Origin of the sequence: Aminobacter sp. MDW-2 (assembly GCF_014250155.1) — a bacterium.
In the GTDB taxonomy this organism is placed as follows: Bacteria; Pseudomonadota; Alphaproteobacteria; order Rhizobiales; family Rhizobiaceae; genus Aminobacter; species Aminobacter ciceronei.
The window spans coordinates 3195880-3418079 of sequence record NZ_CP060197.1 but is presented as its reverse complement, the minus strand read 5'-3'; the positions used below and the strand labels follow the sequence as shown (position 1 = coordinate 3418079).

229 protein-coding genes, 1 tRNA gene, 2 pseudogenes and 1 other annotated feature (2 of these 233 only partly in view) are annotated in these 222200 nt (G+C 62.9%); of the genes and pseudogenes, 111 read left to right on the top strand and 121 right to left on the bottom strand.

What is annotated here, in order from left to right; genetic code table 11:
* Together H5P29_RS16755 and H5P29_RS16750 are read left to right on the top strand one after the other, a co-directional pair.
* Positions 1-801, top strand: partial view of a zinc-dependent alcohol dehydrogenase family protein gene (locus H5P29_RS16755; RefSeq protein ID WP_067961424.1) — the 3' portion only. It extends 231 nt beyond the left edge of the window; 801 of the gene's 1032 nt are visible here — the last part of the coding sequence; its start codon lies beyond the left edge, outside the window; it ends in the stop codon at positions 799-801.
* Positions 802-1070: 269 nt separating this feature from the next.
* Entirely contained in the window at positions 1071-1283 is a 213-nt protein-coding gene (locus tag H5P29_RS16750; RefSeq protein ID WP_154384011.1) for a hypothetical protein, read from the top strand.
* A gap of 115 nt (positions 1284-1398) precedes the next feature.
* Here H5P29_RS16750 and H5P29_RS16745 read toward each other — a convergent pair whose 3' ends face one another.
* The 6 genes from H5P29_RS16745 to H5P29_RS16725 form a co-directional block, all read right to left on the bottom strand.
* Positions 1399-1986: an NAD(P)H-dependent oxidoreductase gene (locus H5P29_RS16745; protein WP_067961420.1), complete on the bottom strand. Its 588-nt coding sequence runs from the start codon at positions 1984-1986 to the stop codon at positions 1399-1401.
* Positions 1987-2000: 14 nt separating this feature from the next.
* Complete coding sequence (locus tag H5P29_RS32595; RefSeq protein ID WP_246670680.1) at positions 2001-3149, bottom strand: HAD-IC family P-type ATPase; 1149 nt, start codon at positions 3147-3149, stop codon at positions 2001-2003.
* Positions 3080-4603: an HAD-IC family P-type ATPase gene (locus tag H5P29_RS32590; protein ID WP_246670679.1), complete on the bottom strand. Its 1524-nt coding sequence runs from the start codon at positions 4601-4603 to the stop codon at positions 3080-3082. The genes H5P29_RS32595 and H5P29_RS32590 overlap by 70 nt, the downstream gene beginning before the upstream one ends.
* A gap of 80 nt (positions 4604-4683) precedes the next feature.
* Positions 4684-4968: a hypothetical protein gene (locus H5P29_RS16735; protein ID WP_246670678.1), complete on the bottom strand. Its 285-nt coding sequence runs from the start codon at positions 4966-4968 to the stop codon at positions 4684-4686.
* A 163-nt stretch (positions 4969-5131) separates the two neighbouring features.
* The gene (locus H5P29_RS16730) at positions 5132-6403 is read right to left on the bottom strand and encodes an MgtC/SapB family protein (protein WP_154384010.1); all 1272 of its coding nucleotides are present in this window, start codon (positions 6401-6403) and stop codon (positions 5132-5134) included.
* Between the two features lie 26 nt (positions 6404-6429).
* Entirely contained in the window at positions 6430-8298 is a 1869-nt protein-coding gene (locus H5P29_RS16725; protein ID WP_154384009.1) for a heavy metal translocating P-type ATPase, read from the bottom strand.
* 301 nt (positions 8299-8599) lie between these two features.
* Between H5P29_RS16725 and arcD the strand changes: the two genes are divergently transcribed.
* The 5 genes from arcD (at position 8600) to H5P29_RS16700 (ending at position 14149) form a co-directional block, all read left to right on the top strand.
* Entirely contained in the window at positions 8600-10069 is a 1470-nt protein-coding gene (gene arcD, locus H5P29_RS16720) for an arginine-ornithine antiporter (RefSeq protein WP_154384008.1), read from the top strand.
* A gap of 21 nt (positions 10070-10090) precedes the next feature.
* Complete coding sequence (locus H5P29_RS16715) at positions 10091-11308, top strand: arginine deiminase (protein WP_154384007.1); 1218 nt, start codon at positions 10091-10093, stop codon at positions 11306-11308.
* Positions 11309-11320: 12 nt separating this feature from the next.
* The gene (gene argF, locus H5P29_RS16710; RefSeq protein ID WP_154384006.1) at positions 11321-12322 is read left to right on the top strand and encodes an ornithine carbamoyltransferase; all 1002 of its coding nucleotides are present in this window, start codon (positions 11321-11323) and stop codon (positions 12320-12322) included.
* Position 12323: 1 nt separating this feature from the next.
* Positions 12324-13268 carry a carbamate kinase gene (arcC, locus tag H5P29_RS16705; protein WP_154384005.1) on the top strand — a complete coding sequence of 315 codons (945 nt, stop codon included), beginning with the start codon at positions 12324-12326 and terminating at the stop codon, positions 13266-13268.
* A 71-nt stretch (positions 13269-13339) separates the two neighbouring features.
* Positions 13340-14149: a universal stress protein gene (locus H5P29_RS16700; protein WP_154384004.1), complete on the top strand. Its 810-nt coding sequence runs from the start codon at positions 13340-13342 to the stop codon at positions 14147-14149.
* A gap of 131 nt (positions 14150-14280) precedes the next feature.
* Here H5P29_RS16700 and groL read toward each other — a convergent pair whose 3' ends face one another.
* Both groL and H5P29_RS16690 read right to left on the bottom strand, forming a co-directional pair.
* A complete protein-coding gene (gene groL / locus H5P29_RS16695; protein ID WP_154384003.1) occupies positions 14281-15903 on the bottom strand; it encodes a chaperonin GroEL in 1623 nt (540 codons plus the stop codon).
* Between the two features lie 49 nt (positions 15904-15952).
* Complete coding sequence (locus tag H5P29_RS16690; RefSeq protein WP_154384002.1) at positions 15953-16297, bottom strand: hypothetical protein; 345 nt, start codon at positions 16295-16297, stop codon at positions 15953-15955.
* A 128-nt stretch (positions 16298-16425) separates the two neighbouring features.
* Between H5P29_RS16690 and H5P29_RS16685 the strand changes: the two genes are divergently transcribed.
* The gene (locus H5P29_RS16685; RefSeq protein WP_154384001.1) at positions 16426-19152 is read left to right on the top strand and encodes a bifunctional acetate--CoA ligase family protein/GNAT family N-acetyltransferase; all 2727 of its coding nucleotides are present in this window, start codon (positions 16426-16428) and stop codon (positions 19150-19152) included.
* A gap of 4 nt (positions 19153-19156) precedes the next feature.
* Here the strand turns inward: H5P29_RS16685 and H5P29_RS16680 are convergent, their stop codons facing one another.
* Both H5P29_RS16680 and H5P29_RS16675 read right to left on the bottom strand, forming a co-directional pair.
* Positions 19157-20692, bottom strand: a complete 1536-nt coding sequence (locus H5P29_RS16680) for a bifunctional aminoglycoside phosphotransferase/ATP-binding protein (protein WP_154384000.1) — start codon at positions 20690-20692, stop codon at positions 19157-19159.
* Between the two features lie 51 nt (positions 20693-20743).
* The gene (locus H5P29_RS16675) at positions 20744-21145 is read right to left on the bottom strand and encodes a cytochrome c (protein WP_154383999.1); all 402 of its coding nucleotides are present in this window, start codon (positions 21143-21145) and stop codon (positions 20744-20746) included.
* A gap of 163 nt (positions 21146-21308) precedes the next feature.
* Here H5P29_RS16675 and H5P29_RS16670 point away from each other — a divergent pair, with 163 nt between their 5' ends.
* Positions 21309-22145 (top strand): universal stress protein, encoded by an 837-nt coding sequence (locus H5P29_RS16670; RefSeq protein ID WP_154383998.1) that lies wholly within the window; start codon positions 21309-21311, stop codon positions 22143-22145.
* A 64-nt stretch (positions 22146-22209) separates the two neighbouring features.
* Here the strand turns inward: H5P29_RS16670 and H5P29_RS16665 are convergent, their stop codons facing one another.
* The 9 genes from H5P29_RS16665 to H5P29_RS16625 all read right to left on the bottom strand — a co-directional run bounded on the left by H5P29_RS16665 (position 22210) and on the right by H5P29_RS16625 (position 28789).
* Positions 22210-22671, bottom strand: coding sequence for a pyridoxamine 5'-phosphate oxidase family protein (locus tag H5P29_RS16665; protein WP_067961390.1), 462 nt, complete (start codon positions 22669-22671; stop codon positions 22210-22212).
* Positions 22672-22694: 23 nt separating this feature from the next.
* Positions 22695-23627 carry a carbamate kinase gene (locus tag H5P29_RS16660; protein ID WP_154383997.1) on the bottom strand — a complete coding sequence of 311 codons (933 nt, stop codon included), beginning with the start codon at positions 23625-23627 and terminating at the stop codon, positions 22695-22697.
* Positions 23628-23692: 65 nt separating this feature from the next.
* Positions 23693-24442, bottom strand: a complete 750-nt coding sequence (locus tag H5P29_RS16655; protein WP_154383996.1) for an SDR family NAD(P)-dependent oxidoreductase — start codon at positions 24440-24442, stop codon at positions 23693-23695.
* An 11-nt stretch (positions 24443-24453) separates the two neighbouring features.
* Positions 24454-25290 carry a universal stress protein gene (locus H5P29_RS16650; RefSeq protein ID WP_067961384.1) on the bottom strand — a complete coding sequence of 279 codons (837 nt, stop codon included), beginning with the start codon at positions 25288-25290 and terminating at the stop codon, positions 24454-24456.
* Positions 25291-25434: 144 nt separating this feature from the next.
* Complete coding sequence (locus tag H5P29_RS16645; RefSeq protein ID WP_371746497.1) at positions 25435-26052, bottom strand: phosphoribosyltransferase; 618 nt, start codon at positions 26050-26052, stop codon at positions 25435-25437.
* 50 nt (positions 26053-26102) lie between these two features.
* Entirely contained in the window at positions 26103-26528 is a 426-nt protein-coding gene (locus H5P29_RS16640; RefSeq protein ID WP_067961380.1) for a DUF2267 domain-containing protein, read from the bottom strand.
* 220 nt (positions 26529-26748) lie between these two features.
* The gene (locus H5P29_RS16635) at positions 26749-27279 is read right to left on the bottom strand and encodes an Hsp20/alpha crystallin family protein (protein WP_154384233.1); all 531 of its coding nucleotides are present in this window, start codon (positions 27277-27279) and stop codon (positions 26749-26751) included.
* 161 nt (positions 27280-27440) lie between these two features.
* Positions 27441-27947: a hypothetical protein gene (locus H5P29_RS16630; protein ID WP_154383995.1), complete on the bottom strand. Its 507-nt coding sequence runs from the start codon at positions 27945-27947 to the stop codon at positions 27441-27443.
* 20 nt (positions 27948-27967) lie between these two features.
* On the bottom strand, positions 27968-28789 hold the full coding sequence (locus H5P29_RS16625) for a universal stress protein (protein WP_067966429.1): 822 nt from the start codon (positions 28787-28789) through the stop codon (positions 27968-27970).
* Between the two features lie 367 nt (positions 28790-29156).
* Between H5P29_RS16625 and H5P29_RS16620 the strand changes: the two genes are divergently transcribed.
* A complete protein-coding gene (locus tag H5P29_RS16620; RefSeq protein ID WP_154383994.1) occupies positions 29157-29444 on the top strand; it encodes a hypothetical protein in 288 nt (95 codons plus the stop codon).
* A 35-nt stretch (positions 29445-29479) separates the two neighbouring features.
* Here H5P29_RS16620 and H5P29_RS16615 read toward each other — a convergent pair whose 3' ends face one another.
* Together H5P29_RS16615 and H5P29_RS16610 are read right to left on the bottom strand one after the other, a co-directional pair.
* On the bottom strand, positions 29480-29827 hold the full coding sequence (locus H5P29_RS16615) for a RidA family protein (RefSeq protein ID WP_067966427.1): 348 nt from the start codon (positions 29825-29827) through the stop codon (positions 29480-29482).
* A gap of 187 nt (positions 29828-30014) precedes the next feature.
* On the bottom strand, positions 30015-30476 hold the full coding sequence (locus H5P29_RS16610) for an acyl-CoA thioesterase (protein WP_067966424.1): 462 nt from the start codon (positions 30474-30476) through the stop codon (positions 30015-30017).
* 689 nt (positions 30477-31165) lie between these two features.
* Here H5P29_RS16610 and H5P29_RS16605 point away from each other — a divergent pair.
* Both H5P29_RS16605 and H5P29_RS16600 read left to right on the top strand, forming a co-directional pair.
* A pseudogene (locus H5P29_RS16605) lies at positions 31166-31612 on the top strand (aldehyde dehydrogenase family protein); the annotation flags it as partial.
* A 214-nt stretch (positions 31613-31826) separates the two neighbouring features.
* The gene (locus H5P29_RS16600; protein ID WP_208993644.1) at positions 31827-32786 is read left to right on the top strand and encodes an aspartyl/asparaginyl beta-hydroxylase domain-containing protein; all 960 of its coding nucleotides are present in this window, start codon (positions 31827-31829) and stop codon (positions 32784-32786) included.
* 107 nt (positions 32787-32893) lie between these two features.
* Here the strand turns inward: H5P29_RS16600 and H5P29_RS16595 are convergent, their stop codons facing one another.
* Complete coding sequence (locus H5P29_RS16595) at positions 32894-33334, bottom strand: hypothetical protein (RefSeq protein ID WP_154383993.1); 441 nt, start codon at positions 33332-33334, stop codon at positions 32894-32896.
* 303 nt (positions 33335-33637) lie between these two features.
* Between H5P29_RS16595 and H5P29_RS16590 the strand changes: the two genes are divergently transcribed.
* The 3 genes from H5P29_RS16590 to H5P29_RS16580 all read left to right on the top strand — a co-directional run bounded on the left by H5P29_RS16590 (position 33638) and on the right by H5P29_RS16580 (position 35513).
* Positions 33638-34069: a hypothetical protein gene (locus tag H5P29_RS16590; RefSeq protein ID WP_067961369.1), complete on the top strand. Its 432-nt coding sequence runs from the start codon at positions 33638-33640 to the stop codon at positions 34067-34069.
* 75 nt (positions 34070-34144) lie between these two features.
* Positions 34145-34543 (top strand): VOC family protein, encoded by a 399-nt coding sequence (locus tag H5P29_RS16585; protein WP_067961367.1) that lies wholly within the window; start codon positions 34145-34147, stop codon positions 34541-34543.
* Positions 34544-34667: 124 nt separating this feature from the next.
* Positions 34668-35513 (top strand): alpha/beta hydrolase, encoded by an 846-nt coding sequence (locus tag H5P29_RS16580; protein ID WP_210252492.1) that lies wholly within the window; start codon positions 34668-34670, stop codon positions 35511-35513.
* Between the two features lie 66 nt (positions 35514-35579).
* On the opposite strand, the gene H5P29_RS16575 is transcribed toward H5P29_RS16580, so the two are convergent.
* The 4 genes from H5P29_RS16575 to minC all read right to left on the bottom strand — a co-directional run bounded on the left by H5P29_RS16575 (position 35580) and on the right by minC (position 38381).
* Entirely contained in the window at positions 35580-36335 is a 756-nt protein-coding gene (locus H5P29_RS16575; protein ID WP_154383992.1) for a DUF1868 domain-containing protein, read from the bottom strand.
* Between the two features lie 242 nt (positions 36336-36577).
* Entirely contained in the window at positions 36578-36847 is a 270-nt protein-coding gene (minE, locus tag H5P29_RS16570) for a cell division topological specificity factor MinE (RefSeq protein WP_067961364.1), read from the bottom strand.
* A complete protein-coding gene (minD, locus tag H5P29_RS16565; protein ID WP_067961362.1) occupies positions 36844-37659 on the bottom strand; it encodes a septum site-determining protein MinD in 816 nt (271 codons plus the stop codon). The genes minE and minD overlap by 4 nt, the downstream gene beginning before the upstream one ends.
* A gap of 17 nt (positions 37660-37676) precedes the next feature.
* Complete coding sequence (gene minC, locus H5P29_RS16560; RefSeq protein WP_154383991.1) at positions 37677-38381, bottom strand: septum site-determining protein MinC; 705 nt, start codon at positions 38379-38381, stop codon at positions 37677-37679.
* 242 nt (positions 38382-38623) lie between these two features.
* On the opposite strand from minC, the gene H5P29_RS16555 reads away from it, so the two are divergent.
* Both H5P29_RS16555 and H5P29_RS16550 read left to right on the top strand, forming a co-directional pair.
* Positions 38624-39316: a lysoplasmalogenase gene (locus H5P29_RS16555; RefSeq protein WP_154383990.1), complete on the top strand. Its 693-nt coding sequence runs from the start codon at positions 38624-38626 to the stop codon at positions 39314-39316.
* Complete coding sequence (locus tag H5P29_RS16550) at positions 39303-40727, top strand: coniferyl aldehyde dehydrogenase (protein ID WP_154383989.1); 1425 nt, start codon at positions 39303-39305, stop codon at positions 40725-40727. The genes H5P29_RS16555 and H5P29_RS16550 overlap by 14 nt, the downstream gene beginning before the upstream one ends.
* A gap of 18 nt (positions 40728-40745) precedes the next feature.
* Here H5P29_RS16550 and H5P29_RS16545 read toward each other — a convergent pair whose 3' ends face one another.
* On the bottom strand, positions 40746-41210 hold the full coding sequence (locus H5P29_RS16545) for a DUF1801 domain-containing protein (RefSeq protein ID WP_348640607.1): 465 nt from the start codon (positions 41208-41210) through the stop codon (positions 40746-40748).
* 81 nt (positions 41211-41291) lie between these two features.
* The gene (locus H5P29_RS16540; RefSeq protein ID WP_067961354.1) at positions 41292-42185 is read right to left on the bottom strand and encodes a DMT family transporter; all 894 of its coding nucleotides are present in this window, start codon (positions 42183-42185) and stop codon (positions 41292-41294) included.
* Between the two features lie 171 nt (positions 42186-42356).
* Here H5P29_RS16540 and H5P29_RS16535 point away from each other — a divergent pair, with 171 nt between their 5' ends.
* Complete coding sequence (locus tag H5P29_RS16535) at positions 42357-43427, top strand: YeiH family protein (RefSeq protein ID WP_154383988.1); 1071 nt, start codon at positions 42357-42359, stop codon at positions 43425-43427.
* A 16-nt stretch (positions 43428-43443) separates the two neighbouring features.
* A complete protein-coding gene (locus H5P29_RS16530) occupies positions 43444-44337 on the top strand; it encodes a LysR family transcriptional regulator (RefSeq protein ID WP_067961350.1) in 894 nt (297 codons plus the stop codon).
* A gap of 12 nt (positions 44338-44349) precedes the next feature.
* Here the strand turns inward: H5P29_RS16530 and H5P29_RS32815 are convergent, their stop codons facing one another.
* Positions 44350-44475, bottom strand: a complete 126-nt coding sequence (locus H5P29_RS32815) for a hypothetical protein (protein ID WP_256438249.1) — start codon at positions 44473-44475, stop codon at positions 44350-44352.
* 99 nt (positions 44476-44574) lie between these two features.
* On the opposite strand from H5P29_RS32815, the gene H5P29_RS32810 reads away from it, so the two are divergent.
* Positions 44575-44709 carry a hypothetical protein gene (locus tag H5P29_RS32810; RefSeq protein WP_256438248.1) on the top strand — a complete coding sequence of 45 codons (135 nt, stop codon included), beginning with the start codon at positions 44575-44577 and terminating at the stop codon, positions 44707-44709.
* A gap of 21 nt (positions 44710-44730) precedes the next feature.
* Here the strand turns inward: H5P29_RS32810 and H5P29_RS16525 are convergent, their stop codons facing one another.
* Positions 44731-45216, bottom strand: a complete 486-nt coding sequence (locus H5P29_RS16525; RefSeq protein WP_182573960.1) for an N-acetyltransferase — start codon at positions 45214-45216, stop codon at positions 44731-44733.
* A gap of 335 nt (positions 45217-45551) precedes the next feature.
* Between H5P29_RS16525 and H5P29_RS16520 the strand changes: the two genes are divergently transcribed.
* Entirely contained in the window at positions 45552-45989 is a 438-nt protein-coding gene (locus H5P29_RS16520; protein WP_246765256.1) for an NlpC/P60 family protein, read from the top strand.
* A gap of 295 nt (positions 45990-46284) precedes the next feature.
* Complete coding sequence (locus H5P29_RS16515; RefSeq protein ID WP_246786988.1) at positions 46285-46950, top strand: DeoR/GlpR family DNA-binding transcription regulator; 666 nt, start codon at positions 46285-46287, stop codon at positions 46948-46950.
* 16 nt (positions 46951-46966) lie between these two features.
* Here the strand turns inward: H5P29_RS16515 and H5P29_RS16510 are convergent, their stop codons facing one another.
* The 7 genes from H5P29_RS16510 to H5P29_RS16480 all read right to left on the bottom strand — a co-directional run bounded on the left by H5P29_RS16510 (position 46967) and on the right by H5P29_RS16480 (position 51310).
* Positions 46967-47365 (bottom strand): GFA family protein, encoded by a 399-nt coding sequence (locus tag H5P29_RS16510; RefSeq protein ID WP_246340641.1) that lies wholly within the window; start codon positions 47363-47365, stop codon positions 46967-46969.
* Between the two features lie 124 nt (positions 47366-47489).
* Entirely contained in the window at positions 47490-47717 is a 228-nt protein-coding gene (locus tag H5P29_RS16505) for a hypothetical protein (RefSeq protein ID WP_067961344.1), read from the bottom strand.
* A 247-nt stretch (positions 47718-47964) separates the two neighbouring features.
* Positions 47965-48429, bottom strand: coding sequence for an aminoacyl-tRNA deacylase (locus tag H5P29_RS16500; protein WP_067966415.1), 465 nt, complete (start codon positions 48427-48429; stop codon positions 47965-47967).
* 242 nt (positions 48430-48671) lie between these two features.
* A complete protein-coding gene (locus tag H5P29_RS16495) occupies positions 48672-49604 on the bottom strand; it encodes an alpha/beta fold hydrolase (protein ID WP_154383985.1) in 933 nt (310 codons plus the stop codon).
* A gap of 299 nt (positions 49605-49903) precedes the next feature.
* The gene (locus H5P29_RS16490) at positions 49904-50371 is read right to left on the bottom strand and encodes an SRPBCC family protein (protein WP_154383984.1); all 468 of its coding nucleotides are present in this window, start codon (positions 50369-50371) and stop codon (positions 49904-49906) included.
* Between the two features lie 82 nt (positions 50372-50453).
* Complete coding sequence (locus H5P29_RS16485) at positions 50454-50702, bottom strand: ParB N-terminal domain-containing protein (protein WP_067961339.1); 249 nt, start codon at positions 50700-50702, stop codon at positions 50454-50456.
* Between the two features lie 101 nt (positions 50703-50803).
* On the bottom strand, positions 50804-51310 hold the full coding sequence (locus H5P29_RS16480; RefSeq protein ID WP_067961337.1) for a hypothetical protein: 507 nt from the start codon (positions 51308-51310) through the stop codon (positions 50804-50806).
* 335 nt (positions 51311-51645) lie between these two features.
* Here H5P29_RS16480 and H5P29_RS16475 point away from each other — a divergent pair, with 335 nt between their 5' ends.
* Together H5P29_RS16475 and H5P29_RS16470 are read left to right on the top strand one after the other, a co-directional pair.
* On the top strand, positions 51646-51816 hold the full coding sequence (locus tag H5P29_RS16475; RefSeq protein ID WP_154383983.1) for a hypothetical protein: 171 nt from the start codon (positions 51646-51648) through the stop codon (positions 51814-51816).
* 66 nt (positions 51817-51882) lie between these two features.
* The gene (locus H5P29_RS16470; protein WP_154383982.1) at positions 51883-52923 is read left to right on the top strand and encodes a DUF1176 domain-containing protein; all 1041 of its coding nucleotides are present in this window, start codon (positions 51883-51885) and stop codon (positions 52921-52923) included.
* 2 nt (positions 52924-52925) lie between these two features.
* Here H5P29_RS16470 and H5P29_RS16465 read toward each other — a convergent pair whose 3' ends face one another.
* From H5P29_RS16465 to H5P29_RS16435, 7 genes are all read right to left on the bottom strand, one after another.
* A complete protein-coding gene (locus tag H5P29_RS16465) occupies positions 52926-53783 on the bottom strand; it encodes a S9 family peptidase (protein WP_246670692.1) in 858 nt (285 codons plus the stop codon).
* A gap of 257 nt (positions 53784-54040) precedes the next feature.
* A complete protein-coding gene (locus H5P29_RS16460) occupies positions 54041-55651 on the bottom strand; it encodes an NTP transferase domain-containing protein (protein WP_067961333.1) in 1611 nt (536 codons plus the stop codon).
* The gene (locus tag H5P29_RS16455; protein WP_067961331.1) at positions 55648-56358 is read right to left on the bottom strand and encodes an XdhC family protein; all 711 of its coding nucleotides are present in this window, start codon (positions 56356-56358) and stop codon (positions 55648-55650) included. The genes H5P29_RS16460 and H5P29_RS16455 overlap by 4 nt, the downstream gene beginning before the upstream one ends.
* A gap of 3 nt (positions 56359-56361) precedes the next feature.
* Positions 56362-56697 (bottom strand): XdhC family protein, encoded by a 336-nt coding sequence (locus tag H5P29_RS16450; RefSeq protein ID WP_067961329.1) that lies wholly within the window; start codon positions 56695-56697, stop codon positions 56362-56364.
* Positions 56698-56717: 20 nt separating this feature from the next.
* Positions 56718-57953, bottom strand: a complete 1236-nt coding sequence (locus tag H5P29_RS16445) for a VWA domain-containing protein (protein ID WP_154383981.1) — start codon at positions 57951-57953, stop codon at positions 56718-56720.
* Positions 57954-57963: 10 nt separating this feature from the next.
* Entirely contained in the window at positions 57964-58890 is a 927-nt protein-coding gene (locus H5P29_RS16440; protein WP_154383980.1) for a MoxR family ATPase, read from the bottom strand.
* Between the two features lie 20 nt (positions 58891-58910).
* A complete protein-coding gene (locus H5P29_RS16435; RefSeq protein WP_067966410.1) occupies positions 58911-59405 on the bottom strand; it encodes a flavin reductase family protein in 495 nt (164 codons plus the stop codon).
* Positions 59406-59558: 153 nt separating this feature from the next.
* On the opposite strand from H5P29_RS16435, the gene H5P29_RS16430 reads away from it, so the two are divergent.
* The 6 genes from H5P29_RS16430 (at position 59559) to H5P29_RS16405 (ending at position 66087) form a co-directional block, all read left to right on the top strand.
* Positions 59559-60632 (top strand): branched-chain amino acid ABC transporter substrate-binding protein, encoded by a 1074-nt coding sequence (locus tag H5P29_RS16430; RefSeq protein WP_154383979.1) that lies wholly within the window; start codon positions 59559-59561, stop codon positions 60630-60632.
* The gene (locus H5P29_RS16425) at positions 60632-61654 is read left to right on the top strand and encodes a P1 family peptidase (protein ID WP_154383978.1); all 1023 of its coding nucleotides are present in this window, start codon (positions 60632-60634) and stop codon (positions 61652-61654) included. The genes H5P29_RS16430 and H5P29_RS16425 overlap by 1 nt, the downstream gene beginning before the upstream one ends.
* A gap of 76 nt (positions 61655-61730) precedes the next feature.
* Positions 61731-62453 carry a DUF2259 domain-containing protein gene (locus H5P29_RS16420; RefSeq protein ID WP_154383977.1) on the top strand — a complete coding sequence of 241 codons (723 nt, stop codon included), beginning with the start codon at positions 61731-61733 and terminating at the stop codon, positions 62451-62453.
* A gap of 47 nt (positions 62454-62500) precedes the next feature.
* On the top strand, positions 62501-62995 hold the full coding sequence (locus tag H5P29_RS16415; protein WP_154383976.1) for a hypothetical protein: 495 nt from the start codon (positions 62501-62503) through the stop codon (positions 62993-62995).
* A gap of 60 nt (positions 62996-63055) precedes the next feature.
* Positions 63056-64357, top strand: coding sequence for an adenylosuccinate lyase (gene purB / locus H5P29_RS16410; RefSeq protein WP_067961313.1), 1302 nt, complete (start codon positions 63056-63058; stop codon positions 64355-64357).
* 124 nt (positions 64358-64481) lie between these two features.
* Positions 64482-64537 (top strand) — a sequence feature (sul1 is cis-regulatory element that is thought to sense ions involved in sulfur or methionine metabolism; They are found in Alphaproteobacteria).
* A gap of 65 nt (positions 64538-64602) precedes the next feature.
* Positions 64603-66087 (top strand): SulP family inorganic anion transporter, encoded by a 1485-nt coding sequence (locus H5P29_RS16405; RefSeq protein ID WP_154383975.1) that lies wholly within the window; start codon positions 64603-64605, stop codon positions 66085-66087.
* 58 nt (positions 66088-66145) lie between these two features.
* On the opposite strand, the gene H5P29_RS16400 is transcribed toward H5P29_RS16405, so the two are convergent.
* Both H5P29_RS16400 and H5P29_RS16395 read right to left on the bottom strand, forming a co-directional pair.
* Positions 66146-66436 (bottom strand): putative quinol monooxygenase, encoded by a 291-nt coding sequence (locus H5P29_RS16400; protein WP_067961308.1) that lies wholly within the window; start codon positions 66434-66436, stop codon positions 66146-66148.
* Between the two features lie 99 nt (positions 66437-66535).
* Entirely contained in the window at positions 66536-67438 is a 903-nt protein-coding gene (locus tag H5P29_RS16395) for a VOC family protein (protein WP_371818567.1), read from the bottom strand.
* Between the two features lie 533 nt (positions 67439-67971).
* On the opposite strand from H5P29_RS16395, the gene H5P29_RS16390 reads away from it, so the two are divergent.
* Positions 67972-69042, top strand: a complete 1071-nt coding sequence (locus H5P29_RS16390; protein ID WP_067961304.1) for a GGDEF domain-containing protein — start codon at positions 67972-67974, stop codon at positions 69040-69042.
* A 79-nt stretch (positions 69043-69121) separates the two neighbouring features.
* Here H5P29_RS16390 and H5P29_RS16385 read toward each other — a convergent pair whose 3' ends face one another.
* The 4 genes from H5P29_RS16385 to rpiA form a co-directional block, all read right to left on the bottom strand.
* Positions 69122-70495 carry a class II 3-deoxy-7-phosphoheptulonate synthase gene (locus H5P29_RS16385; protein ID WP_067961301.1) on the bottom strand — a complete coding sequence of 458 codons (1374 nt, stop codon included), beginning with the start codon at positions 70493-70495 and terminating at the stop codon, positions 69122-69124.
* Positions 70496-70652: 157 nt separating this feature from the next.
* A complete protein-coding gene (gene gor, locus H5P29_RS16380; protein ID WP_154383973.1) occupies positions 70653-72047 on the bottom strand; it encodes a glutathione-disulfide reductase in 1395 nt (464 codons plus the stop codon).
* 177 nt (positions 72048-72224) lie between these two features.
* Complete coding sequence (locus H5P29_RS16375) at positions 72225-72782, bottom strand: DUF2059 domain-containing protein (protein WP_154383972.1); 558 nt, start codon at positions 72780-72782, stop codon at positions 72225-72227.
* 18 nt (positions 72783-72800) lie between these two features.
* Complete coding sequence (gene rpiA, locus H5P29_RS16370; RefSeq protein ID WP_067961292.1) at positions 72801-73499, bottom strand: ribose-5-phosphate isomerase RpiA; 699 nt, start codon at positions 73497-73499, stop codon at positions 72801-72803.
* 145 nt (positions 73500-73644) lie between these two features.
* Here rpiA and H5P29_RS16365 point away from each other — a divergent pair, with 145 nt between their 5' ends.
* From H5P29_RS16365 to H5P29_RS16350, 4 genes are all read left to right on the top strand, one after another.
* Positions 73645-74328: a phosphoglycolate phosphatase gene (locus tag H5P29_RS16365; protein ID WP_154383971.1), complete on the top strand. Its 684-nt coding sequence runs from the start codon at positions 73645-73647 to the stop codon at positions 74326-74328.
* A gap of 67 nt (positions 74329-74395) precedes the next feature.
* Positions 74396-74470, top strand: a tRNA-Val gene (locus H5P29_RS16360).
* A 1126-nt stretch (positions 74471-75596) separates the two neighbouring features.
* Positions 75597-77492 carry an LTA synthase family protein gene (locus H5P29_RS16355; protein ID WP_154383970.1) on the top strand — a complete coding sequence of 632 codons (1896 nt, stop codon included), beginning with the start codon at positions 75597-75599 and terminating at the stop codon, positions 77490-77492.
* A 47-nt stretch (positions 77493-77539) separates the two neighbouring features.
* Positions 77540-78349, top strand: coding sequence for a glycosyltransferase family 25 protein (locus H5P29_RS16350; protein ID WP_067961282.1), 810 nt, complete (start codon positions 77540-77542; stop codon positions 78347-78349).
* Between the two features lie 33 nt (positions 78350-78382).
* Here H5P29_RS16350 and H5P29_RS16345 read toward each other — a convergent pair whose 3' ends face one another.
* Positions 78383-80248 (bottom strand): murein L,D-transpeptidase, encoded by a 1866-nt coding sequence (locus tag H5P29_RS16345; protein WP_067966408.1) that lies wholly within the window; start codon positions 80246-80248, stop codon positions 78383-78385.
* Between the two features lie 276 nt (positions 80249-80524).
* On the opposite strand from H5P29_RS16345, the gene H5P29_RS16340 reads away from it, so the two are divergent.
* The 3 genes from H5P29_RS16340 to H5P29_RS16330 all read left to right on the top strand — a co-directional run bounded on the left by H5P29_RS16340 (position 80525) and on the right by H5P29_RS16330 (position 82738).
* Entirely contained in the window at positions 80525-80920 is a 396-nt protein-coding gene (locus tag H5P29_RS16340) for a rhodanese-like domain-containing protein (protein WP_067961277.1), read from the top strand.
* 70 nt (positions 80921-80990) lie between these two features.
* Complete coding sequence (locus H5P29_RS16335) at positions 80991-81794, top strand: MerR family transcriptional regulator (protein WP_154383969.1); 804 nt, start codon at positions 80991-80993, stop codon at positions 81792-81794.
* Positions 81795-81808: 14 nt separating this feature from the next.
* Entirely contained in the window at positions 81809-82738 is a 930-nt protein-coding gene (locus H5P29_RS16330; RefSeq protein WP_154383968.1) for a hypothetical protein, read from the top strand.
* 32 nt (positions 82739-82770) lie between these two features.
* Here H5P29_RS16330 and H5P29_RS16325 read toward each other — a convergent pair whose 3' ends face one another.
* Complete coding sequence (locus H5P29_RS16325) at positions 82771-83676, bottom strand: alpha/beta hydrolase (RefSeq protein WP_154383967.1); 906 nt, start codon at positions 83674-83676, stop codon at positions 82771-82773.
* A gap of 48 nt (positions 83677-83724) precedes the next feature.
* Between H5P29_RS16325 and H5P29_RS16320 the strand changes: the two genes are divergently transcribed.
* Entirely contained in the window at positions 83725-84174 is a 450-nt protein-coding gene (locus H5P29_RS16320; protein WP_154383966.1) for a MarR family winged helix-turn-helix transcriptional regulator, read from the top strand.
* A 4-nt stretch (positions 84175-84178) separates the two neighbouring features.
* Here the strand turns inward: H5P29_RS16320 and H5P29_RS16315 are convergent, their stop codons facing one another.
* The 3 genes from H5P29_RS16315 to H5P29_RS16305 all read right to left on the bottom strand — a co-directional run bounded on the left by H5P29_RS16315 (position 84179) and on the right by H5P29_RS16305 (position 86230).
* Complete coding sequence (locus H5P29_RS16315) at positions 84179-85063, bottom strand: sulfite oxidase heme-binding subunit YedZ (RefSeq protein ID WP_154383965.1); 885 nt, start codon at positions 85061-85063, stop codon at positions 84179-84181.
* 119 nt (positions 85064-85182) lie between these two features.
* Positions 85183-85794, bottom strand: coding sequence for a pyridoxamine 5'-phosphate oxidase family protein (locus tag H5P29_RS16310; protein ID WP_154384224.1), 612 nt, complete (start codon positions 85792-85794; stop codon positions 85183-85185).
* Between the two features lie 82 nt (positions 85795-85876).
* Positions 85877-86230, bottom strand: a complete 354-nt coding sequence (locus H5P29_RS16305; protein ID WP_067961257.1) for a gamma-butyrobetaine hydroxylase-like domain-containing protein — start codon at positions 86228-86230, stop codon at positions 85877-85879.
* 207 nt (positions 86231-86437) lie between these two features.
* On the opposite strand from H5P29_RS16305, the gene moaA reads away from it, so the two are divergent.
* From moaA to H5P29_RS16250, 12 genes and pseudogenes are all read left to right on the top strand, one after another.
* A complete protein-coding gene (gene moaA, locus H5P29_RS16300) occupies positions 86438-87433 on the top strand; it encodes a GTP 3',8-cyclase MoaA (RefSeq protein WP_067961254.1) in 996 nt (331 codons plus the stop codon).
* 95 nt (positions 87434-87528) lie between these two features.
* Complete coding sequence (locus H5P29_RS16295) at positions 87529-88515, top strand: hypothetical protein (protein ID WP_154383964.1); 987 nt, start codon at positions 87529-87531, stop codon at positions 88513-88515.
* Positions 88516-88667, top strand: a pseudogene (locus tag H5P29_RS32585) (GTP 3',8-cyclase MoaA); the annotation flags it as partial. It abuts the gene before it with no gap.
* 48 nt (positions 88668-88715) lie between these two features.
* Complete coding sequence (locus H5P29_RS16290) at positions 88716-89186, top strand: hypothetical protein (protein ID WP_246670677.1); 471 nt, start codon at positions 88716-88718, stop codon at positions 89184-89186.
* Positions 89187-89278: 92 nt separating this feature from the next.
* Positions 89279-90199 (top strand): DMT family transporter, encoded by a 921-nt coding sequence (locus tag H5P29_RS16285; protein ID WP_185910107.1) that lies wholly within the window; start codon positions 89279-89281, stop codon positions 90197-90199.
* Between the two features lie 2 nt (positions 90200-90201).
* A complete protein-coding gene (gene mobA / locus H5P29_RS16280) occupies positions 90202-90825 on the top strand; it encodes a molybdenum cofactor guanylyltransferase MobA (RefSeq protein WP_154383963.1) in 624 nt (207 codons plus the stop codon).
* On the top strand, positions 90825-91337 hold the full coding sequence (mobB, locus tag H5P29_RS16275) for a molybdopterin-guanine dinucleotide biosynthesis protein B (protein ID WP_154383962.1): 513 nt from the start codon (positions 90825-90827) through the stop codon (positions 91335-91337). The genes mobA and mobB overlap by 1 nt, the downstream gene beginning before the upstream one ends.
* Positions 91338-91497: 160 nt before the next feature.
* A complete protein-coding gene (locus H5P29_RS16270; protein WP_154383961.1) occupies positions 91498-92274 on the top strand; it encodes an ABC transporter substrate-binding protein in 777 nt (258 codons plus the stop codon).
* A 133-nt stretch (positions 92275-92407) separates the two neighbouring features.
* Complete coding sequence (locus tag H5P29_RS16265; RefSeq protein ID WP_154383960.1) at positions 92408-93121, top strand: ABC transporter permease; 714 nt, start codon at positions 92408-92410, stop codon at positions 93119-93121.
* Positions 93118-93948: an ABC transporter permease gene (locus H5P29_RS16260; protein ID WP_067961223.1), complete on the top strand. Its 831-nt coding sequence runs from the start codon at positions 93118-93120 to the stop codon at positions 93946-93948. Before H5P29_RS16265 ends, H5P29_RS16260 begins: the two co-directional genes overlap by 4 nt.
* A 103-nt stretch (positions 93949-94051) precedes the next feature.
* Positions 94052-94921 (top strand): NAD(P)-dependent oxidoreductase, encoded by an 870-nt coding sequence (locus H5P29_RS16255; protein ID WP_067961219.1) that lies wholly within the window; start codon positions 94052-94054, stop codon positions 94919-94921.
* A gap of 9 nt (positions 94922-94930) precedes the next feature.
* Entirely contained in the window at positions 94931-95629 is a 699-nt protein-coding gene (locus tag H5P29_RS16250) for a DNA alkylation repair protein (protein WP_154383959.1), read from the top strand.
* Here H5P29_RS16250 and H5P29_RS16245 read toward each other — a convergent pair whose 3' ends face one another.
* The 4 genes from H5P29_RS16245 to H5P29_RS16230 form a co-directional block, all read right to left on the bottom strand.
* Complete coding sequence (locus H5P29_RS16245; RefSeq protein ID WP_067961212.1) at positions 95630-96121, bottom strand: Lrp/AsnC family transcriptional regulator; 492 nt, start codon at positions 96119-96121, stop codon at positions 95630-95632.
* A 102-nt stretch (positions 96122-96223) separates the two neighbouring features.
* Positions 96224-96847, bottom strand: coding sequence for a uracil-DNA glycosylase family protein (locus H5P29_RS16240; protein WP_154383958.1), 624 nt, complete (start codon positions 96845-96847; stop codon positions 96224-96226).
* A 2-nt stretch (positions 96848-96849) separates the two neighbouring features.
* Positions 96850-97461 carry a glutathione S-transferase family protein gene (locus tag H5P29_RS16235; protein WP_067961206.1) on the bottom strand — a complete coding sequence of 204 codons (612 nt, stop codon included), beginning with the start codon at positions 97459-97461 and terminating at the stop codon, positions 96850-96852.
* A gap of 47 nt (positions 97462-97508) precedes the next feature.
* Positions 97509-98126, bottom strand: coding sequence for a thermonuclease family protein (locus H5P29_RS16230; RefSeq protein WP_067961204.1), 618 nt, complete (start codon positions 98124-98126; stop codon positions 97509-97511).
* 77 nt (positions 98127-98203) lie between these two features.
* Here H5P29_RS16230 and H5P29_RS16225 point away from each other — a divergent pair, with 77 nt between their 5' ends.
* Entirely contained in the window at positions 98204-99718 is a 1515-nt protein-coding gene (locus tag H5P29_RS16225) for a HAMP domain-containing sensor histidine kinase (protein ID WP_154383957.1), read from the top strand.
* A 96-nt stretch (positions 99719-99814) separates the two neighbouring features.
* Here the strand turns inward: H5P29_RS16225 and H5P29_RS16220 are convergent, their stop codons facing one another.
* Entirely contained in the window at positions 99815-100810 is a 996-nt protein-coding gene (locus tag H5P29_RS16220; protein WP_067961200.1) for a nicotinate-nucleotide--dimethylbenzimidazole phosphoribosyltransferase, read from the bottom strand.
* Between the two features lie 186 nt (positions 100811-100996).
* Between H5P29_RS16220 and H5P29_RS16215 the strand changes: the two genes are divergently transcribed.
* Complete coding sequence (locus H5P29_RS16215) at positions 100997-101227, top strand: DUF1289 domain-containing protein (RefSeq protein WP_067966403.1); 231 nt, start codon at positions 100997-100999, stop codon at positions 101225-101227.
* A gap of 15 nt (positions 101228-101242) precedes the next feature.
* The gene (locus H5P29_RS16210) at positions 101243-101944 is read left to right on the top strand and encodes a TIGR02281 family clan AA aspartic protease (protein WP_067961197.1); all 702 of its coding nucleotides are present in this window, start codon (positions 101243-101245) and stop codon (positions 101942-101944) included.
* A 4-nt stretch (positions 101945-101948) separates the two neighbouring features.
* Here the strand turns inward: H5P29_RS16210 and H5P29_RS16205 are convergent, their stop codons facing one another.
* From H5P29_RS16205 to fmdA, 3 genes are all read right to left on the bottom strand, one after another.
* A complete protein-coding gene (locus H5P29_RS16205) occupies positions 101949-102248 on the bottom strand; it encodes an FmdB family zinc ribbon protein (RefSeq protein WP_067966401.1) in 300 nt (99 codons plus the stop codon).
* A gap of 105 nt (positions 102249-102353) precedes the next feature.
* The gene (locus H5P29_RS16200; RefSeq protein ID WP_067961194.1) at positions 102354-102866 is read right to left on the bottom strand and encodes an AmiS/UreI family transporter; all 513 of its coding nucleotides are present in this window, start codon (positions 102864-102866) and stop codon (positions 102354-102356) included.
* 70 nt (positions 102867-102936) lie between these two features.
* On the bottom strand, positions 102937-104163 hold the full coding sequence (gene fmdA / locus H5P29_RS16195) for a formamidase (protein ID WP_067961192.1): 1227 nt from the start codon (positions 104161-104163) through the stop codon (positions 102937-102939).
* Between the two features lie 366 nt (positions 104164-104529).
* On the opposite strand from fmdA, the gene H5P29_RS16190 reads away from it, so the two are divergent.
* Positions 104530-105267, top strand: coding sequence for a response regulator (locus tag H5P29_RS16190; RefSeq protein ID WP_067961189.1), 738 nt, complete (start codon positions 104530-104532; stop codon positions 105265-105267).
* Here H5P29_RS16190 and H5P29_RS16185 read toward each other — a convergent pair.
* From H5P29_RS16185 to H5P29_RS16145, 9 genes are all read right to left on the bottom strand, one after another.
* Positions 105252-106454 carry a sensor histidine kinase gene (locus tag H5P29_RS16185; protein WP_067961185.1) on the bottom strand — a complete coding sequence of 401 codons (1203 nt, stop codon included), beginning with the start codon at positions 106452-106454 and terminating at the stop codon, positions 105252-105254. The two genes, H5P29_RS16190 and H5P29_RS16185, sit on opposite strands and share 16 nt — an antisense overlap.
* The gene (locus H5P29_RS16180) at positions 106451-109084 is read right to left on the bottom strand and encodes an ATP-binding protein (RefSeq protein WP_154383956.1); all 2634 of its coding nucleotides are present in this window, start codon (positions 109082-109084) and stop codon (positions 106451-106453) included. Before H5P29_RS16180 ends, H5P29_RS16185 begins: the two co-directional genes overlap by 4 nt.
* A gap of 265 nt (positions 109085-109349) precedes the next feature.
* Entirely contained in the window at positions 109350-110354 is a 1005-nt protein-coding gene (dusA, locus tag H5P29_RS16175; RefSeq protein WP_154383955.1) for a tRNA dihydrouridine(20/20a) synthase DusA, read from the bottom strand.
* Between the two features lie 123 nt (positions 110355-110477).
* Entirely contained in the window at positions 110478-110897 is a 420-nt protein-coding gene (locus tag H5P29_RS16170) for a YbaN family protein (RefSeq protein WP_067961175.1), read from the bottom strand.
* 27 nt (positions 110898-110924) lie between these two features.
* Positions 110925-112067 (bottom strand): alpha-hydroxy acid oxidase, encoded by a 1143-nt coding sequence (locus H5P29_RS16165; RefSeq protein WP_154383954.1) that lies wholly within the window; start codon positions 112065-112067, stop codon positions 110925-110927.
* Between the two features lie 108 nt (positions 112068-112175).
* A complete protein-coding gene (locus H5P29_RS16160) occupies positions 112176-112529 on the bottom strand; it encodes a VOC family protein (RefSeq protein WP_067961170.1) in 354 nt (117 codons plus the stop codon).
* A 70-nt stretch (positions 112530-112599) separates the two neighbouring features.
* Entirely contained in the window at positions 112600-113397 is a 798-nt protein-coding gene (locus H5P29_RS16155) for a xanthine dehydrogenase family protein subunit M (RefSeq protein WP_154383953.1), read from the bottom strand.
* A gap of 12 nt (positions 113398-113409) precedes the next feature.
* Positions 113410-115761, bottom strand: a complete 2352-nt coding sequence (locus H5P29_RS16150; protein ID WP_067961162.1) for a xanthine dehydrogenase family protein molybdopterin-binding subunit — start codon at positions 115759-115761, stop codon at positions 113410-113412.
* Positions 115762-115864: 103 nt separating this feature from the next.
* On the bottom strand, positions 115865-116365 hold the full coding sequence (locus H5P29_RS16145; RefSeq protein ID WP_067961159.1) for a (2Fe-2S)-binding protein: 501 nt from the start codon (positions 116363-116365) through the stop codon (positions 115865-115867).
* Positions 116366-116661: 296 nt separating this feature from the next.
* On the opposite strand from H5P29_RS16145, the gene H5P29_RS16140 reads away from it, so the two are divergent.
* Positions 116662-117357 (top strand): fumarylacetoacetate hydrolase family protein, encoded by a 696-nt coding sequence (locus tag H5P29_RS16140; RefSeq protein WP_246670676.1) that lies wholly within the window; start codon positions 116662-116664, stop codon positions 117355-117357.
* A 15-nt stretch (positions 117358-117372) separates the two neighbouring features.
* Here the strand turns inward: H5P29_RS16140 and H5P29_RS16135 are convergent, their stop codons facing one another.
* The 4 genes from H5P29_RS16135 to H5P29_RS16120 all read right to left on the bottom strand — a co-directional run bounded on the left by H5P29_RS16135 (position 117373) and on the right by H5P29_RS16120 (position 121484).
* Positions 117373-117876 carry a MaoC family dehydratase gene (locus H5P29_RS16135; RefSeq protein ID WP_154383951.1) on the bottom strand — a complete coding sequence of 168 codons (504 nt, stop codon included), beginning with the start codon at positions 117874-117876 and terminating at the stop codon, positions 117373-117375.
* A gap of 70 nt (positions 117877-117946) precedes the next feature.
* The gene (locus H5P29_RS16130; RefSeq protein WP_067961151.1) at positions 117947-119455 is read right to left on the bottom strand and encodes an ATP-binding protein; all 1509 of its coding nucleotides are present in this window, start codon (positions 119453-119455) and stop codon (positions 117947-117949) included.
* A 221-nt stretch (positions 119456-119676) separates the two neighbouring features.
* Entirely contained in the window at positions 119677-120108 is a 432-nt protein-coding gene (locus tag H5P29_RS16125; RefSeq protein ID WP_067961147.1) for a phasin family protein, read from the bottom strand.
* Between the two features lie 71 nt (positions 120109-120179).
* Positions 120180-121484 (bottom strand): DUF445 domain-containing protein, encoded by a 1305-nt coding sequence (locus H5P29_RS16120; protein WP_371818566.1) that lies wholly within the window; start codon positions 121482-121484, stop codon positions 120180-120182.
* A 170-nt stretch (positions 121485-121654) separates the two neighbouring features.
* Here H5P29_RS16120 and H5P29_RS16115 point away from each other — a divergent pair, with 170 nt between their 5' ends.
* Genes H5P29_RS16115 through H5P29_RS16105 form a run of 3 tightly spaced genes read left to right on the top strand, consistent with a single transcriptional unit; the run spans position 121655 to position 123952 of the window.
* Positions 121655-122083, top strand: coding sequence for a hypothetical protein (locus H5P29_RS16115; protein WP_154383950.1), 429 nt, complete (start codon positions 121655-121657; stop codon positions 122081-122083).
* 44 nt (positions 122084-122127) lie between these two features.
* Complete coding sequence (locus H5P29_RS16110; protein WP_154383949.1) at positions 122128-122739, top strand: TetR/AcrR family transcriptional regulator; 612 nt, start codon at positions 122128-122130, stop codon at positions 122737-122739.
* A 43-nt stretch (positions 122740-122782) separates the two neighbouring features.
* Positions 122783-123952: an abortive infection protein gene (locus H5P29_RS16105; protein ID WP_154383948.1), complete on the top strand. Its 1170-nt coding sequence runs from the start codon at positions 122783-122785 to the stop codon at positions 123950-123952.
* A 61-nt stretch (positions 123953-124013) separates the two neighbouring features.
* Here the strand turns inward: H5P29_RS16105 and H5P29_RS16100 are convergent, their stop codons facing one another.
* Entirely contained in the window at positions 124014-124580 is a 567-nt protein-coding gene (locus tag H5P29_RS16100; RefSeq protein WP_067961137.1) for a GNAT family N-acetyltransferase, read from the bottom strand.
* Positions 124581-124811: 231 nt separating this feature from the next.
* On the opposite strand from H5P29_RS16100, the gene rirA reads away from it, so the two are divergent.
* Positions 124812-125273, top strand: coding sequence for an iron-responsive transcriptional regulator RirA (gene rirA, locus H5P29_RS16095; protein WP_067961133.1), 462 nt, complete (start codon positions 124812-124814; stop codon positions 125271-125273).
* Between the two features lie 25 nt (positions 125274-125298).
* Here rirA and H5P29_RS16090 read toward each other — a convergent pair whose 3' ends face one another.
* From H5P29_RS16090 to hemP, 5 genes are read right to left on the bottom strand one after another with little or no spacing between them, the layout of a single operon-like run.
* The gene (locus H5P29_RS16090; RefSeq protein WP_067961130.1) at positions 125299-126090 is read right to left on the bottom strand and encodes a heme ABC transporter ATP-binding protein; all 792 of its coding nucleotides are present in this window, start codon (positions 126088-126090) and stop codon (positions 125299-125301) included.
* Between the two features lie 22 nt (positions 126091-126112).
* On the bottom strand, positions 126113-127222 hold the full coding sequence (locus tag H5P29_RS16085) for an iron ABC transporter permease (protein ID WP_185910106.1): 1110 nt from the start codon (positions 127220-127222) through the stop codon (positions 126113-126115).
* Positions 127223-127232: 10 nt separating this feature from the next.
* Positions 127233-128138: a hemin ABC transporter substrate-binding protein gene (locus H5P29_RS16080; RefSeq protein ID WP_154383947.1), complete on the bottom strand. Its 906-nt coding sequence runs from the start codon at positions 128136-128138 to the stop codon at positions 127233-127235.
* A 5-nt stretch (positions 128139-128143) separates the two neighbouring features.
* Positions 128144-129196, bottom strand: a complete 1053-nt coding sequence (locus H5P29_RS16075) for a hemin-degrading factor (RefSeq protein ID WP_154383946.1) — start codon at positions 129194-129196, stop codon at positions 128144-128146.
* Positions 129197-129206: 10 nt separating this feature from the next.
* A complete protein-coding gene (gene hemP, locus H5P29_RS16070; protein WP_067966393.1) occupies positions 129207-129431 on the bottom strand; it encodes a hemin uptake protein HemP in 225 nt (74 codons plus the stop codon).
* A 254-nt stretch (positions 129432-129685) separates the two neighbouring features.
* Between hemP and H5P29_RS16065 the strand changes: the two genes are divergently transcribed.
* From H5P29_RS16065 to H5P29_RS16045, 5 genes are all read left to right on the top strand, one after another.
* Positions 129686-131803, top strand: coding sequence for a TonB-dependent hemoglobin/transferrin/lactoferrin family receptor (locus H5P29_RS16065; protein ID WP_210252491.1), 2118 nt, complete (start codon positions 129686-129688; stop codon positions 131801-131803).
* A gap of 65 nt (positions 131804-131868) precedes the next feature.
* Positions 131869-132246: a hypothetical protein gene (locus H5P29_RS16060; protein ID WP_185910406.1), complete on the top strand. Its 378-nt coding sequence runs from the start codon at positions 131869-131871 to the stop codon at positions 132244-132246.
* A 59-nt stretch (positions 132247-132305) separates the two neighbouring features.
* A complete protein-coding gene (locus H5P29_RS16055) occupies positions 132306-132560 on the top strand; it encodes a hypothetical protein (RefSeq protein ID WP_154383944.1) in 255 nt (84 codons plus the stop codon).
* A gap of 10 nt (positions 132561-132570) precedes the next feature.
* Positions 132571-132885 carry an antibiotic biosynthesis monooxygenase gene (locus H5P29_RS16050; protein WP_154383943.1) on the top strand — a complete coding sequence of 105 codons (315 nt, stop codon included), beginning with the start codon at positions 132571-132573 and terminating at the stop codon, positions 132883-132885.
* Positions 132886-132888: 3 nt separating this feature from the next.
* A complete protein-coding gene (locus tag H5P29_RS16045) occupies positions 132889-133248 on the top strand; it encodes a VOC family protein (protein WP_246670675.1) in 360 nt (119 codons plus the stop codon).
* A 57-nt stretch (positions 133249-133305) separates the two neighbouring features.
* On the opposite strand, the gene putA is transcribed toward H5P29_RS16045, so the two are convergent.
* Positions 133306-136911, bottom strand: coding sequence for a bifunctional proline dehydrogenase/L-glutamate gamma-semialdehyde dehydrogenase PutA (gene putA / locus H5P29_RS16040; RefSeq protein WP_154384217.1), 3606 nt, complete (start codon positions 136909-136911; stop codon positions 133306-133308).
* A gap of 167 nt (positions 136912-137078) precedes the next feature.
* Between putA and H5P29_RS16035 the strand changes: the two genes are divergently transcribed.
* Positions 137079-137531, top strand: a complete 453-nt coding sequence (locus H5P29_RS16035) for an Lrp/AsnC ligand binding domain-containing protein (protein WP_067961104.1) — start codon at positions 137079-137081, stop codon at positions 137529-137531.
* Here the strand turns inward: H5P29_RS16035 and H5P29_RS16030 are convergent, their stop codons facing one another.
* From H5P29_RS16030 to H5P29_RS16015, 4 genes are all read right to left on the bottom strand, one after another.
* On the bottom strand, positions 137532-138740 hold the full coding sequence (locus H5P29_RS16030; protein ID WP_154383942.1) for a cytochrome-c peroxidase: 1209 nt from the start codon (positions 138738-138740) through the stop codon (positions 137532-137534). It abuts the gene before it with no gap.
* Positions 138741-138744: 4 nt separating this feature from the next.
* Complete coding sequence (locus H5P29_RS16025; protein ID WP_182573389.1) at positions 138745-139185, bottom strand: FixH family protein; 441 nt, start codon at positions 139183-139185, stop codon at positions 138745-138747.
* A 262-nt stretch (positions 139186-139447) separates the two neighbouring features.
* The gene (locus tag H5P29_RS16020; protein ID WP_154383941.1) at positions 139448-140905 is read right to left on the bottom strand and encodes an NAD-dependent succinate-semialdehyde dehydrogenase; all 1458 of its coding nucleotides are present in this window, start codon (positions 140903-140905) and stop codon (positions 139448-139450) included.
* Positions 140906-141111: 206 nt separating this feature from the next.
* Complete coding sequence (locus tag H5P29_RS16015) at positions 141112-142062, bottom strand: AEC family transporter (RefSeq protein WP_154383940.1); 951 nt, start codon at positions 142060-142062, stop codon at positions 141112-141114.
* A gap of 164 nt (positions 142063-142226) precedes the next feature.
* Between H5P29_RS16015 and H5P29_RS16010 the strand changes: the two genes are divergently transcribed.
* The 6 genes from H5P29_RS16010 to H5P29_RS15985 all read left to right on the top strand — a co-directional run bounded on the left by H5P29_RS16010 (position 142227) and on the right by H5P29_RS15985 (position 147842).
* Entirely contained in the window at positions 142227-142772 is a 546-nt protein-coding gene (locus tag H5P29_RS16010; RefSeq protein ID WP_154383939.1) for a histidine phosphatase family protein, read from the top strand.
* 136 nt (positions 142773-142908) lie between these two features.
* Entirely contained in the window at positions 142909-143217 is a 309-nt protein-coding gene (locus H5P29_RS16005) for an acyl carrier protein (protein WP_154383938.1), read from the top strand.
* Between the two features lie 17 nt (positions 143218-143234).
* Positions 143235-144422, top strand: a complete 1188-nt coding sequence (locus H5P29_RS16000; protein ID WP_154383937.1) for a beta-ketoacyl-ACP synthase — start codon at positions 143235-143237, stop codon at positions 144420-144422.
* Positions 144423-144440: 18 nt separating this feature from the next.
* A complete protein-coding gene (locus tag H5P29_RS15995; protein ID WP_154383936.1) occupies positions 144441-145712 on the top strand; it encodes a beta-ketoacyl-ACP synthase in 1272 nt (423 codons plus the stop codon).
* An 89-nt stretch (positions 145713-145801) separates the two neighbouring features.
* Entirely contained in the window at positions 145802-146830 is a 1029-nt protein-coding gene (locus H5P29_RS15990) for a zinc-binding dehydrogenase (RefSeq protein ID WP_154383935.1), read from the top strand.
* 52 nt (positions 146831-146882) lie between these two features.
* A complete protein-coding gene (locus H5P29_RS15985; protein WP_154383934.1) occupies positions 146883-147842 on the top strand; it encodes a lipid A biosynthesis lauroyl acyltransferase in 960 nt (319 codons plus the stop codon).
* Between the two features lie 4 nt (positions 147843-147846).
* On the opposite strand, the gene H5P29_RS15980 is transcribed toward H5P29_RS15985, so the two are convergent.
* The 4 genes from H5P29_RS15980 to H5P29_RS15965 all read right to left on the bottom strand — a co-directional run bounded on the left by H5P29_RS15980 (position 147847) and on the right by H5P29_RS15965 (position 153147).
* Positions 147847-148764, bottom strand: a complete 918-nt coding sequence (locus H5P29_RS15980) for a DmsC/YnfH family molybdoenzyme membrane anchor subunit (protein ID WP_154383933.1) — start codon at positions 148762-148764, stop codon at positions 147847-147849.
* Between the two features lie 3 nt (positions 148765-148767).
* Complete coding sequence (locus tag H5P29_RS15975; protein ID WP_154383932.1) at positions 148768-149535, bottom strand: 4Fe-4S dicluster domain-containing protein; 768 nt, start codon at positions 149533-149535, stop codon at positions 148768-148770.
* On the bottom strand, positions 149532-152381 hold the full coding sequence (locus H5P29_RS15970; protein ID WP_067961069.1) for a molybdopterin oxidoreductase family protein: 2850 nt from the start codon (positions 152379-152381) through the stop codon (positions 149532-149534). The genes H5P29_RS15975 and H5P29_RS15970 overlap by 4 nt, the downstream gene beginning before the upstream one ends.
* Before the next feature lie 337 nt (positions 152382-152718).
* Positions 152719-153147 (bottom strand): L,D-transpeptidase, encoded by a 429-nt coding sequence (locus H5P29_RS15965; RefSeq protein WP_083948557.1) that lies wholly within the window; start codon positions 153145-153147, stop codon positions 152719-152721.
* A 308-nt stretch (positions 153148-153455) separates the two neighbouring features.
* Here H5P29_RS15965 and H5P29_RS15960 point away from each other — a divergent pair, with 308 nt between their 5' ends.
* The 8 genes from H5P29_RS15960 (at position 153456) to H5P29_RS15925 (ending at position 162801) form a co-directional block, all read left to right on the top strand.
* Positions 153456-155057, top strand: coding sequence for a flavin monoamine oxidase family protein (locus H5P29_RS15960; protein ID WP_246340537.1), 1602 nt, complete (start codon positions 153456-153458; stop codon positions 155055-155057).
* A gap of 50 nt (positions 155058-155107) precedes the next feature.
* Positions 155108-155521, top strand: a complete 414-nt coding sequence (locus H5P29_RS15955; protein WP_246340539.1) for a cytochrome c — start codon at positions 155108-155110, stop codon at positions 155519-155521.
* A gap of 125 nt (positions 155522-155646) precedes the next feature.
* Positions 155647-156147 (top strand): RidA family protein, encoded by a 501-nt coding sequence (locus tag H5P29_RS15950; RefSeq protein ID WP_067966382.1) that lies wholly within the window; start codon positions 155647-155649, stop codon positions 156145-156147.
* Between the two features lie 126 nt (positions 156148-156273).
* On the top strand, positions 156274-157554 hold the full coding sequence (locus tag H5P29_RS15945; RefSeq protein WP_067966379.1) for an acetylornithine deacetylase/succinyl-diaminopimelate desuccinylase family protein: 1281 nt from the start codon (positions 156274-156276) through the stop codon (positions 157552-157554).
* Positions 157555-157690: 136 nt separating this feature from the next.
* Positions 157691-159172, top strand: coding sequence for an ABC transporter substrate-binding protein (locus tag H5P29_RS15940; protein WP_067961064.1), 1482 nt, complete (start codon positions 157691-157693; stop codon positions 159170-159172).
* Positions 159173-159368: 196 nt separating this feature from the next.
* Positions 159369-160316: an ABC transporter permease gene (locus H5P29_RS15935; RefSeq protein WP_067961060.1), complete on the top strand. Its 948-nt coding sequence runs from the start codon at positions 159369-159371 to the stop codon at positions 160314-160316.
* Positions 160313-161179, top strand: coding sequence for an ABC transporter permease (locus H5P29_RS15930; RefSeq protein ID WP_067961057.1), 867 nt, complete (start codon positions 160313-160315; stop codon positions 161177-161179). The genes H5P29_RS15935 and H5P29_RS15930 overlap by 4 nt, the downstream gene beginning before the upstream one ends.
* Entirely contained in the window at positions 161176-162801 is a 1626-nt protein-coding gene (locus H5P29_RS15925; RefSeq protein WP_067961055.1) for an ABC transporter ATP-binding protein, read from the top strand. Before H5P29_RS15930 ends, H5P29_RS15925 begins: the two co-directional genes overlap by 4 nt.
* A 109-nt stretch (positions 162802-162910) precedes the next feature.
* Here H5P29_RS15925 and H5P29_RS15920 read toward each other — a convergent pair whose 3' ends face one another.
* Positions 162911-163342 (bottom strand): TerB family tellurite resistance protein, encoded by a 432-nt coding sequence (locus H5P29_RS15920; protein ID WP_067961052.1) that lies wholly within the window; start codon positions 163340-163342, stop codon positions 162911-162913.
* A 162-nt stretch (positions 163343-163504) separates the two neighbouring features.
* Between H5P29_RS15920 and H5P29_RS15915 the strand changes: the two genes are divergently transcribed.
* The 3 genes from H5P29_RS15915 (at position 163505) to H5P29_RS15905 (ending at position 165674) form a co-directional block, all read left to right on the top strand.
* A complete protein-coding gene (locus H5P29_RS15915; RefSeq protein ID WP_067961049.1) occupies positions 163505-164290 on the top strand; it encodes a TSUP family transporter in 786 nt (261 codons plus the stop codon).
* 61 nt (positions 164291-164351) lie between these two features.
* Complete coding sequence (locus tag H5P29_RS15910) at positions 164352-165176, top strand: AraC family transcriptional regulator (protein WP_067961041.1); 825 nt, start codon at positions 164352-164354, stop codon at positions 165174-165176.
* A 78-nt stretch (positions 165177-165254) separates the two neighbouring features.
* Positions 165255-165674: a VOC family protein gene (locus tag H5P29_RS15905; RefSeq protein WP_067966378.1), complete on the top strand. Its 420-nt coding sequence runs from the start codon at positions 165255-165257 to the stop codon at positions 165672-165674.
* A 6-nt stretch (positions 165675-165680) separates the two neighbouring features.
* Here the strand turns inward: H5P29_RS15905 and H5P29_RS15900 are convergent, their stop codons facing one another.
* Together H5P29_RS15900 and H5P29_RS15895 are read right to left on the bottom strand one after the other, a co-directional pair.
* On the bottom strand, positions 165681-167150 hold the full coding sequence (locus tag H5P29_RS15900; RefSeq protein WP_067961039.1) for a cobyric acid synthase: 1470 nt from the start codon (positions 167148-167150) through the stop codon (positions 165681-165683).
* A 3-nt stretch (positions 167151-167153) separates the two neighbouring features.
* A complete protein-coding gene (locus H5P29_RS15895) occupies positions 167154-167771 on the bottom strand; it encodes a dimethylsulfonioproprionate lyase family protein (RefSeq protein WP_067961030.1) in 618 nt (205 codons plus the stop codon).
* Positions 167772-167888: 117 nt separating this feature from the next.
* Here H5P29_RS15895 and H5P29_RS15890 point away from each other — a divergent pair, with 117 nt between their 5' ends.
* Both H5P29_RS15890 and mmsB read left to right on the top strand, forming a co-directional pair.
* Positions 167889-169064, top strand: coding sequence for an isobutyryl-CoA dehydrogenase (locus H5P29_RS15890; RefSeq protein ID WP_067961029.1), 1176 nt, complete (start codon positions 167889-167891; stop codon positions 169062-169064).
* Positions 169065-169167: 103 nt separating this feature from the next.
* A complete protein-coding gene (gene mmsB / locus H5P29_RS15885) occupies positions 169168-170052 on the top strand; it encodes a 3-hydroxyisobutyrate dehydrogenase (RefSeq protein ID WP_154383929.1) in 885 nt (294 codons plus the stop codon).
* A gap of 235 nt (positions 170053-170287) precedes the next feature.
* Here mmsB and H5P29_RS15880 read toward each other — a convergent pair whose 3' ends face one another.
* From H5P29_RS15880 to H5P29_RS15870, 3 genes are all read right to left on the bottom strand, one after another.
* On the bottom strand, positions 170288-170659 hold the full coding sequence (locus H5P29_RS15880) for a hypothetical protein (protein ID WP_067961021.1): 372 nt from the start codon (positions 170657-170659) through the stop codon (positions 170288-170290).
* 96 nt (positions 170660-170755) lie between these two features.
* Complete coding sequence (locus H5P29_RS15875) at positions 170756-171166, bottom strand: carboxymuconolactone decarboxylase family protein (protein ID WP_067961019.1); 411 nt, start codon at positions 171164-171166, stop codon at positions 170756-170758.
* Between the two features lie 52 nt (positions 171167-171218).
* Positions 171219-172598 carry an aspartate aminotransferase family protein gene (locus H5P29_RS15870; protein WP_067961017.1) on the bottom strand — a complete coding sequence of 460 codons (1380 nt, stop codon included), beginning with the start codon at positions 172596-172598 and terminating at the stop codon, positions 171219-171221.
* A 331-nt stretch (positions 172599-172929) separates the two neighbouring features.
* Here H5P29_RS15870 and H5P29_RS15865 point away from each other — a divergent pair, with 331 nt between their 5' ends.
* Positions 172930-173307: a hypothetical protein gene (locus H5P29_RS15865; protein ID WP_067961015.1), complete on the top strand. Its 378-nt coding sequence runs from the start codon at positions 172930-172932 to the stop codon at positions 173305-173307.
* A 58-nt stretch (positions 173308-173365) separates the two neighbouring features.
* On the opposite strand, the gene H5P29_RS15860 is transcribed toward H5P29_RS15865, so the two are convergent.
* Positions 173366-174466 carry an MFS transporter gene (locus H5P29_RS15860; protein ID WP_246340561.1) on the bottom strand — a complete coding sequence of 367 codons (1101 nt, stop codon included), beginning with the start codon at positions 174464-174466 and terminating at the stop codon, positions 173366-173368.
* A gap of 304 nt (positions 174467-174770) precedes the next feature.
* Between H5P29_RS15860 and H5P29_RS15855 the strand changes: the two genes are divergently transcribed.
* The 4 genes from H5P29_RS15855 (at position 174771) to H5P29_RS15840 (ending at position 181816) form a co-directional block, all read left to right on the top strand.
* The gene (locus H5P29_RS15855; RefSeq protein WP_067961012.1) at positions 174771-176348 is read left to right on the top strand and encodes a trimethylamine methyltransferase family protein; all 1578 of its coding nucleotides are present in this window, start codon (positions 174771-174773) and stop codon (positions 176346-176348) included.
* Positions 176349-176393: 45 nt separating this feature from the next.
* Entirely contained in the window at positions 176394-178967 is a 2574-nt protein-coding gene (locus H5P29_RS15850) for an FAD-dependent oxidoreductase (protein WP_067961010.1), read from the top strand.
* 240 nt (positions 178968-179207) lie between these two features.
* A complete protein-coding gene (locus tag H5P29_RS15845) occupies positions 179208-180560 on the top strand; it encodes a Xaa-Pro peptidase family protein (RefSeq protein WP_067961008.1) in 1353 nt (450 codons plus the stop codon).
* 227 nt (positions 180561-180787) lie between these two features.
* Positions 180788-181816, top strand: a complete 1029-nt coding sequence (locus tag H5P29_RS15840; protein ID WP_067961006.1) for a purine nucleoside permease — start codon at positions 180788-180790, stop codon at positions 181814-181816.
* Between the two features lie 61 nt (positions 181817-181877).
* On the opposite strand, the gene H5P29_RS15835 is transcribed toward H5P29_RS15840, so the two are convergent.
* Together H5P29_RS15835 and H5P29_RS15830 are read right to left on the bottom strand one after the other, a co-directional pair.
* Complete coding sequence (locus H5P29_RS15835) at positions 181878-182690, bottom strand: phosphate/phosphite/phosphonate ABC transporter substrate-binding protein (protein ID WP_067961003.1); 813 nt, start codon at positions 182688-182690, stop codon at positions 181878-181880.
* A 47-nt stretch (positions 182691-182737) separates the two neighbouring features.
* Positions 182738-183748, bottom strand: a complete 1011-nt coding sequence (locus tag H5P29_RS15830) for a fatty acid desaturase (RefSeq protein WP_067961000.1) — start codon at positions 183746-183748, stop codon at positions 182738-182740.
* Between the two features lie 219 nt (positions 183749-183967).
* On the opposite strand from H5P29_RS15830, the gene H5P29_RS15825 reads away from it, so the two are divergent.
* The 3 genes from H5P29_RS15825 (at position 183968) to bmt (ending at position 186586) form a co-directional block, all read left to right on the top strand.
* Positions 183968-184825, top strand: a complete 858-nt coding sequence (locus H5P29_RS15825; protein WP_067960997.1) for a helix-turn-helix domain-containing protein — start codon at positions 183968-183970, stop codon at positions 184823-184825.
* 65 nt (positions 184826-184890) lie between these two features.
* Positions 184891-185511, top strand: a complete 621-nt coding sequence (locus H5P29_RS15820) for a DUF1989 domain-containing protein (protein ID WP_154383928.1) — start codon at positions 184891-184893, stop codon at positions 185509-185511.
* 58 nt (positions 185512-185569) lie between these two features.
* Positions 185570-186586: a betaine--homocysteine S-methyltransferase gene (gene bmt, locus H5P29_RS15815; protein ID WP_067966376.1), complete on the top strand. Its 1017-nt coding sequence runs from the start codon at positions 185570-185572 to the stop codon at positions 186584-186586.
* Between the two features lie 12 nt (positions 186587-186598).
* Here the strand turns inward: bmt and H5P29_RS15810 are convergent, their stop codons facing one another.
* From H5P29_RS15810 to H5P29_RS15755, 12 genes are all read right to left on the bottom strand, one after another.
* On the bottom strand, positions 186599-187003 hold the full coding sequence (locus H5P29_RS15810) for a hypothetical protein (RefSeq protein ID WP_154383926.1): 405 nt from the start codon (positions 187001-187003) through the stop codon (positions 186599-186601).
* Between the two features lie 188 nt (positions 187004-187191).
* Complete coding sequence (locus H5P29_RS15805; protein WP_246340545.1) at positions 187192-187734, bottom strand: PadR family transcriptional regulator; 543 nt, start codon at positions 187732-187734, stop codon at positions 187192-187194.
* Positions 187735-188025: 291 nt separating this feature from the next.
* Positions 188026-188472 carry a hypothetical protein gene (locus tag H5P29_RS15800; protein WP_246340547.1) on the bottom strand — a complete coding sequence of 149 codons (447 nt, stop codon included), beginning with the start codon at positions 188470-188472 and terminating at the stop codon, positions 188026-188028.
* 164 nt (positions 188473-188636) lie between these two features.
* Entirely contained in the window at positions 188637-190679 is a 2043-nt protein-coding gene (locus H5P29_RS15795) for a VWA domain-containing protein (RefSeq protein WP_067960977.1), read from the bottom strand.
* 2 nt (positions 190680-190681) lie between these two features.
* Positions 190682-191242 carry an RNA polymerase sigma factor gene (locus tag H5P29_RS15790; protein WP_067966374.1) on the bottom strand — a complete coding sequence of 187 codons (561 nt, stop codon included), beginning with the start codon at positions 191240-191242 and terminating at the stop codon, positions 190682-190684.
* A gap of 100 nt (positions 191243-191342) precedes the next feature.
* A complete protein-coding gene (locus H5P29_RS15785; RefSeq protein WP_067960973.1) occupies positions 191343-192428 on the bottom strand; it encodes a hypothetical protein in 1086 nt (361 codons plus the stop codon).
* Between the two features lie 115 nt (positions 192429-192543).
* A complete protein-coding gene (locus H5P29_RS15780) occupies positions 192544-193722 on the bottom strand; it encodes an NAD(P)/FAD-dependent oxidoreductase (RefSeq protein ID WP_067960970.1) in 1179 nt (392 codons plus the stop codon).
* Between the two features lie 113 nt (positions 193723-193835).
* Positions 193836-194567, bottom strand: coding sequence for a dienelactone hydrolase family protein (locus H5P29_RS15775; protein ID WP_067960967.1), 732 nt, complete (start codon positions 194565-194567; stop codon positions 193836-193838).
* 60 nt (positions 194568-194627) lie between these two features.
* Positions 194628-195938 (bottom strand): MFS transporter, encoded by a 1311-nt coding sequence (locus H5P29_RS15770; RefSeq protein WP_154383925.1) that lies wholly within the window; start codon positions 195936-195938, stop codon positions 194628-194630.
* Complete coding sequence (locus H5P29_RS15765; protein WP_154383924.1) at positions 195935-196612, bottom strand: FadR/GntR family transcriptional regulator; 678 nt, start codon at positions 196610-196612, stop codon at positions 195935-195937. The genes H5P29_RS15770 and H5P29_RS15765 overlap by 4 nt, the downstream gene beginning before the upstream one ends.
* A gap of 98 nt (positions 196613-196710) precedes the next feature.
* Entirely contained in the window at positions 196711-197394 is a 684-nt protein-coding gene (locus H5P29_RS15760; RefSeq protein WP_154383923.1) for a 4Fe-4S dicluster domain-containing protein, read from the bottom strand.
* A 96-nt stretch (positions 197395-197490) separates the two neighbouring features.
* Positions 197491-199065 carry a trimethylamine methyltransferase family protein gene (locus H5P29_RS15755; RefSeq protein ID WP_067960954.1) on the bottom strand — a complete coding sequence of 525 codons (1575 nt, stop codon included), beginning with the start codon at positions 199063-199065 and terminating at the stop codon, positions 197491-197493.
* Positions 199066-199332: 267 nt separating this feature from the next.
* Here H5P29_RS15755 and H5P29_RS15750 point away from each other — a divergent pair, with 267 nt between their 5' ends.
* Positions 199333-200031 carry a B12-binding domain-containing protein gene (locus tag H5P29_RS15750; protein WP_067960949.1) on the top strand — a complete coding sequence of 233 codons (699 nt, stop codon included), beginning with the start codon at positions 199333-199335 and terminating at the stop codon, positions 200029-200031.
* Between the two features lie 92 nt (positions 200032-200123).
* On the opposite strand, the gene H5P29_RS15745 is transcribed toward H5P29_RS15750, so the two are convergent.
* On the bottom strand, positions 200124-200258 hold the full coding sequence (locus H5P29_RS15745) for an entericidin A/B family lipoprotein (protein WP_067960946.1): 135 nt from the start codon (positions 200256-200258) through the stop codon (positions 200124-200126).
* 65 nt (positions 200259-200323) lie between these two features.
* Between H5P29_RS15745 and H5P29_RS15740 the strand changes: the two genes are divergently transcribed.
* The 12 genes from H5P29_RS15740 (at position 200324) to H5P29_RS15685 (ending at position 209891) form a co-directional block, all read left to right on the top strand.
* Complete coding sequence (locus H5P29_RS15740; protein ID WP_154383922.1) at positions 200324-200971, top strand: DUF1638 domain-containing protein; 648 nt, start codon at positions 200324-200326, stop codon at positions 200969-200971.
* A 37-nt stretch (positions 200972-201008) separates the two neighbouring features.
* The gene (locus H5P29_RS15735) at positions 201009-201584 is read left to right on the top strand and encodes a DUF4893 domain-containing protein (protein ID WP_067960942.1); all 576 of its coding nucleotides are present in this window, start codon (positions 201009-201011) and stop codon (positions 201582-201584) included.
* A 128-nt stretch (positions 201585-201712) separates the two neighbouring features.
* Complete coding sequence (locus H5P29_RS15730) at positions 201713-202372, top strand: exopolysaccharide biosynthesis protein (protein WP_154383921.1); 660 nt, start codon at positions 201713-201715, stop codon at positions 202370-202372.
* Positions 202373-202377: 5 nt separating this feature from the next.
* Entirely contained in the window at positions 202378-203145 is a 768-nt protein-coding gene (locus H5P29_RS15725) for a formyl transferase (protein ID WP_154383920.1), read from the top strand.
* A 137-nt stretch (positions 203146-203282) separates the two neighbouring features.
* The gene (locus H5P29_RS15720) at positions 203283-203585 is read left to right on the top strand and encodes a virulence factor (RefSeq protein ID WP_115733777.1); all 303 of its coding nucleotides are present in this window, start codon (positions 203283-203285) and stop codon (positions 203583-203585) included.
* Positions 203578-204162 carry a methylenetetrahydrofolate reductase C-terminal domain-containing protein gene (locus H5P29_RS15715; RefSeq protein WP_067960936.1) on the top strand — a complete coding sequence of 195 codons (585 nt, stop codon included), beginning with the start codon at positions 203578-203580 and terminating at the stop codon, positions 204160-204162. Before H5P29_RS15720 ends, H5P29_RS15715 begins: the two co-directional genes overlap by 8 nt.
* On the top strand, positions 204159-205259 hold the full coding sequence (locus H5P29_RS15710; protein WP_067960933.1) for a methylenetetrahydrofolate reductase: 1101 nt from the start codon (positions 204159-204161) through the stop codon (positions 205257-205259). The genes H5P29_RS15715 and H5P29_RS15710 overlap by 4 nt, the downstream gene beginning before the upstream one ends.
* A gap of 77 nt (positions 205260-205336) precedes the next feature.
* On the top strand, positions 205337-206305 hold the full coding sequence (locus tag H5P29_RS15705) for a methyltetrahydrofolate cobalamin methyltransferase (protein WP_067960930.1): 969 nt from the start codon (positions 205337-205339) through the stop codon (positions 206303-206305).
* 169 nt (positions 206306-206474) lie between these two features.
* The gene (locus H5P29_RS15700) at positions 206475-208583 is read left to right on the top strand and encodes an ASKHA domain-containing protein (RefSeq protein WP_067960928.1); all 2109 of its coding nucleotides are present in this window, start codon (positions 206475-206477) and stop codon (positions 208581-208583) included.
* Positions 208584-208915: 332 nt separating this feature from the next.
* Positions 208916-209098 carry a hypothetical protein gene (locus H5P29_RS15695; RefSeq protein ID WP_154383919.1) on the top strand — a complete coding sequence of 61 codons (183 nt, stop codon included), beginning with the start codon at positions 208916-208918 and terminating at the stop codon, positions 209096-209098.
* A 150-nt stretch (positions 209099-209248) separates the two neighbouring features.
* Positions 209249-209551: a hypothetical protein gene (locus H5P29_RS15690; protein ID WP_154383918.1), complete on the top strand. Its 303-nt coding sequence runs from the start codon at positions 209249-209251 to the stop codon at positions 209549-209551.
* Between the two features lie 157 nt (positions 209552-209708).
* On the top strand, positions 209709-209891 hold the full coding sequence (locus tag H5P29_RS15685; protein WP_067960918.1) for a hypothetical protein: 183 nt from the start codon (positions 209709-209711) through the stop codon (positions 209889-209891).
* 21 nt (positions 209892-209912) lie between these two features.
* Here the strand turns inward: H5P29_RS15685 and H5P29_RS15680 are convergent, their stop codons facing one another.
* Positions 209913-210812, bottom strand: a complete 900-nt coding sequence (locus H5P29_RS15680; protein ID WP_067960915.1) for a LysR substrate-binding domain-containing protein — start codon at positions 210810-210812, stop codon at positions 209913-209915.
* Positions 210813-211039: 227 nt separating this feature from the next.
* Here H5P29_RS15680 and H5P29_RS15675 point away from each other — a divergent pair, with 227 nt between their 5' ends.
* From H5P29_RS15675 to H5P29_RS15665, 3 genes are all read left to right on the top strand, one after another.
* Positions 211040-211219 carry a hypothetical protein gene (locus H5P29_RS15675; protein ID WP_067960912.1) on the top strand — a complete coding sequence of 60 codons (180 nt, stop codon included), beginning with the start codon at positions 211040-211042 and terminating at the stop codon, positions 211217-211219.
* 321 nt (positions 211220-211540) lie between these two features.
* Positions 211541-211681, top strand: coding sequence for a hypothetical protein (locus H5P29_RS15670; RefSeq protein ID WP_182573457.1), 141 nt, complete (start codon positions 211541-211543; stop codon positions 211679-211681).
* Positions 211682-211985: 304 nt separating this feature from the next.
* Positions 211986-212987 carry a GlxA family transcriptional regulator gene (locus tag H5P29_RS15665; protein WP_154383917.1) on the top strand — a complete coding sequence of 334 codons (1002 nt, stop codon included), beginning with the start codon at positions 211986-211988 and terminating at the stop codon, positions 212985-212987.
* A 3-nt stretch (positions 212988-212990) separates the two neighbouring features.
* Here the strand turns inward: H5P29_RS15665 and H5P29_RS15660 are convergent, their stop codons facing one another.
* From H5P29_RS15660 to H5P29_RS15650, 3 genes are all read right to left on the bottom strand, one after another.
* A complete protein-coding gene (locus H5P29_RS15660) occupies positions 212991-213371 on the bottom strand; it encodes a peptidase inhibitor family I36 protein (protein WP_154383916.1) in 381 nt (126 codons plus the stop codon).
* A 98-nt stretch (positions 213372-213469) separates the two neighbouring features.
* Positions 213470-214312 (bottom strand): DUF1194 domain-containing protein, encoded by an 843-nt coding sequence (locus H5P29_RS15655; protein WP_154384214.1) that lies wholly within the window; start codon positions 214310-214312, stop codon positions 213470-213472.
* A gap of 97 nt (positions 214313-214409) precedes the next feature.
* Entirely contained in the window at positions 214410-214826 is a 417-nt protein-coding gene (locus H5P29_RS15650; RefSeq protein ID WP_154383915.1) for a DUF6463 family protein, read from the bottom strand.
* A 131-nt stretch (positions 214827-214957) separates the two neighbouring features.
* Here H5P29_RS15650 and H5P29_RS15645 point away from each other — a divergent pair, with 131 nt between their 5' ends.
* Positions 214958-215545, top strand: coding sequence for a TetR/AcrR family transcriptional regulator (locus H5P29_RS15645; protein ID WP_154383914.1), 588 nt, complete (start codon positions 214958-214960; stop codon positions 215543-215545).
* Positions 215546-215579: 34 nt separating this feature from the next.
* Here the strand turns inward: H5P29_RS15645 and H5P29_RS15640 are convergent, their stop codons facing one another.
* Positions 215580-216293: a site-2 protease family protein gene (locus tag H5P29_RS15640; RefSeq protein WP_154383913.1), complete on the bottom strand. Its 714-nt coding sequence runs from the start codon at positions 216291-216293 to the stop codon at positions 215580-215582.
* 205 nt (positions 216294-216498) lie between these two features.
* Positions 216499-219060 carry an FAD-dependent oxidoreductase gene (locus tag H5P29_RS15635; RefSeq protein WP_067960886.1) on the bottom strand — a complete coding sequence of 854 codons (2562 nt, stop codon included), beginning with the start codon at positions 219058-219060 and terminating at the stop codon, positions 216499-216501.
* A 293-nt stretch (positions 219061-219353) separates the two neighbouring features.
* Between H5P29_RS15635 and H5P29_RS15630 the strand changes: the two genes are divergently transcribed.
* On the top strand, positions 219354-221102 hold the full coding sequence (locus tag H5P29_RS15630) for a hypothetical protein (protein ID WP_154383912.1): 1749 nt from the start codon (positions 219354-219356) through the stop codon (positions 221100-221102).
* 23 nt (positions 221103-221125) lie between these two features.
* Here H5P29_RS15630 and H5P29_RS15625 read toward each other — a convergent pair whose 3' ends face one another.
* Both H5P29_RS15625 and H5P29_RS15620 read right to left on the bottom strand, forming a co-directional pair.
* Positions 221126-221611: a cupin domain-containing protein gene (locus tag H5P29_RS15625; RefSeq protein WP_067960878.1), complete on the bottom strand. Its 486-nt coding sequence runs from the start codon at positions 221609-221611 to the stop codon at positions 221126-221128.
* 161 nt (positions 221612-221772) lie between these two features.
* Positions 221773-222200, bottom strand: partial view of an aspartate aminotransferase family protein gene (locus H5P29_RS15620; protein WP_246340564.1) — the final stretch only. The gene runs 985 nt beyond the window's last position; 428 of the gene's 1413 nt are visible here — the last part of the coding sequence; its start codon lies off the right edge, out of view — the gene reads right to left on this strand; it ends in the stop codon at positions 221773-221775.

Here is a 222200-nt window from a genome sequence, read left to right as displayed (position 1 = left end):
CTCGGCCGTCGATTCGGCGTGCCTTGGCTGGCTCGAACGTGCGGCACCTGTCTCTATTGCAGCACGGGTCGCGAGAACCTGTGCGATGCAGCTGAGTTCACAGGCTACACACTGGACGGTGGTTTCGCGACCCATGTCTTGGTTGGCATCGACTATGCCTTCGAGCTCGACCCCCTTGCCGATCCGGTGGCGCTGGCCCCTCTGTTATGTGCTGGGCTTATCGGGTGGCGATGCCTGAAAAAGGCGGGAGACGCTAAGCGTCTCGGGATCTTTGGTTTCGGCGCGGCCGCTCATATCATCGCCCAGGTTGCGGTCTGGCAAAAACGGGAAGTCTTTGCTTTCACCAAACCGGGAGACGTGACCGCCCAGGGCTTGGCCCGCCAGCTTGGCTGCGCGTGGGCGGGCAGTTCGGGAGATCAGCCTTCGGCAGAACTTGACGCGGCGATCATCTTTGCACCGGTTGGTACACTTGTGCCCAGGGCGCTCACTCTGGTTCGCAAAGGCGGGCGCGTTATCTGTGGCGGCATACACATGAGTGACATCCCCGCCATGGAGTACAAAGTCTTGTGGGGGGAGCGCGAACTCGTTTCGGTGGCGAACCTGACGCGTGGGGATGGCCAGGAGTTCTTTTCAATCGCTGAGCAGGCGAAAATTCATGCCCGCACCACCGCCTATCCGCTCCAAGAAGCCAACACCGCACTAGACGACCTTAGGTCGGGAAAGCTCAGTGGGGCTGCAGTCCTAACGCCTTGGCCAATTTCTGCCCGGCATTGGATACCTCGCCGACGGGCCAATCTGTGAGACAGCTATCGACGCTTGGGGAATGCGCTACCGTTACGATGGCCTCGCCCCGCGCGACGTCGGCGAATGCCTGGATGTCTTATGCTTGCATACGGGTGAATGGATCGATCCCGGCGGCCTCATCTACATCGCAGAGGTTCCGTGAACCAAAGTGCAGGACGTGCCGTGATCAGCCACCACCCGAGCATGCGCTAGATATTTTGCACCGCCTTAGCATTTGGGACCGCAACTTGATGCGCGACATGTCTTCCCGGATAGGAAACCCACTGATGAGCATCTTCGACAAGATCAACAAGAGGCTTTCGGACAATCTATATCGGCATGGGCATTACTTGACGGCCCCCCACGCAAAAGACCATGACAAGATCGTTGAAATGGTCGACGACCTCATGGAGTTTGTCAAAGAGGACGCGAAGAAGGACGTGAGGGGGAAGGTCATAAATCTGATACGTCGCCACAAACGTCACGACGTGGAAATATGAGGCACCCACGAGTGACGATCAGCTATTCCGAACTGGCACGACGTAGATTGGCCATCTCGACGGACTACTCACAGGCTAAGAAACATCCGAGGACTGGGCTGGCCCCTAGCGGAGTTCATCGAGCGCCTATGCCAAGGCTTTCGATCTTCCGGATCCATTTCTTCCGCCGCTCCAGACTTCCCCCCACAGGCCCGAGCAAGGTTTCATATACGGGCTTGATCCCCACGAAATTCAGGATCCCTCGGCGCATGCCAGCGATCCCGTGGTTGAGGAACCATAGCCGATAGAAGATCGACGGCATTCCCATGGTCACCACGATCCGAGCGGATCGGCCTCGCAGGAGAGGTTCGGTCAGCATTCCCTTATTTTCCGGGTACTGGAAGGCCACTCCTGGCCGCATCGTCTGCTCGAGGAATCCTTTGAGCAGTGCAGGCATGGTGCCAAGCCACAAAGGGAATACGAACACTAAGTGTTCAGCCCAGACGATCGCGTCGGTAGCCGCTCGCAATGGTTCAGGGACGATACCGTGCTCGAACTCTTCGGCGGTCCTCAACAGCGGGAAGTCTGTGATCGCCAGATCGATCTCACGGATCTGATGGCCCGCGCTCTCCGCCGCGGCAGCATACGCTTTCGCAAGCACGCGACAAAACCGATCGGGGGAAGGATCCGGGTGACCAATTACAATGAGGATACGTCGAGCCATCGAGACAACTCCGTTCACTGCGACCTGCTCGCCAATCCGCCAACAAGGGCACGCTTCGTCGGAGTGTGCAGGCCAGTGTTAGAAATGCCAGAAGTCGCGAAGAACCGGACCTTCAACCACTCCGTCGCCATCACATATGCAAGGGTGATGTAGAGCAGTCCGCCCATGGTTGTTAAAGGCAGAGGCACGAACCCAAACCAGGCGGCCACGGGCGAATAGGACAGACTAACCGCAACGGCACCGACGAGGATCGTAAGCGAGACAAGCATCCGACTGGGACGGCTTGCCCAAGCAGGCTTGTGGGTCCGAATGACCAGAACGATGGCAAGTTCGGTGAGTAACGATTCAGTGAACCAACCGGTCTGAAACACCGAAGCGTCGGCGTGAACCACAAACAATAGGAAGGCGAACGTTGCCGCGTCGAACAGGGAACTGACCAAACCGAAACGGATCATGAAGCAGCGAATGAAGGAGATGTCCCATCTCCTCGGCCGCCTGGTTTCATCTATGTCGACATTGTCGGTTGCGATCGCCAAAGACGGGAGATCGGAAAGAAAGTTGTTTAGCAGAATCTGCTTCGCCAAGAGGGGGAGGAAAGGCAGGAAAAGCGACGCGATGGCCATGCTGATCATGTTGCCGAAGTTCGCGCTTGTCGTGATGGCGATGTACTTCATTGTGTTGGCAAAGGTCTTTCGACCGTCGTCGATCCCCAACATGAGAACCCCAAGGTCCCGTTCGAGCAGAATGATATCGGCCGCCTCGCGCGCCACGTCGACGGCTTGATCCACCGAGATGCCGACATCGGCCTGGTGGAGTGCCGGCGCGTCGTTGATGCCATCCCCGAGGTAGCCGACAATCCGGCCTCGTCTCTTGAATGCTTCGACGATCCGTTCCTTCTGGTTGGGGTCGATCTCGGCAAAAATGTCGATGTCTTCGACACGCGCGAACAAGGCTTCCTTCGTCATGTGAACCAGTTCGCCGCCGGTCAATATCGCGTCGGGGGCTAGGCCTATTGCCTTGGCAAGATGCCTGGCAACGTGTCGGTCATCGCCACTGATCATTCGAACGGACACGCCGCGATTGGCGAGTTCCTTCAGTGCGTCAGCCGAACTCTCCTTTGGAGGGTCGAAGAATAGTAGAAAGCCCGCGAGCGTGAGATCCATTTCATCACCGCGGGTGAAACCTCAGTCTTCAGAAACTGACGGACAGCCAGGGCAATAACGCGAAAGCCCTGTTCGCTCCACGACCGAACCTGGTCATCGATATCGGCCCGACGCTGATCGGAGAGTTTTTCAGCCGTGTGTCCGTCTGTCTCAGTCCCGCACACATCCAGCATCGTCCGGACCGCACCCTTGCAGATCATCAGCGAGCCGCCTTCGGCTCTGCGGACGATAACGGACAGGCGCTTGCGGGCGAAGTCGTAGGGAATCTCGTCGAGCTTGAACTCTTGCCCGCCCAGGGGCTGCTGCTCCTGAGTGCCGGCATCGACGATCGCTTCGTCGAGTGGATTCTTGATCCCAGTCTGGAGCGACGCGTTCAGTTTCGCCCAAGCAAGCAGTTGATCGGATGGCCGCCCACGCGAATCTACCCATCGGTCAAGCCGAATGGCTCCTTCGGTTAATGTCCCCGTCTTGTCGGTACACAGGACATCCATGCTGCCCAGGTTCTCAATTGCCTCGAGCCGTCGGACGATCACGCCATTCTTGGCCATGACCGCGGCCCCACGAGCGAGCGTCACGCTGATGATCGCAGGCAACAGTTCCGGGGTAAGGCCGACCGCCAGTGCAAGAGAAAAGAGCAGCGATTCTGCCAACGGTCTGTGGAGCAACAGGTTGACCACAAATACGACGATCACAATCGCCAGCATCACCTCGGTCATGAGGTATCCGAATCGCCGGATCCCCTTGGCAAAGCCGCTTTCCTCCACCCGCCTCTCGACTGCATCGGCGATGGCTGCGAACTCTGTGGCGCTTCCTGTTGCGACGGCGAGTACGGTAGCCGTGCCACTGCGGACGGATGTCCCTGTGAAGACAGAATTCGTCCGTTGCCCCAGCGGCGTTTCTGCCCCGACTACTCCCATGCTTTTCAGGACGGGAAAGGATTCGCCAGTCAGGACCGCCTCACTGACGTTGAAGTCTCGGGCATCGACGATGAGGCCGTCGGCAGCAATCATGTCCCCAGCGGATAACTTGAGAAGATCGCCGGGGACGACCTCATCTACGGCAACGTCGGTCTCGATACCATCGCGCAAAGTCCTGACTCTTCGAAGCAATTGACGCTTCAGGGCCAATGCGGCCTTGGACGCGCCGTATTCTTGCGTGAAGCCCAGGCCACAACTCGCCAACAGTATAAGGCAGATAATAATCGCTTCTTGCGCCTCTCCCATCAGAGACGACACTGCCGCGGCAAACATGAGTATGAGCACCAAAGGGCTGCGGACTTGCCGAAGCACCAGGCGGAGAGCCTCTCCCCCCGAGCGACCTTGAATGGCGTTGATTCCGTGAAGCGCACGACTTTGGTTCGCTTGCGCGGTGGTCAAACCGCTTGGGTTCGTGCCCAGCGCGGTCATGACCTCCACCAGCGGCATCGACCAATAGGGATCACGCTGCGGCTTCATCGGCTCGCCTCGCCCCTTCGAGGGTATTCCAGATGTCAGAGGGGACCACTAACAGAACAGCCGGACGGCCAACTGAGGTGTCACGGCCGCTCGACCCTGGCGACCTGGTAGGTATGCATGGCTTGTTTTCGTCCGATCGAGACGTATTCGCCGACAGTGAAACGTTCGTCGTTCAGGCGAAAGCCGATCTCATCGTCGCGGTCGCCTTCAGAATAGTCGAAATACCACTGCCCGCCCGGCTTGCGCCTCAGCAATCCTATGCGGTCTTCGCTCCCGTCGCCGAACTTTCGGACGCGGCAAAACGCCTGGTGCGTCTTCCAGTCGGCAGCATCAAGCCGACCTTCAGCATCGAGTGGGACAAGCAAATCGTATCCGACCTCTCGATCCCCGATGGGATGTCCCTTTTCGCGGGCCAGAAGCAGCCGCACGTTCCGAAAGCCAGGTGTCAAATCTGCCAACGAGGTCATAGCGCAATCCTCTATTTGCCCTGACATAGCGCTCGATCCCGCGGGACGGCATTGATCCGCGTCAAATTGACGACGACCAGGACATGGCACCCGTAAGGAAAAAGACAGCCGCGCCTAACGCCATGGCTATGAGCGTCGCCAGAAGCAGGCCTCCGGCAAAACGACCAGGTCCGGCAATCGCAGCCATTCCTATGCGCCCCAACGCATTCGCCGCAAGTGCCACCAGCACAGCCCAAGCAGCAGTCTGAGTGGAAGTCGGCCCCGCCACCAGGCGAAGAGCGCTCAGTACGGCAACGTCGACGTCGAAGAGGCCGGAAAGCGTCGAGACCGCAAGCACCCCTCTGCTTCCAATCAAGCCTGCCGTCCATGCACTTGCTACCGACGCAATTGAAAAGAGGACTGCAAACGCAAGCAATGGGTAGAGTTCGAACGGATTGCGCACCAAATTGCTATCGACCTTCTGATCACCGTAGGCTGACAAGAAGAAGCCACCCACGCAGCCGAACCCGACAGCGGCAGCGAGGGCTGATGTTGCAATGAGCCCGGCCACACTCGGCTCCAGGACAAGGACCACGACGACCACTCGAATGATGGAGACGGCTGCTGCAAGACACGCTGCTCCAACCAATGTTAGCACGCCTCCTGAAGTCCTGGCGGAGCGAGCCAAGGCTATGGTGACTGCTGTCGAAGAAACGACAGCGCCTGTCACGGAACTGACGACCAGACCACGCCTGGCTCCGAGAATGCGTACGGCGACATAGCCCGCGTACGAGATCCCGGCGATTAGAATGGTGAAGACCCAAACCTCGCGAGGATTGAAACCTCCCCATGGGTCAACCGCCTTGTCGGGCAACAGTGGCAGCACGACTGTAGTCATGACGGCTAGCACAAGTGCCGAGCGCAACTCGATCCAAGTCAGTCGCCGAAGCAGCCCGTGCAGAACCTCCCGGCTTGCTAGGGTCGCAGCCAAAACGCCGCCACCAGCTGCCGCGGCACGGTAGTCGCCCACAACAGCCAAGGCCCCCAGTGAGAAAACCCCCAGGCCCGCCACGACCCCGGTGACGCTGAAGTCCTCGTCATGTGCCGCCTCCCGCGCTTTGTACCAAGACAGAACGGCGGCAAATCCAAGGAAGCCCGCAACCAGCAATGCCGGCGCTTGTACGGCTTGGCTGAGGGCAGCGATAACACCACCAAGAAGCCCAGAAATCCCGAATGTCCGAATGCCTGCAGTGCGGCTTCGATCAGGCTCGTTCCGTTCTTGCCACCCACGCTCGAGGCCAACCAGGAGCCCGATCGCCAGCGCGAGTCCGAGACGTGCTATGGCACCATCCATTGGTCACCTGCTGTCAACGCGGCTTGTCATTGGTATCCCATTTTGCGTTTCCCATGGTCGCCGAGTGCCCGCAAAGCATTGAGGATGACCGCAACGTCTATCGCCTCCTGAAGAAGCGCCCCAGAGACAGGCGAAAGAAAGCCAAAGGCCGCGGCGATCATCGCCAATGCAGATAGCCCGATGCCAGCCACGATGCTTTGTCTTGCGATCATGGTAGTCCGGCTCGCGATTTCAACCGCCGTCGCCACAGCCCCTAAGCTGTCTGTCAGGACGACCACATCTGCAGCCTCGGATGAGGCTGTTGCTCCGCGAGCACCCATCGCAACACCCACTGTGGCCATCGCTAGTGCTGGAGCATCGTTGATGCCGTCGCCGACCATCATGGTAGCTGCCTTGCTGCTCTCGGCATTTACAACAGCCACCTTGTCAGCGGGTGACGCGTCCGCAACGACGAGGTCCAGCGGGAGAGTGGCCGCTATCCGATTGGCGGCATCTGCATCATCGCCTGTCAGCATTATGCTGCGCCTCACGCCGGCATTCCGAAGCCGGGTCACGGCCGAAACAGCATCCGCCCGAAGGCCGTCGCCAAGAACCAAGACCGCCGCAAGGCGGCCCTCGACAGCCATGTACACAACAAGAACCGGATGCCCCTGATATCGGGACACCACCCGTTCCGCCCAAGCCGGGGGCGCTGAAGCCGCCAAGATTAGGGACCGGGAACCAGCGGAGACCCTGATTCCTGAAATGGTTCCGATCAACCCCGATCCTCTATGCTCACAAACGCTATCAGGGCGCGTCAAGGTGAGCCCCCTGTTTCTAGCGAGGGCAACGATCGCTGAGGCGAGAACGTGGTGAGATGCCTGTTCCAGGGAACCCAACAAACTTAGAAGTTCATCTTCGTCTCTTCCCGGGGCAATTTGCATCTCGATCAGTTGAGCGCCGCCATGGGTGAGTGTGCCTGTCTTGTCGAAGATGGCAGTCCTCACTTTTGCGAGGGCTTCCAGCGCCGTGCTGCCCTTCATCAGAACACCTTGACGTGCCGCGCGGGAGACTCCGGCTATGAAAGCGATCGGCGCCGCGAGAATGAGCGGACACGGTGTTGCCACGACCAGGACGGCGAGTGCTCGCACTGGGTCACCTGAAACATGCCACGCGGCAGCTGCCACGATCAGCGTGAGGGGCAACAACACCAATGCAAATCGGTCGGCCATGCGGATGAATGGTGCTTTGGCAGTCTGAGCCGCCTCGACCATTCTGACGATGCCGGCATAGGTGCTTTCCGCTGCGACGGCAGTGGCGCGCATGTGAAACATTTCTCCTGCGTTCACTGTGCCGCTGCGGACTGCATCTCCTTGCTTGCATGCCTTTAAGAACGGCTCCCCGGTGATGGCGGACTCATCGATCCTGGTGTCATCATCGAGCAGCACGCCATCGACGGGCAGCACCTCGCCGGCCCGAACCATCAAATCGTCTCCAACCGAGACGCTCTCGATTGAAATGCTCTCGAGGACCTCGCCGCGGCGGCGGTGCGCAATCCTCGGTGACCGGTCAGTCAAGGCCTTCAGGTCACTTTGGGCACGACCACGAGCATAGTCCTCAAGGACATTGCCCCCCATGTACATGATCGCGACAACTATTGCGGCCAAATCCTCACCGAGCCAAAGCGCCGCACTCATTGACACAAGAGCAATGGCATCGACACCAAAACGACCAGCCCACAGATCTCGGCCAATGGAGAGTGCGAGGGCGGCGATCACCGGGGCGCTTGCGAAGGCCCAAATGCTGTCAGCCAGATTTTCCATGCCGAGCTGAAAATGTGTCGCAAACCCAGCGGCGAGCCCTAAAACGGCGATCGCCAGTAAGATCTTTCTGAGCAAGGGTTCGTTGACGGGCATGTTCCCTCGATCGCTTTGCACGACAACAGGTACGAGTCTGCCGTCGCCATTCCGACTTCAGACGGCAGCCGCGTCCCGCATACGTTCGAGTCACATTGCGACAAGATCGTCCGAGAGGACGCTACCTTCGGTTTGACTATCGGAGCGTTGCGCAAGCGCCTTGATCCACGTCAATTTGGATCCGCGCTCGCTCCGACCTCAAACCAAAACACTGCTCTCCAGCGATTGACGCGCGTCAAAGCCGAACGGCCAATTGCAGCGCACTCTGCCAGCAATTGGTCTGCACTTTGGGAGACGCACCATGGCTGCCACAGACATCTCTTCCGCACCTAACTCCGCCGCCGCGACAGCAAACGGGACCAAGCTGCGCCTGGGCCCATTGACGGCCCTTGTCATCGGTTCGATGGTCGGATCCGGGGTGTTCAGCCTGCCGCAAAACATGGCCGCTGGCGCAGGTCCTCTTGCCATTGTGATTGGCTGGGCCATTACCGCCATCGGCATGCTGGCATTGGTGTTCGTCTATCAGTCTCTTGCGACCCGCAAGCCAGAACTTGATGCCGGGCCATATGCCTATGCAAAAGCAGGGTTCGGACCGTTCGTCGGCTTTAACAGCGCCTGGGGCTATTGGATCAGCGCCTGGGTCGGCAATGTTTCATACGCTGTAATCGTATTCAGCGCACTTTCCTACTTCTTTCCTGCCTTCGGCGATGGAAACACATGGCAGGCCGTAGTAGGCGCATCAGCCCTGCTGTGGGCAATCCATTTCCTCATCATGGCTGGCGTTCGGCAAGCTGCACTCGTCAACCTGATCGTGACGGCAGCCAAGATCGCTCCCATCGTCCTGTTCATCGGCATCGTCGTCGTGGCATTCAAGGTGGACGTATTCAATGCCGACTTCACTGGGCTTGGGAATACCAGCCTCGGTTCAATCATGAACCAGGTGAAGAGCACGATGCTGGTGACGTTGTGGGTATTCATCGGCATCGAAGGCGCCAGTGTCTTCTCGGCTCGCGCCGAGAAGCGCAGGGACATTGCCAAGGCCACCGTCTTTGGCTTCCTAGCCTGCCTTGCCCTCTACGCACTGGCGTCCCTGTTGTCGCTCGGCATCATCAGTCAGCCGCAACTGGCTGCACTGAAGAACCCCTCGATGGCAGGCGTTCTAGAGGCCGTGGTCGGTCCGTGGGGTGCCATACTTATCAATCTGGCATTGGTTGTTTCAGTGGTCGGCGCATTCCTGAGCTGGACGTTGCTCGCAGCTGAGGTGCCGCATATCGCGGGTAAAGACGGCACCATGCCGGCCTTCTTCGGTCATGAAAACGACCGTGGCGTTCCGTCCGTATCGCTCTTCGTGACCAACATTCTGGTGCAAGCCTTCCTCATTATTACGCTGTTTGCGCAGAGCACCTACCAAGCTTTGTTCTTCATCGCTTCGACGGCTATCCTTGTCCCCTATATCTTCTCTGGTGCTTACGCCGCAAAGCTGGCGATACAAGGCGACAGCTATGGTGCCAGCGAAAACCGTAATGCGCCTATGCTTATGGGGCTGTTGGCCACGGCATACGGGCTGTGGCTCGTCTATGCCGCCGGGCTTTCGTACCTGTTCATGTGCGCTGTGCTCTACGCCCCAGGGATCGTCTTTTACGTCTGGGCACGTCGGGAAAACAGCCAACGGATCTTTCGACCTGCGGAAGCTGCGATCGCCGCCATGTTGGTCGGGGTCGCCATCTATGCGGCGTACCAGATGTGGACGGGTGCGGTGAGCGCGCTCTGACCCATTCCGAAAGGTTTAGCTATGGCCGAACTCGGCGTTCATTCCGAAACCGGTCGGTTGCGCGAAGTCATCGTGCATCGGCCTGACCTCAGCCTCCGCCGTCTCACACCAGGGAACTGCAAGGCGCTTTTGTTCGATGACGTACTATGGGTCAGGCGCGCACGTCAGGAGCACGACATTTTCGTGGATTCGCTCCGCGAGCGCGGCGTGACCGTGCACCTCTTCGGTGAGCTGTTGGCCGAGACTATGGCAATCCCTGAAGCCCGCGACTGGCTGCTCGACCGCAGGGTGGACGCGTCGGTGGTTGGCCATGACATGGTCAGCGAGCTTCGTGGCTGGCTCGACCCCATGCCCGCAGAGCAGCTTTCATCGCTTCTTGTGGGCGGAATAACTCGCACCGAACTGCCGTTCGACCCCGCTGGCCTGACGGGCAAGACACTGCTTGCAGAAGACTTTGTACTGCCTCCGCTGCCCAACCAACTTTTCACTCGCGACAGCTCCTGCTGGATCTATCGGTCCGTGTCGGTGAATCCGATGCATTGGCCAGCGCGCAAGCCGGAGGCAGTCAATGTCGAAGCGGTCTATCGTTTCCATCAGCGTTTTCGAGCCGCCGGCGTGCCCTTTGTTTCGCCAGACAAGCCCGGTCCAAATGTGAGTCTGGAGGGCGGCGATGTCATGCCTATCGGCAATGGCGTGGTCCTTGTCGGAATGGGCGAACGAACCACTCCACAAGCCGTGGGCGGCCTCGCGCGAAACCTCTTTTCGGCCGGAGAAGCTACCCAGGTGATCGCGGCGCTTATGCCCCGCGATCGGTCCTTCATGCATCTCGATACTGTCTTTACCTTGTGCGACCGCGACCTCGCGACAATGTTCCCGGCGGTGGTCGGGCGGCTTCAGACTTTTTCGCTGCGCCCAGGTGAAGGCATCAATTCCGTCGATGTTGTCGAGGAGCGCAGGCCCTTCACGGAAGTGGTCACAGAGGCGCTCAATCTGAAAACCCTGCGCATCGTCGAAACTGGTGGTGATGCACCCGAAGCCGAGCGAGAGCAATGGGATGACGGCAACAACGTCGTTGCGATCGAGCCGGGTGTCGTCATCGGTTACGACCGCAACGTCTACACCAACACGCAGCTGCGGCGCGCAGGCATCGAGGTCATAACGATCGAAGGCAGCGAGCTGAGCCGCGGCCGCGGTGGAGGCCATTGCATGACGTGCCCGATATCTCGAGATCCGAATTAAGAGGAGATCACCATGCCCGTAAACTTGCATGGGCGTAACGTCCTGACGCTTGATGATTTCTCCGGCCAGGAGATCCGATATCTGCTTCGGCTTGCCGCAGATCTGAAGGCCGCCAAGCAAGCGGGAACCGAAAAGCCGCGGCTGACACGCAAGAACATCGCCCTGATTTTTGAGAAAGATTCGACCCGCACCCGATCGGGCTTCGAGGTCGCGGCCTATGACCAGGGCGCGCACGTTACCTACATCGGGCCGTCAGGAAGCCATATCGGTCACAAGGAATCGATGAAGGACACCGCACGGGTGCTGGGCCGCATGTACGATGCCATCGAGTATAGGGGCTACAGTCAGCACCAGGTCGAGTTGTTGGCGGCCTATGCGGGGGTCCCAGTCTACAACGGGCTCACTGACGAAGCGCATCCAACCCAAATCCTCGCCGATTTCATGACGATGCGGGAATTCACCCACAAACATCTCTCGGACATGACGATCGCATTCGTCGGAGAAGGCAGAGACAATGTTGCCCAGTCGCTGGCGATAGGTGCAAGCAAGCTTGGTATGGATATCCGGATCGCGTCTCCCCGAGAGCTGTGGCCCGACAATCATTTCTGCGCCCACGTGAAAGAGTTGGCCGAACGAAGAGGCGGCCAGTTCAGGATCGACGACGACGTGCAGGCCTGCGTCAAGGGAGCTGACTTCATCTACACCGACGTTTGGCTTTCTTTGGGTGAGGACGAAGGCGGCTGGGGCGAGCGGATCAAGTTGCTGACACCTTTTCGGGTCACCCGCGATCTGATGGCTGCGACAGGAAACCCTCACACGAAGTTCATGCATTGTCTGCCAGCGTTCCACGATACCGAGACGGCGGTCGGGGCGCATATCGAACGCGAATACGGCATTGACTGCATGGAGGTCGAGAATGCCGTTTTCGAGTCCGAGGCTTCGATCGTGTTCGATCAGGCGGAGAACCGCATGCATTCGATCAAAGCCATCCTCTTGGCAACGATCGGCAGCTGAAATGCGTATCGTTGTGGCGCTTGGAGGCAACGCCCTATTGAAGCGAGGCGAACCGATGACGGCAGAAAACCAGCGCGCCAACATCAGAAGAGCGGCCCGGTCACTCGCCGACCTCGTGAGCCAGGGCCATGCCCTGGTGATCACTCATGGAAACGGTCCGCAGGTCGGGCTGCTTGCCCTGCAGGCGGCCGCGTCTTCGGGCGAGCCATTTCCACTGGACGTGCTCGACGCAGAAAGTGCAGGAATGATCGGCTATGTTCTTCAACAGGAACTTGGCAACGTCATGAGAGATCGGCATTTCGCCACCCTTCTCACCCAGGTCAAAGTCAATCCGCACGACCCTGCCTTCAGCAAGCCGACGAAACCGATCGGACCAATGTATGATAAGGCGATAGCGACAAAGCTGGCTGCCGAACGGGGCTGGCACATCGCGCCTGACGGCGAGAAGTGGCGGCGTGTCGTTGCCTCGCCGAAACCGCTTGAAATCCTGGAAGTCCAGGTGATCAGCTTCCTGACCGAGGGCGGCGTGACCGTTATCTGCGCCGGCGGGGGAGGCATTCCGGTAGTCGAGCTGAGCGACGGAAGCCTAGCCGGGATCGAAGCAGTCATCGACAAGGATTTGGCATCTTCCCTGCTGGCGCGACAGCTTGATGCGGACTTTTTGCTCATGCTGACGGACGTAGATGCTGCCTACGAAAATTGGGGTACGCCACGCGCTCGCCCCCTCGATCAGGTCAGTGTTTCCGAGCTCTCGCTGGATGACTTCGCTCCTGGCTCGATGCGTCCGAAAATGGCCGCGGCCATCGAGTTCGCGCATGCAACAGGTCGGCCTGGCGCAATCGGACGTCTCGAAGACGCTTCGGCCATCGTGGCCGGAACTAGGGGCACCCTGGTTCACGCGCATGACGTGGCGCACAATCCATCTTCGACAGGGATTGTCAATTGATCCGCGTCAAGGCGTTCACCCCTGCTTGCGCCATTGTAGATCGAGTTGGATCCTGATTTCGAGGCGCAGAAATGAGCTACAAATCCGTCCTTGTGAACATCGATATCGACGGACCGGTCATTCCGATTGTGACGGTGGCAATCGAGATCGCGAGATCCCACGACGCAAGATTGATCGGTCTCTGTGGGGCCGACGCACCGCTGCCTATGGCTGGGGTCATGACAGCGGAAGCATGGCAACAGATGCGGGACAACATCGAGAAGCGCTTCACGAAAGTGCGGGCAGAGTTTGAGCGGTTGACCACGGGATCGGTGCGGACCGAATGGCGGCAGAGCCTGACCAACCCCACCCATGCAGTGGTCCAGGCAGCCCAGTCAGCGGACCTCATCGTCATGGCGGCTTCAGAGGGCGCGGCTACCGGAGATTCCTATAAGCACGCCAGTCCCGCGAGTGTCGTTCTTCGTGCGGGCCGTCCGGTTTTGGTCGTGCGCGACAAGGTGGAGCAGTTTGGTGCCGAGCGCATCGTTGTGGCATGGAAGGACACACGCGAAGCCCGACGCGCCGTAGCCGACGCACTGCCTCTGCTTGTCGCGGCCAAAGAAGTGACGGTGGTGACCGTGACGGCTGAGGCAGATCAAGTCATTCGAGATGGCCTAAACAATGTAGTCGCTTTCCTGGCGGAACATGGCATCAAAGCCACGCCAAGATTGATCGAAAGCCCCGATGAATATCTCATGTTGTTCAATTTCATCGACCGTAGCGGTGCTGACCTCGTGGTGTCGGGCGCGTACGGGCACAGCCGATTGAGAGAGTGGGCGTTTGGTGGGGTCACGCGCGCATTGCTCGATGAAGCCCGGCTCAATCGGTTCTTGTCAAGTTGAGAGCATTTCGCCCAACTGGCTGCGCGGATCGAAAGCCCAAGAAGAGCGGCTTTCGGTCCTTCTTCGTTGAAGAGTTTCGTCGGCAGTTATTGAGCGTCCGCTGACAGCTGAACATTAGTCAGCGCATCCGACTACATCGACATGTTCGTGTCGGTCGGTCGAACTCCCTTTTCTTCGGGAATCTCCGTCATCGTGGCTTCGGTCAGCAGCAACGTGCTAGCTACCGAAACTGCATTTTCCAACGCAATGCGCACGACCTTGGTCGGATCGATGATACCCGCCTCGACGAGATCGACATACTGCTTGCGACCAGCGTCAAAGCCGAGATTGTCTTTCCCTTCCAGCATTCTCGCAACGACGACACCTCCATCGACTGCGGAATTCTCCGCTATCTGGCGCACCGGAGTTTCGAGCGCCCGTTTCAAGATCTGCACTCCCGTACGCTCGTCCCCGTCAACGAGCTTCTCTTCCTCCTCGACAGCCGTCGTACAGCGCAGGAGTGCAAGCCCGCCACCGGGAACGATGCCCTCTGCGATAGCTGCCTTGGTGGCGCTGATTGCGTCGTCCAAGGCCTCTTTTCGTGATTTCATCTCGGACTCGGTGGGAGCCCCCACCTTGATTACCGCAACGCCCCCAGTGAGCTTTGCGAGCCGCTCCTGCAGCTTTTCGCGATCATAATCGCTGGTGGTATTCTCTATCTCCCGGCGAATCTGCTCGATCCTGGCATCAATTGCCTTGCGCTTTCCGCCGCCGCCTACGATTGTCGTGTTTTCCTTGTCGCACACGACGCGGCGGGCACGGCCGAGTTGCTCGACCGAGACATTTTCAAGCTTGATACCCAACTGCTCCGAGATGAGCTGTCCTCCCGTCAGAACTGCGATGTCCTCAAGCATTGCCTTACGCCTGTCGCCGAAACCTGGCGCCTTGACGGCACAGCTCTTCAGTGTCCCGCGGATGTGGTTGACGATGAGCGTCGCAAGAGCATCTCCCTCAACCTCCTCGGCCACGATCAGAAGGGGCGCGCCGGACTTGGCCACGGCCTCGAGAAGCTTAACCAGATCGTTCAGCGTACCAATCTTGCGGTCCACGACCATTACAAGCGCGTCCTCAAGGACCGCCTCCATCTTCTCCGTATCAGTCGCGAAATATGGTGAAAGGTAACCACGGTCGAACTGCATGCCCTCGACCACGTCGAGGACTGTCTCCGTCGTCTTTGCCTCTTCAACGGTGATGACACCGTCATCGCCGACCTTCTCCATGGCCGCTCCAATCAGTTCGCCAATCCCGGCATCATTGTGCGCCGAGATCGCAGCGACCTGTTCCCTTTCCCATCGGGTCTGAACCGGTTTGGAAGCTGCCTTCAATGCTTCGATCGCTCTTTTCGCAGCGCGATCGAGACCTCGCTTGATATCGATGGCGCTGGCACCTGCCACGACGTTTCGAACGCCATCAGCGAGCATCGCTTGAGCAAGAATGGTCGAAGTGCTGGTTCCGTCACCCACCATCTCGCCCGTTTTTTCGGCTGCCTGCCTGAGCATCCGGGCTCCGAGATTTTCCTCCGGATCCCTGAGGTCGAACTCTTTGGCGATCGTAACGCCATCATTGCAGACTATTGGCGGACCCCATCTTGCCTCGATCAGAACCGACTTCGAACGCGGTCCGAGTGTAACTCGAACCGCGTCGGCGAGCTGGGCAGCGCCTCGCAATATTTTCTCGCGAGCCTCCGAACGGAACAACACTTGTTTGTGAGCCATTGCGTGATCCTTTTGAAGGTCTGGAGATTGCCGGATCCGTCAGCATGCTTCACTTGGTCGTCGGCGATTTCTGAGCATTGCCACCCATCATCCCAGTGCCGCATCCGGATGGCATGTGTTCCCATTCGGTGTCTTGTGGCAGGGTGATCCCCAGTTCCGCTGCGCGTTTCTGCATGGCCTCGTGGTGCTCGGCCCGGATAGCGTCGCATTCCTCGTCGGACTTTGCGCTACGCATCCGGTCCATCATCGTGGCCATCTCATCCGCGGACATCATTTGATGACCTTGGAACATCAACGGGCCACGCATCTGGGCCAGAGTCCCTGGGACTTCGCTGGCCAGGGCAACAATCGCGACTGCCGCCCCCAGCATGCGCTTGGTGAACTGCATGTTCATTTGGTTCCTCCTTTTTCACAAATGAAGCACGGGTTGACCCGACGAGCCTTGATGCATGTCAATCTGAACGGCGACATCGGGAATTGATCTAGGGCAATGCGTCCTGCAACGCGGAGCCGTACTGGTCCATGGAGGAGGAAGTCGCTTTGACCATCCGCAACCTGGAATTCGTTCTGCATCCCAGATCGATCGCCATATTCGGCGCATCGACCCGGCCCGGCTCGGTAGGCGCGGTGGTCATAGAGAACATTGTCCAGGGAGGGTTCGAAGGACCGATCTGGCCAGTCAATCCAAAGCATCGTGAGATCGCGGGCAGACCTTGCTATCGAACCGCCAAAGAACTTCCCGAGGCACCCGATCTCAGCGTGATCGTTACCCCTGCCGAAACGGTTCCAGGCATTGTCCGGGATCTCGGCAACATAGGCAGCAAGGCGGCTGTCGTAATCACTGCCGGCCTGACGGTGGAAAACGGCCTCAAGCAGGCAATGCTCGAGGCCGCAAAGCCCAATCTGTTTCGAATAGTTGGGCCTAACACGCTTGGCTTGCTCACGCCCAAGCTGAAACTCAACGCCAGCTTTTCGCATTGCAATGCGTCCCCGGGCGGCATCGCGCTGCTTTCCCAGTCCGGGGCGATCGTGACAGCGCTGGTAGACTGGTCACTCGACAACAATGTCGGCTTTTCCCACATCGTGTCCCTGGGCGACATGGCCGATGTTGATGTTGGCGACTACCTCGACCTGCTCGCCAGTGACCCGTCCACGCATGCGATCCTGATGTACCTGGAAACTATCCCCCATCCGCGGAAATTCATGTCGGCTGCACGGGCGGCAGCTCGGCTCAAACCGGTGGTCGCGATAAAATCAGGCCGACATGATCAGGCTGCAAAGGCGGCCATGACACACACTGGCGCACTTGCCGGCGGTGACCGCGCGGTCAGCGCTGCTTTCACCCGGGCGGGAATTCTTCGCGTCGGCGGTCTCATTGAGCTGTTCGATGCGGCAGAGATACTAGCTCTTCTGGGGCCGCTTCAACAAACCCGCCTGGGCATCGTAACCAATGGCGGTGGTGCCGGAGTCCTCGCGGTCGACGACTTGCTTGATCGTCGCTGTGAACTCGCTGCGTTCGCTCCTGCGACGGTTGAACGCCTTAACGCCTGTCTGCCGTCGACCTGGTCGAAAGGAAACCCGGTAGACATCATCGGTGACGCATCGCCACGTAGATATGCCGAAGCCATTGAAGCCGTCGCAGCCGACCCCGGAACAGATGCCCTGATGGTTCTAAATTGCCCGACTGGCCTCGCCTCTTCGACCGATGCGGCATTGGCCGTTTCTTCAATCGCCCGAAGCGGAAAGATAGACGGAAAGCCGTTGATCACCTGCTGGCTTGGAGAAAGCACGGCACGACAGGGGCGACACCTTTTGCAAAACGCCGGGGTCCCGAGTTTCGAGACTCCGGCTGAGGCAGCTCAGGCAGCATCATATCTCAGCGAGTGGTCGCGAGCCCAGGCCGCATTGATGCGAGTGCCGCCGGAGTCCGGGAGCGCTTACATGGCTGACCGCTCCCACGCGATAGCAATCTTCCGGGCGGCTGCGGCTGATGGACGGCAAACGTTGACGGAGGCCGAAGCGAAGGAGGTGATCGCGGCATATGGCATTGCAACGCCAAAGACCGTAGTCGCAAAGTCACCCGCAGATGTCGAGAAGGCTGCGGCAGCTATGCTCCTGAGTGCCGACAAGGTCGTCGTCAAGCTTGTGTCCAGGGACATCTCTCACAAATCAGACGTTGGCGGGGTGGCTCTCGACCTGGGTTCTGCTGAAGCTGCGCGGGAAGCCGCCGAGGCCATCTGCCTTCGCATACAGCACTCTTCGCCTGATACGTCGGTGGACGGTTTCACTGTCCAGCCCATGATTAGCAAACGGAGCGCATACGAACTGCTCGTAGGCATCCATCAAGACCCGATCTTCGGGCCTGTGATTATGTTCGGAAGCGGCGGCGTTGCCGTTGAATTGCTTGACGACACGGCAGTGTCTTTGCCTCCGCTCGACGACGTATTGGCGGGAGATCTCATCGACAATACGCGGGCAGGCCGATTGTTGGCAGGATATCGTGATCGCGAACCAGCCAATCGAGCCGCCATATTGGGTACCTTGGACAGTGTCTCGCGACTGGTCGTCGACTTTCGCTGCATCAAGTCAATGGACATTAATCCTCTGTTGTCGGATCGCGAGGGAGCGGTCGCCCTGGATGCCCGCATCCAGTTCGATCCATCGTTGATCGAGGATCCCGCACCCAATGCCGATCTCGTCATTCGTCCATATCCATCAAAGTGGGAGCGAGACATCGAGGTCAAAGGGCAGCGATACATCATCCGGCCGATCAAGCCGACAGATGTCGCTCTCTATCCGGCATTCCTGGCTAAGGTCACGCAGGAAGACATGCGGCTACGATTTCTCAGTCCTCGCAAGCATTTTCCAGACCAGATGCTAAAGCGGATGACCCAGCTCGACTACGACCGCGAGATAGCCTTCGTAGTCATTGCGCGTGGTGGTGACGAGCTTGCCGGCATCGGTCGCCTCTCATGCGACCCGGATCATGTCGTCGCAGAATATGCGCTGCTCGTCCGAACGGATCTGCAGGCCCAGGGCATCGGCTGGGAACTGCTCAACCAGCTTATCGACTATGCCCGTGAGGACGGAATCTCCAAGATCGAAGGCATGATGCTTGCCGAGAACCGCAAGATGCTGTCGATGTGCCGCGCCCTGGGATTTATGATCCAGCATGAAGTCGATGACCCCGGCCTCTGCCGGGCATCGCTGCGGCTGAAACCTCGCGCGAATGCCGAAGCCAACGACTGACAGTTCAGCAGGAAACCACGCGATCCGTGGCGACCAGAATGTCTGAGACAACGCCGGCAGGTGTCTGGGCGGCATTCAGTCTTTGCCAGCCGACATCGGCTACCGACCTGCGAAGCTGACGCGACAGCACGTCCACCGTCGCATCTGACACGCCCCCACTTCGCTCGCTCACCCGCGACCAAAGCAGGTTGGCATCGGCCTCCAACCAAAATCCCGCAAACGGCACCCCCCGTTCTGTGGCGCAGAGATCCATTCTGTTCCTGTCTTTCGGACGCTCGAAAACAGCATCTGCCACCACCGACGCCCCCTGAGACAGGATAAGTCCTGCACGCCAGGCCATCTCCGCATAAACGCGCTCGGAAACTTCGGGAGCATAGGCCCTTTCAGGCAGCCGGGTTTCGGGTGCCACACCATGAAGGATTTTCCGAATGCGATCACTTTCGACGACGCGTGCGCCTGGCGGAGCTCCAATATGCGCTGCAAGCGCTTCTGCGACCGTTGTCTTGCCGGAGCCGCTGAGGCCACCAATCGCCACGAGACGGGGCGGGCAAGCGGCCAGAAGCTGACGCGCGAGCTTGAAGTACGATCGTGCATCCGCTGCAAGTCGCGTCTTTTGGGGCCCGCCTTCTTCAGCCTGCGTGGCAGTGACGTGTGCGCGTACAGCTGCACGGATTGCCATTAGCAGCGGCAGGAGTACGAAACCGTCCTCATCGTCTGCTTCATCGAGATAGCGGTTCGCAACCAGGTTAGAAAACTCGGGCAGCCCCCGATGCCAAAGGTCCATCAACAAAAACGCAAGGTCGTAGAGGACATCGACGGTAGAGATGTCGTCGTTGAACTCGATGCAGTCGAACAGACGTGGCTTGCCCTGGAAGAGGCAGATGTTGCGCAAGTGAAGGTCGCCATGGCATCGACGCACCTTTCCATGTCGTTCCCGACTGTCTAGCAGGCCCCCCTGCCGTTGTAGGGCTGTCCGGAAGAGGCCATCGAACTCCTCGACCTCGGATCTGGAGAACACATGGCTCGTGCCAAACCCTGCAAGATTGATGTCGAGCACGCGCTGAAGATTGGCAGCACCTCCGCAGCCATGGGCCACAGGCCCATCACGATGGAATCTAATGATCGTATGGGCAACGTCGGTCATCAGTTGCGGTGTCAATTCATCTGCCACTGCCATCTTGTCGAGCAAGGCAGATTGATCGAAACGTCGCATCTCGACCACAGCGTCAATGAGATCTCCCCTTCCATCAAACTCCAGACGGCCGTCAGGCCTTCGCGTCAACCGTCTCACCCCGAGATAAAGCTCCGGTGCCGTCTTTGAGTTGCGTTCCACCTCCAGCTGACAAACAGCAAGCCTACGATCCGCCGATGAGAAGTCCACGTACGGAAGCTGCACCGCCCGCTTCATCTTGAACGCGCGATCTCCTGCAAGGAAAACGCGGGAAATGTGCGTCTCAATCATTTCCACGGGCCGCGGATCACCATGGCTGGTGGCATCCATCAAGAAATCGACTGCTGCGACCTGGTTATCGGTGATCATTATCCATGCCCTCGATCCGTCCCGTGGCCTCAGGAAGCAACGCTTTCGTTTTCACCTCTGCAGGCTCTCGATGAACGTTGCCAGCTCGTGAATTCTCTCCTGCGTCACGACGGGTCCGTCATCCGGACCATAAAGGCGTTTGTCGCTTAGAAGGAATTGCTGCCCCCAGACTGGCATGTCGCGCTCGCCATGGCCTGGAACAACATAGCGGCCGTCAATTGTTGCCATCACACGCCGATACGGAAACTCTTCACCGTTCTTTTCGGCAAGCTGCGTCAGGTCAGTCGGTGCGCTTCGTAATTCCGCAGCCAAAGGACCATCGCCCCGCCCGCCACTTCCATGGCAGGCCGCGCATGAATTTAGAAACTCAGATTCCCCGTAGCTCATCTCTTGAGCATGAAGAGAAATTGAGCTGCCTGAAATCAATACAGCGACTGTGATCAAGCGTTTCATATGGCGACCTCAGCCCATCGGGTTGGAGCCTAATGTCCCGGTCATGCGTAACCTTGATACGGATCAAATCACATGCGCTTTCACGAATTGACGTAGAGCAAGGAATGTTCCGATCCTGGGCGGTATCAGAAGACCTGGTTTCAATTGACTGAGGATTCAAGCCATGGCCTTCAAGACAATTCTAACGGTTACCGGCACCCACCGCGGCGACAATGACATCAAGTTGGCCGCCTCCTTGTGCGCGGAGGTGGACGCTCATCTTTCCGTGCTTGCCGTGACGCTCGCGGCACCTCCGCCCATTGGCGACTACGCAGCGCCGATGTCCGATGCCTGGATGGAAGAGCGGCGCGCCGATCTCGAGAGGCTTGATACGAGGACGGCCGAGGTCACGCGATTGCTAGCCAGCGCCGCGATTTCGGCGGATGTTTCCAACGCCTATCCTGAAATGGCCTGGGCCGACGAGATCATCGGACGGCGCGCGCGATATTCTGATCTGACCTTCGTCGGTCCGGATCTGCTGTCAGGAGGAACGCTCAGGGACAAGACGATTGAGGGTGCGCTCTTCTCGTCGGGCAAGCCAATGCTGTTGTCGCCCGAGGGCAGCAAGCCGACGCTGCGGCCCAGGAAGGTGATGGTTGCATGGGATTCGCGCATCGAAGCCTCGCGCGCAGTTCGGGAGGCTATCGACATCCTGAGGGCCGCAGACGACGTGCATCTGGTCCTCGTCGATCCGCTTGAGGGTGAAGGCCGTCAGGGCGACGAGCCCGGAGCCGATGTTGCGACCTATCTGGCCCGCCACGGCGCAAAGGTCACGGTCGACAGGTTGCCGAGTTCAGGGCAAAAAGTCGCCGATGTGCTGAAGCGGCATGCCTCGGACATGTCCGCTGAACTGATCGTGATGGGCGCATATGGCCACTCCCGCCTGCGGGAGAAGATCTTCGGCGGCGTAACCAAATCGATCCTGGAAGACGTTTCAATCCCGGTATTGATGGCACGCTGAACTTAAGCTGCGGGGTCGGTCGGAGAGATCGAACCGGCCCCGCGCGTCAGATTGCCAACATCCTTCAAGATTGCTCCCCCTCGACAGCCTCCCGGCCCGATACTTGTTCGACGCAAATCCGGAAGAAAAGGTGGGATGAATGCTGGGCAATGGGACGCTGATCGGGTTTCAGACCGCCTGGCTCCCACCAGTTCACATGTTTGCTGAGCAGGTTCCAGGCATGCTCCTGATCGATCTTGTTCTGCGGCGTGTCGCCTTTCAACTCCTCGAATCGGCCATCGACCAGCACGCTGCGCCACTCTCGGCCACTTCCCCTTTCGTCGACCAGCACGCAAACGCAGGGATTGGCTCGCATGAAGTCTATCTTCTTTCCAGGCATAGAGAACGCGTAAAGCCTGCTGTCTGAGTAACAGAAGTAGAACGGCACAACATATGGCCGTCCGTCCTTGGAACAACCAAGGTGGCCGAAATGACTGCGAGCCAAAATCTTGCTGCAGTCAAGCGTAGACAAAGAACGAACCCACATGACCTCACCTCCGTAAGGTTGAATCAGCGCGGCCAGAAGTCGATCGCGCCTGCCATGGTTGGCACAACACGTGTCCCGGCCTCCCCTGACAGGACATGTTCCACATTCGAAATCGATCCGATGGCAGCCCATCTGTGCGATGCCTCGACGAAGTCGCATGCGGCCTTCACCTTAGGCCCCATCGAAGACGGATCGAAGGCCAGCGTTCCCAACGACGCGGGAGTGGCTTGTCTGATTTGTCGCTGTTCCGGTTTGCCATAGTCCGTGGCAACCGACAGCACGTCCGTCAGAAACAGCAATCCGTCGGCATCCAATTCTCGTGCCAGGAGCGAAGCGAATTCGTCTTTGTCCGGCAGGGCCTCCATCCCGTGCAACTCACCACCAGAGCCCGCAGCGACGGGTACGGGGCCGCACATGACAACTGCCGTACCAGACCCGAGCATAGATTTCGCTGCGCCAATCTCGATGGTTTCGAGGAGGCGGGGAACTGGGGCAACACGTCGATACTCGCCGTCAAAATCCGCAAATTGCCAGCCACGCAGCTGGCGCAATTGATGGGCGTAGGTCCGTTCGTAGAAGGGTCCGATGGGCTTCGCCGGCTTTCCAAAAGCCTCGTCATCGGCATTGACCAGCACCTGCGCCATGTGCGCGACAACGTGTCGGTCACTCCCGAGTTTGTTCCGCAACTCTCGAGCCAGCAGATACCCTGTCTCACCCCCAGCTTGAGCGCACAGCAGATCGAGACGCGTAGGTTCGGCGACCCTGTAGGAAAACGACTGCAGTGCGAGCATCGCCAACTGTGGGCCGCTGCCGTGAGCGATCACCACGTCGTGTTCCCTAAACACGGGCGCGAGCCACATGGCGGCCATGGCGGCGTTTTCGCGCTGGTTCTCGGCCGTGATCGCCTGCCCTTTGCGCAAGAGGGCATTCCCACCCAAGGAAACCACAAGTCTCATGTTGTGCCTCCGCAGTTTGTGTTCGCCGTTGGCAATCGGGGAGGTTCGCGATGCCGTGAGGGCGACTATCGCGACGTGTAACCTCCGTCGACCAGATGATAGCTGCCCGTTATGAAGCTTGCTCTTTCGGACAAGAGGAAGCAGGTCAGCGCCGCGACCTCACGCGCAGATCCGAGGCGGTTCAACGGGTGCAGGGCCGCCAGCTGTCCGATCGTCTCATCGTCCAGGTTCTTCTTGAGGAGTGGGGTGTCGATAAACGCTGGGCCGACGGCGTTAACGCGAACATTCTTCGCTGCATATTCAATGGCTACCGCTTTCGTCAATCCAACCAGAGCGTGCTTTGCAGCAACATATGCGCAAGCCTTGCTCCAACCCACCGACCCCAGGATGGAAGACATATTGACGATCGCTCCTCCGCCGGACTTCAGCATGGCCGGAAGCTGGAACTTGATGCAGTAGAAAACACCATCGAGATTCACTTCCAACACGCTTAGCCAATTATCGATCGGATAGTCGGCCGTTTCGGTATCCACGCCGCCTATGCCCGCATTGTTGACCGCAAGGTGAAGGCCTCCGAACGTCTCCACGGCGAACCGGACCATCTGTTCAACTGATCGTGGATCAGCAACGTCGACCTGGCAGGCGTGGGCTTCGCCATTTTCAGCCACGATGGCTTGTGCCACGCGTGCCGCTGAGTGGATGTCGATGTCTGCCACAACAACCTTGGCACCGCCCGCGGCAAGCTCTCGAGCCACAGCCTCGCCTATGCCCGATCCAGCTCCGGTGACAAGCGCGACTTTACTCGAGAACTCCATGGTCGCGTTCCTCAATGCGACATCAGTATCGGCAGACGCAGGTCTGTCAGCACGCCTTCCGTCGCCCCTCCAAGCACGAAGTCACGAACCCTGGAATGGCCGTATCCCCCCATCACCAGGAGGTCCGCACCCAGCTCTATCGCCCGTTCCTGCAAGGTGATTGCGATCGGGCAGTCTTCGGATTTGATGTCTGCGGCATCCGCGTTGAGCCCACGCTTTCTCAATGAAGCGACCAGCTTTTCGCCGATGTCGGCTGCCTTCAGCGGCTTTTCGTCGACTATCGTGAGAACATGAATCCTGGAGGCGTGCGTCAGGAGTGGTAATGCATCAGCCACGGCGCGAGCTGCCACGCGGCTGCCGTCCCATGCGATCGCGATGTGCTCGATCTTGGCTGCGCTGGCCGAGTCGGGCAGCAGGATTGTTGGCCGGCCGGAGTCGAAAATGACCCCTTCCGCAATCATTCTGGAGGTCTGGTTGTTCGGCTCCCACCCCACGAGCGCAAAGTCATGATACCTAGCATGGGTTGCCGCATTTTCACCCTGAAGCGCGAGAAGGACGGCCTCGGAAGCAGTGGTGACGGCAACGCCCTGTCGCGATCCTTCTTCGACCACTTTCGCGAGAAGGTGATCGCCGGCTTTGCGACTGACTGCCTCGGCCTCCCGGATTCGCGCCGGGACATCGATCAGAATTCGTGACAATGGACTCGAAACGTGTGGGATCTCCGCATGAATCGCTAGAACATGCAGGTCGGCATGCAGCTGTTGCGCGACAGCGACGGCATTGACGGCGACGGCATCCGAGTTTGGATCAGGATATGTCGCGAGTGGCAGAAAAATCTGGGTTTTCATGCTGCGTCTCCTTGAGCAACGTTTCAGGAAGCCACATCGACCTGAACATGGTCAGAATGAGCGTTCCGGGAGATCTTCGCCTTGACGTAGAGCAAACATTTGCAGATGCACCGCAACTGCCCGAGAGAAGACATCGGAATTGTCTTATCGAGGATGCCGAAGCCTTCGCTCTTCGTTGGCTGCCCGAAGCGCATTCATCGCGTCCTCATCCGTCAGCTGAGGGAAACTGCGATAGTGGTAGCTCAGGGCGCGAAAGCGGCCTGGCGCACTCAAGCAGAAGACTTGGTCGGCCTCCTGTCGGAGAACGTCAAGCGCGTCGGACGGTGCGACAGGGAGTGCCACGACGGTACGTGTCGGCCCCCGCCGTTTGACCGCGCGCAAGGCGACTTTCAGGGTCGCCCCCGTGGCGGCACCGTCGTCGACCAAGACCGCAGTTCTGCCAGCCAGTGAATGGGAGCGGGTGACCCCTCGAAAAAGCCTGCTGCGCCGCTCCAGTTCCGGACGCTCTGCGTTCACCAGCGCAGCAAGTTCCTCGTCTCCCAGGGAATACGCTTCGACGATTTCGCGGTTCACGACCACATCCGGAGGCGTGCCATCGACGATTGCAGCGACAGCCAATTCCGCGTTCCCCGGCGCGCCAACTTTGCGGACAATGAGCACGTCGAGAGGAGCATCGAGCGCACTAGCGACGGCTGCGGCCACTGGGATGCCCCCACGGGGAAGCGCCAGAACAACGGGCTTGGCCAGCTTGGCGCCAAGCAATTCAAGCCCCAGCCTTTCGCCCGCCTCTTGCCTATCTCGGAACATTGCCGTCATTCCGGCCAAAGGTGTCGAAGCGACTTGCGCATCGAATTCTTCACCTGGACGATTTCACCATGGGAAAGATGCCGATCGAGGAGCCTGAATACGGCTGCAATACCTTCCTCGATGTCGACCTCGGGCTGTTCGTTCAAGGACTTCGAGATTCGGAGCACAAAGTCACGTTTGTCACGCTCCACGGCGGGCGACTTCGCTGGATCCCAGCCTTCGAAATAGATTCCTCGGATCATCTCAGGTAGCTGCGAAGAAAGATCCGCGGCCTCCTCTGGCGACAGCCAGTCGCGCAACGCCTGAAGCACCGCCCTCATCAAACGATGAGAGAGGTTTTCCGGCCAGCCGAGATCGGCAGCCAGTTCATTCACCCATTGCTGAGCTTGCTGGGCGGAGTGTGAGAAGTTGGGCTTTGATGCGTGTCCCATGAGTCGACCCCATGTCCTTTGCCGGAGTGTCTCGACTTTTGGTGGTTTGGGAGATCAGCCTCACCACCCCACGTCGTTGCGAAGTATCTGGCGATCTCGTTGTCAGAAAGCCCCAGGTGCCTCAGGGCGCGGACGCTAGCTTTCGTCCGCTACCATCGGAGACCTTCTGGCATGAGTGTCGGCGCCATGAACGCGCCAACACTCAGCATTGTGGTTGGCCCTATGCGGCCTTCACCGTGATCGTCTTTTCAGGCTTCTGGGCTTCCGCAGTCTTCGGCAGCCTGACAGTCAAGATGCCCTTCGAAAAGGTGGCTTCGATCTTGTCGGCATCGACCCCCTCGGGAATCTGAACGGACCGCTGGAATGAACCGTAACGGCGTTCTGACAGGAAATAGTCTTTCTTCTTCTCTTCCTTTTTCTCGGATTTTTCACCCTTGATCGTCAGCACGTGGTTGGTGACCTTGATATCGATGTCCTTCTCGTCGGCCCCAGGGAGTTCGGCCGTGATTTCGTACTCCCCGTCCTTTTCGACCAGATCCATCGCAGGAGCCAATGGCCAATTGCCTGAAAAGGGAGTGCGTAGCTCTGGCAACCTTGGAATAGCCCCACGCCAACCAAATGGATGGAAATCATCGAAGAGACGATCGACCTCTCGGCGCAAGGACTCAAACGAAGTCCATCCTCCGCCGCGAGCCTGCGGTACATTTTCCTTCTCGGCCGTTACGGGAAGTTTGGTCGATGTATCAGCCATGGAATTGATCCTTCTTGAACGTTGACCTATCGCCTCGTTTGGGCAGCTATTCCGCCGCGTGCACAGATGGCCGCGCAGGTTGGAGAGGCGCTCTCCCAGCTCTTCCTTGAGACGATGCTCCTGAATGTTACGCCGAGCACCCTCGACCACATTGACGTATGTCAAACTGGCGGTGACCATGACGGCACATTGGGCGTGAAGACGAAGTCAGGCACGTCGCGAAGGGGCCAGAGCAGTTCGGTCACAGTCTCGCTTGTCGACCTGCCTGGATAGGATTCCCACATGTCGCCAGTCGCAGTGAGCCCGCGCGCGTGAATTTCCGCGAGCACAGCCCTGTAGGTGTCGGTCAATGGCTCTCTGGAACCAACTTGTTGAGCCTTGACTGCTTCTCCGGCCGCCGTTGCGCCAAGCCCTAAGCCGGACCCACGCAAGATTCTGAATTGATCCTCGCGTATCGGGAAGCCTGCGTCGAAAAGAACCTCATTCTCGTCGATCTTGCGATAGCGAACCAGACGTGGACCTGCCGGAACGACCATGCTCGACGATAGCGCCCCGTAGAGCTTCTCAAAGCTTACAGCCAGCATGTCGCCGAGTTGTGCAGAGGTGCCACTTCGCGAGACATACGCATAAGGGCTCGGCAACATGGAAACCAGTTCAAGGTCTGGCATTGCTGCACCCTGGATCACCGTCAGTTTGACATCAGCCGATTTATCGCTGGACTTCTAAGCAGGGCACGAGTGACACCGCCAAACGCCCATTCTCGGATTCGGCTATGACCGTAGGCACCGGAGACAAGCAGATCAGCGCCATATTCATCGGCAATCTGGATTAAGGCTTCGGCCTCATCTGCTCCGCCGACATCAATGGCCTCTGCGGTTGCCCTAACGCCATGTCGAGCGAGAAAGCTGACGACATCATCGATGCCTTGTCTCGCTGTGCCGTCGACGCTTCCGAGAGCCACGACGCGCACCCGCGACGCAGCTGTAAGGAATGGCATCGCATCTGCGACTGCACGCCGAGCCTCGCGCGTATCCTTCCAGGCGATCAAGACAGCCTCAGCGCTGACGGGCTTGAAATCGGCAGGCGCCAGCAGCACTGGGCGCCCTGCGGAAAGCAGCAAAGTTCCATGGTCCACAGTTCGGTTGGAGTCGACTGCCGATAGAGGCCCAGACCCCGCGACGATCAAGTCTGCCGCTCGCGAGTGCAGTGCTAGCAGTTGGTTGGGATTGCCGATTTCACCACGCCAGGAGACACGTTTGTCGTCGCCTGCCAGCTGGAAGAATTCCTGCCTTACCTTTGCGAGGCGGTCCTCAATTTCGTCGACTTGGCGCTGCATCGCTTCTGCAATTGCAAGGTCGCTGTCACCTGTCGGCATGACATATCTCGGCTCGGCCGCGCAGAAGCCTATCAAATCTGCGTCAAACATCAGAGCCGCGGCTTTTGCATAGGCTACCCTAGACCGGACAGGACGGTCGATATCGAGTTGCAGGAGGATCGTGTTGTAGCTCATTGACTTGCTCCACTCCGAGCAAACCATGACATGTTGGCGTTGGTCCGCTTTGACGTGCGTCAAGGAGGAGCCTTACCCGACAACCAAATCGGCCTTCGATAGATTTCCTTCGCTCATCAGTTGCACCCGCCCATCTCACTGACAGGCGGGTGTTGCGGTCGGCCGCTTACCAAATCCCAAATGATTGGGCATTTGATCCTTCGCCAGCCGCACCAGCTGCAAGATCTGGGTTATCCCGCCCGGCTACCGTCGGTCGATGGTCTCTTTCAAGTCTGGGACCTCATAGGGAGCTTCGGGTTTGGCATTGTGCGTCAGGGTGCTTCCGGGGCAGCCCATCTCAGGCGATCTGGTCGCGGAAGATTACTACATGTCCAAGACCGATAAGGACATCAACGCGCTCTTGCGGTCAAAGCGCCTGCGCATTGATGAAGGACGTTACTCGAAAACACTGTCGATCCTACGGGTTCGACATGACAGTTCAGATCTGAGTGATCTCTCCGAGGAAGAACTGCGCACCGTCGTCTGGAAAAAGGAATGGTGCGTCAGGTTTCTCCGTGAAGCTTCCAACATTGAGGAGCGATGGCAGCCGCGTCGAACCCTGGAAGATTTCGGAGTCTTCCTTGAAATCCATCGCGACGCGATGGTGGTATCTTGACGAGAGGCGGCGCCCGGCAGCATTCCTCACCTGCCCTACCGCGCAGCTACCGCCGTGATTTCAACGCCGAGATCGGGATAGGCGAGCCTGGATTCGACCGTCGCCCTCGCCGGCGCCTCGCCGGAGATGACCCATCGGTCCCAGGCTTCGTTCATCTGGGCGAAGTTCGACATGTCGGCCAGATAGATCTGCACCATGGCGAGGTTCCTCTTGGTCACCCCGGCCTGCGCCAGCGTCTCGTCGAGCAACTGGAGCACCTCTTCCGTCTGTTCGCGCACCGATTGGCCTCGCGTCTTCTCGGCGGTGTGGCCGGCGACGAAAATCAGGTTGCCTACGACGACAGCGTCACTCCACCTGATATCGGGGTTTATTCTTTCAAGCATCGGATCATCCTTTTTCGCGGGCTCCACGGCACGTGGGAATCCAACTGACGACAGCCTATGTTTGATAGGCCGCCAGAGAGCAAGGGACGTTCATCGGCAGCGATCTGCCGGCAGCTGAGACGCCATTCGTCACGGCCGAGAGTTTTCGGCGGGTGGCGAGTGGCTGCACCATCCAACATACACGCCGCTACTCTTCGCCCGCATTCGCTGCGGCCCGAAAGCGCCCCTCGAACTCCCGCCTCAGTTCGCGGCGCAGTTCAGCGGCGCGGTGGCGTCTGCGGTCGATGTCGGTCGACGGCACAAAAGGCGGGATCCCGGTCGGGCGGCCGTCTTCGTCCACTGCCACCATGGTGAAGTAGCAGGAATTTGTGTGGCGCCGCTGGCCGGAGCGAATGTTTTCGGCCTCGACGTGGATGCCGATTTCCATCGAGGTGCGGCCGGCGAAATTGACCGAGGCCCGGAAGGTGACAAGTTCGCCGACATTGATCGGCTCGCGGAACACCACCTGGTCTACCGAGAGCGTGACGGCGTATTTGTTGGAATAACGGGACGCGCATGAGAAAGCGACGCGGTCGAGGAGATTGAGCAAGGCACCGCCATGCACCTTGCCGCTGAAATTCGCCATTTCGGGCGTCATCAGCACGACCATCTCGAGCCGGCGCGTATCCCTGTCCACCTAACGAACCTCCCCGATGATCGCAGCCGCATTCGACCACATTTGATGCGCGTCGAACACTGCGCACTTCATCACCGTCCCAAACTGCGAGCCCGAATGGTCGCGAAGGAGCTGTGCCCAAAACAGGTCGGAGACGCGCCCATTCCGATCGAGCTCAACTGGCTGCTCCATCAGACGAACAAGCTACATGAACCCATCCAATGAGCTAATTGTCTCTGTACCTGCGACGGGCGTAGATTCGAGGGTGGGAAGGTGGGGTAGTGCGCCGACGCGGTGCCTTAAATCCTAGGTGTGAGTATTGCGTCGGCTGCCCCACCCCAACGCCCACCGCGCAATGCAGACGGCCCGACTTGGCAACGCCAAGCGGGCCGCTCTTGCAATTGCTGGCCGCCACCGCCACGTTCTGCTTTGAAGGTTGGAACGCACCTATCTCGTCGTCATGCCAACGCGACGCAGGAGCGCAGCGGCGAGGAGCGATCCGGGAAATGGACCAAAAGCAATTGCTTGGCCTTTCGAGCGACGAACGCCCGAAGTGACAGCGAAGAGCCTCGGAGACTATAGGATTCCTGCAGTGACATTGCGGAAAGCATAGATCCGCACTGCTGGCGCAGCTTACTCCATCGTCCTGAACACCTAGCGTAGCGTCCTGATCGAGCCGGCGTCATGACGAGGTCGTCGAACGGCTGGCCGCGCGCGCCGCATCCACCCGCATCGGCGACCCCAGGGAGACCTCGACCAGCATGGGGCCGCTGGTCTCGGAAGTGCAGATGAAGCGTCTGCTCGACTACATCGAGATCGGCAAGCAGGAGGGCGTGCGCCTGGTCACCGGCGGCAGCCGCCACGGCGAGCGCGGTTTCTATGTCGAGCCGACAGTCTTCGCCGACGTCGCGCACGAGATGCGCATCTCGCAGGAAGAGATCTTCGGCCCCGTCGCCACCGTCATCAAATTCAACGACGACGAGGACGCACTGCGCATTGCCAACGGAACTGTCTATAGCCTCGCCGCCGGGGTCTGGACGGCAGATATCGGCCGCGCCCACGACTTCACCAGGCGCCTCAAGGCCGGCACGGTCTGGGTCAACACCTATGGCCCGACCGACATCCGCCTGCAAAAGCCGCCGAAATCATCGGCGGCTTTTGTCGTTGGTGGGGGCACATCGTCCCAATCAGCCAAGGAATGCCAGCCAGTTTGCCCGACCCAACGATCCGATCTGCCGGCAGCAAAGCCGATCGGTGGCGAGCTGTAGCCGAGCACCGTCACGTAATGCTGCTGCAATGCGTCATCCGTAATCAGTCGCGCGGAAGGTTTTCCAAGGAGAACTCATGCTGGTTTCCGCGTTCATTCTGGCGCTCGCCGCCATAAGCATCGTTTATGTCTACCGTTTCAGGGGTGAGGCTCGCTACAACAGCCTGACCGAGTATATCCGCAAGGGTTGGCCGATCTTCACGCCCCTCAATTGCGTGCTCTACATGACCACGCTGCGGCGTGGATCGAAGGCCGTCCTCGACCCGGCCGAGTTCCCTGAAGTCGGCCTGCTGCGCCAGAACTGGCAGACGATCCGCGACGAAGGGCTGGAGCTGGTGCGCCAGGGCTATTTTGACGCGACCAAGCGTCCGGGCACGGCAGGCTCCTACGATGTCGGCTTTCGGACGTTCTTCAAATATGGCTGGAGCCGCTTCTACCTCAACTGGTATGGCTACACGCACCATTCCGCGCGGCGGCTCTGTCCCCGGACGACAGAGATATTGCTGCAGGTGCCGGCGGTGCATGGCGCCATGTTCGCCTTCCTGCCGGGCCGCTCAAAACTGACCAGGCATGCCGATCCCCTCGCCGTATCCCTGCGCTATCATCTTGGCCTGGCGACACCCAATTCGGACGACTGCTTCATCAATGTCGATGGCCGCAATCAGAGCTGGCGCGATGGCGAGGTGCTGATGTTCGACGAGACCTACCTGCACTATGTCCGCAACGACACCGACTCCGACCGTCTCATCCTCATGTGCGACGTCAAACGCCCGTTGAACCCGATCGGGGCGCTGTTCAACTTTTTCTACCAGGGCATAACCCGTGCCTCGGTCGTGCCCAACACACCGGAAGACCATCGCGGTCTGGCCAACAGGGCCTTTGCCCGGCTATCACCGCTGCTGGCACGGATCAAAGCGCTGAAGGCGACCAATCGCCTGATGTATTACACCATCAAGCGGTCGGTAAATGTGCTGCTGGTCCTGCTGCTTGTGGGCTTGGCAACGGGCGTGGCTCAATTGCTTGGCCGCCTGGTTTGAAGGCCGTATCGTAGAACCATCCCTGGTTTCGGAACACGGCCGCTCGGGGATGGCTTTTCAGAATTGCCGATGCAGGGTGTGATGGAGGCTGCGAAAAGACCGCAATCTCAGCACCGCCGCACCCCGCCTCTCCTGGCGCAACGCTTGCGCTCGCCCGGGCTCCGGTTTGCGACGACAGGGCCGGCATCCGCCTCCGTAATGCCGTAGCGCTTGTAGAATTCGGCGTTGTCGCGCTCGATCTGCTCGCGCATCACCTTGTCGTGGCGGATGATCATCGCGTCGCGGGCAGCCCTGCCCGCCGTCGTGGTAACAAGGCTGCCGGCACCCATTGGCAGCATCGAGGCGGCTACCCCCGCGACGCCCTGCGCCGTTCCCAGCGCAGTCGCCTCCGCCATCATCTGCTTTTCCAGCTTGCGCGTGTCGTAGGAATAGCCAGGGCCTTCGAAGTTCGATTCAGTGGTCGTCGAGCAGGCCGAGATCGCGTAGCAGAGCGCCAGCGCGCCACTGCCGATCCATGCCCGATGACCTGACAATGCGGTTCTGCCCATGCCTCGCCCCTCGACCGGCAACGGCCGGCGCAGCGGCGGCCCCTGCCGCCAGCCCCTTTCATTTACGCCCGGGGGAAGGCCACGTCTTGGACTGGAATGAACAGACCATGCCCAGACGGAACAAGCCATCGATTTCAGCTGTTACTCGGCAAAACAACTTGCTGCCTGCACCAAATCTGCTGCACGAAATACGCGCAGTGTTGCTGGAATATCTTTTCCTCGCGACCGGAACAGCCAAAAATTGTTCACTGGACATCGTTCTTCCCTAGGGCAAACTGCCTCCAGGGGTGCGAAGGAGGAGATATGCGCGCAAGAACAGCGACCATCGGCGACCTCGAGGTGGTCTTCCATGACCTGTCCAAACGGATGTCCGACGAGTATGCCGCCGCCGGCAAGGACGCCAAGAGCGCCTACGACAACCTGATGATGAACCTGAAGGAAGGACGCGCCCACGCGCTTGTCGAAGGTGACCGCCCGGTGGCGATCATCGCCTGGCACGAGCATTCGGACGCGGCCGAAACACTCTTCGCCGCCCAGGACGAGTTCTTCGCCGCGCCCACGGTCCGGTTCTGCAAGCGTCACATCCGCCGTATCCAGCAACTTGCCGGCAACGTGCCGATCCACTCGCGCGGCTGGCTCGATCGCCCCGAGGTCGCGCGCTGGTTCCGCATCATCGGCTATGTCGAACGCGGCCGGCAGCATGGCGCCCTGCTGTTCGAACTCCCGCCCGCCTAGACCAGCCGCCTTGGCAAGGACGCGTCGTCGTAGCAGACTGCTGCGGCGACTGTGCCCCCATCCCGGGAGTAACCGATGCCATCTGACACGGTACACTCTGAAATGGTCAATGTCCGCTACCTCGTCGACGACGTCGAGGTCTCGATCGACTGGTACACGCGCCATCTCGGCTTCGAGGTGCTTACCAACTATGCGCCGGCCTTTGCCGACGTCTCCCGTGGGTCGCTGCGCCTGTTGCTCAGCGGCCCGACCAGTTCGGCGGCACGGCCGATGTCCGATGGCGCCCAGCCGCGCGCCGGCGGCTGGAACCGCATCCACCTGATCGTCGACGATCTCGCGGCGCAGGTGGCGCGACTGCGGGCCGAGGGCGCGCAGTTCCGCAACGACATGATCAAGGGCCCCGGCGGCGCGCAGATCCTGCTCGTCGACCCCTCGGGCAATCTCGTCGAGCTGTTCCAACCGGCCGGGCGCTAGGCGTAAGAGGTCGCGGCTTCCCCCGACAGGCGCCTGTACAACCCATGCTTGCGCGCTTGAGCAAAGGCGCTCACAGTTCCTTGGCCTCGATGGGAGGTTCTTTTCATCAACTGCGGGGGTAGTCATGATGCAGGCTTGGGGAGCTGATACGACCGAAGAGACATTCCAGAGCGCCGGAGGGCTGAACATCTTCCTCAGGTCGCGGCGACCGGAAGGCAAGGCGCGCGCCGTCGTCGTCATCTGCCACGGCGTCAATTCCCATGGCGGGCAGTATGGCTGGGCGGCGGAGCATCTCGTGAAGCACGGCTTTGCCGTCTTCGCGCTCGACCTGCGCGGACGCGGCAAATCGGACGGCGAACGCTTCTTTGTCGAGACGGTCGGCGACTATGTCAGCGATGTCGCCGGCGCGATCCGGATTGCCAAGTCGCGATATCCCGGCCTGCCGCTGTTCCTGCTCGGCCACAGCGCCGGCGGCGTGGTCTCGGCCACTTACACGCTCGAAAACCAGTCGGAGCTTGCCGGCTTCATCTGCGAGAGTTTTGCCTTCCAGGTGCCGGCGCCCGGATTCGCGCTCGCTGCGATCAAAGGGCTCAGCCACGTCGCCCCGCGCCTGCCGGTGCTTAAGCTCAAGAACGAGGATTTTTCCCGCGACCCGGATGCGGTGGCAGCTCTCAACAGCGACCCGCTGATCGCCCACGAGGTTCAGCCGGCGCTGACCGTCGCAGCGCTCGTCCGCGCCGACGAAAGGCTGCGTGAGGAGTTCCCCATGATCACCCTGCCGGTGCTGATCATGCACGGCACCTCCGACAAGGCCACCGTCTGCCATGGAAGCGAATACTTTTTCGAAACCGCCGGCTCCCGGGACAAGACGCTGAAGCTCTATGAGGGCCATTATCACGATCTGCTCAACGACATCGGCAAGGAAGACGCCATTGCCGACATGACCAATTGGATCGACAAGCGCCTTTAGGCGCGCCAGCGCTGGGCGGCGTACAGGTCGTCACCGGGATCGCGACGCTCGCCGCGATCCATTCATTCAGCTGCCGAGTGCCTCCCACCTCCGCAATTTCCGCCCAAGGCCGCCAAGCACCAGCAACTCGCAGAAGTGGTTCATGTCCTCGAACGAGCAGAACGCCGGCGGGTCGAGTTCGAGGATCGGCATCTTGCGCCTGATGTCGCCGGCCACTTCGCCCAGCATCTCCTGCCAGCGCGGCAAGGCGTCGTCGTCGAGCCAGTCGATGGCGTAGGCGAAGGTGATGTGGAACGGGTAGTCGTCATGATCGGGATGGCGGTAGCCGAGCAGGTCGGCGAGCACGTCGCGCCATTGGCGCATTGCCCTGCGGTCGCGTTCCCGGGCACCGTCAACCAGAAGGCCGGAGGGCCGCGCATGTGTCACCTCGACCTGGAACGGCTCCAAGACCGGCAGCGTCTCCAGCCGCGCGGCCATGATCTCGGTCAACTCCTCGATCGACGCGTCGAGCGCCAGGCCATCCGGCCAGAATCCCGGCTTGCGACGGTACTCGATGACGCCCTGGAACAGTGTCATGTGCAGGCTGGTGATGGGAGTGAAGACGAAGTGCCTCGCCTCGGGCATGGCGAGGAATTTCTCGCGGGCCTCGACCAGACCTTCCAGCGTCGGCGAGCCCTTCGAGACATGGCAGACGATGGTGTTGCCGGGCTCAGGCAGGAAGCCACCAGCGCGTAGATAGCGCGTGCCGAGATGCGGCGGCTGGGTCGTGTTGCGTCCACTAGAATAAGCGAGCAGTTCGGGCGAGAGAGCATCTGCGGGCATCGTTGCGGTCCATCGTTCGAGGTCCGCCTGCCCTAACGCCCCTCAGCGACCGCCGCATGACAACAAGGAGATACGAGATTGCGAGTTCACGAAGCCGCAGCCTGAAAAGCTGCCCTCACCATCGGGATCGTCGATGCGGGTGCTGCCGCCACGACACCTCAGGCCATCGCCGGCGTGGCAGGCACGACATCCTGCACACCGGCGGCCTCTCGGCGGATCGCCCAGCCAGCCTGCGTCTTCGCTCAGATCGCCGCCGCGGCCTTGATGCCGGCGTTGGGGATATGGATGTCGATTTCCAGCGTCGAGGTGGTGGCGCCGCGATCCATGGTGATCTTGACGTCATCCTGGTTGACCTGGACGTGCTTGGCGATGACCGCGATGATCTCCTCGCGCAGCACGGCGACGAGATCGGGCTGGTTGCGGTTGTTGCGTTCATAGGCGAGCAGCACCTGCAGACGCTCGCGCGCCACCGGTGCACTACCGCCACGCTTGAAGAAGTCGAGCAGTTTCATGCCACTCTCCTTCCCAGAAGACGGTTAAGGAGACCTTTCTTCTCGACCGGCGTGACCATCGGCACGTCCTCGCCCTCAAGGCGCTTGGCAGCGTCGGCATAGGCGCGCGCAGCGGCATTGGTCGGCTCGTTCAGCGTCACTGGCGAGCCGACATTGGAGGCGCGCAACACGCCCTGGCTTTCCGGAATGATGCCGAGCAGCGGCACCGACAGGATTTCCAGCACGTCGTCGATCGACAGCATCTCACCGCGGGCCGCGCGGCCGGCATCGTAGCGGGTTACCAGCACGTGCTTGGTGACGCGCTCACCCTTCTCGGCCTTCAGCGTCTTGGAATCGAGCAGGCCGATGATGCGGTCGGAATCGCGGACGGAGCTGACTTCCGGGTTGGTGACGATGACGGCCTCGTCGGCGAAGCGCATGGCAAGCTGGGCGCCGCGCTCGATGCCGGCCGGGCTGTCGCACAGCACGTAGTCGAACTTGTCCCGGAGCGCGTTGATGACACCGGCGACACCCTCCTCGGTCAGCGCGTCCTTGTCGCGCGTCTGCGAAGCCGGCAGCAGGAACAGCGATTCGACGCGCTTGTCGCGGATCAGCGCCTGCGCCAGCTTGGCCTGGCCCTGCGTGACATTGACGAGGTCGAAGACGACGCGGCGCTCGGCGCCCATCACCAGGTCGAGATTGCGCAGGCCGACGTCGAAGTCGATCAGCACCACCTTCTTGCCGGACTGGGCGAGCACGGCACCGAGGGCAGCCGTCGAGGTCGTCTTGCCGACCCCGCCCTTGCCAGATGTGACGACCACTACCTTGCCCATTTTGTTGTCTCCGTTTGTCAATTGAGGGGCGCGACCTGGATGGCGTTGTCTTCCAGATGGACCTGGATCGCCTTGCCATGCATCGACGGCTCCATGTCCTCGGCGGTGCGGTACCAGCCGTCGACGGCCAAAAGCTCGGCCTCGTTGCGGCGGCAGAAGATGCGGGCGCTGCGGTCGCCCCAGGCGCCGGCAAAGGCGCGGCCGCGCAGCGTGCCATAGACGTGGATCGAGCCGCCGGCGAGGATCTCGGAACCGAAGCTTGCCGAACCCATGACGATCACGTCGCCATGCGGATGGACGATCGACTGGCCGGAACGCACCGGCTGCTCGACGATCAGCGTGTTGGACGGTGACAGCGGCGCCTTGGCGGCCTCCTCGGCCTTCGCCAGCGCTTCGGCGTCGACCTGTTCTTCCTCGACCATCGTCTTCCTGGCGCCGGCCAGTTTCGGTGGCAGCTCGTCGCCGAGCGAATCGATATAGTCGGCCTCGATCGCATAGGTCCTGATTCCGCGCTCGGCGATCAGGGTCACCAGGGCGCCGATTTCGTCGGCCAGCGGCTTCAGCGCATTGAGGTCCAGCACCACCGGCCGACCCTTGAAAAAGCCGGGAGAATTCTCGATCCAGCGGTCGAGATCCTGCAGCCACTGGTCCAGCGGCGCCTCGGGCACAAGCGCGAAGGCAACAAACGAACGGGCGCGAAAGCGGATGGATTTGTTCTGCATCGGGGCGCAAATCACTGGCAGGCTTCTGGGAGGTCGGGGTGTAGGCGATGGTGAACGAAACGTAAACTGCAATTCGCCTTACAGCGCGTTATGCTCCGCGCGTATCGCATTTGCGCAACGGCCCCGTGACCCGACCCCAAACATTGGCACCTGCCCTTCCCGCACTTTACGTAAGGGTAACTGGACAAACTGCCGAAAACATTGGCTTATCCTGACATCGGCAGCACGAGGGGGCGCGCGGCATGGGCACGGCGACACGCAGCAACGCAACGATCTACCGGCTCTTCGCCATCTGCGCGGTGCTGGCCATTCTGGGCAGCCTGATCGCGCCCGATGCCAGCTCGCACTGGCGCTGGCTGCATTACCTCACCAAGCCGACGGCGACGCTGCTATTGCTGATCGCCGTGCTGCGCGGCATGGATTCGCGTAGCTATGGCCTGCCGATCGCCATTGGCCTCGGCTTTGCCGCGGTGGGTGACTTTTTCCTGATGCTGCCGGGAGACTATTTCCTTGCCGGCCTCGTCTGCTTCCTGCTCACCCACTGCGCCTATATCTGGGCGCTGACCCGCGATTCGAAATTTGCAGGCAATATCGGCATCTTCGCGCTGTTTGCCGCGCTGGCCGCTGCCGTCTTCGCCGGGCTGTGGTCGTATTTGCCCTCGCCCATGCGCATTCCGGTTGCGCTCTACGCGCTGGTGCTTGCCACCATGGCCGCCCAGGCGCTGTCGCGCGACCGCCAGCTTGCCGGCACGCCCGCGCAGAAAGCGGCACGCCTTGCAGCCCTCGGCGGCCTGTTCTTCATGGTCAGCGACACGGTGCTTGCTTATGGCCGCTTCCGCTGGAACATTCCCTACAATGCCATCTGGGTGCTCGGCACCTATTATGCAGCGCAGTATCTCTTCGCCCGTTCGACGGAAAACGATGCTGAAGCCTAACGACAGCCAGCCCGACCTCAGGGCAACCTTCGACACGCTGCGCGCCGCCTGGCTCGAGACGCGGCCGTCCTATGCCCAGCGCGTCGACGACCTCAAGCGCCTGCAGCGCGCTTTCGGCCAGCGCCTCGACGAGATGGTCGAGGCAATCAGCGCCGATTTCGGCCACCGCTCCCGCCATGAAAGCCTGCTCGGCGAAGGCAGCGTCGTCTTGTCTGAAATCAAGCACACGCAACGCATGCTGAAATCGTGGATGAAGCCCGAGCGTCGTTCGGCCGGTTGGAAGCTGCTGCCCGCCAGCGCCGAGATCCGCCACGTGCCGCTTGGCGTCGTCGGCATCATCGCGCCGTGGAACTATCCGGTGAACCTGGCGTTGGCACCGCTTGTCGCGGCCATCGCCGCCGGCAACCACGTCTTCCTCAAGCCCTCCGAACACACGCCGCGCACCGCCGCCTTCCTGCAGTCGCTGCTGGCAGAAGTCTTTCCGCCTGCGCGGGTGGCGGTGGCGCAAGGCGGCACTGAGCTGTCGGCGGCCTTTTCCGAACTGCCTTTCGATCACTTGTTCTTCACCGGCTCGACGGCTGTCGGCCGCAAGGTGATGGCCGCGGCCGCCCGCAACCTGACGCCGGTGACACTCGAACTCGGCGGCAAGTCGCCAGCCATCGTCGCGCCGTCTGCCAATCTCGAACGCACGGCCCGGCGCATCGCCACCGGCAAATTCTTCAACGCCGGCCAGACCTGCATCGCGCCCGACTATGTTCTGGTGCCGCAGCAAAAGCGCGACGAGCTCGTCCGCCTGGTCAAGCAGGAAGTCAGTGCCCGCTACAACGCCAGGCAAGGTTTCGACGACTACACCTCGATCGTCAATGACGGCCAGTTCGCCCGCCTGAGCGGCCTGCTCGACGACGCAGCCGTACGAGGCCACGAGCGGGTCCCACTGCTCGACATCGCCACATTGCCCGCCGGCCGCGAGCGCCTGCTGGCGCCGACCGCCGTGCTCGATCCCGCCCCTGACAGCGCCGTCATGCGCGACGAGATCTTTGGGCCGATCCTGCCCATCGTCGGCTATGCTTCGCTGGACCAGGCCATCGCCTATGTGGTGGAGCGAGACCGCCCGCTGGCGCTCTATTGCTTCGGCGACGACAAGGCCGAGATCGAAACCATGCTGTCGCGCATCGTCGCCGGCGGCGTTTGTGTCAACGACACGCTCTACCAGTTCGCCTGCGCCAACCTGCCCTTCGGCGGCGTCGGCGCCTCCGGCATGGGCCACTATCACGGCCGCGAGGGTTTCCTCACCTTCTCCAAGGCGATGCCAGTGTTGCGCAAATACGAGCCCTCGGCCAGTGACCTGATCCGCCCGCCCTACAAGGGCCTGACCGACTGGTTGGTGCGGCTGGTGACGAAACTGCACTGATTGAGATGTGCCGCTGGGTCAGCGCTGCCGCCGGTGATAGGTCAGCGCCATCGCCAGGCAGATCGCCAATGGGGCCGGCAACGGTTTATCGACGTCGAGCAGGAGCGCCCTGTTGCCCTGATAGGTGAAGGTTTCGCCAAAATGGGCGCGAACACTCTCCACCAGCGTCGTTTGACAGTTGAAATACACCGCGCAGCTCTGGCCGCCGGGCTTCGGCCAGCCGAGCCTTATGGTGGAGCCGCTGCCGCTGGTTTCGGTCAGGTAAGCCGGCTCGCCCCATTTCAGCGTTTCGGTCAATGGACCGACGCCCGACGTTTCGGCCGCCGTCGACAGGATCAACCCGCGTATGTCGAGCAACCGCGCCCGCACCGGCGCGGGAAATGCTGCGAAAACAGCCGCCACCGCAGCTGGCATCGCCGCTTCGCGTGCGGCCACGCCGTGCATGTCTGCCGTGCGGCGCTCCTTTATGTCGGCCTGGTGCATCGTCGCTTGCTTCTTGCTTCGCCTGCAGGATCGCGTGATCCAGATTGACAAATCCTGCTGAATTTCAGGCGCCAGCCGCCCTCACTTCATGAAAAGCAGCGCCATGCCCGCCACCACCAGCGCCGCCCCTGCCCAGGCGCCGCCGGCCGGGCGTTCGCCCGTCTTGGCCCACAGCATCGGCAGGATGATCACGGGCGACGTGGCAGACAGGGTCGAGACGATGCCGACCTTGCCGCCGGACAGCGCAAACAGCAGCAGCGTCATGCCGATGGCGAGCGCGATGATGCCGGTCAGCGCTGTCAACGCCGCCACCTTCCAGGTCAGCGGCCCCTTCGGCTTCACCGCCGGGATCGGCAGTTGCAGCAGCACCGTCAGGCAGAAGGCGGCAATGCCGACACGCAGCATCGAGGCGAGGAACGGGTCGATACCTGTCGCCATGACAGGCCGCGCGATGATCGAGCCGATCGCCTGGCCGGTGGCGGCTCCCAGCCCGAGCGCCACGCCGATCCACAGCGGCCCCTTCACCGTCTCCCAGGCGTGCAGCTGGTCGCGGCGCTTGCCGAACAGGATCGCCAGCAACACGCCGGCGACCGTCAACCCGATGCCGGCCGCGGCCTTGGCGGACAGATCCTCGCCCAGCACCATCCAGCCAAGCACGGCAGCAATCGGCGCATTGAGCGCAAACAATATGCCGGAGCGGCGCGGGCCGAGCCGGTTCAGCGCGGCAAACAAAAGCGTGTCGCCGGCGAAGATACCGATCAGGCCCGACAGGATCAGCGGCCCGGCAACGCCGGCGTCGAGTTCGCGCCAGCTGCCGGTCGCCACCACGTAGACAGCCAAAAGCCCGGTGACGAAGAGCTGGCGCAGCCGGTTGAACGCCGGCGCACCGAGATGGCCGGCAGGCCCGGCCGAGATCAGCCCGGTGATGGCCCAGCATGTCGCGGCACCCAGTGCTGCAATCTCGTAAACAGGCATCGGCGACTCGGCATGAATGAGGAACGGAAGGGCCCAAGAGATACCAGAGACCGGACAGAGGTGAAACGCGCCAGACCATTCGCCTCACCCGAACGATTCAAGCGATATTACGCGTTGGATTGATTGAAAGCGGGCGCATAGCTTGCACCTGAAATCGACAGGTCCAAGCCCATGAATGCCCTAACCAGAACCGAAACCACACTTTCCCCCACCCGCAGCCAGGCGGGGCGCCAGCCGGCGCGTGGCCGTCACGACAACGCCAGACTGCTGCCCGGGCTGCTGCTTGCGGCGGGCATCGCTGCCCTTGCCTTTGCGCTGCGGCATTTGCCCGGCCTCGGCAGTTTCAGCCCGATGATCATTGCGATCGTGTTGGGCATCGCCTTTCACAATCTTGCCGGCACCCCGGACCAGGCCAAACCAGGTGTGGCGTTTTCGATGCGCAAGGTGCTGCGTTTCGCCATCATCCTGCTTGGCCTGCAGCTGACAGCAAGCCAGGTCGCCGAAGTCGGCATCACTGGTGTGGCCATCATCGCTGCCACGCTTGTTGCCACCTTCACCTTCACCGTGTGGCTCGGTCGGCTGATCGGCGTCGAGCAAAAGCTTGCCGAGCTGATCGCCGCCGGCACCTCGATCTGCGGCGCGTCCGCCGTCATCGCCACCAACACGGTGACCAAGGCATCGGACGAGGATGTCGCCTATGCGGTTGCCTGCGTCACCGTCTTCGGCTCGATCGCAATGTTTGCCTATCCGCTGCTGCCCGGGTTGCTCCAGCTTGGCCCCCACGCCTACGGTCTGTGGGCGGGCGCCTCGATCCACGAGATCGCCCAGGTCGTGGCAGCCGCCTTCCAGGACGGCCAGCAGGCCGGCGAGTTCGGCACCGTCGCCAAGCTCACCCGTGTCCTGATGCTGGCGCCTGTCGTGATCACGCTCAGCCTTGCCGCCCGCCAGCGCGCGAGATCGTCCAGAGCGACCCAAGGCGGCACAACTGCCCCGATGCCGTGGTTCGTGCTCGGCTTCATAGCCATGGTTGGCGTCAACAGCCTCGTCGACATTCCGGCGGATGCGAAGACATGGATCGTCGCACTCACCACCTTCCTGCTCACCATGGCGCTTGCCGCCATGGGCCTCGAGACCGACATTCGCAAGCTCAGGGCCAAGGGACTTCGTCCACTCTTTCTTGGCCTGGCCGCGTTCCTTTTCATCGCGACTTTCTCTCTAATGCTGGTCAAGCTTCTGGGCTGAGACCGAAAGGAAAGCCGTGACTCTCGAACAGCTCAGGATCTTCGTTGCGGTCGCCGAACGCGAACATGTCACTCGGGCCGCCCAGGCACTGAACCTGACGCAATCGGCGACCAGCGCCGCGGTGTCGGCGCTGGAGGCGCGTTACCAGACGAAGCTGTTCGACCGCGTCGGCCGCCGCATCGTGCTCACCGACGCCGGCCGCATCTTCCTGTCCGAGGCGCGTGCCGTGCTGGCCCGTGCCGGCTCCGCCGAGGTGGTGCTGGCCGATCTCGCCGGCCTGAAGCGCGGCTCGCTCAAGCTTGCCGGCAGCCAGACTGTCGCCAATTATTGGCTGCCATCGGTCGCTCATCGTTTCCAACAGCGCTTTCCCGGCATCGCGCTCGGCATCACCATCGGCAACACCGAGACGGTCGCAGCTCAGATCCATGACGGTTCGGCCGATCTCGGCTTTGTCGAGGGCGAGGTCAACGATCCCGCCCTCGCCATTGAAGCGGTCGCCGAGGACGAACTGGTGCTGGTCGCCGTCGCCGATCATCCCTGGACCGTCACGCCGCCGTCCTCTCCCGAGGACCTGAAGTCGCAGCGCTGGATCGTGCGTGAACAAGGTTCGGGCACGCGCGCCCATTTCGAAGCGATACGGGCGCTGCGCGGCGTCGAGACCGACAGCCTCGACATCGTGCTCGAGCTGCCCTCGAACGAGGCCGTACGTGCGGCGGTGGAAGCCGGTGCCGGCGTCGCCATCATGTCGCGCCTCGTGGCGCACGCCTCGCTCAAGGCCGGCACGCTTGTCGCCGTCGACTTCGCGCTGCCCAGGCGCAGCTTCTTCGTACTGCGCCACCAGGAGCGTTATGCCACGCGCGCCGCGCGCGAATTTCTGGCGCTGGTCCGGGGTGAAGCCAGCCACGGCTGATCGACGTCGGCTTCACGTGCGAAATGCTGGCGTCATCGTCCCCTGCCAGATGCCGCGCATGCGGATGATCATCGCCATTTCGGGAATTTCCGACCCGGAAAAACCACGCTCACGCGCGCCCTGGCCGAGCGCTTTCACAGCTGTCATCTTCTGGGACGACGTCGATGGCATCTCACGCCATCCCGATGACTATCTGGGCTGGCATCGCACAGGTTCTACGCCGATGGCGGTCACGAGTTGTTCGCCGACAAGGAGCTCGTCGATTCAGCAGACATCGTCATCGACGGAATGTGGCCAATAGCCAGCCAGATGGAGAGGCTCGAACGCCCGCTGCGTGAACTGGCTGACCTGGAACATGCGGGCCGCCGGTAAGCCGCCGGCCCGTATGCCCGGTCAGTTCGCGAAGCTCAGCACGGCCTCGACCTCGTCGTCATAGGTCTCGCCCGTCGTGACGAAACCGAGTCGCTTGTAGAAGCCTTCCGGGCTCGCCTCACCCAGGCCGTAGCTGGTGAAGAGTTCGGCAAATCCCCTCGCCTTCATCTCGCGGACGACGAGCGCGATCGCCTTTTCGCCATACCCCATGCGCTGGAACGGTCCCGCGATCATGAAGCGCCAGAGGAAGGCGCCAGGGCAGTCGATGACGTCATAGTCGGAGCCGATATGCAGCATGACGAAGCCCACCGGTACCTCGTCGGCATAGACGGCGCGGAACCAGGCGTTTTCGGAAAAATGCGCCTCGGCGATAGAGGTGCCGTTGTCGGCGACCTTGTTGCGCTGGGCCTCGCTCAACGTCTCGCTGAGATCGCAAATGTCGGAGACGGTCTGGGCGGAGATACGGCGCAACGAGACTTCGACGGCCGAATTGATCTTTTCGGTCATGGCACTTTCCATGCTTGGATGTCTGACCCGGCAAAGCCGGCGCGGTTGATGTCGTCCGCCAACGGGTCGGGCTGTTGCCCGAAGCGCACATAGTTTCGGAATTCCGTGGCGTCAAGCAACTCTCATTTCAAATTATGTATTGCTCGAGCGATACAAACAAAAGTATGAGCCGCCCCCCGACGCAAGAACCACTTGATCGGTAAAATCAAAACATGTTCTGGAAAAGATTCGGACATTACTAATTTAACATCCTGGAATGGAGGACCGAATGGCGCGCATCGCAGCAATCACGATCGAGGTCAACAAAACTATCATTTCAACAGAATATCTGCTCCGTGAAAACACGCACAGAAAACTACATCGATAACGCCATCACCTGGGCCATGTCCCAGCTTGGCAATGAGGATTACTGCTTCCGCTGCCTCGCCTTCGTCGAGGACGCCTATGAAGAGAGCAACGAGATCGAAATCTTCGGCGGCGACTGCGCCAAGGAATCAGCGGACGAATATGGCGTCAACCCACCGACCGGCGAACCGCCGCGCGGCGCCTTCGTCTTCTTCGACATGACCGGCGAGCTATTCGACGTCACGACCAACTGGGGCCATGTCGGGCTTTGCCTTGGCGAAGGCCGCATCGTCCATGCCTGGGATGAAGTGCGCATCGACGACATCAACGCCGTCGAGGCACTGGAGCCCGCCGAAGGCTGGACTCAGCCACGCTACATCGGCTGGGCACCCGTCGAGCGCATCCTGCAAGGCCACAAGATCAGGTAAGTCAGGCATCCGCGGCCACGGCCCCATGGCCGCGGATGCCTTTTTCGACGCCGAGGGCTTTCTTGTCCTCGTCCAGCCGGCACACAGGTGCCGGCAGGACAGAGTTGCAGTTCCTGGAAGCTGACTGCCGGATTGAGGTCCATCCTGGTCCGCGCGCACTGGAAGCGGTAAAGCCGATTCCAGTTCGGCAAGACAGAGCCGCAACAGCGCTTAAAAGCTGACCGCCAGCTTGACGTCGACGCCATGGTCCGAGGCACCGTTGCTCACTTGGCCGAGGAGGTCACCACTATACGGGGTGACCACGCAGACCGCACGTCGCGACATCATGGCGCTGGAGCAGGGCGGCAAGGTGCGGCGCCTGCATGGCGGGGCGACGATTTCAGCACCCGTCGATCCGGCGGTGCTGCGCCAGCGCCGCGTCGAAAACGCCGCCGCCAAGGAGCGCATCGGCAGCCTGACCGCCGAGCTTGTGCCCGATGGTGCTGCTGTCTTCATCGACACCGGCACCACCTGCGAGGCGATGGCGCGCGCGCTGGTCAAGCGCCGCGACCTGCGCGTCGTCACCTACTCGCTGCGCGTCGCAACGACGCTGAGCGAAAGCACCAATTTCGCCATCGCCGTGCCAGGCGGTTTCGTCCGCCAGGTCGACGGTGGCGTCTTCCGCGAGGAAACGTCGGAATATATCAGGCGCTTCAAGTTCGACGTCGCCATCATTTCGGTCAGCGGCGTCGACCATGACGGCGACATCGGCGACGACGATCATGCCGAAGTCGCGGCCGTTGCCGCGGCCATAGGCCAGTCCGCGCGCACCATCATGGCCGTCGACAGCTCGAAATTCGGCCGCCGCGCCCTGGTCCACCTCGGCTCGCTCCATGACATCCACACGCTCGTCACCGATACGCTGCCGGAAGAGCGCCTGCTCGCCCGACTGCGCGACAGCGGCGTCGAAATCTGCGTCTAGATCACGCGCAACAAGACTATGCCGGCGCTGCCTCGGCAAACTGCGGCAGGCCGTCATCAAGCTTGAGCCAGGGCTGCTTCGACGACACCCAGATATGCATGGTCGGGCGAAACAGGCCGGGATCGTCGAGCGAACCCGACGTTACGGCCAGCACGCCGGCGGATTCGCGCCCCGACAGCACGGTCGTGCCGCATTCGGCGCAGAAGCCGCGCTTCACCCCTGGCGACGAAAATGCAGTCTTCACCGGCCCGCTCATCGTCACCTGCTCGGTGCGGAACATCAATCGCGCATTGAACGCCGCCCCAACCGCCTTCTGACAGCTGCGGCAATGGCAGACGCGTTCGTTCAGCGGTGCGGCGTCCACGGCGTAGCGCACGGCTCCGCACATGCAGCCGCCTTCATATCGTTGCGCCATGTCAAATCCCCTCACCTGAGATACCGCTGTTGCGGCATCAGGCATAAGGTGCAGTGCTGTCGATTGTCGATGAAAAAGGTGGGGGTGACTGCCTCAGGCGACAGTCACATCGCAGGTTGCGGCTTTACGCGCAAAGCGACGTGCACGACGCATTGGCCGTGCGGAAAGCCAAGCGGCTCTGCCGGCGGGCGCTGGCCCGCGAGGATACGCTTTCCCAGACCTGGGCGCCCGAAGTGGCATGCCGCGCCAGAAGGCGGATGTCGTCGGGGCAATAGCCGTCGCGTTCCATGACTTTCAGGATGATCGGATCCTGCAGCAGGTCTTCGAGTGTCAGTTCATGCTGGTCGTCCATAGTCGCCTCCATTCGTGACCATTTCGACATTGCTCACCATAGCCCCGAACCATGACCGCCGAATGGCGGATCGGTGACACGAAGCAGGTATTTTCCCGAACGGCGAAAAAACCTCTCGCTGTCGACCGAACCGCCCCTGAGGGCGTCCGGCCTGCCGCCCCGGTCAACACCTCAAGCGGCAATAGGCATCGTCATTCAATGACTTGCGTAAAGGCGCGCCCCGCCCCTTCACGCCGGGCTCAACTTTTCACCAGCTGATGCGGGCCTGCGGCATGCCATACATCAGCCGCGAAAACTCGTCCCCGGTGACATGCACGAGGGTGCGGTGGTCGCCGCCCTCGAAATAGACATCGCTGCCGCGGCGCAGTTGCTCGTCGACCACACAGGCCACCCTGTAGGGCACGCCGAGGATCGGCACCGCACCTTCGTCGCAGTCGGGAAACAGCGAACTCGCCTCTTCTTCGGTCGCCAGCCTCACCTTGTCGCCGATGATCTCGCGCATTCGGGCAAGATCGACATGGCGGGTCGCCGGCAGCACGGCCAGCACATAGCCGTCCTCCCATTTCAGCACCACGCCTTTGGCCAGCGCACTGCCGGGCACATGGCTCGCTTGCGCCGTCATCATCGAGCAGCCGGTGCGCGCATGCCTGGCGGCATCGTAGCGGATGTGATTGTCTTCGAGATATTCCTGCATCGTCAATGAGATAGCCATGACCACTTCCTTTCGTGGCATCATCGCGTCACTGCGGCCTGCATGTAGAAAGCGGCATCGACTGCCGTGCGGCAAGTTGGGCCGCATCATCGCCAGCTCATTTTCGATCAGTTTGCTGGCCGCATCTCCGACACCCTGCAAGGGGCATTTTCAGCGTGCCCGAACGATACCATTCGAAGCCGTGGTCCGGCAAGGAAATTGGCCGGGCGCCGCCGATTTCCGGCAGGCGCCCGGCCATTGCGCTACTGCGATTCCTTGACCTGCTCGTCCCAGGTCTTGACCTTGGTCTCGCCATTGAGGAAGGGCAGCACGGTCGTCGCCAGTTCCGGTGCGAAGAACACGTCGTAGTGGGTGCGGTTGGGGATGATCGCCAGCCGGTTCTGCGACATGTTCTCGCGCATCCAGCCGGCATCCTTCAGCCCGCCGCCGAGCAACTGGTAGAACTTCACGATGTGCTCGGGCCGATACATGTCGCTGTCGCCATAAACCAGCATGACCGGCATCTTCAGCGTCTTGACGTCCTCGGCCCAGTCATAGGGCTGGCGCATGAACTCGCCCATCTGGTCGAGCAGTTTCGGGAAATCCTCGACCTTGGGCGCCACCGCCGCATAGGTCTGGTACATCGGCGTCTGCTTCATCATCTCTGCCATGCCGGCGCCGACCTGCGCCTGCATCGGCAGCATTTCGGGATAGAAGCCGTCCTGGGCATAGGCCGCCGACACCAGCGCCAGCCGGCGCACCGTCTCGGGATGCTGCACGGCCAGACGGAAGGCGACGCCGGAGCCGAAGGAATAACCGAGCGCGTCGACCTTGTCGTAGCCAAGCTTCTTGACCAGCCCGGCCATATCGTCGCCCATGTCGATCATGCTCATCTTGCGATCGGTCAGCGTGGTGCGGCCATGTCCGTAGAGGTCGACCGCAATCACCTGGCGATTCTTCGACAGCGCCGGCAGCACCGGCCCGAACATGTCGATCGACCCCAGCCCGCCATGCAACAGGAGCAGCGGCTCGCCCTCGCCGTGGATCTCGTAATAATAGTTTACACCGTTGATCTCGGCATGACCTGCCTTGACGCCGGCATCCGTGGCTTTCGCCGTCTCGGCCATCGCCACTCCTCCCGTCACAACTGCAAATGCCGCCGCCGCCAGCATGGTGATGAAACTGCGCTTGTTCATGTCCTCGTCCTCTCTTGTCCGAGCCTCGTCGCTCTTGCCTCTAGGACGAACGAGGCGAACGCATGCCTACATCGTGGGCGAAATTTTCCACGGGTGGAACAATTTTTGCAGTGACTTGCCGCGCCGCGATCCTTCCCACCCCCCTCTGCCCTGCCGGCCAGAGGGGGTGCGAAAGATCAGTACGCCGAAGGTTGGCTTCGTAGGGCAACGTCAGACCATGCTCACGAGGCCGCCGCCGCCCTAGGAATCGAAAAGGCCAGGTCTGCCGACCTGGCCTTTTCGCAATCAGGCAATAATCCTCAGAGCGTCTTGGCGAGCGCCTCGAGCTGATCCGCGCACTGACCCCAGCCTTCGTGGAAACCCATCTTTTCGTGGGCTTCGCGGTCCTCGACGTTCCAGTGACGGGCAACGGCGGTGTAGCGGGTCTTGCCGCCGCCAATGTCCTCGAAGGTCACGGTCGCCGCCATGAACGGCTTTTCCGATGGCTGCCAGGCCTCGGTAAAGGCGTCGGTGAAGACCAGCTTCTCGTTCGGCACGACTTCGAGATAGACACCCGAGCTCGGGTAGTCGACGCCCTCGGGGCTGCGCATGGTGATCGCGCTGGTGCCGCCGGCACGCACGTCGAGCTTGGCGCTGGCCGTCGTCCAGGGCAGCGGCGCGAACCACTTCGGCAAAAGTTCAGCATCGGTCCAGCAGCGATAGAGTTTTTCGCGCGGTGCAGCGATGATGCGGGTCAGGACCAGTTCGCGATCGTTGGCAGAAGTCATTTCAGTCTCCTCGTTGAAATCAGCTTCGGACCTAGGACGAGCCAGCCGCGCTCGATCCGACAGGCCGCCGGAAAAAATCTGGCTAGTGTTTCCGCGCCTGGACGAGATAGGAATCGATGCTGGTCTCGCCGAGCCAGCGCACGGCCTCAAGCCGATGCAACCCCTCGACCAGCACGTAGCGCTTGCCGTCGTGCCGCACCTGGATCGGCGTCTTCATGCCGTTCTCGACGATGTCTTCGGCGAGATGCCGCACCGTTTCGGGATGCAACGTCTTCTTGCGCGCCGCGGGCACGTAGATGTCGTCGAGCGGTATCTTCTGGACTCTGAGCATGGGGCCTCCCGGCAGTGCGATGCAGCGTCTCACAGATAGGACGTCTCACTGCATCGGCCAAGCGGGGCACTGGCCGGTCCGGCATCAGGCTGAAGGCGGCGTCAGCTTTTTTTCTTGGCGGCGCGGCGCTTGGCGTCGTCGATCATCATGTTGGCGAGTTGCATGCGCACCATGGCGCGCTGGCGCAGATGCGGCGCCACGCGGTCGGGGTGGTTGGCGAGCGCAAAGATACGGCGCAGCCTGGCGAGATCGGCCGGCTTGGCTTCGGCCAGGCCGAGCTCGGCGGCGATCGCGTCCGGGTCGATCGACGGCGGTTCGGGCGCTGGGGGCTCCAGAGGACCCGCCGCGGCTTCGACGGCGTCGGCCACAGCCCTGGCCCTGACCATGTCGAGCAGGGAAACGAATTCGTCCTCGAGCGCCTCGCCCGCCTCACGATAGCCGGCGGCCGCGGTCTCGCCCGAAACGCGGATGCGGCCGGAATGCAGTTCCTCGGCAACGGCGAGATAGTCGAACGGGATGGTCGGCGCGGGCGCAATCTCGCCAGGCTCGGGCGCGACGAACAGGTCGTCGAGCAACGAAGCGAAGTCGCGATTGGTCTCGGTGCCCATGCAAGGCCCTCCGCACGAAACGGCATGATACGCAATATTTGCCGGAACCGTAATCAGGCTCGGTTAAGAATCGTTTCGTGACGCCAGTGGCTTCTTAGAAATGTCGGCACAAAAAAACCGGGCCGCATGGGGGGTAATATGCGGCCCGAAGTCGCCTTGCGGCGAGGAAAGCCAGCAGTGCCGGCTATTCAGTTACGCAACCGACACCTGACTTGTTACACCGGTCGTGAAAGATTTTTCCATGCACTGCATGGCAGCCATGTCGATGCTGCACTGCACAATCACGCCGGAATCGCCTATATGTCGCCATGGGAGGACAAACCGGAGCCTGAGAGATGGGTTTCTATACCGAATTGTTCGCCCGCCCTCGCCCCAAGGAACAGGTCCGCTATCGTGCGGCGCTTGCTTTGCTGAACGCGATGAACTCGGCCGACCGCGCCGACATCGGCATCAAGCCGGCAGATTTTCCCCGTATCGCCCGCGAAATGTCGACGCGCCAGGCATGATGGTTCCGCGCGTCACTGCGCTGCCGCAATCGATGATGCATCATTGCGGCAGGCAGGAGATTCGCGATGAGGACTTTTTCGACACGGGCAGCATTGACCGCCGCCTTGACCAGCCTCTGGTCGTTCCAGGCGCTGGCCGCCGATCTGCCCTATCTCGATGACCGATCCGATGCGGCCGCCGTGGTGCGCTCGCTCTACAATGCGGTCAGCCGCAAGGAATATGCCCGTGCCTGGGACTATTTCGGCGATGCCAAGCCCGCCAAGGACTTTGCCGAATTCGCCAAGGGATATGAGAAAACCGAGCGCGTCGAGATCGAGACAGGCGCGGTCAGTTCGGACGGCGCTGCCGGCTCGATCTTCTACAACATCCCGGTCGCCATTCGCGCCATAGACAAGGACGGCACCGAGAAGGTTTTCGCCGGCTGCTACACCGCCCGGCAGGTCAACGGCTCGATCCAGGAGCCGCCCTTCACCCCGATCCAGCTCGAGAAAGGTGCACTCAAGCCAGCCGAAGGCAATCTGAGCGAAGCGCTGCCCAAGCAGTGTGGCGATGCCCCGCCCACAGAGATCGACGCCGTGCTCGACCTTGCCACCAAGACATTCGCTGCAAGCCACAAGGCCCAGTGCGACGTTGCCCGTGAAGGTGACGAGGCGATCCAGAGCTACAAGATTTCCTACCACAACAAATCGGACGCCGCCGACGCGCCGGCCAGCGAAGCCCGGCTGTTCCGCTTCTTCTGCCAGATGGGCGCCTACAACGAGACCCATGTCTATTATCTCTGGAACGAGGCCGACGGGCTGAACGAGCAGCATTTCGCCGCCCCCGAGCTCGACATCCACTACGAGGGCGACAATCCCGACGGCAAACTCGAGAGCGTCAACGTCATCGGCTATCGCACGGAAAACGCGCTGGTCAATTCGTCCTTCGACGACAAGACGATGACGATCACTTCGCACGCCAAATGGCGCGGCGTCGGCGATGCCTCATCCGACGGCACCTGGCTGTTCCGCGACGGCGCGTTTGCGCTGGTCCGGTACGACGTCGATGCGTCCTATGACGGCGATATCAACCCCGAGACGGTGCTCGACTACAATTCGGGACCTTGAGGCTATTTCGCAGACAGCATCCAGTTGAGCGTCTCGCGCCAGTCGGTCATGCGGATCGGCGTGCCGTGGGTTCCGGTCTCGAAGCGGACGAAGCGCGTCGGATAGGCCTTGTTCTTGGCCAGGATCGAGCGGAAGAACGCCTCCTGCTTGTCGGCGGGAAAAACAGGATCCTTGCTGCCCTGGCCGAAGAACACCGGCACCTTGGCCGCGAAGGCCGGTGATTTGAGGAAGGCGTCGTCCCAGAGCGAGCCGAGCAACATCAGCCCGCCCAGCTTCTTGGCTGCCTTGGCGTCGCGCGCCAGTCCCCAGCACAGCTGGCCGCCCATCGAGCCGCAGGCGACGACGATCCTGGCGCCAGGTGACTGCGCCGCGTAGTGGTCGATAAGCGCCGCCACCTCTGCAACGCCCTTGTCGCCGAAGTCGGAAAAGTCGGGCGACAGATAGAGCCCGCCATTGGCGGCCATCAGGTTCTTGATACGGTTGAAATTGCCGCCGAAGGTGAAATCGTCGACACCCTGCTTGCGGCTACCGCCCTGGCCATGAAGATAAAGCACGATGACTGAAGCGCCCTCGGTCTTGCCGACGGCGAAGTGCCTGACGTCGCCGGCATCAAGCTTCAGCACCAGGTCCTGTTGTGCCTTGCGGACGCCCGTCGAGACGTATTTGCCCTGAACCCGCCGCTCCGGCACCTGGTCGCGCTCGTTGATGTCGCGCATCTCCTGGTAGTCGACGACGCGGTAGGTCTCGCCCTCTGACGAGAGGATGGCAGGATAGGCGAAGAGCTCGTCCTTGTAGGGGGCGAGGGTTTGGGCATGGGCGGGAAATGCTACGAATGCGGCAATCACGAACGGCAAGACCAAGCGGCGCAAGCTAGCCTGCAGCCAAGCGCTCGACGTTGCCCCCCTCTGGCCTGCCGGCCATCTCCCCCGCAAGGGGGGAGATTGGCTGGCATCGACGCCTCGACCGACCTGCGACGAAGCAGGACGTGAACTGGCTGCGCAGCTGCTGATCTCCCCCCTTGTGGGGGAGATGTCCGGCAGGACAGAGGGGGGCGCGAAGGAACGAGACTTCAAATCGAATGACATGACGTAGGGTTGGCTAGTCAACCACCCGTTTGTCAATCCTGCAGCACCCCGCCGGCGCCTTCGAGCGCCTCGGGTGTATCGACATCAACAGCCGCCCCTGCTCCGATCTCGATGTCGATGACATCGACGCCTTCGCTCTCGATCAGATGCCGGGCGCCGGTGTCGCCTTCGAGATGAGCGACGGCCGGTAACAGCGCGCGGGGCAGGATCACCGGGTTGCCGCGCTTGCCGTCATGGGTGGCGCGGACGACGGCGCGGCCGCCTTCGCGCTCGAACGCTCCGATCAGCCGATCGAGGTCGGCGGGCAGCACTTCGGGCATGTCGCCGAGCACGATCAGCGCGCCGGCGGCATCGTCGGGAAGCGCTGAAATACCCGCCTTGAGCGAACTGGCGAGGCCCGAGGCAAAGTCGGCATTGTGAGCGACTGGTAGGTCGAGCCCGGCAAGCGCGTCGCGGATACGATTGGCCTGATGGCCCGTGACGACGACAGTGCTTTCGGCTTTCGAGGCAAGAACGCGCTCGGCGGTACGGCGCACCAGCGGCTTGTCCTGGAACAATGCCAGCAGTTTGTTGGGCCCACCCATGCGACTGGAACGACCGGCGGCGAGCAGCACGGCGTGCACTTTTGGAGCGGCCGGAACAGCCGACAGGTCGCGCGGCTGCGGCCTTGTCGCGATTTCCATCAGCAGGCCGCCGACGCCCATGCCGGCAATGTCGGCCGCCGTTACGTCGATCCCTGCCATCAGCCGGTCGAGCACCCAGTCGAAACCGTTTTCCTTGGGGCTGCGCGCGCAGCCGGGCGCGCCGAGGACGGCGGTCTTGCCGATATGGCCAAGCACCAGAAGGTTGCCCGGATCGACCGGCATGCCGGAGCGGATGACGGTGCCGCCGGCGGCGCGGATTGCGGCCGGGATGACATCGTCGAAATCAGCCAAAGCCGAGGCGCCGAAAATGACCACGAGGTCGTTGTTGCGGGCGAGTTCCCTGGTGGCCTCTGCCACCGCCTCGGCCTCATGCGCCGTGCGCCGTTCGGCGACGAGCCGGCTGCCCGAGCGCGCCAGCCGCTGCTCGGTCAGGCGCGCGGTCTTGTCGAGCACGCTCGCCTTGGCGCTGGGCAGCACCGTCTGGACGAGGCCGACGCGCCTCGCCGCGAACGCATTGACGGCAAAGATCTCGCCTTTGGCGCATAGCTCGGTCGCCTGCCGCACCAGATCGCCTGACACGGCAAAGGGGATGATCTTCACCGTCGCGACCATCTGGTCTTTTTCGACCGTGGCATGCTGGGCCAGAGTGGCAACCGTTATCGAGGGGTCTATGGCGTTGATAGCGTCGATCAGGCCGGCATCGACGGTGAAGACGCCGGCTTCACGCGCATGCAGATTGACCCGGCCGGTCGCCGCCGGCTTCACCTCGATATGACGGTGCCGCATGCTGGCCGCGATCGCCCCAGCCGCCTGGTCTTCGCCGAGATCGCCCGGCTCCAGCACGGCGACGACGATCTCGCTCAGCCCCGAGGCTGCGAGGATGGCCACGTCTTCGGCGGCAAGCACATGGCCCTTGCGGTAGCGGAGGTCACCGGCGCTGGTGGAATGCGCAAGCACAGCGCCCTTGGCCTGGTCGACGGGGATTGCGCCAAATCTCACGCCGCCTCGCTTTTTGCCTTGGCGCCGAGGCCGCGCGCACGGAACGCCGAAATGACCTGCGCGAGAATGGCAACCGCGATCTCGGCGGGGTTGGCGGCACCGATGTCGAGCCCGATCGGCGCGTTGATGCGGTCGATCTGCTCCGGCGTCACGCCCATTGCCAGCAGGCGCTCTACGCGCCGGCCATGCGTCTTGCGGCTGCCCAGCGCACCGACATAAAAACACTCGGCATCGAGTGCTGCCTTGAGCGGCCAGTCGTCGATCTTGGGATCGTGGGTGATGGCGGCAAGTGCGGCATAACGATCGAGCGGACAATGCTTCAGCGCATCCTCGGGCCATTCGGCCTTGTGGACGACGTCGGGGAAACGTTCATCGCTGGTGAAGGCCGTGCGCGGGTCGATGATCTCCAGCGGAAAACCGGCGATCTTGGCCATCGGCGCAAGTGCCTGGCTGATATGGACGGCGCCGATCACCACCAGCCTGGGCTGCGGCAGGTGCACATTGAGGAAGAAGCTGCGGCCCTCGGCCTCGACCAGGCCGGACATGCCGCTGCGAAATGCCCTGGCGATCGCCTGGCCAAGGTCGCCTGCGACGGCATCGCCTTCCCTGACGACGCGGTCGCGGCCATCCCCGATGTCGGTGACGAGTATCGCGGCGCGGCGCGCGCGGCGCTCGGCATTCAGGGTTTTCAGGACATAGGGATCCATCGCTCAGCCCAACCGCTCGACATAAACCCTGATCTTGCCGCCACAGGACAGGCCGACCTGCCACGCCGTCTCGTCGGCGACACCGAACTCCAGCATCTTCGGCTGGCCGCTGCCGATGACATCGAGGGCCTCTGATATCACCGCCCCCTCGACGCAGCCGCCGGAGACCGAGCCATGGAAGGTGCCTTCGGCGTCGATGACGAGATGGCTGCCGACGGGGCGCGGCGCCGAGCCCCAGGTTTCGACCACGGTGGCGATGGCGACGTCCTTGCCGTCCTTCATCCAGCCTTCGGCGATGATCAGCGGGTCGCGGGCCTCATCGAGAAACTTGCTTGGCATGGAAACCTCCCTTTGCGACCTTACGCCGCCCGGCGCAGGCCGTCGATCATCCACAATCTGGGGTCGGTGTCGCGCGACGCCGGCGCGCCGAGCGAAGCGCAGAGATCGCCAAGCGCGTTGAGATTGTGCACCGGGCGGAACTCGTCGACATAAGGCAGCATGGCACGAACGCCGCGCGCGCGCGCTTCGAACCCCTCGAAGCGCAGCAACGGGTTGAGCCAGATCAGTCGGCGGCAGGATTTCTTGAGCCGCTCCATTTCCTCGGAGAGGCCTGACACATCGTCACGCTCGAGCCCGTCAGTGATCAAAAGTACCACGGCGCCCTGCCCGAGCACCCGGCGCGACCACAAACGGTTGAACTCGCCCAACGTGTCGCCGATGCGGGTGCCGCCGGACCAGTCCTTGACCGCGGCGGAGCAGTCGGCAAGGGCCGCGTCGGGATCGCGGTGACGCATCTGCCGGGTCAGGTTGGTCAACCTGGTGCCGAAGACGAAGGTGTGCACGCGCCGGCGCTTTTCGGCCAGCGCGTGCAGGAAATGCAGGAAGATGCGGGTGTACTGGCTCATCGAGCCTGAGATGTCGGCAAGCACGACCAGGGGCGGATGCACCTCGCGCACGGAGCGGAATTTCGGCAGGATCAGCTGGCCGCCGGTGCGGGCTGCCGCCCGCATCATGGCGCGCGGATCGACCGTGCCGCCATGCGGGTCCGGCTTGAAACGACGCGTGCGCACGGTGTCGAAGGGCAGCCTGAGCGCTGCGATCTCGCGCCGGGCGTCTGACATCTCGCTTGCTGTCATCTGGGCAAAGTCCTTGCCGCGCAGCATCTCGTTGCCCGACACGGTAAAACGGGCGTCGACCTCGATCTCGGGGATTTCGCGCGGCGGCTGGCTGTTGTGGTGGCCTTCGAACATCGCCTGGCTGACGCGGTTTTCGGCGGCGCGCGGCTTCTGCTTCTCGCGGCGGTCGGGCGCCACGGGCGAAAACATCGCCAGCATCTTTTCGATCAGCTCGCGCGACTTCCAGAACAGCCGGAAGGCTTCATCGAAGGTGGCGTGATCCTCGTGGCGGCTGACCAGCACGGCATGCAGCGTCCAGTAGAAATCGTCGCGCGAGCCGATGCCCGCGGCCAGCACCGCCTCGATCGCATCCATCACCGAAGCCGGGCCGACACGCATGCCGGCCTTGCGCAGCGCGCGGGCGAAATAGACGATGTTGTCGGCGATGCGACCGTCTGATGCAGCGCTGCTGGGCGTCATGTCACCGCACCTACTCCGCCGCAGCCAGCTCCGCCCTCACCTCGTTGAGGATGCGGCGGCCCTCGCCTTGCTCGATGCGCGCGATGTCGTCCTGATATTTGAGCAGCACGCCGATGGTGTCCGAAATCGTCTCGGGATCGAGTGCTATCTTGTCGAGCTCCGTCAGCGCCGACGCCCAGTCGATGGTTTCGGCGACGCCGGGCACCTTGAATAGCTCGATCTCGCGCAATTTCTGGATGAACCGGACGACCTCGGCGGACAGGCGCCGGTTGGCCTGCGGCACCTTGCGGCTGACGATTTCGAGCTCGCGCTCTGCATTGGGATAGTCGACCCAGTGATAGAGGCAGCGGCGCTTCAGCGCGTCGTGGATCTCACGGGTGCGGTTGGTGGTGATGATGACGATCGGCGGTTCCTCCGCCCTGATCGTGCCGAGTTCTGGAACGGTGACCTGGTAGTCGGAGAGGATTTCGAGCAGGAAAGCCTCAAAGGCCTCGTCGGTTCGGTCGAGTTCGTCGATGAGGAAGACAGGGGCAGCACCCGCCTTGCCGGTCAACGCGTCCAGCACCGGACGCCGGATCAGGTATTTTTCCGAGAAGACGTTCCTTTCCATGTCGGAGCGGTCGACCTTGCCGACAGCCTCCTCCATGCGAATCTCGATCATCTGCGCCGCATAGTTCCACTCATAGACGGCGGAGGAAACGTCGAGGCCTTCGTAGCATTGCAGCCGGATCAGGCGGCGTCCGAGCGCGCTGGCCAGAACCTTTGCGATCTCGGTCTTGCCGACGCCGGCCTCGCCTTCGAGGAATAGCGGCCGGTTCATCCGCAGGGATAAGAAAAGTACCGTCGCAAGCGCCCTGTCGGCGACGTAGTCGGCGCCGGCGAGCATTGTCAGCGTCTCGTCGATGGTCTGGGGAACTGGACGAGGCGTGTTGGTCATGGCGTTTCCGGAGAGGCGGTCTACAGCACGTGATAGCTGCGGCCGTGATAGATCAGCGGGCGAAGGTTATCGCCGATGCGCAGGCCTGTCACCTTGCCAAACATGACACGATGGGTGGCCAGTTCCTTGGCGTCGACGAGCTCGCAGTCGAACACGGCAACGGCGCCGATCAGGGCCGGCGCGCCTGATGCCAGCACCTCCCACTCGCCAAGGGCGAAGCGCTGTTCAGGCGCGAGGCCTGTGACACCTGAGAAGGCCACGGCCAGTGGCTCGTGCCTGGCGGCGAGCGTGTTGAGGGCAAAATTGCCGTTCTTGACGAACAGGTCGTTGTTGGGGTTCTCGCGGTTGACGCAGACAAGCACCATCGGCGGGTTGTCTGACACCGAGCAGGCAGCGATGACGGTGGTGCCACGTTTTCCTGCCGGACCGTCGGTGGTCACCAGATGCACCGCGCCGGCAAAATGGCTCATCGCGTCCCGGTAGGCCTGCGGCCCGACTTCAAACTTCTTCAACACCGGATTTTCCTGCAACGAGACATAACCGCTATATATGGCCGCATCGACCGGGTCACAAGCTGAGATGGCACAAGCACGTTGCGCTTGGCCGGGCCAGGCAGTAGGTCAGGTTATCAGCCTAAACTTGGCCTTGCAGAGGATTTTTCGGAGCGAATGCGAGCCGCAACGGCCATCACCACCCTGCTTTGCGCGTCGCTGGCGACGCTTGCCGCCCATGCCGAGCCGGTGAAGCTCGGGCTTGCGACACCGCTGTCGGGTCCGTCAGCGATCCTCGGCGAGCAGGTCAAATCAGGTGCCGAGCTTGCCGCGACGCGCAGCGACGCTGTTCTGGTGATCGCCGACGACGGCTGCACGGCCGAAGGCGGCGCCAAGGCAGCGCAGGTGTTCATCGACGCCAAGGTTGCGATTGCCGCAGGCTTTCTCTGCACCGAGGCCGTCGAGGCCGCTCTGCCCGTGCTCAAGGCCGCCAACATTCCTGTCATTTCGGTCGGCGTGCGCACCGACAGCCTGACCGACCTGCGTGACAAGACCGCCTGGCCGCTGTTCCGGCTGGGGCCGCGCGGCGATGGCGAGCGCAATGCGGCAGCCTCGATCCTGACGCGGCTGTGGAACGACGAGCTGTTTGCGATCATCGACGACGGCACGATCTATGGCCGCGAGCTGGCCGAAAGTTTCCGCGCCAGCGCCGAACAGGCCGGGCTGAAGCCGGTGTTCTTCGACACCTACAGACCTCAGCTCGACAACCAGGTCGCGCTGATCGGCCGACTGCGCAAGGCGGGCGCCACGCATGTCTTCGTCGGCGGCGACGGCGAGGACATCGCCGTGATGGGCCGCGACGCAGCTTCGCTCGGCGCCGACATCATTTTCGCCGGCGGCGAGACTTTGCGCGTCGCCGACCGCATCGTGCCGCCCGCCACGGGCACGTTGATGATCGCACCGCCTGAATGGTCGGATGTCGCCAAGCCGGAGGTGCGTTCGGCGTTCGAAGCGGCCAAGACGATGACCGACGGCTACACTTTGCCCGGCTACGCCGCCGTGGAAATCGCCGGCGCTGCAGCGCGGCTCGCCGCGTCGAGCGGAAAGCCTGTCGCGGAAGTGCTGGCGGGCCAGGACTTCGACAGCGCCATCGGCACCATCCGCTTCGACGCCAAGGGCGACCTTGTGGAAAGCCCGTTCCGGCTGTTTCGTTTCGACGGAACCAGCTACCTGCCTGCAGAGACCCAGTAATGCTGCCAGCCACGTTAACAGCCGGACCGTTGAACCTGATCACCGACGTCGCCGGACTGCGCGTCGGCAACGCCAGCGATGAAAAGCTGAAATCGGGCGTGACGGTGGTGATCTGCGACAGGCCTGCTACCGCAGCCTGCCAGGTGCTGGGCGGCGCGCCGGGAACGCGCGAAACCGACCTGCTCGAAGCGCACAACACCGTCGAGACGATCAACGCGGTCGCACTCTCGGGTGGCTCGGCCTTCGGTCTGGATGCCGCCTCGGGTGTGCAGGCAGCGCTGCGCGAAAAGGGCATCGGCTTTGCCATGCGCGACCAGGTGATCCCGATCGTGCCGGCGGCGATCCTGTTCGACATGCTGAATGGCGGCGACAAGGACTGGGGCCGCTATCCGCCCTATCGCGAGCTTGGCTACGAGGCGGTGCAGGCAGCGGCGCGCGAATTCGCGCTGGGCACGGCAGGTGCCGGTACCGGCGCGCTGACCGCCGGCCTCAAGGGCGGGCTGGGCTCGGCATCGACGGTTCTGCCCAACGGTGTGACGGTCGGCGCCCTTGTCGCCGTCAACGCGACGGGGTCGGTGACAGTCGGCCGCTCCAGGCATTTCTGGGCGGCACCGTTCGAGCTGGACGGCGAGTTCGGCGGACTGGGATTCCCATCATCACTGCCTGCAGACGCTTCGCGCGTGTTCAAGAAATACGAGGAAGACAACAACGCGGCCGCCAACACCACGATTGCCGTCATCGCCACCGACGCGGTGCTGACCAAGGCTGCTGCCAAGCGGCTGGCGATCTCGGCGCATGACGGCTTCACCCGCGCAATCTGGCCGGTGCACACGCCTTTCGACGGCGACCTGGTGTTCGCGCTCGCAACCGGCGCAAGCGGCATCGAGGTCGGCCAGGCCGAGGTCGTCGACTTCTACGCTGCCGCCGCCTCGACCATGGCGCGCGCGATCGCCCGGGGCGTGCACGCTGCGACCGCCACGCGTGGCGACATCATGCAGGTGTGGACGACGCGCAAAGGATGAACCAAAACTCTTTATTGTCTGTATGTTAGCGCCGTCATTTGCAAAGCCGATTCAACTGCAGGGAGGGGCCGCTGCCATGAACGTGATGAAGCTTCTTTGCCTCGCCGCCATGTCGCTGTGCGCCGCCTCGCAGGTGGCACGGGCCGGCGACGCCGCCGAACTCAACGTGCTCGGCTTCAGCGCCGACGGCAAGGTCTTTGCCTTCGAGGAATATGGCATCCAGGACGGCTCCGGCTTTGCCTATGCCAATCGCTTCTATATCGACACCGCGTCGGACAAATTCCTGCCCGGCACGCCGGTGCGGGTTCAGATGGAAGACGAGAGTGTGGGCCTCGACGCAGCGCGCGCCGAAGCGCGCAAGCGCGGCAACACAATCGTCAAGGAGGAGGAGCTGGCCGCCAATCGCGGCCGCCTCGCCGGTTTCAACGCCGTGACCGAAACGAGTGCCGACCCGTTCAACATGACGGTCAATCCGCGCCCGGTGTTTCCGCCCATCGACAAGCAGCTCGAATTCAAGCTCGCGGAGATTTCCTTCGGCGAGATCGAGCGCTGCGCCGGCATCGGCCCGGTCAAGGGCTTCAAGCTGGTCCGCATCGGTGAAGACGGCAGGGCAGAGGTGCTGCAGGAAGACAAGGACGTGCCGCAGAGCCGTGGTTGCCCGACCGGATACCGCATCGGCGGTGTGCAGACCTTCTTCGGCGATGGCGGAACGCCCGCCTATGCCGTGCTGGTGACCGTCATCCGCCATGGCTTCGAGGGCCCGGACCACCGCTGGATCGCCGTGACGGGGCAGATGTGAGCAATACTGTTGTCGCGGGCCCGTCCCGCAGCAAGAGCCGAGGGCCGATGCGCATACGCCACCGACTGGGCCAGGCGCTGCCGTCGCTGCGGGTTGCCATTCTCGGCGCAGCCCTGTGGGGCTTTGCGATGGGCGCCAGCGCCTTCCTGACGCTTCTGCTCGACCATTGGGAAACGCCGGTGCGCGTCCGTGCGGTCGTGCTGCTGTTCGCGCTCGGCGGCGCGATCGCCTTCCCCATCGGCTGGACCTTGGCGCGCCTTTTGTCATGCCACCGCGGCCGCGAGACCGCTTTCGCGGCGGCATTCGTGTCGTTCGAGGTGGTGACGATCGGCTTGACCGCCCTGCTCTATGCGCTGCAGTACCGGAGCTATTATGCAGAGTGGCATGCCGCCCCCTTCACCATCACCTGGGCATTCCAGTTCGTCTTCACCGGGCTCGTCGCGCTCTATCAATTCGCTGTTCTGGGCCTGCGACTCTATTTTCCCGGCGGACTCGTCGCTCTTTTCGCCGCAGCTTCATGGTTTGCCAGCCGTTCGCGTTGAGCATTGCGCCCACCTCTGTTAGGGGAGCCGCAACGAAACCACAGCTGGACGAGCCCCGCCATGATCCCTCGCTATTCCCGGCCCGAGATGGTCGCCATCTGGTCTCCCGAAACCCGGTTCCGGATCTGGTTCGAGATCGAGGCCCATGCCTGTGACGCGTTGGCCGAAATCGGCGTCATCCCCAAGGAAGCCGCGAAGACGATCTGGGAAAAGGGCGGTGCCGCCACCTTCGACGTCGAGCGCATCGACGAGATCGAACGCGTCACCAAGCATGACGTCATCGCCTTCCTGACGCATCTCGCCGAATTCGTCGGCCCGGATTCGCGTTTCATCCACCAGGGCATGACCTCGTCCGACGTGCTCGACACCTGCCTCAGCGTGCAGCTGGTGCGCGCCACCGACATGCTGCTCGCCGACCTCGACGCGCTTTTGGCCGCTCTCAAGCGCCGCGCCTTCGAGCACAAGGACACCGTCACCATCGGCCGCAGCCATGGCATCCATGCCGAGCCGACAACCTTCGGCGTCAAGCTGGCGCTGGCCTTCGCCGAGTTCACCCGCTGCCGCGAGCGCCTGGTGCATGCCCGCGAGGACATCGCCACCTGCGCCATCTCGGGCGCGGTCGGCACCTTCGCCAACATCGATCCGCGCGTCGAGGAGCATGTCGCCGCCAAGCTCGGCCTGAAGCCGGAGCCGGTGTCGACGCAAGTCATCCCGCGTGATCGCCACGCCATGTTCTTTGCCACGCTGGGCGTCATCGCCTCGTCGATCGAGCGCCTGGCCACCGAAATCCGCCATCTGCAGCGCACCGAGGTGCTGGAAGCGGAAGAGTATTTCTCGCCGGGCCAGAAGGGCTCGTCGGCAATGCCGCACAAGCGCAACCCTGTCTTGACCGAGAACCTGACCGGCCTCGCCCGCATGGTCCGCTCCTATGCCGCGCCGGCAATGGAGAACGTGGCGCTCTGGCACGAGCGCGACATCTCGCACTCGTCGGTCGAACGCATGATCGGCCCGGATGCCACCGTCACGCTCGACTTCGCGCTGGCGCGCCTGACCAACGTCATCGACAAGCTCGTCGTCTATCCCGACAACATGCTGAAGAACATGAACAAGTTCCGCGGCCTGGTGCACTCGCAGCGCGTGCTCTTGGCCCTTACCCAGGCCGGCGTTTCCCGTGAGGACGCCTACCGTCTGGTCCAGCGCAACGCCATGAAGGTGTGGGAAGAAGGCAAGGACTTCCTCGAGGAACTGCTCGCCGACAAGGAAGTGACCGCTGCCTTGCCGGAAGCGGAGATCCGTGAAAAGTTCGACCTCGGCTATCACACCAAGCACGTCGACACGATCTTCAGCCGCGTCTTCGTCTGAGCTATTCGACCATCGACGCAAATAAAGTCCTTGCGCGCATCACCGCAAGGACTTGCATCCGTCCCGTCGCGAACGATTTGAGACGTTGATTTCTGCACCGGAACTGTGCAGAAGGCACCCAGTCATCGGACCCGGTGCAATTCCGGGTGGCTCTTCCGGCCGCCGATCCGCCGGACAATCCAGTCAATGCAATCTGATTGCTCGCCAGCAGGCGAGCTTACCATTGCCATGTCCTCTGCAACACAATGACCATCCTTGACAATTTTCGCCGCGATTGGCTTTCCAACGTCCGCAATGACATTCTGGCTGGCATAGTCGTCGCCCTTGCGCTGATACCCGAGGCAATCGGCTTTTCAATCATTGCCGGCGTCGACCCCAAGATCGGCCTGTACGCCTCATTCTCAATCGCAGTGGTCATTTCTATTGCCGGCGGCCGTCCAGGCATGATTTCGGCTGCCACGGCCGCGACGGCCGTCTTGATGGTCACGTTGGTGCGCGAGCACGGTCTGCAATACCTGTTGGCCGCGACCATCCTAGCCGGAATCATTCAGGTCGTCGGCGGATTCGCCCGGATCGGCTATGTGATGCGGTTCGTTTCGCGTTCGGTGATGACGGGCTTCGTCAATGCCCTTGCCATCCTGATCTTCATGGCGCAACTGCCCGAACTGATAGGCATGTCGTGGCAGACCTACGCTATGATTGCCGGCGGCCTCGCCATCATCTACCTGTTCCCCCGCCTTACCAAGTCGATCCCCTCGCCGCTGGTTTGCATCATCGTTCTCACCGCGGCAGCGATTGCGCTCGACATCGATGTTCGGACGGTAGGCGATCTTGGTGCTTTGCCCAACAGCCTGCCAGAGTTCCTCATCCCCAACGTGCCCTTCACCATGGAAACGTTCTGGATCATCTTGCCTTATTCGATAAGCGTCGCTGCCGTTGGCCTGCTCGAAAGCTTACTGACAGCATCTATAGTCGACCAAATGACCGACACGCGCAGTGACAAGAACAGGGAGGCCGTCGGGCAAGGAGTCGCAAATTTCGTCACCGGCTTCCTTGGAGGCATGGCGGGTTGCGCGATGATCGGCCAGTCGGTGATCAATGTGAAGTCCGGCGGCCGGGGCCGTCTCTCCTGCTTCGTGGCCGGATCGCTGCTACTTTTCCTGATCCTTGTGTTGGACGATTTCGTGCGCATCATCCCCATGCCTGCACTCGTGGCGGTCATGATCATGGTATCGATCGGGACATTCAGCTGGTCATCGCTCCACGACCTGCGCAAGCATCCGCGCCGTTCCAGCATCGTCATGCTGGCTACCGTGGTCGTGGTCGTGGGCACGCACAACCTCGCATTGGGAGTTGGAGTAGGCGTGCTATTGTCGGGCATCTTCTTTGCGTGGAAGGTATCCCAGATTTTCCGCGTCACCTCATCCCTGACCGCCGACGGCAAGGAACGAACCTACAGGGTCGAAGGCCAGCTGTTTTTTGCTTCCTCCGACGATTTCCTCGACTCTTTCGATTTCAGGGAACAATTGGAACGCGTTCGCATCGACGTCAGCATGGCCCATATTTGGGATCTGACAGGCGTCGGCGCCGTGGACAGGGCAGTGCTCAAGTTTAGGCGCGAGGGCACTGAAGTCGAGGTCATGGGCCTTAACGAGGCAAGTGCCACGATCATGGACAAACTTGCTGTACACGACCAGCCTTATGCGATGGAGCGTATGCTGGGTCACTAGCAGGCGTGCCGCCTGGATTGCGCCTGCCTGATGGTTGTGCCAACGCGTTCGCCGGTTATCAACCCGCGAACGCATCCATCAGGATGAAGGTCGCGTCCTGTCGCTGATGCTTGTTGATCAGCGGCACCAGCCGCGTGAAATGCTCGGACGCGCAGTGGATATCGAGCGCCGCGCGATCGGGCCACAACTCGATGAACACGAAATGCCCCGGATCGTTCTGGTCGACGAACAGGTCATAGGACAGGCAGAGTGGCTCCTGCCGCGTCGTCTCCACCAGTTCGGCATAGAGCGGCCGCACGATCTCGACGAACTCAGGCCTGATGAAATCCTGAGCGATGACTTTCAGCATATTTGTCCCGGTCCTGCATGTTCATTGGCCGAACCGCCGGTCTGGCGGTTCGGCCATTGGCTTAGCACAGGCTCCGGCCAGTTGCTGTCAGGAGGAAAGTCAGCCCGGCTGGCCAGGCACAGCGCGGATGACCGTGCCCCAGGGGTCTTCGTAGGTCGAAGCGGCCTTGGCGTCGGCCGAGCGCATCTCGACCCAGGCAAGGCCGGTCAGCGAGGCGTCGCGCCTGCCGGCACCCGGGCTCTGCCAGGAATTGGCGCCGATATGGTGGTGATAGCCGCCCGAGGACAGGAAGACAGCGCTGTTGCCGTATTCCGCGACCGTGTCGAAGCCGAACTGGCTGTGCCACCAGCGGGCCGCCGCAGCGGGATCACCGACGCGCAGGTGGACATGGCCGACAATGCTGTTTTCAGGCGCGCCCTGCCAGCCGGCGTCGCCGTCGGGCACTTCTGATACGATCGAGCCGATGTCGAGCTGCCTGGTCGCCATCTCGACCTGCGCGCCATTCCACTTCCAGCCATCATGCGCGCGGTCGGAATAAATCTCGATGCCGTTGCCTTCCGGGTCGGTGAGATAGAGCGCCTCGCTGACCAGATGGTCGGAAGCGCCGTCGACCGGAATGCGCCTGTCGATGGCATGCTTGATCCAGCGGCCGAGATCGGCCCGGCTTGGCAAAAGGAATGCGGTGTGGAACAGGCCGGCACTACGCGGATCGTCTGGCTTCGCTGCCTGGTCGGCCTCGATGTCGAGCAGCGCGCGGCTGCCGGCGCCGAGCGTGATCGTCTCGCCGTCGCGCTTGAGTTCCTGCAGGCCGACGACGTCGCGATAGAAACTGGCCAGCGCATTGGCATCTCGGGCCTTGAGGCCGACGCGGGAAACGCTGATCGGGGTCGTCGCGGCAAAGGGAATGTTGCTCATCCTTGGCTCCGTGTGGCCGACCCGCACTCCCGCACCCAATGCGAGAAGTGCCGCGCTGCCAACCAGTTTGCGTCGTGTCAGTTCCAAAATCCACTCTCCGGCCAACACGGCTGTTTTTCTCCAGCCATAGATCGTCCGCGCGCATCGTTCACACAAGTAAGCAAAGACCGAACACGTCGTTCAACGATTCGATATCAATCTAAGACAGTAGATGACCTCGCGCAGCGCGCCTTTGGCCGTGAAGCGCACCGCCCCACACAAACATGAGCCCTTGTGCAGATTATCCATTGCATACTCCTCCAATTGACCGACAGCCATATTGATCTTGACCGGGGCACAGGACATGAATGTTTGCGACATGATCGATGCTGGCCAATGTTGCGGCCTCGTCTGGCACAGTGGGAATTACACCCTCTGGTAGAAAAATACCGGCAACAAGGCTGGAAATTAAGGAAACCTTAGCCAGCCTAAATTAGAGCTGATTACAAGTGATGGGCGCAGAGGGGACCTGCGCCGCCGCAAGCATTTTATCTCACGCCGCTCGCGCCCCCGTCCGATTGCACGTCAGCCTTCCGGCTGGCCATGCAGACGGCCGTCTGGCCAACTGAAACGGGACATACATGCAGTCTGCAGCCGCCCCGACAGAACGAGGCAACGATATTGCGAGTACTGTCGTGGCGACGATGAGCCAGATGGGCGTCATTGGACTGCCGCGCAATTACGAGATCTTCTACGAAGCGCTGACCGGCACCAACGCGGCCCTCAGCCTGGAGGTCATCGCACTCGGCAATCGTCCGACACAGGAGCAACTCGACCTTATCGGCCAGAAGTTCTTTGCCCAAAACCATGGGCAAGGCATCGTCGAACATGCCCGCGAAATCCTGGCGCGAGAGCTGGAAGGCGTCGCCAACCTGCTGCGCAACGAGCAGACGCATCTGGAGCGTTATGGCAAGGTTCTCGATGAGACGTCGAGCGGCTTGAACAGCCGTACCGCCATGTCGCAGGAACTGCTGCAGAAAATCGTCGGCGTGATGGCGGTTGCCACCGCCTCGAAGATCGATCACGGCAAGCACGTGGCAACCGCGCTGAGCGACAAGTCGAGCGAACTCGAAAGCGTCAAGTCGAAGCTCGAAGAGTACAAGAAGCTTGCCGATACCGATCCCCTCACCCACATCTGGAACCGGCGCGCCTTCGACCGGCGGATCGCCAAGATCTATAACGACAACAGGGGCGTGCTGTTCAGTGCGCTGATCCTGGCCGACATCGACCGTTTCAAGGACATCAACGACCGGCACGGCCACCCTGTGGGTGACAAGATCCTGCGGATCATCGCCAGCATCTTTCAGTCCAGCGTCCACCGCGACATGTTCGTGGCCCGGACCGGCGGTGAGGAGTTCGCACTGATCGTCGAAGGCACCACTGAGGAAGCGACGTTCGAGATCGCTGACCGCGTTCGCCTTTTGGTTGCGCAGACGCAATTCAAGGATATTCAGCCGGGCGTGAACTGCGGCCAGGTCACCGTTTCGATGGGTGTGTGCATGGCCTCGGATGCCGATAGCGCCGAGGACCTCTACGCCAAGGCCGACCGGGCACTCTACCGCTCCAAACTGATCGGCCGCAACCGCGTTACACGCTATTCGACGATCGCCGAGCGCCAGGGCAAGAACTGGATGCTGTACAAGAAGGACTGAGGCGCATCGCCATCCGTTCAAATGAAAAAGGCGCCGGTCAGACCGGCGCCTTTTCGATTCTGCAACCGCGTTTTGGCGATCAGGCGTTGACGGCTTTCTTCACTGGAGTCGGTGCGCTCTTGCGGAGCAGTTCCGACACGAGGAAAGCGAGCTCGATCGCCTGGTCGGCATTGAGGCGCGGGTCGCAATGGGTATGGTAGCGGTCCTGCAGTTCCTCGGCCGTGATGGCACGGGCGCCACCGGTGCATTCGGTAACGTTGTTTCCGGTCATCTCGACATGGATGCCGCCCGGGTGCGTGCCCTCTGAGCGGTGGATGTCGAAGAAGCTCTGCACTTCGCTCAGGATGCGGTCGAATGGACGCGTCTTGTAGCCGGCAGCGGTGATCGTGTTGCCGTGCATCGGATCGCACGACCAGACGACCTTGCGGCCTTCCTTTTCGACGGCGCGGATCAGCTTCGGCAGGTGCTCATCGACCTTGTCGTGGCCGAAGCGTGCGATCAGCGTCAGGCGGCCTGCCTCGTTCTCCGGGTTGAGCAGGTCGATCAGCTTGAGCAGGTTATCAGGCGTGATCGACGGGCCGCATTTGAGGCCGAGCGGGTTCTTCACGCCGCGGCAATACTCGACATGCGCGTGGTCGACCTGGCGCGTACGGTCGCCGATCCAGATCATGTGGCCCGAGGTGGCGTACCAATCGCCCGAGGTCGAGTCGACGCGGGTCAGCGCCTGCTCGTAGCCGAGCAGCAGGGCTTCATGGCTGGTGTAGAAGTCGGTCTCACGCAGCGCGTAGTTGGTCTCCGAGGTGATGCCGACGGCCTTCATGAAGTCCATCGTCTCGGTGATCCGGTTGGCCAGCGCTTCGTAGCGCTCGCCCTGCGGACTGTTGGAGACGAAGCCGAGCATCCACTTGTGCACGTTCTCCAGGCTGGCATAGCCGCCCTGGGCGAAGGCGCGCAGAAGATTCAGCGTCGCCGCCGACTGGCGGTAGGCCATTTCCTGGCGCGCGGGATCGGGAATGCGCGACTTCTCGTCGAAAGCCGGGCCATTGATGATGTCGCCGCGGTAGCTCGGCAGGGTCACGTCGCCCTTGGTCTCGTTGTCGGACGAACGCGGCTTGGCGAACTGGCCGGCGATGCGGCCGACCTTCACCACCGGCTGCGCGCCGGCGAAGGTCAGCACGACCGACATCTGCAGGAAGACGCGGAAGAAGTCGCGGATGTTGTCGGCACCGTGTTCGGCAAAGCTCTCGGCACAGTCGCCGCCCTGGAGCAGGAAGGCTTCGCCATTGGCAACGGCAGCAAGCTGTTTCTTCAGCTTGCGCGCCTCACCTGCAAAAACCAAGGGGGGAAAAGATGCGAGACGAGCTTCCGTTTCCACGAGCGCCGCAGCGTCCGGATAAGCCGGGACCTGCTGGATCGGCATGCTTCTCCAGGAATTCGGGGACCATTTCGTCATGTTCGCACCTAATAAAGTTCGCTAACGGGCACCTCACCCGCGCCATAACCCGCCATTGCGGGAACGCGGCTCTTTACACGATGAGGAGCCCCTAATCTACCCCGGAACACGTCCGAGATCGAACGTTTCCCTGCGGCAGGTCCGAGAGGCGACCACGTCAGTTGTCGACGCGGACGCCGTCTTTCACCAGATAGGTCGGCTTGTACATCGTCACCAGCTCTTCAGCAGCCGTCGGATGCACGGCCATGGTGCGATCGAAGTCGTCCTTGGTGAGCCCTGCCTTGAGCGTAATGCCGAGTAGCTGCGCCATCTCTCCGGCGTCGGGGCCGAGCACGTGAGCGCCCAGGACAAGCCGCGTGTCGCCGTCGACGACCAGCTTCATCAGCATCTTTTCCTGCCTGCCCGACAGCGTGTGGCGCATCGGCCGGAAGCTGGTGCGATAGATCTCCAGATGCCTGAACCGCTTGGCGGCGTCTTCCTCGGAGAGACCGACGGTGCCAATCTCGGGCTGCGAGAACACAGCTGTCGGGATGCAATCGTGGTCCGGCTCAGTCGGATTGTCCTTGAACGCCGTTTCGACGAAGCACATTGCCTCATGGATGGCGACAGGGGTCAGCTGGACGCGATTGGTGACGTCGCCGACGGCCCAGATGTTGTCGGCGCTGGTGCGCGAATACCGGTCGACGACGATCGCGCCCTGCTTGTCCATCTCAACGCCGGCGGCCTCGAGGCCGAGGTTCTCGGTGTTGGGTGTGCGGCCGATCGCGAGCAGAACCTGGTCGACGGTGAGCATCTGGCCGGTGTTCAGTGTGACGTCGAGACGGCCATCGCCGCGCTTGCTGACGCCCTGCGAAACCGAATGCAGCAAGATCTTGATGCCCTTCTGCTCCATCGTCTCGTGCAAGGTGCGGCGCAGGTCCATGTCGAAGCGGCTGAGGATTTCCTTGCCGCGATAAACCAGCGTGGTGTCGACACCGAGGCCATGGAAGATGTTGGCAAATTCGACAGCGATATAGCCGCCGCCCTCGATCATGATCGCCTTGGGCAGTTCGGGGAGGTCGAACACTTCGTTCGAATAGATGCAGTGCTCATGCCCCGGCAGTGCGGGATGCACCGCAGCCCGTCCGCCGGTTGCGATCAGGATCTGATCGGCAGTGACGGTGCGGTTTTCATCGACGATCCGGATCGTGTGGCTGTCGACCAGTTCGGCACGCGAATGGATCGTCTCGCCGCCGGAACCTTCGACATTGCGCTTGTAGATCGCCTCGAGCCGCGAAATCTCGCGCTCCTTGTTGGCTACAAGCGCCTTCCAGTCGAACTTGGCCTCGCCGACCGTCCAGCCGTAACCGGCAGCATCTTCGAAATGCTCGGGAAACTGCGAGGCGTAGACATAGAGCTTCTTGGGCACGCAGCCCCTGATGACACAAGTGCCGCCGAAACGGAACTCTTCGGCAAGTGCGACGCGCTTGCCGAGAGCGGCCGCAACACGTGCCGCACGCACACCGCCCGAGCCGCCACCGATGACGAAAAGATCGTAGTCGTACTGGGCCATGGGTGTCCTTCCTGCGGGAGAGCAGTACGCCAACGACGCGCGCCGCTCTTCTAAGTCCTTGAAACTGCGCACCGCACGGGATGCGCCTGTGATGCGGTCACAGGTAGTGGCAGAGACATCAAAAGAAAAGCCCGGCGAATGCCGGGCTTTTGCATCGTGACCGATGGTCGCGGCTGATCAGTTCGCCGGTGCTGCCGGGGCTGCGGGCGCAGCACCCTCGGCCGGAGCCTTGGTGCCGATGACTGCCTTGAGCTGCTCACCCACCTGCTCGGCGAGATCGCGCGCGATGCCGTTCTGCCAGATCTCGGCAGCCTTGACCAATTCGCGCGAGGCGATCGGGCCGTTCTCGATCAGCTTCTTGCCGGCTTCCGAATTGTAGAAAGCAGCAATGTCGTTGAGGTTCTGTTCGGAGAACGACTTTGCGTAGGCGAGCGCTGATTCCTTTTCGAGATCGGCACGGCGGGCGGCCAGCGCCAGCGTCTTTTCGTCGACGGTCTGGGTGATGACTTCCTGCATATCGGGATTCTGCTGGATCAGCTGCTGCTTAAGTGCCGCGGCTGCCTGCGGCAGGATCGAATCGAAAGAGTCGGTCGCGTGGATCGAAGCGATCGCAGCATGTGCCGCCTTGAGGTGGGATTCGCTGATTTCCTGCGCCTGGGCCGAGAATGCGACGGCCGCGAATGCCGAAGCCGCCACCATGACGGAGAAGCGGCGAAGCCGGTTTATCGAAATCATGATGAATAGAACTCCTGTTTAGCGTGCCGGATGAACGGTTCTGACCCCGTCCGAGCCGGCGATGACGGCAACGGTGGCCAGCCCCAGAAAGAGACCGTGCTCCACGACGCCAGGAATGGCGTGCAGGGCATCCGAAAGCGCTCTTGTATCTGGAATGCGGCCAAAAGATGCATCGATAATGAAATGTCCACCGTCGGTTACGAAGGTCTCGCCGCCGACTTTGCGCAGCACCAAAGGCCCCGAAAGCCCGAGCTTTTCCGCAGCTTTCGCGATGGCGATCTCCGTCGCCTTGAGGCCGAACGGATTGACCTCGATCGGCAGCGGGAAGCGCCCCAGCGTGTCGACGAGCTTGGTCTGGTCGGCGATGACGACCATGCGCGTCGACGCCGCGGCCACGATCTTCTCGCGCAGCAGCGCGCCGCCGCCGCCCTTGACCAGCGTCAGCTGCGGATCGATCTCGTCGGCACCGTCGATGGTGAGGTCGAGCTCAGGCGTCTCGTCGAGCGTCGACAGCGGAACCGACAGCTCGCGGCAAAGGGTTGCGGTGCGTTCAGACGTCGGCACGCCGATGATCTGCATGCCGTCAGCTACCTTCTCGGCCAGCAGCCTGACGAACTCCTCGGCCGTCGAACCGGTACCTATGCCAAGGCGCATTCCGCTCTCGACATACCCCAAGGCGGCGCGCGCCGCCTCGATCTTCAAAGCCTTGGCATCCATGACTTGTTCGCAAAATCCTCGAATATCAGGCTTGGCTCCTAGCATTTTTGCCCGTTGGGTCAAAGGCTTTATGGCCCGGGCTTGCGTCCTGCCGGGTCCAAGGCTATCGCCTCTTGCAACGCACAACTCCACAAAAGGCGGAGCCATGTCCAAGCCGATCATCGTTTTCGACCTCGACGGGACGCTCGTCGACACCGCCCCCGACCTTTTGGACAGCCTGAATCACACGCTCGTCGCCGGCGGCCTCGCCGAAGTCGACGACCGGGCGTTCCGCCGCTTCGTCGGCCAGGGCGGCCGCATCATGATCGAGCGCGCCTACAACGCCCAGCAAAAGCAGCTGGCCAGCGTGGAGCACGACCGCTTGCACGACATCTTCCTCGATCACTACACGGTCAATATTCCGGGTCGCTCGCTGCCTTATCCCGGCGCGGTCGCCGCGATGGACCGCTTCACTGATGCCGGCTACCTGCTCGCCGTCTGCACGAACAAGTACGAAAACCTCGCCAAGGGGCTCATCCAGGCGCTCGGCCTGTCCGATCGTTTCGCCGCCATCACCGGCCCGGAAACCTTCGGCATCCGCAAGCCCGATCCGCGGCACCTTACCGAAACCATCGCCAAGGCCGGCGGCGACGCGTCCCGCGCCGTCATGGTCGGCGATTCGGTCACCGACATCGACACGGCAAAGGCCGCCGGCATTCCTGTGGTTGCCGTCGATTTCGGCTACACCGACCGTCATGTCAGCGAATATGAGCCGTCGGTGGTCATCTCGCACTACGACGAACTGACGCTTGGCATGGCCCAGAAGCTGATAGAGGCGGCAAGTCGCTAAAGCCGCCTTGACACCACTCCCACCCCTCCCCTATATCGCCGTCACGTTCGGCTCTCGGGCCTCGGACGGGCGATTAGCTCAGCGGGAGAGCACACCCTTCACACGGGTGGGGTCATAGGTTCAATCCCTATATCGCCCACCATTACCTTGGCCCCTCCGCAGCCGTCTCCAAGCAATACGCACAGTCATGCCAAACGATGCCGGAACGTGTACGATTCTGGCATCGAATTGATATGGCCCGTTCTCCTTCCGCAGATCTGTCGACGCGCAAGGAGATGTCATGAGCGAAGATTGGGAAGTGTGACCCGAGCCGCTGGCTGCAAACGTGCTGTTGGCCGAGGGCCATACGATCATCTGGCGACCGAAGGTCAAGCTTCCCTGGCGATTGCCAGCACGGCCGTCCCGCGTGTTGATCGAACATGATGTGTTCTGGCCGGCTGCAAGTGCGAGAGGGACCGCACGCGGTTACACTTACCACGTGAAGGCGGTCGATGATCAGGCGGACGATCCAGTTGAGCGTGCCGTCGAGCCTAGCCGCCGCCGCGCCTGGCGGACTGGGAGCCTGAACCAAGCTGGCGCTATGGAAAAACCGGCCCCTCTGGTTCGGGCTCAGTCGGCGTCACAGGCTTTTCCCTGACCTGCCTCTCCGGCCGATCGCTGCCTTCAGCTGGCTTTGCCGCACGCCCGCAGTTATCGCTCTTTCGATAGGTGGCAGCGCCACCCGTTTCGGTTTCGCACCGCCGCCTATCGGTCTGGCAGGCCGTCAACAGCATAAGTGACGCAAGGACGAGAATAATCTTCAGTACAGAAGACATGCATTCCTCCAGACACACAGCGAACCCTTGCCGGCACCTTAGGTACAGCAGATTACCACAAGATTATATTGTCACATAATTTTCAAATAACATCACGTAATACGCATAAGAATATTTTCCACTACATCTTTACTCCAAGTCAGAACGCCAAATCACAGTTCGATATCCGAATACATAACCGAACAACGGCAATGCCGCTCTCCCTTACACGTCCCGGATCACTGGCGACGAACACTACGCTACCTGCCCCGATCAGGAGACAAACGCAGTCTCCGGCAAGATGGGACCAGAATTCGTCGTTTCGCCGTTACGATACTCGTGTCATTTGCCGTGCGACGGTAACCAATTCAACTACCTGGACTAAACATCGAGACCGGCCAATACATTGCCACGCGCGACTCGAATAACCTGAGAGACTCTGTTTTTTGATGTGATTTTCCAGACGACCTGCAGATGAAATTTACAGATATTCTTTTGAAGCGAAGCTACGAGTTCTATTTCGTGGTTATCTACGTTTTGTATCTCGCCCTCCTGCTGATTGCCCTGCGAGAGCGGAATCCGGCATTCACCGTCGACGTCACCACAATCTTGCTGCCGGCGATCGAGCTCGCGTTCTTTTGCGTGCTGGGACTTGTTGCCTGGCATGCCCAGCGCAGCGGCTGGGTGGCCTTGCCGGCGTTGTTCGTCTCTCTCGCCGTGCCCCTGCTGGTGATGCTGATCTATCTGGTGCAGGGATTTTCCGCCTATCTGTCGGGGCACTACATCTCCGTTCTGGCGTTGGAAAACCACACTGACGGCAGCCAGTATGCGGCAAAGCCCCTGTTCTTCGTCATCGCAGCCCTTGGCTTCGGAAGCTGGATCTGCCTTTCGTTGTTCGCCCTCAAGGCGCGCAAGCAAGCGGCGCTCCACCGGCCCGGAAAGAGCTTCGTTTTCGCCGCGACACTTGCCTGCCTGCTCTTTGCCGGCATGTTCGACAGCTCTTCCTTCGCCGAAAGAACCCTCGATCTCCGTCCGGATATGGCTCCGGCCACATCTCTTGCCCGCAAATTTCGCGATCTGCGCAGGGCCCGCAACAACCTCTCTGACATGGCCGACACGCTGGATCGGCAAGGCATCAGCCTGCCGATCAACGAGCACTACCCTCTGTTGCGGGATCAGGCCTATTCCAGCCCTTTGTCGTTTGGCGCCGCACAATCGGCGTCAGACAGGCCCAACATTATCGTGGTCTTTGCCGAAGGGTTGTCTGCCCGCTTTCTGGGAACCTATGGCGGCAAGCATCAGGGATTGATGCCCAACATCGACCGCTTTGCCGCGCGTTCAATGACTGTCTACAACTACTTCAGCCACACTGCGGCAACCTATCGAGGAATCCAGGGACAGCTGGTTTCCGGATATCCGAGGAATGGCGGCGCCGAAAGCGGCGGCTGGGAAGCCGAAGGGGAAAACAACACAGCGCTGCTCACCAGCATCAACTACCGGACGATACCAGACATCCTGCTGGACCGAGGCTACAAGACGGCATTTCTGTCCTCCAGCCCGCAGGGCGCCAGTTTCAACGCCATGCTGCGATCGCTCGGCTTTGACACCGTCTACGTCGTAGAGACGCTCCCTGAACTTTTGGGTGGCAGACCCGCAGCACTCAGTTCCGGCACGTCTGACGCAGCCGACGCGGAGGTATTTTCGGGCCTGAAAGGCTTCCTGGAGAAACAAGCCTTAAGCGGCAACAAGCAGCCGTTCTTCGTTGCGACCTACAATGTCGGCACCCATGCGTTCCTGGATTCCGACAGCGCCGGCGTGACCTATGGCAGCGGTGATAACCCCGCGCTGAACAGGATGCACAATTTCGATGCACAGCTTGGAAAATTCCTGGATTACTTTCAGAGCTCGAGCTTTTCCGACAATACGATCCTGATCATCACTGCCGATCATGCGACCTATCCTGAACCCGCGGTGGTAAAGGCCCTGCAGGGGGACGACTACCAAGCCTATTTCGTCGACCGCATCCCTTTGATCATTCATCACAGCGGATTGGCTCTGCCGGTGACCTTCGACGCCGACTATCGCACGTCGGTCGACTTCGCCCCCACGCTGCTGCACTTGCTTTCGTTGCCGGACGCCAGGAACGCCTTCATGGGATTTTCGATTTTTGAGCAAGCGCCCGCGCACCATGTGCCGTTGGCCGCGATGGGAGAGGAGTATTATTACATCGGCCCGCATGGGATTTCGAAGGCGACAGGGACGACAGATGAGGATGCGAAGTACTTGGCCTATCAAAACTACGTCCGGATGTATTACTGGCTCGAAAGCCAGAACCGGGTGTTCCCGCCTGAAGAAACTGCATCGAATTGACCGGCACCGACCGTTCTGCGATCAGCAGGCGAGCGGGAAAGTATCCGATGCGGTGCTTCGTCATCAACCTTGATCGGGAGACTGGACGGCTGGCCTGGATGACCACGGCCTTCCGCCGGATGGGCCTGGGCTTCGAGCGCTTCAGCGCCATCGACAAAACCGCACTTGATGACGACATCATCAACCGGTTGGTCCTGCGCAATCATCACAATTGGTCGCCGGGCGAGGTTGCCTGCTTCATGAGCCATATCGCTGTGTGGCGACGGATTGCCGAAGGCAGCGACAGACATGCGGTCGTGCTCGAAGACGATGTCTATTTCAGCCGGGATGCCGCCGATTTTCTGAGCGACGACGCGTGGATTCCTGCAGGCGTCGACCTGATCAAGCTCGAAACGACGCTGAATCCCGTGTTGGTCGGCCGGCGCGGCGGCAAGATCAAGACACACCGCCTGCTGCCGCTGTACAGCTTCCACAACGGCGCTGCCGCCTATGCCATCTCCAGGCGCCTGGCCGCGCAATTGGTGACGCAGGCCAGCAGGATCGACCGCCCGGTGGACGATTTTCTCTTCGACATGACCAGGCACGAGACGCCCTGCTGGCAATTGTCGCCCGCCATCAGCATCCAGGAAATGTTCCTGCCCGACCAGGCGATCACGCTGCCGAGCGACCTCGAGCCGGAACGGTTGGCGACACCGCGTCTGCCGCGACCGAAAGTGCGGCTGACGCGATCCGAAAAGGCAATCCGCGAAATCCGGCGGCTGTTGTGGAGGATCCTGCACTTTCCCCGCCGCGCCATCATTCCGATGGGCGCGCAGGACCGGCAATCCGGACGCCTGGCTGAACAGATGCTCGGCTGACCCGGACCTTGTCCTGAGCCTGCATGCAGCAGATCAGATGCTCGGTGCCCTCGCCGCATCTGTACGAGCCATGGCGTCCTTGAGCCTGGCGTCGCGATCATAGACGTCGCCGAAATACTCGACCTTGCCGTCGAGATCAGGCCAGGCGGTGAAATAGGCGACGTACACCGGGATCTTGCGGGTCACTTTCTCGAAGGAATGGCCCTGCTTCAGCTTGGCCGCGATGTGATCTACGTCGGTGCCAAGCACTGCGGCGGCCATGCCGCGCGGATCGGCCAGGCGGATGCAGCCATGGCTGAAGGCGCGGTTGTCGCGGTCGAACAGCGCCTTTTGCGGGGTGTCGTGCATGTAGATGGCGTGCTTGTTGGGGAACAGAATCTTGAGCTCGCCCAGCGCATTGGCCTCGCTCGGCGCCTGGCGCACGCTGTAGGGCACCTTCGAGCCATACTGGCCCCAATTGATCGCCGACGACGGAATGCGCTGGCCGCGCGAATCGGTGACTTCGTAACCGGCGCGGTCGAGATAGCTGGGATCGTTGCGCAGGCGCGGCAGCATCTCGTTGACGATGATCGACTGCGGCACGCCCCAATACGGGTTGTAGTCGACCTGCTCGATTTCGTCCTGGAAGAAGCTGGTCTGGTTGCTGGTCTTGCCGATCACCGTCCGCATCTTGAGCTTTTCCGTGCCGCCGTCGATGTAGCTCGCGGTATAGGCCGGCTGGTTAATGAAGACGCGTGGGCTGCCGAGCTCGGATGGCAGCCAGCGCAGCTGTTCGAGCGCGACGACGACCTTGTCGAGGCGATCTGCCTTCGACGTGCCGGCAAGGGTTGCCACCGTGCGCGGGCCGACGACGCCGTCGGCCTTGAGCCCGGCACGCTTCTGCACCGCCTCGATGACCGGCACCAGTTCGGGTGTATAGATTTCGCTGCTGCCGAGCCTGGCCAGCGTTTCGCCGAATTCGCCACCCATCTCGTCGTCGAGGTCGCGGGCGATGAGATGCAGCAGCTTGGGCAGCTCCGGGCTGGTCTCGCCGGGCTTCAGCAAAAGCTTGGCATCAACGACGATGTCGTTTTCCTCGCTCGCCTTGAGCGCCTCGAGTTCGACGCGCAACGCCTTGTATTCGGGATTCTGCGGATGGAATGCCTCAAGCAAGGCCCGCGCGTCATTCGATTGGCTGAGGCTCTTCAGCACGCCGGCCATGTCGAGCGGCTTGGCGGCGAAATCATAGTAGCCGGAGATGCGGTTCGGATCGATGCGGCCGCCTTGTGCATCATGCACGTAGCGCAACACGCGTGCCGACATCGCCATCTCGAAACGGATGAGCGTCTTCATCCGGCCGACGGTGTCGTCAAGCGCATAGGCTGCCGGGGGCACGGAGACCGCATAGTCGGCCGGCATCAGCCCGTGGCTGGCGGCGTCGCTCAACGTCCTGATCGCCTCTTCGGCGCGGCTGTTGGCGGTCTGGCCGGTGACCCAGATGAAATCGGGATTGGCCGTATAGTAGTCGAGCAGCCCTTTGGCGATGTCCTTTTCGGCAACAAGGTCGAAGGCATCGAGCCCGGCCAGCGCCTCGCGGAACGCCGTACCGGCAAGCGACGGCTCCAGCGAAACCGACTGCGTGCCGGCGATCAGCTTGGCAAAGTCGACCGTCACCATCGCGTCGGTCTTGTAGGTATAATAGGACGGCGCGCTGATCTTGGCCGCCGCTACGGGTGCCCGCTTCTTCTGCACCGGAGCCGGCGGAAATTCGCCCTGCTGCTGGCGCGGGGCGCGGTTGCCACCACCGAACAGGATGTCGAAGAAGTTCTGAGCACCAGCCTGCGGCGCGCCAAGCGCCACTGTCGCAGCCAATGCAGCCAGCGGAAGCGAGATCGGCCTGCTCAGGAGAGAAAATTTCATAAAGACACCATCCCTGCCCGGAAACTGCTCTGGAATCGCCATGCGCCGGTGGAAGAATTCCTGTCCACAAATGGCTGATGTAAGGCGCTGCTCTCTCGATTCATACCGATAACGTTAAGCTTTCATAAATTTCCCGGCAGCTGTTGCCGAACAGTTTCACATCATCGTGAGACAAGCCGGCAGGTGGCACAATTCATCGGCGATGACAGCCTCGCCGCTTCATGCGATCACTTGGCCTTGCAAGCTGCATTTGGGCCGAATTGACGCGAGGGCAAGGTGAAGAAGGGCTACACGGAACTGCTCGACGAGGCCAATGCAGTGGTCGAGGTGGTGTCGCCCGAGGAAGCGGCAACCCTGCTCGACGACACCGAGACCATCTTCGTCGACCTGCGCGATCCGCGTGAGGTCGAGCGCGAAGGCAGGATTTCGGGCGCCCAGCATTGCCCGCGCGGCATGCTCGAATTCTGGATTGACCCCGACAGCCCCTATCACAAGCCGTTCTTTTCCAGCGGCAAGAACTTCGTCTTCTTCTGCGCCGGCGGCTGGCGCTCGGCGCTCGCCGCCAAGACCGCGCAGGAGATGGGGCTGGAGCCGGTCCGGCACATCCTTGGCGGGTTCACTGCGTGGCGCGCGGCGGGCCTGCCTATAGAGCCAGGCAACAAGAAGGGCTGACCGGCGGGCGGCGACGACAGCAAATCGCGCGCTTGACCTCGCCCCTGGGGCCAGCCCTAGACACGGCGTTATGACCGATTCCTATCTCCTCGCCGGCCGTTTCGGGGCCGCCACGCGGCTGTCGCCAAAGGCATTGCGGCTCTATGCCGAGCAAGGCCTGCTGGTGCCGGTCCACGTCGATCCGCAGACCGGCTATCGCTATTATGCCTCCGCGCAGGCGCCACGGGCGCGCCTGATCTCGCGGCTGCGCCAGCTGGGGCTGCCGATCGCCCGCGTCAGGCAGTTGCTGGAGCTCACACCGGAAGCACGCGTCGTAGAACTGCAAAGCTGGCTAAGCGCGCAGAACGACAGGCTTGCCGACCAGGCCGAACTCGTGCGCGCGCTTTCCCGGCAAGCCGAAGGCGGCGAACCGGCATTGATGGCGACGATCGGCCTGCGTGAGGTACCGGCCGCAAAGGTCGTGTCGCGACAGCGCCAGATCGGCGTCGAAGGGCTGGACGATTTCATCGCCGCAGCCGAAGCCGACATCCGGACGCATTTGCGCACCTCGGGATCGGCTTGCGACGGATTGATGAGCGTGCATTTTCACGACCTTGTCAGCCGCGACAGTGAAGGTCTCGTCGAGGTCGCCATCGCCTGCGCGGGAAAGCTCGAGCCGGCAGGCGACCTGCTCATCAGGCTGCAGCCAGCGCGGCGCGAGGTCTATCTGCCGGTTCCCAAGGCCTATGAGAATTTTCCCCGCGTCATGCACGTGTACGACGCCCTTGAAGCGTGGCTCGACGCGCGGAGCGAGCTGAGTTGCGCCGGCAGCCCCTGCGAAACCTATCCCGGAACCCAAGGCGCCCGTTTCGACGTCGCCTATCCCCTCATCTGACAAGAGGTCCAGACATGACGCACTTTGCCTACACGGGCTCGGGCCCGTATTGCTATGCCAATTCCTTCGCCATGATGTTCGGCGCCGATGGACCGTCGACCGCCGTCATCGAGGTGGCCATTGGCGGCCCGTTCGGCATGCAGCTGATCGGCGGCACGTTGCCCTTCTTCGACCCCTATGGCTGGGACCCGGAGAAAGGTTTCGAAGTCGCGCTTTCAGCGCTCGGCTGGACATGTGATGTCACGCAAGGGGGAGAAGCCGAAGAGGCCCTGGCGCGCCTCAAGGCGGCATTGGCCGCCGGCCCGGTCTGGATCGGTCCCGTCGAGATGGGGCATCTCAGGCATCAGCCACGCATGCGCGGCCCGATTGAGGCCGATCATTACGTCGTGGCGCTCGAAGTCGACGACGAGAGCATCCTGATGCACGATCCGCAGGGCTATCCCTATGCCCGCCTGCCCCTCGCCGACTTCATGGCCGCCTGGAGCGCAAAAACGCTGATCTACGGCACGCCGTATACGATGCGCACCGCCTTCAGGCGTACCGCCGACGTCGCCGAAGTGGACATGATCAGGGCGTCGATCCCTTCGGCGATCCGCTGGCTGTCGATGGCGGGTGAGCACGACATGCCGGCGGGAAGCTCGGGCAACGCCGCCGCCGCCGAAGCGCTGGCGCGGCTGATCGAGCGTGGTTGCGGCGACGACCTTCGTGGCCACATGATCCATTTCGCTGTCCGGGCAGGCGCTCGCCGCGCGACAGACGCCGCGACCTGCCTGGAACGCGCGGGATATGTCGAGGCGGCTCGGATTGCGGGACGACAGGCCCGGCTCATCGGCGCGCTGCAATACCCCCTTGTCGCCGGCAAGGATGGCGAAGCAGCGGCATCGCTTCGCGAACTGGCGCCGACCTACGACATGCTGAGGGCCGCGCTGAAGGGCCAGGGCTGAGCCCTGGCGATCCTCATGGCGCCAACGACTGCCTAGTGGACCGTGTCGAGTTCGCGCGCTGCCTGGAGAAAGCCAACCGCCTCGGCCACGACCTTGGCGCTCGACAGGATGCGGCGGTGACCGAGACCGTCGGCCCAGAACAGCCTGACATGGCCGCCGGCGCCGGCCATGGCGCGCGCTTCGTTGGCCGACACTTCCCTGTCGTCAGGGGCGTGGATCACAAGCGTCGGGGTGGCCAGGCGCATCAGCAGCCTGGAACCGACGAACTGGCCGATTGGGGTGCCGGTCACACGCTGCACCTGCCCCGAGATCGCGCGCTGCGTCCTGGGGCCGAGGTTCAGATAGCGGCCGAAATCGTCGAACAGCCTGGGCATCGAATCGGGCGCGGCCACCAGCACGAGCCGCTTGGCTCCAAGCGGCTCGAACCCCTTGACGGTTCCGGCAGCAGCGTTGACGGCAACCGCGCCGCCGAAGGAATGGCCGACGATCGCCTCGAACGGCCCGAACCATTGGCCGGCAAGGGTTGCCGCTTCGACGGCCTTGGCCATGTCGAGCGCGCGTCCAAGCGAGCCACCATGCCCCGGCAGGTCGAGCGAGATCACGCGCATGCCGGCATCCCTATAGCCTTCGATCAGCGCTTGCATGTATTCGGTGCGCGAGCGCCAGCCATGGATGACGAGCACTGTTCCCCTGCTTGCTCCCTCAGGGCGAAACTCGTGCATCGCCACACAGCTTTTCTGCGTCTTGATTCGATGGTGACGGGCCTCCGCCATGAAGCCCGAAGCATTGCTGATAGCGCGCCTTTCGCCCGATGTCAGCGAGCGCTGGCTCGGCGTTCGTCGAAAAAGCTCGAATGCGGCGCGACCGGCGAGACGTGGCGAAACCAGTTCGGCCGCACCGAACAGCCGCCGGATGACCTTGAGCCCGATTGATGCCATAGTGATCGTCCATCCATAAGTTCAATCATGAACAATAATAGTTCAATCATGAACAATAGACAAGATTTGCCGTGGGACAACCCGCGGTTCCGCAACTGGGTCGCCGTGGCCAAGGCGTGCCACTCGATGGAGCGTGCCCTGGCGAGCGCGCTGCAGCCGCACGATCTGAAGCCGGCGCAGCTCGATGTCCTTATGAATCTCTATCGCCATCCCGGCATTTCGCAGCACGATCTGGCCCGCAAGCTGCTTGTCGGTCGCTCGAACATCACCATGCTGCTGCCGCAGCTGGAAAAGCGCGCGCTGGTCAAGCGAGAGGGCGATGCCAAGGACCGCCGGGTGATGCGACTAACGCTGACCGAAGACGGCGCCGCACTGCTGATGCAGGCGCTGAAAGCCTATGGCGCCTTGATCGAAAAGGCGATGAGCGCATCGACGCCCGAACAATGCGACCTGATCGGCGCGCACATGCTGCGCGTCGCAGACGCACTGAAGGAATAGCCGCTCAGGCGGCAGCCCTTGCAGCCCGCCTGCCCCGCGGCGCCTCCGCCCTTCCCATCGATCTGACGAAACCGAGCACCGCTGCGGCAAGGCCCGTCGCCAGCACCCACCAGCCCGGCCGGATCGTGTAGGAAAACTGCAGGTTGGCCCACAGCACGCGGGCGGGCGGCACGCCGGTCGCCAGCCCGTACCAGGCCGCCTCGACAATCACCGTCGACATCGCAGCGACGACCGCAATCGCGACAAGCACCAGCGGCGACGTCAGGTTGAGCCCGCGCCAATGCGCCAGGCGGTAGAACATCAGAAGCATGAACAAGCCGGCCAACAGCGTCGGCTCGTACACGTCGGCCTTGGACTGCATGAAAAAATGCAATGCCGCAAGTATGCCGATGGCGTAGACAATCTTGTGCAATCGGTTCCAGTTGCGCCCGAGCTTCCTGATAGCCCCGTCCGTCGACGTCAGCCCGAGGGCAACAAGTCCCAGCAGTGCAACGAAGCCGATGGTGAGATAGATTCGAAGCGCGATCTCGCTGACGACACGGAAAACATCCCAATTCTGGTCGAAGAAATAGAGCACGAGATGACCGATGGCGTAGGCAAGCGCGGCAATGCCGAGCATGCGACGGATGAGGATCAGCTTCGGCCATTGGCCGATGCGGCGCAGCGGCGTCACTGCCAGCGACATCAACAGGAAGCGGATCGCCCAATCGCCGGTTTCATGGATGGCGGCGGTGAAGGGCCGTGGCCCGAGCAGCGTGCCGGCGCCGGCGCCTTGCGGAAAGCCTTTCACCGCGTAGTAGCCAAGCAGCAATGCCGGCACCAACGTTCCGGCAAAGGCCAAAGCCTTGAGCGGCGAGAGTTTACCAGTGCGGTCAGTCCAGGGCGTCATTCCATCCAGCTCCAGCAGTTTTGCTGGTATACGTCGATAACGCCCGCTGAGTTACACCAACGCAATCACTTTGTTTTGAGCCCGGTTGCCGCGCTGACGGCCCAAAACGCGGCCTCGGCCTACCACATCGACTTCCTGGCGCGCTCCGGCCATTCACGATCATAGGTGTCGCCATCGATGCCGGCGCGACTGGTGATCGCAAGGATCTGTCCCGGCGTTGGCAGCGTCTTCGGATCGACATGACGCTCGGGGTTCCACAGTTCCGACCGCACGATCGCGCGCGCACACTGGAAATAGACGGCATCGACGTCGACCACCGTCACCGAACGCGCCGGCTTGCCTTCGACTGCGAAGGACGCACACAGCTCCGCATCGACGCTGATATGGGCACGACCATTGACGCGCAGCGTCGTGCCGGAACCCGGCACCAGAAACAGCAGCGCGACGCGCGGATCGCGGATGATGTTCCTCAGCGAGTCGGCGCGGTTGTTGCCGCGGCGGTCCGGCATCATCAGAGTGCGTGGATCGTGGATGCGGACGAAGCCGGCGAGATCGCCGCGCGGCGAACAGTCGAGCCCTTCCGGCCCGCTGGTCGCCAGCGAGACGAAGGGCGAGGCCTCGATGAACGCGGCGTATTCAGGGATGACATGGTCGAGTTCCTTGACCAGCGAGGTTTCGCCTGGAACGCCGTAGAGCGCCTCAAGCTGTTCGACCGTTGATATGACGGACATCATGTCCCCTTCCTGCTTGGATGCTGATGCGCTTAGCCGGCCAATGTGAACAGCCCAAGACAACGTGAACGGCCAAAGACAATCAGCGGTCGCGGCTCAATCCTTTTTGCGCCAGCTCGTCGAGATATTCCTGCCAGCGCTTGTCCTTGTCGTGTCCGAGCGTATGCAGATAGTTCCAGGTGAAGATGCCGGTGTCGTGGAAATCGTCGAAGGTGATGCGTACGGCATAATTGCCGACCGGCTCGACCTTGAGGATGGCGACCTCCTTCTTGCCAGGCACCGTCACCCGCTGCTCAGGCGAATGGCCCTGCACCTCGGCGGAGGGCGAAAGCACGCGCAGCAGTTCGGCCGAAAGCTCGAACGGGCGATGGTCCGGGAACGTCACCGTCAACAGCTTGCGGTCCTTGGAGACCCTCAATTCCTTCGGTGCCGTCATGATCCGTCCTGCCGTTATGAGATGCCATTCACTACTGCGCTTCGGACGTCGCGGAAAGCGCTAAGACAGCGCCGGGACGGCAAACCAAGGAGAGTCACTCCGGGGCAACAAACTTTCATCTTGATTGACATGCACAAGCGTACAACATAGCCGTAATATGACAGTGCTGGCCAAGGCACCACGAAACGGGAAACGGAAGCGCAGACCATGGATATGATCGATCCTTTCGGTCGCTCGATCAGTTATCTGCGCGTGTCGGTTACCGACCGCTGCGACTTCCGTTGCACTTATTGCATGGCCGAAGACATGGCCTTCCTGCCCAAGAAGGACCTGTTGTCGCTCGAGGAGCTCGACCGGCTTTGCACCGTCTTCGTCGAAAAGGGCGTCAAGAAGCTGCGCCTGACCGGCGGCGAACCTTTGGTGCGCAAGAACGTCATGCACCTCATTCGCCAGCTCTCGCGCCATCTCGATAGCGGCGCACTGGAAGAGCTGACGCTGACCACCAATGGCTCACAGCTGTCGCGCTTCGCTGCCGAACTGGCCGATTGCGGCGTCAAGCGCATCAACGTCTCGCTCGACACGCTCGATCCCGACAAGTTCCACGCCATCACGCGCTGGGGCCATCTCGCCAAGGTGATGGAAGGCATTGATGCCGCCCAGGCGGCCGGCCTGCACATCAAGATCAACGCGGTTGCCCTCAAGGGTTTCAACGATACCGAAATCCCTGAAATCCTGCGCTGGGCCAATGGCCGTGGCATGGACCTGACGGTCATAGAGACGATGCCGATGGGCGAGATCGATGCCGACCGCACCGACCAGTATCTGCCGCTGTCGCTGCTGAGGGCCAATCTCGAGCGGCAATTCACCTTGACCGACATCCCGTTCAAGACAGGCGGACCGGCGCGTTACGTCGATGTCGCTGAAACCGGCGGAAAGCTGGGCTTCATCACGCCGATGACGCATAATTTCTGCGAGAGCTGCAATCGCGTGCGCCTGACCTGCACCGGCACGCTCTATATGTGCCTCGGCCAGGAGGACGCGGCCGACCTCAGGGCGCCGCTGCGCGCCTCCGAAGGCAACGAACTCTTGTCCAATGCCATCGACGAGGCGATCGGACGCAAGCCGAAGGGCCACGATTTCATCATCGACCGCCGCACCAATCGGCCGTCCGTCTCCCGCCACATGAGCGTGACAGGCGGCTGAGCGATATCGACCTTCGCCACCCGACAACGTCCTCGTGAGGCCATGAGCATGCTTACCGGCTCGCCGCGACGTTCTCCGCCCCGACCTTCTCCGCAATGACGCTGACGAAGCGTGTCGCCCGCAAGCTGCAAACGCTGTGGCGCCATGTGTTTCCGCGCGCGCAGGCGTTCTGCGTCGAAACCGTCGGACGTGCGCGGCTTGCATACGATCCGCAGTATCCGGCGTTCGTGCGGGAATACTATTTGTACTGTGTCGCATTGTTCCGCGAAACGCTGGCCGTGCGCGACGCGCCGGTCAATCTCCTGTTCGGCGACTCCGAGGTCAACTGCGGCAATGCGAACCGCACGCGGCGCATCGATGTCCAGTGGGAACACACGCTGGTCATGCCGGGCGGGCGCGACAGCGACGGCGCGCCGACCGGTGCCGTGCCATTGCCGGACGGCCAAGGGCACTATCTCGCGCGCGTGGTGAACCGCGCGGTGGTCGAATCGGCCGACGTGATCATCGACTACAGCCAGCCGAATGTCGAAAACCTGCGTCGCGCCGGCGGCTTCGATGCGTATCTGGCCAAGACGATCGTGCTCGCGCCGCTGCTGTATGACACCGACGTCACCCCAGGCACGCGGCGGCGCGACGCGATCACGCTGTTTGGCGACGTCGCGCAACCGCGCCGCGCGGCGTTTCTTGAAGCGGCCCACACGGCGCGCCTGTCGCTGGTCAATGTCAGCGGTGTCTACGCGGGCGCCGCGCTGTGCAGGCTCTACCGCGACACGCGCGTGCTCGTGAACGTGCATCAGACCGGCCAGCACCACACGTTTGAGGAATTGCGCGTATTGCCGGCGCTGCTGTGCGGTGTGGTCGTCGTCAGCGAAGACGTGCCGCTACGCGAGTCGATCGCGTATCACCCGTTCGTGGTGTGGGCGCGCTACGGCGAACTCGCCGACACGGTGCGCGCGGTGCTCGCCGACTACGCGGCCTATCGCGAACGGATCTTCGGCGACGGGCGATTCGAGGCGGTCGTCGAGCGAATGAGGCGGGACAATCGCGATAGGGTGAAGACCGCGCTGCAGCGGTTGTGGTAGCGTCGGGACGCGGCTGACCTCAGGGCGCCGCTGCGCGCCTCCGAAGGCAACGGGCTTTTGTCCAACGCCATTGACGAGGCGATCGGGCGCATCATCGACGCCGCACCAATCGCCCGTCCGTCTCGCGCCATATCAGTGTGACAGGCGGCTAAGTTGCAGCTATCGTCGCCACCCGACAACGTCCTCGTGAGGTAATGGGCATGGCTTACCGGTTCGCCAGGACGTTCTCCGCAATGGTGCTGGCGATGGTGCTGGCCGCGCCTGCACTTGCCAAGCCATTCATCTACACCAATGCCCGCTTCGGCACGTCGGTGACGTTTCCGCATGAAATCTTCGTCAGCAAGGACGAACCGCCCGAGAACGGCGACGGCATGACATTCCTGGCGGCGGATGGGGCGAGCCTCGCGATCTACGGTTCCAACAACGCGCTCGAGCAGACGCCCAGGCAGCTTGCCGACATGAGTTCCGAGGGCGTGGAGGTCACCTACCGCAAGCTGGGCAAGGACTGGATCGTACTGTCGGGCCACGACGGCAACGACATATTCTACCACCGGCTCGAATTTGGCAGGGGCGGCGTCATTCATGCCTTCCTGCTCAAATACCCAGTGTCGTCCAAGGCCAAATACGACCCGTTGGTGAGCGCCATCGCCGAGAGCCTCAACGGCCCGTGAGGCCAATCGACATGTCTGGTCCATCCGATTGGCATTGCTGTTTCACGCACCGGTGCTAAAGCCTTGAGCAACAGCAGCAACGGAAAGCCGACGTGCCACTTTCCTCGAATGTTCGCGGCGCCACCTTCATGGTCGTCGCGATGGCAGCCTTTACCTTCAACGACACGTTGAGCAAGCTCGCCGCCCAGACGATCAATCCGGGCCAGCTGATGCTGGTTCGCGGGCTGTTCGCCACCACGCTGATCAGCCTTCTCGCCTGGCAGCAGGGTGCCTTGAAGGGCTACCGGAGCTACTGGCATCCGATGGTGTTCCTGCGCCTTGTCGGCGAGGTTGGCGGCACGGTTTGCTTCCTCGCCGCCCTGCCCCATCTACCGTTGGGCAATATCTCGGCCGTGCTGCAGGCGCTGCCCTTGGCGGTAACCATGGGGGCAGCCCTTTTCCTCGGCGAGGCCGTCGGCTGGCGCCGCTGGCTGGCCATCGCCTCCGGTTTCGGCGGCGTCCTGATCATCGTCCGGCCGGGGTTCGAAGGCTTCAACGCGTTTTCGCTACTGGCCCTGCTTTCGGTCGCCTTCTGCGCCGTGCGCGATCTGGCAACGCGCAAAATCCCCGGGCACATCCCGTCGCTTTTCGTCTCGACCACCACCACTGTCATCATCACCGTCACCGGGGCGCTGACCATCGTGCCGTTCGGCGGCTGGGTGCCCATGTCGGTCAATCTTGTCGCATTCCTCGCCGGCGCCGCGGTGCTGGTGCTTTTCGGCTACCAGTTCGTCATCATGGCGATGCGCGAAGGCGAAATTTCCTTCATCGCGCCGTTCCGCTACACCGCCCTGATCTGGGCGCTCTCGCTCAGCGTCTTCGTCTTCGGCGATATCCCCGACCTGGCCATGATCGCGGGTGCTGCCGTCATCGTTGCGTCCGGCCTCTATTCGCTCTATCGCGAACGCGTTGTCGGCAAGGGCCGGCCGGCAGCCGAAAGCACCAGTGCCTCGATGGCGCCCGACGGGATCTAGGCATGGCAGAGCAGATTGCAGGGTTGATCCTCGCCGGCGGCCGCTCCAGCCGGATGGGCGGCGCAGACAAGACGCTTCTGGCGCTTGCCGGCCGTCCCCTGACCGGCCTGGTGCTCGATCGCCTGCGCCCGCAGGTCGGTCGGATCGCCATCAACACCAATGCCGACCCAGCCGGTTTCGTCGGCTTCGGCGTCGACATCATCAGCGACACGATTGCAGGTTATCAGGGACCGCTGGCCGGCATCCTGGCAGGCATGGAGTGGGCGGCAGGCAAGCCTGATATCACGCACATCCTCAGCGTTGCCGGCGACACGCCCTTCTTCCCCGATGATCTCGGCAAGCGACTGGCCGCGCACGCGGTCGCCGGACGCGTCGTTGCAGCCGCCTCGAACAGGCGCGTGCACCCGACATTTGCGCTGTGGCCGGTTTCGCTGCGCGAGGCGCTTGCAGGGTTTCTGGAAAGCGGCGATACCCGCAGAGTGATGACTTTTCTCGAGCAGGCAGGCCTCGACGTGGTGGATTTTCCGGTGACGCAACGTGGTTCCGTTGAAGTCGACCCGTTCTTCAACATCAACACGCCCGACGACCTTGCCCAGGCTGCGCGTATCATTGACGAGGCAGACTGATGACGCATCGCGTTTTCGGCATCACCGGCTGGAAGAACTCCGGCAAGACGACTTTGACCGAACGCCTGGTGACGGAACTGGTCAGACGCGGCTGGAGGGTCTCGACCATCAAGCATGCCCACCACGATTTCGACATAGACAAGCCGGGCGCTGACAGCTTTCGCCATCGCGAGGCCGGCGCCACGGAAGTCGCCATCGTCTCGGGTCGGCGCTGGGCGTTGATGCATGAATTGCGCAACGAAACCGAGCCGACGCTCGATGAGGTTCTCACACGAATCGCCCCTTGCGACCTTGTGCTGGTCGAGGGCTACAAGCGCGAGCATCATCTCAAGATCGAGGCGCGGCGGCTGGAGGCCAAGGACCGCACGCCGCTTTCGGCGAAAGACCCCTCGATCGTCGCCATTGCCGCCGACCATCCGGTCGAAGGCGAGCAGCTTCCTGTGTTCGGCATCGACGACATCACGGTGATCGCCGACTTCGTCGAAGCGCGGACAGGCCTCGCCGCGCACTGACGCTGCGTCACCGCGCTCACCTGCTCCCTGCGTCGCAAAACCCCTTTTCGCGATTGATTTTTAACTGAAAACAGTGGGAGTATCGCCGCCAGCGGCGGAGTTCATCCGCTCAACGGCCGCCATGGACGGGAACCGGCCGAAGCGAACAGAGAGGAACATCATGGGTATTTCCAAGCGTATTGCCCTGGCTGCGACCGCGGCCCTGGCGCTCACCATCGGTATGGCGCAGTCGCAGGAAAAGACAATCAAGATCGCCACTGAAGGCGCATACCCTCCCTACAACAACCTGACATCAGACGGTAAGCTCGTCGGCTTCGACGTCGACATCGCCAACGCGCTCTGCGAGGAGATGAAGGTCAAGTGTGAGATCGTCGCCCAGGAATGGGACGGCATGATTCCCGCGCTCCAGGCCAGCAAGTTCGACGCCATCATCGCCCAGATGTCGATCACACCAGAGCGCAAGGAAAAGATCGACTTTTCCAAGAAGTACATCAACACGCCAGCCGTGATCGCCGCCGCCAAGGACACCGACATCAAGGGTGTGACCAAGGAAGACCTCGCCGGCAAGACCATCGGCGTCCAGGGCTCGACCATTCACTATAACTACGCCGAGAAGGTCTTCACCGACAGCACCGTCAAGTCTTATCCGACGGCTGACGAATACAAGCTCGACATGGCCAACGGCCGCCTCGACGCGGTCAGCGACGACGCCGTGACCTTGGGTGCCTGGCTGGAAACCGCAGACGGCGCTTGCTGTAAGATCGTCGGCACCATCCCGAACATGCCCGAGATCCACGGCGACGGCGCCGGCGTCGGCGTGCGCAAGGGTGACCCGCTCGCGGATCAGTTCTCGGCAGCCATCAACGCCATCCGCGCCAACGGAAAATACAAGGAAATCAACGACAAATACTTCAAGTTCGACGCTTACGGCAGCTGAGCCGTCAATGCTGTGAAAACTGAACAAGCGGCGGGACAAGTTCCCGCCGTTTGGCTAACATAAGCTCAACGACAAGCCGTCTACAAAGACGGCGGCACTCCCGCCAAGGGAGGCCGATGGGGGCAGCATACCGATGCAAAGCGCGTGGACGCTTCTGAGTTTCGGGCCTGACGGATGGGGGGACGATCTCGCTCATGGCGTGCTCGTCACGGTTTCGCTCGCCCTTGTGACATTGCCGCTGGGCCTGCTTATCGGCTTCCTGGTTGCACTTGCCAAGCAGTCGGGCGAACCTTCGATGCGGCTCGCCGGTAACATCTACACCACCATCTTCCGCGGCTTGCCCGAACTGCTGACGCTGTTCCTCGTGTTCTACGGCGCCCAGATCGGCATCCAGCAGGTCGTGCGGCTGGTGCGGCCCGACGCGGTTGTCGAGATCAACAGCTTCGTCGCCGGCATGGTTGCTCTCGGCGTCGTCTTCTCGTCCTACGCCAGCGAGGTTTTCCTCTCGGCCTTCCGCGCCATCCCGCGTGGCCAGTATGAGGGCGGTTATTCCGTCGGCCTGTCGCCGCGCCAGACGATGCGGCTGGTGATCCTGCCGCAGCTCATCCGTATCGCACTGCCCGGTCTCTCCAACCTGTGGCTCATCCTGCTCAAGGACACGGCCCTGGTCTCGGCCGTCGGCCTGACCGACATCGTGCGCCAGAGCAGCATCGCAGCCCGCGTCACCAAGCAAGCCTTCATGTTCTTCGGCGTTGCCTGCCTCATCTATCTGGCGCTCGCCATCATCTCCTCATTCGGCATCGGCGCCATCGAGCGCTGGGTCGGCAAGCGGGCGGCCGAGCGATGAGCGCGACTGACGGAACCACTGTGAAAGTGCAGCGCCCGGCAGCACCGCCGCGCGGTTGGTCGCGTGAACGCATAGTTGGCTGGGTCCTGGTCTGTCTCTGGATCGCGCTCGGCGCCGGCCTGGCCACCTATCTGTTCAGCGCCTGGAATCCCGAACTTTTCGCCAAATATGCGCCGTCCTATCTCTCGGGCCTGCGTGTGACCCTTGTGCTGGTGGCGATATCCATCGTCCTCGGTGCCATCCTGTCGGTTCCGATCTGCTACGCCCGCATGTCGAAGAACCGCGTGCTGAACGCGATTTCCTACGGCTATGTCTATTTCTTCCGCGGCACGCCGCTGCTCGCTCAGACCTTCCTGATCTATTACGGCTTCGGCTCGTTCCGGCCCCAACTCGAGGCCATCGGCGTGTGGGGCTTCTTCCGCGAAGCCTGGTATTGTGCGGTATTCGCCTTTGCCCTCAACACCGCCGCCTATCAGGCCGAGATCCTGCGCGGGGCGATCGAGAGCGTCGGCAAGGGCCAGTGGGAGGCAGCGTCCGCGCTTGGCCTGTCCAAGCTGCAGACGCTCTACAAGATCATCCTGCCTCAGGCCTTGATCGTCGCGTTGAGGCCATATGGCAACGAGATCATCCTGATGATCAAGGGTTCGGCCATCGTCGCCATCATCACGGTCTATGACCTGATGGGCGAGACGCGCCGCGCCTTCTCGCGCACCTTCGACTTCCAGACCTATCTCTGGGCTGCCCTACTCTACCTGTCGCTGGTCGAAACCCTGCGACATCTGGTGGACTGGATCGAAAGGCGCATCACTCGCCATCTGCATCGCTGATCAGGTCGCCGAAACGCTGGTCCAACCATCGTCGTCTTGACGAATCCGTTCCATGGCATAGACCACGGACACCAGAGCATTTTGCACTTCGAAAGGGTAAGCCATGGCATCGGTCGCGTTCCTTGGTCTCGGCGTCATGGGCTACCCCATGGCCGGCCATCTCAAGAACAAGGGCGGCCATGACGTCACCGTCTACAACCGCACTACCGCCAAGGCGGAGAAATGGGCAGCCCAGCACGGCGACGCTTTTGCCGTGACGCCGGCTGAAGCAGCAGACGGCAAGGACTTCGTCTTTGCCTGCGTCGGCAATGACGACGACCTGCGCGAAGTCACGACGGGCGCCAAGGGCGCATTCCGCTCGATGAAGAAAGGCGCCATCTTCATCGACAACACAACCGCCTCGGCCGAGGTGGCACGTGAGCTCGACACCGCCGCCAAGGCGGGCGGCTTCCACTTCCTCGACGCCCCGGTTTCAGGCGGCCAGGCCGGTGCCGAAAACGGCGTCCTGACCGTCATGGTCGGCGGCGAGCAGGAACCCTTCGAGCGCGCCCGCCCTGTCATCGATTCCTTTGCCCGCATGGTTGGGCTGATGGGGCCTGCAGGCGCTGGCCAGTTGACCAAGATGATCAACCAGATCTGCATCGCCGGCCTCGTCCAGGGCCTCGCCGAGGGCATCCATTTCGGCAAGAAGGCCGGCCTCGACATCGAAAAGGTCGTTGACGTAATCTCCAAGGGTGCCGCCGGCTCCTGGCAGATGGAAAACCGCCACAAGACGATGAATGCCGGCAAGTATGATTTCGGCTTCGCCGTCGACTGGATGCGCAAGGATCTCGGCATCTGCCTGGAAGAGGCCGACCGCAATGGCGCCAAGCTGCCGGTGACCGCCCTTGTCGACCAGTTCTACAAGGACGTGCAGGGCATGGGCGGCAAGCGCTGGGATACCTCGTCCCTGCTCGCCCGCCTCGAGAAATAGAGCGGCACCATGGCGCTTTCGTCGGCTTCGACCGTCGATGATATCATCGCGCATCTGCGCACGCTGGCCTCGCAAGCGAATCTCGCCGGTATGGCCCGCTTCGGCATTGCCACCGACCGCGCACTCGGCATCCCCAATGCCGTGACCAATCCCATAGCCCGCCTGCTCAAGCGCGATCACACCCGCGCTCTGGGCCTGTGGGCGACGGGCATTCGCGAAGCGCGCATCCTGGCGGCCGCGACCGACGAGCCGGCAAAGGTGACCCGCGCCCAAATCGACGCGATGGCCGCCGAGTTCGACAGCTGGGAGATCGTCGATCACGCAGCTCATCTCATCTGCGCTGCAAATCTGGCTCACGAGATCATCCCGGCCTATGCCGCCGATGAGCGCGAATTCGTCCGCCGTGCAGCCTTCTCGACGATCGCGACCGCCGCGGTACATCTCAAGAAGGAGCCGGACGAGACCTTCCTCGGCTGGCTCGGGCTTGTCGAGGCGCAGGCGGGTGACAGCAGGAACTTCGTCAAGAAAGCCGTAAACTGGGCGCTGCGCCAGACCGGCAAGCGCTCGCCTGCCCTCCACGCACCCGCCTTGCAACTGGCGGAGAAGCTGGCGGCGTCGACTGACAAGACGGCGAAATGGATCGGCAAGGACGCCGTGCGCGAACTCACCGATCCCAAGATTGTCGAACGCCTGAGCGCGAAAGCTTGATCAAGCCGCCGACGCGCCGCTCTCCTTGTCGAGGATCATGTAATCGAGCGGCATTTCGGTCGTGTACTTGATCTGCTCCATGGCGAAGGACGACGACACGTCGCGGATCTCGATCTTGGCGATCAGCCGCTTGTAGAAGGCGTCATAGGCGCCGATATCGGGCACCACGACACGCAGGAGGTAATCGACGTCGCCGCTCATGCGGTAGAACTCGATCACTTCAGGAAACTCCTGGATCACCTCGGAGAAGCGGCGCAGCCATTCATGGCTGTGCGAATTGGTGCGGATCGCCACGAACACGGTCACGCGCGCATTGATCTTTTCAGGATCGAGCAGCGCCACGCGGCGCTTGATGACGCCCTCTTCCTCGAGCTTCTGGATGCGGCGCCAGCACGGTGTGGTGGACAAGCCGACTTTCTTGGCGACGTCGGCCACGGCCAAGGTCGCGTCCTCCTGGAGGAGGCGGAGGATTTTCCGGTCAAGGCGGTCCATATCTGGGCTCCGTTAGAAAAGGTTCGCCATAATCCTGTCATTTAGGCCATCATACAAGAAAGGAATTCTCCGCACACCCTGTATCTTCGGTATCGAATTCCACTACACTTGGGAAAGGCGACGTTGGATTTCCGCCTTGAGAAAAGGCAGCAATTCCATTTCGAACCAGGGATTCCGCTTGATCCAGCCGGTGTTGCGCCAGGACGGATGCGGCAAAGGCAGCACATGCGGCGAAGACGAACGCGCCCAGACAGCCCGCCAGTCGGCGACGGTGTCGGTCAAGGACGCCGCGCGCGCCGCGCCCATGTGCCAGCGCTGCGCGTACTGACCGATCGTCAGCACGAGATCGATCTGCGGCATCAGCTTCATCAGCCGGGCACGCCAGGCCATTGCGCATTCCCGTCGCGGCGGCAGATCACCGCCCTTGGCGTCCTGGCCCGGGAAGCAAAAGCCCATCGGCACGATGGCAAAGGCGTCCGGGTCATAAAAGGTCTCCGACGGCACACCCAGCCAATCGCGCAGCCGGTCGCCTGATGCGTCGGTGAAAGGCGCTCCGCTCAGATGCACCCTGGTGCCCGGCGCCTGCCCGGCAATCAGGATGCGCGCAGTGGAAGACGGCACCACCACCGGCCGCGGCTCATGCGGCAAGGACTTGCCCAGTGGTTGCTCGACGCAGATGCGGCAAGCCTTGATCTCGGCGACGAGGCTGTCGAGTTCGGCCGACATGATCAGGCGGCAGCGCTCGGGCGTGCCGCCAGCGCGCGATACCAGCGCTGCACGTTGGTAAACGCCTCCGGCATCACGATCTTCGCCGGCTTCATGAAGTCGATGGCGCACAATCCGGTGATGTCGGCGATGGAATAGTCGTCCCCGGCGGCGAATTCGCGCGCGGCGAGTTCCTTGTCGAGAAAGGCCAGGAACTCGATGGCCTTCGGCCGGTTGACCTCGCCCCATTCCGGCACCTGGGGGATTTCCCACTCCTTCATCGCCGGATGGGTATGGCGGAAGGCGAAGGCCACCGGCTGGAACAGATTCTGCTCGATCCGCCTTTGCCACATCTCGACCCTGGCCTTGCCGAGCGCACTGTTGCCGAACAAGGCGGGCTCGGGATGAAGCTCCTCGAAATAGCGGCAGATGGCGACCGTTTCGGTGAGGATCGTGCCGTCGTCGAGCTCGAGTACCGGCAGTCGCTGCAGCGGATTACGCGAGGAAACATCAGCTCTCTTGTGCTCCATCGCCCCCATGTCGACTGATACCTTGGGCACATCAATGCCTTTTTCGGCCAGGAACACGCGCACGCGCCTCGGATTCGGCGCCCTTCCCCCGTCAAACAGCTTCATTTCTGCCTCCTCAGACTTGTACCGATCTTGCAAGCATAAGCCGCAAGCTACGAGAATCGAAAGATTTCCCGCAGCCAGTTGAGCATGCGCCCATAGCTGCCATGCTCGATTTCAGCCATATCGCCATGCATGTTGCGCCAATCGCGCGGACGGTCGAAGTCGCCGGCCCACAGGCCCTTTCGGCCAAGCCGCGCGGCCGCTTCCTCCGCTTCATAGCCACCATAGGCAACGGCCCAGCCGGCCTCCACCTGCGAACGATTGAGATCGGCGCCGGCAGCCGTGCACTCGCCAAGCAGTCGGCCGTAACGGTCGCGCTCCCAGCCGGCGCAACGCACCTGGCGCCCACTGACCAGCTTCGACAGCGCCTCGCGCGAACGCCGGCCGCAGGGATAGTCAGCGCCGTCCTTGCGGCAAATCTGGGAATATTCCGGCGCATCGATGCCGCGCAGGCGGATGCGCTCGCCGCCGAGCGTGATCGAATCACCGTCATTGACGACGGCGACCCCTTCCGTCCTGCGCGTTTCCACCCGGTCGAGGCGCGCCGAAACCAGGATCAGCAGCCCGAGGACGGCAAACGCCAGCGCATAGTCGAGAATCTTGCGCCAACGACTGCGCGGGCGCCTGAAATACCGCTGCCGCGGCCTGCCCGACCACGAACGGCTCATATGGCAAACAATCCCTTAATCATTCGGACGTAGCGTGCGGACTTGAAGAAAAGCGCGCGCGAAAACTGAATTATCACATGCCGTTGCAACGCTCTAACACGGCGGACAAGATCATTGTGGACCGCAGGAAACGCCATCGCAACAGCGATGTCGCTCGTGCTGTGCGCAAGACACGCGATCAATTGGCCCAGCAGCCGGGCGGCCTGGCTTTCGACCGCGAACTGCTGAAGCTGCACGCTCGTTCGATCAGGGCCAATTCTGCAACCCTGCCGCTTCTCGTCGTCATCTTCGCCGGCATCGGGTTCTTGCTCGGCGCTGACGATGCCATCCTCAAATGGTCGCTGGTCGCGATGATGGGTTATGTCGGGTTGGCCTTGCTTGCCCGCCGCGCCGACGAGGCAGCGCCTGCGGCGATGACGCCGTCGGCCATCCGGCGCAATTTCTTCATTGGCCATTTCGTCACCGGCCTCGCCTGGGCCTATCTCGCCGCCATGACCTGTGCGGCCTGCGAACCCGGCCTGCTGTCGGTCGTCAAGGGCGTCTTCCTGCTCGTCGCCATGGCCGCGACCGCAATCGTCGCGTCGTCGCTGCGCGGCGCACTGGCCGCAACTTTCGTCGTTCCCGTCGCCGCCTATGCCGCCTTCGGCGTCAACCTGTCCGAGCCGCTTGGCATCATCATGGTCGCGCTGCTGGTCGCTGCCTTGCCCTTCTTTTCGCTCGTTGCCGGCATCAAGAAGCGGTCAGCGCTGCTGCTGATGGCCGCCCGGTCCGAAATGGACGCGCTGATTGCCGAACTGGAGACGGCAAAATCGATGTCGGACGAGGCCCGCCGCCGCGCCGAAGACGCCAATCTCGCCAAGTCGCGATTTCTGGCCACGATGAGCCATGAGCTGCGCACGCCACTCAATGCCATCCTCGGCTTTTCGGAAGTGATGGCCGGCGAAGTGCTCGGGCCGATCAACAGCCCGACCTATCGCGAATATTCCCGCGACATCCACCAGTCGGGCCAACACCTGCTCGACCTCATCAACGAGATCCTCGACCTGTCGCGCATCGAGGCCGGCCGCTATCAGCTCAACGAAGAGCCGCTGATGCTGCTCCAGGTGGTCGAGGATTGCTGCCACATGATGGAGCTCAAGGCACGCAACAAGGATCTCAAGATCGTCGAGCAGTTCGAGCCGACGCTGCCGCGCCTGCTCGGCGACGAACGCGCCATCCGACAGATCACGCTCAACCTTCTGTCCAACGCAATCAAATTCTCGCCGACGGGCAGCGAAATCCGCGTCCGCGTCGGCTGGACCGCCGGTGGCGGTCAGTACATCTCGGTCAAGGACAGGGGCCCGGGCATTCCCGCCGACGAAATCCCCGTCGTGCTTTCGGCTTTCGGCCAGGGCTCGATCGCCATCAAGAGCGCGGAACAGGGAACCGGCCTTGGCCTGCCCATCGTCCAGGGCCTGCTTGCCTTGCATGGCGGCGAGTTCGAATTGCGCTCGAAGCTGCGCGAAGGCACCGAGGCCATCGCGGTCTTCCCGCCGGCCCGGGTCATCGACGACCTGCCTTCGCTGGCGCGCAGCACCGCCGGCCGCCGCTAGGGCAATTCAGGGAAAGTGGGAAGCGGGTTTCCCTGGGGAATCGCGCGGAATCAAGAAGCTGGAGCGCTGTTCGAAGAAAAGTGGAAATGAGCGATATCAGCGGATAGCCGCTGCCATTCCCGAGCTGATCTGCGCCGCCGTCCTGACCAGGCCTGCGGCAAGCCCCGCACCAACCGCCTCGCCATGGTCGATGCCAAGCCCGAGCAAGGGCCGCGCGCCGAGCTTGGCCAGCAGGCGGGCATGGCCCGGCTCGGTCGAGACATGCGAAAACATGCAATGGTCGAGCGCCGTCCGGTCGACGGCGTAAAGCACGGCGGCGGCAGCGGTCGTGGCGAAGCCGTCGAGCAACACCGGCATCTTTTCCATGCGTGCCGCAAGGATGGCACCGGCAATGGCCGCGAATTCACGCCCGCCGACCCGACGCAAAGCATCGAACGGGTCCTTGATGTGAGGGCCATGCAGCGCCAGCGCGCGGTCGACCATTTCGGCCTTGCGCGCCTGCATGGCGGCATCGGCACCGGAACCCGGCCCGACCCAGTCGGCGCCCTTGCCGCCGAACAATGCCGCGCAAAGGGCCGCGGCAACCGTCGTGTTGGCAACGCCGAGGTCACCGATGCAGAACAGATCGCTGCCGCCGGCAATCGCCTCCATGCCGAAAGCCATGGTGGCGGCGCAGCCACGTTCGTCCAGCGCCGGCTCGACGGTGATGTCCGATGTCGGCAGGTGCAGCGCCAGGTCGAGCACCTTCAGCCCGAGATCGTTAGCAAGGCAGATCTGGTTGATCGCAGCACCGCCGGCAGCGCACAGCTCGACGCGCTGGGCCGTCGCTTCCATGGCTCGCGGCGACACGCCCTGTGCGGCGACACCGTGATTGCCGGCAAAGATCGCGACCATAGGCTTGAGCACCGAGGGTGGCGCGCGGCCCGTCCAGCGCGCCAGCCAGGCCGCGATGTCCTCGATGCGGCCGAGCGAGCCTTTCGGCTTGTCTGTCTTGGCAAACAGCGCCCAGACCTTGCCTGCCTGGGCGACATCGCCCTCGGGCAGATGCGCAAACAGGTTGCGGAAATCGTCAAAGGGGGAAGCGCTGGTCATGGGTGCTGCCTGCCGTTCGTCATGGTCATGCGCGGCATAGCCGCCTCGACGAGCGAAAACAATCGCGAGATCGCATCCAGGCGGCGAGACGTGACGTCGCGGGATAGCGCTTGCAATGACGCGCAGGCTACATCATCTGTGGCGGGCCGGTGCTAAACATCGGTGCGAGGCCCCATGGACGACACGATGACGGCAATAGAAACCCCTTGCATCATGCTGTGCTCGATTGACGATGCGACGGGCTATTGCTTCGGTTGCGGCCGTACCCGCGACGAGGTTGGCGCCTGGTACAAGATGACGCCGGAGACGCGCCGCGCCGTCATGGCCACCTTGCCCGCCCGTCTCGAGACCATCGAGCGCAAGCCGCGCCGCGAAACGCGCCGCGCGCGGATGGCGCGAGAAAATGCGTCCAGCTAAGGATACCAGACAGAGATGAGCCGGCTTTACTGGGTCGTCATTGCCGTGCTCGGCGGCGGGCTGCTGCTCTTGCTGCTCAACCATTCGTCGGGCGAAACGCTCGGCCTCAACAATGACAGCTTCGGCCAGTTGATCTACGCTGGCGCGCTGCTGCTGGTCATCGGCGCTGGCGTCCTGCGCCATGGCACGCGCTTCGGCGACACGGTGCGCGGCCTGGCAATGTGGGTGGTGATCGTTCTGGTGTTTGTCGCCGGCTATCAGTACCGCTACGAACTGCAGGACGTCGCCAGCCGTGTCACCGCCGGCCTCGTGCCGGGAAGCCCGATGTCGGCGCTGGATGGCGATGGCCGCGCGACCGTCACCCTGGACAAACTGACCAACGGACATTTCGGCGCGCGCATGCAGGTCAACGGCCAGACCATTGATGTCATGGTCGACACGGGCGCCACAACCACCGTCCTGACCGTGGCCGATGCCCGCCGCGCCGGCTTCGATCTCGAAAGCCTGAGCTTTACCGTACCGGTCTCGACTGCCAACGGCATTGCGCATGCGGCACGGGTCACTGCGGCGAGCGTCCAACTCGGCTCCATCGAACGCAGAAACCTGCCGATGCTCGTCGCCGACCAGGGGCTCGAGCAGAGCCTGCTCGGCATGAACTTCATCGGCTCGCTGTCGGGCTTCGACGTGCGCGGCGACAGGATGATCCTGCGCGACTAGGGCTCTAGTGGCCGATCGACCATTTCTTGCGTGTCGGCACAGGCTTGTTGCCGATCTTGCACAAGGCGCAGCCACAACCGGCAAGATGCGCCTTCTTCACCACTTTTGGTTCGGTGCCGCTGGCCTCCGACCGGGCCAATGCGCGGCGCAACTTGCCGTTCATCAGGCTCAGGCGTGGTGCGGCCACGTCGCGCTTGCTTTGCTCCTCGCATTGCGGACAGGCGCACGCCCGAAGCGCGTCCTGCATCGGCACCCATTCTTCAAACGGTCCGCAATCGTCGCAAACATAACTGTAGAGCGGCATGACCAGCCTCCAGAAAGCATCCATTGAAACGATATGGCGGGCAAAACAGCCCTCGCCCGCCCGCAAGCGGCCAAGCGCGCCAACGCCTGGCCGGAAAAGCCGGCGTCAGAGCTTGCCGTCGAGCAGCAGGAAGCCCGGCAGCCAGCCGGTGACGATGCCGGCAAGCAGCGTGACCACCGCCGTCAGCCGCAGGATCGGCCGCTGCAGCGCCAGCAGCAGGAAATACAGGAACCACAGCACGCCCCATATCACCCAGTTGGACGCGAGCCAGAGATCGGTCGACGTCTGGGCGGTGGAAAGTCCTTGCACCGCGACCGGGATGGTGGTGATGGCGACGAACAGGCTGAACCAGCCGAGGCCGCGTCCGTCGACCTTCACCACCCTGTTATAGGCCACCCAAAAATAGGTCGCCGAAAACAGTATCGTCAGCGCCGCCCCCTTGATCGAGGCAGCATCGGCAGCTGGTCCGAACGCCCAGGCGAGCGACGCGCACAGCGTGACGACACCCGAGACCACGTTGATGACGACGATTTCCCGGTCTTCGATCTTTCCGAGAAGCCAGAGTCCGTTCAGAAACAGGACGGCGCCGACATAAAGCAAAGCAAATCCAAGCAGCATGAATCCCTCCCAGGAGAGCGCCGGCCAGGACCGGGCCTGACCGTCGCTTCATTGTTGTTGTGCAGCCTGATCAGCTCGTCTTGGCAACGTCGGCCTTGAAGTCCTGCTTCTTGGGCCCGAGCGCATTGGGATTGATGTCGAAGTCGAAGATCGCCGTAGGAATGGCCAGGGTGGCGCAGACGTTGGGGATGTCGACGATGCCGGCGATGCGCCCCTCGACCGGTGCCGTGCCGAGGATCATGTAGGCCTGTTCGCCCGAGTAGCCGAATTTCTTGAGGTACTCGATGGCATTCAGGCAGGCCCGGCGATAGGCGACGTGAGCGTCGAGGTAATATTGCTCGCCGGTGTGCTCATCGACCGAGATGCCCTCGAAGATGAGATAGTCGTCGAAATGCGGGTCGATCGGGCTCGGCTTGAAGATCGGGTTGATGACGCCGTATTTCGCCATGCCGCCCTTGATGACGTCGACGCTGATATCGACCCAGCCAGCCATTTCAATGGCGCCGCAGAAGGTGATTTCGCCGTCGCCCTGCGAGAAGTGGATGTCTCCCATCGAGAGCCCGCCACCCTTTACATAGACCGGGAAGTAGACCTTCGAACCGCGCGACAGGTTCTTAATGTCGCAGTTGCCACCGTGTTCGCGCGGCGGCACCGTGCGCCAGGCTTCGGCTGCGGCCGTCCGAGCAGCATCGCCCTTCATCTGTCCCATCAGTGCCGTGTCGGCATATGGCAGGGCTGCCAGAGGCGGCACTCGAGCCGGATCGGTCGCCACCAACGCGGCTTCGCGCCGGTTGGCTTCGGCAAGCAGCTTGTGGTCCGGCAGGCAGCCGATCAGGCCGGGATGGATGATGCCGGGGTAGCGCACGCCAGGAATGTGGCGCGACGTCGTGTAGATGCCGTGGAAATCCCAGCAGGATTTGCTGGCCTCCGGATAGTGCTCGGTCAGGAAGCCGCCGCCATTTTCCTTGGCGAACAGGCCGTTGAAGCCCCATTCCGAATCGGGCTTGGCGCCGAGATCAAGAATGTCGACGACCAGCAAATCGCCGGGTTCCGCGCCGTCGACGCCGAACGGGCCGCTGAGATAATGGACGCGCGTCAGGTCGACGTCGCGGACGTCGTTGGCGCTGTTGTTGTTGCCGATCTGGCCTCCCGTCCAGTCATGGCACTCCACCCGGTAGGTGCGCCCAGGCTTGAGATACTCGACCATCGGGATATCGGGATGCCACCGGTTGTGCGTCTTGATGGCATGGTCTTCGGGCGCCTTGTTCAGATCGACTGAGAATACTGTCTGTGGCATGCGGCTGTTCCTCCTCATTTGCCGGCGTGCAGGGGGGGTGGCTTGCGCGCCGTCCCCGTTGCTGCGCCGGGCAGCGCGACGCCGCCCGGCATCACCGTGCGTCGCCAAGCTAGGAGCGGCATGTAATCGCCATGCATCGGAAAGCGGGCCGTATTGTAATTTTTTGTAACCAAACGGATGGCTGCAGGCATGGGCCGCGCAAGGCGACCCATCAATTTCAGCTAGAATTTTCAGTGTATTAGACAGACATTCCCGCGCAGGAAGGATGTCGATCTGCCCGCACCCGCGGGTCGGCGGCGCCGACCGCGACCAATGGCCATCTTCCCTTCTCGACCGGGCCCATGAATTGCGATTATCGTAGCTGCCATGTCAGTTGCCGAGCCAAGATCACGCATTCTCATTGTCGATGACGATCGTCGGCTGTGCAGCTTCCTGGAAAAATTCCTGACCAGCGAAAGTTACGCCATCGTCAGCGCCCATGACGGGCGTTCGATGCGGCGTGCGCTGGCCGACGAGGCCTTCGATCTCGTCATCCTCGATCTCGGCTTTCCCGTCGGCGAGGACGGCGTGACGCTGGCGCGCAGCATGCGCTCGCAATACGACCTGCCGCTGATCATGCTGTCGGGCAAGAACAGCACGATCGACAAGGTCGTCTGCCTCGAACTCGGAGCCGACGACTACATCACCAAGCCTTTCGAACCGCGCGAACTCCTGGCGCGGGTGCGCACGGTGATGCGGCGTTTTGCCAAGCGCATCAACCTGCCCGAGCAGGCAGAAGTGGATCGTTCGGCCGCCGTCTGTTTCGATGGCTGGCAGCTCGATCCCGCACGCTACAAGCTGTCGTCGCCGAACGGCGAGAACGTGCGGCTCACCAGCCAGGAGTTCCAGATCCTGTCCGCGCTGGTCGAACGGCGCGGCCGCATCCTGTCGCGCGAACAGATCCTCGACATCGTCGCCAACCGCAACTGGACGCCTTACGACCGCAGCATCGACGTGCTGATCGGCAAGATACGCCGCAAGTTGCGGGACAATGCGCGCGACACCCAATTCATCAAGACCATTCGCGGCGTCGGCTACATGTTCGCCCCTCAGGGCCGGGACTGAACTGCCCGCGGCAGATAGAGATTGATCCGGGTGCCCTCGTCCGGATTGCTGGAGATGCCCAGGCGCCCGCCCGACTGTCGCACGAAGCCATCGACCATCGGCAGACCGAGGCCACTGCCCTTTCCCGCTGCTTTGGTGGTGAACAGCGGTTCCAGCGCCCGGCGCCGCACCGCCAGCGGCATGCCGTGGCCGGTGTCGATGACCGAAATGACGACATACTGACCGGGTAACAGACCCGAGGCGACGCGGGCGTCATCGGGCCGGACGACAAAATTGCAGGCCTCGAACCGAAGCAGGCCGCCATCCGGCATTGCGTCGCGCGCGTTGAGCGCCAGATTGAGCAGGCTGGTTTCCAGTTGTGCCGGCTGAACTTCGACCTCATGCAGATCGTCCGCCAGTTCGAGCGACAGGCCGATCTTGTCGTCCAGCGTGCGACGCAAGACGCGCATCAGGTCGGGCAGCGCCTCACCCAGATCGACACGGGCCGTGTCACCGCCCTCGCGGCGGCCGAAATTGAGCAGGCGCGAGGTCAGCTCCGTCCCTGCCTTCACCGCCTCCAGCGCATCGTCGACCATCTGCGCCAGTTGAGGCTCGGTCTGCACGTGCTCCTGCAGCCAGCGCAGATTGCCGAGCAGGACAGCCAGGATGTTGTTGAAGTCGTGCGCGATGCCGCCGGTCAGCTGTCCCATCGCCTCGATGCGCTGCATCTGCCCGAGCCGCTCGGCGACCAGGCGCTTTTCCTCCATGAGCCGCGTGCGTTCGAAGCAGCGCTCCAGCGTCGCCAACAGATCGGCACTGTGGAACGGCTTGCACAGATAGTCGTAGGCGCCGGCCTGCAACGCCTCCACCGCCGTCTCGACCGAGGCATAGGCTGTGACCATCAGGCAGATGAGATCGGGGCTTTGCTGGCGAAACGCCCTGACCAGTTCGACACCGTTGCCGACGCCCAACCGCACGTCGACAAGGGTCACCGCCGGCAGGTGCAAGGCCAAAGCGCGCTGGGCTGACGGCGGATCATGCGCGATGATCGCCTGATAGCCTTCGAGCTCGAGCAATCCGGCGAGGCTTGCGGCAAAATCCTCGTCGTCGTCGACGATGAGAACACGCTTCTTCTCGGTCGGCTCGGCTGCATGCGGAATGACGTCGTCGCCGATGAAATCGGTCTGCAGATCGGTCTGGTCGGTCATGACGAACCAGCGCCCGCGCGCGGCAACACGATCGACACGCGCGTGCCGGCTCCCTGCTCGCTGTCGATCAGCACAGAGCCGCCATGCTGCTCGACGATGCGCTTGACCAGCGGCATGCCCAATCCGACGCCGAACGCCTTGGTGCTGAACAGCGGCTCGAACACCCGTGCCACTGTCTCGCGCGACATGCCGGTCCCATTGTCGGCAACGCAGATGATGGCGTTGTTGCCCTCGCAGCGGGTCGAGACGACGATTGCCGCGTCATCCGCCGTCTCGCAGGCCTGCAGCGCATTGGCCAGGACGTTGGAAAAGGCCTGCCGCAACCGCTCGCCGTCGGCCGATATCCTGCATCCCGCGGCAAGTTCCAGCTGTATCGGCCGCGCAGCCTCCTGTTCGGCGACATGCTGGGCCACCCATCGGTCGATCAGTATCGGCGAGACGACCAGGGCGTGCTTGCGCGAGAAATCGAGCAGGTCCTCGATGATCCGCACGCAGCGCCAGGCGTTTCGCTGCAGCCGTTCCAACTCAGAGAGTACCGGTGCGTCGGCGCTCTTCAGCGAGCGGCGCAACACGTCGGCTGACGTCACCAACGTGCCAAGCGGATTGCGCAGCTCGTGGCTGACGGTTGCCGTGATCTGACCGATGGCGGCGAGGCGCTCGTTGCTCGCCAGGTCTCGCTGCGTCTGCCGCAACTTTTCCAGCGAGGCGACAAGATCGCGCTCGGCAAGTTCCCGGCTCTCCTGCGACAGCACGATCCACCAGGCGCCGATGCCGAGCAGCGGCAGCAGCGCGAGAAAAACCCTGAGAAGCAGTTGGCCGCTTGCCAGATGCGGCTGCTCCGACCCGGGCTCGATCAGGCGATAAGTCAGCAGAAACACGCCGCCCGAGAGCACCGCGAGCGCAAACAGCACACCTGCCACCTTGAGCAGGCGCTGGCCCATGCGCGGGGCGATCTTGTCGCGAATATGCGGCAGCGCCTTCCCGAAATAGCGCGAGCGCGACGTCTGCAGCTCGCCTCCCGGCGCCTTGCAGACATCGTGGCAATGCGAATCCAGGCTGCAGCACAGCGAGCAGATCGGCTGCTCGTAGAAGGTGCAATGCACCATGTCGGAGCCTTCATAGGTGACGCCGCAGATGGCGCACAGATTGGCATCCGACGTGGCCGCCGGCAGGTCGACGGGCTGGCGCGCCAGATAATACCGCCCCTTGGTGGCAACACCGATGGCCACAGCGGAGCCGAGTGCCGTGACAAAGGCGATCGGCGCGGCATAGGCCTGCGCCATGACGCCGAAAATGCCGGAAAAACACAGCAGGGCAACGAACGACGCCAGCGCCATCGAACCGCAGCCGACGGGGTTGAAGTTGTAGAGATAAGCGCGCTTGAACTCCGGGAATGCCGGGCTGACTCCGATCGGCTTGAGGATGGCGAGGTCGGCAAAGATCGAGCCTACCCAGGCAGCGGCGATGATCGAATAGACCGCCAGCACCAGCTCCAGCGTCTGGAAAATGCCCAGCAGCATCAGAAGCAGCGAGATCAGGATGTTGAACACCAGCCAGACGACCCGGCCGGGGTGGTAATGGGTGACGCGCGAGAAGAAATTGGACCAGGCCAGCGAACCGGCATAGGCATTGGTGACGTTGATCTTGACCTGCGAGATCAGCACGAAAACGGCGGCCAGGGTGAGCACGACGCGCGGGTCGGCGCTGACATATTCATAGGCGATGATGTACATGTGGATGGGTTCGAGCGCCGTCGAGCGCGACAGCCCGGCCTGGATGGCGAGCACCGCGAGCAGGCTGCCGCACAGTATCTTGAAACCGCCGACGACGATCCAGCCCGGCCCTGCGGCAATCACCGCCGCCCACCAGCGGAAACGGTTCTCACGCGTCTTGTCAGGCAGGAAGCGCAGATAGTCGACCTGTTCGCCGATCTGGATCGACAGCGCGCACAGAACGCCGATGGCCGAGCCGAAGGCCAGGAAGTTGAACCCCTCGCCTGCCACATCGCTGCCGACGAAAGCCGCCCACTCGTTCAGCGTGTCGGGATGGGCAAACAGGATGTAGGCGAAGGGCGCCAGATGCATGGCGATCCAGATCGGCTGCGACAGCAGCTGCAGCTTGCTGATCAGCGTCACGCCCATGAAGGTGATGGGGATGATGACCACCGAGGAGATGACATAACCCAGCACCAGCGGCACATCGGCGAACAGGTGGAGCGCCTGCGCCATGATCACGCCTTCGAGAGCAAAAAAGATGAAGGTGAATGTCGCGTAGATCAGCGAGGTGATCGTCGAGCCGATATAGCCAAAGCCCGCGCCGCGCGTCAGCAGGTCCATGTCGATGTTGTGGCGGCTGGAATAATAGGCGATCGGCAGGCTCGTCACGAAGACGAACAGGCAGGTTACCAGGATCGCCGGAAAGGCGTTGGCGAAGCCGTAGCTCAGCGTGATCGCGCCGCCGATGGCCTCAAGGGCGAGAAATGAAATGCCGCCGAGTGCTGTGTTGGCAATGACGAATGGCGACCAACGGCGAAACGACCGGGCCGCGTATCGGAGTGAATAATCCTCCAGCGTCTCGTTGGCGATCCAGGAGTGGTAGGATCGCAAGGCCGGCAGTTGCGGCGTTTCCATCACGCGCAGCCTTCACGCGCCATAGCTCCGCCCGGCAATCGGCACATGAAACCGCCCCTCCTCGAACATGCCCCCGCCAAATGATCACACAAACCAAATGGCGAGGCCAGCCCGTCCGGCAACGTCGGAGCATGAGCGGCCATCGGCGCAAACGCTTTGCATGGGGGCAGCGACGGTGTGCGGCCGAATCCTGCGCGAAGTTCGGCTTGCCAACGCGATCCGGGACGTGCCGCGGCCAGACCGGGCAAGGCCTAAGTTATGGAAGCTATGCAGCCTCGCTGCGGCTCGTCAGGTCGACGGCGGCGAAAGCGTCGCGCAACACCTGCGGCCCGGCACCCGGCTTGTTGGCGTCGGTCGACAGAACCTGACGGTAGCGCCGCGCGCCCGAAAGACCGTGGAACAGCCCGACCATATGGCGCGTGACATGACCGAGACGACCGCCTGATGCGATATGCCGCCCGGCATAGTCGGCCATGGCGTCGATCAGCACCGCATAGTCCATCTTGTGGGCCACTTTGCCATTCAGCAATGCGTCGACACCGCCGAGCACGCTCGGCGTGTGATATGCAGCACGGCCGAGCATCACGCCATCGACCTTGTCGAGATGGTCGCGGCTTTCGTCCAAGCTCTGGATGCCGCCATTGATGCCGATGAATTTGTGCTGGTAACGTGCTTTCAGGCGATAGACCCGGTCATAGTCGAGCGGCGGGATTTCGCGGTTTTCCTTTGGACTGAGCCCTTCCAGCCACGCCTTGCGGGCATGCACCCACAGCGCGTCGGTGCCGGCAGCAAAAACCATGTCGGCAAGAATATCAAGCGCCGGCTCGGGGTCCTGGTTGTCGACGCCGATACGGCACTTTACCGTGACTGAAATGCTGACCACAGCTTTCATCGCCGAAACGCATTCGGCGACGAGCTCCGGCGTCTTCATCAGGCAGGCACCGAATGTGCCCGACTGCACACGGTCGGACGGGCAGCCGACATTGAGGTTGATCTCGTCATAACCGAAGCCTTCGCCGATGCGCGCGGCTTCCGCCAGCTTGGCCGGATCGGAGCCGCCGAGCTGAAGCGCGATAGGGTGTTCGACGGCATCGAAACCAAGCAGGCGCTCGCGCGGACCGTGGATGACGGCATCGGCCACCACCATCTCGGTGTAAAGCAGCGCATCGCCGGTGATCTGCCGATGGAAATTTCGGCAGCATCGATCGGTCCAGTCCATCATCGGTGCGACGGCGACGATTTTCGTGCCGTCGGCGTAGATCTTGGTCATAAGGTCTCGAATGTATGTGGGGCGGCAATCGCCCTTTAGATAAGGCCGCTCCCTACCACAACAAGGCACGGAAGGCCAAATCCGACCGGTCCCGCCCAAAAGGCGGCGCGACAGCCTCGGACGTCAGCCGTCCGCTTGGCTTGGTTTGGGCTCGGGCCGCGTGCCGACATAAACGGCGCCTGCGACAAAGATCAGTGACACGCCGACCGCCACCCACGGACCAGGCTTGCTCAACCAGAACAGGCCGTAGCCGAGGGCCATGCCTGTCCAGGCCATGATCTTGGCCCGGCGCGGGATGGCACCCTGTTCGCGCCAGGCGCGTAAGGGCGGGCCGAAAGTCGCATGGCCGAGCAGCCATCCCTCGAAGCGCGGCGACGAGCGACCAAAGCACCAGGCAGCCAGGATAATGAAGATCGTGGTCGGCATGACGGGCAAGAAGGCGCCGACAATGCCGAGCGCCAGCATCAGCAGACCGAGCGCGAAATAGACGCCGCGCTTGGCGCTCGAACTCATCGCACCAGCGCGTCGCAAAAGCTGCTTCATCGCGTCGCCGCCAGCCCAGCCGAACCCTCAGCGCCGGACGATGATACGGCTGTCGACGTCCTTGATGTCGCGCAGGCCGCAGAAGGCCATGGTGATATCGAGCTCCTTGCGGATAATGTCGAGGCACGCGGTCACGCCCGCCTCGCCGCCGGCGCCGAGGCCATAGAGGAACGAGCGGCCGATGAACACGCCCTTGGCGCCAAGGGCCACGGCCTTGAGCACGTCCTGGCCGGAGCGGATGCCGCCATCCATCAGCACCTCGATGCGGTCGCCGACAGCGTCGACGATGCCGGGCAGCGCCGAGATCGAGGAAACCGCGCCGTCGAGCTGGCGGCCGCCATGGTTGGAGACGATCAGCGCGTCGGCGCCGCTTGCCACGGCCTTCTCGGCGTCTTCGGCATCGAGGATTCCCTTGAGGATCAGCTTGCCGCCCCACTGCTCCTTGATCCACTTCACGTCGTCCCAACTGAGCGCCGGGTCGAACTGTTCGGCGGTCCATGACGACAGCGACCGCAGATCGGTGACGCCCTTGGCGTGACCGGCGATATTGCGGAAGGTGCGCCGGTTGGTGCGCAGCATGTTGAGGCACCAGCGCGGCTTGGTCGCCAGATTGATGATGTTGGCAACCGTCATGCGCGGCGGCGTCGACAGGCCGTTGACGATGTCCTTGTGGCGCTGGCCGAGAATCTGCAGGTCGAGCGTCAGCACCAGGGCCGAGCATCTGGCAGCCTTGGCGCGACGGATCAGGTTCGAGACGAATTCGCGGTCGCGCATCACATAGAGCTGGAACCAGAATGGCTTCGACGTATTTTCGGCGATGTCTTCGATGGAGCAGATGCTCATCGTCGACAGCGTGAACGGAATGCCGGCCTTCTCTGCAGCGCGTGCGCCATGAATCTCACCGTCGGCATGCTGCATGCCGGTTAGGCCGGTCGGCGCGATCGCCACCGGCATCGACACCGTCTCGCCGGCCATCGTCGTTTCAAGCGTACGGTCGCGCATGTCGACGGCAACGCGCTGGCGCAGCTTGATCGGCACGAAGTCGCTCTCATTCTCGCGATAGGTGCTCTCGGTCCAAGAGCCGGAATCGCAATAGTCGTAGAACATGCGCGGCACCCGGCGCTTGGCGATGGCTCGAAGATCGGCGATCGAGGTAATCGGACGCGCCATTCCACTATGCTCCAGGATGCTGATGACCGGCGGCATGTAAGCCGCCTTCGCGACCGATGCCAAGGCCTGACCGGCAAGATGTCTGTCCGGAAATCGCAGACTTTCGTTCTATGCCCGGTGTTCGAGGATGTTGACGATGTTGCCGAACGGGTCGCGGACAAAAAACCGCCTGACGCCCCAGGGCTCATCGGCAAGATCGTAGACGATCTCAAGGCGCGCGGCCTTCACCCTGTCATAGAGCTCATCGACATTGTCGACCTCGATCGAAAGCAGCGGTACAGGCGTACCCGCCCCACCCTCGCTGGCAACGCCGAGCTGCGGTGTCATCGTGCCGCCGGTGCCGAAGGTCAGGATCCAGCCGTGATCCATGAGAATGTCGAGCCCGAGCAGGTCGCCGTAGAATGCTTGTGCCGCCCTGGGCTCCGCTGCGTGTAGATTGGCGACGATGCGACGAACGGCCATGTCGTGTTTCCTTTCTGACGTCAAAAGGGGCCCGGAGGCCCCTCTCGGCATTTTTTGCGTTTGCTGGCCCTCAGGCGTTGGCGGCCATGACCGCACGTTTGGCCATCACCACCACCAGGTTGGCGCGATACTCCGGTGTGGCATGGATGTCACCCATCAGGCTGCCTGACGGAACCGTCACCCCCTCCAGCGCCGATGCCTCGAACTTCCTGGTCAGCGCCGCCTCGATCTCCTTGGAGCGGAACACGCCATCGTCGCCTGCCCCGGTGACTGCCGCACGCACGCCATCCTTGCCCTTGGTCACGAACACGCCGGTCATGGCATAACGCGACGCCGGGTTCGGGAACTTGGCGTAGCCCGACCTGGCCGGCGCGGTGAAGGTGACGGCGGTGACGATCTCGTCGTCCTTGAGCGCTGTTTCGAACAGGCCCTTGAAGAATTTGTCGGCGGCGATCTGGCGCTTGTTGGTGACGATGGTCGCGCCCAGCGCCAGCAGCGCCGAGGGGTAGTCGGCCGCCGGATCGTTGTTGGCGACCGACCCGCCGATGGTGCCGCGATGCCGGACGGCGGGATCGCCGATGTGGCTGGCGAGATGCGACAAGGCCGGGCAGACCTTTTTCAGCTTCTCGTCATTGGCGACGTCGAAATGCGTCGTCGCCGCACCGATGGCGACGTTCTTGCCCGAGACCTTGATGCCCTTGAGGTCGGCGATGTGGTTCAGGTCGACCAAGTCCGAGGGGGCTGCGAGCCGTGTCTTCATCGCCGGGATCAGCGTCATGCCGCCGGCGAGATATTTGGCGTCACCGCTCTTGATCTTCTTGGCGGCGTCCGCGACCGAGGTGGCGCGATGATAGTTGACGGAATACATGGTGCGTCCTCCTCAGTGCTTCGTGCCGGCGCGCAATGCGGCCCAGACCTTGCCCGGCGTCGCCGGCATGGTCAGGTTGTCGTGGCCGAGCGCATCGGTGATGGCGTTGATGACCGCCGGCGGCGAACCGATGGCGCCGGCCTCGCCGCAGCCCTTGATGCCGAGCGGATTGCTCGGACAGGGCGTGTTCGACGTCGATATCTGGAACGACGGCAGATCGTCGGCACGCGGCATGGTGTAGTCCATGTAGCTTGCCGTCAGAAGCTGGCCGCTGGCGTCATAGACAGCGCCTTCCAGCAGCGCCTGGCCGACGCCCTGGGCGATGCCGCCATGCACCTGCCCTTCGACGATCATCGGATTGATGATGTTGCCGAAATCGTCGGCAGCGACGAACTGGACGATATCGGTCTTGCCGGTCTCGGGATCGATCTCGACCTCGCAGATGTAGCAGCCGGCCGGGAAGGTGAAGTTCGACGGATCGTAGAATGCCGTCTCCTTCAGGCCGGGCTCCATGCCTTGCGGCAGGTTGTGTGCGGTATAGGCGGCAAGCGCCATCTGGAACCACGGCACATTCTTGTCGGTGCCGGCGACCTTGAGCTGGCCGTTCTCGATGACGATGTCACCCTCGTCGGCCTCGAGCAGATGTGCTGCGATCTTCTTGGCCTTGGCCTCGACCTTGTCGAGCGCCTTGACGATCGCCGACATGCCGACTGCGCCCGAGCGCGAGCCATAGGTGCCCATGCCCATCTGCACCTTGTCAGTGTCGCCATGGACGATGGAGACACTGTCGAGCGGCACGCCGAAGCGTGAGTTGACGAGCTGGGCGAAGGTCGTCTCATGGCCCTGGCCGTGGCTGTGCGAGCCGGTCAGAACCTCGATGGTCCCGACGGCATTGACCCGCACCTCGGCGGATTCCCACAGGCCGACACCTGCGCCGAGCGACCCCACCGCCGCCGACGGCGCAATGCCGCAGGCCTCGATGTAGCAGCTCATGCCGATGCCGCGCAGCTTGCCTTTCTTGGCCGCCGCAGCCTTGCGCTTGGCAAAGCCGGCATAGTCGGCCTGCTTCATCGCAGCGTCGAGCGAGGCGCCGTAATTGCCGGCGTCGTAGCACATGATGACGGGCGTCTGGTGCGGGAACTGGGTGATGAAGTTGGTTCGCCTGAGTTCGGCCGGCGACACGCCGAGCTCGCGCGCGGCAATCTCCATGGTGCGCTCGAGCACGAAGGTGGCTTCAGGCCGGCCTGCCCCGCGATAGGCATCGACCGGTGCGGTGTTGGTATAGACGGTGCGCACATTGCCGTAGATCGCCGGGATGTTGTACTGGCCCGACAGCAGCGTGGCGTAGAGATAGGTCGGCGTCGCCGAGGAAAATAGCGACATGTAGGCGCCGAGATTGGCGACCGTGTCGACTTTCAGCCCAACGATCCTGTTGTTCTTGTCGAAACCCATCTCGACAGTGGTGTGATGGTCGCGGCCATGGGCGTCGGTGAGGAAACTCTCGGTGCGGTCGGCCACCCACTTGACCGGCACGCCGGTCCGCTTCGAGGCCCACAGGCAGACGATTTCCTCGGGATAGATGTAGATCTTCGAGCCGAAGCCGCCGCCGACGTCGGGTGCGATGACACGCAGCTTGTTTTCCGGCGCGACGTTGTAGAACGCGCTCATTACCAGTCGGGCGACATGCGGGTTCTGCGAGGTCGTCCAGCAGGTGTAGTGATCCTCGGCCTTGTCGTAGTGGCCAAGGGCCGCGCGCGGCTCCATCGCATTCGGAACCAGCCGGTTGTTGACGATGTTGAGCCGGGTGATGTGGGCAGCCGACTTGAGGGCGGCGTCGGTCGCAGCTTCGTCGCCGATGCCCCAGTCGAAGATCAGGTTGCCGTCGGCTTCGGGATGAAGCTGCGGCGCGCCCTTGGCGAGCGCATCGACCGCATCGGCAACCGATTTGCGTTCCTTGTAGGTGATCTCGACAGCTTCGGCGGCGTCGCGCGCCTGGCCCTTGGTGTCGGCCACCACCACCACGACGGCATCACCGACATAGCGCACCCGGTCGACCGCCAGCGGCGACCACGCACCCATCTTCATCGGCGAACCATCTTTGGAATGGATCATCCAACCACAGATCAGGTTGCCGATGCCGTCGGCCTTGAGCTGCTTGCCGGTCAGCACGCCGATGACACCCGGCATCGCCTCGGCCTTTTTGGTGTCGATCTTCTTGATGTCGGCATGGGCGTGCGGGCTGCGCACGAATGCCGCGTGTTTCATGCCCGGCACGACCATGTCGTCGACATAACGTCCGGCGCCTGTGATGAATCTCTTGTCTTCCTTGCGCGCAACCCGCGCGCCGATGCCTTCGATTCCCATTTCAGTTCCTCCCGAACTCAAAAAGCAGATGGCGAATGGTGGCTATGGAAGGAGACCGCGACGGCGTAAGGGACCATGTCCCTGCGCCCTTCGCTCCCCGCCCCTATGCCGCCTTTTTCGCCTTGCTCTTGGACGCCTTCGACATCGTTTTCGAAGCGGCGAGGATCGCCTTGACGATGTTGTGGTAACCTGTGCAGCGGCAGATGTTGCCTTCGAGCTCCGCGCGCACGGTCGCCTCGTCGAGGCCTTCGGGATGCCTGCGGATCATGTCGGTCGCCGTCATGATCATGCCCGGCGTGCAAAAGCCGCACTGCAGGCCATGATGTTCCTTGAACGCCGCCTGGACGGGATGAAGGTCGGCGCCATTGGCGAGGCCTTCGATGGTGGTAACGGTCGAACCCGAGGCCTGTACCGCAAGCATCGAGCAGGACTTCATCGCCTTGCCGTCAACGTGGACGACGCAGGCACCGCATTGCGACGTATCGCAACCGACATGCGTTCCGGTCAGCCCCAAATGCTCACGCAGGAAATGAACGAGAAGCGTGCGGTCCTCCACCGCGCCGCTGACCTTTCGGCCATTCACGACCAAAGATACCTCCGACATGAAACCTCCCATGTTGCCGCGACCGGCCAGGCAGACCCCGCACCAGTCAGGTGAGCAAATCCTATCTGTGCAAATGCAGGCTGCAAGCGCCTTTTTGGATCCAGACACGCAATGCGTGCATGCCAGCGCAGAAAAGACGCCTGATCGCGGCCGCTTCGACTTCAGCCAACTTGCAGCTCAGCCAGCAACGGCCACTTCCCAGGCTGCAGATTGCAAGTGGCCAGACTGCAGATTGCAAGTGGAATGCGCGCGCGGATCGTGCCAAAAGCCGTCATCACGTTTGCGGGAGGCCCTGCTTGGTCAACTTCGTCATCTCTCCGCCCGAGCCAGCTTCGGTCGCCATTTCAGGATCTTCGCAGCGGTTTCCGGTACGGCGCATCTTCTGCGTCGGCCGCAACTACGCAGCGCATGCCCGCGAAATGGGCAAGGATCCCGATCGCGAGCCGCCGTTCTTCTTCGGCAAGCCGGCAGATTCTGTCGTCGACAGCGGCACGACGATCCCCTACCCGCCGCTGACCGGCGACCTGCACCACGAGATCGAGCTTGTCGTCGCCATCGCCAAGGGCGGATCGAACATCGCCGCGGCCGACGCGCTCGACCACGTCTGGGGCTACGGCGTCGGCATCGACTTGACCCGCCGCGACCTGCAGGACGCCGCCAAGAAACTCGGTCGCCCCTGGGACTGGGGCAAGGGTTTCGACCGCTCGGCACCATGCGGACCGCTGGTGTCGGTGTCCGACATCGGCCACCCCGACAAAGGCCGGGTGTGGCTCGCCGTCAATGGCGAAACCAGGCAGCAAGGCGACCTCTCCGAACTGATCTGGTCGGTCCCCGAAGTGATCGCCATCTGCAGTGAATCGATGGAACTGAAGGCCGGCGACCTGATCTACACCGGCACGCCGGCGGGCGTCGGCGCGGTCAAGCCAGGAGACCGCATGACAGGCGGTGTCGACGGCGTCGGCGAGATCGAGATCTCGATCGCTGCACGGTAACTGGCGGGCGGCGGCTCAGGCCGTCGCCTTCTTGCGCGTTTCGTAGAGCATGACGAGCGTTTCGGCGACGAGCGCCGGCTTGTCCTCGCCTTCGATCTCGATGGTGTTTTCGGCCTTGAGCAGATATTGGCCCGGGCCCTTGTCGTCCATCGACATCAGTACGGTGCGCAGGCGCACCCGCGAGCCGACCTTCACCGGCGAGATGAAACGCACTTTGTCGAGGCCATAGTTGAAGGCAGCAAGCGTATTCTCGGGCACCACGCCGATTTCCTGGACCAGCGCGCCAATCAGCGACAATGTCAGGAAGCCATGCGCCACCGTGGTGCGGAACGGACTGCGCCGCTTCGCCCTTTCGGGATCGACGTGGATCCACTGGCGGTCGCCGGTGCAGTCGGCAAAGGCATCGATGCGGCTCTGGTCGACAAGCACCCAATCGGAAACGCCGAGTTCCTGCCCGATATTTTCGCGCAATTCCTCATAGGTCTCGATGGGCTTCCGCACGCTTCCCTCTCCTGACATAAGCTGGCCAAGTGGGCGTTGGGGACCATAAACGAGGCGCGTTTGTCAACCTCCAAGCGCAGCGGAAAGGCTATTCCGCAGCCTCGCGCTCGGGCAGATCGTCGGTTCTCTCGGGGTCGCCGGGGGCTGTTTCGCAGCCGAGTTCGGGGAACGCCACCGAGCGCTTGCCGTGGAAATCGGTGCGCACGACAACCAGCCCCTGCTCCTCGAAATAGGTCAGCAGCCGCCGCGCCCGGCGCGCCGAATGGCTGCCATAGGCATGCGCGATCGCAGCGTCGGATGGGCAAGGCGCGCCTTTGACCGCTGCCTGGGCAACGATCAGGAACACCGCCTGCAGATCCTCGGGAAGTGTCACGGACATGCCGAGGGCCTGTTGCCAGGTATCGCTCGACGCGGTTTCTTCATCGATGCCCGAACGCGCCACCGCGTAGCGGCGGCGGAACATCGACAGCGGCGGCGGCTCGCCCTGCATCCGCTTGATGCGGCAGCGGACGAGAAAATCCTGGTACAGCACGGCGTCCGTACGGAACGCCGCGTCGGGATCCTCGACCATCTCGCGCACGATGGTATCGATCAGGGCCTCGCGCTCGGCTTCATCGAACAGCGGGAAGATCGGCTCGGCAACGGGCGCCGAGGCCTCGGCGCGCACCTGGGAAAGCTGGGCGATGATGTCGGCCGTGGGCGTCGGCGCAGGCGGCGCCGTGCGCCGGACCGTCTGGCGCGTTTCCAGCGGCGCCGGCGCAAAGATAAGGTCGCGCGTGTCTTCGCTGGCGTCGGGCAGTGGCATCAGCTTGGGGCTGACCGAACGTGCCGAGGTCTCGACCGGGCCGATGGCGACCGGCAGCGGCCGGCGCGACATCGCCGGTCCAAGCGCGATGAAATTGCCGCGCGCCAGATCGCGGAACATTTCGGCCTGGCGCCGCTCCATGCCGAGCAGGTCGGCGGCGCGCGCCATGTCGATGTCGAGGAAGGTGCGGCCCATCAGGAAGTTGGACGCCTCGGCGGCGACGTTCTTGGCGAGCTTGGCCAGGCGCTGGGTGGCGATGACGCCGGCCAGGCCGCGCTTGCGGCCGCGGCACATCAGGTTGGTCATCGCGCCAAGCGAGATCTTGCGGGCTTCGTCGGAGACCTCGCCGGCGATGGCCGGCGCAAACAGCTGCGCCTCGTCGACCACGACCAGAACCGGGTACCAGAAATCACGCTCGGCATCGAACATGCCGTTCAGGAACGCTGCGGCACCACGCATCTGCTGCTCGACGTCGAGTCCCTCGAGATTGAGCACGACCGATACGCGATGCTGGCGGATTCGGCCGGCAATGCGGGTCAGTTCGGCTTCGGTGCGCTGGGCATCGACGACGACATGTCCGAACTTGTCGGCGAGCGTGACGAAATCACCCTCGGGGTCGATGACGCACTGCTGCACCCACGGCGCGCTCTGTTCGAGCAGGCGACGCAACAGATGCGACTTTCCCGAGCCCGAATTGCCTTGAACCAGCAAACGGGTCGCCAACAGTTCTTCGAGATCAACCTGAGCCTTCGTCCCCCCGGACGCCGCCCCCATCTCGATGCCTACCTTCATCCTCTACCCCAGTTGAACCCTGCTGCGCCGGTCCGCGAGTCCGTATCGATTCGCGGAAGCCACAATAGCCGGATTCAAAGTATTAAAGCGTCTTTGTGCGCCCGGACGGACGCACCACGCTCCGATGGTGATCGCCCTTCAATAGCATCCGATCGCGGGCAATGCGCGAGCCCTCTCGCGAAACCCACAAGAGAGCTGAGGTCAGGACTGGATCGGCACGGCTACTTCTTCTTGTCGAAGCTGTCGCGGATTTCCTCGATCGATTCATGGATGCGGCTGCGCAGGATATCGACGGATTCCGTGCCCGACTTGCGTACGATGGAGGCTACCTCGCCGGCATTCTTGACGGCAGCCTCGAATGAGCGCTTGGCGAAGTCGGCCTGCCTGGAAATCAGCTCCTGCGGGTTGCCTGGCGCCCGAAGCCCCTGGGCGGCCTCGGTGATCTCATGCAAGGCTTCCTGCAGCATCTCGCGCTGCTTCGCCACCAGCGACGAGGCTCCGGAGGCCGTCGCCTTGACCGATTGTTCCAGCGCTTCGAGATTCTTGCGGTGATGGCCGATGATCGTGTCGACATCGACCGCGGGCATCTTCAGGTCGCGCCCGAATTTCGAAAACATGTCCATGAAGGATTCCGGTTCCGGCTTCTTCGCCATGGCTCGCTCCCGTTTGGCTCCGGGCGTCCCCCGGAGGTCGCAAGGTCAGCATAGACGAGCAAGGCGGCCGGTCAATTCGCAAGCACCAGCAACTCGAGTGAATACAGCGCGAGGCCGGCAAGACCACCGATCAGCATGCCGTTGAAGCGGATATATTGCAGGTCGCGGCCGATGTTGATCTCGATCAGCCGGGTCAGCTGGCCGAGATCCCAGCGCTTGACCTGTTCGGAGATGAAACCGGAAACACCGCTTTTCTGGCTTTCGACGAACGAGGCGAGTGCCACGACGAAACCGGCATTCATGTCGGCGCGGATATGGGGGTCGCGCGCCAGGTTCTGGCCGACTTCGACGAACAGGCTGGTCAGGTGCCTTCGCGTCATCGAATTGGGCGACGCGACATCCTGCTCGATGAAACCGCGCATGCTTTTCCAGACATCCTGCGCCAGCCCGCGCAATTCCGGTCGGGCGAGGAAGTTGCGCTTCAGCTGCTCGGCGCGCTTGGCATAGTCAGGCGAATGGCGAAGCTGGTCGATGAAACCGTGGACGAACTGGTCAAACTCGCCGCGCAGCGGATGGTCGGGATCGCCCCTGACATCTTCAAGCAGCGTCGCTGCCGACGCCACGATCCGCTTGAGCAGATAGGCATCGGCCCGGAACAGATTGAACACCGACGGCAGCTCTTCCCTGATCTTCTCGCGCAGCACGGTCAGAGCCTGCTCGTCGCTGAGGAAATTGCCGATGATCTTGGTGAACTCGTCGAGCAGGCGCTGGTGGCGGCGATCTTCGGTGAAGGCTGTCAACAGCTCCGCCACCAGCGGTGCGACCTCGACCTTGCCGATGCGCTCCAACATACGCCGCGTCGCGAAATCCCGCAGGCCCGAGCCTTCGATCGCCTGCAGCATCTGCGGCACCAGCCGGCCGACAAAAACCGACAGCCCCTCCGCTCTTTGGCGGTCCGACAGCCAATCGGCGACGAGCGCTGCGAAATCCACTTCCTTGAGCTTCTGCCGCACCGGCTCCGGCGCCAGGAAGTTGGATTCGATGAAACGGCCGAGATTGTCGGCGATCCGGTTTTGATTGGATGGAATGATTGCCGTATGCGGGATCGGCAGGCCGAGCGGCCGCTTGAACAGCGCCACCACGGCATACCAGTCGGCGAGGCCGCCGATCGTCGCCGCCTCGGCAAAGGCGGCGACAAAACCGAGCCACGGCCAGCGCCCCTGCAGCGACTTGGCGAGGGCAAAGATAGCAACGCAGACAACCAGTGCGCCGGTTGCGATGAACTTTGTCCGCCGCAGGGCGGACAGTTTTGCCGCCTCGTCGGCACTCAAGGCGCGCAAGGCCGTGGGCATGGCGTCGCCGTTTGCTGCAACCATTCCAGGTCCGTCCTTGCTCATTTCCCGCCCTCGCCCGTGGCAGCCAGGCCGACGCGACAAACATGTCCCATGCCGGTCAGATATCGAGACGGCGCGCCCGATTACAACCCTTCCGGCAAATCAGATGTCCTCCTCTTGAATAAACAGAGCAAGCGGTTTATTATTAACCAATGCGCCCGATCCCGATTGTCCGACGCACCAACGCCATACGCCTCAAGGCCAGGCTGGTAGCTTTCGCCCGGCGTCATCCGTGGCTCCACGCGTCACGCCACGTGATACTGGCCACGACAGAAGTGCTGGCCGGCATATTGGGCGTCGGTGCGATTTTCGCCTTGCTGATCCCGAACATCGACTGGTCGTGGATCCCCTGGCCAAGCCTCGACCTGTCGTGGATGCGCGGCTTCTGGCCGGAGTGGCTGACTTTGCGCAGGCTTTGGCCCTCATGGCTGCATGTCGATCTGCCGGACTGGCTTAAGCACGTGCTTGCCTGCATGAAGTGGGTCGTCCCGATTATGGCAGCGATTGTCGTAAGCTTCACTGAAATCAAGCGCCGGCGCCGCCGCAAGACCTCACGCCAGTGGCAGTCGCAGGATGAATGAGCCGATGAACAAAAGCATCCGCATCTCGCTCACGGGAGCTGCCCATGCGCACGGTTGACCCCGCAAAGCACGAGGCGAAGCGCCGCCATATCCTTGCCGCAGCCGCCGAGTGCTTCGCCACCAAGGGGTTTGAAAGCACGCGCACTGCCGACATCTGCGCTTCGGCAGGCATGAGTTCGGGCAACCTGTTTCACTACTTCCCCTCCAAGCAGGCGATCTTCTTGGCGATCTTCGAACAGGACGGGCGCGACAATGCCGCCCTGTTCGAGCAGGCAGCGACCGCCCACGATGCGCTCGAGGCGCTTTTGGGTTTCGCCGAATTCATGGTCGCGCAGACAGATTACCCGCATCTGGCAGGACTGATGCTCGAGGTGATCGCCAACGCAAAACGCGACGCGGAGTTCGCCGCCCTGCTCGACCGCAACGACCGCGCAAACCGCGACGGCGTGACGATGCTGCTGAGACGGGCAGCTGAGGCCGGCCAGATCGACCCGACGCTCGATCCAGTGGCGACCGCCAACTGGATCATGGTGCTGATCGAGGGGGCATTCGTGCGCTCCTGGGCCGACGCCGGCTTCCAGCCCTACAGAGAAAAAGCCAGCTTGCGGCGCATCATCATCCGCTTCCTGGCACCTGGAGCCGACACCGCGAGCTGACCAGGGATCGGCGACACAGGCTGAACAATGATGGAGATTGAATATGGCGAACGAAACCGTTCCGGCCAACAGGACAACTGCATCTGGACGCCGGCAGATCATCAAGGGCGGCGCAGCGATCACCGCCGGCATGGCGCTGGTTTCTGTCGGCCTGAGCCGGGCCAAGGCGACCGGGACTTCAAGAGCTACGGCACCGGACAGCCGCAAGCCTTTGAGCCTATGCGGCATAGTCTACGACACGGGCACCAACTACTGGCCGGGCCAGCTGTCGCGGCAGATCTGGAACCGGGCAGTGGTGCAGGAGGAAATGCGCGTCATTCGCGCCCAGCTTCTCTGCAACGCGATCAGTATTTCTGGCACCAACATCCAGCGGCTCGAACAGGCTGCGACGGCAGCTTTCGGCCAGGGGCTTCAGGTATGGATGCAGCCGCGGCTGTTCGACGCCAGCAGGCAGGACATGCTGACCTATCTCGGCGAGATCGCAACGATGGCCGAGACACTTGGGCAGCGCCACGGAAAACTCGTCCTCAATGTCGGCTGCGAGCTTTCAATGTTCACCCAAGGCTTCGTCGAGGGCGGCAACTTCCAGGAGCGCATGGCGACGCTGCAATCCTCTCCGGTTCCGCTGTTTCCTGACATCAACAAGGCGCTCGGCGAGCACCTGGCTCAGGCAAGTGAGATTGCCCGCAAGCACTTCAAGGGTGAGATCACCTACAGCCCGATCCCCTGGGAGGACGTCGACTGGAAGCTGTTCGACATCGTATCGGCCAACTACTACCGCGACGCCGACAACCGCTCGACCTATGTGGAGGGCCTGCGCGAGCTGCGGCGCCACGGCAAGCCGGTGGTCATCACCGAATTCGGCTGCAGCACCTTCGAAGGGGCCGAACAGCGTGGCGGAATGGGTTTCGACATCATTGACTTTGAGCAGGACCCGCCGCGGATCAAGGACGGTCATGTCAGGAGCGAGCAAACGCAGGCAACCGAGATAGGCAACCTGCTGCGCCTCTATAAGGAAGAAGAGATCGACGGGGCCTTCGTCTACCAATTCCTGTCGGAGGGTGAAGTGCATTCGCCCGATGCGCGCTACGACCTCGACATGGCCAGCCACGCCATCGTCAAATGTCACGGCATCGATCTCGCCAGAGGCAAGATCCGCTGGGAGCCAAAGCTGGCCTTCCACGACATCGCAAGGATTTATGGGCAGTCGTGAGCAGATCTTCCGACCCGCTCGGATGCAGTCAGGTAAGTGACGCTGCTCACCGAGACATGTGTCAGGCAGCAATCGCCTTGCCGGCACCGCGCCTGCCGAGAACGGCGGACGCGCGCCAATCGGCATCAAGGCCTGCCGCGCCGTCGAGTTCGATGATGCCGTTGGTTTCGCCCTGCTGGAAGCTGAGCTTGGCATCGAAACGCCGGGCCAGGGCCTTCATGGCGCTGTTGTTGGCGTGCGTCGTCACCTGCAGCCTGAGGTAGCCGAGCCCCCTCGCCTGGGCAACGAGGCGCTGGAACAACCGTCCGCCGATGCCCCGGTTCTGGATCTTGTGCTCGACGCTGAAGGCAATTTCGGCCGTCGGCTCGCTCTCTTCGGCGCGTTCGTGCAGCTCGGCGGCGGCAAGTACCTTGTCGCCCTCGACATAGCCGATGACCGTCGCCCCCTCGCGGAAGCTGCGCTCGGCATAGGCTTGGAGAAAGCCGTCATGGGTCAGGCCGTTGAAGCGGTCGCGCCGGCTCTGGTCGTCAAGTCTCAGCAGATGTTCGGCAAAGCGGGGCAGATCGGACGGCCGCAACTGACGGATGACGCCCGTCAATGGCCTTTGTGTGCGTATGATCTGTTCCATGTCGCAGTCCTCATGGGTTCCTCCCTGAGTCTCCAACTCCCGACATCGCTAATATTGTGCAGCGCAGCATCAAAATCAACCGTTTTGACCTTTACGTAAATGCAAGGCTGCTATGCGCCACAAATATGACTATCTCCGTCATATATAATTTGAAACCCTGTCTGGAATTGTTCTAAGGTATGGGCCATATTAGCCGGACTCGCGGACTCAACGCAGAGCAAGGAACACGCAATGCGCCTCACACGCCAGACCAACTACGCCATGCGCATCCTGATGTATTGCGCGGCCAATGAAGGACGGCTGAGCCGCGTTCCTGAAATCGCCGCTGCCTATACGGTGTCGGAACTGTTCCTGTTCAAAATCCTGCAGCCGCTGGTCGAAGCCAAGCTGGTGGAGACGGTGCGTGGCCGCAACGGCGGCGTGCGCCTTGCCAAGCCGGCCGACCAGATCTCGCTCTTCGACGTCGTCCGCGTCACCGAAGAGAGCTTCGCCATGGCCGAGTGCTTCGAGAACGATGCCGCCGAGTGCCCGCTTGTCGACAGCTGCGGCCTGAATTCCGCCCTGCGCGAAGCGCTCAACGCCTTCTTCGAAGTGCTGGCGCGCTACACCATCGCCGATCTGGTCGCTGCACGTCCAAACATGCGCGACCTGCTCGGGCTGCACTTCCCCGAGCCCAGCGCCCTGGCCAGCTGACACGCCCTGGCCAAGTGCAAAGGCTTCAGGCCACGGCCGATTGCGGCAGCACGAACGGAATATCCCCCTGAGGCAGCGCACCGACGCGCAGCCGGCAGCCGAACACCTTTTCGATCAGACCATCGGTGAGCACGACCTGCGGGGCACCCGCGGCCGCAAGCTTGCCGCGATGCATGACGCAGATCTGGTCGGCATACATCGCCGTCAGATTGAGGTCGTGCAGGATCGCGACAACGCCGCCGCCGCGCCGCGCGAAATCGCGGGCGATGTTCATGATGATCAGCTGGTGCTTGATGTCGAGGCTCGACACCGGCTCGTCGAGGAACAGATAGCGCGGCTGCCCGTCCAGCACCGGCGCCCACACCTGGCACAAGACGCGGGCAAGCTGCACGCGCTGCTGTTCGCCGCCTGAAAGCTCCTGATAGAAGCGTCCGGCAAAGCCTTCGAGATCGACCCGGGCCAGCGCCCGCTCCGGCAGCCGGTCGTCCTCGCCCGCCAATGCGCCTGAGCGGCCGCCCGTCACGCCAAGCTTGACGATCTCGCGCACCGTGAAGGGAAATGACAGCGCCGTCGACTGCGGCAGCACCGCACGGATGCTTGCCGCTTCCCATGGCTTCAGCTTCACTGCGTCGCGCCCATTGAGCGATACCTGGCCCGAATAGGCCAGTTCGCCCGTCAGCGCTCTCAGGAAGGTCGTCTTGCCGGAACCATTGGGTCCGACGATCGCTGCCAGTTCACCCGGACGTACGGTGAAATCCACATCGCTGACGATGCGCGTGCTGCCGATCGACACCGAAACCTGGCGTGCTTCGATCATGAGTACCTCACAGTTCGCCGCATCAAAGATCGACGACGCCGCGCTTGCGCAGCAATATCCACAGGAAGAACGGGCCACCGACGGCGGCGGTGACGATGCCGATCGGCAACTCGGCGGGTGCCACGATGGTGCGGCTCACCGCGTCCGCCAGCAGCAGCAGGCATGCGCCCAGAAGCGCCGACGCCGGCAAGAGGTAGCGGTTGTCGGGTCCGATCGCCAGACGCAGCAGATGCGGCACGACGATGCCGACAAAGCCGATGCCGCCGCTGACCGCCACCGATGCGCCGATCGCCGCCGAAACCGCAACGATCGCGACATATTTCAGCCGCTGGACCGGAACGCCGAGATGGCTTGCCGTCGCCTCGCCCAAGGCAAGTGCATTCAGCCCCTTGGCCATGAAAGGCGTCGTCGCCAGGGCCAGGACGATGATCGGGCCGGCACCCGCGATCTTCAGCCAGGTCGCGCCGGCCAGCGAGCCGAGCTGCCAGAATGTCAGGTCGCGCAATTGCCTGTCGTCGGCGATGTAGACCAGCACCCCGGTCAGGGCCATGGCCATCGCGCCCAGCGCGATGCCGGCCAAAAGCATGGTGGCGATCGAGGTTCGCCCCTGCCGCGTGGCGACATTGTAGAGGATGATGGTGGTGAGCAGGCCACCGCCAAATGCCGCGAATGGCAGCGCGTAGCTGCCGAGCAGCGCCGTGAACGGTACAAGCACGGTCGCGCCCAGCACGATCACCGAGACGGCGCCAAGGCCCGCGCCTGCCGATACACCGACCAGGCCGGGATCGGCCAGCGGATTGCGGAACAGGCCCTGCATGACCGCGCCCGATACGGCAAGCGCTGCGCCCACCAGCATGCCCAGCACGATGCGCGGCAGGCGAATGTCGTAGACGATGACGCTGTCGCGCATCGACAACGCCTCATTGCCCGGCGTCGCGCCGAACAGCCAGCTGCGAACGAGCCCAAGCGCCGAGGCGTCGGATGCGCCCCATGTCAGGCTGAACAGCGCCGTTGCGGCCAGCGCCAGGGCAAGCAGGCCGATGACCAGCAAAGCACGAGCGGAGCGGTCGCCGTCGACACGGCGACCTCTCTCCTGCACGCCGGCGCCGCCGGCGATCGTTTCATCCACCACTGTCCTGGCCTTACTTCTTGACGGCGTCGCCATAGAGCGCAACGGCGAGGTCCTTGATCGCAGCTGCCGTGCGCGGGCCGAAGCCGAGCAGATAGGCGCCGTCCATGCGGATAACTCGCCTGGCCTGACCGGCCGGCGTCGAGGCGATAGCTGGATGGGCGAACAGCTCGTCGTCGGGGACTGCGGTGCCGCCGCCACGATCCATCATCAGGATCACATCGGGCCTGGCGGTGATCGCCGCCTCGTCGGTGAGCTGCTTGTAGCCAGGGTAGCCTTCGACCGCATTGACGGCACCGGCCAGCGCGATGATGCCGTCGGCAGCGGTATGGTTGCCGGACGCCAGGATTTTGCCGCCCTGCATGCTGAGGATGAACAGCACGCGTTTGCGCTCGCCTTGCGCAATGTCCTTGGTCAGCGCCTCGGCTTCCGACAGCTGCTTGCCGACGTCGGCGGCAAGCGCCTCGGCCTTGGCATCGGTGCCAAGCGCCTTGCCGACGATGCGGATCTTCTGGAGGATGCCGTCATGGCTGAAGCCTTCCGGCACCTGGATATACGGGACGCTGGCCTTCTTGAGGACGTCGATCGCCTCCTTTGGGCCGCTGCCCTCGAGCGCCAGAATGCCGGTCGGATTGACCGACAGCACACCCTCGGGCGACAGCGCCCGCATATAGCCGACGTCGGGAAGCTTGAAGACCGCTTCCGGATAGACGCTGGTCGAATCACGGGCAATGAGCGCCCCCTCTTCGCCGAGCGCATAGACGATTTCGGTGATCGAGCCGCCGACGGAGGCGACGCGGGTGCGATCAGGCAGGACTGTGGCGCCCTCGACCGCCATGCTGGCGGTGCCAATGGCCAGCAGCACCGACAGGCCTAGTGCGGCTGAGCGAAGCAGCCGTTGGGGTGTCGACATCATCATGCTCCTCAGGCCGCGTTCTGCTGCGCAACCGGCAGGGACTCGACTAGGTCGCGCCAATCCGCGCGCTCGTCGTGGCCTTCCTTACGCTTGCCGAAGAATTGGATGATCATCTCGCCATTGGCATCATAGGCCTCGACCGAGGTGACATGGCCGTCCTTGGTCGGCTTGCGAACTGCCCAGAGCTCGTGGACGTGAGCGGTCCTGAGATGCAGGTGGAACGTCTCGTCCATCACATTGAGCCACGGACCCATCGGCTTGATGTTCTGGACCGAGCCGGAATGAATCTGGATGCAGCCATGGTTGCCGACGAAGCACATGATCAGCTGGCCGCTTGCGGCCGCCCGGTCGAACACTTCGGTCAGCGCGCCATGTTCCAGCTTCCAGGCATAGTCCTGGCCGACCATGCGCATGGCCTGCTGGCGGCCGAGCTTGAGCGACTTCAGCATGCCGAAGAACTCATGCGTGTCGGTCAGCTTGCTCCAGCGGTCGCGCAACTCCTCAACACCGGTCGACGTCTCCTCGTCCGGCGACTTCACCACTGAAGGAACCGTCACGATCGACGGGTCCTGATTGTCGCTGATCAAGGTTTCGACCAGCTTCTGATATGCGTAGAGGTTGGAAGCCGGACGCAGGTGGATCTTGTGCACCGCCGTGCCGGCGGCGTCGAAGAACTGCAGGCTGCGGCGGATGTCGTCGCCGTCACGCTTTTCGACGGCGAAGCCGTGAACCCAGGCCCTCGGAAAGATCCTGAGATCGATCTGTTCACCGAGCACCATTGCGGCCTGGGTGTCGGGCACGACCTTGTCGTAGATGCCGATCTTTTCATGGACCGCGCTTTCGTTGCGGGTCAGGGCCATGACTTCGCCGACGGCCTCGATGCCGGCGAGCAGATCATTGACGCGCGGTTCGATGCGAACGACACCCTCGCCGCAATGTGCAGCCACCAGCTCGGCCTCGGAAATGCCGAGCTGGCTGGCGAGATCGCGCTCGCGCATCTTGGGGTTGTCAGTTCGCGCCCGCCTGATTTCGTGTGGGTTGGGCCTTACGCGCTGGTCCATTTGAAAACACCTACTTGTTGAGAATGAGCTTGCCCTGACGGGTAATCTTCAGGCGGTAGAGAGCGCCGCCATGGTCGATGCCGATCTCGAAATCACCGAGAAACAGCGACTCGCTGGTCAATGTCCTGACCGCGAGGGAACCGGCGATCGGACGCGCCGCAACCTGGCCTTCAGGCCGGCGGTATCCGTGCCGGAATTGGCCAGAACGGAAATGGTTCGGATTGTGCGAATTCATCTCATTCCACTCCTTCATCCGTCCGCCGCGCCGGAAAAGCCCGGACGAGGCCCTCATGCTTGAATCTATTAGTTGACTCGAACATTCATGTTTATTAGTCAGTGCAATACCGGAGTGATCAAGTCAAGATTTAAGACGCAGCCGGCGAGCGAAAAATTGCTAGCGAGCGAAAAGCAAGCCAGCACGAGACATTTTTGGAGTGGGACATGGGGCTAGTTGGTCGGAATAAGGCAGCTCTGCTGGGCGGAGCGGCAATGGCGGTGTTCGTGGGCGCGCATGCGGCTCACGCGCAGGAAGCCAAAACCACTGAGCAGGACAAGAAGCCGCGAGTCACCGTCCTGCAACGTCTCGTCGTCAGCGCCGGCGTCGCCAAGGTCGCCATCGATACGCCGCAGGCGGTGACCGTCGTGGAGCAGGAAGATATTGACCGCCTTCAGCCCGAGACGATCGGCGAAATCATCCGGGCGACGCCCGGCGTCAACGTGACGGGCTCCGACAGACTGCTTGGCCAGAGCTTCAACATCCGCGGCATCGGCGCGCCGGAAAACACCGGCGACGGCGGCCGCATCATCGTCAACGTCGATGGCGCGCAGAAGTTCTACGAGCAATATCGCCTGGGATCGTTCTTCTCGGACCCGGAACTCTACAAGCGCGTCGAAGTGCTCCGCGGGCCGGCCTCCTCGACGCTCTACGGTTCGGGCGCCCTCGGCGGCGTCATCAATTTCGAGACCAAGGATGCCTCCGATTTCATCGCCGAGGGACAGACCGGTGCCCTGCGCCTGAAGAGCTCCTGGAACAGCAACGGCAATGGCTACCTGGTGAATTCCGTGCTTGCCCAGCGGCTTGGCGACAACGCCGAGTTCCTGTTGACCGGCAACTACCGCGCTTCCGACCCTTACGAATCCGGCAACGGCAAGGAAGTCATCGGCACCAATTTCAAGGCCTGGTCCGGGCTCGCCAAGGGCACGTTCAATGTCGGCGACGAGGGCAAGCTTCGGCTTTCCTACCAGCAGTGGGATTCCGAGCTCGAAGATCAGCAGCTGTCGCAGACGAGCGCCGCCGCGTTCTTTGGCCTCATCGACCGTCACATCATCGACCGCACGGCCGTGGCGTCTTACGAGAATCCGTTCTCAGATAACGACATGCTCGACGTGAAGGTGTCGGCATCATACTCCAATACCTACAACGAGCAGCGCAACGCGGACCTGCGTAACCCGGGCCCGGGAAACCCGGGCTGCGGCACCGGCTCGTTCGCAGTCGTCTGCGACTCGAACTACGGCTATGAAACCTGGCAATTCAATGCCCAGAACACCATGGAGTGGGCTGGCGACAATTGGGAAAACCACCTGACGGTCGGTTCGCAGTCGAGCTACCAGACCCGTAAGGCCGAGGCTTTCCGCAATGATGGAACGCAGTTCCCGGTCACCTTCCATCCCCAGGGCACGGACCTCAAGACAGGTGTGTTCGTTCAGAACGAGTTCGTCTGGGACGATCGGCTGACCGTCATCCCCGGCATGCGTCTCGACTGGCACAAGCTGACGCCGGACGATGCATTGAACGCGCCGTCCAGTGACGACACCGCCTTCTCGCCAAAGATAGCCGCCCACTACAAGATCAATGACACCTTCGCTGTGTTCGGTTCCATCGCCCATACGGAGCGGTTCCCGACCATCGACGAAGTGTTCTCCACCGCAAGCTCGTCATCGACGTTCCTGCCAAGCCTTGGGCTCAGGAAAGAACAGTCGAACAATTTCGAGGCCGGTTTCGCCCTGTCCGGGTTCGACCTCGCGCAGGCTGGTGACAGCGGCCAGGTGAAAGTCAACGGCTTCTACAACGACGTGAAGGACCTTATCGCCCTGAACCGTCCCTTCCTGCCAGGATTCAACAACAAGCAGGGTTTCACCAACATCGACCAAGCCGAGATTTATGGCTTCGAGATCGAGGCGGCATACGATTCCGATTATGTTTTCGCCAATGCGGCCTATTCCTACGTGGTCGGCAAGAACAAGCTTACCGATGCCTATCTGACGACCGTGGCGCCACACGAGCTGGCGTTGACGCTCGGAGGCAAGCTGCCTGATTACGACCTTTCGTTCGGCTGGAAGGCACGCATCGTGGCCGGCCCGCAGGATGCCGCCCGCGACGGAACCTCTGCCCCGGTCAGCGATCCCACCTCGACACGCTTCGCCAAGGCCTTCAACACCCACGACATCTTCGTCACCTGGAAGCCGCAGGACGGCCAACTCGCCGGCTGGGAAGCCAATTTCGGCGTCGATAACATCTTCAACAAGCAGTACAAGGAGTTCCTGATGAACGACGATGCCAAGGGCCGGACGTTCAAGGTCTCCCTGTCCAAGCAGTTCGGGTGGTAATCGTGCGCTTTGGCGTGAACGCGTTGTCACCCCTGGTCGCGGCAGCACTGCTTGCCGCCACGGCCATGGCGGGCGCCCAGAGCGCCCCGTCGGCCCCGGCATTTGTGCTCGAGCTCAACGCAGCCCAACCCTCCGACAAGGGCTGCCGCTTCACCTTCGTCGTCACCAACAATCTCGGCGCCGCGCTGTCCAAGGCGGCGTTCGAGATTGCGCTGTTCAACGAGGCGGGCGTCGTCGACAGGCTGACGGTGCTCGATTTCAAGGACCTGCCGGCCGGCAAGACCAAGGTCACGCGCTTCGACCTGTCAGGCACCGACTGCACCAAGGTCAGCCGTGTCCTGATCAACCAGGCCACCGATTGCACCGGCGGCGGGATCGACGCGACGGCCTGCCTCAAGGCGCTGCGGACCGAAACCAGATCCGGCATCGCCTTCGGCATCTGAGACCAGCCTTGCCCAGACTCCTGTCCCCCGGCGCGCGGCGCATCGAAAGGCATAAACGCATGTTCGGACTGAACAAATTCGATCAGATGGTGAAACGCCAGGGCGACGGCCTGCTGCCCGAGATGCGCGAGCTGTTCGACCGCCTGGCAGCGATAAGGACGAGCGAAAACGTGACCGACCTTGCCAGCTACCGTGCGCAGTCGACGACCCAGGCTGGCCCGAATCCAAGAGCCGCCGGTGACGGTACCGGCGCCAATGTTGTGTCGCTACGCAGCGCTCAAAGGACTACAACAGCGCAACGCAAGGCCCGTTGAAAGGAAGACAATGTACATCGCAATGAACCGCTTCAAGGTGCAGAACGGCTCCGAGACCGCCTTTGAAGACGTCTGGAAGAACCGCGACTCGTCACTGAACGAGATGAAGGGCTTTCGTGAATTCCACCTGCTGCGCGGCCCGGTGAACGAAGCCGAAGGCTATACGCTCTACGCGTCGCACACGATCTGGGCGAGCCAGGACGACTTCGTCGCCTGGACCAAGTCGGAAAACTTCCGCAACGCCCACAAGAACGCCGGTTCGGCCAAGGCATCCTATGTCGGCCATCCGCAGTTCGAGGGCTTCTCGGTCGTCGAAGGCGCCTGACAATTGACCGACCTCGCCCGCAGCATGCCGGTCTTGCCCTCGCCCGACATCGGCGAAAGCCGCGATTTCTATCGCGACAGGCTCGGCTTCGACGTTATCAGTCCCGAAATGGACGACTATTTGATCGTGCGGCGCGGCGAGATCGAAATCCATTTCTGGAAGTCGGACGACGGCAAACTGCCGGAGGTGACATCCTGCTACATCAGGGGTGGCGAGGTTCCAGCCCTTCACGCCGTGTTTTCGGCGCGCGGCGTGGAACGGCTCAGCCCGTTCACCGTGCGGCCATGGAACATGAAGGAATTCCACGTCCACGACCCGCATGGCAATCGGCTGCGCTTCGGCTGCGCGCAGGAAGAAAGTTGAAAGGGGCAGGCCCACGCCTGCCCCTTTCGTATTGTGCGAGCGTGATCCTGCTCGGCTTTAGGCCGAGGCCAGCAGGCTGGCGTTGCCGCCGGCGGCCGTGGTGTCGACGCAGACAGCGCGTTCATGGGCGTAAGCCGCCGGATAGATCACCTCGCTGATCAGCGGAACGATCGGCCCCTTGCGCTCGGCGATGACCTTGCGGACGATGCGCATGCTCTCTTCCGTGCCCGAATAAGCCACGACATCGACGGCCAATGCGCGCGCTTCCACCGGGTCGGGGCGACCGTCGATCGCGGCGATCGGCAGATCCTTGCCCATCAGGGCATGGACGGCGGCCGGCGCACCGGGCGCAACGGCCAAGACCGCATTGCCGGCGGCCAGCGCCTGGATCGCCTGGGCAAGCAGGGTCTCAGCGTCAGGGCCAAGGCACAGAACGCGCCCGCGCGGGTTGAGCGACAGCGTGTTCGCCTCGCCCGTCGGTCCGGGCAGGTCGACCTGGCCGAAGTCGATGCTCGCCGCTGCCGCGATGGCCTGAGCGCCCTTGCCGCGCAGATGCTTGCGCAGCACAGCGATGCGATCGGTCCGCGTCGCCCACTCGCCGGTATCGACGAGATTGTCGACCAGCTCGGTCGCCGTGACCTTGCGACCTTCCGGCAGCACCGCGCCCGCCTCGGGCGACTTGCGGAAACGACGGAGATAGTGCGGTCCGCCGGCCTTGGGCCCGGTCCCCGACAGCCCCTCGCCGCCAAAAGGCTGCGAGCCGACGACGGCGCCGATCTGGTTGCGGTTGACATAGATGTTGCCGGCGTGGATGCCGTCGACCATGTGCTGGACGCGGCCCTCGATGCGGGTGTGCAGGCCGAAGGTCAGGCCGTAACCCTTGCGGTTGATCGCCGAAATGATGTCGTCGATCTCATCGGCCTCGAAGGTCGCGACATGCAGCACCGGTCCGAAGACCTCGCGCTCCATCTCCTCGATGCCTTTGACCTTGAAGACATGCGGCGCGACGAAGCGGCCATCGGCCGGCGCGTCGAGCTTGGCGATCAGCTTGCCCTTGGCTTCCATCGCAGCGCAGTAGTCGCGGATCGAGCTCTGCGCTTCTTCGTCGATGACCGGGCCAACGTCGGTCGACAACTGCCACGGATCGCCGATGGTCAAGGCATCCATCGCGCCTTTCAGCATCTCGACCATCTTCTTTTCGACATCGGTCTGGACGTAGAGCACGCGCAAGGCCGAGCAGCGCTGGCCAGCACTCTGGAACGACGAGGCCAGCGCGTCGCGGATCGCCTGCTCGGGCAATGCGGTGGAATCGACGACCATCGCGTTGAGGCCGCCGGTCTCTGCGATCAGCATCGCGTCGGGCGCCGCGGTCTCGGCCAGCTGCTTTTCGATCAGCTTGGCAACGTCCGTCGAGCCGGTGAAGCAGACACCGGCGATGCGCGGATCGGCCGTCAGCGGTGCGCCGACGGTTGGGCCGTCTCCCGGCAGGAGCTGGATCACGTCTTCCGGCACGCCGGCCTCGCGCATCAGGGCCACCGCACGCGCGGCAATCAGCGGCGTCTGCTCGGCCGGCTTGGCAATGACCGAATTGCCGGTGACCAGGGCCGCCGCGATCTGGCCGGTGAAGATGGCGAGCGGGAAATTCCACGGCGAGATGCAGACGATGGCACCGCGCGCCTCGGTGCCGGCCTCGGTCTTCTCAGCCTCGGCAGCGTAGTAGCGCAGGAAGTCGACCGCCTCGCGGACCTCGGCGACGCCGTCCGACAGCGACTTGCCGGCCTCGCGTGTGGCGAGCGCAAAGAACTCGGCGGCATTGGCCTCGTAGAGATCGGCTGTGCGGCGCAGGATGGCAGCGCGTTCGGCAACGGGCTTCTTCGCCCAGGCCGGCTGTGCCTCGATGGCAAAACGCACTGCCGTCGGCACCTGCTTGGCCGCAGCCTCGGTCACCGTGCCGACGATGTCGTCGGGCTTGGCCGGATTGGTCACCTTGCGCGACGCGCCGTAGCCGGCGGCGCGGGTAACCGGCTTGGCGCTCCAGCGGTCCGGCCCCTTGAATTCCGCCTTGGCCTTGTCAAGCGCTGCCAGCGTCACCGGGTCGGTGATGTCCCAGCCCTTGGCGTTGATGCGGCCAGCGCCGAAGATCGCCGAAGGCGTCGGGATCGACGGATTGGATGCCGTCCCTTGCGTCTCCACCGTGTCGAGCGGGTCGCGGGCGATGTCCTCGGGGGCGACGTCCTCGTCGGTCAGCTGGTGGACGAAGGACGAGTTGGCACCGTTCTCCAGCAGGCGGCGGACCAGATAGGCAAGCAGGTCGGAATGCGCACCGACCGGCGCATAGATGCGGCAGCGCGTGCCCTCTGCCTTGCGCACCGTCTCGTGCAGCGCCTCGCCCATGCCGTGCAGGCGCTGGAACTCGAATGAGGTGCGGTCCGTGGCCATCGACAGGATGGCGGCGACGGTGTGGGCGTTGTGGGTGGCGAATTGCGGGTAGATGCGGTCCGTCATCGACAACAGCTTGCGGGCGCAGGCCATGTAGGAGACGTCGGTGTTGGCCTTGCGGGTGAACACCGGATAGCCCGGCAAACCCATCGTCTGGGCGCGCTTGATCTCGGTGTCCCAATAGGCGCCCTTGACCAGGCGCACCATGATGTTGCGGTCGAGCTTGTTGGCGAGCGCATAGAGCCAGTCGATGACAAAGGCCGTGCGCGGGCCGTAGGCCTGGACGACGACGCCGAAACCATTCCAGCCTTCGAGCTGCGGACTGGCCAGCACGCCCGCAATGACGTCGAGCGACAGGTCGAGCCGGTCAGCTTCCTCGGCATCGATGTTGAGGCCCATGCGCGCATGCTTGGCGGCGAGGCACAGCGACAGCAGGCGCTCGGTCATGACAGGCAGCATCTCGTCCTTGTGCGAGACCTCGTAGCGCGGATGCAGCGCCGACAGCTTGACCGAAATGCCGTGATTGTAGCGGATGTCGGGGCCGTTGGTGCCATTGTCGAGCGACGAGATCGCCTCGGCATAAGCGCGGTGGTACCGCAGCGCGTCGGTCTCGGTGCGGGCGGCCTCGCCCAGCATGTCGAAAGAATAGAGATAGCCCTTCTGGATCATCGAGCGGCCGCGCTTGACGGCCTCGGTGATGGTGCGGCCGAGGACGAATTGTTCGCCCATCTCGCGCATGGCAGCCGCGACCGCGGTGCGGATCACCGGCTCGCCGAGGCGGCGGACCATGGAGCGCAAGGTGCGCTCGATCGAACCCTCGCCTTCGTCGAGCACGCGACCGGTCAGCATCAGCGCCCATGTCGACGCATTGACGAAGATCGAGCTAGAACCGCCCGAATGCGACGACCAGTCATGCGGCGCGATCTTGTCCTTGATCAGGTCGTCCATCGTCTCGGTGTCGGGCACGCGCAGCAGCGCCTCGGCCAGACACATCAACGCCACGCCTTCCTTGGTCGACAAGCCGTAGGCAGAGAGGAAAACCTCCATCAGCCTGGGATCGGTCGAGCCGCGCACGGCACGCACGAGATCGGCGGCACGGGCCGAGATCGCCTTGCGGTCGTCCTGGGAAAGGTTGGCGAGAGCTGCCAGCCGCTTCACAGCGGCGGCTTCGTCGGGGAGATAGTTGGCGCGGATTTCCTGGCGGATGGCGTCGAGCGCGGGCATGGCGATCCTGTAGAGCTGTTGCGGCTGCGCCGGGCGAACCATCGCTCCCGGCATTTGGTCGAAAACTACCACATCGTCGTGAAACCAGCCGGTCCAAACAATTCGACTCTGCAGACCAAAACGCCTAGTGTTGGCGCAATTCATTCGCCAAACGAGCCGCTACTTTCATGCCTGAAGACCAATTGGACCGCATCGACCGCAACATCATGTTCGCCCTTTCGCGCGACGGCCGCTTGTCGATGGCAGAGCTTGCCACAAAAGTGGGACTTTCCAAGACCCCCGTACAGGCGCGCGTCAAGCGGCTGGAGAAAGAGGGCTTCATCCGGGGCTACCAGGCGGTCATCGACAGCGAACGCATGGGCGAAGGCCACGTCGCATTTGTCCAGGTCAAGCTGTCCGACACCCGCTCGGCTGCCCTCGACGATTTTAACCGCGCCGTGCATGCGGTGCGCGAGATCGAGCAGTGCCACATGATGGCGGCAAGCTTCGACTATCTGCTCAAGGTGCGAACTCGCGACATCGCTGCCTACAGGCGCGTGCTCGGCGAGCGCATATCGGCCCTGCCCCATGTCGCCCAGACATCGACCTTCGTTGCCATGGAAACGGTCAAGGACCGCTGACTAGTCACTGAGCGTCTTCAGGAACGCCACGAGTGCCGCCCGCTCCCCCTCGGACAGCGCCACGGCATGTATCTCGCTCTCGCCTTCTACCGATTTCGGCGCTGTCGCGTAGTGGTTCACGACCTGCTCCAAAGTGGCGAACTGCCCCGCATGCATATAGGGCGGACGCCCGGCGACATTGCGCAGCGATGGGGTCTTGTAGGCGCGGACGAGCTCGGGCGAACTCTTCTGCATGAAGCGCAGCTCACCGCAGGCCTCCTCGCCGCCGTCGCGAAATTTTCCCACGCAATTGAACGGATCGGCCAGAACCTCGTCGACAACTGCGATGCGTCCACGATCGGCGGGCAATCCGGCGACCGGCGGCACAGCGGTGTTGTGGAAGTGATTGTCGGTGAAACGTGGCCCGGTATGGCAGGTCGAGCAATTGGCCTTGCCGATGAAAAGCCTGAGGCCTTGCCGTTCCTCGGCCGACAGAGCGTCTTCCGCGGACGGCGCCCGTCCCTGCGCCACGGCATCGGCGAAGCGGTCGAAGCGGGTCTTGCCGTGGACCAGCGAGCGCTCGAAGGCAGCGATGGCCTTGCCGATGTCGGAAAAGATGCGGTCGACACCCTCGCGCTGCGCATCGCTCATCCCGGCCCAGGCGGCCTTCTCCGCCGGCGTGCCGAACGGCCCGGCACTGGCCGGCAATGTCGACAGGTCGGGCAGAGGCCGGAAAATGCGTTCGTAGCGCTCGCCGAAGCGGCGCTTGAGATAATGCGCATAGGCGGTGCGCGTGCCGGCATGCTCGAGCACATTTTCCAGCGGCACCAGCGCCTGTGACCACAGGCTGTCGCGCCGGCCGTCCCAGAAAAAGAACGGATCGCGCGCCACGCCGGCCAGCGGCATGGTCCTTCGATTTGTCTCGCCGACTCCGACACCGCGCGGCAGGTCGTCCTGGAACTGTCTGTCGATCTTGTGGCAGGTGCCGCAGGCGACATTGCCGTCGCGGCTCATGCCGGTGTCGAAGAACAGCGTTGCACCAAGTGCTGCAGCCCCGGGATCGTCGGCGAAGCTGTTGGTCGGATCCGACGCCAGGGGGGCAAGTGCCGACAGCGACATCGATACGATGGTGCGCTTTTCGGCGTCGGTGAAATCGGCTTCGCTGCAGCCTGCCAGCGCTGCCGTTATCGTCGCAGCGGCGATCAGATTGGTGAGCAGGCCGCCCGCCATCGCCTCACAGCACCAGGTTGAATGTGGCTTCGTCGGTGCCGGCAGGCGCGCTGACGCCAAGTTTCAGCTGCCACCAGCCGGGCATGGAAAACTTCATCCCTTCGATGCGGTAGCGGCCATCGCCGAGATAGGCCGTCGCTTCAGGGCTCGTCGGCAGGCCATGCGCATGCTCGGGCATGCCGCCGCCGACGCTGATCGCAGCCCCCTCCACCGGCGCCCCTTGCCGCGTCTTCACCGTCACCACCCACGCATGCAGCTCGCCTTGCCTGGGCTCACCGGCCTCTGGCGCGATGGACAATGCATAGAGGCCCTTGGCCGAATTCTTGGAACGCGCGAGGTCGGGCCCCGGCGCCGCAGGCGCTGTCAGGAAAACGACCGAAAGAAAGCCGATGGCCAGCGCCACCAGCCCGAACGCCCCGACGACCATGCGCCACGCTGAAGTCATTCCTGTTCCTCCCGCCTGCCGACAACGTTTTTCCGACAGCGCGCTTTCCCGGCGACATCAGATTAGCGGCACCGCAAGATGGCCCGTTCTCGAGCACTTGGCCATTCCAAACGCGACACCGAAACAGAACCAGCCGAACATAACGATTGCAGCACGTTATGCCGATTTCCGGATTCTTCCTGTCAAAGATCCAAGAGAAAACGCGCGCGCCCTTCGGAGCGCGCGTTCGATCATTCCAGCGGCCAGATGGATCCGGAGCCAGTTAGAGGCCCAGCCCGCCGATGCAGACATATTTGGTGTCGAGATAGTCCTCGATGCCCTGATGCCCGCCTTCGCGGCCGAGGCCGGACTCCTTGACGCCGCCGAACGGCGCTTCCGGCGTGGTGATAAGGCCTTCATTGACCCCGACCATGCCGTATTTCAGCCCTTCCATGACCCGGAAGGCACGACCGAGATCGCCGGTGTAGAAGTAGCTGGCGAGGCCGAACTCGGTGTCATTGGCGAGCGCAATCGCCTCCTCTTCGGTCTCGAATTTGAAGACCGGAGCGACCGGGCCGAAGATCTCGTCCTTCATGAACAGCATGGCAGGCGTCGCGCCCGAAATGACCGTCGGCTCGAAGAACGAGCCGCCGAGCGCGTGGCGCTTGCCGCCGGCAACCACCTTGCCGCCCTTGGCGGTGGCGTCGGCGATGAATTCCTCGACCTTTTCGACGGCCTTTTCGTCGATCAGCGGGCCCTGCTGCACGCCGGCGTCGAGACCCGAGCCGACCTTGAGCTTGCTGGACGCCTCGGCCAGCTTGGCCACGAACCTGTCGTAGATGCCGGCCTGCACGAAGAAGCGGTTGGTGCAGACACAGGTCTGGCCGGAATTGCGGAATTTTGCGGTGATCGCGCCTTCGACGGCACGATCGATGTCGGCGTCATCGAAGACCAGGAACGGCGCGTTGCCGCCCAGTTCCATCGAAACCTTCTTCACCGTCGAGGCCGACTTGGCGATCAGCATCTTGCCGACTTCGGTCGAGCCGGTGAATGTGATCTTCTTGACCAGCGGGTTGGCGCAGATTTCGTCGCCGATCTCGCCGGCCGACCCCGTCAGGACGTTGACCACGCCCTTGGGGAAGCCGACTTCCTCGCACAGCGCACCCCAGGCCAGGCCCGAATAGGGCGTCTGCGACGCCGGCTTGACCACGGCGGTGCAGCCCGCGGCAAGGGCCGGTCCAAGCTTGCGCGACAGCATAGAGGACGGGAAATTCCACGGCGTGATGGCAGCAATGACGCCCACCGGTTCCTTCGTGACGAGGACACGGCGATCCGCCCAAGGCGATGGCACGACGTCGCCATAGGTGCGGCGCGCCTCTTCGGCAAACCACAGCACATAGGCGGCCGACGAGCCGATCTCGCCCTTGGCTTCGGTCAGCGACTTGCCCTGCTCGATGGTGAGCAGTTCGGCCAGCGCGTCCTGATTGTCCATGATGGCGTCGTGCAGCTTGCGCAGCAGCTTCGAGCGCTCGAGCGCCGAGGTCTTGCGGAAGGTCTTGAACGCCTCGTTGGCCGCTTCGATGGCGCGACGCGTCTCGGCCGCACCCGAACGCGGCACGGTGCCGATCTTGAGACCCGTCGCCGGATTGGTGACGTCGATGGTCTTGCCGGAATCGGCCTGGACCCATTCGCCGTTGATGAGATTGGCCTGCCGCATGAAATGACTGGTTTTCTGAAGCATGGCTTCACCTCCTGAAATGGCGTCCGTTGCGACGCAGGCTACTCTGAAAATCGTCGAAAAGCGCGCGTCCGGGATAGCTGACGGCCCGATGCGCCAGGCAGTTTAGTAGCGTGCCGCCGGGTCGGCGATCAACCGCATTATGGCACAGATGCGTTGGTCCAGCCTAACCGCATACCCGGCTGCCCTTCTACCCGAACACCGCCCATCTACCCGAAGACCATCGTCGCAATCGTCAGCCAGAATGCGGTCGTGACCACGGCACAGGCGGTGGCGATCGTCATCTGGTTGGAGGCCAGGGCCTGGCCGGTGCCGAACTGCGTGGCGATGAGATAGGAATTGACGCCCGAAGGCAGGCTGGCTGCCGCCACGGCCACCTTCGCCGACAAGGGCGGCAGACCGAACAGCCAGGCAAACAGCAACGCTACGGCCGGCATCAGCATCAGCTTGAGCACCGACAGCGCCAATGCCGGCTTGATGTTGCCCGAAATGCCGAACTTCTTGAGCCCGAGCCCCATCGCAAACAATGCGACCGGCCCGGCGATGTTGGCAAGCGCGTCGACAAAGCGGGTGGCAAGGCCCGGCAATGGCACCCCGGTCGCCCGCCAGGCAAGCCCGGCCACGATGCCGACGATCAGCGGATTGGTCAGGATCTTGCGCAGGAAATCACGAATGATCACAACAGGATGCATCGGCTCGCTGCGTCGTGGCCCGAATATTTCGAACAGGATGATCGACGCCATCATCATGGTCGGCAGGTGCACCGAGACGATCAGCGACAGGATCTCGAACCCCTCCTGGCCGAAGACGCCGAGCATGAAGGGAATGCCGAGCAGCACGAGATTGGAAAAGGCCGAGGACACGCCGCCGACCACGCCGGCCTGCCCGTCGCGGCCGAACATGCGCGTCGTCACCAGATGTCCCGCTGTCCAGGCGACCGTAACCGCAATGAAATAGGTCGCCCATAGCAACCAGGGCGCCGAACCGTGGAAATCGGCGCCAATCATGGTCCTAAACAGCAAGAGCGGCAGCGCCACGCCGATGGCGAACTCGGAAAGCGCGTCCCCGGTTTCGCTGCGCAGATAGCCGCTGGCACCCGCGAGATAGCCCAGCGCCACCAGGCCGAAGACGAAGAGCACGGTTTCTACGAGAGGTGACATCGGCACTCGGCAAATGGGAATCGGCTTATCCGAGCATTGCCCCGCGGTCACGTTCGATCAAGGCACGACACGAGTTCAGCAGTCGGCGCACGGTATTTGGCGTCACCTTGCCTTTCAATCCACTTTGGCCTCCCTATATCCGCATCGCCTGTTCGGGATCACTCATGCTCAGATTCATCATTGCGATCATGCTGTTGCTCGGCGCCCTGCCCGCCCAGGCCACGGAAGCCGGCTGGGCGCTGCTGCGAAATGGCGGCCATGTCGTGCTGCTGCGCAACGCCATGACAACCGGCACGGTCGAGCCGCCCAATTTCGACATCGAGAAATGCGCCTCCCAGCTCAACCTGTCCGACCGCGGCCGCCAGCAGGCGCGCAAGATCGGCGCGCTGTTCGACGCCCGCGCCGCGCCGGTCGAGCGCATCCTGGCCAGCCGCTATTGCCGGACGCTGGAAACCGCCCGCCTCGCCTTCGACGACCGCAAGGTCGAGCCGACTGCGGCCCTCGACAAGCCGACGGATGCCACCCGCGAGGCCGACGTCGCCGCCGTGCTGGACATCATCCGCAACTATTCCGGCTCCGACAACATCGTGCTCGTTACCCATCTCGAGAACATCCAGGCATTGACCGGTGCGGCCGCACGCGAAGGCGAAGCGCTGATCGTCGGCCTGCAAGGAGAAAAGCTGCATGTGCTTGGCCGCATCGTCTTCTAGAGCTTCAGGCGGCCTGCCTTCCCTTGCGTTCGGGGCCGGACGCCTTAACGAAAGCGCAGGATTTGGCCTTTTCCTGTCCGGAAAAACCGATTAGACAGCCCCTCAAAACTATGCGCGTAGAATCTGTCCCGGGTTCATGATCGCCCTCACCAAAGGAAAAACCGTGTCCACGACCTTCGACAAAGTCGCCAAGATCATTGCCGAGACCAGCGAGATCGACATCGACACCATCACGCCCGAGAGCCACACCATCGACGACCTGGGCATCGACAGCCTCGACTTCCTCGACATTGTCTTTGCGATCGACAAGGAATTCGGCATCAAGGTGCCGCTCGAGAAGTGGACGCAGGAAGTCAACGATGGCAAGGCTTCGACTGACGAGTACTTCGTCATGAAGAACCTCTGCGCCAAGATCGACGCGCTCGTCGCTGCGAAGAACGCCTGAGCACGCTGAAGCCGCCCATGGCCAATCGCAACGTCGTCATCACAGGCATCGGCCTCGTCTCCTCGCTCGGAGAAGGCGGTGCAGCCCACTGGGACAAGCTGACAACAGCGGGCACCGCCCCGGTGATCGACGCCGAGCGCTTCCAGCCCTATGCCATCCATCCGCTTCCCGAGATCGACTGGGGCCTGCAGATCGCCAAGCGCGGCGACCAGCGCCAGATGGAAACCTGGCAGCGGCTTGGCACCTATACGGCCGGCATGGCGCTGGATGATGCCGGCATCAAGGGCAATGACGAACTCAGCGCGACCATGGACATGGTGGTGGCTGCAGGTGGCGGCGAACGCGACGAAGCGGTCGACGCCCGCGTGCTTGCAGCATCCGAAAATCGCGCCGACCGCGATGTGCTGATCAATGAGAAGCTGACGACGGAACTCCGCCCGACGCTGTTTCTGGCCCAGCTTTCCAACCTGCTCGCCGGCAACATCTCGATCGTCCACAAGGTCACCGGCTCTTCGCGCACCTTCATGGGCGAGGAAGGTGCCGGCGTTTCGGCGATCGAGACGGCAGCGGCCCGCATCCGCTCGGGCCAGTCGACGCATGTGCTGGTCGGCGGCGCCTTCCAGACCGAACATTCCGACATGCTGCTTGGCTACGAACTGGCCGGTTATCTCCATCGCGGCCCGTGGAAGCCGGTATGGCAGCGCCAGGGCTCGGAAGGCGGCGGCGTCATCACCGGCTCCGGCGGCGCGTTCCTGGTGCTTGAATCGCGCGATCATGCCGAAGCACGCGGCCAGAAGATCTATGCCGAGCTCGGCCCGGTCCTTTCCGGTCGCAGCAGGCGTCGGAATGGTGGCCTCGCTGAGAACATTGCCGAACTGTTGGCCAAAGCCGAGTTGCCGGAGGGCGACCTGCTCGCGATTTCGGGTGCATCGGGCGCACATGCCGCAACGGCTGCCGAAAAATCGGCACTCGACGGCAATCCGGCGATTGCGGCACGCGCCCTTTCGTCGCTGACCGGCCACATGAAGGAAGCACAGTTTCCGTTCGCGGTGGCGCTTGCCGCCCTGGCCGTCGACCGTGGCGCCGGCTATCCGGCGTTCGAGGTGGGCGAAAGAGATTTCTCCGGCCAGCCACGCAATGTTCTCGCAACGGCGATCGGCTATCACCAGTTTGAAGGCATGGCGCTCGTCTCCGCGCCGCGCTGAAGGGTGTCAGGACAAAACATGGCCAATCTGAAGGATCACCTCGGCAGACCCGTCGTCGCCGTCACCGGCATCGGCGTCGTCACCTCGCTTGGCGTCGGCAAGGCCGACAACTGGGCCGCGCTGACCGCTGGCAAGTCGGGTATTCATCCGATCACCCGCTTCCCCACCGATCTGCTCAACACCCAGATTTCAGGCATGGTCGACTTCCTGCCGTCGAGCACCAAGGGTGCCAGCGCGCTGACTTATGAGCTGGCCGAGACGGCCGCACTCGAAGCCGTCGAGGAGGCCGGTTTTGCCGGCGCCGACTTCGACGGGCCGCTGTTCCTCGCCTCGCCGCCGGTCGAGCTCGACTGGCGCGACCGCTTCACGCTCTATGCCGGCGACGATGAAGGCTCGGCCTCCGAGCGCCTGCTCAAGGTGGCGCGCAGCCAGAACTCGCTCGACATGTTCGACACCTCTCAATTCGGCTCGATCGCCGATCGCCTCGCCGACCGGTTCGGCACGCGCGGCCTGCCGATCACCACCTCGACCGCCTGTGCATCGGGTGCCACCGCCATCCAGCTCGGCGTCGAGGCCATTCGTCGCGGCGAATGCGACCGCGCATTGTCGGTCGGCGCGGACGGTTCGGCGACGGCCGAAGCGCTGATCCGCTTCTCGCTGCTGTCGGCGCTGTCGACCAACAACGACGTGCCGGAAAAGGCCTCCAAGCCTTTCTCCAAGGACCGCGACGGCTTCGTGCTGGCCGAAGGTTCGGCAGCTCTGGTGCTCGAATCGCTGGAAAGCGCGCTTGCCCGTGGCGCCGAGGTGCTCGGCATCCTCAGGGGCTGCGGCGAAAAGGCCGACGACTTCCACCGCACCCGCTCCAAGCCCGACGGCTCGCCGGCGATCGCCGCGGTCAAGGCGGCCCTTGCCGATGCCGGCCTCGCCGAAGACGAGATCGACTACGTCAATGCGCATGGCACCTCGACGCCCGAGAACGACAAGATGGAGCATCTGTCGCTGTCGACGGTGTTCGGCGAGCGCATCCGCAAGATTCCGGTGTCGTCGAACAAGTCGATGATCGGCCACACGCTGTCGGCAGCAGGCGCCATCGAGGCCGCCTTCTCGCTGATGACCATGCGTGAAGGCGTCATTCCGCCGACCATCAACTACGACAATCCCGACCCGTCGATCGAGCTCGACGTGGTGCCGAATGTGAAGCGGAAGGCCGAGGTTCGCACCGTGCTTTCCAACTCCTTCGGCTTCGGCGGTCAGAACACCTGCCTTGTCATGGCGCGGGAACCGGTCTAAGCGACCGCCTACACGAAATCAGGTACTGCGACGCCGCGCGCGCATCGAATTCGATGCGCTGCGCCGCAGCGACAAGGATTAGCGACACCATGCGCGCATTGCAGCTCGTTGAGGACCGCCGGCTCGAGCAGGTCGACATCGCCCCGCCTTCCCCTCCCGGCCTCGGCGAAGTCACCTTGCGCATCAAGGCAGTCGCCCTGAATCACATCGACGTCTGGGGCTGGCGCGGCATGGCGTTCGCCAAGCGCAAGATGCCGCTGGTCATCGGCGCCGAGGCCTCCGGCGAGGTCGATGAAGTCGGCCCCGGCGTCACCGGACTTACGCCCGGTCAGCTCGTGTCGATCTACGGCGCCCGCACCTGCGGGCTTTGCCGCCCCTGCCGCGAAGGCCGCGACAATCTCTGCGAGCACGTCTCGGGTGTGCACGGCTTCCACCTCGACGGTTTCGCCCAGGAAAAGATCAACCTTCCGGCGCGCCTGCTGGTGCCTGCACCTCCCGGTGTCGACGCCGTTGGTGCCGCGGTCGCGCCCGTCACCTTCGGCACTGTCGAGCACATGCTGTTCGACAACGCCAGACTTGAGCCGGGCGAGACGATCCTGGTCCACGCCGGCGGCTCGGGCATCGGTTCGGCCGCGATCCAGCTCGCCAAGAAGATGGGCTGCACCGTCATCACCACGGTCGGCTCCAACGACAAGATCGAGAAGGCCAAGGCGCTCGGCGCCGATCACGTCATCAACTATCGCGAAGACCGCTTTGAAGGCGTCGTCCGTAAGCTGACCAAGAAGAAGGGTGTCGACGTCGTTTTCGAGCATGTCGGCAAGGACACCTGGGCCGGCTCGATGTTCAGCCTCAAGCGCGGCGGCCGCCTCGTCACCTGTGGTTCGACCTCGGGTGTGTCGACCGAAATCAACCTGATGATGCTGTTCCAGCAGCAGCTCAAGCTGCTCGGCTCCTTTGGTTGTCGTATGGAAAACATGGCCGACGCCATGCAGAAGATGGCCGCCGGCCTGGTCAAGCCGATTATCGACACCGAAGTCGACTTTGCTTCCATCGACACCGCGCTGAAGCGGATGGAAGGTCGCGACGTGTTCGGCAAGATCATCCTGCGCATCGACTGAGGACGCCAGCGAATTGCCCCGCAGGAAGGCCAGCAAGATCCCAAGCCCCACAATGATGCGCATCATGGGGCGGCTGCGCATGCTCAACTACTGGCTGGTGGCGCAGGTCGCCCTGGTAGCGCTCAAGCTGCTGCGCCTGCTGCCGGTCGACAAGGGGCTCGACTTCGCCGACCGCGCCGCCCGCACCGTCGGTCCGTGGTTTGGCCGTCACCGCGTGGCACTCTCCAACCTGCGCGCCGCCTATCCTGAGAAAAGCGAAGCCGAAATCGAAGCCATTGCCTTGGATATGTGGGGCAATATGGGCCGGCTTGGCGCTGAGTACATCTTTCTCGGGCAGATTTTCGACTACGATCCGGAGGCCGAGACGCCCGGTCGTATCGAAGTGACCGGCAACGACCATTTCCTCAAGATCGCCAGCGAGGACAAGCCCCACATCGTCTTCACCGGCCATCTCGGCAATTTCGAGCTGCTGCCGATCGCCGCTGCCACCTTCGGCATGAAGATCACGTCGCTGTTCCGCCCGCCAAACAACCCCTATCTGGCCGAGTACATCTTCTCGACACGTGCGTCGAACATGGGTGACCTGCTCGCCTCGCAGCGCGGCGCGTCCTTCGCACTCGCCGGCATTCTCGACCGTGGCGGCAATGTCGGCGTGCTCGTTGACCAGAAGTTCAAGCGCGGCCTCAGGACGACCTTCTTCGGCCGCGAATGCGAGACCAATCCGGTGCTCGCCATGCTCGCCCGCCATTATGACTGCGACGTCTATCCGGCGCATTGCATCCGCCTCCCCGGCGGGCGCTACAGGCTGACGATCGAAGATAAGCTGGCACTGCCGCGCCGCGACGATGGCGCCGTCGATGTCCAGGCCACCACACAGATGCTCAACGACACCGTCGAGCGCTGGATCCGCGAGTATCCGGGCCAGTGGATGTGGTTCCACAAGCGCTGGGGCTTGACCGAAGGCCGACGCCGCAAGGTCAACAAGTCGGGCAAGCTCTCGGCCGATAGCTGAAGCGCTATCCCTCGTAATAGGTCATGACCGCATGGCGGGCTTCCGCGAAAAACAGCCAGCGCTCGACGACAAGGCCGAGCGCATAGCAGAACACGGCCAGCACGGCAGCCGGCACGGCGGCCGACCCGCCGGCAAGGATCGCCACCAGCAGCAGCAGAACAGGCGCCAGCCCGCCAGACAGGATCGCCAGCCTGGACAGCTTGAGCGCGTGCTTGCGCGCGACCTTGAAGCCCATTTCACGGGTCAGGTAGTTCTCATTGACATGCGGCCGCTCGAACAGCCTGACATGGCCGATATGGCCAAGCCCGGTGGCGCTCTCGGGCGTCGAGAACGGCGCGAGTGTCCGCAGCCTTGTCCACCACTTTTGCTTGCAGATCCACGCCGCCACGACAAACAGGATGGCGATTGCGGCGCAAACCGGGCCGCGGCTGCCGGATGAATAACCGGCGACGGACGCGAGCAGGAAGCCCCCGGCTGCGGCGAACAGCAGGTAGCAAAGCGGCGTTAGCCCTGTATTCCAGGCCTGGATCGAGCGCAGCGAACCGTAGATCATCGCCGTGCAGTAGACCGTGGCGCCACACATGAGCGTGCCTGCCAGGCCCGCAACCGCGAGGTGACGCCCCTCGACGATCGCAAACCATGCCGTAACAGTCAGCGGCACGAAGCTGGCGATTGCCATCACGCCTTCGCGCGACAGCCAGCTCGAGCGCCATTGCGACAGCGCCCGCCATGCCCGTTGCGGGTTGCCGAGATGCAGCGTCGACGCCAACAGGCCGGCTGCGATCATTGCCAGCGCGCCGATGTGTGCAAGCTTGACCGACAGGGTCGAGGCGTCGAGCAGGCCAAGGCCGAGCACAGCCGCCAGGCCGTAGCCGAGCCCGGAAAGCGTGGTGAACACGATGATGGAGAAGGCGGGATGCATGGTTCAGATCCGGTCCAGCATGCCGTCGAGCCAGGCAAAGAACCCTTTGGCGTCGTGGGTGTTCTCAGCCAGCACGGCAGAACCGGCACTTGCGGCCAGCGGCTTGCGCGGCCGTGGCGGCAGGTACTTGTTGGTCGGGCGCGTGCCCTGCTCCGGCATCAGGTCGTAGCCGCCGCGCTCGGCCACCATGCGCGAGACCTCTGATGAGGCATCGCCGAGATCGCCGAAATGCCGGGCATTGGCCGGGCATGTCCGGACACAGGACGGCACCCGGTCGACCTCCTTGAGCGTCTCGTTGTAGATGCGGTCGACGCAGAGCGTGCATTTCTTCATCACCCCGGCGGCCAGATCCATCTCGCGCGCGCCATAGGCGCAGGACCAGGCGCACAGGCCACAGCCGATGCACTTGCTCTCGTCGACTAGCACGATGCCGTCTTCGGCGCGCTTGTAGGAGGCGCCTGTCGGACAGACGGTGACGCAGGGCGCGTCCTCGCAATGCAGACATGACTTGGGGAAATGCACGATGCGTGCCTCTCCCGCCTCGCCGATCACCTGCCCGCCCTCCGGCACGACCTCGAAGGTGTGGATGCGATTGAGGAAGGTGCCGGAGACATCGGCCCCATACGGGTCCTGGTCGGACAGCGCCGCGCCATAGCCGCCGGTATTCCACTCCTTGCAGCTGATGACGCAGGCATGGCAGCCGACGCAGACGTCGAGGTCGATGACCAGGCCAAGCTTCTTCGGTGTCGGCAGTGACGGCAGGCTGGTCATTCCGCCCACTCCTGGCCGTAGCGCAGCTCGTCAGCATGCGGACGTGCTCCGCCGGGTTGCGCGACGGCGGCAAGATGCGGCTCGCTGACCTCTGCCGGTTCGGCTTTCTCGATGCGCACGCGCAGATCGTACCACGCCGCCTGGCCGGTCACCGGATCCGAGTTCGACCAGCGCATCCCGTCGCCCTTCGGCGGTAGAAGTTCATGGATCAAGTGATTCATCAGGAAGCCTTTTTTGGCTTCTGGTGCATCCTTGTCGAGCGCCCAGGCGCCCGCGCGCTTGCCGATCGCATTCCATGTCCAGATCGTGCTCGAATTGACCGCTTCCATCCGCGCGACCTCGACCTTGATGCGGCCGTGATGCGAAATCACCCAGACCCAGTCGCCATCGACGAGCCCGATCTCGTCGCAGATCGGACCAGGCACATAGAGCGGGTTCCGTGTATGGATCTGCCTGAGCCAGGCATTCATCGAGCCCCAGGAATGGTACATCGCCGCCGGTCGCTGGGTGATGGCATGATAGGGATAGTCCTCTCGGCTGACCGCCGCCTCCTCGAACGGCCGATACCACATCGGCAGCGGATCGAAGGTTGCGAGGATGCGCTCACGATGCGTCTCGGGCGCCACCGGTTCACGCAGGCCTTCGGCCGAGAGCCGGAATTTCTGCAGTGATTCCTGGTAGAGCTGGAAGGTCACCGGCTTCGGCTCGTCGAAGAAGCCCATGCGCACGGCAAAATCCTGATAGGCCTTGTTGGCGTGCTTGAAGAACTGCGCTTCGAGCGGGATATGCGCTGAGAAGAACGAGCCGTTCTCGATGTAGCGATCGAGCTGGTTACGGTTGATCGCCCCGCGCCCGGCACGGTCGCCATTGCTGCCGCGGAAGCCGGCAAGCGGCCCGATGCCCGGCCGCCTTTCATGGCGCACGATATAGTCGGCATAGTCCGCATAGAGCGCCTTGCCGCGGCTGTCGACGAAACCGGGCAGCTTGAGCCGCGCGCCAAGGTCGATCAGCACGCTCTGGAAGCCGCGCACATCCCGATCCGGCTCTACCACCGGCCAACGGATGGCGTCCTGGACCGCATCCGGCTCGGAGATTGGCCGGTCGAGCAGCGAAATGCAGTCGTGCCGCTCGAGATAGGTCGTGTCGGGCAGCACCAGGTCGGCATAAGCGACCATTTCGGAGGAATAGGCGTCCGAATAGATGATCTTCGGGATGCGGTAGGCGCCCGTCGCGGGATCCTTGTCCTCGAGCATCCTGATGACGCCCGCGGTGTTCATCGACGAGTTCCACGCCATGTTGGCCATGTAGAGGAACATCAGATCGATCGGGTACGGATCGCCGGCATGGGCGTTGGCGATCACCATGTGCATCAGCCCATGGGCAGAAATCGGCGCATCCCAGGAAAACGCCTTGTCGATGCGCATCGGTTTGCCGTCGGCGTCGATCAGCAGATCTTCCGGCCCACGGGGAAAACCGAGATGCGGGCCGGACAAAGGCTTGTTGGAGCCGAAATGCTCGGCCTTGCCGTGCGGCGTCGGATGCGCCTCGATCGGCTTGGGATAAGGCGGCTCGAAGCGGAAGGCCCCGGGGCAGTCGACAGCGCCGATCAGCACCTGCAGCATGTGCAGGGCGCGCGCCGTCTGGAAGCCGTTCGAATGCGCCGAAAGCCCGCGCATGGCATGGAACGACACCGGACGCCCGACAAACGCCTCATGGCGCTCGCCATTCATGTCGGTCCAGGGTTGGTCGATCGTAATCGCCTCGTCGAAGGCGACGCGCGCGATCTCGGCAGCGAGGCCCCGGATGACGTCGGCGGCGACGCCGGTTTCCGCGGCGACCGCCTCCGGCGCATATTGCGGGTCGAGGTATTTTTCGGCGAGGAGTTGGAACGACGGCACGGCAAAGCGGCCGTCGGGCAGCTCGACACGCCCGGAAAGTGCGGCCCGCGCGCCTTTGCTGCCCAATGCCACGACCTGTTCGGTGACGGATTCGAAGATCTGCGGCTTGCCCTCGGCATCGCGGACGAAAAGTCCGTGCTCGGCGGTTCCGGGCGCATCGACGACCAGCCAGGTCGCGTTGGAATAGCGCACGATGTAGTCGACATCGATTTTCCGCGCTTTCAGCAGTTCATGTATGACGGCGAGGATCAGCAGGCCGTCGGTGCCGGGCCGGATGCCGATCCAGTTGTCGGCGACTGCCGAATAGCCGGTCCGCACCGGATTGACCGAGACGAAGCGCGCGCCGCGCTTCTTGAGCTTCGAAATGCCGATCTTGAGCGGGTTGGAATCGTGGTCCTCCGCCACGCCGAACATCACGAACAGCTTGGTGCGGTCCCAGTCGGGCGCGCCGAATTCCCAGAAGGCGCCGCCGATGGTCATGATGCCGGCGGCCGCCATGTTGACCGAGCAGAAGCCACCATGGGCGGCGTAGTTGGGCGTGCCGAACTGCTGGGCCCAGAAGCCGGTCAGCGACTGCGACTGGTCGCGGCCGGTGAAGAAGGCCAGCTTCTTCGGATCGGCATGGCGCACGCCGTCCAGCCAGCCGGTCGCCAGCTCCAGCGCATCGTCCCAGGAAATCTCCTTGAACTCACCCGAGCCGCGCGGCCCGGTCCTGAGCAGCGGCGCGCGCAGCCGCGCCGGCGCGTAGTGCTGCATGATGCCGGCCGAACCCTTGGCGCACAGAACGCCGCGATTGACCGGATGGTCCCGGTTGCCCTCTATGTAGCGGACCTTGCCGTCCTTGAGATGGACGTCGATGCCACAGCGGCAAGCGCACATGTAGCAGGTGGTCTTGCGGACCTCGTCGGAGACGGGTTCCGAAAGCGCTACATGCGGTTCTGACTTCATCCGGCGGCCTCCCTGAACAAGAGTCCTAGCGAGGCGGCGGCTGAAAGGAAATGCCCGAAAACGGCTCTCTACGGCAAAATTTGTCTATACCGAGACAACAACTTAGACCAGACGGCTAAAGTCACGCCAGAAATGAAAAGGCCGAGGAGCCCCCACTCCCCGGCCTTTTCGTAGGCACGTCGCCCCGAAACTCAGTTGGCGGTCACATTAGCACCGTCTTGATCGACAGCAATTCTTGAGCCGTTCAGTTCAAGCTCTTTCATCGCGGCATGAAGCAATTCTGCAACAGAAATGCTGATATCGGCGCAAATGGCATGTATGTTTCCGCCAGCAAACGCTAGTTGGTGACGACGATCCGCGTGTTGCTCGCACCGACTTCCCTGACCAGCGAATAGAACCTCGCGGCATTCGCCGTCTGCAGCCGGACGCAGCCATGTGATGCCGGACGGCCCAGTTGCCTGACCGCACCCGTGCCATGGATGGCATAGCCGCCATTGTAGAACACCGAATAGGGCATCGGCGAATTGTCGTATTTCTGCGAATACCACATCCGATGCAGGCGCTTCGGCCGCCAGCTGCCGCGTGGCGTGACATATCCCCTGCGTGCCGTCGAAACTGGCCATTGGTGGATCACCCGCCCGTCGAAGCTGACGGTCATGGTCTGCGTCGCGATACTGACCCGCGCGACAAGAACATCGGCAAGTGCCTGAGTTGGAACGCCAGCAAAGCCCAATGCGGCGACCATGAAGAAGAGAGCCCTGTACATTCTTCGCACACTCCCCAAACCGGCAGTATTTTCCCTGCCCACCGACGATGGGAGCACGAAAAGCTGTACGGTTGGTAAAACTGAACTCGGAAGATGAATGCAACCAGATCAGCAACCTGAGGTTGATGGCGTGAATTTTCGCCGACTTTCAGGTGGCCCAAGTCAGTGCCCCTCGCCGCCCCGTCTGGCCCAGTTGACTCGACCCGGTATGGGCATAGGCTGCCCGTCGCAGCTGGAGCCACGTTCCAAGATGCTCCAGCCGGATAACGTGCGGCCCACGGCGGACCGTCGCCCGGAGGATCTCAAAAATGCAACCATCCCAATATTTTAGCGGCATGAGCAGGCGAAACCTGCTCTCGTTGATCGGCCTCACGGCAGGCACTGCCGCGATGTACCAGGCGATGACCAGCCTCGGTCTCGCGGTTGAGTCAGGCTACAAGGGACCGGTGAAACTGGAGGGCGATCCGAAGGGCGCCAGCGTGCTTATCCTGGGTGCCGGCCTCGCCGGCATGACGGCCGCACTCGAGCTCCGGCAGGCCGGCTACAAGGTCAAGATTCTCGAATACAACAACAGATCGGGCGGGCGTAACTGGACGTTGCGCGGCGGCGACACCTACACCGAGCTCGGCGGCGCGACGCAGAAATGCGATTTCGACGAAGGCCTCTACATCAATCCCGGCCCGTGGCGAATCCCTTATCACCACAACGGTCTGCTCGCCTATTGCCGGCGCCTCGGCGTCACGCTGGAGCCGTTCCAGCAGCTCAACCACAACGCCTTCCTGCATTCGTCCAAGGCGTTCGGCGGCAAGCCGCAGCGCGTGCGCGACATCAAGATCGACTTCCAGGGCCATGTCTCCGAACTGCTCGCCAAGGTTGCCCACACCGGCAAGCTCGAAGGCGGCGTCACCAAGGAAGACCAGGAGATGCTGGTCGAGGCCCTGCGCTCCTGGGGTGCGCTCGACAAGGACTATGCCTACACCAAGAGCATAGCAAACTCCGAATTCCGCGGTTTCGCCAAGGATCCCGGCGGCGGCCTCGGGGCTGCCCCCGTGCCGAGCGATCCGATTGCGCTGACCGACATATTGAGCTCGGGCCTGTGGGGCAGCCTCGCCAATTTCGCCCTTTACGAGTTCCAGACGACGATGTTCCAGCCGGTTGGCGGCATCGACATGATCGGCAAGGCCTTCACCAAGGAGGTCGGCGACCTGATCACCTACAATGCCAAGGTGTCGAAGATCCATCAGGACGACAAGGGCGTCACCGTCACCTATGAGGACGTCCAGAAACCGGGCACGATGGCCGAGGAGAAGGCCGATTGGTGCATCTGTACCATTCCGCTGACCATTCTCAGCCAGATCGAGATCAATGTCGGCGCCCCGATGCAGGCGGCGATCGAAGCCGTGCCTTATGCCTCGTCGGTCAAGGTCGGCCTGCAGTTCAAGCGGCGTTTCTGGGAACAGGACGAGCTGATCTTCGGCGGCGTCAGCTACACCGACCTGCCGATCACCCAGATCTCCTATCCGAGCACCAGCTTCAACACCAACGGCAAGGGCGTGTTGCTCGGCGCCTACACCTGGAACGGGCCGCATTCCTATGAGTTCACCTCGATGGCGCCGGAGGAGCGCGTCAAGCGCGCCGTCGAATACGGAACGATGATCCACCCGCAATACAAGGACGAGTTCGAGAACGGCATCTCGATGGCCTGGCACCGCTCACCGTTTACGCTCGGCTGTGCCGGCGACTGGACCGAGGAAGCGCGCAAGGAGCACTACGACAATCTTTGCCAGATCGATGGCCGCATCGTGCTCGCCGGCGAACACGCCTCCTACATCCCGGCGTGGATGGAGGGGGCGATCCTGTCGTCGCTCGATGCGATCACTCGGCTGCACCAGCGCGTCGTGGCCGGATGACGGCCGCCGCCGCTCATCCTTCATCCTCATTTTTCGCAAGGCATGTCGACATGACCCAGCAATCGAAACTTTTAACCGGCCAAATCACCGCCGCCGTCATCTTCGCTACATTCCAGGCGAGTGCTGCCCTGGCCGACTCGGCCGGTGCAACCTTCAGCGATGGTGACAATTTCTCCGAAAAAACCGGCCAGGAACTCTACGCCAATGTCTGCCAGGCCTGCCACATGGACCAGGGCCAGGGCGCCGTCGGCGCCGGCAAATATCCGGCGCTCGCCAAGAACGAGAACCTGGAATCAGGCGGTTACCCCGTCTACGTCATCCTGCATGGCCAGAAGGGCATGCCGCCCGTCGGCAGCATGATGAGCGACGACCAGGTGGCCGCCGTGGTCAACTATGTCAGGACCAATTTCGGCAACGACTACAAGGATCCGGTGACGGCGGAAGACGTCGCCGGGGCACGCTGACGGATCGACGCCGGATTGGCCACCAGACGGCCTGGATCCACCAGGTTTGGAGCGCCAGCTCCAGCGACCGAAGCAGCCGGTGATCCTGCTGGCTGCTTCATTTCATGCGGCAAAAGGAGAAAGACATGACAACACTGCGGATCTGCGCCGCCACGCTCGTGGCCGGCCTGTTGCTCTCGGGCAGCGCGCTGGCTGAGGATGTGGTGCGCCACAAGAACCCCAATTCGGACTTTCCGATCGCCCAGGCCGTCGAAGTCCCCGCCGGCAAGACGACGGTCTATGTCAGCGGCGCCGTGCCCTCGGTCATCGACGAGAAGGCCGAGAAGGGCAGCCTTGCCGCCTATGGCGACACCAGAACGCAGACGGAATCGGTGCTGAAATCGATCGAAAAGACCCTCGAAGGGCTCGGCCTCAAGATGGGCGACGTGGTCAAGATGCAGGTCTTCCTCGTCGGTGATCCGGCACAGGGCGGCAAGATGGATTTTGCCGGCTTCATGGACAGCTACACCAAGTTTTTCGGCACCAAGGAACAACCGAACCTGCCGGCCCGCTCGGTGATGCAGGTCGCCGGCCTCGTCGCGCCCGGCTGGCTGATCGAGATCGAGGTCACCGCCGTCCGGCCGTGAGTGGTACGGTTTGCGCGGGTTGCCCCGAAACAGGCAGCCTGCGCGCTCGACAGCAGCTGACGGATGCGCAAGACTGGCAACAATCCGGGCAAGGTGAAGCCAGACAAAGTGAACAATGTCGACCGCATGTATGACAAGCTTTTCAAGATCATAGACGACCGTCGTGAAGAACTGGCGGAACTGACTGCGGAGCTGATCCGTTTTCCCACCATCAACCCGCCCGGCGACGCCTATCGCCCTTGCGCGGAATATCTCGGCAATCGCCTGGCCAAGCGCGGCTTCGGCGTCGAATACATCAGAGCCGAAGGCACGCCAGGCGACACCGATCGCTATCCGCGCATCAATGTCGTTGCCCGTTTCGACGGCCGGGTGGCCGGACCCACCGTCCATTTCAATTCCCATATCGACGTCGTCGAGGCGGGCGAAGGCTGGTCGGTTGATCCATTTGCCGGCACGATCCGCGACGGCCGCGTCTATGGCCGCGGCGCCTGCGACATGAAGGGCGGGCTGGCGGCCTCGATCATCGCCGCCGAAGCTTTCATGGACGCCAACCCGGATTTTCCCGGCGCCATCGAGATATCAGGCACCGTTGACGAGGAGTCGGGCGGTTTCGGCGGCGTCGCCTATCTCGCCGGCAAGGGGTATTTCTCCAGGCCCAGGGTCGACCACGTCATCATTCCCGAGCCGCTCAACAAGGACCGTATCTGCCTCGGTCATCGCGGCGTCTGGTGGGCGGAAATCGAGACCAAGGGCGAGATCGCACATGGCTCCATGCCGTTCCTCGGCGACTGCGCCGTCCGCCACATGGGGGCCGTGCTCGAAGCCTTCGAGCGGGAGTTGTTTCCCGCGCTCGACCGCAAGACGACGCGAATGCCGGTGGTGCCGGAAGGCGCCAGGCGCTCGACGATGAACATCAACTCGATCCATGGCGGCCAGACCGACGATTTTCGCCCCGGCCTGCCCTCGCCCAACGTGCCCGATTCCTGTCGCCTGACCATCGACCGTCGCTTCCTGCTGGAAGAAAACATCGTCGACGTCAAAGGCGAAGTCACCAGCATCCTTGACCGCCTGAAGAGCGAGCGGAAGAAGTTCGACTACGAGATCCGCGACATCATGGAGGTCCAGCCGCTGATGACCGAGCGCGATGCGCCGGTGGCGTCGGCCATTGCCAGGGGCATACGCGAGATCTTCGACAAGGAGCCAGAATATGTCATCTCGCCCGGTACCTATGACCAGAAGCACGTCGCCCGCATCGGCCATTTGTACGATTGCATCGCCTATGGCCCGGGTATTCTCGACCTCGCCCATCGGCCGGACGAATGGGTCGGCATCGACGACATGGTCCAGTCGGCGAAGGTGATGGCAATAGGCCTCGACATCTTGCTGCGCGGCCAGTTCAGCGGCTGAGCGGGCAAGCAACGGCTGTTGGGCCGTGAGAAAATCATTTCCGCAGCACTGCTGCAATTGCAACAAACGCGATTTACTCGGCCGGGAAATCACGCTTCTATCCGGCCCGTCGAAGTCGAAGCGGGGAGATCTGAGCATGAAGCAATGGAAAACCATACTGGCGGCCGCAGCGCTGGCGCTGGCCTCCGGCACCGCCGCGATGGCCGCCCGCACCGACCTCGTGCTCGGCATGCCCTTGGAGCCGCCACATCTCGACCCGACGGCAGGCGCAGCCGCCGCCATCGACGAAGTCTTCTACGCCAACGTCTTCGAAGGCCTGACCCGCATCGGTTCGCGCGGCGAGGTGCTGCCCGATCTGGCCGAGAGCTGGACGATTTCCGACGACGGCAAGACCTACACCTTCAAGCTGCGCTCCGGCGTGAAATTCCATGACGGCAGCGACTTCGACGCCTCCGACGTCAAGTTCTCGCTCGACCGCGCCCGTGGCGAAAGCTCGGTCAACGCGCAGAAAGGCCTGTTTGCGCCGATCGACACCATCGAGGTCGTCGATCCGGCCACCGTCAAGGTGACGCTCAAGAACCCGCTCGGCTCGTTCCTCTACAATCTCGGCTGGGGCGACGCGGTGATCGTTGCGCCGGAGAGCGCCGAGACCAACAAGGAAAAGCCTGTCGGCACCGGCCCTTTAAAGTTCCAGAACTGGGCCAAGGGCTCGTCGATCACGCTGGTCAAGGCCGATGGCTACTGGGGCGATCCGGTGGCGCTCGACAAGGCGGAGTTCCGCATCATCCCCGACGCCGCCGCCGCCATCCCTGCCCTGCTTTCGGGCGACGTGCAGGCGCTGCCCAACTTTGCGCTCGGCGATGCGCTCGCCCAGGTCAAGGCCGACCCGCGCTTCAAGGTGGTCATCGGCACCACCGAGGGTGAAACGGTGCTGTCGACCAACAACAAGAAGCCGCCCTTCGACAATCTCAAGGTGCGCCAGGCGATCGCACATGCCATCGACCGCAAGGCGCTGATCGACGGCGCGACCGGTGGCCTGGGCACGCCGATCGGCTCGCATTTCGCCCCGCACAACCCGGCCTATATCGACCTGACCGGCACCTATCCGCACGACATCGCCAAGGCCAAGGAACTGCTCAAGGAAGCGGGCCTCGCCGATGGCTTCAAGGCGACGCTCAAGCTGCCGCCGGTCGGTTACGCCCGCCAGGGCGGCGAAATCATCGCCTCGCAATTGCGCGAGATCGGCATCGACCTGCAGATCATCCCGGTCGAATGGGCCGACTGGCTCAAGCAGGTGTTCACCGACAAGGATTACGACCTGTCGATCGTCTCGCACACCGAGCCCAACGACATCGATATCTATGCCCGCAAGGACTACTACTTCAATTACGACAACCCGGCCTTCAACAAGGTCATCGACGAGCTCAACCTGACCTCCGACGAGGCCAAGCGCACCGAGCTCTACAAGCAGGCGCAGAAGATTCTCGCCGACGATGCCGTCAACGGCTTCCTGTTCGAACTGCCCAAGGTCGGCATCTGGGACGCCAAGGTCGAAGGCCTGTGGGAAAACTCGCCCATCCAGGCCAACGACCTCACCAAGGTGAAGTGGGCCGACTGATGACAAGGTGGCGCGCCTTCGGGTGCGCCACCACCCGCTTGGCGGAAGCACGGCATGTTGCCTGCCGATATGAAGGCACTCGCGACGAACTTCGTCGCCGTTATTTCTGGGAGCATCGCAAGAGTTCTGTGAACTGCGCTTCTCTGCAACCTTTGCGAGCTTTCGAAGCGGCATTTTCTCGGGCAGTTTGCGCTTGATGACGATCTATCTGCTCAAACGCCTGTTGATCGGAATTGCGACCCTCATCGTCGCCTCGCTCGTCGTGTTCCTGATGCTCGAGGTCGTCCCCGGAGATCCGGCCCGGCTGATGCTGGGCATGAACACCAGTGACGCGCAGGTCGACCTGCTGCGTGAGCAGATGGGGCTGAACCAGCCGCTGATCCTGCGCTATCTCGACTGGATCCGCGGCCTGCTCCGGCTGGATTTCGGCAAATCCTACACCTATTCGGTGCCGGTGATCGACCTGATCAGGGAGCGGCTTGTCGTCTCCTTCCCGCTTGCGGTGATCTCCCTGACGCTTTCGACACTCATTGCCATCCCCGTCGGCCTGTTCGCCGCCGCGCGCCGTGGCAAGGCTGGCGACACCGCTGCCATGGCCGTGGCACAGGTCGGCGTCGCCATGCCCAATTTCTGGTTCGCGCTGCTGCTTGTCTATGTTTTCGCCGTCTGGTTGCGGCTGGTGCCCGCCGGCGGCTTTCCCGGCTGGGGCAACGGCATCTGGCCGGCGCTCAAGGCGCTGATCCTGCCGGCGCTCGCCCTCGCCTTGCCGCAGGCGGCGATCCTGGCCCGCGTCACCCGCGCCGCCTTGATCGAGGTGCTCAACGAGGACTACATCCGCACGGCACGCGCCAAGGGCATGCCGATGCGCGCAGTGCTGTGGCGGCACGCGCTGCGCAACGCCATGATCCCGGTGCTGACCATCATGGGCCTGCAATTCGCCTTCCTGCTCGCCGGCACCATCATCATCGAAAATGTCTTCTATCTGCCGGGCCTGGGACGCCTTGTCTTCCAGGCGATCATCCAGCGCGACCTGATCGTCGTCGAAAGCGTGGTGATGCTGCTGGTCGCCGCCGTGGTGCTGGTCAACCTGATCGTCGATCTGTCCTATGCGCTGGTCGACCCGCGCCTGAGGGCACGGCAATGAACGAAGCGACACCTCACAGCGAAGGTTTCGGCGAATTCGTCGGCCGTGCGTTCGGCAACCGCTCTTTCGTCATCGGCCTCGTCATCGCCCTGGTCGTCGCTGCCATGGCGGCCATCTCGTTCTTCTGGACCCCCTTCGACGTCACCAGGCTCGTCGTCGCCGACCGCATGCAGCCGCCCTCCGCAGAGCACTGGTTCGGCACCGACCATTTCGGCCGCGACGTGCTGTCGATGATCATGATCGGGGCGCGCAACTCGATCGCCGTGGCGCTTGTCGCGGTCGTCATCGGCATGGGCATCGGCGTGCCGCTCGGCTGCTGGGCGGCAGCGCGTGGTGGCTGGGTCGACGAGGCGCTGATGCGCTTCAACGATCTCGTCTTCGCCTTTCCCGCATTGCTGTCGGCGATCATGATCACCGCTGTCTTCGGACCGAGCGCGATCAACGCCATCATCGCCATCGGCATCTTCAACATCCCGGTCTTCGCCCGCGTCGCGCGTGCCGGCGCGTTGTCGATCTGGCCGCGCGAATACATCCTTGCCGCCCGTGCCGCCGGCAAGAACAAGAGCCGCATCACCGTCGAGCATATCCTGCCCAACATCGCCAACCTGCTCCTGGTGCAAGGCACCATCCAGTTCGCGCTTGGTATCCTGGCCGAGGCCGCCCTGTCTTATGTCGGGCTCGGCACGCAGCCGCCGATGCCGAGCTGGGGACGCATGCTGTTCGACGCGCAGACGCTGATGATGGTGTCGCCATGGCTGGCGTTGTTCCCCGGCTGCGCGATCCTGATCACCGTGCTTGGGCTCAACCTGCTCGGCGACGGCATCTCAGATATCTTCGATCCGCGGTCGAGGCGTCGCCCATGAGCCTGCTCGAGATCGAAAAGCTGTCGCTCAGGATCGGCCGGACGCAGGTGCTGAAGGAGATCGACCTCGCCATCGAACCCGGCGAGGTGATGGGGCTCGTCGGAGAATCCGGGTCGGGAAAATCCATGACGGCACTTGCCGTCATGCGCCTCACGCCTGCGGCATCGCAGATGAAGGGGCGTGTCACCTTTGACGGCATCGACATTCTCTCTGCCACCGAGGCCCAGATGTGCGCGCTGCGCGGCGACGACATCGGCATGGTGTTCCAGGAGCCGATGACAGCGCTCAATCCGGTCAAGACGATCGGCGAGCAGGTCGCCGAAGGCATCAGGTGGCACACAAGGGCGAGCCGGGCCGAGGCCGAGGCGCAAGCGCGGAAAATCCTCGACCGGGTCGGCCTGCCGGAGCAGAAATTCCCGCTGTCGCGCTATCCGCACGAATTGTCCGGCGGCCAGCGGCAGCGCGTCGCCATCGCCATCGCCTGCGCGTTGAAGCCCAAACTGCTGATCGCCGACGAGCCGACGACCGCACTCGACGTCGTGCTGCAGGCGCAGATCCTCGACCTGCTCAAGGAACTGGTCCGCGAAAACCGGATGAGCCTGCTGTTCATCTCGCACGACCTCGCCGTCGTCACCGAAATGGCCGACCGGATCACCATCCTGCGCCAGGGCATGGTGACGGAGTGTGGCGACACCGCACGAACGCTGTCGGAGGCAACCCATCCCTACACCCGCCAGCTGGCTCTGGCCTCGATGCACGTGCCGGCCCGCGTCAGGCCTCATATCGACGAAACCGCACCCGACACCCTGCTCGACGTCGCCAATCTGACCAGGGACTATCCCGGCCGGCGACGGTCGCTGTTTTCGAAGCCGGAACCCGTCCGTGCCGTCGACAACGTCTCGCTCAAGATGAAGCCGGGTGCTTCGGTAGCGCTTGTCGGCCGCTCCGGTTGCGGCAAGTCGACCCTTGCGCGGATGATCCTTGCGCTCGACACCCCCACCGATGGAACCATCAAGTTTCGCGGCATGGACATTACCCGCGCCGACGAGACCGCCATGCGCCGCGCCCGCCGCAACATGCAGGTGGTGTTCCAGGACCCTTACGGCTCGTTCGACCCGCGTCACACCGTCGAGCGGCTTGTTGGCGAACCGCTGCATCTTCTCGAGCGCAAGCCAGACCGCAAGGAACGTCGCGACATGGTCGGTCGCGCCCTGCATGAAGTCGGCCTCAGCCGTTCCGACATGGAGAAATACCCGCACGAGTTTTCAGGCGGCCAGCGCCAGCGCCTGTCGATCGCCCGCGCCATCATCACCCGGCCCAAGCTGGTGGTGGCGGACGAGCCTGTGTCGGCGCTGGATGTCTCGATCCGCGCGCAAATCCTCGACCTGTTCGCCGAGCTCAACCAGAAGCTGGGCGTGGCCTATCTCTTCATCACACACGACCTGACCGTCGCCCGCGCCATAACAGACGACGTTCTGATCATGCATGAAGGGCGGATCGTCGAGCGCGGCAAGACATCTGAAGTGCTGGACCATCCGCAGACGGAGGCCGCGCAGGCACTTGTCTCGGCAGCACCCGACCTGCACCGGGCAATCGCCCGGAGGCTGCAGGAACAGGGGTGAGCAGCCGGTTCGCTTAGCGAATTCATCGTGCCAGTGTACGATGAAAGGCTAGCGAACGCCGGGACGATGCGAAGCAGCGGGGACCCGGCGATCAAGCCTGGAAAAAAGCCTAAGTCGCCGGCTTCACCACATCGACGGGGCTGATGCCCAGCAAATCGAGCGTGCGGCGCAGGAGCTTGACCTCGTTTTCCGCCAGATGGGCGTCGGCCTTGGCGATCTCGGCCATGTGGCGGGCCAGTTGCCGGCGTCGTTCGACGTCGAGATCACGGAACATGGCGATGGCCTGCGAACCGTTGGTCTCGTAGCCGAACTCGTTGAGATATTCGATGACGCCATCGATGCTGCTCTCGGCGATGCCGAAGGCTTCGGTGCAGATCCGACGAAAGGCGATCATCTCGGCTTCACTGGCGACACCGTCGGCGAGGATCATCCGGAACAGCAGCAGCAGCTCGGCCGAAAGCACGGGGTCGTCGGCGACCTTGCGGACGCCGGGGTCGCCCTCGAACATGTTCAGAATTTGGGTCAGCAATCCTGTTACCATGCGAATCCCTTCCGTCGAGGCAACTGCAATTCCGATATAGAGCAATGCACGGCGAAAAACACTTGGCCCAATGGCTGGGCCAGCATTGCCGCCGACGCGCTATTGCGCAAGCGGCTGCGCTGTGGTCGAAGGCCTCATACTCCTGGACAGATCTCCGCACCGATGTTCGACATAGCCACAGAAACCTTGCTGATCCTGATCGTGGCTGCCTTCATCGCCGGCTTCATCGATTCCATAGCAGGCGGCGGCGGCCTGATCGCCATTCCGGCACTGCTGCTCGCCGGCCTACCGCCGCTCGAGGCGCTCGGCACCAACAAGCTGCAATCGCTGTTCGGCTCGGGCTCCGCCACCATCAGCTACGCCGCCAAAGGCCATGTCGACCTGCGCAAGCAATTGCCGTTCGCAGCCATTTCATTCGTCGGCGCGATGCTCGGAGCCATGCTGGCGACGGTCCTGCCCGGCGACATCCTGCGCATCTTTCTGCCGTTCCTGCTGATCACGATTGCGCTGTACTTCGCGTTCAAGCCCAACATGGATGACGTCGATCGCGTCGAACGCCTGCCGCCCCTGCTGTTCGGACTGACAGTGGTGCCGCTGATCGGCTTTTATGACGGCGTGTTCGGCCCCGGCGCCGGCTCGTTCTTCATGCTCGCCTTCGTCACCCTGGCCGGCTACGGCGTGCTCAAGGCCACCGCCCATACCAAGCTGCTCAACTTCGCCTCCAATGTCGGCAGCTTCATTGCCTTCGCGCTTGTCGGCGTGGTTGCCTGGAAGATCGGGGTGCTGATGGGCATTGCCCAGTTCCTCGGCGCCCGGCTTGGCGCCCACATGGCAATGCGCAACGGCGCAAAGCTGATCAAGCCGCTGCTGGTCTGCACCTGCGTCGCACTGGCCATCCGCCTGCTCATCGACCCCACCAACCCGCTGCGCGTGATGATCGGCCTGTGACGGCGTTTTGACCATCTGCCCCCTGGCTGATATCGTCCGTTTGCCCCGGCGGAGCCATGACATGGCAAGCGGCCAACGCGACGAGACACCTGATGAGCCTGCCCCGGCGCAGTTCGAGTTCGTGCGGCGCACGCCTTCGCCACAGCTCGCCGGCATCGTCACCAAACTCATCGGTTTTCGCGAACTTGTCCCTGTCTATGTCAGGCAGACCGAGGTCGCTTCGCTGCATGTTCCGCTGATCATCAGTTTCGGTGAAGCCTTCGCCATCGGCCTGAGCCGGGCACCCCGAGACAATGACCGCTTCGCAAGCTTTGCCGCTGGCATCCACGCCGGACCGGTGATCATCGATTCCTTTGGCCGGGCCTGCTGCATCCAGGTCAATTTCACGCCGCTTGGCGCAAGGCGCTTCTTCAGCCTGCCGATGAGCAAGCTTGCCGACCGCATGGTGCCTTTCGACGAGGTGCTCGGCAGCGCCGGCCACCGGCTTCGAGAACGGCTTGGCGATGAAACCGACTGGCATCGGCGGCTCGACATGACCGAGGCTTTCATCATCGAACGGCTGACGAGGATGCCGGCTATCTCCGATGAAATCGGCTGGGCCCTGGCAACGATCGTCGCCAGCGGCGGCCGGGCCCGTGTCGCATCCATCGCCGACGAGATCGGCTGGAGCCGCAAGCACCTGGCCGCCCGCTTCGCCGACCAGGTCGGCGTCGGGCCGAAATCCATCGCGCGCATCGCAAGGTTCAATCGCGCCGCAAACCTGTCAAAACGGGCGGATCGCACAAGCTGGGCCGATCTTGCCGTTGAGTGCGGATATGCCGATCAGGCCCACATGGTGCGCGAGTTCCGCGCGCTTGCCGGCGCCACACCGACCGGGCTCGACTGAGCCGGTTACATTTGTTCAATACCGCCATCAGGCACGCGGCCACACTGGGTGATCGTTCAACGCCACAGGAGGCGCCAGATGCCTACCCCGGAAGCTCCCCGCATATTCCCGACGCTGCGCTACGCCAATGCTGCCGCCATGATTGACTGGCTCGCAACAGCCTTCGGCTTTCTCGTCCATGCCAAATACATGGACGGCGCCGACGTCGGTCACGCCGAACTCGCGCTCGGATCGTCGATGATCATGATCGGGTCGTCTCGCGCCGACGCCTTCGGCGCCATCGTTGGCGAACCCGGCCACAATGGCGGCAAGGCCATCTATCTGGCGGTCGAAGATGTCGACGTCGTCCATGCCAGGGCCAAGGCGGCAGGCGCCGACATCGTCCAGCAACTCACCGATCGCGCTTACGGCAGCCGCGAGTTCATCTGCCGCGACCCCGAGGGCAATGTCTGGAGTGTCGGCACCTACTGGCCGAAAGCAGGCGAACCGGCCGCCTGATGGACTTCAACGCGCGGCAGCAAAAATCGCGTCGCAGTCGAGGTGGCGTTCGAGCTGTTCGGCAATCTCGTCGAGGGCGCGCTCGACTTCGGCGCGGTAGTCGATGCCGCCGCCCCTGATGCCAAGACTTTCGAGGAACCGCCCGCGGAAACCGTCGGCGCCGAACAGGCCGTGCATATAGGTGCCGAACACCTTGCCGTCGGCCGAGGTCGCACCATCGTCGACGCCATTGATGACGGCTGTCGGCCTGACGCAATCGGCGCCCGTGGTCTTGCCCAGGTGTATTTCGTAGCCGGACAGTGGCTCGCCATAGCGCACCGAGCGCGCCTCGACATTGCGCACGGTCTTTTCCGGCGCCATCACCGTCTCGACGTCGAGCAGGCCGAGACCTTCGGCGCGCGTAACGCTGCCTTCGATGCCCAGCGGGTCGTGCACGATACGGCCGAGCATCTGGTAGCCGCCGCAGATGCCGACGACATGACCGCCTCGCCGGCGATGTGCCTCGAGATCGCGGTCCCAGCCATTGTCGCGGAACAGCAGCAGGTCGCCGATCGTCGATTTCGACCCCGGAATGACCACCAGCCCGGCATCCTCGGGCAGCCGCTGCCCCGGCGGCACGAACACCACTTCGACCTGCGGTTCGGCACGCAACGGGTCGAGATCGTCGAAATTGGCTATGCGGCCGAGCATCGGCACGGCAACCTTGAGCGCCCGCTCTTCCCCGCCGGCCAGCCTTTCGAGGATCACCGAATCCTCCGAAGGCAGCAGCGCCGCCGCCTTGAGCCACGGCACGACGCCGAAGCAGGGCCAGCCGGTGAAATGCCCGATTGCCTTGATGCCGTCGTCGAACAGGCTGGCATCGCCGCGGAACTTGTTGATCAGATAGCCGACGATCATGCGCCGATCGTCTTCCGGCAGGATCAGATGCGTGCCGGCAACCGAGGCGATGACCCCGCCGCGATCGATATCGCCGACGAGGATGACGGGCACACCAGCGCGGGTGGCGAAGCCCATATTGGCGATGTCGCGCGGACGAAGATTGATCTCGGCGGGCGAGCCGGCGCCCTCGACGACGATCAGCTCGGCGCCCTCGCCCAGTGTCTGCCAGGAATCGAGCACCGCGCCCATCAGCTTGGGCTTCAGTTCCTGATAATCGCGCGCCTTGGCGTAACCGAAGACCTTGCCCTGCACCACGACCTGGCTGCCGATGTCGCTCTGCGGCTTGAGCAGCACCGGGTTCATGTGGATCGACGGCTTGACCCCGCAGGCTATCGCCTGAAGCCACTGCGCGCGGCCTATCTCGCCGCCGCCTGCCGCGCCGGAAATGTCGGCGACCGCGGCATTGTTCGACATGTTCTGCGGCTTGAATGGCCGCACCTGCATGCCGCGATTGCGCGCCGCCCGGCAAAGGCCGGCCACCAGCACTGTTTTGCCGACATCCGAGCCGGTGCCCTGGAGCATGATCGCCTTGGCCATGGTTCAGGCCCTTACGCCAGCGGCTGTTCCTGAAACCGTCGACCTGGCCGCCAGCGGCCCGCCGCGCCAGAGATAGAGCGCGAGCAGCGGCTCGCCGCCGGTGCGCATGGCGTGGTTCACATTGGCGGCGTGGTGGATCACTTCGCCTGCATCGCGCGGGCCGAACGGCGCATCGCCCATTCGCCACGCCGTGCCGCCGGTCAGCGGGATGTAGATCTCTTCGGCAAGGTGGTGGTGGTCGGGATATTCGACATCAGGGCCAAGCACGAGGAAGCCGCCCGCCACCGTGTCGTTGGCATAGTGGCCGCGCGTGCCAAACATCTCCGCCCAGCCGTAATTGTAGAGGAAGCGCTGCCCGAAATCCGCTGCCGTGTAGGTCTGCCCCCAGTGCAGTTCGCCGCGATGCCGCGCCACAAGCTCAGCCAAGGGACGGCAACCGGCAGGCGCCAATTCGACGGCGCGGTCGAGAAGGCGTGCGCACGCGACAGCATGCGGCCTCAACGGACGCGCGGGCATGTCCCAGTCGATGTCGCCGAGGAATTCGCCTACTGGCGCCACCGAATCGGTTGCCTCGAGAAAGCCTCTGAAGGCCTGCAGCAGCCCATCAAAATTTGTCGCCACGTTCGTTCTCGCCCATGCATTTGCGCACAGCCGCTCTGTTGAAGGTCGGGTTGCGCGGCCGCATCATTGGTCTAGATTGAGCCCCGCGCATAGCCAAAAAACGACAGGGAGGCCGACATGGACGCCGCAATCGACGCGACCGCCGGTCAGTTTGAGCTCAACGAAGATCAGCTGGCCATCCGCGAAATGGCGGGCAGTTTCGCCGCCGAAAAGGTGGCGCCCTTTGCCCTTGAATGGGACAAGGCCAGGCGCTTCCCCGAGGACGTCATCCGCGAAACCGGCCAGCTCGGCTTCGGCGGCCTCTACGTCAAGGAAGATGTCGGCGGCTCCGCCCTCACCCGTCTCGACGCCGTGCTGGTTTTCGAACAGCTGGCACATGCCTGCCCGGGCTTCTCGTCCTTCATCTCGATCCACAACATGGCCGCGTCGATGATCGACCGCTTCGGCAACGAGGAGCAGCGCCAGCGCCTCCTGCCCAGGCTGACATCGATGGAATGGCTCGCCAGCTATTGCCTGACCGAGCCGGGTTCCGGTTCGGACGCCGCAGCACTCAAGACCAAAGCGGTACGCAGCGGCGGCAACGGCAGCGACTTCGTCGTCAACGGCACCAAGCAGTTCATCTCGGGCGCCGGCGACAGCGACGTCTATGTCGCCATGGTCCGCACCGGTGCCGACGGCCCCAAGGGCATCTCGACGCTGGTCATCCCCAAGGATGCGCCCGGCCTGTCCTTCGGCGCCAACGAGCACAAGATGGGTTGGCATATGCAGTCGACCCGCCAGGTCATCTTCGACGATTGCAAGGTGCCGGCCGAAAACCTGCTTTCCGATGAGGGTGCCGGCTTCGGCATCGCCATGGCTGGCCTCGACGGTGGCAGGCTCAACATTGCCGCCTGCTCTGTCGGCGGCGCCCAGTCGGCGCTGGACAAGGCGCTGGCCTACACCGCCGAGCGAAAGGCCTTCGGCCAGACCATCGACCGCTTCCAGGCGCTGCAGTTCCGCCTCGCCGACATGGAAACCGAACTCCAGGCCGCCCGCCTGTTCCTCTATGCCGCCGCATCAAGGCTCGACCGCAAGGCGCACGACGCCTCGAAATGGTCGGCCATGGCCAAGCGTTTCGTCACCGACACCGGCTTCGACATTGCCAACGACGCCCTGCAGCTGCTCGGCGGCTACGGCTATCTGCACGACTACGGCATCGAGAAGCTGGTGCGTGACCTCAGGGTCCACCAGATCCTCGAAGGCACCAACGAGATCATGCGTGTCATCATCGCCAGGCATCTGATCGGAAAGTAGCGGTCGAGGACAGTAGGGGGACACTCCCATTGCCCCACTGCCTTGTCCCCCTGTTCCCTTACTCCCTACCGCCCTACTCCCTTCCCACTGGAGGAACCAACCAATGACCACCATCGCCTTCATCGGACTGGGCAACATGGGCAACCCCATGGCCGCCAATCTCGTCAAGGCCGGCCACGCGGTGCTCGGCTTCGACCTGATGCCCGAGCATCTCGAGACGGCGCGCAACAACGGCGTCACCGTCATGGCCAATGCCGCCGCCGCCGCCAAGGATGCCGATGTGGTCATCACCATGCTGCCCGCCGGCAAGCATGTGCTTACGGTCTATGAGGACATCGCGCCGAAGCTGAAGAAGGGCGCGCTGCTCATCGATTCCTCGACCATCGACGTCGATTCAGCCCGCAAGGCACATGCGATTGCTGCCAGCAATGGCCTGCTGTCGGTCGACGCGCCGGTCTCGGGCGGCACCGGCGGTGCTGCGGCCGGCACGTTGACCTTCATGGCCGGCGGCGCGCAGGCGGCGTTCGACTTGGCCGAGCCGGTGCTCAAGCCGATGGCCGGACGCATCGTCCATTGCGGCGACGCCGGCGCCGGCCAGGCAGCCAAGATCTGCAACAACATGATCCTCGGCATTTCGATGATCGGCGTTGCCGAGGCCTTCGTGCTCGCTGAAAAGCTCGGCCTGTCGCATCAGGCGCTGTTTGACGTCGCCTCGACCTCCTCGGGCCAGTGCTGGTCGCTGACGTCCTATTGCCCGGTCCCCGGCCCGGTGCCCAATTCGCCGGCCAACCGCGACTACCAGCCCGGCTTTGCCGCAGCCCTGATGCTGAAGGACCTGAAGCTGTCGCAGGAAGCGGCGCAGCAGGCCGGTGCCGTCACTCCGCTCGGCGCCGAGGCAACCCAGCTCTATGCCCTGTTCACGGCTCTCGGCAATGGCGGCACGGACTTCTCCGGCATCATAAGGTTTCTGCGTGGCGATGCGGCCTGATTAATCCAAAAAAGTTCAAAATTTAGGTTTGCTTAAGCTCTCGATAACCACGCGGTAACGATGTCCAGCTAAAACGGTTTGCAAGGGCGGGCTTCGCAGCCGCCTCTGGCTCCGGATCAGGTCTCGCGTACCGGAGCTGTAAACCTTCGCTGGTCAAGCGTCGCGAAGGGCCATGCGTAATAGTGGCAAAGCCGCGTTCCCGTCCGGGACGCGGTTTTTGCGTTGTGCCCACCCCTCATGTCCCGGATTTCGTCGCCAGCCGGCGAAAATTGGCGCGCACGCGCTTGCTGGCCGGCTTCAACGCGGCTGCAACCGACTTTTGCGCGGCAACGCCGTTCAGCACCGATGGCGTGCGGCCCGACAGCACTTCCGGCCAGAACTGCAGCGCCGACTGGAAGTAGGATATCTGCGCCGCCACCATGCCTTCGGCCATGGCGGTCGTCTTTTCGGTTACAGCCGCCAGGCTTTCGCCATGCAGTGGCCCACCCTTGCGCGCTTCGGTCGCCATCATCGGCAACCGCATCGCCATGACCATCGGCGCCAGCATCAGATTGCCGGCAATGGCGCCGGAATGGCGCGAGGCCCTTGCCAATCGTCTATTCTTCATCTCGCGCACTCCGGTTTGCCCGGCCGATTATGCGCGCGAGCTTATTGTGCAGTGCACAATATAAGCCGCGGCACTGTCATGAACAAGCCGATCGCCTCAGTCCCTTGGTTCGAACTGCACGTCCACCGGCGGCCGCAAGCCGTTGGCGAGGCGGTTTGTCTCGTTGGCCATGCCGACAACAGCGAGCAATTCCATCAGCTGGGCTTCACTCATGCCTTTGCTGCGCGCCGCCGCCGTATGGGAGTAGGTGCAATATTCGCAGCCATTGGTCGCCGATACGGCGATATAGATCAGTTCCTTGGTAAGCGGATCGAGCGCGCCGGGCGCCATCACCTCGCGCACCGACTCCCAGGTGCGCTTGAGCAGCGCCGGGTCATGCGCCAGCACCTTCCAGAAATTGTTGATCCAGTCGACCTTCCTGAAAGCCAGGATGTCGTCATAGACGGCGCGGACCGCCTCGCTTGCATCCTCATACTGGATCAAAGGCACGATCGGCTTGCCGCTCATCGTTCGCTCCCGGGGTAGGCCGGGCAGAAATCCCCTGCCCGGCAATCTGGCATCAGGCTTTCCTGAGATCGGCTTCGGCGAGGTCGAGCGCCTTCAGGATACGGTCGCCGGCCATGTCGATGGTGGCGCGAGTCCAGATCAGCGGCGGCGACAGGATCATCGAGTCGCCGGTCGCGCGCATCATCATGCCGTTGGCAATCGCATGGTCGCGCACCACGACCGCGGCACTGCCGCCCGGTGAGAACCGCTCCTTGGTCGCCTTGTCCCTGACGATCTCGATGGCGCCCATCAGGCCCACCGAACGGACTTCGCCGACGAGGCCGTGGCGAGCGATGCGCTCCTTGAGCATCTGGGCGAAATACGGGCCGGTGTCGGTCTTCACCCGCTCGACCAGCCCTTCACGCTCGATGATCTCGATATTCTTGAGCGCCACCGCACATGCCACCGGGTGCCCGGAATAGGTGTAGCCGTGATAGAACTCACCGCCCTTCTCGACCAGCGTCGAGGCGATACGATCGCCGACCAGCAGCGCCGACAGCGGCTGGTAGCCCGAGGTCAGCGCCTTGGCGGTGGTGATCGTGTCGGCCTCGATGCCGAAGGTCTGGGCCGCAAACCACTCGCCAGTGCGCCCGTAGCCGGTGATGACCTCGTCGAGCATCAGGAGCACGTCATATTTGCGGCAGATGCGCTGGATCTCCGGCCAGTAGCTTGCCGGCGGAATCTTGACGCCGCCCGCCCCCATGATCGGCTCGCCGATGAAGGCGGCGACATTGTCGGCGCCGGCCTCCAGGATCGCATCCTCGACCGACCTGGCGGCGCGCAGGCCGAAATCATCATCGCTCTCGCCTGGAAGCGCCAGTTCATAGGCGTAGGGCATCATCACATGGACGATGTTGGGCACGGCACCGCCAAGCTGCTGGTGCATGCCCTCCATGCCGCCGAGCGATGTGCCGGCGACGGTCGAGCCGTGATAGGCCATCTTGCGCGAGATGATGCGGTTCTTCTCGGGCTTGCCCTCGAGCGCCCAGTAGTGGCGCACCAGGCGGAGCGCCGTGTCGTTCGATTCCGAACCCGACGATCCGTAGAACACCTGGTTGATGTTCCTGGGCGCCAGTTCCGCGAGCTTCTTCGACAGCAGCACCGGCGTCGGCGTCGAGCATTTGAAGAAGGAATTGTAGTAGGGCATTTCCTTCATCTGGGCGTAGGCCGCTTCGGCCAGTTCGTCGCGGCCGTAGCCGACATTGACGCACCACAGGCCGGCCATGCCGTCGAGCAGTTCGGTGCCTTCCGAATCGTAGATGAACGGCCCTTCGGCGTGGGTGATCATGCGCGAGCCCGCCTCGCGCAGTTCCTTGTGGTCGGTGAACGGGTGGAGATGATGCGCGGCGTCGATCTGCTGAAGCTGCTTCAGCGAATAGTTCTGATAAGTCATTGGCTTGTGCCTTTCTCTTGAATCGATCCGGCAGGCGCCGGGGCGGATTCGAGTTCAGGCGGGCGGCGAGTAGCCAATGCGTGCGCAAAGCCGCAGAAGCTCGGTGTGCCGCGTCCGCGGCGACGGCTTCGATGCGGCGTCCGCTGCCGGGGTATGAGCATGAAATGCGCACATGCCGGCACTCTAACCCGGCGTTTCGCCAATCTACAAGCGCCGGCCACAAGTGCTGGAAAAATCCTCTCCTGCGCCTCATGGCGGGAATAGATCGGCGATGGCAAGCGTTGACTGCCCGTGTGGCCGGCATTTTGCGGCCAACCCAGGGAGAACCATCATGAAGACCGTACTGTCCGCATTCGCCCTCCTGCTTGCGAGTTCAGCCCTCTCCTTCGCCGCCGAACCGGCCAAGATCGCCGAAGGCGCCGGCGGCAAGATGTACACCGACGCCAACGGCATGACGCTCTACACCTATGACAAGGACAGCGCCGGCAAGTCGGCCTGCAATGGCGACTGTGCCGTCAACTGGCCGCCGCTGATGGCTGCGGCCGACGCCAAGGACGAAGGCGACTGGACCGTCGTCACCCGCGACGACGGCTCCAAGATGTGGGCCTATGAAGGCAAGCCGCTCTACACCTTCGTCCAGGACAAAAAGGCCGGCGACGTCACCGGCGAGGGCAAGGGCGGCGTCTGGCACATCGCCAAGGCCGACTGACCTTTTGCTGCGCGACGGGGCCACCTCGTCGCGCAGCCCGCCCCAGTCCGCCCCCGCCCTAATCCGTCCTGTGGCGCCGGACTGCAGCGCGATAGAAGGCGAAGGCCAGCAGGGTGACATTCAGGCTCGCCAGCACCGCCGGCAGCCCGATCGGGCCGAAAGTCTGCATCACCAGCCCCGAACTTGGCGGCCCGACAATGCCGCCCATGCCCCACATCAGCGCAAACGCCGCGTTGCCGGCGACGAGCACACTGCCGTTGAAGCGGTTGCCGAGTTCGACCAGTGCCATGGTGTAGACGCCATAGCCCACGGCCCCCATCACCACGAGCACGGGCCAGATCAGCCTCGTCTCGATCAGCAGCGGCAAAAGCACGGCGCAGATGGCCGTCACCGCGGCGCAAAACAGGATCATGGCACGGCCGCCGACCCGTTCCGCCATCAGGCCAAGCGGAATTTGCAGCAGGATGTTGCCCATCGACAGTGCCGTCAGCATCGCGGCGAGCATGGCTTCGGGCAGCCCGTGGCCGGCGCCGAAAACCGGCAGCAGCGAATAGGTGCTTTGCTGGTTGGCCGCCGACACGAGCACGGCAAACAGCAGCGCCGGCGCGAGCGCCGCAAAGCCAAGCACACCGCCCTTGGACTGGCCGTCATCCTCGAAGCCCGACAGATCCGACAAGATGCGCAGGACGGTGGCACAGGCGAGGAAGCCGACGATTGCAATGACGAAAGGCGTCCAGCCTGCGGTGCCGACGAAGGTCAGCACCAGCGGCCCGCTGGCATAACCGACCCCCATCAGCGTGTTGAACACGCCCATGACGCGCCCGCGCCGCGACGGCGGGGCCATCGACAGCGCCCACACCTCGCCGAGGATGTAGAGCGGGTTGATGACCACCCCGATCATGAAGCGCAGGACGAACCAGGCGAACCAGTCCTGGAGATAGCCGATGAGCAGGAAGCAGATGGCAGCCGCGATCGAGCAGCCGACCGCCAGGTTTCTCGCCCCGACGAGGCGCACGGCCCAAGGCACGAAGGCGGCGGAGGCGATCAGGCCCAGCGGCATCATCGCCGCCGACAGGCCGATCATCGCCGGCGGCATGCCCTGTTTCTGCATCAGCAACGAAAACAGCGGATAGCTCAGCCCTTGCGCTGCGCCAAACATCGCAAGTGCTGCGGTGACGCCGACAAGCGGTGCCCACCTGAGAGGCGGTTCGGCGGCGGTGGAAGCGGGAGAGGTCAAAGCAGTCACCAGGAGAATCGAATGACGGCGATCCTATAGATGATGCGCCCTGTGCCGGATGCCTCACCACGACGGAGAACGTCGGTCCAGTCCCAATCGGTCGCTGTCCCCACGGCACCCGTCGACGATGTCGTTTCCCTCGCGCTACTTGTCGCCACCTCCGCAATGAGCAGCACTGCCCCGGTCCATTATGCCTCCCGACACTGAAGCTTGCCGTGAGGATTCCATGACCGTGGCCCTGCAAACAGCCGAACAGGCTCCTGCCTCCGACCGCGCTCGACGCGGCGGTCGTGCCGGCAAGCGCGCCGGCGGCGCCCAGGCATTCGAGCAGCCGCCTTTCCGCCAGCTCAAGATCCCGTTTGCACCGACCAGGCTGATCTCCGACGACGAGCTGGAGTCCATCCACCTTGCCTCATTGCGGGTGCTCAAGGAGATCGGCGTCGACGTGCTGCACGACGAGGCACGCCGCATCATGAAGGCACATGGCGCCGACGTGCGCGACGGCACCGAGCGCGTCCGCTTCGATTCCGACATGATCCTCGAGTTGATCTCGCATGCACCGGCCGAGTTCACCCTGCATGCCCGCAATCCGGCCCACAATGTGCGCTTCGGCGGCAACAATCTCGTCATTTCGCAGATGGCGTCGGCGCCCAACTGTTCCGATCTCGATCGTGGCCGTCGCCCGGGCAACCAGGCCGACTACCGCAACTTCCTCAAGCTCGCCCAGATGCACAACATTTTGCAGACGACGGGCGGCTATCCTGTCGAACCGGTGGACATCCATCCCTCGATCCGCCATCTCGAATGCATCCGCGATCTGGCGACTTTGACCGACAAGGTGTTTCACATCTATTCGCTCGGCAAGGAGCGCAACGTCGACGGCATCGAGATCACCCGCATCGCCCGCGGCATTTCCCGCGAGCAGATGATGGTGGAGCCCTCGGTCTACACCATCATCAACACCAACTCGCCACTGAAGCTCGACGTGCCGATGATGGAAGGCATCATCCAGATGTCGTCGATGGGCCAGGTGGTGATCGTCACCCCCTTCACCCTGTCAGGTGCGATGGCGCCCGTCACCATCGCTGGCGCCCTGGTGCAGCAGAATGCCGAGGCGCTCTCCGGCCTCGCCTTCACCCAGATGGTCAGGAAGGGCGCGCCGGTCGGCTATGGCGGTTTCACCTCCAACGTCGACATGAAATCGGGCGCCCCGGCCTTCGGCACGCCCGAATACATGAAGGCCCAGCTTGTCGGCGGCCAGCTCGCCCGCCGCTACAACATCCCCTACCGCACCTCCAATGTCTGCGCTGCCAACGCCGTCGACGCTCAGGCAGCCTATGAGAGCGTCTTCTCCTTGTGGGGCGCGATCCAGGGCGGCGCCAACTTCATGTTGCACGGCGCCGGCTGGCTCGAGGGCGGCCTTCGCTGCTCCTACGAGAAGATGATCCTCGACATCGACCTGCTGCAGATGGTGGCCGAGTTCCTGACCCCGCTGGACCTGTCGGAAGACGCGCTCGCCGTCGACGCGATCCGCGACGTCGGCCCCGGCGGCCACTTCTTCGGCACCGCGCACACCCAGTCGCGCTACAAGAATGCCTTCTATTCGCCCATCATCTCCGACTGGCGCAATTTCGAGACCTGGGCCGAGGCCGGCAGCCCGACGGCGGTGGAAAAGGCAAATCGCGTCTGGAAGGAGCGCCTCGCCTCCTACGAGGAGCCCTGGATGGACCCCGCCATCCGCGAAGAGCTCAACGCCTTCGTCGACAAGCGCAAGGCCGAAGGCGGCGCCCCGACCGACTTCTGATCGCCATCAAGCCGATTCAATTTCTTACAACTCGGACATAACCTTATGAAATCCCATGTGAAAGCAGTTGTCATCGGCGGCGGCGTTGTGGGCTGCTCGGTGTTGTATCACCTCGCCCGCGCCGGCTGGACCGACATCATGCTGATCGAGCGCTCGGAGCTCACCTCCGGCTCGTCCTGGCACGCCGCCGGCGGCTTCCACACGCTCAACGGCGACCCCAACGTCGCCAAGCTGCAGGCCTACACCGTCCAGCTCTACAAGGAGCTGGAGGAGATTTCCGGCCAGTCCTGCTCGCTGCACCTGACCGGCGGCGTCATGCTTGCCGACAGCCCCGAGCGCATGGACTTCCTGCGCCTGGCCCATGCCAAGGGCCGTTATCTCGGCATGGACACCGAACTCATCACGCCGTCCGAAGCCAAGAAGATGTTCCCGCTGATGGACGAAAAGCATTTCGTCGGCGCGATGTGGGATCCCGTCGAAGGCCATCTCGACCCGTCAGGCACAACCCATGCCTACGCCAAGGCGGCGAAGAAGCTCGGCGCCGAGATCGTGCTGCGCAACCCGGTCAAGGAACTGACGCAGGATCCCGACGGCACCTGGAACGTCGTTACCGAGCAGGGCACCGTCAGGGCAGAGCACGTGGTCAACTGCGGTGGCCTGTGGGCGCGCGAGGTCGGCCGTATGGTCGGCGTCGAGCTGCCGGTCCTGGCCATGGAGCACATGTACCTGCTGACCGAGCCGATGCCGGAGGTCGAGGCCTTCAACAAGGAAACCGGCCGGGAAATGATCGGCGTGCTCGATTTCAAGGGCGAGATCTACACGCGCCAGGAACGCAACGGCATCCTGCTTGGCACCTATGAGAAGGCCTGCAAGCCGTGGTCGCCTGTCAACACGCCGTGGGATTTCGGACATGAACTGCTCGCGCCCGACCTCGACCGCATCGCGCCGTCGCTGGAAATCGGCTTCCAGCATTTCCCCGGCATCGCCAACGCCGGCATCAAGCAGGTCATCAACGGACCCTTCACCTTCGCGCCCGACGGAAACCCGCTGGTTGGCCCGGTCCAGGGCCTGACCAATTTCTGGGTCGCCTGCGGCGTCATGGCCGGTTTCAGCCAGGGCGGCGGTGTCGGCCTCGCTCTGTCGAACTGGATGGTCAACGGCGACCCGGGCTTCGACGTCTGGGGCATGGATGTCGCGCGCTGGGGCGAATGGGCCAGCCTGCGCTACACCAACGCCAAGGTGCGCGAAAACTACTCGCGCCGCTTCTCGATCCGTTTTCCGAATGAAGAACTGCCCGCCGCCAGGCCGGCCCAGACCACCCCGCTCTACGATACCATGGTCGCCAACAATGCCGTCATGGGCGACAGCTGGGGCCTGGAAACGCCGTTGTGGTTTGCTCCGAAGGGTACAGAGCCCAAGGACATCGTCTCCTTCCACCGCTCCAACGATTTCGAGCATATCGGCAATGAGGTTCGCGCCACACGCGACCGCGTCGGCGTGACCGAGATCGCCAATTTCGCCAAATACGAAGTGTCGGGCCCGGCATCGGAGGATTTCCTCAACCGGCTGATGACCAACCGCATGCCGAAGAACGGCCGCATCGTGCTGACGCCGATGCTGAACGAGTTCGGCCGGCTGATCGGCGACTTCACGATTGCCAAGACTGGCGACGACACGTTCATGATCTGGGGCTCGTCGGCGGCGCAGAAGTATCACATGCGCTGGTTTGAACAGCACCTGCCCAAGGACGGATCGGTGCGCATCCACCGCTTCGACCAGACCCTCGTCGGCCTGTCGATTGCAGGCCCGAAGTCGCAGGCGCTGCTGGCCAAGCTGGTCGACGAGGACGTCTCCAGCAAGGCCTTCCGCTTCATGGATTTTCGCGAGATGGCCGTCGGAGGTGCGCCCTGCATGGTCAACCGCATCACCTATACCGGCGACCTCGGCTACGAGATCTGGATGGCGCCTGCCTACCAGCGCCTCGTCTACAAGGCGATCAAGGACGCCGGCGAAGAGTTCGGCATCGTCGATTTCGGCATGCGGGCACTTTTGTCGATGCGCCTAGAAAAGAACTTCCCGACCTGGTTCCGCGAGCTTCGCCCGATCTATGGGCCGTTCGAGGGTTCGATGGAGCGCTTCATCAAGCTCGAAAAGAACGACTTCATCGGCCGCGAGGCAGCCGCCAGGGAGCACGCCGAGGGGCCAAAGCTGCGCCGTGTCTCCTTCTATGTCGATGCGCAGGACGCCGACGTGATGGGCGACGAGCCGATCTGGGCCAAGGTCGGCGCCAAGGATTTCGGCACGATCGAAAAGCCGCACGGCTATGGTGCGCCGCGCTTCGATGAGACTGGCAAGGAAGTGCGCGGTTCGGACGCCGCCACCGGCGCATCCGCGGTGCGCGGCATCGTCGACGGCGACTGGCGTGTGGTCGGCTGGGTGACGTCGGGCGGCTATGCCCATTATGTCGAGAAGTCGATGGCCCAAGGCTATGTGCCAGCTGCGCTTGCCGAAAACGAGGCGGAAGGTCTGTTCGAGATCGAGATCCTCGGCCACCGCCGTCCCGCCCGCATCAATGTCGAGCCGCCGTTTGATCCGAGCGGTGACAAGATGCGGGGGTAGTTCGGCTCCAAGCAAGAGACTGGGAACGCACATGCTCTACGTTGCCCCCCTCTGTCGTGCCGGACATCTCCCCCACAAGGGGGGAGATTGGCTGTCAGATGCCTCTCGCCCGAATTCGAGCGATCCAAGAAGAGCGCCAAAACCTCAACTGCTGATCTCCCCCCCTGTGGGGGAGATGTCCGGCACGACAGAGGGGGGCGCGAAAGGACCACACATTCGGCCACTTGCGGGGCATTGCTGATGGATACCCCTGCAAAAGGCAATTTCGGCCGCCACCGCAAGATCATGCCGTTCGAGCCGGGTTCCGCGGACGATTTGCGCGCGCAGGCACGCACCAAGGCGGCTGGGCTCAACAGCCACGTTCTGGGTTATGGAGCGCAGGCCGAGGCCGAATGGGCGGCGGCAGGCATTGCGGCACCTGACATGCCGGCCCTGCGAAAATACCGGCTGGAGCGCATCCGCGCCGAGCTCGCGCGGCGCGGCTACGCCGGCGCCCTGCTCTACGATCCCGTCAACATCCGCTACGCCACCGATTCCACCAACATGCAGCTGTGGGTGGCGCACAACCCGACCCGTCACTGCTTCGTCGCCACAGACGGCCCGGTGGTGCTGTTCGACTATTTTTCCTGCGAGCACCTGTCCGATCATTCCGGCGTCGTCAACGAGGTTCGCCCGGCAGTGTCGTGGATGTATCTCTACAGTGGCGAACTGACGGAGATGAAGGTCGAGCGTTGGGCGCAAGGCATCGCCGATGTCGTTCGCCAGCACGGCGGCGGCATCACGCGTATTGCCGTCGACCATCTCGACCATGAGGGCGTCGACGCTCTGGCACGGCATGGCATTTCGGTCGGCAATGGCGAGGCGGTGATGGAGAACGCCCGGCTGATCAAGTCGCCTGACGAAATCCTCTGCATGCGTCGTTCGATCGTCGCCTGCGAAGCGGCGATGGGCGAGATGGAAGCGGCGCTCCGGCCGGGCATCTCCGAGAACGAACTCTGGGCCGAACTGCATCGCGGCAACATCGCCCGCGGCGGCGAATGGATCGAAACACGGCTCCTGGCATCCGGACCGCGCACCAATCCCTGGTTCCAGGAGTGCTCCTCGCGCGTGGTCGAGGCAGGCGAGCTCGTCGCCTTCGACACCGACCTGATCGGGCCCTACGGCTTCTGCGCCGACCTGTCGCGCACCTGGCTGTGCGGTGACGGCGCGCCGACCGACGAGCAGCGCGACCTCTACAGGACTGCCGCCGAACAGATCGCCTACAATACGGCGCTGCTCAGGCCCGGCCTCGGTTTCCGTGAACTGGTGGAACGCGCGGCCGTGCCGCCGCCCGACTGCTTCGCGGCACGTTATGGCGTGCTGTTTCACGGCGTCGGCCTGGCCGACGAATATCCCACCCTGCCCCACGCCTCGGACTGGACGGCCGATACGCCGGACGGCGTGCTCGAGCCCGGCATGGTGGTCTGCGTCGAGAGCTATATCGGCCGCCTCGGCGGGCATGACGGCGTCAAGCTCGAGGAGCAGATCCTGATCACGGAAAGCGGATACGAACAACTGTCGAGTTACCCGCTCGACAAGCGCCTGCTCGGCTAGGCGCGCCCCAAGCCCCGGCTTTCTGTTCGAGATCTTCCATCGGCGAAGAACAATTGATCGGCAGATGAAATCGCTCGCCGGCGACTTTACTGCGATGGTGCAAGATCACTGGCCTGCCGGATTTGGTGTGGACAGGAGCGTTCGCGAGTGGCTTCCGCCGCAAGCTGCACCGATAGTGAAAATGGGCCTGAAACGGCGCCCTTTTTCTTTATCAGATCGGATCGCATATGACGCACTTCTATCGGATTGGCCTTTCGGGCCTCGCCCTGGCCGGCGGTCTCGCCTCGAATGCATCAGCGGCGTCGGCGCAGCCGCTGGCCCCCAAAGTGCTTGTTATAACGATGTTCGGAGGCGAAGCAAAACCATGGCTCGAGGGCCGCAAGCTGGAGACCAGACTAACAATTCCGGGCTTCGCCAAGGAGTATCCGGAACTTGCCTGTGACGCTGCCGGCCTGTGCGTCATGACGACGGCGATGGGTTATGCCAACGCGGCCAGCTCGGTTTCAGCGCTCGTCTACAGCGGTCTTGTCGACCTCAAGCAGAGCTACATCGTGATTGCCGGCATTGCCGGCGTCGATCCCAGCGATGGCACGCTGGGTTCGGCACATTGGGCGCGTTATGCCGTCGATGCCGGCCTGCGCCACGAAATCGATCCGCGCCAGATTCCCGCCGACTGGCCTGATGGCGTGGTCGGGCTGGGCGCCAAGCGCCCCGGCGAAAAGCCGAGCTGGGGATCGGCAACCGAGGTTTACCAGCTCAACGAACAGCTTCTGCAAAAGGCATTTGCCCTGACCAGGAGCGTCGAACTTGCCGACAGCCCCGAAGCGAAGGCCTATCGCGTGGCCTACGCGACAGCACCGGGCAGCGCCGCCCCTGAGGTCAGCATCTGTGACACGCTGTCCACCGACACCTACTGGCATGGCTCAATGACGGCCAGAAGCATGGGCGATTGGGTATCGTTGCTGACCGAGGGCAAGGGCAACTATTGCACGACCCAGATGGAGGACAACGCCTCGCTGACGGCGCTGCGGCGCGGCGCCGATGCCGGCCTGCTCGATTTCGACCGCATCGCCTTGCTGCGCACGGCATCTAACTTCGATCGCGAACCCGCCGGCATGAGCCCCATCGATTCGCTGAGCGCCAAGTCGGGCGGTTTTGGCCCGGCAGCCACCAACGCCTATCGTGTCGGCGCAGCCTTTGCAGATGCGGTCACCGGCGATTGGACGAAATGGGAAAAGGGCGTTCCGTCCGAATAGGCCCGAAAGAGCGAGGCAGGGCGGGCGGTTCAGGCCGCCCGCCCTGTTCAAAATGCGGCGTTCAAAGTGCGGCCTGGCTCAGCGCCAGGTTCAGCAACGTCACCGAAACGGGAGGCGTGTTTAGCCCGGTGATGTAAGGCAAACCCTTGCGCTTTGCCGTCCAGCCGATGATCACGACGTCCTGGGCAGCCGGCTCGAAGCGCTGTGCCAGCGCCCAGCTCCGGCAATCGATGGTCGCCACGTCGGCCCGGCCTTCGGCAATCGAGACGATCGATGCGCGATGGCCGCCGCTTTCGATCCGTTCGGAAAAAATCCGCAACCCTTCGCCCATGGCGGCAAGATCGCGCGAAATACCGATGAAGCCCGACATCGAATCGTGGCTGTTGAAGGCAAGGCGCTTGTCACGGATCAGATCGAGCGGAATGAGCGTCGCGTCGCCATCAGGCGCATGCGCATGATCGGCGGTCACGGATCCGCGCCGCACGACGATGGCGCTGGAATAGAGTTCGCCACGACCGCCTTCGATGCCATCATAGTTCGGCTGGCCAATCACCTTGACCTGAGCCGCAAGGCCCGTGCTTTCCATCGGCCCCCAGCAGGTCTGGCCGAACAGCAATTGGGGATGCCGCCACAGCGTCGGCAGGTCGAATTCTTCGGGCGGCAGCGTAGCCGGATCGGGCGCGATCACCGTAGCCGATGCGTCGCGAATACCACCTGGAACCGCCGGCAGTTCGGCATTGCGCCTGACAAGGCGTTCCGGCGCGTCCAGACCAAGCTGACGCAATGCCGTTCGCAACCTTGCCCATTGCGCATCGACCTCGTCGTGCATCTCGGGCCAGTCATACATGGGCAGTGCGGCGATGAAGTCGCTCATTGCAACATTTCAGGCTAGAGCGCGGGAATTGGCAAGGTCTGAAAGGATCATTCCTTCGGCGGCTCAGCAGGCACAGGTGCTGTGCCCAGCCCATTGACGTTGCGCGCCCTGACGCGCGGCACGAACGCCCTGCCCGGCTCGGGCGCGCGGCGCAGCGCCGGGTGGCACACCGGTTCCTTGGCGCGGAAGGCATAGGCTTTGACCAGCGCGAGATAGTTCGGATAGGCATAGCCCTTGTTCATCCGGAGCCACTCTTCGCGGCGCGCGCGGAACAGTTCCGGCAGCTTGTACCAGGCGACGGTCGGGCTCTTGTGGTGCACGAAATGCAGGTTGTTGTTGAGGAACAGGATCGAAAGCGGCGAGCGTTCGACGATGACGGTGCGCCCTTCCGGATGCTCCGACCATTGATGCTCGGCAAAGGTGCGGATCGAGATCAACGAATGGCCGAGCCAGACCGGCACCAGAACATAGAGCCAGAGCGGCAGGCCGAAGCCGAACTGGATGACCGGCAGGACGATGACCAGCCCCGCCGCGTGCAGCAGCCAGGCAGTGCGGACTGCCTTGTCGCCGCCGGCGATCGCCTTGGCGTCGTCGATGACAAAGCCGATGCAGGACAGCAACGGCCCGAGCACGAAACGACCGGCCATGGTGTTGTTGATCCTGAGCACCAGCTTCATCGCCTCAGGCAGGTCGTCATGCTGCCAAAGTGAGCGGTAGTAGCTCTCGGGATCGTCGAACGGGTCGGTCAGCTTCTCGTCGGCGTGGTGGCGCAGGTGAATGGTTTTGAAACGACGGTAGGGCCAAAGCAGACCGATGGGCAGAGAAACCAGCGCTTCGTTGATGCGCGCGTTGCGGGTTGGGTGGCCGTGCAGCACCTCATGCACCAGCGACGATTGCAACGCCACCGTCAGCACCATCAGCACCAGCGCAGCAACCGGATAGCTGGGCCACACCAGCAGTCCCACCAAAAGCCAGGCACCGTAGCAGGCGGCGATCAGAAACACCGTCGGCCATTCGACCCTGGTGGTCGTGCCGCGTTTGTTTCCCCTGTTAGCCATGCTGCTGCCTGCTGTCCTTGGATGCCTGGAACTCGATGATTCCTGACATAATGCTGTCAGTAGCCTTGCGTTTCTGCAACGAGACAATGCGCACAGATTGTTTACATTGCGCTGCTTAAGCCGCAAGTGTTACACTTAGTAAACAAGCTGGAAGATGAATCTATTTCCCGCGGGCGCCTTGCCTGCGTTCCGCAAAACCATTCCACCTTTGGGCAGGCCATGGACAAACGCGATCTATCCGAAGTTTTCCGCGAGCGTCTCAAGGCGTTGGTCCAACGCTCCGGCCTCAATCAGTCGGCCTTTGCCACATCGGTCGGCATCGACCGCTCGGCGCTGTCGCAGTTGCTTTCGGGGGCAACGATAAGGCTCCCTCGCGCCGAAACCCTGCTGACAATCGCATCCGCTCACAAGGTTTCGCTCGACTGGCTGCTTGGCCTCAGCCAGGACGAAGGGGTTACAGGCGAAATCCGCGAAAGCCTCGAGATCGAGGAGGCATCGGGCGGTTTCGAACGCACGCTGATCGCGAAATGGCATGCCGAGGCCGCCGGCACCAAGATCCGCTATGTGCCCGCGGGCATTCCTGACCTGCTGCGCACCGAAGCACTCATCGACTACGAGGCCGGCATCTCCAACAAGAGCCGCGAGAGCCAGGCCGGCGAGACGCAGTATCGCATCGACTACAACCGCCGGCCCGAGACCGACATGGAAGTCTGCATGCCGCGTCACACGCTCGAGATTTTCGCGCGCGGCCTGGGCGTCTGGTCGGGTTTTCCAGACAAGGACCGCAAGCAGCAGCTGCGCCACATGGCTGACTTGCTCGACGATCTCTACCCGACATTCCGGCTGTTCCTGTATGACGGCCGCATGCGCTATTCCGTGCCCTACACGATCTTCGGCCATTCCCGCGCGGCGATCTATGTCGGCGACATGTACCTTGTGCTCTATGCCACCGACCCGATCAGGACGCTGACCCGCCATTTCGACAATCTGATCCGCGCCGCCGACATCAACGCCCACGAGACCGCGGCCTTCGCGCGACGGCTGGCTGTGGCTTCGTTCCCGGCCAGTTGGGGCTGACTGGCGCTCTGGTTGAATTTGCCGCCGCGATACGGCAGCGTGCGCCGCGATCCCCGAGGAAACCCATGCCAGATCAGAAGCGTGTCGTCATACCTGCCCAGTCGGGCCGTTCCATCCGCGTCTCCAGCGGTGACCTGGTCCGCATCATCGACATCAAGGGCCAGCAGGTCGCCGACCTCTGGGCGTTCACGCCTGATATGAAGGACTGGCTGAGCACTTCCAACACCCGCGATATCGGCGAGCGGCTGTTTCCCAAGACAGGCGAACATTTCTACGGCACGACGGGAAACAAATTGCTGACCTTGGTCGAAGACGCCTCGCCCGGCCCGCACGACATGCTCTACCCCGCCTGCAACCACGCGCTTTATGTCCGCGCCGGCTTCGACGAGCATCCCAGTTGCCAGGACAATCTGCACAAGGCCCTTGCCTCGGAAGGGCTCGCCTTGCCCTTCACGCCAGACCCGGTCGACCTGTTCCAGAACTCGCTGCCGCAGCCCGATGGCAGCATCGACGTCTTCGCCTCGATCAATCCGCCCGGCGGCTACGTCGCTTTGCGCGCCGAATGCGACCTGCTGCTCGTCGTCACCGCCTGCTCGGTCGATCATTATCCGACCAATGGCGGCGTCTGCACCGAGATCGCGGTCGAGGTGACGCCGGCAGCATGGTCGGCCAAGCAAACGCGTTGACTGGACATAAAGACTTCTTTATATCCTTATCTAATCTCCTGATATGAAAGTCGCTGCGATGACGACCAATCCGATCGATGCCCTGCTGGCCGAAAAGGGCGTGCTGCTCGCCGATGGCGCAACCGGCACAAACCTGTTTGCCATGGGCCTCGAGGCCGGCGAAGCACCCGAGCTGTGGAATGAAAGCGCGCCCGAGAAGATTTCGACGCTGCACCGGAAATTCGTCGAGGCCGGCGCCGACATCATCCTTACCAATTCGTTTGGCGGCACCCGTCACCGGCTCAAGCTGCATCACGCCCAGGATCGCGTGCACGAGCTCAACAAGCGCGCTGCCGAAATCGCCCGTGGCGTTGCCGACAAGGCCGGCCGCAAAGTTATCGTCGCCGGCTCCGTCGGCCCGACGGGCGAGCTTCTGGTTCCGCTTGGTGCCATGACCTATGACGAGGCGGTCGATGCATTCGCCGAACAGATCGAAGGCCTCAAGGCCGGCGGCGCCGAAGTCGCATGGATTGAAACGATGTCCGCGCCGGACGAAATCCGTGCGGCGGCGGAAGCTGCCATTCGCGTCGGCCTGCCCTACACCTACACCGGCTCGTTCGACACCGCCGGCCGCACCATGATGGGCCTGCTGCCCAAGGACATCCACGGTGTCGTTGACGGCCTTGCCCAGACGCCGCTTGGCGTTGGCGCCAATTGCGGTGTCGGTGCGTCCGATATCCTGGCTTCGCTGCTCGACATGAGCGACGCCAAACCGGATGCAACGATCATCATCAAGGGCAATTGCGGCATCCCGGAATTCCGCGGCACCGAGATTCACTATTCGGGCACGCCGGAACTGATGTCGGACTATGTCCGCCTCGCTGTCGACGGCGGCGCCAGGATCATCGGCGGCTGCTGCGGCACCTCGTTCGAGCATCTGGCCGCCATGCGCAAGGCGCTCGACGCCCACAAGAAGGACGTTCGTCCGACCGTCGAGGCAATCGTCGAGCGCATCGGCCCGATGCGCAACAAGCTGGCGGCGCCGAACACCACGGAAACCAGCGAAGGCCGCCGCGAACGCCGTCGCCGCAGCTGAGGCTTCTTCTGATCAGCTGTTTTCTTCGTATCGCGCGAGTGCCGACTTGATGTCGGTGCCCGCGCCTTCGACCGGGCGCATCATCATCACGGCGTCCGATGTGCGCACATCGCCCAGTTTCTCCATCGCCAGCCGGAAGCGCTCATTGTTGAGCGCCGACCATGCCGTGCGATGGGCGTCATCGACATCGCTCACGCGGGAACGCGAGGAACTCGGGGTTGAGACCGGCACCGCCTGCTGGACAGGCTTGGCGGGCACATAGATGTGGCTGCTGGTGGCAGGCGCCGGCGCCTGTGCGGCAGCATCTGCCACGGCGTCGCTATTGCGGTTGGCAGCCTCCGGCCGGGTTGGCATCGCCAAGGCATCGGCGGTGCGAGCAATTGATACCGCACCCGCCATCACACGTCCAACCAGCATTCTCAAACCACCCCTTGTACACCCGCAGCTGTATTAGCCGGGGATCGTTGCGATCGGGTTCCGGGGCGAATTGGCTTTTGATTCAAATTGTCGGAAACGGCCCGCAAATCTGGCCTTTTCCTAGGTTTCACACAGAAAAAGCTCCCGCCTTGCGGCGGGAGCTTCAGACGTTACAAGACCTCGGGGAATCAAAGGTCTTCGAGGTCGCGACGGGCCTTCTTCAGGATCTCGCGCGCCTTCTCAGCCTGTACGGCGGTCAGCGAACCGCTGCGCAGTCGGCTGAACACAGCGAAGTTCAGCGCCTTGACTTCGTCGCCGAGGGCGACACCGCTGACCTGCGTCGAGTTTTCCTCGATCTGGCCATTGATCTTGGCGAGCTCGGCGGCGTTTTCATCGAGATATGCCTGGCCCGCCTCGGTGATCGAGTAGAGCTTCTTGTTGCCATTGGCGACGGAGACGACGAGGTCCGCCTCCTCCAGCATCTGCAGCATCGGATAGATCGCGCCCGGGCTCGGGCTGTAGGCGCCCTGGAACTTGGCCTCCAGCGCCTTGATGATGTCGTAGCCGTGGCGCGGCTCTTCGGCAATCAGGCCGAGCACGACCAGGCGCAGAGCGCCGGGATCGAACATGCGCGGGCCGCGGCCGCCGAAGGGACCGCCACGATGACGGCCGAAGGGACCGCCGCGGCCATGCCGGCCGCCGCCCCTGCCGCCTTCATTCTGGCCCGACATGGACCATTCTCCACGGCAACGATCGTTGAAATTCGGGTGGTTGAACATGTGAGTACCTCTCCAGGATGTTTGTTTCATGTCGCTATATCTATTCAAAGATATATCTTTTGCAAGATAGAACGTAGGGAATTTTTCGCGCCGCTCTGCGAACGCGTGCGGAAACATCCCGGAAGGGAGCGCCCTCCCAGTCCGATGAAAGTCGATTTCAGCTTGTTTTCAACCGCTTACGCCCGGATCGAGATGTCCTCGCAGGGCCACGCCGTTGTAACGGAATTTCGCTCCGTCCGGCACCTAGGCGCCGACAACCATGTCGCTCAGAACATGACTGAAGTGCTTTTCCTGCCGTTCCAGCCACGCGTAAGCCCGCGGCCAGTTGGCCGGATCTGTCATCGCGACCGGATGGTTGGACAGGTAGCACAGCGCGTACTCGCCGCGCAGGCTGACGCCAAGCGCCTTGCCCAATGCGGGCTCGAAGGCAATCAGCCGGTTCGCGGTTGTGGCATAACCCTCGCCGCGTTGGCCCCTGACGAACAGCCCGACGCTGCGATTGGTCAAATAGAGCGAAACCACCAGATCGTCGGCGATATGCCGCCAGCGCGAATAGAGGCTGCCATGGCGTATCCTGGGATCGTTGCGGCGGGCGAGATAACCGTCCCAGAAAACCTTGATCTCGCGCGACGACAGTGAGCGCAGCCCGCCATGCGCAATATCCCATTCGTCCAGTTGCCGGTCGGCCATCACCAGTCTCCGAAACACCACCCCAGCGATTTTCGGGTGGACGCCTAGAGATCACAAAAGAACGGCCGGCGGAAAGCCCCCTTTCCGCCGCCGGAGATCACAAAAGAATGGCCGGCGGAAAGCCCCCTTTCCGCCGGCCGGCCCACCTGCCCTTGCCTGTTGCCTTACTGCTTGTTGCCCTGGAGCGACGATGCCAGCCGCACCAGCGACAGGAATTCGGCGCGATAGCCATAGGGATCGGCACCGCGCGCCGCCGAGGCGATCTCGGCGATCCGGTCAAAGCCGAACCTGGCTGTCGCGTCCTCGTCGCGCAGTTTCTGGCCGAAGGCCGCAACCGCCACCGAGAACCGCTGATCGGTGCCGGCGCCGTCGAAGCTCGCGACTTCGTTCGTCTTCGTCACCGGCGTGGTGATCAGCTTGCTCACGTCGCCATCAGGCGCCTTGTAGCGGATCTTCACGAAAGCATACTCGTCGGCATCGGCGACGCCGCCATTGCCTGTCGAAGCCTGGCCGTAGCGCAACGGGTCCATCGCCAGCGACGGGCTGCCCTTGGGCGTGATCTCGTAGATCGCCGTCACCGAATGGCCGGAGCCGATCTCGCCGGCATCGACGCGATCGTTGTTGAAGTCCTCGCGATTGAGCGCACGGGTCTCGTAGCCGATGAGCCGATATTCGGCGACGGCAGCCGGATTGAACTCGACCTGTATCTTGACGTCCTTGGCAATCGGGAACAGCGTCGAGGAGGCATCCTGCACCAGCACCTTCTCGGCTTCGGCCAGCGTGTCGATATAGGCCGCCGTGCCGTTGCCGTTCTGGGCGATGGTCTGCATCATCTGGTCGTTGAGATTGCCGCGGCCGAAGCCGAACACCGACAGGAACACGCCCGACTTGCGCTTGTCCTCGATCAGCCGCTTGAGCTCGTCGTCATCGGTCTGGCCGACATTGAAGTCGCCGTCGGTCGCCAGCATCACACGATTGATGCCGTCCTTGACGAAGGATTTTTGCGCCAGCCGATAGGCTTCGCGAATGCCCGCTTCGCCGGCAGTCGAGCCGCCAGGGGCCAGCGTGTCGATGGCCGACAGTATCTTTTCCCGGTCCGACGCCTTGGTCGGTTCGAGCACGGTACCCGCGTTGCCGGCATAGGTGACGATCGAAACCGTGTCGTCGGCATTGAGCTTGTTGACCAGGAGGCGGAAGGCCGAGCGCAGCAACGGCAGCTTGTCCGGCTCGTCCATCGAGCCCGACACGTCGATCAGGAACACCAGATTGGCCTTCGGCTGCTCGGTCGGCTTGACGTCATAGCCCTTGATCGCGACGTGCATCAGCTTGCTGTGCTCGTTCCACGGCGTCGGCATGACGCTGACGGTGGTGTTGAACGGCGTGGCGATCGCCTCCGGCCCCTTCCAGTCATAGGGGAAGTAGTTGATCATTTCCTCGACCCGTACCGTGTCGGGCTGAGGCAGAACCCCTTCCTTCAGCAAACGGCGAGCGAAGGAATAAGAGGCTGTGTCGACATCGATGGAGAAGGTCGAGACCGGATCCTCAAGCGCCGAACGCACCGGATTGGTCTTGAAATCCTCGACGCGATCGCGGTTTTCCGGCGGGGCCATCGGCATGTCGGAGGGCGCGATCACGCCCTGCAGCTCGGTTGTCAGCGTCGGCGCGGACATGCGGCTCATCTGCGCTGCCGCGTCGGCCAGCGGCGCCGGCGCCGGCACGGCCGGCGCCGCCTCGTTCATGACATCAGCTTCTTCGGCTGCCGCTGTTGCCTCCGCCTTGGCCGCCTGCGAGGCGGCAGCCATCGGTTTGGCCGGCGCGGTCTGCGCCGCGCCTGAATCGGTCTTCTTCAACGCGGCGGCAAGCGGCTCCTTCAGGCGCCCGGAAGGCACATCGGCGATCTCCTGCTCGGCGCCGAAATTGAACGGCGAGCCCTCCATCAGATAGAATGTGGCATAGCCGGCGATCGGCAGGGCAACGAGACCGGCAAAGGCCGGCGCTGCAATCAGCTTCTTTTGCATGATGTCTCTCCAGAGCTTTCGTGCTCGTTCGGTGAGACGACCGGCATTGGCGGTTCCTTGGGTGGCCGCGGAATTTTTTTCGAGGTCGTAGGCCGCCATCGCCGCCGCAAGCGCGCGCGCCTTGGCCTCGCTGCCTGGAGCGGGCGTCGGAATGTTGCGCAGCATGTCGAGTTCGTTATCGTCGACCATGGTCACTCTTCCCCGGCCGAGCGCATGAGCAGCTTCAGCCGTTTCTTCGCTTCATGGATATGCCAGGACACGGTGGCCTCGGCGATCGCCATGGCATCCGCCGCTGCCGCATGGCTCAAGCCCTCGCCATAGACGAGAAGGATTGCGTCGCGCTGCTTGTCCGGCAGTTGCCTGACCGCCGCCCACATCCGCTCGGTCGGATCTTCCGCTTCCGGCCCGCCATCTCCCGCGACAAGCGCATGGACGCCATAGGCGGTGGTCTTCGCCGTCTCGCGCGCCGATTTGCGCTGCATGTCGCGCGCGGCATTCAGCGTCATCGCATAGAGCCATGTCGTGAAGGCGGCACCGCCGCGATAGTCGCGAATGGCCTGGCCCAGCCGCGCACAGACCTCTTGGGCAATGTCTTCAGCATCCGATCTGTTGCCGCACCAGCGCCAAGCGACACGGTGGACGAATCCGTAATGCCTTTCGACGAGTTCGCCGAAAGCTGTCCTGTCGCCATCGCACGCTCGTCCGACCAGATCGCCGTCGGAGGCTTCGCTTTCGTCCAGCATCATCGCCATCATTTGTCCGTTGGACGAAAGCTTTGAGGCAATCCTTGGGGTGCTGCGAAGAAAAATTTCCTCACCTCCCCAAGGCATGCCGGGCGGCGCGCCACCTCCGTCACGAGCCGGGGCAGACCAGCTTGACGCTTACCGTGTTCTTGCCGCTGACGGACATGCCGCCGGTGACATATTTGGCAAATGGCAAGGTGCTGACATCGTGGGACACCTCGGTGTCGACGGTGAAGCTCTCATTGGCGAAGACATTGCCGCCGTCGACTTCTCCTTGCGGCCGCATCGACATGCCATGGCCGCCCTTGCAGCGGATCTTCACGTCGCCCGGCCTGCCTTTCGACTTGTTGTCGAGAGCCATGGTCAACCCGTCGAGCTCCAGCGCCATGTCGATGTCGTCGTTGATCTGGCCGCTCGAAGTGCATGACATGCCGGCAATCCTGACGCTCTTGATCTGGCCTGCCCGCCGCGTTTTCCCCTTCAGCATCCATGTGTCGGACCCCGGCGAACTGTTGCCCTCCATCTCCACCGACTGGGTGACATAGGAGTAGGTCACGTCGAATTGCGGCCCCTTGATGCGCGGCTCGAGCTTTGCCTCGATGGTAACCGTCCCTTGGTCGACGATGCGCTTGAGCAATGCGCGTGTCGCCTTGGCCTGTTCGCGATAGCGCTCCGCTTCCTCAGCTGCGAAGTGGCTCGGCAGTCTGTCCCAGTAGACGGTGGCGATGTCTCTTGCGCATTTCGCCCGGTGAACAGCTTCGTGCTCGAGCGCGAAATCCGCGAGTTCCTTGCATTGCGAGCCTGCTTTCAAGGCTTCGAGCGCAGCGGGTTGCTGCTCGCAGCTGCCATATTTCATGTCGACCGTCGCTGGCCCGGTGTAACCATGGGCGGGACGGTGGGGTAAGCTGAACCTCCCCATGATTTCGGTCCGTTTCAGCGACGAGCGGTGATAGATGCTGACGTCGGAATCCGGATGCGTCGGGATTTTGTGCGCCTCGATCAGCGGGTCCTCGACTGCCTTGAGCTGTGCTGCCATGTCGGCGAAGAACTTTGCTGCGTAGTCGGCGTTTCTGAGTTCTTCCTGGACGCTTTGCAGGTTCTTGCACGAGCATTGTTGCTGGTCGGCCAAAACAGGCATCGCCAGCGCGCCGCCGAGCGCCAGCGAAACGGCAAACGCCTTGATTGTCGAGAACATCCGCACCACACCTTGTGATTGACTCAGGTGGCAGTCGGTATCGGAAACCTGTGTATCCGCAGGATGTTGCGATGCGGGTGCGTTGGATGCACAACGAAAACAGGGATGAGCAAGATCAGGCTGCCTGCCCGGCCGCCCAGCCCGACGACCATGCCCACTGGAAATTGTAGCCGCCGAGCCAGCCGGTGACGTCGACGACCTCGCCGATGAAGAATAGGCCCGGCACCGATTTCACCTGCATCGTCTTCTGGTCGAGCGACCTGGTGTCGACGCCGCCAAGCGTCACTTCCGCCGTACGATAACCCTCGGACCCGGCAGGCTTGATACGCCACTGATTGACAGCAGCATCGACGGCTTTCAGATGCGTATCATTCAGATCGGCGAGATTGCCGTTGAAGCCGAGCCGCTCGGCAATCGCCTGGGCCAGCTTCTTGGGCAGGTGGGCGGCGAGAACGGTCTGCACCGCCTGGCGCCCGTTGGCGCGCTTGGCCTCGCGCAGGATCGCCGCGACGTCGCTGCCCGGCAGCATCGAGATCGCGATTTCGTCGCCCTCGCGCCAGTAGGACGAGATCTGCAGGATCGACGGCCCGCTGATGCCGCGGTGGGTGAACAACATGGCTTCGGAGAAGCTGGTCTTGCCGCAGGCAACATCGGCATCGACAGCGATGCCGGCAAGCGGGGTCAATTTCTGCAAGGTGTTGGCGTCGAAGGTCAGCGGCACCAGCGCCGGCCGCGTCTCGACCACAGGCAGCCCGAACTGCGCAGCAATCTCGTAGCCGAAACCGGTCGCCCCCATCTTGGGGATAGACTTGCCGCCGCAGGCGACCACCAGCGACTTGCACGCGACCCGACTGCCGGAGACAAACAGCTCGAACCCGTCGGCCGTCCTGCTGATGTCCTCCACCGCGGTCGACAGCCTCAGCTCGGCGCCGTTTTCCCGCATTTCCTCGACCATCATCTCAATGATCTGGCGTGCCGAGCCGTCGCAGAACAGTTGGCCGAGCGTCTTCTCGTGATAGGCGATGCCGTAGCGCTCGACGAGGCCGATGAAATTGCGCTGGGTGTAGCGGCTCAGCGCCGAGATGCAGAAATGCGGGTTCTGCGACAGAAAATTCTTCGGGCTGGCGTGGATGTTGGTGAAGTTGCAGCGCCCGCCGCCGGAAATCCGTATCTTTTCGCCGGGCGCCGAAGCGTGATCGACGACCAGCACCGAGCGGCCGCGCTTGCCGGCTTCCACGGCGCACATCATGCCGGCCGCGCCGGCGCCGATCACCACGACATCAAAGGACTGCATTCCGGAGTGTTCCCGCTGGTCCGTCGCCGCCTTGCCGGCGCGCGAACCCTGGTTGTCGGATCAAGCTGTTCGGTGCCTGATAGCCGAAGCTGTCGGGATGGCAAAGTTGGAAGTTATGCCAGCGTTTCCTCAAACAACGCCGTCAGCCGCTTCCAGTGGCGTTCGGCACCGGCGGCATCGTAGACGCCGTGGTCGGATACGCACCAGCCATGGCCCATGCCGACATAGTTTTCGAGAATGTGGTCAACGCCGGCAGTGCGCAGGCTCTCGGCCAGGATTGCCGACTGTTCCGGCGGGAAGCTGCCGTCGACACCGGCAGAGCCGACATAGACACGCGCCTTGATCTTTGCGGCGCTGCGGTGTGGGCTATCGGTCGCATCGCTGGCCAGATTGCCGCCATGGAAGCTTGCCGCGGCCACGATGCGGCCCGGATGGGCGGCGGCAGCGTTGAGCGCACGCGAGCCGCCCATGCAATAGCCGACAGTGCCAATCGGGCCTGTTGCGCCGGCCTTTGCCAACGCGTCGATGAAGGAGGCCGTGTCGCGTGCGGTCATCTCCTGCGTCGTGCCGCCGATCAGGGCACGCAACTCGGTCCGCGTCTTCTCCTCGACGAAGGCCGTCTTGGCGTCGAACGGACCATAGGCGCCTGCACGATAGAACAGGTCGGGCACCAGCACCGCATAGCCGTGGCTGCCCAGCCGTTCGGCCATCTCGTCCAGCGCCGGGCGCGGACCGAAGGCATCCATATAGAGGATCACCCCGGCTTTCGCCTTGGCAGGTCCGAACAGCCCGGCCTTGCAAACGCCATCCGCCGTCCTGATCTCAATCTCGCGCTTGGTCGGCATGGCAAGGTTCCTTCTGTCTGCCCCGTCGCGAACATAGGGACTTCGGCCCGCCAGACAAGCTCAGGCGGCAATGGTCCGCTCGGTGCGCGCGCCGACATGCAGCGCCCTGCCCGCGCCCAGTCCCGTGATCGCAACGCCAAGGCCAAGGGCCACGAACAGCACCGAAGAGGCGGCGAAGCTGCCGGTCCAGTTGCGGATCAGCCCGACCAGCAGCGGGCCTATGGCCGCCAGCGTGTAGCCCACGCCCTGCGCCATGCCGGAGAGATGGGCCGCGACATGGGAATCCGGCGAGCGCAGCACGATCAGCGTCATGGCGGCGGCAATCAGCCCACCCTGGCCGATGCCCTGCAGCACGGCCCAGAACAGGGTCGTCGAGGTCGGCGCAAACAGGATGCCGAGCAATGCCGTTACGGCAGCCACGACGAGCGCCACATTGACGCCGCGCTGGTCCTTGCGGCGGATGGCGATCGAAGGCACGGCAAGGCAGGTCACAACCTGCGCCATGACCGACAGCGAGACGATCGCGCCGGCCGTCGTGGCATCGAAGCCGCGCTCGCGCAGGATCGGCGCCAGCCAGCCGAAGACGCAATAGGCGAGCGCCGACTGCAGCCCCATGAACAAGGTGACCTGCCAGGCCAACCGGTCGCGCCACAGGCCGACGACGCGGAAGCCGCTTTGGCTCGCCTGCCTGCGGCTGCCGAGCGCCTGCGGTGTCCAGATGAGCACCACGACGAAGGCGGGAACCGCCCAGGCAGCGAGCGCGCCAGACCAGGAGCCCGTCAACAGATGTTCTATGGGCAGTGTCAGCCCCGAGGCCGAAGCAGCACCAGCGCAAAGCGCCATCGTATAGAGCCCGGTCATCATCGCCGCCTTGTCGGGAAAGTCGCGCTTGACCAGCCCGGGCAAGAGCACGTTGCCGATGGCGATTGCGGCGCCGGCCATAAAGCTCGCGATGAACAGCAGCGGCACGGTGCCGAGACCACGAAGGACAGTGCCAAGGGCCAGCAGCGCCAGCGCAAACAGCAGCGTGCGCTCGGCGCCGAAGCGCTGCGCCAGCTTTGGCGCCAGCGGCGCGAACAGGCCGAGGCAGAGCACCGGCAGCGTCGTCAAAAGGCTGGCGCCGGCGGGCGACAGGCCGGTTGCCTGCATCACCTCCGGCAACAGCACGGAGAGGCTGGAAAAGATCGGCCTGAGATTGAAGGCGATCAGCACCAGGCTGGCGCCGAGCACAAAACGCGCCATGCCGCTGCGCAGGACGGGCGCCTGCGGTGCCGGCAGGCTGTCGATCTCGGCATCGACAAGCTGGTCGTCGAGACCATCGATGGCGACGGCCTCGGCAGGCCGGCCGGCCGGAACAAAGCTCTGGTTCATTGGTCAAGCAACCTGTCGAGTTCGAGAAGCACCGGCGCCATGAAGGCGCGGACTGCCGCGGCAGCCCTGTCCGGATCGCCGGAGGCGACGGCATCGACGATGGCCGCATGGGCCGGTGCGTCGGGCTCGGGCAGCTCGCCCGCCAGCGTCGCCTTGATCGTCTCGGCAATGGCGCCGGTGAAAAAATCGTAGAGCTCGATCATCGCCAGGTTGCCGGAAGCCTCGACCACCGACTTGTGGAAGGCGATGTCGCGGCGAATGAAGGCTTCGTGCCCGCCGTCGGCAACCGTGCCACGCGCCTCCAGCAAGCGGCGCATTTTCACCAGATCAGCTGGTGTGTGGCGCTGCGCTGCCAGCCGCGCCGCCTCCGCATCCAATGCGGCGCGTGTCTCCCACTGGTCGCGCAGGCCGGCGCGCTTGACACGATCCAGCGCCGCGGAAGGGTCGACCGCCGAGCGGACATAAGTACCAGACCCCTGGCGCGTATCGAGCAGGCCTTGCGAGACCAGGGCACGCACGGCCTCCCGCACCGTGCCACGGCTTACCGACAATAGGTCGGTCAGTGCAGCCTCATTGGGGATGCGTTCGCCGACGGCCCAGCGGCCGCTGACGATTTCGGCCCGCAGGCTGTCGGCGGCGCTGTCGGTGAGATTGGTTCGTGTGGCTGGCTGCATGGGTATATTCATCAAGTCATCTGATGACTTTGAATATGCTGGTCAGCTTGCAAGAGCAATATGCGTGCCAGAAAAGCGATTGGGCCAGCGGGTCGGGATCAGAGGCCGGCGTAGCTCTTCATGTGAAAGGCCTGCACATCGGCCGGATAACGATACGCAACCCCGTAGGGACAGGCGTTGCGATCGAGGCAGCCTTGCGTTCGGCACCCCCCACCCGAGGCGCCGCGTACATGCTCCAGGCATCGCTCATAGGCGAAACCCGCCTCCGAATAGGCATCGACGGGACAGGCTTTAAGACAGGGTTTTCCTGGGCATAGGTCGCAAAGGTGATTCTGTTCGCGAACTTCGGCGAACTCAAGTTCGGCCTCGAACAGCAGCGCCCCGCGATAGGCATGCCAGAGCCCATATTCGGGGTGCATCAGAATGCCCAACGGCGACGGCCTGAGGCCTTCCGCGTGCATCGCCCATTGCTGAAACGGCAGATAGGGCTTGTCGGACGGCGACACCGCGTGCGCGCCAAACTCACGCGCGACATCGCCGATCACCTCGCGCGCCCAGCTGTCGAGCGGATTTTCGAGGTCAGCCGGCTGCGCCTCGCGCCAGCGCAGGAAGTACGGCCAGACGGCCGCCCCTGCCTGCCCCACCAGCAACACCGACCGCGCCGGCTTGCCCACCGGACCGCCCGGTGCTGGGTTGCTGTGGTCAAAAGCAAAACCGCCGCGCTGGATGAGGCCGTGACCGGCCAGCGCGGCGGAAATCTCATCAAGGTCGGGGGACGTCAAGCGTCACCCCTTCTTGTCCGGATCGGAGAATGCGCTCCGCCAGACTTCCTTGTGAATGATGCTGGCGACTTTAGCCCCGCCTGAAACGGGCTCCTTTCACGTGAAGGCGTCGGGCATCGACGCCTTCTTCGCAGCAATGAAGTCCTTGAGGCCGTCGTCGATGCTGGGATCGAGATACGGCGCCTCGTAGCTTTCGAGCCAGCGGCGGGCGAGCTCGTTGGCACGCTGCGGTGCCGTCTTCTGTCCTTCGGCCAGCCACTGCTCGTAGGAATTGTTGTCGGCGATGCTCGAGCGGTAGAACGCGGTCTGGAAGTTCGCCTGGGTATGGTCGCAGCCGAGATAGTGGCTGCCGGGCCCGACCTGGCGGATGGCGTCCATGGCCTGGCCGTTTTCGGAGAGATCGACGCCCTCGGCAAATTTCTGCTGCATGCCGAGCTGGTCGATGTCCATCATGAACTTCTCGTAGCACGAGGCGAGACCACCCTCGAGCCAGCCGGCCGAATGCAGCACAAAATTGGTGCCAGCCAAAAGCGTCGAGTTCAGCGTGTTGGCGCTTTCATAGGCCGCCTGCGCGTCCGGGACCTTCGAAGCGCAGAGCGAGCCGCCGGTGCGGAACGGCAGGCCGAGGCGGCGCGCCAGCTGGGCGGCGCCGTAGGACACCAGCGTCGGCTCCGGCGTACCGAAGGTCGGCGCACCCGACTGCATCGAGATCGACGAGGCGAAGGTGCCGAACAGCACCGGGGCGCCCTTGCGGATCAGCTGGGTGAACGAAGCGCCGGCCAGCACCTCAGCCAGAACCTGGGTCAGCGTACCGGCAACCGTCACCGGGCTCATTGCGCCGGCCAGAATGAACGGCGTCACGATGCAGGCCTGGTTGTGGCGCGCATAGACCTTGGCCGCGCCCAGCATAGTCTCGTCGAAGACCATCGGCGAGTTGGCATTGATCAGGCTGGTCAGAACCGTGTTGTTCTCGACGAAGTCGTCGCCGAACACGATCTTGGCCATCGCCACCGTGTCCTCGGCGCGTTCGGGTGCGGTCACCGAGCCCATGAACGGTTTGTCGGAATATTTGATGTGGCTGTAGACCATGTCGAGGTGGCGCTTGTTGACAGGCACATCGACAGGCTCGCACACCGTGCCGCCCGAATGGTGGATCGACGGCGCCATATAGGCCAGCTTCACGAAGTTGCGAAAATCCTCGATCGTCGCGTAGCGCCTGTTGCCGTCGAGGTCGCGCACGAAGGGCGGGCCGTAGACCGGCGCAAAGACGGTAGCATCGCCGCCGATCTGCACCGAACGCTCAGGGTTGCGCGCATGCTGGGTGTAAACAGAAGGCGCCGTCTTCAGCAGTTCGCGGCACAGCCCCTTGGGGAAGTGGACCCGTTCGCCCTTGACGTCGGCGCCGGCTTCCTTCCACAAAGCCAGCGCTTCGGCGTCGTCGCGGAACTCGATGCCGATTTCTTCCAGCACCGTGTCGGCGTTCTTCTCGATGAGGGCGAGGCCCTCCTCGTTGAGCACCTCATACACGTTCACCTTGCGCTTGATGTAGGTGAGCTGCGTGCCCGGCCCGCCACCGCTGCGTGCTGCGCGTCGCGCAGCCGCGCCACCGCTTGCGCCACGCCCGCGCCTGCCGCCCGCTTGTTCCTGCTCGACTGCCGCGTCTTCGCCCATGGCTCTGCCTTCCGTAAGAATCCGTTTTTCGCCGCCCATGCGGCTCTACGACGGATCGTAATCATGCACCCATATCGAAACGGCTCGCCAGCGCCAACGCCTGTCGCAAAATCGACAAGCCGACAGCCAAGACGACAGCCGGACTGCCAGTCGCTTTCGTTTTGCAGGAGGTCGCAAATCAGCTATGGATTTGCGGCACTTGCAAGCTAGGTATAGCGCAACATCAGCAAGCCGCACTTTAGCGCTGCCTCGAGGGAGCCTTAGAAGATGTCCGACGACGAAATCATCCTGTCCGAGCTTTCCGACGACGAACTCGTGCAGCAGATGCACGACGACCTGTATGACGGGCTCAAGGAAGAAATCGAGGAAGGGACCAACATCCTGCTCGAGCGTGGCTGGGCGCCCTACAAGGTGCTCACCGAAGCACTGGTCGAAGGCATGCGCATCGTCGGCGAGGATTTCCGCGACGGCATTCTGTTCGTGCCGGAAGTATTGCTCTCGGCCAACGCCATGAAGGCGGGCATGCACATCCTGCGCCCGCTGCTCGCCGCCACCGGCGCTCCCAAGCAGGGCAAGATGGTGATCGGCACCGTCAAGGGCGACATTCACGACATCGGCAAGAACCTCGTCGGCATGATGATGGAAGGCGCCGGCTTCGACGTCATCGACCTCGGCATCAACAATCCGGTCGAGAATTATCTCAATGCGATCGAAGAGCATCAGCCCGACATCATCGGCATGTCGGCGCTGCTGACCACGACCATGCCCTACATGAAAGTCGTCATCGACACGATGAAGGAAAAGGGCATCCGCGACGACTATGTCGTGCTGGTCGGCGGCGCGCCGCTCAACGAGGAATTCGGCAAGGCCGTCGGTGCCGACGCCTATTGCCGCGATGCGGCTGTGGCTGTCGAAACCGCCAAGGACTACATGAAGCGCAAGCACAACCTGCGCGCGGCCGGCTGACGACAAAGGGCCGCCCCTTGCGGCGCGGCCCTTTCATTGCGATCTGGCCGATCTGAGTTCGGCCAATCTGAGAAATGCGGCGGTATGGTGCCTTATTGGACTGTGTCCTCGATGGCGTTCGCCGTACCTTTGACATCCTTGCCGACGCCGCGAATGGTGTTGGCGCAGGAGGCCAGTGCAAGCGCGCAGGCAATGACGGCGATCGGTGCCAGACGTGACAGTTTCATGGACGGTGTCTCCCTCTCTCGATAAACTTCGTCCTAGAGCAACGAAGGCCGGATCGACTGGTTCCATGGCCGCAAAGCAGACAACGAAACCCGACGTCGAAGACAGGCTGCTGGTCATAGGCTGCGGCATGATTGCGCGCGAGGTTTTGGCGGTCAAGCAGCAGCTCGCGCTCGATCATCTCGAGCTGACCTGCCTGCCGGCCGATTTCCATTTCCACCCCAGCCGGATCGCGCCTGCCATGGACCAGGCGATCACCGAAGCGAAGGCGGAGGGGTATCGGCACATCTATGTCGGCTATGCCGACTGCGGCACCGGCGGCCTGCTCGACCGTGTCTGCGAAAAGCATGGCGTCGAGCGCATCGCCGGCCCGCATTGCTTTGCCTTCTACCAGGGTGCTGCTGCCTATGCGCAAGTCGGCGAGGCCGACATGATGTCGTTCTACATGACCGATTTCCTCTGTCGGCAGTTCGATGCCTTCTTCATCAAGCCGCTCGGCCTCGACCGACATCCCGAGCTGATGAAGGACTATTTCGGCAACTACGAGAAGCTGATCTACCTCGCCCAGACCGACGACCCCGCGCTCGACAAGGTCGCCGAGGATGCCGCCAGAATGCTCGGCCTCGTCTACGAGCGTCGCGCCACCGGCTATGGCGACCTGCCCGAGGCCCTTGCCAACGCAGCGGACGCTGCGGCACATCATCAAAGAGCCTGATTCCTCCCCTGAGGTTCGACCTTTACAGAGGTTTGCCATGGCTTTTCGACGACTGATTCTTGCTGCTGCTCTAGCAACCACGGCGACCTTCACGCATGCCGACGGCGTGGTGCAGAAGCTGATCACACCGGCAGACAAGGCCAGACTCGAAAAGTACGAAGCCACGCGTAAGGGAGCGCTTCAGGAGGCCAAGGCAGGCCAGGCACGCGAGGTCGCCGTGCTCGACGCGATCGTCGCCAAAAAGCCCATGTCGTTTTCCGATTTCGACATGACCGGCAACTGGCAGTGCCGCACCATCAAGGCCGGCGGCCTCGGCCCGCTCGTCGTCTACGGCTGGTTCAAATGCAAGGTCAGCGACGACGGCTCGGGCTGGATGCTGGAAAAGATTTCCGGCTCGCAGCGCACCAAGGGCCGCTTCTATACCGACGGCGACAGCAGACTGATCTATCTCGGCTCCGGCTTTGTCTCGGGCGAAAAGCCCAAGGCCTATGGCCGTGGCCCAGATACCGACCAGGTCGGCTATGCCTTCCGCAGCGGGCAGGCAGAATGGCGCATCGAGTTTCCGGCGCCGCGATACGAATCAAAGCTGGACATCATCGAATTCCGCCGTTGATGTTGCATTCTGCGCGAAGCGACATCACATTCGCACCCTCCGGGGTCATCAAGGATTAACCTGGCCGTCGCACACTGCGATGGGGATTGGCGCGTTGGAAAGCGGGCCGCAAGTGGGCTGAAGGCTGAATGTTAGGGCAAGACAAGCAAACCGACGCAGGCGAATTCGATGCGGCGCCGAAGCGCCGTCGTGGCCGGCGCTTGTCAGCGATCTTCGCCCAGCTCGCCCGCGACGCCAAAGGCAGCATCTCGATCGGCGACATCAGGGACACGCTGGGCAAGCGCAGTTTCGCGCCGCTTCTGGTGCTGTTTGCCGCCTTCAACATGCTGCCGCTGCCACCGGGCGCCTCGGCGGTGCTTGGCCTGCCGCTGCTGATCGTCGCAGCACAGATGGCCTTCGGCAGCAATCGCGCCTGGCTGCCCGACTTCATCACCCAGCGCTCGCTGTCGGCCGAACAGTTCCGCACGGTCACTGACTGGGTCGTTCCCAGGCTGATCCGCCTTGAGCAAGTGGTGCGTCCGCGCTACTGGCCGTTCTGGCGCAAGCGCGGGGACCGCGTCATCGGCATCATCGCGCTTGTTCTATCCGTTTCGATCACGCTCCCGATCCCGTTCGGCAATTGGCTGCCGGCCTTTGCCACGGCGCTGCTCGGCCTGGCGTTGTCGGAACGCGACGGTATTCTGTTTGCCGTCGGCAGCGTCGTCGGCGTGGCATCGCTTGCCGTCGTTTGTGCGGTCGTCGGCGGCGCCGGCATTGCCACGCACGCCTTCCTGGCCTGGCTGGGGTAGACTGAATGGATCGCAGGCCGATCGTCTTCGTGACTGAAGGCGGCGAACATATCTGGGCAATCATCAACAGCCTGACCGATCGCTTCGGCCCCGTCACTGTCGTTCTGGAAACGCCCTACCCCAAGCGTGAACTGATGAGGCGCCGCGCCAAAAAACTCGGCTGGATCTCGGTCGCCGGTCAGTTGGGCACCATGGTGCTCATCCGTGCAGCCAAGAGTCTCGTGAGCGGTGGCATCGAGCGCATTATTGCTGATGAAAAGCTGGAAATCGTGCCGCGCGCCAGCCAGGAGATCGTTCCGGTCTCCTCCGCCAATGCCCCCGAACTGATCGACGTCGTCCGCAAGCTGGAACCAGCGGTGATGTTCCTCGCCAGCTGCCGGCTGTTGTCGGCCAGGACGCTTGCCGCCATCCCCTGCCCTGTCATCAACTATCACTCCGGCATCAATCCGAAATACCGCGGCATGAACGGCGGCTATTGGGCGCTTGCCACCGGCGACCACGGCAATTTCGGCTCGACAGTACATATCGTCGATGCCGGTGTAGACACCGGCTCCGTCCTCTACCAGGCACGCGGAATTCCTGGAAAAGGCGACACTATCGCGAGCTACGCGATGCGCCAGGCTGCCTTTTCCCGCGACATCTGCATCCGGGCCGTCGAGGACGTGCTTGCCGGCCGAATGACGCCGATCGACACCGGCCTCCCATCACGCCAATGGTACCATCCGACCATCTGGCAGTATCTCTGGACGGGCATCCGCCGCGGCGTCTGGTAGACGCGTCTGCGGCAATCCTCACTTTATCTTTTTGCGACAGGAGATCGCGTCGCTTTTGAATGCGCGCGCGTCGTCCCATAACAAGCGGCACCCGCATGGTTGCGGCAATGCTCAACGTCATCGAAAGCGAGACCGAAATGGCCGACCTGATCATCGTCTACTGGCGCGACATCCCTGCACAGGTGATCGTCAAGAAGGGCCGGCAGAATGCCAAGCGCGAATTGCCGCTGCGCTTTACCGAAGCGATCGACATGTGCGCGATGCGCACCGGTGCCGGCGACACCGACGCCTATCTGGCGGAGTGGCGCAAGGCCGACCCGGTTCCGGTCAGCGACGACCTCGAGGCGGAAGCCGACAAGGCGATGGCCGAGATCGATGCAAATTTCACACGCGAGCGGCTGGTCGCTCTCGTCAAGGCAGGCGGCAAGGAAGATGGTTGATACCCAGCCGACAGTAACCCAGGCGACCTTGGTCAAGAAGGCCGCGCCCAAAAGCGACTACAAGCCGGCCGACGTATCGCCGCAGCGGCGCGTCCAGCGCAGCTACACGATCAGGCTGTGGTCGATCCGCCACTCGCGCCTGCTTGAATGGTTCTACAGCCGCTTCGCCGACGCCTTCCTGCTGCTCCATCCCCTGTGGAAGGGCATCGGCTATGGCCGTGTCGAGGCCCCGATCAAGTTCGTCGAGAAGCGGGTCAAGGGACTGATGTTCGACTGCCGGATGTGCGGCCAGTGCGTCTTGTCGTCGACCGGAATGTCGTGCCCGATGAACTGCCCCAAGCAGCTGCGCAACGGCCCCTGCGGCGGCGTCCGCGCCAACGGCAATTGCGAGGTCGAGCCCGACATGCCCTGCGTCTGGGTCAAGGCCTGGGAAGGCTCGCGCAACATGGTCAATGGCGACGCCATCCTCAACGTCCAGAAGCCGGTCGACCAGTCGCTGCGCGAAACTTCGGCCTGGCTGAGGGTGACCGCTCAGGCTGCCGCAACGCGCGAAACTGCCAGCAAGGAAGTCGCATGACCCCGCCGCGCCCGCGCCAGACCGACGAGCATCCCGATGGCATCGACCTGCCGCTCGACCCCCTGCCCGGCCACTCCTCGCGCGGCCGCCTGGAGCGCGTGCTGCGCCGGGGCGAATTCGCCGTCACCACCGAACTGAATCCGCCCGACAGCGCCGACCCCGAAGACGTCTACAACCGCGCCAAGATCTTCGACGGCTGGGTCGACGGCATCAACGCGGTCGATGCTTCTGGTGCCAATTGCCACATGTCGTCGGTCGGCATCTGTGCTCTGCTCACCCGCATGGGCTACGCACCGATCATGCAGATTGCCTGCCGTGACAAGAACCGCATCGCCATCCAGGGCGACGTGCTCGGCGCGGCCGCCATGGGCGTGGCCAACATCCTGTGCCTGACCGGCGACGGCGTGCAGGCCGGCGACCAACCCGGCGCCAAGCCGGTGTTCGACCTCGACTCGACATCGCTGCTCGAAACCGTGCGCATCATGCGCGACAATGGAAAGTTCCTGTCGGGCCGCAAGCTGACCACGCCACCGCAGCTCTTCCTTGGCGCCGCAGTCAACCCTTTCGCCCCGCCCTATGATTTCAGGCCTGTTCATCTCGGCAAGAAAATCGCCGCCGGCGCACAGTTCGTGCAGAGCCAGTACTGCTTCGACGTGCCGATGTTCCGCACCTTCATGAACCGCGTGCGCGATCTCGGTTATGACGAGAAATGCTACATCCTGGTCGGTGTCGGCCCGCTTGCCTCGGCCAAGACAGCCAAGTGGATCCGCGCCAACGTGCCGGGCATCCACATCCCGGATACAGTCATCAAGCGTCTGGAAGGCGCCCAGGACCAGAAGAAGGAAGGCAAGCAGCTCTGCATCGACATCATCAACGAGGTCAAGGAGATACCTGGCGTATCGGGAGTCCACGTGATGGCCTACCGGCAGGAGGAATATGTCGCCGAGATCGTCGATGAATCGGGCGTACTGAAGGGTCGCCGGCCATGGAAACGCGAGGCCCGTGCCGACGACCAGCGTGTCGCCGAGCGGCTCGAGCACATCCTGCACGACGACGTTACCGAATCGCAGGTCGACATGGTGAAGACCGCGCACTGACAGGCAGGCGCGACTGCCGCGCTTGAACGAAACCAGACAACGATATAAAGAAATCTTTATATCTTAGGGAGAACTTCATGACCCGCACGATCGTCGCCTCGGCGACCCGCGAAATCATCATCGGTTTCGATCAGCCTTTCTGCGTCATTGGCGAACGAATCAATCCGACCGGCCGCAAGAAGCTGGCCGCCGAGATGGTTGCCGGCAATTTCGAGACCGTCATCAAGGACGCCCTGGAACAGGCCGCCTGCGGCGCGACGATGCTGGACATCAATGCCGGCGTGACGGCGGTCGATCCGAATGCGACCGAACCGGCGCTTCTGGTGCAGACGCTCGAGATCGTCCAGAACCTGGTCGACCTGCCGCTGGCGATCGACAGCTCGGTGTCGGCGGCGATCGAGGCCGCCCTCAAGGTTGCCAAGGGCCGCCCGCTCGTCAACTCCGTCACCGGCGAGGAAGAGAAGCTCGAGGCGATCCTGCCGCTGGTCAAGAAGTACAACGTCCCGGTCGTCGCCATCTCCAATGACGAGACCGGCATCTCGATGGATCCCGACGTCCGCTTTGCGGTTGCCAAGAAGATCGTCGAACGTTGCGCCGATTTCGGTATTCCCGCCCATGACGTGGTCGTCGATCCGCTCGTCATGCCGATCGGCGCGCTTGGCGATGCCGGCCGCCAGGTCTTCGCGCTGCTGCGCCGCCTGCGTGAAGAGCTCAAGGTCAACACCACCTGCGGACTGTCCAACATCTCGTTCGGCCTGCCGCACCGCCACGGAATCAACGCCGCCTTCATCCCGATGGTCATCGGCGCCGGCATGACCTCGGCGATCATGAACCCGGTTCGTCCGCAGGAAATGGAAGCGGTGCGCGGTGCCAACGTGCTCAACGGCACCGACGAGCACTGCACCCACTGGATCAAGACCTACAAGGACTACAAGCCATCGGAGGGCGGCCACGCCGTTGCAGCTCCCGTCGCCGTCAGCGCACCGGGTGACGCCGCCGGCGGCCGCCGCCGCGGCGGCCGTGAAGCCCGCATGGCGCGCGGCTGAGATCAGTCGTGGGACACGACGCGCTCCATTTTCCCCCAGTCGTCCTGTCGGACGGGGAAGCTGAGCCGTCGCATGATTTTCCTTCCCCCCGCACGCGGGGGGAAGTTGCCGGCAGGCAGATGAGGGGCAACCCGATCGCCATAAGGTCGGTGCATTCCGGAGCATTGCAATGAACTCTCCCGCCAACATCACCGATCCGCTTGTCCTGTTCATGCCTTCGGGCAAGCGCGGCCGGTTTCCGGTGGGAACGCCCGTGCTCGACGCGGCGCGTACGCTTGGCGTCTATGTCGAAAGCGTGTGCGGCGGACGCGCCACCTGCGGCCGCTGCCAGGTCGAGGTGCAGGAAGGCAATTTCGCCAAGCACAAGATCATCTCGTCGAACGACCACATCTCGCCCAAGGGCCCGAAGGAAGAGCGCTACGAGCGCGTTCGCGGCCTGCCTGAGGGCCGGCGCCTGTCATGTTCGGCGACGATCCAGGGCGACCTCGTCATCGACGTACCACAGGACACCGTCATCAACGCGCAGGTCGTGCGCAAGGCAGCCACCGATCGCGTCATCGAGCGCAATGCCGCCGTCCAGCTCTGCTATGTCGAGCTGGAGGAGCCCGACATGCACAAGCCGCTCGGCGACCTCGACCGCCTCAAGGTGGCACTCGAAAAGGACTGGGGCTGGAAGGACCTGCTGGTAGCCCCCCACCTCATCGCCCAGGTCCAGAAGATCCTGCGCACCAAGCTGCCCGACCAGCCGGAGGTTACGCCCGGCAAATGGGGCGTGACCGCGGTAGTCCACCGCGACATGGATTCCTCGCGCCCCTTCATCATCGGCCTGTTCCCCGGCTTGAAGAACGAGGCCTATGGCATCGCCTGCGACATCGGCTCGACGACCATCGCCATGCATCTGGTGTCGCTTTTGTCCGGCCGCATCGCTTCTTCGTCAGGCACGTCCAATCCGCAGATCCGCTTCGGCGAAGATCTGATGAGCCGCGTCTCCTATGTGATGATGAACCCCGACGGTCGCGAAGCCATGACCAAGGCCGTGCGCGAGGCCGTCAACGGGCTCATCGGCAAGGTCTGCGAGGAAGGCCAGGCCAACCGCGACGACATCTTCGACTGCGTCTTCGTCGCCAATCCGATCATGCATCACCTGTTCCTCGGCATCGACCCGACGGAACTCGGCCAGGCGCCGTTCGCGCTCGCCGTTTCAGGCGCGCTGCAATTCTGGGCGCATGAGATCGACATCGAGGTCAATCGCGGCGCGCGTCTCTACACCTTGCCCTGTATCGCCGGGCACGTCGGCGCGGATGCTGCCGGTGCGACCTTGTCCGAGGGACCGTACCGCCAGGACAAGATGATGCTGCTGGTTGATGTCGGCACCAATGCCGAGATCATTCTCGGCAACCGGAACCGGGTCGTCGCCGCGTCCTCGCCCACCGGCCCGGCCTTCGAAGGCGCCGAAATCTCTTCTGGCCAACGTGCAGCCCCTGGCGCCATCGAGCGCGTGCGCATCGACCCTGAGACGCTGGAGCCGAAATACCGCGTCATCGGCACCGACAAATGGTCGGACGAGGAAGGCTTCGACGAGGCATCGTGGACCACCGGCGTCACCGGCATCTGCGGCTCGGCGATCATCGAGGTGGTGGCGGAGATGTACCTGTCTGGCATCATCTCCGAAGATGGCGTCATCGATGGATCGATGGCTGAGAAAAGCCCGCGCATCATCCCGAACGGCCGCACCTTCTCCTATCTGCTGCGCGAAGGCCGCCAGGGCGAGCCACGCATTACCGTTACCCAGAACGACGTCCGCGCCATCCAGCTTGCCAAGGCAGCTCTCTATGCCGGCGTGAAGCTGCTGATGGAAAAACAGGGCGTCGAGACCGTCGACACCATCCGCTTCGCCGGCGCCTTCGGCTCCTTCATCGATCCGAAATACGCAATGGTGCTCGGCCTGATCCCCGATTGCGACCTCGACGAGGTCAAGGCGGTCGGCAACGCCGCCGGCACCGGCGCGCTAATGGCGCTGCTCAACCGCAATCACCGCCGCGAGATCGAGACGGAGGTCGGCCAGATCGAAAAGATCGAGACCGCGCTCGAGCCGCACTTCCAGCAGCTATTCATCGACGCCATGGCGCTGCCCAACAAGGTCGATCCATTCCCCAAGCTGCAGGCCGCGGTCAAGCTACCGCCGCGCAAGGCGGCAAGCGTCGAAGGCGAGCTTTCCGACGGTGCACCACGCCGCCGGTCTCGCGAGGAACGCGCCGCGCGTCGCTCCCGCGACTGAACCACAAGGACATCTGCCCAACCGGCGCTTCGACGAGGTTTTCCGCGCCTCGCCGGAGCGCTGTTGCGCTATGATGCACGTATCGGGTGTGTTTCAGCTAGGCAACCATTCGACCTAAAGTTGCCGCTCATACGAAATCGATACGAAACAATCCCGAACTAGTTTCTGCTCGTCAGCCGCCAGCGAGCTTCGCCTCTCAGGCGGTAAACGTGCATGGCCTCGAAGATCGAATTCGGTTTTTGGAATGGATCAGGCACCGATTCACACGAACCACAGCGTTCATTGCACGCCCCTTGAGGCGCGCGGCGCAGCGGGATTTGCAGGAGACGACAATGTCGATGATGAGCACCATCGGCCGCTTCGGTGCGGCCATCCAGAGCGCCCGCCGCGCCGCCCGATCCGAACGCATGCTGAACAGGTTGCCGCCGGAGATCCAGAAGGACATTGGCTGGCCCGCCCCGGAACATGGCCGGCGCCGCGCGACACTGGCGATCTACATGTCGCCCGACCGTTGAGGCGGATGTTTCAGAATCGCGCGCAATCTGAAACAGAAAGGCGCTCAAGCGATATCAACCTGAAACACAAACGAGCATAAACTCTTACCCGGCCGGCGGCGCATCCAGTCTCGCGTGGTGCTGCCGGCCCGTTACTCCCAGGAGACGACCATGTCCATCATTGGAGAGTTTCATCAGTACGGCTCGGTGTTGCGCCATGCGTGCCGCGATAGCCGCATCGAGAACATGATGAACGGCTTGCCGCGCGAATTGCAGGTCGAGCTCGGCTGGATCGACGGGGTGACCCACCATGGGTCGGGCGCCGCGGGTCAACTCCACAAATATGGTCGCGTGGCGATGCTGATCGACGCGTTGCCCATCGACATTCAGATCGAACTCGGCTGGCCCGTCGGCCCCTTGGCGCCGGCGACAAATGTTATCGCGTTCGCCCGGCCGAAAGAGCGCTGCGCATGACCTTCGCCGAAAAGGTCGGCCTGCTCGTCTTTCGCCAGCGCACCGCCGGCCGGCCTGCCGCGGCCGACCGGCGCCTGCGCATGGCATTGAAACCGCGCCGCCGCGCAAGCTGATTGCTGGAACTCACAATCGGAATTCACATTGAAAGGAGGGCCAGATGCCCCTTTTCGACGATCTCGGCCGCATTGGCGCCCGTTACAAGCTGGCGCGAAGCGCCCGCCGGACCGTCCGCATCCTGAATGCGCTGCCACCGGAGATTCAGCGCGACCTTGACTGGCACCCGCCATCGTCGCTGATGGCGAGCATCTACCGGTCGATGGCCACAGCAGTCAGGCGCTGAAGCCATCACCACAGGTGCGCTCTAGAACTTGCCTGTAAGGTTGAAGGTCTCGAAGGCCGCGCGGATATGGTCGGCCGCGGCCTTGACGGGCGCGCTTGCCTCGGGTGCCACGATCATCGCCAGGCTGTAGTTGCCGATCTCCGGCATGCCATCCTTGACGCCGAGTTCGACGAGTTCGTCGCCGATGAACGACCGCGGCAGCGGCGCGACCGCCAGGTCGGACAGGATTGCTGCCCGCTGCCCGGCCGTGTGCGCGCTCATATAGGCGACACGATAGTTGCGGCCATCGCGGCCGAGCGCTTCGAGCGCCCCTGCCCGCCATGCGCACCCCTCTTCCCAGATCGACACCGGCAGCGGCTCGCGCAGATGGGCGCAGCCGCCCCTGGCGCCAGCCCAGACGATCGGCTCGGTCAGCAGCGTCTCGGCGCCTGCTGCATTGGCCCTGCAGGCATTGGTCAGCAGCGTGATGTCAAGCGCCCGATCGTCCATACGGCGTCTGAGATTGCTGCTCTGGTCGATGATGACGTCGACGGCAATCGAAGGATGCGTCTGAGCAAAACGCTTGAGCACATGCGGCAGCACGCGTTCGCCGAAATCGTCGGGCGAACCCAGGCGAACCACGCCAACGATGTCGGGAATGATGAACTTCGACACCGCCTCGCGATTGATCGCCAGCATGCGGCGCGCATAGCCGAGCAGCATTTCGCCGTCGGTGGTCAGCGTCACCGAACGCGCGTCGCGGAAGAACACCGAGCGCCCGAGAATGTCCTCGAGCTTCTTGATCTGCATCGACACGGCCGAGGGCGTGCGGAACACCGCATTGGCGGCCGTGGTGAAGCTGCCGGTTTCGGCAATCGCAACGAAAGTGCGCAGCACATCAAGGTCGAGCAGCGGCAGCGGATGATTGAGCGGTGCGTTCATGGCCAATGACCTTCAATATTTCTGATCGAACACATCATTTCATTTCGTTTGATTGAACCTCATCCCTGAGCGATAGTCAACACCATCGAAGCAGCGGCCATGGCCAAGCGTCGACAGAGCCCGGAACGGAAGCGCCATGGTGCGCGAGACGGTTGAAGCAAGCGGTGCCCACCGGGCGAGCACCTCAAGCCGGCCTTGAACCGGCCCAGCAGGAAGGAGAGACCGCAATGTCCATTTTCTCATCGATCGGGCGTATCGCCAGCGAACTCAACGCCGCCCGTACCCGCTTTAACACCGCCCGCTCGATCCGCTCGCTACCGATCGAATTGCAGAAGGACATCGGCTGGCCGGAAGCCTTCGATTCGAACACCGGCTACCGTCGCGGCCACAGCGGTGAAGCGGTCTGAGCAGTGTCGAGGCGAAGTCGCGACCTGTCGCATGGTGTCGACAGGTCATGCGACCTCGCCTCAGCCATGCGAGCGCCGCACGCCTGGGATGAACGGCTTGCATGGCGCCGCAGCATCGTCTCAAGAGACTGAAATAGCTTGATTTTTCGTCGCAACCGACGTCGCATCCGCAGAAATGTCGTATGTGTCGCTTTTGAGGTGTGCCACTTCGCATTTGCAGCATGATCCGCATCGGCCAAGGCCTATATGCGCATCGTCAAACGAGCTGCCCCACTCCACAACGCGAAGGCACCCCGTGTAACCACTGCATGGAGACGTGTCATGAAGATTTTTGCCCGCTTGTTCGGTATCCGCCGCGACACCTCGCTGTCGACCGCGATCGAGCGCCAGCGCCTTTCCAGGACGATGCCCGGCCAGACCGGAGCGATCGCCGCAAACCGCCTCGGCATGCTCGTCGGCTGAGTTTTCTTTCGATCCCTTTCCTCCCGGATCGAACCATTGGAGCGGCGCAAGCCGCTCTCTTCTTTTTGACGCCGTCATTCGGCGACGCCAGTTGCGACATCACCGGCATTCGGCCGGCCCGGGCTGCACCGCCGTTTCAAACGCGTCATTTGTTCGTCAAAACGAGCCAGCGGCGTTTTGCCCATGTCGCAAACTTTAATTTTAGCGACAGCTTCAACCCCATTGACAGCAAGGGAATTTGCTGTTGACGCTATGCTATTCGCGACATCAAAGTCGCGTCGTTCCCGGCCAGCGCGAGGGTTCCTTGAACGCCATCAGACATCCGATCAAACGATCGCTTGTGTTCTTCCTTGTCCCCGACTTCACCATGGTCGCCTTTGCGACTGCCCTCGACCCACTGCGCATCGCCAATCGCATGCTCGGCTACGAGGCCTACAAATGGCGCTTGGCCAGCATCGACGGTAAGGCCGTGCCCGCCTCGAATGGCGTCGAATGTGCCGTCAACACCTCGCTCGACGAGGAGCGCAAGAAAATGGCCGGGCCGGAACGGCCTTCGATGGTCATCGTCTGCACCGGCATCAATGTTGAGACCTACACCAACAAGTCGGTCTTTGCTTGGCTGCGCGAGGAGTACAATCGCGGCGTCGCCGTCGGCGGCCTGTGCACCGGCGCCTATGTGCTGGCCAATGCCGGCCTGCTGTCCAACAAGCGTTGCGCCATCCATTGGGAAAATCTGCCGGGATTCGCCGAGGCTTTCCCCAAGGCCAATGTCTATGCCGACCTGTTCGAGGTCGACCAGAACATCTACACCTGCGCCGGCGGCACCGCTGCCCTCGACATGATGCTCAAACTGATCGGCGACGATTTCGACGACAACCTCGTCAACCGCATCTGTGAGCAGGTGCTCACCGATCGTGTCCGCAGCCCGACCGACCGCCAGCGCCTGCCGTTGAGGGCACGGCTCGGCGTGCAGAACTCGAAGGTCCTGACAATCATCGAACTGATGGAAGCCAACCTGTCGGAGCCGCTGTCGCTGATCGAGATTGCCGACCATGTCGGCCTGTCCAGGCGACAGATCGAGCGACTGTTCCGCACCGAGATGGGTCGGTCCCCTGCCCGCTATTATCTCGAAATCCGGCTCGACCGCGCCCGGCATCTTTTGATCCAGTCGTCGATGCCTGTCGTCGAGGTTGCCGTCGCCTGCGGCTTCGTCTCAGCCTCGCATTTCTCGAAATGCTACCGTGAGCTTTATGCCCGTTCGCCGCAGCAGGAGCGCATCGACCGCAAACAGTTGATTTCGGCCTGACAGCTACTGTCGCCGGTAAGGGTCGTAACCGTCCTCGCCGTCGTCCTGATAGCCGTCGCAGATGCACTCTGCCGACGATATCTGGTCGTTCCAGCCGCCAATGGATCGGGCATTGCGGTCGAATTCTTCCGACGCGCCCTGCATGCCGGTGTGCTGGTAGACGACAAGCGTGCAGCCGGGCGCGACGCGCACCGACGAGACGCGGTCGTTCCAGAACCGGCCGGCGCGGAAGCTGATCGACCGGTCGGCCCGCATCGGCAGGACACGGCCACCATAGCCATTGTGTTCGTACATCTCGCAGGCAACGTCGTCGTCATACTGCGCGTTTGCGCTGCCGGTCATCAGGACCGATGCGACGGCGGCAAGGAGTGCTAGGCGTTTCATGTTTCTCAGTGTCCTCGTGGCCAGAAGACGCAGAGAAAACAGCCGCGTGGCCAAACTTTGGCATTTTCCGCTACTGGATCGCAGTTTACGACTTATGCCTAACGGCTGTCCCAGAGCCAGGAGCGGTCGCGCCACAGCTTCTCGCCGATCAGGCAGTCATATCTCGGCTGCGCCTGGGCAAGCACGACAGGCGGATGGGCTGCTTCCTCGGCGGCCCACTGACGTGACGCGGGCCCAGCCAGTTCCAGCACCAGCTTGCGCCGGATCGCCTCCGGAAACTGCGACCACTCATTGACCGGGATCATGAAGGCGCCCGGCCCACCAATGACGCAATCGGCGTAGTAGCGGTCGAGATCCTCGACGTCATAGGCATTGCCAAAGCCGCCATTGGTCATCAGCGGCAAGCCATTGATGGTGATGCCTTGCGCCACGGCAGCGTCTCGCACCAGATCCACCGGCGGCCCCTGATTGTTCGGACCGTCGCCCGAGATGTCGATCACTCGCTTCATGCCGCGGTAGGCGCTTTCGGCAAAGAGGTCCGTGCCGAATTCCAGCGCACTGGAGATAGAGGTGCGGCGCGCGCTGTTGGGCGGCTTGGCCGAGAGTTGCCGCACCACGCGCTCGGCATCGGCGCGATTGGCAATGACTGTCCATGGCACCACGACGATCTGCGACGTCGAGCCGGCCCATTCGACATAGGTCACCGCGATCTTGCCATAGGCGCCCTCGGCGATCGCCTGCAGGACACGTTCATGGGTCAGCGCCGCGGCATAGCCGTGGCGCTGGATCTCGAGTTCGTCAGGCGACATGGAGAGCGAGACGTCGACGGCCAGAACCAGTTCCACATCGACCTGTTCGGCTGCATTGGCGTGAAAGCCGAGACCCAGCATCAGTGCCAAAGCAGCACCGCCTGCGAGAAGAGCTTTGGCCACGGCAGACATAAGCAAAGGGTAAGCGAGATTCGGCTTCTTCAAAAGAAACGCCCGTCCAGAAAGCCGGACTTTTCAATCACATTGTCGGGAAGCGCACCGCAAATGGTCAGGCTGCCGGGGAATTGCCACGCTTTCTCGACCGGACTTGCAGGCCGACTGTGAGGAACACCGAAACGACGAAGACGACGGTCAGGCCACTCGGCGGCATGATCGCCGTCATGATGGCCGTCCAGACGAGCAGCCCCCAGCCGACAAAGACAGGGATGGGCAGGCTCCTGCGATCGAGCCAGAGGATGAGCGCGCCGAGAATGACCAGCGGGATGGCCAGCGACCCGATGGATTGCCAGAACACACCGCCGGAAAGTGCCAGGTCGAGCGGCTGGGCCCTGAGCGGCGCCCAGTGATCCCAGGTCCAGAGATTGAGCGACAACCAGTTCGGCAGTTCCGCGGGGATTTCGGCCCCGAGCACGAGCATATGAATGATGCCGAGCGAAATCAGCGCAATGGCGCTCCATTTGACCATGACGTCCACCTCCTTCGATTGACCGCGACCGCGCCGCAAGGCATGACCATACGCAACCGTATGTAGCGCGAGCGCCCAAAAATAACCATACGGATGCGTATGGTGTGGCGCGATGCCGCAAGAAGGGAGAGATGATGGCTGGGACTGGTCCGCAGACAAAAGGCGAGACAAGGGACCTGACGCGCGAAGACTGGCTGATCGCCGCCGTAGCTGCCCTGGCGGATGGCGGCGTTGACGCAGTCAGGGTCGAGCGCCTCGCCAAGTCGCTGGGCGTCAGCAAGGGCTCGTTCTACTGGCACTTCAAGGGCCGCCCGCAATTGCTGGCAGCGATCCTCGACCTTTGGGATGCCGACTTCACACAGCAGCTCATCGACAATGCGGCCGGATTGGCGACGCCGCAATTGCGGCTGCGCCATCTCGCGCGGGATGCCTTGGCAAGAACCGTCTACGGCATCGATTCAGCACGCGCAGAAGCCGCGATCCAGTCGTGGGCTGCGACCAACGTCCAGGTTGCGGAGCGTCTGCGAGCCGTCGACGCCGCCCGCCTCGCCTATCTCGAAAGGGAACTCGCTGCCGCCGGCCAGCAACCAGACAAGGCCCGCGCCAGGGCGAAGGTGCTTTATCTCGCCCTGCTCGGGCTTTACGCGGCGCGCGGCTACAATCCGGAGCTCGCCGACGATAGCGCCTATCTCGCGCTGGTCGAACTGGCCCTGCAGTAGACCAAGCGGCGCGCGTAAGATTGCATGGGCGGCGTTACCGTCGGATTGGCCGCCCGCCTTTGCCGCGCCACTCCAACGTCTCGGCTTCTTCCGGCGCTGGCTTGCGGCGCACCGCCTTGGTCTTCCGGATGCCTCGCGCCGCCCGCCAGTTTGGGCCGAAGGGCGGGGGCAGCCAGATCAGGAAGCCTTTCGATGCCACCCATAGCATGGCAACCATGCGCAGCGTCGACAGGGTAAGGCCGCAAATCCCAACGATCCGTGTCGCGGCTTGCGGGCTCAGCCTTGCCTGCAACAGCTTCCTGGCTATGAATCCCCCGTCGAGAGGCAGGGCCGGCAGCAGGTTGAGACATGCGAGCGCAAGATTGAGGACCGCGCCCAGCGCAAAGGTCCACGCCAGCAGGCGCAAAGGTTCGAGCGGTGGCGGGACAAGGCTGAGACCTGGCCCTGCGGAGGCAGCGAATAGATAATAGCCGGCCAGAAACAACAACCCTACGGTCAGGTTCACCATCGGCCCGGCAGCATAGATCCATGCCCATGGCGCGCGAATCTGGCCGAATGGTCTGAACAAGATACGCCCACCGAACAGATAGAGCTCGATGCGCTCGGCGGCGATCTTGCTACGGCGCGCGGCCCAGAGATGGCCGAGTTCGTGAAGCAGCACCGCCGAGAACAGCAGCACCGCGACAATGACGGTGAGCACTAGGGCATGCCGCGGCCGCACGAACCATTCATGCAGGAACGGCAGCATCACAGGAATGGCAAAGGTCGCGTGGACATGAACGGGAACGCCGGCCACGCGGAATGTCAGCGCATCAACGCGCCTTTTTGATCGAACGGTCGCCAGAAACCCCTCCCCGGTCGGCTGGTTTGGCCGAGCGTATCAGACCTGGGCCAGGCAGGGGTAGCCGTGTCGAGCGGTCGACAGGAGTTTCCGACCGCTCAAAACTGCCATGTCAGCTGCGCGGCTTCAGGTTCTCCGGATCATAGAGCGGCTTGTAGCCGATGCCGACAACCTCGACCGGATAGGTTTCGGCGAAATACTCGACAACGAGCTTGCGGCCTTCCTGGCAATAGGCGTGAGGCAGATAGGCCAGCGCGATATTCTTGCCGATGGTCGGGCCGAAGGCGATCGAGGTCGTGTAGGAACGGCGCCCGAGCTCGTCGACCAGCACTTCGCCCGTCTGCGGGTCGATGACCGGCAGCGTGCCGACCGGGTAACGCTTGACGCCATTCCTGTCGGTGTTTTCGGTCATGACCAGCGTGCACAGCATCGCGGGCTGGTGATCGCGCGCCTTGTATTCAAGATGCTTGGCCTTGCCGCGGAAATCGACGTCCTTGACCTTCGGGCGGGCAAGATCGGCCTCGATGAGGTTGTATTGGGTCAGCAGGTCGGCGTTCTGCAGGCGCAGGCTCTTTTCCATGCGGCGCGAATTGGCATAGGTCTCGACGCCGAAGGCCATGACGCCGGTCGAGCGCAGCGCATCCCAGACGGCCAGGCCATCCTCGTATTTCATGTGCAGTTCCCAGCCCTGCTCGCCGACATAGGAGATGCGGAACGCTGTGACACTCTTGCCGGCGATCTCGATCTGCTTGATCGCGGCGAAGGCAAAATTTTCCTGGTCGAGGCCAGCAGGGTTCGCCACCACCTTCTTCAGGTTCTCGCGGGCATTCGGCCCCCAGATGCCGATGGTGATGAACTTTTCCGACGTGTCGGTGATGGTGACGTCGAGGCCACGATCCTCGGCGACGCGCTTCATGTAGTGGAAGTCGCGCGGACCGGCATCGGCACCGTTCACCAGCCGGCAGCGGTCGGCCATGCGGAACACGGTGAAGTCGGCGCGCACCATGCCCTCGTCGTCGAGGAAGTGAGTGTAGACGCCCTTGCCGATGTTGCCGTCGCCGCCGATCTTGGCAGCGCAGAGCCATTCCAAGAGCTCGACATGGTCGGGGCCTTCGATATCGACCATGTGGAAATGGCTGAGGTTGACGATGCCGCAATCCTCGCTCATCGCCAGATGCTCGGCATTCGAAACGCGCCAGAAGTGCCTGGAGTCCCACTCGTTCTCGCGCACCGGCACGCGGTCGCCATACTTCTCCAGCAGGTGCTCATTGGCCTTGTAGCCATGCGCACGCTCCCAGCCGCCAAGTTCCATGAAGTAGCCGCCGAGCTCGACTTCGCGTTCGTAGAAGGGCGAGCGCTTGACGTTGCGGCCGGTGGCATAGGGCTCGCGAGTATGAACGGCCGGGAAATAGATCTTCTGCGCCGCCTCGAAGGTGCGGCCTTCGATGAACTTCTCTTCCAGCTGGTGCGGGTAGAAGCGGGCATAGTCGATCGAGTTGTGGTCGATCTCGGTGCGGCCGTCGGTCATCCAGTCGGCGATCAGCTTGCCGTAACCGGGTCCGTCCTTGACCCAGATGGCGACGCAGTACCAGAGGCCGCGCACCTTCTGGCTTTCACCGCAGGAGGCGCCGCCAGCAGCGGAAACCTGCAGCAGGCCGTTGAAGGAGTGGCTCTCGTTGTAGCCGATCTCGCCAAGGATCGGCGTCAGCTCCATGGCGCGCTCGAGCGGCTCCATGATCTGCTCCATGTCGAGGTCGCGCTGCGACGGCGACAGGCGAGCCTCATGTTTTTCCAGGAGCTCGCGCGGATGACAGAGGCGCGGATTGGTCTGCTCGTAGTAGCCCCACTCGATCTGGCCGCCTTCGGTGGTCTTGGGGTCGCCGGTGTCGCGCATATAGGCCGAGTTGCCCTGGTCGCGCAGCAGCGGGAAGCCGATTTCCTTGCCGGTGCCCTCGAACTCGTTGTAGGGGCCGAAGAAGGTCAGCGGGTGGTCGACCGGCATGACAGGCAGGTCCTCGCCGACCATTTCGGCGATCAGGCGGCCCCAGATGCCGGCGCAGACGACGACATGGTCGGACATGATTGTGCCGCGATGGGTGACGACGCCCTTGATGCGGCCACCCTCGACGATCAGCGACGTCGCCGGCGTGTTGCCGAAGACCTGGAGCTTGCCGGACTTCTCGGCGGCATCGACAAGCTTGCCTGCGACCGTCTGCGAGCGCGGGATGACGAGGCCGGCATCGGGATCGAACATGCCGCCCATCACCTGATCTTCCTCGATCAGCGGGAACATCGCCTTGATTTCGGAGGGCGAAACGTAGTGTGCGCGGGTGCCGAACGCCTTGGCCGAGGAAAGCTTGCGCTTGATCTCCTCCATCCAGCTGTCGTCGCCGGCGCGCGCCACCTCGAGGCCGCCAATGCGGGCGTAGTGGCCCATCTTCTCGTAGAAATCGATCGAATATTGCGTGGTCCAGACCGAGAGAAAGTCGTGGCTGGTGGTGTAGCAGAAGTCGGAGGCATGCGCCGTCGAGCCGATGTCGGTCGGCACGCCCGACTTGTCGATGCCGACGATGTCGGTCCAGCCGCGCTCGATCAGGTGATGGGCAATCGATGCGCCCACGATGCCGCCCAACCCGACGATGACGACCTTTGCCGTTTTCGGAAACTCAGCCATTACCCACGACTCCGAGATGATATTGCGCGCAGACTATAGAGCGCCGCCGCGCGATTGCAGCCTGTTTGCGACATTGCCACAAGGCCGCGCGACCTCGGCAAAATTGCCGGCATCGATCCGCCGCGCCGCCCGGTTCTGCTCCTGCCGCCGACGCGCCTTCGTCACCCCGGCCCACAGTCCGCGGCCACGGCCGCAAGCATGGCGAAATCGGCCCGCTTAACGCTTTTGTCGCCATTTACCTGTAGTTGAATACAACAACTCCATGTCGATCGAGATTGCCGCAGGTGCCGAAGATGAACACCACTTTCACGCCGCCTGCTGCATCCCTGGGTTCACGCCTCAAGGCCAAGACGACAAGCCCGCTTTTTCTTTTGGCTGTCGCGTTTCTGCTGGTTTGCACCTTGCTGGCATTGCCGGTCGCCGTGCCGATCGGCCCGATGTATTGGGACGTGCTGATCTATTACGATGCGGCGAACCGCATTTTCGACGGACAGGTGCCGATCAACGACTTCTTCACCCCCGTCGGCCCGCTCGGCTACTACCTGTTTGCAGGCTGGGTGACGCTGTTTCCCAACGCCCAGCCGGCGCTCGTGGCGCACTGGTCGCTGCTTGCCGTCACCGCACCGCTGATGGCGCTGGTGCTGTGGGATGTCGGCCAGCGTTCGCGCGGAATCGCATTTGCGCTGCTGGTGCCGTTCCTGCTGTTCGCCCTGCTGCCCTTCAACACGCGCGAATTCTATCCGTTCCCCGGCTCCGACGCATTCGGCATCTATAACCGCCAGGTCTGCCAGACGCTGTATGTGCTGGTGGCCGCGCTGATGTTCGTGCGCAATCGCTACCTGCTGGTTGCGCTGATTTCGCTCACAATGACGGCGCTGTTCTTCCTCAAGATCACCGGTTTCGTCGCCGGCGGCGTCATCGCCGCCTATGCGTTCTTCGCCGGCCGCGTGAAGTTTCGCTACGCGCTGGAGGCGCTGGTCATCTTCGCCGCCGTCCTTGCCGCCATCGAACTGTCCAGCGGCCTGGTCAGCCACTACATCACCGACATCCTCAAGCTGGTGATGATGAACGGCGGCACGCTCTTGCCGCGCTTCCTGCAGTCCACCTCGATCAATTTCGGCGTCGTGCTGGCGACGTCTGCGCTCGCCCTGGTCCTGCTCTGGTCCGACCGGCACAAGCTGTCCGAGCGCTTTTCCGCCGACCGCAAGACGTCGCTTGCGACAGCGGTTTCGGGGCTTCTCGACCATAACGGGCTTTGGCTGCTCGCTGTCCTGTTCGCCGGCGTGCTGTTCGAGACGCAGAACACCGGCAGCCAAGCGTTCATCTTCCTGGCGCCGCTCATCGTCGCCATCCTGCTCAAGGCGTCCAGGCTGCTTGCCAAGCCTATGGTGCTGCTCTCGGTCCTGGGACTGGCTGCGGCCGTCATATTGCCGCCAGCGTTGTTCGTCGTCGAGCGCGCGGCCCGCGCCTATATCGGCTCGCTCAAGAACCGGCCCATCGCGCAGCGCAATCTTGGTACGCTCGGGGCGGTCAACATGCGCAGCGAGGTCGCCGTCCGTGTCGACCATATGCTGAAATTCTACCCGGAGCATCGGCAGCTCTATGCCGACCTCACCAACGCCGGCGAGTTGCCGACGCCGCTGCTCTATTCCGATTTCGACTTCCAGGTCACCTATCTCAGCAATGTCGACACGGCGGTCGATTCCATCCGCAAGCTGGAAGCCGACAAGGGCGTCCACTTCAACACGCTGATGTCGCTGAACTTCGTCAACCCCTTCCCTTGGCTGCTCGACCGCTCGGCACCGCTGCACATCGCCATCGGCGCCGACCCGATGCGCGCCGTGCCCGACCCCGGCTCGACCGAGGAGGCGGCGGTGGCGGACACCGACCTCGTCCTCCTGCCCACCTGCCCGCCGACCACGGCCAATGCCGCGCTCTACGACATGTACAAGAGCGCACTGACCCAGCACCGCCGTATCCAGCTCGATTCCTGCTACGACGCCTTCGTCCATCCCAGGTTTTTCGCAGCGCTGGACAAGTAGCGTCGAGCCGCAAACGGAACGGCTTACCTGCTCTCGCGGTCGTAGTAGTCGGTCGTATTCTCGGCCCGGAACATCTTGCGGAGCCCGGGAACTCCCCGCTTGCCGGAGACGACCATCACCTTGCCCGAGTCCGGGTACTCGCAGGCATCGACCTCGACCAGCGTCGACAATGCCAGATACCGCATCGTCGTCGTGCCGGTGTTGATGATCTGGTGGGCCACTTCAGCTCCCCCGGTCGGACAGGCGATGACGTCGTGCTGACGGATCGGATAGCGCTTGTCGCCGAAGCGTAGCTCGCCCTCACCTTCCATGATGAAGAACATCTCCTCTTCGCCGCGATGGTTGTGGAACGGGCATTGAACCTTGCCCGGCGGCAGGACGGTGAGGTTGTAGCCGAGGTTTTGCGCGCCGATGTGACGGCTTATCGACGCCCTCTTCGACGTGTAGATGCCATTCTCCTCGATGTCGTCGAACTCGACCTCGTCCAGATTGATGATCGGCTTGACCATTCGCTCCTCCCGATTGTTGCTCCGCCGCGCCATCCGAACATGCCGCGCTTGCGGAAGCCGGACAACCGCCTCCCGCCGACAGCGCCAACGCCCTCCGGCAACCAGCTAACAAAAAAAGCCGGGTCGAGACCCGGCTTTGGAGGCGACGGGGATGATGTCCCCTACTTGACCTGGCTTTTGACGAAGTCCTTGACGATCGAAACGATGCCGCGGCCGAGCAGGCTGTCGAGGGCTGCGATCAGCACGTCGACATCGGCGCGGCTGCAGGTCAGCGGCGGCAGCAGGCGCACGACATTACGGTTGTACTCGGTGAAGGCCACCAGCACGTCATAGTCCCGCAGCAGCAGCGCCCCGACGAAGCCTGACAGCGACCCCTTGAGCTTGTCGTCGAGCACGCTGACCACCGGGCGCAGCACCATCGGCAGCGTCTGCGAGAAGTCGTGGAACTCGAGCCCGACCATCAGGCCCTGGCCGCGAACCTCCTTGATGATCTTGGGGTACTTCGCCTGGAGTTCCTCCAGCCGCGCCAGGAGATAGGCGCCGGTGTCGGCCGAATTCTCGATCAGGCCTTCGTCATAGAGCACGTTGA

Excerpts from the sequence above, each read along its gene's own strand:
- H5P29_RS16210 (WP_067961197.1), top strand. The coding sequence starts at position 101,243 with ATGAGCCGGCTTTACTGGGTCGTCATTGCCGTGCTCGGCGGCGGGCTG.
- hemP (WP_067966393.1), bottom strand. The coding sequence starts at position 129,431 with ATGAATTCGCACAATCCGAACCATTTCCGTTCTGGCCAATTCCGGCAC.
- H5P29_RS16105 (WP_154383948.1), top strand. The coding sequence starts at position 122,783 with ATGGCGAACGAAACCGTTCCGGCCAACAGGACAACTGCATCTGGACGC.
- H5P29_RS15870 (WP_067961017.1), bottom strand. The coding sequence starts at position 172,598 with ATGACTTATCAGAACTATTCGCTGAAGCAGCTTCAGCAGATCGACGCC.
- H5P29_RS15910 (WP_067961041.1), top strand. The coding sequence starts at position 164,352 with ATGGCAAGCGGCCAACGCGACGAGACACCTGATGAGCCTGCCCCGGCG.
- H5P29_RS15900 (WP_067961039.1), bottom strand. The coding sequence starts at position 167,150 with ATGGCCAAGGCGATCATGCTCCAGGGCACCGGCTCGGATGTCGGCAAA.
- H5P29_RS16250 (WP_154383959.1), top strand. The coding sequence starts at position 94,931 with ATGGCGCTTTCGTCGGCTTCGACCGTCGATGATATCATCGCGCATCTG.
- moaA (WP_067961254.1), top strand. The coding sequence starts at position 86,438 with ATGGATATGATCGATCCTTTCGGTCGCTCGATCAGTTATCTGCGCGTG.
- H5P29_RS15935 (WP_067961060.1), top strand. The coding sequence starts at position 159,369 with ATGACGATCTATCTGCTCAAACGCCTGTTGATCGGAATTGCGACCCTC.
- H5P29_RS16510 (WP_246340641.1), bottom strand. The coding sequence starts at position 47,365 with ATGGCGCAACGATATGAAGGCGGCTGCATGTGCGGAGCCGTGCGCTAC.
- H5P29_RS16025 (WP_182573389.1), bottom strand. The coding sequence starts at position 139,185 with ATGACTTCAGCGTGGCGCATGGTCGTCGGGGCGTTCGGGCTGGTGGCG.
- H5P29_RS16680 (WP_154384000.1), bottom strand. The coding sequence starts at position 20,692 with ATGATCACCGATAACCAGGTCGCAGCAGTCGATTTCTTGATGGATGCC.
- putA (WP_154384217.1), bottom strand. The coding sequence starts at position 136,911 with ATGCCCGCGCTCGACGCCATCCGCCAGGAAATCCGCGCCAACTATCTC.
- H5P29_RS15960 (WP_246340537.1), top strand. The coding sequence starts at position 153,456 with ATGCAACCATCCCAATATTTTAGCGGCATGAGCAGGCGAAACCTGCTC.
- H5P29_RS15840 (WP_067961006.1), top strand. The coding sequence starts at position 180,788 with ATGACGCACTTCTATCGGATTGGCCTTTCGGGCCTCGCCCTGGCCGGC.
- H5P29_RS16310 (WP_154384224.1), bottom strand. The coding sequence starts at position 85,794 with ATGTCCGTCATATCAACGGTCGAACAGCTTGAGGCGCTCTACGGCGTT.
- H5P29_RS16290 (WP_246670677.1), top strand. The coding sequence starts at position 88,716 with ATGGCTTACCGGTTCGCCAGGACGTTCTCCGCAATGGTGCTGGCGATG.
- H5P29_RS15980 (WP_154383933.1), bottom strand. The coding sequence starts at position 148,764 with ATGCATCCCGCCTTCTCCATCATCGTGTTCACCACGCTTTCCGGGCTC.
- H5P29_RS15680 (WP_067960915.1), bottom strand. The coding sequence starts at position 210,812 with ATGAACGCACCGCTCAATCATCCGCTGCCGCTGCTCGACCTTGATGTG.
- H5P29_RS16265 (WP_154383960.1), top strand. The coding sequence starts at position 92,408 with ATGCAAAGCGCGTGGACGCTTCTGAGTTTCGGGCCTGACGGATGGGGG.
- H5P29_RS15995 (WP_154383936.1), top strand. The coding sequence starts at position 144,441 with ATGGCCAATCTGAAGGATCACCTCGGCAGACCCGTCGTCGCCGTCACC.
- H5P29_RS15675 (WP_067960912.1), top strand. The coding sequence starts at position 211,040 with ATGTCCATTTTCTCATCGATCGGGCGTATCGCCAGCGAACTCAACGCC.
- H5P29_RS16545 (WP_348640607.1), bottom strand. The coding sequence starts at position 41,210 with ATGCACCAGGCCGACATAAAGGAGCGCCGCACGGCAGACATGCACGGC.
- H5P29_RS16335 (WP_154383969.1), top strand. The coding sequence starts at position 80,991 with ATGACCGATTCCTATCTCCTCGCCGGCCGTTTCGGGGCCGCCACGCGG.
- H5P29_RS16205 (WP_067966401.1), bottom strand. The coding sequence starts at position 102,248 with ATGCCGCTCTACAGTTATGTTTGCGACGATTGCGGACCGTTTGAAGAA.
- H5P29_RS15830 (WP_067961000.1), bottom strand. The coding sequence starts at position 183,748 with ATGGCTAACAGGGGAAACAAACGCGGCACGACCACCAGGGTCGAATGG.
- H5P29_RS16315 (WP_154383965.1), bottom strand. The coding sequence starts at position 85,063 with ATGACGCCCTGGACTGACCGCACTGGTAAACTCTCGCCGCTCAAGGCT.
- H5P29_RS16100 (WP_067961137.1), bottom strand. The coding sequence starts at position 124,580 with ATGGAACAGATCATACGCACACAAAGGCCATTGACGGGCGTCATCCGT.
- H5P29_RS16440 (WP_154383980.1), bottom strand. The coding sequence starts at position 58,890 with ATGACCAACACGCCTCGTCCAGTTCCCCAGACCATCGACGAGACGCTG.
- H5P29_RS15795 (WP_067960977.1), bottom strand. The coding sequence starts at position 190,679 with ATGGTCGACGATAACGAACTCGACATGCTGCGCAACATTCCGACGCCC.
- H5P29_RS16120 (WP_371818566.1), bottom strand. The coding sequence starts at position 121,484 with ATGGTTGCAGCAAACGGCGACGCCATGCCCACGGCCTTGCGCGCCTTG.
- H5P29_RS15955 (WP_246340539.1), top strand. The coding sequence starts at position 155,108 with ATGACCCAGCAATCGAAACTTTTAACCGGCCAAATCACCGCCGCCGTC.
- H5P29_RS16665 (WP_067961390.1), bottom strand. The coding sequence starts at position 22,671 with ATGTGGGTTCGTTCTTTGTCTACGCTTGACTGCAGCAAGATTTTGGCT.
- H5P29_RS16595 (WP_154383993.1), bottom strand. The coding sequence starts at position 33,334 with ATGGGCAGAACCGCATTGTCAGGTCATCGGGCATGGATCGGCAGTGGC.
- H5P29_RS16050 (WP_154383943.1), top strand. The coding sequence starts at position 132,571 with ATGTACATCGCAATGAACCGCTTCAAGGTGCAGAACGGCTCCGAGACC.
- H5P29_RS15835 (WP_067961003.1), bottom strand. The coding sequence starts at position 182,690 with ATGAGCGACTTCATCGCCGCACTGCCCATGTATGACTGGCCCGAGATG.
- H5P29_RS16600 (WP_208993644.1), top strand. The coding sequence starts at position 31,827 with ATGCTGGTTTCCGCGTTCATTCTGGCGCTCGCCGCCATAAGCATCGTT.
- H5P29_RS16745 (WP_067961420.1), bottom strand. The coding sequence starts at position 1,986 with ATGGCTCGACGTATCCTCATTGTAATTGGTCACCCGGATCCTTCCCCC.
- H5P29_RS15710 (WP_067960933.1), top strand. The coding sequence starts at position 204,159 with ATGACCCCGCCGCGCCCGCGCCAGACCGACGAGCATCCCGATGGCATC.
- H5P29_RS16245 (WP_067961212.1), bottom strand. The coding sequence starts at position 96,121 with ATGGACCGCCTTGACCGGAAAATCCTCCGCCTCCTCCAGGAGGACGCG.
- H5P29_RS15970 (WP_067961069.1), bottom strand. The coding sequence starts at position 152,381 with ATGAAGTCAGAACCGCATGTAGCGCTTTCGGAACCCGTCTCCGACGAG.
- H5P29_RS15660 (WP_154383916.1), bottom strand. The coding sequence starts at position 213,371 with ATGAAACGCCTAGCACTCCTTGCCGCCGTCGCATCGGTCCTGATGACC.
- H5P29_RS16575 (WP_154383992.1), bottom strand. The coding sequence starts at position 36,335 with ATGCCCGCAGATGCTCTCTCGCCCGAACTGCTCGCTTATTCTAGTGGA.
- H5P29_RS16685 (WP_154384001.1), top strand. The coding sequence starts at position 16,426 with ATGGAGGAGGAAGTCGCTTTGACCATCCGCAACCTGGAATTCGTTCTG.
- H5P29_RS15810 (WP_154383926.1), bottom strand. The coding sequence starts at position 187,003 with ATGCTGGTTGGACGTGTGATGGCGGGTGCGGTATCAATTGCTCGCACC.
- H5P29_RS16670 (WP_154383998.1), top strand. The coding sequence starts at position 21,309 with ATGGCCTTCAAGACAATTCTAACGGTTACCGGCACCCACCGCGGCGAC.
- H5P29_RS16090 (WP_067961130.1), bottom strand. The coding sequence starts at position 126,090 with ATGATCGAAGCACGCCAGGTTTCGGTGTCGATCGGCAGCACGCGCATC.
- H5P29_RS15860 (WP_246340561.1), bottom strand. The coding sequence starts at position 174,466 with ATGTTTGGCGCAGCGCAAGGGCTGAGCTATCCGCTGTTTTCGTTGCTG.
- H5P29_RS15965 (WP_083948557.1), bottom strand. The coding sequence starts at position 153,147 with ATGTACAGGGCTCTCTTCTTCATGGTCGCCGCATTGGGCTTTGCTGGC.
- H5P29_RS15785 (WP_067960973.1), bottom strand. The coding sequence starts at position 192,428 with ATGTTCTCGACAATCAAGGCGTTTGCCGTTTCGCTGGCGCTCGGCGGC.
- H5P29_RS16590 (WP_067961369.1), top strand. The coding sequence starts at position 33,638 with ATGCGCGCAAGAACAGCGACCATCGGCGACCTCGAGGTGGTCTTCCAT.
- H5P29_RS16075 (WP_154383946.1), bottom strand. The coding sequence starts at position 129,196 with ATGGACCAGCGCGTAAGGCCCAACCCACACGAAATCAGGCGGGCGCGA.
- H5P29_RS15880 (WP_067961021.1), bottom strand. The coding sequence starts at position 170,659 with ATGAAGAATAGACGATTGGCAAGGGCCTCGCGCCATTCCGGCGCCATT.
- H5P29_RS16060 (WP_185910406.1), top strand. The coding sequence starts at position 131,869 with ATGGCGGGCGCCCAGAGCGCCCCGTCGGCCCCGGCATTTGTGCTCGAG.
- H5P29_RS16155 (WP_154383953.1), bottom strand. The coding sequence starts at position 113,397 with ATGTATTCCGTCAACTATCATCGCGCCACCTCGGTCGCGGACGCCGCC.
- H5P29_RS16450 (WP_067961329.1), bottom strand. The coding sequence starts at position 56,697 with ATGCCAAGCAAGTTTCTCGATGAGGCCCGCGACCCGCTGATCATCGCC.
- H5P29_RS16230 (WP_067961204.1), bottom strand. The coding sequence starts at position 98,126 with ATGAGCCGTTCGTGGTCGGGCAGGCCGCGGCAGCGGTATTTCAGGCGC.
- H5P29_RS16325 (WP_154383967.1), bottom strand. The coding sequence starts at position 83,676 with ATGGCATCAATCGGGCTCAAGGTCATCCGGCGGCTGTTCGGTGCGGCC.
- H5P29_RS15945 (WP_067966379.1), top strand. The coding sequence starts at position 156,274 with ATGTATGACAAGCTTTTCAAGATCATAGACGACCGTCGTGAAGAACTG.
- H5P29_RS15865 (WP_067961015.1), top strand. The coding sequence starts at position 172,930 with ATGAAGACCGTACTGTCCGCATTCGCCCTCCTGCTTGCGAGTTCAGCC.
- H5P29_RS16330 (WP_154383968.1), top strand. The coding sequence starts at position 81,809 with ATGACGCACTTTGCCTACACGGGCTCGGGCCCGTATTGCTATGCCAAT.
- H5P29_RS16610 (WP_067966424.1), bottom strand. The coding sequence starts at position 30,476 with ATGGTCGTGCTGATGACGCCCGAAATGGCGAATTTCAGCGGCAAGGTG.
- H5P29_RS16485 (WP_067961339.1), bottom strand. The coding sequence starts at position 50,702 with ATGCTCAGAGTCCAGAAGATACCGCTCGACGACATCTACGTGCCCGCG.
- H5P29_RS15780 (WP_067960970.1), bottom strand. The coding sequence starts at position 193,722 with ATGCAGTCCTTTGATGTCGTGGTGATCGGCGCCGGCGCGGCCGGCATG.
- H5P29_RS16240 (WP_154383958.1), bottom strand. The coding sequence starts at position 96,847 with ATGTCGGCCGAACTCGACAGCCTCGTCGCCGAGATCAAGGCTTGCCGC.
- H5P29_RS16505 (WP_067961344.1), bottom strand. The coding sequence starts at position 47,717 with ATGGACGACCAGCATGAACTGACACTCGAAGACCTGCTGCAGGATCCG.
- H5P29_RS15925 (WP_067961055.1), top strand. The coding sequence starts at position 161,176 with ATGAGCCTGCTCGAGATCGAAAAGCTGTCGCTCAGGATCGGCCGGACG.
- H5P29_RS15770 (WP_154383925.1), bottom strand. The coding sequence starts at position 195,938 with ATGAACCAGAGCTTTGTTCCGGCCGGCCGGCCTGCCGAGGCCGTCGCC.
- H5P29_RS16550 (WP_154383989.1), top strand. The coding sequence starts at position 39,303 with ATGCTGAAGCCTAACGACAGCCAGCCCGACCTCAGGGCAACCTTCGAC.
- H5P29_RS16540 (WP_067961354.1), bottom strand. The coding sequence starts at position 42,185 with ATGCCTGTTTACGAGATTGCAGCACTGGGTGCCGCGACATGCTGGGCC.
- H5P29_RS15625 (WP_067960878.1), bottom strand. The coding sequence starts at position 221,611 with ATGGTCAAGCCGATCATCAATCTGGACGAGGTCGAGTTCGACGACATC.
- H5P29_RS16065 (WP_210252491.1), top strand. The coding sequence starts at position 129,686 with ATGGCGGTGTTCGTGGGCGCGCATGCGGCTCACGCGCAGGAAGCCAAA.
- minD (WP_067961362.1), bottom strand. The coding sequence starts at position 37,659 with ATGGGCAAGGTAGTGGTCGTCACATCTGGCAAGGGCGGGGTCGGCAAG.
- H5P29_RS16055 (WP_154383944.1), top strand. The coding sequence starts at position 132,306 with ATGTTCGGACTGAACAAATTCGATCAGATGGTGAAACGCCAGGGCGAC.
- H5P29_RS15765 (WP_154383924.1), bottom strand. The coding sequence starts at position 196,612 with ATGCAGCCAGCCACACGAACCAATCTCACCGACAGCGCCGCCGACAGC.
- H5P29_RS15800 (WP_246340547.1), bottom strand. The coding sequence starts at position 188,472 with ATGGCCGACCGGCAACTGGACGAATGGGATATTGCGCATGGCGGGCTG.
- H5P29_RS16630 (WP_154383995.1), bottom strand. The coding sequence starts at position 27,947 with ATGCCAGACCTTGAACTGGTTTCCATGTTGCCGAGCCCTTATGCGTAT.
- H5P29_RS16375 (WP_154383972.1), bottom strand. The coding sequence starts at position 72,782 with ATGATTTCGATAAACCGGCTTCGCCGCTTCTCCGTCATGGTGGCGGCT.
- rpiA (WP_067961292.1), bottom strand. The coding sequence starts at position 73,499 with ATGGATGCCAAGGCTTTGAAGATCGAGGCGGCGCGCGCCGCCTTGGGG.
- H5P29_RS16225 (WP_154383957.1), top strand. The coding sequence starts at position 98,204 with ATGCCGTTGCAACGCTCTAACACGGCGGACAAGATCATTGTGGACCGC.
- H5P29_RS16480 (WP_067961337.1), bottom strand. The coding sequence starts at position 51,310 with ATGGGCACCGAGACCAATCGCGACTTCGCTTCGTTGCTCGACGACCTG.
- H5P29_RS16390 (WP_067961304.1), top strand. The coding sequence starts at position 67,972 with ATGCAGTCTGCAGCCGCCCCGACAGAACGAGGCAACGATATTGCGAGT.
- H5P29_RS16255 (WP_067961219.1), top strand. The coding sequence starts at position 94,052 with ATGGCATCGGTCGCGTTCCTTGGTCTCGGCGTCATGGGCTACCCCATG.
- H5P29_RS16580 (WP_210252492.1), top strand. The coding sequence starts at position 34,668 with ATGATGCAGGCTTGGGGAGCTGATACGACCGAAGAGACATTCCAGAGC.
- H5P29_RS16415 (WP_154383976.1), top strand. The coding sequence starts at position 62,501 with ATGCGCATACGCCACCGACTGGGCCAGGCGCTGCCGTCGCTGCGGGTT.
- H5P29_RS16585 (WP_067961367.1), top strand. The coding sequence starts at position 34,145 with ATGCCATCTGACACGGTACACTCTGAAATGGTCAATGTCCGCTACCTC.
- H5P29_RS15975 (WP_154383932.1), bottom strand. The coding sequence starts at position 149,535 with ATGACCAGCCTGCCGTCACTGCCGACACCGAAGAAGCTTGGCCTGGTC.
- H5P29_RS16730 (WP_154384010.1), bottom strand. The coding sequence starts at position 6,403 with ATGGATGGTGCCATAGCACGTCTCGGACTCGCGCTGGCGATCGGGCTC.
- mobB (WP_154383962.1), top strand. The coding sequence starts at position 90,825 with ATGACGCATCGCGTTTTCGGCATCACCGGCTGGAAGAACTCCGGCAAG.
- H5P29_RS15820 (WP_154383928.1), top strand. The coding sequence starts at position 184,891 with ATGCCAGATCAGAAGCGTGTCGTCATACCTGCCCAGTCGGGCCGTTCC.
- H5P29_RS15990 (WP_154383935.1), top strand. The coding sequence starts at position 145,802 with ATGCGCGCATTGCAGCTCGTTGAGGACCGCCGGCTCGAGCAGGTCGAC.
- H5P29_RS16455 (WP_067961331.1), bottom strand. The coding sequence starts at position 56,358 with ATGGATCCCTATGTCCTGAAAACCCTGAATGCCGAGCGCCGCGCGCGC.
- H5P29_RS16640 (WP_067961380.1), bottom strand. The coding sequence starts at position 26,528 with ATGGGACACGCATCAAAGCCCAACTTCTCACACTCCGCCCAGCAAGCT.
- H5P29_RS15920 (WP_067961052.1), bottom strand. The coding sequence starts at position 163,342 with ATGGTAACAGGATTGCTGACCCAAATTCTGAACATGTTCGAGGGCGAC.
- H5P29_RS15950 (WP_067966382.1), top strand. The coding sequence starts at position 155,647 with ATGACAACACTGCGGATCTGCGCCGCCACGCTCGTGGCCGGCCTGTTG.
- H5P29_RS16320 (WP_154383966.1), top strand. The coding sequence starts at position 83,725 with ATGAACAATAGACAAGATTTGCCGTGGGACAACCCGCGGTTCCGCAAC.
- H5P29_RS16355 (WP_154383970.1), top strand. The coding sequence starts at position 75,597 with ATGAAATTTACAGATATTCTTTTGAAGCGAAGCTACGAGTTCTATTTC.
- H5P29_RS16650 (WP_067961384.1), bottom strand. The coding sequence starts at position 25,290 with ATGAAAACCCAGATTTTTCTGCCACTCGCGACATATCCTGATCCAAAC.
- H5P29_RS16295 (WP_154383964.1), top strand. The coding sequence starts at position 87,529 with ATGACGCTGACGAAGCGTGTCGCCCGCAAGCTGCAAACGCTGTGGCGC.
- H5P29_RS16445 (WP_154383981.1), bottom strand. The coding sequence starts at position 57,953 with ATGACGCCCAGCAGCGCTGCATCAGACGGTCGCATCGCCGACAACATC.
- H5P29_RS16145 (WP_067961159.1), bottom strand. The coding sequence starts at position 116,365 with ATGTCGGAGGTATCTTTGGTCGTGAATGGCCGAAAGGTCAGCGGCGCG.
- H5P29_RS16350 (WP_067961282.1), top strand. The coding sequence starts at position 77,540 with ATGCGGTGCTTCGTCATCAACCTTGATCGGGAGACTGGACGGCTGGCC.
- H5P29_RS16715 (WP_154384007.1), top strand. The coding sequence starts at position 10,091 with ATGGCCGAACTCGGCGTTCATTCCGAAACCGGTCGGTTGCGCGAAGTC.
- H5P29_RS15655 (WP_154384214.1), bottom strand. The coding sequence starts at position 214,312 with ATGTCTGCCGTGGCCAAAGCTCTTCTCGCAGGCGGTGCTGCTTTGGCA.
- H5P29_RS16130 (WP_067961151.1), bottom strand. The coding sequence starts at position 119,455 with ATGAAGGTAGGCATCGAGATGGGGGCGGCGTCCGGGGGGACGAAGGCT.
- H5P29_RS16620 (WP_154383994.1), top strand. The coding sequence starts at position 29,157 with ATGTCCAAGACCGATAAGGACATCAACGCGCTCTTGCGGTCAAAGCGC.
- groL (WP_154384003.1), bottom strand. The coding sequence starts at position 15,903 with ATGGCTCACAAACAAGTGTTGTTCCGTTCGGAGGCTCGCGAGAAAATA.
- H5P29_RS16125 (WP_067961147.1), bottom strand. The coding sequence starts at position 120,108 with ATGGCGAAGAAGCCGGAACCGGAATCCTTCATGGACATGTTTTCGAAA.
- H5P29_RS15715 (WP_067960936.1), top strand. The coding sequence starts at position 203,578 with ATGGTTGATACCCAGCCGACAGTAACCCAGGCGACCTTGGTCAAGAAG.
- H5P29_RS15890 (WP_067961029.1), top strand. The coding sequence starts at position 167,889 with ATGGACGCCGCAATCGACGCGACCGCCGGTCAGTTTGAGCTCAACGAA.
- H5P29_RS15940 (WP_067961064.1), top strand. The coding sequence starts at position 157,691 with ATGAAGCAATGGAAAACCATACTGGCGGCCGCAGCGCTGGCGCTGGCC.
- H5P29_RS16700 (WP_154384004.1), top strand. The coding sequence starts at position 13,340 with ATGAGCTACAAATCCGTCCTTGTGAACATCGATATCGACGGACCGGTC.
- H5P29_RS16420 (WP_154383977.1), top strand. The coding sequence starts at position 61,731 with ATGAACGTGATGAAGCTTCTTTGCCTCGCCGCCATGTCGCTGTGCGCC.
- H5P29_RS15805 (WP_246340545.1), bottom strand. The coding sequence starts at position 187,734 with ATGTCGGGCCAGAATGAAGGCGGCAGGGGCGGCGGCCGGCATGGCCGC.
- H5P29_RS15720 (WP_115733777.1), top strand. The coding sequence starts at position 203,283 with ATGGCCGACCTGATCATCGTCTACTGGCGCGACATCCCTGCACAGGTG.
- H5P29_RS15640 (WP_154383913.1), bottom strand. The coding sequence starts at position 216,293 with ATGCTGCCGTTCCTGCATGAATGGTTCGTGCGGCCGCGGCATGCCCTA.
- H5P29_RS16500 (WP_067966415.1), bottom strand. The coding sequence starts at position 48,429 with ATGGCTATCTCATTGACGATGCAGGAATATCTCGAAGACAATCACATC.
- H5P29_RS16115 (WP_154383950.1), top strand. The coding sequence starts at position 121,655 with ATGCGCCCGATCCCGATTGTCCGACGCACCAACGCCATACGCCTCAAG.
- H5P29_RS16030 (WP_154383942.1), bottom strand. The coding sequence starts at position 138,740 with ATGGCGGGCGGCCTGCTCACCAATCTGATCGCCGCTGCGACGATAACG.
- H5P29_RS15735 (WP_067960942.1), top strand. The coding sequence starts at position 201,009 with ATGGCTTTTCGACGACTGATTCTTGCTGCTGCTCTAGCAACCACGGCG.
- H5P29_RS16015 (WP_154383940.1), bottom strand. The coding sequence starts at position 142,062 with ATGTCACCTCTCGTAGAAACCGTGCTCTTCGTCTTCGGCCTGGTGGCG.
- H5P29_RS16365 (WP_154383971.1), top strand. The coding sequence starts at position 73,645 with ATGTCCAAGCCGATCATCGTTTTCGACCTCGACGGGACGCTCGTCGAC.
- H5P29_RS16160 (WP_067961170.1), bottom strand. The coding sequence starts at position 112,529 with ATGGCCGTTCGTCGCATCGTCGCCAATCTACACGCAGCGGAGCCCAGG.
- H5P29_RS16615 (WP_067966427.1), bottom strand. The coding sequence starts at position 29,827 with ATGCTTGAAAGAATAAACCCCGATATCAGGTGGAGTGACGCTGTCGTC.
- H5P29_RS16495 (WP_154383985.1), bottom strand. The coding sequence starts at position 49,604 with ATGAACAAGCGCAGTTTCATCACCATGCTGGCGGCGGCGGCATTTGCA.
- H5P29_RS15745 (WP_067960946.1), bottom strand. The coding sequence starts at position 200,258 with ATGAAACTGTCACGTCTGGCACCGATCGCCGTCATTGCCTGCGCGCTT.
- H5P29_RS15645 (WP_154383914.1), top strand. The coding sequence starts at position 214,958 with ATGATGGCTGGGACTGGTCCGCAGACAAAAGGCGAGACAAGGGACCTG.
- H5P29_RS15740 (WP_154383922.1), top strand. The coding sequence starts at position 200,324 with ATGGCCGCAAAGCAGACAACGAAACCCGACGTCGAAGACAGGCTGCTG.
- H5P29_RS15930 (WP_067961057.1), top strand. The coding sequence starts at position 160,313 with ATGAACGAAGCGACACCTCACAGCGAAGGTTTCGGCGAATTCGTCGGC.
- purB (WP_067961313.1), top strand. The coding sequence starts at position 63,056 with ATGATCCCTCGCTATTCCCGGCCCGAGATGGTCGCCATCTGGTCTCCC.
- H5P29_RS15850 (WP_067961010.1), top strand. The coding sequence starts at position 176,394 with ATGAAATCCCATGTGAAAGCAGTTGTCATCGGCGGCGGCGTTGTGGGC.
- H5P29_RS16635 (WP_154384233.1), bottom strand. The coding sequence starts at position 27,279 with ATGGCTGATACATCGACCAAACTTCCCGTAACGGCCGAGAAGGAAAAT.
- H5P29_RS15775 (WP_067960967.1), bottom strand. The coding sequence starts at position 194,567 with ATGCCGACCAAGCGCGAGATTGAGATCAGGACGGCGGATGGCGTTTGC.
- H5P29_RS16345 (WP_067966408.1), bottom strand. The coding sequence starts at position 80,248 with ATGAAATTTTCTCTCCTGAGCAGGCCGATCTCGCTTCCGCTGGCTGCA.
- H5P29_RS15790 (WP_067966374.1), bottom strand. The coding sequence starts at position 191,242 with ATGGCGATGATGCTGGACGAAAGCGAAGCCTCCGACGGCGATCTGGTC.
- H5P29_RS16200 (WP_067961194.1), bottom strand. The coding sequence starts at position 102,866 with ATGCTGCTTGGATTTGCTTTGCTTTATGTCGGCGCCGTCCTGTTTCTG.
- H5P29_RS16110 (WP_154383949.1), top strand. The coding sequence starts at position 122,128 with ATGCGCACGGTTGACCCCGCAAAGCACGAGGCGAAGCGCCGCCATATC.
- H5P29_RS32595 (WP_246670680.1), bottom strand. The coding sequence starts at position 3,149 with ATGGATCTCACGCTCGCGGGCTTTCTACTATTCTTCGACCCTCCAAAG.
- H5P29_RS16260 (WP_067961223.1), top strand. The coding sequence starts at position 93,118 with ATGAGCGCGACTGACGGAACCACTGTGAAAGTGCAGCGCCCGGCAGCA.
- H5P29_RS16725 (WP_154384009.1), bottom strand. The coding sequence starts at position 8,298 with ATGCCCGTCAACGAACCCTTGCTCAGAAAGATCTTACTGGCGATCGCC.
- H5P29_RS15875 (WP_067961019.1), bottom strand. The coding sequence starts at position 171,166 with ATGAGCGGCAAGCCGATCGTGCCTTTGATCCAGTATGAGGATGCAAGC.
- H5P29_RS16690 (WP_154384002.1), bottom strand. The coding sequence starts at position 16,297 with ATGAACATGCAGTTCACCAAGCGCATGCTGGGGGCGGCAGTCGCGATT.
- fmdA (WP_067961192.1), bottom strand. The coding sequence starts at position 104,163 with ATGCCACAGACAGTATTCTCAGTCGATCTGAACAAGGCGCCCGAAGAC.
- arcC (WP_154384005.1), top strand. The coding sequence starts at position 12,324 with ATGCGTATCGTTGTGGCGCTTGGAGGCAACGCCCTATTGAAGCGAGGC.
- H5P29_RS32590 (WP_246670679.1), bottom strand. The coding sequence starts at position 4,603 with ATGAAGCCGCAGCGTGATCCCTATTGGTCGATGCCGCTGGTGGAGGTC.
- H5P29_RS15650 (WP_154383915.1), bottom strand. The coding sequence starts at position 214,826 with ATGGTCAAATGGAGCGCCATTGCGCTGATTTCGCTCGGCATCATTCAT.
- H5P29_RS16220 (WP_067961200.1), bottom strand. The coding sequence starts at position 100,810 with ATGACCAGCGCTTCCCCCTTTGACGATTTCCGCAACCTGTTTGCGCAT.
- bmt (WP_067966376.1), top strand. The coding sequence starts at position 185,570 with ATGACGACCAATCCGATCGATGCCCTGCTGGCCGAAAAGGGCGTGCTG.
- H5P29_RS16675 (WP_154383999.1), bottom strand. The coding sequence starts at position 21,145 with ATGAAACGCTTGATCACAGTCGCTGTATTGATTTCAGGCAGCTCAATT.
- H5P29_RS16385 (WP_067961301.1), bottom strand. The coding sequence starts at position 70,495 with ATGACGAAATGGTCCCCGAATTCCTGGAGAAGCATGCCGATCCAGCAG.
- minE (WP_067961364.1), bottom strand. The coding sequence starts at position 36,847 with ATGAAACTGCTCGACTTCTTCAAGCGTGGCGGTAGTGCACCGGTGGCG.
- H5P29_RS16185 (WP_067961185.1), bottom strand. The coding sequence starts at position 106,454 with ATGACCGACCAGACCGATCTGCAGACCGATTTCATCGGCGACGACGTC.
- H5P29_RS16400 (WP_067961308.1), bottom strand. The coding sequence starts at position 66,436 with ATGCTGAAAGTCATCGCTCAGGATTTCATCAGGCCTGAGTTCGTCGAG.
- H5P29_RS16475 (WP_154383983.1), top strand. The coding sequence starts at position 51,646 with ATGGGTTTCTATACCGAATTGTTCGCCCGCCCTCGCCCCAAGGAACAG.
- H5P29_RS15750 (WP_067960949.1), top strand. The coding sequence starts at position 199,333 with ATGTCCGACGACGAAATCATCCTGTCCGAGCTTTCCGACGACGAACTC.
- H5P29_RS15630 (WP_154383912.1), top strand. The coding sequence starts at position 219,354 with ATGAACACCACTTTCACGCCGCCTGCTGCATCCCTGGGTTCACGCCTC.
- argF (WP_154384006.1), top strand. The coding sequence starts at position 11,321 with ATGCCCGTAAACTTGCATGGGCGTAACGTCCTGACGCTTGATGATTTC.
- H5P29_RS15905 (WP_067966378.1), top strand. The coding sequence starts at position 165,255 with ATGCCTACCCCGGAAGCTCCCCGCATATTCCCGACGCTGCGCTACGCC.
- H5P29_RS16005 (WP_154383938.1), top strand. The coding sequence starts at position 142,909 with ATGATCGCCCTCACCAAAGGAAAAACCGTGTCCACGACCTTCGACAAA.
- H5P29_RS16655 (WP_154383996.1), bottom strand. The coding sequence starts at position 24,442 with ATGGAGTTCTCGAGTAAAGTCGCGCTTGTCACCGGAGCTGGATCGGGC.
- H5P29_RS16535 (WP_154383988.1), top strand. The coding sequence starts at position 42,357 with ATGAATGCCCTAACCAGAACCGAAACCACACTTTCCCCCACCCGCAGC.
- H5P29_RS16190 (WP_067961189.1), top strand. The coding sequence starts at position 104,530 with ATGTCAGTTGCCGAGCCAAGATCACGCATTCTCATTGTCGATGACGAT.
- H5P29_RS16625 (WP_067966429.1), bottom strand. The coding sequence starts at position 28,789 with ATGAGCTACAACACGATCCTCCTGCAACTCGATATCGACCGTCCTGTC.
- H5P29_RS16135 (WP_154383951.1), bottom strand. The coding sequence starts at position 117,876 with ATGTCAGGAGAGGGAAGCGTGCGGAAGCCCATCGAGACCTATGAGGAA.
- H5P29_RS16150 (WP_067961162.1), bottom strand. The coding sequence starts at position 115,761 with ATGGGAATCGAAGGCATCGGCGCGCGGGTTGCGCGCAAGGAAGACAAG.
- H5P29_RS16000 (WP_154383937.1), top strand. The coding sequence starts at position 143,235 with ATGGCCAATCGCAACGTCGTCATCACAGGCATCGGCCTCGTCTCCTCG.
- H5P29_RS15855 (WP_067961012.1), top strand. The coding sequence starts at position 174,771 with ATGACCGTGGCCCTGCAAACAGCCGAACAGGCTCCTGCCTCCGACCGC.
- H5P29_RS16080 (WP_154383947.1), bottom strand. The coding sequence starts at position 128,138 with ATGATGATGTCGACACCCCAACGGCTGCTTCGCTCAGCCGCACTAGGC.
- H5P29_RS16660 (WP_154383997.1), bottom strand. The coding sequence starts at position 23,627 with ATGAGACTTGTGGTTTCCTTGGGTGGGAATGCCCTCTTGCGCAAAGGG.
- dusA (WP_154383955.1), bottom strand. The coding sequence starts at position 110,354 with ATGACCAAGATCTACGCCGACGGCACGAAAATCGTCGCCGTCGCACCG.
- H5P29_RS15985 (WP_154383934.1), top strand. The coding sequence starts at position 146,883 with ATGATGCGCATCATGGGGCGGCTGCGCATGCTCAACTACTGGCTGGTG.
- gor (WP_154383973.1), bottom strand. The coding sequence starts at position 72,047 with ATGGCCCAGTACGACTACGATCTTTTCGTCATCGGTGGCGGCTCGGGC.
- H5P29_RS15700 (WP_067960928.1), top strand. The coding sequence starts at position 206,475 with ATGAACTCTCCCGCCAACATCACCGATCCGCTTGTCCTGTTCATGCCT.
- mobA (WP_154383963.1), top strand. The coding sequence starts at position 90,202 with ATGGCAGAGCAGATTGCAGGGTTGATCCTCGCCGGCGGCCGCTCCAGC.
- H5P29_RS16425 (WP_154383978.1), top strand. The coding sequence starts at position 60,632 with ATGCTGCCAGCCACGTTAACAGCCGGACCGTTGAACCTGATCACCGAC.
- H5P29_RS15845 (WP_067961008.1), top strand. The coding sequence starts at position 179,208 with ATGGATACCCCTGCAAAAGGCAATTTCGGCCGCCACCGCAAGATCATG.
- H5P29_RS16555 (WP_154383990.1), top strand. The coding sequence starts at position 38,624 with ATGGGCACGGCGACACGCAGCAACGCAACGATCTACCGGCTCTTCGCC.
- H5P29_RS16750 (WP_154384011.1), top strand. The coding sequence starts at position 1,071 with ATGAGCATCTTCGACAAGATCAACAAGAGGCTTTCGGACAATCTATAT.
- H5P29_RS16270 (WP_154383961.1), top strand. The coding sequence starts at position 91,498 with ATGGGTATTTCCAAGCGTATTGCCCTGGCTGCGACCGCGGCCCTGGCG.
- rirA (WP_067961133.1), top strand. The coding sequence starts at position 124,812 with ATGCGCCTCACACGCCAGACCAACTACGCCATGCGCATCCTGATGTAT.
- H5P29_RS15705 (WP_067960930.1), top strand. The coding sequence starts at position 205,337 with ATGACCCGCACGATCGTCGCCTCGGCGACCCGCGAAATCATCATCGGT.
- H5P29_RS15915 (WP_067961049.1), top strand. The coding sequence starts at position 163,505 with ATGTTCGACATAGCCACAGAAACCTTGCTGATCCTGATCGTGGCTGCC.
- H5P29_RS15825 (WP_067960997.1), top strand. The coding sequence starts at position 183,968 with ATGGACAAACGCGATCTATCCGAAGTTTTCCGCGAGCGTCTCAAGGCG.
- H5P29_RS16035 (WP_067961104.1), top strand. The coding sequence starts at position 137,079 with ATGCCTGAAGACCAATTGGACCGCATCGACCGCAACATCATGTTCGCC.
- H5P29_RS15690 (WP_154383918.1), top strand. The coding sequence starts at position 209,249 with ATGTCCATCATTGGAGAGTTTCATCAGTACGGCTCGGTGTTGCGCCAT.
- H5P29_RS16235 (WP_067961206.1), bottom strand. The coding sequence starts at position 97,461 with ATGAAGCTGTTTGACGGGGGAAGGGCGCCGAATCCGAGGCGCGTGCGC.
- H5P29_RS16430 (WP_154383979.1), top strand. The coding sequence starts at position 59,559 with ATGCGAGCCGCAACGGCCATCACCACCCTGCTTTGCGCGTCGCTGGCG.
- minC (WP_154383991.1), bottom strand. The coding sequence starts at position 38,381 with ATGCAGAACAAATCCATCCGCTTTCGCGCCCGTTCGTTTGTTGCCTTC.
- mmsB (WP_154383929.1), top strand. The coding sequence starts at position 169,168 with ATGACCACCATCGCCTTCATCGGACTGGGCAACATGGGCAACCCCATG.
- H5P29_RS16405 (WP_154383975.1), top strand. The coding sequence starts at position 64,603 with ATGACCATCCTTGACAATTTTCGCCGCGATTGGCTTTCCAACGTCCGC.
- H5P29_RS16180 (WP_154383956.1), bottom strand. The coding sequence starts at position 109,084 with ATGGAAACGCCGCAACTGCCGGCCTTGCGATCCTACCACTCCTGGATC.
- H5P29_RS16470 (WP_154383982.1), top strand. The coding sequence starts at position 51,883 with ATGAGGACTTTTTCGACACGGGCAGCATTGACCGCCGCCTTGACCAGC.
- arcD (WP_154384008.1), top strand. The coding sequence starts at position 8,600 with ATGGCTGCCACAGACATCTCTTCCGCACCTAACTCCGCCGCCGCGACA.
- H5P29_RS15695 (WP_154383919.1), top strand. The coding sequence starts at position 208,916 with ATGTCGATGATGAGCACCATCGGCCGCTTCGGTGCGGCCATCCAGAGC.
- H5P29_RS15755 (WP_067960954.1), bottom strand. The coding sequence starts at position 199,065 with ATGGGCGAAGACGCGGCAGTCGAGCAGGAACAAGCGGGCGGCAGGCGC.
- H5P29_RS16215 (WP_067966403.1), top strand. The coding sequence starts at position 100,997 with ATGACGGCAATAGAAACCCCTTGCATCATGCTGTGCTCGATTGACGAT.
- H5P29_RS15685 (WP_067960918.1), top strand. The coding sequence starts at position 209,709 with ATGCCCCTTTTCGACGATCTCGGCCGCATTGGCGCCCGTTACAAGCTG.
- H5P29_RS16165 (WP_154383954.1), bottom strand. The coding sequence starts at position 112,067 with ATGGCGCGTCCGATTACCTCGATCGCCGATCTTCGAGCCATCGCCAAG.
- H5P29_RS15635 (WP_067960886.1), bottom strand. The coding sequence starts at position 219,060 with ATGGCTGAGTTTCCGAAAACGGCAAAGGTCGTCATCGTCGGGTTGGGC.
- H5P29_RS16170 (WP_067961175.1), bottom strand. The coding sequence starts at position 110,897 with ATGAAGCAGCTTTTGCGACGCGCTGGTGCGATGAGTTCGAGCGCCAAG.
- H5P29_RS16020 (WP_154383941.1), bottom strand. The coding sequence starts at position 140,905 with ATGCTTCAGAAAACCAGTCATTTCATGCGGCAGGCCAATCTCATCAAC.
- H5P29_RS15725 (WP_154383920.1), top strand. The coding sequence starts at position 202,378 with ATGGATCGCAGGCCGATCGTCTTCGTGACTGAAGGCGGCGAACATATC.
- H5P29_RS15670 (WP_182573457.1), top strand. The coding sequence starts at position 211,541 with ATGAAGATTTTTGCCCGCTTGTTCGGTATCCGCCGCGACACCTCGCTG.
- H5P29_RS16525 (WP_182573960.1), bottom strand. The coding sequence starts at position 45,216 with ATGACCGAAAAGATCAATTCGGCCGTCGAAGTCTCGTTGCGCCGTATC.
- H5P29_RS16305 (WP_067961257.1), bottom strand. The coding sequence starts at position 86,230 with ATGACGGCACCGAAGGAATTGAGGGTCTCCAAGGACCGCAAGCTGTTG.
- H5P29_RS15730 (WP_154383921.1), top strand. The coding sequence starts at position 201,713 with ATGTTAGGGCAAGACAAGCAAACCGACGCAGGCGAATTCGATGCGGCG.
- H5P29_RS16010 (WP_154383939.1), top strand. The coding sequence starts at position 142,227 with ATGCTCAGATTCATCATTGCGATCATGCTGTTGCTCGGCGCCCTGCCC.
- H5P29_RS16490 (WP_154383984.1), bottom strand. The coding sequence starts at position 50,371 with ATGACTTCTGCCAACGATCGCGAACTGGTCCTGACCCGCATCATCGCT.